The organism is Weizmannia sp. FSL W8-0401, assembly GCF_038009125.1.
Classification (GTDB): domain Bacteria; phylum Bacillota; class Bacilli; order Bacillales; family Bacillaceae_C; genus Weizmannia; species Weizmannia coagulans.
Map to the genome: position 1 here is coordinate 1670901 of NZ_JBBPAG010000001.1, position 228051 is coordinate 1898951.

The 228051-nt window shown below is 49.2% G+C and carries 252 protein-coding genes, 2 pseudogenes and 3 riboswitches (2 of these 257 running past the window's edge); of the genes and pseudogenes, 42 read left to right on the forward strand and 212 right to left on the reverse strand.

Going from position 1 to position 228051, the window contains the following annotated elements; translation table 11 throughout:
* The 3 genes from NSU00_RS08005 to NSU00_RS08015 all read right to left on the reverse strand — a co-directional run.
* A protein-coding gene (locus NSU00_RS08005) for a YppG family protein (protein WP_340703580.1) crosses the window boundary here: on the reverse strand, positions 1–376 show its 5' portion. It extends 119 nt beyond the left edge of the window; only the first 376 of its 495 coding nucleotides appear in the window; its start codon is at positions 374–376; the stop codon falls past the left edge of the window.
* A 71-nt stretch (positions 377–447) separates the two neighbouring features.
* Positions 448–810, reverse strand: a complete 363-nt coding sequence (locus NSU00_RS08010; protein ID WP_340703581.1) for a YppE family protein — start codon at positions 808–810, stop codon at positions 448–450.
* 66 nt (positions 811–876) lie between these two features.
* Positions 877–1116 (reverse strand): hypothetical protein, encoded by a 240-nt coding sequence (locus NSU00_RS08015; protein WP_328197548.1) that lies wholly within the window; start codon positions 1114–1116, stop codon positions 877–879.
* Between the two features lie 263 nt (positions 1117–1379).
* Between NSU00_RS08015 and NSU00_RS08020 the strand changes: the two genes are divergently transcribed.
* The 3 genes from NSU00_RS08020 (at position 1380) to NSU00_RS08030 (ending at position 5083) form a co-directional block, all read left to right on the forward strand.
* Positions 1380–1490 carry a hypothetical protein gene (locus tag NSU00_RS08020; protein WP_017553035.1) on the forward strand — a complete coding sequence of 37 codons (111 nt, stop codon included), beginning with the start codon at positions 1380–1382 and terminating at the stop codon, positions 1488–1490.
* A 180-nt stretch (positions 1491–1670) separates the two neighbouring features.
* Positions 1671–2276: a Holliday junction resolvase RecU gene (gene recU, locus NSU00_RS08025; RefSeq protein ID WP_013859472.1), complete on the forward strand. Its 606-nt coding sequence runs from the start codon at positions 1671–1673 to the stop codon at positions 2274–2276.
* A gap of 92 nt (positions 2277–2368) precedes the next feature.
* Positions 2369–5083 carry a PBP1A family penicillin-binding protein gene (locus tag NSU00_RS08030; RefSeq protein WP_340703582.1) on the forward strand — a complete coding sequence of 905 codons (2715 nt, stop codon included), beginning with the start codon at positions 2369–2371 and terminating at the stop codon, positions 5081–5083.
* Positions 5084–5170: 87 nt separating this feature from the next.
* On the opposite strand, the gene nth is transcribed toward NSU00_RS08030, so the two are convergent.
* The 15 genes from nth to NSU00_RS08105 form a co-directional block, all read right to left on the reverse strand.
* Positions 5171–5830 carry an endonuclease III gene (nth, locus tag NSU00_RS08035; protein ID WP_340703583.1) on the reverse strand — a complete coding sequence of 220 codons (660 nt, stop codon included), beginning with the start codon at positions 5828–5830 and terminating at the stop codon, positions 5171–5173.
* A gap of 48 nt (positions 5831–5878) precedes the next feature.
* On the reverse strand, positions 5879–6574 hold the full coding sequence (locus NSU00_RS08040; protein WP_340703584.1) for a DnaD domain-containing protein: 696 nt from the start codon (positions 6572–6574) through the stop codon (positions 5879–5881).
* Positions 6575–6682: 108 nt separating this feature from the next.
* Positions 6683–7975, reverse strand: a complete 1293-nt coding sequence (gene asnS, locus NSU00_RS08045; protein WP_061574525.1) for an asparagine--tRNA ligase — start codon at positions 7973–7975, stop codon at positions 6683–6685.
* 95 nt (positions 7976–8070) lie between these two features.
* Positions 8071–9258, reverse strand: coding sequence for a pyridoxal phosphate-dependent aminotransferase (locus NSU00_RS08050; RefSeq protein ID WP_340703585.1), 1188 nt, complete (start codon positions 9256–9258; stop codon positions 8071–8073).
* Positions 9259–9280: 22 nt separating this feature from the next.
* Positions 9281–9733 carry a cell wall elongation regulator TseB-like domain-containing protein gene (locus NSU00_RS08055; protein ID WP_207368230.1) on the reverse strand — a complete coding sequence of 151 codons (453 nt, stop codon included), beginning with the start codon at positions 9731–9733 and terminating at the stop codon, positions 9281–9283.
* A gap of 192 nt (positions 9734–9925) precedes the next feature.
* Complete coding sequence (gene dinG / locus NSU00_RS08060) at positions 9926–12718, reverse strand: ATP-dependent DNA helicase DinG (protein ID WP_340703586.1); 2793 nt, start codon at positions 12716–12718, stop codon at positions 9926–9928.
* A 136-nt stretch (positions 12719–12854) separates the two neighbouring features.
* The gene (gene panD, locus NSU00_RS08065) at positions 12855–13238 is read right to left on the reverse strand and encodes an aspartate 1-decarboxylase (RefSeq protein ID WP_014098184.1); all 384 of its coding nucleotides are present in this window, start codon (positions 13236–13238) and stop codon (positions 12855–12857) included.
* A gap of 25 nt (positions 13239–13263) precedes the next feature.
* On the reverse strand, positions 13264–14109 hold the full coding sequence (gene panC / locus NSU00_RS08070) for a pantoate--beta-alanine ligase (protein WP_340703921.1): 846 nt from the start codon (positions 14107–14109) through the stop codon (positions 13264–13266).
* A 14-nt stretch (positions 14110–14123) separates the two neighbouring features.
* Positions 14124–14963 carry a 3-methyl-2-oxobutanoate hydroxymethyltransferase gene (gene panB / locus NSU00_RS08075; RefSeq protein WP_017553045.1) on the reverse strand — a complete coding sequence of 280 codons (840 nt, stop codon included), beginning with the start codon at positions 14961–14963 and terminating at the stop codon, positions 14124–14126.
* Positions 14964–15228: 265 nt separating this feature from the next.
* On the reverse strand, positions 15229–16206 hold the full coding sequence (locus NSU00_RS08080; RefSeq protein ID WP_340703587.1) for a biotin--[acetyl-CoA-carboxylase] ligase: 978 nt from the start codon (positions 16204–16206) through the stop codon (positions 15229–15231).
* Complete coding sequence (locus NSU00_RS08085; RefSeq protein WP_340703588.1) at positions 16179–17381, reverse strand: CCA tRNA nucleotidyltransferase; 1203 nt, start codon at positions 17379–17381, stop codon at positions 16179–16181. Before NSU00_RS08085 ends, NSU00_RS08080 begins: the two co-directional genes overlap by 28 nt.
* Positions 17335–18519 (reverse strand): N-acetyl-alpha-D-glucosaminyl L-malate synthase BshA, encoded by a 1185-nt coding sequence (gene bshA / locus NSU00_RS08090; protein ID WP_251459566.1) that lies wholly within the window; start codon positions 18517–18519, stop codon positions 17335–17337. The genes NSU00_RS08085 and bshA overlap by 47 nt, the downstream gene beginning before the upstream one ends.
* Positions 18516–19223: a bacillithiol biosynthesis deacetylase BshB1 gene (gene bshB1, locus NSU00_RS08095; RefSeq protein WP_013859486.1), complete on the reverse strand. Its 708-nt coding sequence runs from the start codon at positions 19221–19223 to the stop codon at positions 18516–18518. The genes bshA and bshB1 overlap by 4 nt, the downstream gene beginning before the upstream one ends.
* Positions 19224–19241: 18 nt before the next feature.
* Positions 19242–20042 (reverse strand): 4-hydroxy-tetrahydrodipicolinate reductase, encoded by an 801-nt coding sequence (gene dapB, locus NSU00_RS08100; RefSeq protein ID WP_013859487.1) that lies wholly within the window; start codon positions 20040–20042, stop codon positions 19242–19244.
* 6 nt (positions 20043–20048) lie between these two features.
* On the reverse strand, positions 20049–20393 hold the full coding sequence (locus tag NSU00_RS08105; protein WP_017553048.1) for a nucleotide pyrophosphohydrolase: 345 nt from the start codon (positions 20391–20393) through the stop codon (positions 20049–20051).
* Between the two features lie 151 nt (positions 20394–20544).
* Between NSU00_RS08105 and NSU00_RS08110 the strand changes: the two genes are divergently transcribed.
* Complete coding sequence (locus tag NSU00_RS08110; RefSeq protein WP_013859489.1) at positions 20545–21408, forward strand: YitT family protein; 864 nt, start codon at positions 20545–20547, stop codon at positions 21406–21408.
* Between the two features lie 26 nt (positions 21409–21434).
* Here the strand turns inward: NSU00_RS08110 and NSU00_RS08115 are convergent, their stop codons facing one another.
* From NSU00_RS08115 to NSU00_RS08255, 29 genes are all read right to left on the reverse strand, one after another.
* Entirely contained in the window at positions 21435–21917 is a 483-nt protein-coding gene (locus NSU00_RS08115; protein ID WP_013859490.1) for a QueT transporter family protein, read from the reverse strand.
* Positions 21918–21923: 6 nt separating this feature from the next.
* A riboswitch (PreQ1 riboswitch) is annotated at positions 21924–21968 on the reverse strand.
* A 102-nt stretch (positions 21969–22070) separates the two neighbouring features.
* The gene (locus NSU00_RS08120) at positions 22071–22757 is read right to left on the reverse strand and encodes a zinc metallopeptidase (RefSeq protein WP_013859491.1); all 687 of its coding nucleotides are present in this window, start codon (positions 22755–22757) and stop codon (positions 22071–22073) included.
* A 63-nt stretch (positions 22758–22820) separates the two neighbouring features.
* Entirely contained in the window at positions 22821–23612 is a 792-nt protein-coding gene (gene ypjB, locus NSU00_RS08125; RefSeq protein WP_014098173.1) for a sporulation protein YpjB, read from the reverse strand.
* Positions 23613–23727: 115 nt separating this feature from the next.
* Positions 23728–24324, reverse strand: coding sequence for a DUF1405 domain-containing protein (locus tag NSU00_RS08130; RefSeq protein ID WP_340702668.1), 597 nt, complete (start codon positions 24322–24324; stop codon positions 23728–23730).
* Positions 24325–24411: 87 nt separating this feature from the next.
* Positions 24412–25176: a menaquinol-cytochrome c reductase cytochrome b/c subunit gene (locus tag NSU00_RS08135; RefSeq protein WP_013859494.1), complete on the reverse strand. Its 765-nt coding sequence runs from the start codon at positions 25174–25176 to the stop codon at positions 24412–24414.
* A gap of 38 nt (positions 25177–25214) precedes the next feature.
* Complete coding sequence (qcrB, locus tag NSU00_RS08140) at positions 25215–25889, reverse strand: menaquinol-cytochrome c reductase cytochrome b subunit (RefSeq protein WP_013859495.1); 675 nt, start codon at positions 25887–25889, stop codon at positions 25215–25217.
* A gap of 10 nt (positions 25890–25899) precedes the next feature.
* Entirely contained in the window at positions 25900–26412 is a 513-nt protein-coding gene (locus NSU00_RS08145) for a QcrA and Rieske domain-containing protein (RefSeq protein ID WP_013859496.1), read from the reverse strand.
* 163 nt (positions 26413–26575) lie between these two features.
* Complete coding sequence (locus NSU00_RS08150) at positions 26576–27037, reverse strand: YpiF family protein (protein WP_017552407.1); 462 nt, start codon at positions 27035–27037, stop codon at positions 26576–26578.
* Between the two features lie 45 nt (positions 27038–27082).
* Positions 27083–27628: a ReoY family proteolytic degradation factor gene (locus tag NSU00_RS08155; protein ID WP_019720942.1), complete on the reverse strand. Its 546-nt coding sequence runs from the start codon at positions 27626–27628 to the stop codon at positions 27083–27085.
* Positions 27629–27763: 135 nt separating this feature from the next.
* The gene (locus tag NSU00_RS08160; protein WP_017552409.1) at positions 27764–29029 is read right to left on the reverse strand and encodes a tetratricopeptide repeat protein; all 1266 of its coding nucleotides are present in this window, start codon (positions 29027–29029) and stop codon (positions 27764–27766) included.
* A gap of 433 nt (positions 29030–29462) precedes the next feature.
* Complete coding sequence (gene aroA / locus NSU00_RS08165) at positions 29463–30746, reverse strand: 3-phosphoshikimate 1-carboxyvinyltransferase (protein ID WP_211062114.1); 1284 nt, start codon at positions 30744–30746, stop codon at positions 29463–29465.
* Positions 30747–30761: 15 nt separating this feature from the next.
* Positions 30762–31862, reverse strand: a complete 1101-nt coding sequence (locus NSU00_RS08170) for a prephenate dehydrogenase (RefSeq protein ID WP_013859502.1) — start codon at positions 31860–31862, stop codon at positions 30762–30764.
* 64 nt (positions 31863–31926) lie between these two features.
* Positions 31927–33021 carry a histidinol-phosphate transaminase gene (gene hisC / locus NSU00_RS08175; RefSeq protein WP_133536075.1) on the reverse strand — a complete coding sequence of 365 codons (1095 nt, stop codon included), beginning with the start codon at positions 33019–33021 and terminating at the stop codon, positions 31927–31929.
* A 91-nt stretch (positions 33022–33112) separates the two neighbouring features.
* The gene (aroH, locus tag NSU00_RS08180; RefSeq protein WP_061566822.1) at positions 33113–33475 is read right to left on the reverse strand and encodes a chorismate mutase; all 363 of its coding nucleotides are present in this window, start codon (positions 33473–33475) and stop codon (positions 33113–33115) included.
* Positions 33472–34554, reverse strand: coding sequence for a 3-dehydroquinate synthase (aroB, locus tag NSU00_RS08185; RefSeq protein WP_161655519.1), 1083 nt, complete (start codon positions 34552–34554; stop codon positions 33472–33474). Before aroB ends, aroH begins: the two co-directional genes overlap by 4 nt.
* Positions 34555–35724, reverse strand: a complete 1170-nt coding sequence (gene aroC / locus NSU00_RS08190; RefSeq protein WP_340703589.1) for a chorismate synthase — start codon at positions 35722–35724, stop codon at positions 34555–34557. It abuts the gene before it with no gap.
* An 82-nt stretch (positions 35725–35806) separates the two neighbouring features.
* Positions 35807–36595: a CheR family methyltransferase gene (locus NSU00_RS08195; RefSeq protein ID WP_061566825.1), complete on the reverse strand. Its 789-nt coding sequence runs from the start codon at positions 36593–36595 to the stop codon at positions 35807–35809.
* A gap of 105 nt (positions 36596–36700) precedes the next feature.
* Positions 36701–37147: a nucleoside-diphosphate kinase gene (gene ndk / locus NSU00_RS08200; RefSeq protein WP_340703590.1), complete on the reverse strand. Its 447-nt coding sequence runs from the start codon at positions 37145–37147 to the stop codon at positions 36701–36703.
* Positions 37148–37298: 151 nt separating this feature from the next.
* Positions 37299–38261 carry a heptaprenyl diphosphate synthase component II gene (hepT, locus tag NSU00_RS08205; RefSeq protein WP_340703591.1) on the reverse strand — a complete coding sequence of 321 codons (963 nt, stop codon included), beginning with the start codon at positions 38259–38261 and terminating at the stop codon, positions 37299–37301.
* An 18-nt stretch (positions 38262–38279) separates the two neighbouring features.
* Entirely contained in the window at positions 38280–38984 is a 705-nt protein-coding gene (locus NSU00_RS08210; protein WP_340703592.1) for a demethylmenaquinone methyltransferase, read from the reverse strand.
* 2 nt (positions 38985–38986) lie between these two features.
* On the reverse strand, positions 38987–39796 hold the full coding sequence (locus NSU00_RS08215) for a heptaprenyl diphosphate synthase component 1 (RefSeq protein ID WP_340703593.1): 810 nt from the start codon (positions 39794–39796) through the stop codon (positions 38987–38989).
* A 96-nt stretch (positions 39797–39892) separates the two neighbouring features.
* Positions 39893–40123, reverse strand: a complete 231-nt coding sequence (gene mtrB, locus NSU00_RS08220) for a trp RNA-binding attenuation protein MtrB (protein ID WP_013859512.1) — start codon at positions 40121–40123, stop codon at positions 39893–39895.
* A 255-nt stretch (positions 40124–40378) separates the two neighbouring features.
* Positions 40379–40651 (reverse strand): HU family DNA-binding protein, encoded by a 273-nt coding sequence (locus NSU00_RS08225; protein WP_013859513.1) that lies wholly within the window; start codon positions 40649–40651, stop codon positions 40379–40381.
* A 293-nt stretch (positions 40652–40944) separates the two neighbouring features.
* On the reverse strand, positions 40945–42423 hold the full coding sequence (gene spoIVA / locus NSU00_RS08230) for a stage IV sporulation protein A (RefSeq protein WP_013859514.1): 1479 nt from the start codon (positions 42421–42423) through the stop codon (positions 40945–40947).
* A 246-nt stretch (positions 42424–42669) separates the two neighbouring features.
* Positions 42670–43386 (reverse strand): hypothetical protein, encoded by a 717-nt coding sequence (locus NSU00_RS08235; protein ID WP_013859515.1) that lies wholly within the window; start codon positions 43384–43386, stop codon positions 42670–42672.
* Between the two features lie 18 nt (positions 43387–43404).
* Complete coding sequence (locus NSU00_RS08240) at positions 43405–43593, reverse strand: DUF2768 domain-containing protein (RefSeq protein WP_235920050.1); 189 nt, start codon at positions 43591–43593, stop codon at positions 43405–43407.
* A gap of 259 nt (positions 43594–43852) precedes the next feature.
* Positions 43853–44893, reverse strand: a complete 1041-nt coding sequence (locus NSU00_RS08245) for an NAD(P)H-dependent glycerol-3-phosphate dehydrogenase (RefSeq protein WP_340703594.1) — start codon at positions 44891–44893, stop codon at positions 43853–43855.
* A gap of 20 nt (positions 44894–44913) precedes the next feature.
* Positions 44914–46224 carry a ribosome biogenesis GTPase Der gene (der, locus tag NSU00_RS08250; RefSeq protein WP_013859518.1) on the reverse strand — a complete coding sequence of 437 codons (1311 nt, stop codon included), beginning with the start codon at positions 46222–46224 and terminating at the stop codon, positions 44914–44916.
* 88 nt (positions 46225–46312) lie between these two features.
* Positions 46313–46909 (reverse strand): YphA family membrane protein, encoded by a 597-nt coding sequence (locus NSU00_RS08255; RefSeq protein ID WP_207368218.1) that lies wholly within the window; start codon positions 46907–46909, stop codon positions 46313–46315.
* Between the two features lie 100 nt (positions 46910–47009).
* Here NSU00_RS08255 and NSU00_RS08260 point away from each other — a divergent pair, with 100 nt between their 5' ends.
* The gene (locus NSU00_RS08260) at positions 47010–47138 is read left to right on the forward strand and encodes a YpzI family protein (RefSeq protein ID WP_013859520.1); all 129 of its coding nucleotides are present in this window, start codon (positions 47010–47012) and stop codon (positions 47136–47138) included.
* A gap of 98 nt (positions 47139–47236) precedes the next feature.
* Here NSU00_RS08260 and rpsA read toward each other — a convergent pair whose 3' ends face one another.
* The 10 genes from rpsA to NSU00_RS08310 form a co-directional block, all read right to left on the reverse strand.
* Positions 47237–48373, reverse strand: a complete 1137-nt coding sequence (gene rpsA / locus NSU00_RS08265) for a 30S ribosomal protein S1 (RefSeq protein ID WP_013859521.1) — start codon at positions 48371–48373, stop codon at positions 47237–47239.
* A 112-nt stretch (positions 48374–48485) separates the two neighbouring features.
* Positions 48486–49190, reverse strand: coding sequence for a (d)CMP kinase (cmk, locus tag NSU00_RS08270; protein ID WP_017552425.1), 705 nt, complete (start codon positions 49188–49190; stop codon positions 48486–48488).
* A gap of 121 nt (positions 49191–49311) precedes the next feature.
* Positions 49312–49956, reverse strand: a complete 645-nt coding sequence (locus NSU00_RS08275) for a flagellar brake protein (protein WP_013859523.1) — start codon at positions 49954–49956, stop codon at positions 49312–49314.
* Between the two features lie 122 nt (positions 49957–50078).
* Positions 50079–51428 carry a germination protein YpeB gene (ypeB, locus tag NSU00_RS08280; protein ID WP_340702675.1) on the reverse strand — a complete coding sequence of 450 codons (1350 nt, stop codon included), beginning with the start codon at positions 51426–51428 and terminating at the stop codon, positions 50079–50081.
* Between the two features lie 15 nt (positions 51429–51443).
* Complete coding sequence (sleB, locus tag NSU00_RS08285; RefSeq protein WP_013859525.1) at positions 51444–52238, reverse strand: spore cortex-lytic enzyme; 795 nt, start codon at positions 52236–52238, stop codon at positions 51444–51446.
* Between the two features lie 111 nt (positions 52239–52349).
* Entirely contained in the window at positions 52350–53030 is a 681-nt protein-coding gene (gene prsW, locus NSU00_RS08290) for a glutamic-type intramembrane protease PrsW (RefSeq protein ID WP_041819115.1), read from the reverse strand.
* Between the two features lie 106 nt (positions 53031–53136).
* Complete coding sequence (locus tag NSU00_RS08295) at positions 53137–54120, reverse strand: YpdA family putative bacillithiol disulfide reductase (protein WP_133536052.1); 984 nt, start codon at positions 54118–54120, stop codon at positions 53137–53139.
* A 156-nt stretch (positions 54121–54276) separates the two neighbouring features.
* Complete coding sequence (locus NSU00_RS08300) at positions 54277–55554, reverse strand: Glu/Leu/Phe/Val family dehydrogenase (RefSeq protein WP_035184678.1); 1278 nt, start codon at positions 55552–55554, stop codon at positions 54277–54279.
* A gap of 97 nt (positions 55555–55651) precedes the next feature.
* Positions 55652–56197 carry an adaptor protein MecA gene (locus NSU00_RS08305; protein ID WP_133536050.1) on the reverse strand — a complete coding sequence of 182 codons (546 nt, stop codon included), beginning with the start codon at positions 56195–56197 and terminating at the stop codon, positions 55652–55654.
* A gap of 59 nt (positions 56198–56256) precedes the next feature.
* On the reverse strand, positions 56257–57036 hold the full coding sequence (locus NSU00_RS08310; protein WP_133536048.1) for a metallophosphoesterase: 780 nt from the start codon (positions 57034–57036) through the stop codon (positions 56257–56259).
* A 176-nt stretch (positions 57037–57212) separates the two neighbouring features.
* On the opposite strand from NSU00_RS08310, the gene NSU00_RS08315 reads away from it, so the two are divergent.
* Genes NSU00_RS08315 through NSU00_RS08325 form a run of 3 tightly spaced genes read left to right on the forward strand, consistent with a single transcriptional unit; the run spans position 57213 to position 58290 of the window.
* Positions 57213–57440: a spore coat associated protein CotJA gene (locus tag NSU00_RS08315; protein ID WP_133536046.1), complete on the forward strand. Its 228-nt coding sequence runs from the start codon at positions 57213–57215 to the stop codon at positions 57438–57440.
* A complete protein-coding gene (locus NSU00_RS08320; RefSeq protein WP_017553600.1) occupies positions 57437–57697 on the forward strand; it encodes a spore coat protein CotJB in 261 nt (86 codons plus the stop codon). Before NSU00_RS08315 ends, NSU00_RS08320 begins: the two co-directional genes overlap by 4 nt.
* Positions 57698–57720: 23 nt before the next feature.
* The gene (locus tag NSU00_RS08325) at positions 57721–58290 is read left to right on the forward strand and encodes a manganese catalase family protein (protein ID WP_017553601.1); all 570 of its coding nucleotides are present in this window, start codon (positions 57721–57723) and stop codon (positions 58288–58290) included.
* A 65-nt stretch (positions 58291–58355) separates the two neighbouring features.
* Here the strand turns inward: NSU00_RS08325 and NSU00_RS08330 are convergent, their stop codons facing one another.
* From NSU00_RS08330 to NSU00_RS08350, 5 genes are all read right to left on the reverse strand, one after another.
* Positions 58356–58802, reverse strand: coding sequence for a YpbF family protein (locus NSU00_RS08330; protein ID WP_013859532.1), 447 nt, complete (start codon positions 58800–58802; stop codon positions 58356–58358).
* Between the two features lie 133 nt (positions 58803–58935).
* On the reverse strand, positions 58936–59175 hold the full coding sequence (locus tag NSU00_RS08335) for a hypothetical protein (protein ID WP_014098133.1): 240 nt from the start codon (positions 59173–59175) through the stop codon (positions 58936–58938).
* A 24-nt stretch (positions 59176–59199) separates the two neighbouring features.
* Positions 59200–59778 carry a CPBP family intramembrane glutamic endopeptidase gene (locus NSU00_RS08340; RefSeq protein WP_013859534.1) on the reverse strand — a complete coding sequence of 193 codons (579 nt, stop codon included), beginning with the start codon at positions 59776–59778 and terminating at the stop codon, positions 59200–59202.
* Positions 59751–61235 (reverse strand): RecQ family ATP-dependent DNA helicase, encoded by a 1485-nt coding sequence (locus NSU00_RS08345; RefSeq protein ID WP_340703595.1) that lies wholly within the window; start codon positions 61233–61235, stop codon positions 59751–59753. Before NSU00_RS08345 ends, NSU00_RS08340 begins: the two co-directional genes overlap by 28 nt.
* Entirely contained in the window at positions 61207–62283 is a 1077-nt protein-coding gene (locus NSU00_RS08350; RefSeq protein ID WP_013859536.1) for a helix-turn-helix domain-containing protein, read from the reverse strand. Before NSU00_RS08350 ends, NSU00_RS08345 begins: the two co-directional genes overlap by 29 nt.
* A gap of 266 nt (positions 62284–62549) precedes the next feature.
* Between NSU00_RS08350 and NSU00_RS08355 the strand changes: the two genes are divergently transcribed.
* Positions 62550–62798, forward strand: coding sequence for a ferredoxin (locus tag NSU00_RS08355; RefSeq protein ID WP_013859537.1), 249 nt, complete (start codon positions 62550–62552; stop codon positions 62796–62798).
* Between the two features lie 31 nt (positions 62799–62829).
* Here NSU00_RS08355 and NSU00_RS08360 read toward each other — a convergent pair whose 3' ends face one another.
* The 13 genes from NSU00_RS08360 to NSU00_RS08420 all read right to left on the reverse strand — a co-directional run bounded on the left by NSU00_RS08360 (position 62830) and on the right by NSU00_RS08420 (position 75341).
* Positions 62830–63408, reverse strand: coding sequence for an ECF transporter S component (locus tag NSU00_RS08360; protein ID WP_035188057.1), 579 nt, complete (start codon positions 63406–63408; stop codon positions 62830–62832).
* Between the two features lie 147 nt (positions 63409–63555).
* Positions 63556–63691: riboswitch (FMN riboswitch) on the reverse strand.
* A 70-nt stretch (positions 63692–63761) separates the two neighbouring features.
* Positions 63762–64478 (reverse strand): peptidoglycan DD-metalloendopeptidase family protein, encoded by a 717-nt coding sequence (locus NSU00_RS08365; protein WP_013859539.1) that lies wholly within the window; start codon positions 64476–64478, stop codon positions 63762–63764.
* Positions 64479–64587: 109 nt separating this feature from the next.
* The gene (locus tag NSU00_RS08370) at positions 64588–66357 is read right to left on the reverse strand and encodes an ATP-binding protein (RefSeq protein ID WP_013859540.1); all 1770 of its coding nucleotides are present in this window, start codon (positions 66355–66357) and stop codon (positions 64588–64590) included.
* Positions 66354–67070 carry a response regulator transcription factor gene (locus NSU00_RS08375; protein ID WP_013859541.1) on the reverse strand — a complete coding sequence of 239 codons (717 nt, stop codon included), beginning with the start codon at positions 67068–67070 and terminating at the stop codon, positions 66354–66356. Before NSU00_RS08375 ends, NSU00_RS08370 begins: the two co-directional genes overlap by 4 nt.
* A gap of 139 nt (positions 67071–67209) precedes the next feature.
* Positions 67210–68412, reverse strand: coding sequence for a c-type cytochrome biogenesis protein CcsB (ccsB, locus tag NSU00_RS08380; RefSeq protein ID WP_026104801.1), 1203 nt, complete (start codon positions 68410–68412; stop codon positions 67210–67212).
* A gap of 43 nt (positions 68413–68455) precedes the next feature.
* Positions 68456–70096: a cytochrome c biogenesis protein ResB gene (gene resB / locus NSU00_RS08385; protein WP_340702681.1), complete on the reverse strand. Its 1641-nt coding sequence runs from the start codon at positions 70094–70096 to the stop codon at positions 68456–68458.
* Between the two features lie 15 nt (positions 70097–70111).
* On the reverse strand, positions 70112–70651 hold the full coding sequence (gene resA / locus NSU00_RS08390) for a thiol-disulfide oxidoreductase ResA (RefSeq protein ID WP_017553609.1): 540 nt from the start codon (positions 70649–70651) through the stop codon (positions 70112–70114).
* Between the two features lie 117 nt (positions 70652–70768).
* The gene (locus tag NSU00_RS08395) at positions 70769–71506 is read right to left on the reverse strand and encodes a pseudouridine synthase (protein ID WP_019720474.1); all 738 of its coding nucleotides are present in this window, start codon (positions 71504–71506) and stop codon (positions 70769–70771) included.
* Positions 71507–71637: 131 nt separating this feature from the next.
* Positions 71638–72171 (reverse strand): spore maturation protein, encoded by a 534-nt coding sequence (locus tag NSU00_RS08400; RefSeq protein WP_017553611.1) that lies wholly within the window; start codon positions 72169–72171, stop codon positions 71638–71640.
* The gene (locus NSU00_RS08405; RefSeq protein ID WP_207368211.1) at positions 72171–72761 is read right to left on the reverse strand and encodes a nucleoside recognition domain-containing protein; all 591 of its coding nucleotides are present in this window, start codon (positions 72759–72761) and stop codon (positions 72171–72173) included. The genes NSU00_RS08400 and NSU00_RS08405 overlap by 1 nt, the downstream gene beginning before the upstream one ends.
* Positions 72754–74028 (reverse strand): D-alanyl-D-alanine carboxypeptidase family protein, encoded by a 1275-nt coding sequence (locus NSU00_RS08410; RefSeq protein WP_142236784.1) that lies wholly within the window; start codon positions 74026–74028, stop codon positions 72754–72756. Before NSU00_RS08410 ends, NSU00_RS08405 begins: the two co-directional genes overlap by 8 nt.
* Positions 73994–74596, reverse strand: coding sequence for an SMC-Scp complex subunit ScpB (scpB, locus tag NSU00_RS08415; protein WP_013859549.1), 603 nt, complete (start codon positions 74594–74596; stop codon positions 73994–73996). The genes NSU00_RS08410 and scpB overlap by 35 nt, the downstream gene beginning before the upstream one ends.
* 1 nt (position 74597) lies before the next feature.
* Positions 74598–75341 (reverse strand): segregation/condensation protein A, encoded by a 744-nt coding sequence (locus tag NSU00_RS08420; RefSeq protein ID WP_013859550.1) that lies wholly within the window; start codon positions 75339–75341, stop codon positions 74598–74600.
* Between the two features lie 156 nt (positions 75342–75497).
* Here NSU00_RS08420 and NSU00_RS08425 point away from each other — a divergent pair, with 156 nt between their 5' ends.
* A complete protein-coding gene (locus NSU00_RS08425; protein WP_014098115.1) occupies positions 75498–75590 on the forward strand; it encodes a YjcZ family sporulation protein in 93 nt (30 codons plus the stop codon).
* A 72-nt stretch (positions 75591–75662) separates the two neighbouring features.
* On the opposite strand, the gene NSU00_RS08430 is transcribed toward NSU00_RS08425, so the two are convergent.
* The 16 genes from NSU00_RS08430 to NSU00_RS08505 form a co-directional block, all read right to left on the reverse strand.
* Entirely contained in the window at positions 75663–76022 is a 360-nt protein-coding gene (locus tag NSU00_RS08430) for a GNAT family N-acetyltransferase (RefSeq protein ID WP_017553614.1), read from the reverse strand.
* Between the two features lie 148 nt (positions 76023–76170).
* Positions 76171–77487 (reverse strand): diaminopimelate decarboxylase, encoded by a 1317-nt coding sequence (gene lysA, locus NSU00_RS08435; protein WP_340702682.1) that lies wholly within the window; start codon positions 77485–77487, stop codon positions 76171–76173.
* Between the two features lie 143 nt (positions 77488–77630).
* Positions 77631–79109: a spore germination protein gene (locus NSU00_RS08440; protein ID WP_340703596.1), complete on the reverse strand. Its 1479-nt coding sequence runs from the start codon at positions 79107–79109 to the stop codon at positions 77631–77633.
* Positions 79102–79674, reverse strand: coding sequence for a stage V sporulation protein AE (locus NSU00_RS08445; protein WP_017553617.1), 573 nt, complete (start codon positions 79672–79674; stop codon positions 79102–79104). Before NSU00_RS08445 ends, NSU00_RS08440 begins: the two co-directional genes overlap by 8 nt.
* 16 nt (positions 79675–79690) lie before the next feature.
* Complete coding sequence (locus tag NSU00_RS08450; protein ID WP_019720469.1) at positions 79691–80116, reverse strand: stage V sporulation protein AB; 426 nt, start codon at positions 80114–80116, stop codon at positions 79691–79693.
* The gene (locus tag NSU00_RS08455) at positions 80103–80723 is read right to left on the reverse strand and encodes a stage V sporulation protein AA (RefSeq protein WP_017553619.1); all 621 of its coding nucleotides are present in this window, start codon (positions 80721–80723) and stop codon (positions 80103–80105) included. Before NSU00_RS08455 ends, NSU00_RS08450 begins: the two co-directional genes overlap by 14 nt.
* Before the next feature lie 216 nt (positions 80724–80939).
* Positions 80940–81698: an RNA polymerase sporulation sigma factor SigF gene (sigF, locus tag NSU00_RS08460; protein WP_013859558.1), complete on the reverse strand. Its 759-nt coding sequence runs from the start codon at positions 81696–81698 to the stop codon at positions 80940–80942.
* Positions 81699–81710: 12 nt separating this feature from the next.
* Positions 81711–82154: an anti-sigma F factor gene (gene spoIIAB / locus NSU00_RS08465; RefSeq protein ID WP_013859559.1), complete on the reverse strand. Its 444-nt coding sequence runs from the start codon at positions 82152–82154 to the stop codon at positions 81711–81713.
* Positions 82155–82505 carry an anti-sigma F factor antagonist gene (spoIIAA, locus tag NSU00_RS08470; RefSeq protein ID WP_014098106.1) on the reverse strand — a complete coding sequence of 117 codons (351 nt, stop codon included), beginning with the start codon at positions 82503–82505 and terminating at the stop codon, positions 82155–82157. It lies immediately after the preceding gene.
* Between the two features lie 111 nt (positions 82506–82616).
* Complete coding sequence (locus NSU00_RS08475; protein WP_029142089.1) at positions 82617–83780, reverse strand: D-alanyl-D-alanine carboxypeptidase family protein; 1164 nt, start codon at positions 83778–83780, stop codon at positions 82617–82619.
* A gap of 272 nt (positions 83781–84052) precedes the next feature.
* A complete protein-coding gene (xerD, locus tag NSU00_RS08480) occupies positions 84053–84946 on the reverse strand; it encodes a site-specific tyrosine recombinase XerD (protein ID WP_013859563.1) in 894 nt (297 codons plus the stop codon).
* 5 nt (positions 84947–84951) lie between these two features.
* Positions 84952–85170: a YqzK family protein gene (locus tag NSU00_RS08485; protein ID WP_328004599.1), complete on the reverse strand. Its 219-nt coding sequence runs from the start codon at positions 85168–85170 to the stop codon at positions 84952–84954.
* 142 nt (positions 85171–85312) lie between these two features.
* The gene (gene fur, locus NSU00_RS08490; RefSeq protein WP_013859565.1) at positions 85313–85789 is read right to left on the reverse strand and encodes a ferric iron uptake transcriptional regulator; all 477 of its coding nucleotides are present in this window, start codon (positions 85787–85789) and stop codon (positions 85313–85315) included.
* Between the two features lie 109 nt (positions 85790–85898).
* Positions 85899–86543 (reverse strand): stage II sporulation protein M, encoded by a 645-nt coding sequence (gene spoIIM / locus NSU00_RS08495; protein ID WP_340702686.1) that lies wholly within the window; start codon positions 86541–86543, stop codon positions 85899–85901.
* Positions 86544–86636: 93 nt separating this feature from the next.
* On the reverse strand, positions 86637–87812 hold the full coding sequence (locus NSU00_RS08500; RefSeq protein ID WP_340702687.1) for an endonuclease Q family protein: 1176 nt from the start codon (positions 87810–87812) through the stop codon (positions 86637–86639).
* A complete protein-coding gene (locus NSU00_RS08505; RefSeq protein ID WP_061566879.1) occupies positions 87809–88357 on the reverse strand; it encodes an NUDIX hydrolase in 549 nt (182 codons plus the stop codon). The genes NSU00_RS08500 and NSU00_RS08505 overlap by 4 nt, the downstream gene beginning before the upstream one ends.
* 85 nt (positions 88358–88442) lie before the next feature.
* Between NSU00_RS08505 and mciZ the strand changes: the two genes are divergently transcribed.
* The gene (mciZ, locus tag NSU00_RS08510) at positions 88443–88574 is read left to right on the forward strand and encodes a Z-ring formation inhibitor MciZ (RefSeq protein ID WP_013859569.1); all 132 of its coding nucleotides are present in this window, start codon (positions 88443–88445) and stop codon (positions 88572–88574) included.
* Between the two features lie 69 nt (positions 88575–88643).
* Positions 88644–89555, forward strand: coding sequence for an aldo/keto reductase (locus tag NSU00_RS08515; RefSeq protein WP_013859570.1), 912 nt, complete (start codon positions 88644–88646; stop codon positions 89553–89555).
* 212 nt (positions 89556–89767) lie between these two features.
* Here NSU00_RS08515 and NSU00_RS08520 read toward each other — a convergent pair whose 3' ends face one another.
* Positions 89768–90109, reverse strand: coding sequence for a YqkE family protein (locus NSU00_RS08520; RefSeq protein WP_327076748.1), 342 nt, complete (start codon positions 90107–90109; stop codon positions 89768–89770).
* A gap of 236 nt (positions 90110–90345) precedes the next feature.
* On the opposite strand from NSU00_RS08520, the gene NSU00_RS08525 reads away from it, so the two are divergent.
* The 5 genes from NSU00_RS08525 (at position 90346) to NSU00_RS08545 (ending at position 97016) form a co-directional block, all read left to right on the forward strand.
* Complete coding sequence (locus tag NSU00_RS08525) at positions 90346–90996, forward strand: 5-bromo-4-chloroindolyl phosphate hydrolysis family protein (protein ID WP_017553629.1); 651 nt, start codon at positions 90346–90348, stop codon at positions 90994–90996.
* Positions 90993–92195, forward strand: coding sequence for a toxic anion resistance protein (locus NSU00_RS08530; RefSeq protein WP_340702688.1), 1203 nt, complete (start codon positions 90993–90995; stop codon positions 92193–92195). Before NSU00_RS08525 ends, NSU00_RS08530 begins: the two co-directional genes overlap by 4 nt.
* A gap of 452 nt (positions 92196–92647) precedes the next feature.
* On the forward strand, positions 92648–94129 hold the full coding sequence (locus tag NSU00_RS08535) for an ArnT family glycosyltransferase (RefSeq protein WP_340702689.1): 1482 nt from the start codon (positions 92648–92650) through the stop codon (positions 94127–94129).
* A gap of 478 nt (positions 94130–94607) precedes the next feature.
* The gene (locus NSU00_RS08540) at positions 94608–95531 is read left to right on the forward strand and encodes an alpha/beta hydrolase (protein WP_013859574.1); all 924 of its coding nucleotides are present in this window, start codon (positions 94608–94610) and stop codon (positions 95529–95531) included.
* 75 nt (positions 95532–95606) lie between these two features.
* Complete coding sequence (locus NSU00_RS08545; RefSeq protein WP_340702690.1) at positions 95607–97016, forward strand: LysM peptidoglycan-binding domain-containing protein; 1410 nt, start codon at positions 95607–95609, stop codon at positions 97014–97016.
* Between the two features lie 116 nt (positions 97017–97132).
* Here the strand turns inward: NSU00_RS08545 and NSU00_RS08550 are convergent, their stop codons facing one another.
* The 3 genes from NSU00_RS08550 to NSU00_RS08560 form a co-directional block, all read right to left on the reverse strand.
* Positions 97133–97474 carry a YolD-like family protein gene (locus NSU00_RS08550; RefSeq protein WP_013859576.1) on the reverse strand — a complete coding sequence of 114 codons (342 nt, stop codon included), beginning with the start codon at positions 97472–97474 and terminating at the stop codon, positions 97133–97135.
* On the reverse strand, positions 97471–98706 hold the full coding sequence (locus NSU00_RS08555) for a DNA polymerase IV (RefSeq protein WP_013859577.1): 1236 nt from the start codon (positions 98704–98706) through the stop codon (positions 97471–97473). Before NSU00_RS08555 ends, NSU00_RS08550 begins: the two co-directional genes overlap by 4 nt.
* A 151-nt stretch (positions 98707–98857) precedes the next feature.
* Positions 98858–99655 (reverse strand): SDR family NAD(P)-dependent oxidoreductase, encoded by a 798-nt coding sequence (locus NSU00_RS08560; RefSeq protein ID WP_017553634.1) that lies wholly within the window; start codon positions 99653–99655, stop codon positions 98858–98860.
* Positions 99656–100145: 490 nt separating this feature from the next.
* On the opposite strand from NSU00_RS08560, the gene proC reads away from it, so the two are divergent.
* Positions 100146–100976 carry a pyrroline-5-carboxylate reductase gene (proC, locus tag NSU00_RS08565; protein WP_340702691.1) on the forward strand — a complete coding sequence of 277 codons (831 nt, stop codon included), beginning with the start codon at positions 100146–100148 and terminating at the stop codon, positions 100974–100976.
* Positions 100977–101017: 41 nt separating this feature from the next.
* Here the strand turns inward: proC and rnz are convergent, their stop codons facing one another.
* The gene (gene rnz / locus NSU00_RS08570) at positions 101018–101935 is read right to left on the reverse strand and encodes a ribonuclease Z (RefSeq protein WP_340702692.1); all 918 of its coding nucleotides are present in this window, start codon (positions 101933–101935) and stop codon (positions 101018–101020) included.
* 272 nt (positions 101936–102207) lie between these two features.
* Between rnz and zwf the strand changes: the two genes are divergently transcribed.
* Entirely contained in the window at positions 102208–103707 is a 1500-nt protein-coding gene (gene zwf / locus NSU00_RS08575; protein WP_013859582.1) for a glucose-6-phosphate dehydrogenase, read from the forward strand.
* Between the two features lie 58 nt (positions 103708–103765).
* Here zwf and NSU00_RS08580 read toward each other — a convergent pair whose 3' ends face one another.
* From NSU00_RS08580 to NSU00_RS08590, 3 genes are read right to left on the reverse strand one after another with little or no spacing between them, the layout of a single operon-like run.
* Complete coding sequence (locus NSU00_RS08580; protein WP_013859583.1) at positions 103766–104977, reverse strand: DNA polymerase IV; 1212 nt, start codon at positions 104975–104977, stop codon at positions 103766–103768.
* A gap of 19 nt (positions 104978–104996) precedes the next feature.
* Positions 104997–105524: a chemotaxis protein CheW gene (locus NSU00_RS08585; protein WP_081105616.1), complete on the reverse strand. Its 528-nt coding sequence runs from the start codon at positions 105522–105524 to the stop codon at positions 104997–104999.
* A gap of 6 nt (positions 105525–105530) precedes the next feature.
* Positions 105531–106652, reverse strand: coding sequence for a tripeptidase T (locus NSU00_RS08590; protein WP_340702693.1), 1122 nt, complete (start codon positions 106650–106652; stop codon positions 105531–105533).
* 122 nt (positions 106653–106774) lie between these two features.
* Between NSU00_RS08590 and prli42 the strand changes: the two genes are divergently transcribed.
* The gene (gene prli42 / locus NSU00_RS08595) at positions 106775–106867 is read left to right on the forward strand and encodes a stressosome-associated protein Prli42 (RefSeq protein WP_017550500.1); all 93 of its coding nucleotides are present in this window, start codon (positions 106775–106777) and stop codon (positions 106865–106867) included.
* A gap of 27 nt (positions 106868–106894) precedes the next feature.
* Here prli42 and NSU00_RS08600 read toward each other — a convergent pair whose 3' ends face one another.
* The 9 genes from NSU00_RS08600 to NSU00_RS08640 form a co-directional block, all read right to left on the reverse strand.
* Entirely contained in the window at positions 106895–107398 is a 504-nt protein-coding gene (locus NSU00_RS08600) for a L,D-transpeptidase (protein ID WP_017550501.1), read from the reverse strand.
* Between the two features lie 148 nt (positions 107399–107546).
* Positions 107547–107984 carry a BrxA/BrxB family bacilliredoxin gene (locus NSU00_RS08605; protein ID WP_019720627.1) on the reverse strand — a complete coding sequence of 146 codons (438 nt, stop codon included), beginning with the start codon at positions 107982–107984 and terminating at the stop codon, positions 107547–107549.
* Between the two features lie 266 nt (positions 107985–108250).
* A complete protein-coding gene (pfkB, locus tag NSU00_RS08610) occupies positions 108251–109162 on the reverse strand; it encodes a 1-phosphofructokinase (protein WP_013859588.1) in 912 nt (303 codons plus the stop codon).
* 212 nt (positions 109163–109374) lie between these two features.
* Positions 109375–110655: a dihydrolipoamide acetyltransferase family protein gene (locus tag NSU00_RS08615; RefSeq protein ID WP_327076742.1), complete on the reverse strand. Its 1281-nt coding sequence runs from the start codon at positions 110653–110655 to the stop codon at positions 109375–109377.
* Between the two features lie 24 nt (positions 110656–110679).
* Complete coding sequence (locus tag NSU00_RS08620; RefSeq protein ID WP_013859590.1) at positions 110680–111663, reverse strand: alpha-ketoacid dehydrogenase subunit beta; 984 nt, start codon at positions 111661–111663, stop codon at positions 110680–110682.
* Between the two features lie 11 nt (positions 111664–111674).
* A complete protein-coding gene (locus tag NSU00_RS08625) occupies positions 111675–112664 on the reverse strand; it encodes a thiamine pyrophosphate-dependent dehydrogenase E1 component subunit alpha (RefSeq protein ID WP_013859591.1) in 990 nt (329 codons plus the stop codon).
* Between the two features lie 23 nt (positions 112665–112687).
* Entirely contained in the window at positions 112688–114100 is a 1413-nt protein-coding gene (lpdA, locus tag NSU00_RS08630; RefSeq protein ID WP_340702694.1) for a dihydrolipoyl dehydrogenase, read from the reverse strand.
* 22 nt (positions 114101–114122) lie between these two features.
* Positions 114123–115226 carry a Leu/Phe/Val dehydrogenase gene (locus NSU00_RS08635; protein WP_029142209.1) on the reverse strand — a complete coding sequence of 368 codons (1104 nt, stop codon included), beginning with the start codon at positions 115224–115226 and terminating at the stop codon, positions 114123–114125.
* Positions 115151–115405, reverse strand: coding sequence for a hypothetical protein (locus NSU00_RS08640; protein ID WP_340703597.1), 255 nt, complete (start codon positions 115403–115405; stop codon positions 115151–115153). Before NSU00_RS08640 ends, NSU00_RS08635 begins: the two co-directional genes overlap by 76 nt.
* 232 nt (positions 115406–115637) lie before the next feature.
* Here NSU00_RS08640 and NSU00_RS08645 point away from each other — a divergent pair, with 232 nt between their 5' ends.
* Positions 115638–116861, forward strand: coding sequence for an IS110 family transposase (locus tag NSU00_RS08645; protein ID WP_237349286.1), 1224 nt, complete (start codon positions 115638–115640; stop codon positions 116859–116861).
* 416 nt (positions 116862–117277) lie between these two features.
* On the opposite strand, the gene NSU00_RS08650 is transcribed toward NSU00_RS08645, so the two are convergent.
* Both NSU00_RS08650 and NSU00_RS08655 read right to left on the reverse strand, forming a co-directional pair.
* Positions 117278–117430 (reverse strand): helix-turn-helix domain-containing protein, encoded by a 153-nt coding sequence (locus NSU00_RS08650; RefSeq protein ID WP_013859594.1) that lies wholly within the window; start codon positions 117428–117430, stop codon positions 117278–117280.
* A gap of 44 nt (positions 117431–117474) precedes the next feature.
* Positions 117475–117924: a Fis family transcriptional regulator gene (locus tag NSU00_RS08655; protein WP_235962410.1), complete on the reverse strand. Its 450-nt coding sequence runs from the start codon at positions 117922–117924 to the stop codon at positions 117475–117477.
* Positions 117925–118031: 107 nt separating this feature from the next.
* Here NSU00_RS08655 and NSU00_RS08660 point away from each other — a divergent pair, with 107 nt between their 5' ends.
* Positions 118032–118274 carry a DUF2627 domain-containing protein gene (locus NSU00_RS08660; RefSeq protein ID WP_340703598.1) on the forward strand — a complete coding sequence of 81 codons (243 nt, stop codon included), beginning with the start codon at positions 118032–118034 and terminating at the stop codon, positions 118272–118274.
* A gap of 9 nt (positions 118275–118283) precedes the next feature.
* On the opposite strand, the gene NSU00_RS08665 is transcribed toward NSU00_RS08660, so the two are convergent.
* The 27 genes from NSU00_RS08665 to NSU00_RS08795 all read right to left on the reverse strand — a co-directional run bounded on the left by NSU00_RS08665 (position 118284) and on the right by NSU00_RS08795 (position 141418).
* Positions 118284–119027: a glycerophosphodiester phosphodiesterase gene (locus NSU00_RS08665; protein ID WP_061565220.1), complete on the reverse strand. Its 744-nt coding sequence runs from the start codon at positions 119025–119027 to the stop codon at positions 118284–118286.
* Between the two features lie 123 nt (positions 119028–119150).
* Positions 119151–119936 (reverse strand): sporulation transcription factor Spo0A, encoded by a 786-nt coding sequence (spo0A, locus tag NSU00_RS08670; RefSeq protein ID WP_061566875.1) that lies wholly within the window; start codon positions 119934–119936, stop codon positions 119151–119153.
* 166 nt (positions 119937–120102) lie between these two features.
* Complete coding sequence (spoIVB, locus tag NSU00_RS08675; RefSeq protein ID WP_019720618.1) at positions 120103–121386, reverse strand: SpoIVB peptidase; 1284 nt, start codon at positions 121384–121386, stop codon at positions 120103–120105.
* Between the two features lie 179 nt (positions 121387–121565).
* Positions 121566–123269: a DNA repair protein RecN gene (gene recN / locus NSU00_RS08680; RefSeq protein ID WP_340702696.1), complete on the reverse strand. Its 1704-nt coding sequence runs from the start codon at positions 123267–123269 to the stop codon at positions 121566–121568.
* Positions 123270–123286: 17 nt separating this feature from the next.
* Positions 123287–123736 carry a transcriptional regulator AhrC/ArgR gene (gene ahrC, locus NSU00_RS08685; protein ID WP_013859601.1) on the reverse strand — a complete coding sequence of 150 codons (450 nt, stop codon included), beginning with the start codon at positions 123734–123736 and terminating at the stop codon, positions 123287–123289.
* Between the two features lie 163 nt (positions 123737–123899).
* A complete protein-coding gene (locus NSU00_RS08690; protein ID WP_013859602.1) occupies positions 123900–124724 on the reverse strand; it encodes a TlyA family RNA methyltransferase in 825 nt (274 codons plus the stop codon).
* Positions 124725–126626 (reverse strand): 1-deoxy-D-xylulose-5-phosphate synthase, encoded by a 1902-nt coding sequence (gene dxs, locus NSU00_RS08695; RefSeq protein ID WP_061566878.1) that lies wholly within the window; start codon positions 126624–126626, stop codon positions 124725–124727.
* Positions 126627–126774: 148 nt separating this feature from the next.
* Positions 126775–127644: a polyprenyl synthetase family protein gene (locus NSU00_RS08700; protein ID WP_019720614.1), complete on the reverse strand. Its 870-nt coding sequence runs from the start codon at positions 127642–127644 to the stop codon at positions 126775–126777.
* Positions 127645–127646: 2 nt separating this feature from the next.
* Positions 127647–127874, reverse strand: coding sequence for an exodeoxyribonuclease VII small subunit (locus tag NSU00_RS08705; RefSeq protein WP_013859605.1), 228 nt, complete (start codon positions 127872–127874; stop codon positions 127647–127649).
* Positions 127867–129207 (reverse strand): exodeoxyribonuclease VII large subunit, encoded by a 1341-nt coding sequence (gene xseA / locus NSU00_RS08710; protein ID WP_013859606.1) that lies wholly within the window; start codon positions 129205–129207, stop codon positions 127867–127869. Before xseA ends, NSU00_RS08705 begins: the two co-directional genes overlap by 8 nt.
* Positions 129208–129370: 163 nt before the next feature.
* Entirely contained in the window at positions 129371–130222 is an 852-nt protein-coding gene (gene folD / locus NSU00_RS08715) for a bifunctional methylenetetrahydrofolate dehydrogenase/methenyltetrahydrofolate cyclohydrolase FolD (RefSeq protein WP_013859608.1), read from the reverse strand.
* Positions 130223–130235: 13 nt separating this feature from the next.
* Positions 130236–130631 (reverse strand): transcription antitermination factor NusB, encoded by a 396-nt coding sequence (nusB, locus tag NSU00_RS08720; RefSeq protein ID WP_026104799.1) that lies wholly within the window; start codon positions 130629–130631, stop codon positions 130236–130238.
* A 106-nt stretch (positions 130632–130737) separates the two neighbouring features.
* Positions 130738–131148 (reverse strand): Asp23/Gls24 family envelope stress response protein, encoded by a 411-nt coding sequence (locus NSU00_RS08725; RefSeq protein WP_013859610.1) that lies wholly within the window; start codon positions 131146–131148, stop codon positions 130738–130740.
* A gap of 25 nt (positions 131149–131173) precedes the next feature.
* On the reverse strand, positions 131174–132523 hold the full coding sequence (gene accC / locus NSU00_RS08730) for an acetyl-CoA carboxylase biotin carboxylase subunit (protein WP_017553536.1): 1350 nt from the start codon (positions 132521–132523) through the stop codon (positions 131174–131176).
* A gap of 13 nt (positions 132524–132536) precedes the next feature.
* Entirely contained in the window at positions 132537–133019 is a 483-nt protein-coding gene (gene accB, locus NSU00_RS08735; RefSeq protein ID WP_017553537.1) for an acetyl-CoA carboxylase biotin carboxyl carrier protein, read from the reverse strand.
* Positions 133020–133328: 309 nt separating this feature from the next.
* On the reverse strand, positions 133329–133871 hold the full coding sequence (locus NSU00_RS08740; protein ID WP_029142201.1) for a SpoIIIAH-like family protein: 543 nt from the start codon (positions 133869–133871) through the stop codon (positions 133329–133331).
* An 11-nt stretch (positions 133872–133882) separates the two neighbouring features.
* Positions 133883–134536 carry a stage III sporulation protein AG gene (gene spoIIIAG / locus NSU00_RS08745; protein WP_013859614.1) on the reverse strand — a complete coding sequence of 218 codons (654 nt, stop codon included), beginning with the start codon at positions 134534–134536 and terminating at the stop codon, positions 133883–133885.
* Entirely contained in the window at positions 134526–135167 is a 642-nt protein-coding gene (gene spoIIIAF / locus NSU00_RS08750) for a stage III sporulation protein AF (RefSeq protein WP_340702700.1), read from the reverse strand. Before spoIIIAF ends, spoIIIAG begins: the two co-directional genes overlap by 11 nt.
* Before the next feature lie 13 nt (positions 135168–135180).
* Positions 135181–136377 carry a stage III sporulation protein AE gene (gene spoIIIAE, locus NSU00_RS08755; RefSeq protein ID WP_340702701.1) on the reverse strand — a complete coding sequence of 399 codons (1197 nt, stop codon included), beginning with the start codon at positions 136375–136377 and terminating at the stop codon, positions 135181–135183.
* 4 nt (positions 136378–136381) lie between these two features.
* Positions 136382–136771, reverse strand: coding sequence for a stage III sporulation protein AD (spoIIIAD, locus tag NSU00_RS08760; RefSeq protein WP_017553540.1), 390 nt, complete (start codon positions 136769–136771; stop codon positions 136382–136384).
* A 34-nt stretch (positions 136772–136805) separates the two neighbouring features.
* Positions 136806–137009, reverse strand: coding sequence for a stage III sporulation protein AC (gene spoIIIAC / locus NSU00_RS08765; protein ID WP_013859618.1), 204 nt, complete (start codon positions 137007–137009; stop codon positions 136806–136808).
* Positions 137010–137039: 30 nt separating this feature from the next.
* Complete coding sequence (gene spoIIIAB / locus NSU00_RS08770) at positions 137040–137555, reverse strand: stage III sporulation protein SpoIIIAB (protein WP_029142198.1); 516 nt, start codon at positions 137553–137555, stop codon at positions 137040–137042.
* Positions 137548–138474: a stage III sporulation protein AA gene (gene spoIIIAA, locus NSU00_RS08775; protein WP_118497731.1), complete on the reverse strand. Its 927-nt coding sequence runs from the start codon at positions 138472–138474 to the stop codon at positions 137548–137550. The genes spoIIIAB and spoIIIAA overlap by 8 nt, the downstream gene beginning before the upstream one ends.
* A 208-nt stretch (positions 138475–138682) precedes the next feature.
* Entirely contained in the window at positions 138683–139240 is a 558-nt protein-coding gene (gene efp / locus NSU00_RS08780) for an elongation factor P (protein ID WP_340703599.1), read from the reverse strand.
* Between the two features lie 49 nt (positions 139241–139289).
* Complete coding sequence (locus NSU00_RS08785; protein WP_013859622.1) at positions 139290–140351, reverse strand: M24 family metallopeptidase; 1062 nt, start codon at positions 140349–140351, stop codon at positions 139290–139292.
* Positions 140345–140800, reverse strand: coding sequence for a type II 3-dehydroquinate dehydratase (gene aroQ / locus NSU00_RS08790; RefSeq protein WP_029142195.1), 456 nt, complete (start codon positions 140798–140800; stop codon positions 140345–140347). The genes NSU00_RS08785 and aroQ overlap by 7 nt, the downstream gene beginning before the upstream one ends.
* A 99-nt stretch (positions 140801–140899) precedes the next feature.
* Complete coding sequence (locus tag NSU00_RS08795; protein WP_029142194.1) at positions 140900–141418, reverse strand: YqhR family membrane protein; 519 nt, start codon at positions 141416–141418, stop codon at positions 140900–140902.
* A 184-nt stretch (positions 141419–141602) separates the two neighbouring features.
* Between NSU00_RS08795 and NSU00_RS08800 the strand changes: the two genes are divergently transcribed.
* Both NSU00_RS08800 and NSU00_RS08805 read left to right on the forward strand, forming a co-directional pair.
* Complete coding sequence (locus tag NSU00_RS08800; protein WP_340703600.1) at positions 141603–142526, forward strand: DUF1385 domain-containing protein; 924 nt, start codon at positions 141603–141605, stop codon at positions 142524–142526.
* 158 nt (positions 142527–142684) lie between these two features.
* A complete protein-coding gene (locus NSU00_RS08805) occupies positions 142685–143050 on the forward strand; it encodes an SA1362 family protein (protein ID WP_234969520.1) in 366 nt (121 codons plus the stop codon).
* Between the two features lie 16 nt (positions 143051–143066).
* On the opposite strand, the gene NSU00_RS08810 is transcribed toward NSU00_RS08805, so the two are convergent.
* From NSU00_RS08810 to NSU00_RS08830, 5 genes and pseudogenes are all read right to left on the reverse strand, one after another.
* Entirely contained in the window at positions 143067–143951 is an 885-nt protein-coding gene (locus NSU00_RS08810) for a patatin-like phospholipase family protein (RefSeq protein ID WP_013859627.1), read from the reverse strand.
* 259 nt (positions 143952–144210) lie between these two features.
* A pseudogene (locus NSU00_RS08815) lies at positions 144211–144558 on the reverse strand (thiolase family protein); the annotation flags it as partial.
* A gap of 88 nt (positions 144559–144646) precedes the next feature.
* Positions 144647–144961, reverse strand: a pseudogene (locus NSU00_RS08820) (FAD-dependent oxidoreductase); the annotation flags it as partial.
* Positions 144962–145092: 131 nt separating this feature from the next.
* Positions 145093–147651 (reverse strand): vitamin B12-dependent ribonucleotide reductase, encoded by a 2559-nt coding sequence (locus tag NSU00_RS08825; protein WP_061566234.1) that lies wholly within the window; start codon positions 147649–147651, stop codon positions 145093–145095.
* 345 nt (positions 147652–147996) lie between these two features.
* Complete coding sequence (locus NSU00_RS08830; RefSeq protein ID WP_017553551.1) at positions 147997–148833, reverse strand: lipoate--protein ligase family protein; 837 nt, start codon at positions 148831–148833, stop codon at positions 147997–147999.
* Positions 148834–149079: 246 nt separating this feature from the next.
* On the opposite strand from NSU00_RS08830, the gene NSU00_RS08835 reads away from it, so the two are divergent.
* Positions 149080–149466 (forward strand): rhodanese-like domain-containing protein, encoded by a 387-nt coding sequence (locus NSU00_RS08835; protein WP_019720600.1) that lies wholly within the window; start codon positions 149080–149082, stop codon positions 149464–149466.
* A 35-nt stretch (positions 149467–149501) separates the two neighbouring features.
* On the opposite strand, the gene gcvPB is transcribed toward NSU00_RS08835, so the two are convergent.
* Genes gcvPB through gcvT form a run of 3 tightly spaced genes read right to left on the reverse strand, consistent with a single transcriptional unit; the run spans position 149502 to position 153422 of the window.
* Positions 149502–150962: an aminomethyl-transferring glycine dehydrogenase subunit GcvPB gene (gene gcvPB, locus NSU00_RS08840; RefSeq protein WP_328004589.1), complete on the reverse strand. Its 1461-nt coding sequence runs from the start codon at positions 150960–150962 to the stop codon at positions 149502–149504.
* Positions 150952–152304, reverse strand: a complete 1353-nt coding sequence (gcvPA, locus tag NSU00_RS08845) for an aminomethyl-transferring glycine dehydrogenase subunit GcvPA (RefSeq protein ID WP_029141284.1) — start codon at positions 152302–152304, stop codon at positions 150952–150954. Before gcvPA ends, gcvPB begins: the two co-directional genes overlap by 11 nt.
* A complete protein-coding gene (gene gcvT, locus NSU00_RS08850; protein ID WP_328192302.1) occupies positions 152301–153422 on the reverse strand; it encodes a glycine cleavage system aminomethyltransferase GcvT in 1122 nt (373 codons plus the stop codon). Before gcvT ends, gcvPA begins: the two co-directional genes overlap by 4 nt.
* Positions 153423–153592: 170 nt before the next feature.
* A riboswitch (glycine riboswitch) is annotated at positions 153593–153683 on the reverse strand.
* A 218-nt stretch (positions 153684–153901) separates the two neighbouring features.
* Between gcvT and NSU00_RS08855 the strand changes: the two genes are divergently transcribed.
* Positions 153902–155605, forward strand: a complete 1704-nt coding sequence (locus NSU00_RS08855; RefSeq protein WP_328197599.1) for a DEAD/DEAH box helicase — start codon at positions 153902–153904, stop codon at positions 155603–155605.
* Positions 155574–156365 (forward strand): YqhG family protein, encoded by a 792-nt coding sequence (locus NSU00_RS08860; RefSeq protein WP_328004588.1) that lies wholly within the window; start codon positions 155574–155576, stop codon positions 156363–156365. Before NSU00_RS08855 ends, NSU00_RS08860 begins: the two co-directional genes overlap by 32 nt.
* Before the next feature lie 33 nt (positions 156366–156398).
* On the opposite strand, the gene NSU00_RS08865 is transcribed toward NSU00_RS08860, so the two are convergent.
* From NSU00_RS08865 to comGA, 9 genes are all read right to left on the reverse strand, one after another.
* The gene (locus NSU00_RS08865; protein WP_237348197.1) at positions 156399–156575 is read right to left on the reverse strand and encodes a YqzE family protein; all 177 of its coding nucleotides are present in this window, start codon (positions 156573–156575) and stop codon (positions 156399–156401) included.
* Positions 156562–157119, reverse strand: coding sequence for a shikimate kinase (locus tag NSU00_RS08870; protein WP_340703601.1), 558 nt, complete (start codon positions 157117–157119; stop codon positions 156562–156564). Before NSU00_RS08870 ends, NSU00_RS08865 begins: the two co-directional genes overlap by 14 nt.
* Complete coding sequence (gene comGG / locus NSU00_RS08875) at positions 157116–157484, reverse strand: competence type IV pilus minor pilin ComGG (protein WP_029142070.1); 369 nt, start codon at positions 157482–157484, stop codon at positions 157116–157118. The genes NSU00_RS08870 and comGG overlap by 4 nt, the downstream gene beginning before the upstream one ends.
* Positions 157481–157963 (reverse strand): competence type IV pilus minor pilin ComGF, encoded by a 483-nt coding sequence (gene comGF / locus NSU00_RS08880; RefSeq protein ID WP_017553560.1) that lies wholly within the window; start codon positions 157961–157963, stop codon positions 157481–157483. Before comGF ends, comGG begins: the two co-directional genes overlap by 4 nt.
* Complete coding sequence (locus tag NSU00_RS08885) at positions 157926–158234, reverse strand: type II secretion system protein (protein ID WP_017553561.1); 309 nt, start codon at positions 158232–158234, stop codon at positions 157926–157928. The genes comGF and NSU00_RS08885 overlap by 38 nt, the downstream gene beginning before the upstream one ends.
* Positions 158221–158664 carry a competence type IV pilus minor pilin ComGD gene (comGD, locus tag NSU00_RS08890; protein WP_019720594.1) on the reverse strand — a complete coding sequence of 148 codons (444 nt, stop codon included), beginning with the start codon at positions 158662–158664 and terminating at the stop codon, positions 158221–158223. The genes NSU00_RS08885 and comGD overlap by 14 nt, the downstream gene beginning before the upstream one ends.
* The gene (gene comGC / locus NSU00_RS08895) at positions 158661–158972 is read right to left on the reverse strand and encodes a competence type IV pilus major pilin ComGC (RefSeq protein ID WP_029142066.1); all 312 of its coding nucleotides are present in this window, start codon (positions 158970–158972) and stop codon (positions 158661–158663) included. Before comGC ends, comGD begins: the two co-directional genes overlap by 4 nt.
* 68 nt (positions 158973–159040) lie before the next feature.
* Entirely contained in the window at positions 159041–160003 is a 963-nt protein-coding gene (gene comGB, locus NSU00_RS08900; protein ID WP_340703602.1) for a competence type IV pilus assembly protein ComGB, read from the reverse strand.
* Between the two features lies 1 nt (position 160004).
* Positions 160005–161120: a competence type IV pilus ATPase ComGA gene (comGA, locus tag NSU00_RS08905; RefSeq protein WP_340703603.1), complete on the reverse strand. Its 1116-nt coding sequence runs from the start codon at positions 161118–161120 to the stop codon at positions 160005–160007.
* A 194-nt stretch (positions 161121–161314) separates the two neighbouring features.
* Here comGA and NSU00_RS08910 point away from each other — a divergent pair, with 194 nt between their 5' ends.
* Positions 161315–162022, forward strand: coding sequence for a helix-turn-helix transcriptional regulator (locus NSU00_RS08910; protein WP_014098020.1), 708 nt, complete (start codon positions 161315–161317; stop codon positions 162020–162022).
* Positions 162023–162099: 77 nt separating this feature from the next.
* Positions 162100–162342 carry a DUF2626 domain-containing protein gene (locus tag NSU00_RS08915; protein WP_014098019.1) on the forward strand — a complete coding sequence of 81 codons (243 nt, stop codon included), beginning with the start codon at positions 162100–162102 and terminating at the stop codon, positions 162340–162342.
* A gap of 69 nt (positions 162343–162411) precedes the next feature.
* Here NSU00_RS08915 and NSU00_RS08920 read toward each other — a convergent pair whose 3' ends face one another.
* Positions 162412–163041, reverse strand: coding sequence for an MBL fold metallo-hydrolase (locus tag NSU00_RS08920; RefSeq protein WP_013859649.1), 630 nt, complete (start codon positions 163039–163041; stop codon positions 162412–162414).
* Between the two features lie 129 nt (positions 163042–163170).
* Here NSU00_RS08920 and NSU00_RS08925 point away from each other — a divergent pair, with 129 nt between their 5' ends.
* On the forward strand, positions 163171–163344 hold the full coding sequence (locus NSU00_RS08925) for a DUF2759 domain-containing protein (protein WP_019720590.1): 174 nt from the start codon (positions 163171–163173) through the stop codon (positions 163342–163344).
* 98 nt (positions 163345–163442) lie between these two features.
* On the opposite strand, the gene NSU00_RS08930 is transcribed toward NSU00_RS08925, so the two are convergent.
* The 5 genes from NSU00_RS08930 to rpmG all read right to left on the reverse strand — a co-directional run bounded on the left by NSU00_RS08930 (position 163443) and on the right by rpmG (position 166641).
* Entirely contained in the window at positions 163443–164411 is a 969-nt protein-coding gene (locus NSU00_RS08930) for an ROK family glucokinase (RefSeq protein ID WP_029142062.1), read from the reverse strand.
* Positions 164404–164625 (reverse strand): YqgQ family protein, encoded by a 222-nt coding sequence (locus NSU00_RS08935; RefSeq protein WP_029142061.1) that lies wholly within the window; start codon positions 164623–164625, stop codon positions 164404–164406. The genes NSU00_RS08930 and NSU00_RS08935 overlap by 8 nt, the downstream gene beginning before the upstream one ends.
* Positions 164626–164933: 308 nt before the next feature.
* Entirely contained in the window at positions 164934–166100 is a 1167-nt protein-coding gene (locus NSU00_RS08940) for a rhomboid family intramembrane serine protease (protein ID WP_029142060.1), read from the reverse strand.
* A 100-nt stretch (positions 166101–166200) separates the two neighbouring features.
* Entirely contained in the window at positions 166201–166377 is a 177-nt protein-coding gene (locus NSU00_RS08945) for a hypothetical protein (protein ID WP_181980963.1), read from the reverse strand.
* A 114-nt stretch (positions 166378–166491) separates the two neighbouring features.
* Positions 166492–166641, reverse strand: a complete 150-nt coding sequence (rpmG, locus tag NSU00_RS08950) for a 50S ribosomal protein L33 (RefSeq protein WP_014098013.1) — start codon at positions 166639–166641, stop codon at positions 166492–166494.
* A gap of 276 nt (positions 166642–166917) precedes the next feature.
* Here rpmG and NSU00_RS08955 point away from each other — a divergent pair, with 276 nt between their 5' ends.
* Positions 166918–167280: a hypothetical protein gene (locus NSU00_RS08955; protein ID WP_118497745.1), complete on the forward strand. Its 363-nt coding sequence runs from the start codon at positions 166918–166920 to the stop codon at positions 167278–167280.
* 65 nt (positions 167281–167345) lie between these two features.
* Here NSU00_RS08955 and NSU00_RS08960 read toward each other — a convergent pair whose 3' ends face one another.
* From NSU00_RS08960 to sodA, 3 genes are all read right to left on the reverse strand, one after another.
* On the reverse strand, positions 167346–169511 hold the full coding sequence (locus NSU00_RS08960) for a peptidoglycan D,D-transpeptidase FtsI family protein (protein ID WP_328004585.1): 2166 nt from the start codon (positions 169509–169511) through the stop codon (positions 167346–167348).
* 102 nt (positions 169512–169613) lie between these two features.
* The gene (locus NSU00_RS08965) at positions 169614–170828 is read right to left on the reverse strand and encodes an MFS transporter (protein ID WP_019720582.1); all 1215 of its coding nucleotides are present in this window, start codon (positions 170826–170828) and stop codon (positions 169614–169616) included.
* A gap of 122 nt (positions 170829–170950) precedes the next feature.
* A complete protein-coding gene (gene sodA, locus NSU00_RS08970; protein ID WP_013859658.1) occupies positions 170951–171559 on the reverse strand; it encodes a superoxide dismutase SodA in 609 nt (202 codons plus the stop codon).
* Positions 171560–171740: 181 nt separating this feature from the next.
* Here sodA and NSU00_RS08975 point away from each other — a divergent pair, with 181 nt between their 5' ends.
* From NSU00_RS08975 to NSU00_RS08985, 3 genes are all read left to right on the forward strand, one after another.
* Positions 171741–172073 (forward strand): hypothetical protein, encoded by a 333-nt coding sequence (locus NSU00_RS08975; protein ID WP_029142057.1) that lies wholly within the window; start codon positions 171741–171743, stop codon positions 172071–172073.
* A gap of 107 nt (positions 172074–172180) precedes the next feature.
* Positions 172181–173281, forward strand: coding sequence for a flavodoxin-dependent (E)-4-hydroxy-3-methylbut-2-enyl-diphosphate synthase (gene ispG, locus NSU00_RS08980; RefSeq protein WP_340703177.1), 1101 nt, complete (start codon positions 172181–172183; stop codon positions 173279–173281).
* A 123-nt stretch (positions 173282–173404) separates the two neighbouring features.
* Positions 173405–173998 (forward strand): 5' nucleotidase, NT5C type, encoded by a 594-nt coding sequence (locus tag NSU00_RS08985; RefSeq protein ID WP_340702705.1) that lies wholly within the window; start codon positions 173405–173407, stop codon positions 173996–173998.
* Positions 173999–174145: 147 nt separating this feature from the next.
* Here NSU00_RS08985 and NSU00_RS08990 read toward each other — a convergent pair whose 3' ends face one another.
* From NSU00_RS08990 to NSU00_RS09000, 3 genes are read right to left on the reverse strand one after another with little or no spacing between them, the layout of a single operon-like run.
* Entirely contained in the window at positions 174146–174577 is a 432-nt protein-coding gene (locus NSU00_RS08990) for a Fur family transcriptional regulator (protein WP_013859662.1), read from the reverse strand.
* Between the two features lie 2 nt (positions 174578–174579).
* Positions 174580–175437, reverse strand: a complete 858-nt coding sequence (locus tag NSU00_RS08995) for a metal ABC transporter permease (protein ID WP_340702706.1) — start codon at positions 175435–175437, stop codon at positions 174580–174582.
* A 14-nt stretch (positions 175438–175451) separates the two neighbouring features.
* A complete protein-coding gene (locus NSU00_RS09000) occupies positions 175452–176210 on the reverse strand; it encodes a metal ABC transporter ATP-binding protein (protein ID WP_340702707.1) in 759 nt (252 codons plus the stop codon).
* A 194-nt stretch (positions 176211–176404) separates the two neighbouring features.
* Between NSU00_RS09000 and NSU00_RS09005 the strand changes: the two genes are divergently transcribed.
* Positions 176405–176659: a DUF2624 domain-containing protein gene (locus NSU00_RS09005; protein ID WP_014098002.1), complete on the forward strand. Its 255-nt coding sequence runs from the start codon at positions 176405–176407 to the stop codon at positions 176657–176659.
* A gap of 41 nt (positions 176660–176700) precedes the next feature.
* Here NSU00_RS09005 and NSU00_RS09010 read toward each other — a convergent pair whose 3' ends face one another.
* The 3 genes from NSU00_RS09010 to NSU00_RS09020 form a co-directional block, all read right to left on the reverse strand.
* Positions 176701–178074 carry a C40 family peptidase gene (locus NSU00_RS09010; RefSeq protein WP_340702708.1) on the reverse strand — a complete coding sequence of 458 codons (1374 nt, stop codon included), beginning with the start codon at positions 178072–178074 and terminating at the stop codon, positions 176701–176703.
* Between the two features lie 283 nt (positions 178075–178357).
* Complete coding sequence (locus NSU00_RS09015) at positions 178358–179257, reverse strand: deoxyribonuclease IV (RefSeq protein ID WP_195850658.1); 900 nt, start codon at positions 179255–179257, stop codon at positions 178358–178360.
* Positions 179258–179272: 15 nt separating this feature from the next.
* Complete coding sequence (locus NSU00_RS09020) at positions 179273–180583, reverse strand: DEAD/DEAH box helicase (RefSeq protein ID WP_013859669.1); 1311 nt, start codon at positions 180581–180583, stop codon at positions 179273–179275.
* 211 nt (positions 180584–180794) lie between these two features.
* On the opposite strand from NSU00_RS09020, the gene vrrA reads away from it, so the two are divergent.
* Positions 180795–181427, forward strand: a complete 633-nt coding sequence (gene vrrA / locus NSU00_RS09025; protein ID WP_195850659.1) for a VrrA/YqfQ family protein — start codon at positions 180795–180797, stop codon at positions 181425–181427.
* Between the two features lie 226 nt (positions 181428–181653).
* Positions 181654–182619 carry a 4-hydroxy-3-methylbut-2-enyl diphosphate reductase gene (locus tag NSU00_RS09030; protein ID WP_029142051.1) on the forward strand — a complete coding sequence of 322 codons (966 nt, stop codon included), beginning with the start codon at positions 181654–181656 and terminating at the stop codon, positions 182617–182619.
* 283 nt (positions 182620–182902) lie between these two features.
* On the opposite strand, the gene NSU00_RS09035 is transcribed toward NSU00_RS09030, so the two are convergent.
* The 19 genes from NSU00_RS09035 to rpsU all read right to left on the reverse strand — a co-directional run bounded on the left by NSU00_RS09035 (position 182903) and on the right by rpsU (position 199998).
* On the reverse strand, positions 182903–184021 hold the full coding sequence (locus NSU00_RS09035) for a Nif3-like dinuclear metal center hexameric protein (RefSeq protein WP_019720568.1): 1119 nt from the start codon (positions 184019–184021) through the stop codon (positions 182903–182905).
* A complete protein-coding gene (locus NSU00_RS09040) occupies positions 184018–184716 on the reverse strand; it encodes a tRNA (adenine(22)-N(1))-methyltransferase (protein ID WP_340702710.1) in 699 nt (232 codons plus the stop codon). Before NSU00_RS09040 ends, NSU00_RS09035 begins: the two co-directional genes overlap by 4 nt.
* 90 nt (positions 184717–184806) lie before the next feature.
* Positions 184807–185178: a cytochrome c550 gene (gene cccA / locus NSU00_RS09045; protein ID WP_315958469.1), complete on the reverse strand. Its 372-nt coding sequence runs from the start codon at positions 185176–185178 to the stop codon at positions 184807–184809.
* 219 nt (positions 185179–185397) lie between these two features.
* A complete protein-coding gene (locus NSU00_RS09050; protein WP_013859676.1) occupies positions 185398–185934 on the reverse strand; it encodes a hypothetical protein in 537 nt (178 codons plus the stop codon).
* A 148-nt stretch (positions 185935–186082) separates the two neighbouring features.
* Positions 186083–187216 carry an RNA polymerase sigma factor RpoD gene (rpoD, locus tag NSU00_RS09055; protein ID WP_019720565.1) on the reverse strand — a complete coding sequence of 378 codons (1134 nt, stop codon included), beginning with the start codon at positions 187214–187216 and terminating at the stop codon, positions 186083–186085.
* Positions 187217–187293: 77 nt separating this feature from the next.
* Complete coding sequence (dnaG, locus tag NSU00_RS09060; RefSeq protein WP_340702711.1) at positions 187294–189099, reverse strand: DNA primase; 1806 nt, start codon at positions 189097–189099, stop codon at positions 187294–187296.
* A gap of 463 nt (positions 189100–189562) precedes the next feature.
* On the reverse strand, positions 189563–190363 hold the full coding sequence (locus tag NSU00_RS09065) for a pyruvate, water dikinase regulatory protein (RefSeq protein ID WP_041819155.1): 801 nt from the start codon (positions 190361–190363) through the stop codon (positions 189563–189565).
* Positions 190364–190380: 17 nt separating this feature from the next.
* Positions 190381–191022, reverse strand: a complete 642-nt coding sequence (locus tag NSU00_RS09070) for a helix-turn-helix transcriptional regulator (RefSeq protein WP_013859681.1) — start codon at positions 191020–191022, stop codon at positions 190381–190383.
* Positions 191023–191263: 241 nt separating this feature from the next.
* Entirely contained in the window at positions 191264–192031 is a 768-nt protein-coding gene (gene recO, locus NSU00_RS09075; protein ID WP_340702712.1) for a DNA repair protein RecO, read from the reverse strand.
* A 39-nt stretch (positions 192032–192070) separates the two neighbouring features.
* Positions 192071–192214: a YqzL family protein gene (locus NSU00_RS09080; protein WP_340702713.1), complete on the reverse strand. Its 144-nt coding sequence runs from the start codon at positions 192212–192214 to the stop codon at positions 192071–192073.
* A gap of 117 nt (positions 192215–192331) precedes the next feature.
* A complete protein-coding gene (gene era, locus NSU00_RS09085) occupies positions 192332–193240 on the reverse strand; it encodes a GTPase Era (protein ID WP_013859684.1) in 909 nt (302 codons plus the stop codon).
* 369 nt (positions 193241–193609) lie between these two features.
* Positions 193610–194005: a diacylglycerol kinase family protein gene (locus tag NSU00_RS09090; protein ID WP_340702714.1), complete on the reverse strand. Its 396-nt coding sequence runs from the start codon at positions 194003–194005 to the stop codon at positions 193610–193612.
* Entirely contained in the window at positions 193989–194459 is a 471-nt protein-coding gene (gene ybeY, locus NSU00_RS09095; RefSeq protein ID WP_013859686.1) for an rRNA maturation RNase YbeY, read from the reverse strand. Before ybeY ends, NSU00_RS09090 begins: the two co-directional genes overlap by 17 nt.
* Positions 194460–194496: 37 nt before the next feature.
* Positions 194497–196593, reverse strand: coding sequence for an HD family phosphohydrolase (locus NSU00_RS09100; RefSeq protein WP_340702715.1), 2097 nt, complete (start codon positions 196591–196593; stop codon positions 194497–194499).
* 136 nt (positions 196594–196729) lie between these two features.
* Positions 196730–197683, reverse strand: a complete 954-nt coding sequence (locus NSU00_RS09105) for a PhoH family protein (protein WP_013859688.1) — start codon at positions 197681–197683, stop codon at positions 196730–196732.
* Positions 197680–198873 (reverse strand): sporulation protein YqfD, encoded by a 1194-nt coding sequence (yqfD, locus tag NSU00_RS09110; protein ID WP_041819158.1) that lies wholly within the window; start codon positions 198871–198873, stop codon positions 197680–197682. Before yqfD ends, NSU00_RS09105 begins: the two co-directional genes overlap by 4 nt.
* Positions 198874–198885: 12 nt before the next feature.
* Positions 198886–199170: a sporulation protein YqfC gene (gene yqfC, locus NSU00_RS09115; RefSeq protein ID WP_013859690.1), complete on the reverse strand. Its 285-nt coding sequence runs from the start codon at positions 199168–199170 to the stop codon at positions 198886–198888.
* A 193-nt stretch (positions 199171–199363) separates the two neighbouring features.
* Positions 199364–199810: a GatB/YqeY domain-containing protein gene (locus NSU00_RS09120; protein WP_029141283.1), complete on the reverse strand. Its 447-nt coding sequence runs from the start codon at positions 199808–199810 to the stop codon at positions 199364–199366.
* Positions 199811–199824: 14 nt separating this feature from the next.
* Positions 199825–199998, reverse strand: coding sequence for a 30S ribosomal protein S21 (gene rpsU, locus NSU00_RS09125; RefSeq protein WP_017552614.1), 174 nt, complete (start codon positions 199996–199998; stop codon positions 199825–199827).
* Between the two features lie 201 nt (positions 199999–200199).
* On the opposite strand from rpsU, the gene NSU00_RS09130 reads away from it, so the two are divergent.
* Together NSU00_RS09130 and NSU00_RS09135 are read left to right on the forward strand one after the other, a co-directional pair.
* Complete coding sequence (locus NSU00_RS09130) at positions 200200–200484, forward strand: acylphosphatase (RefSeq protein ID WP_013859692.1); 285 nt, start codon at positions 200200–200202, stop codon at positions 200482–200484.
* Between the two features lie 70 nt (positions 200485–200554).
* Positions 200555–201478 carry a Na/Pi symporter gene (locus NSU00_RS09135; protein WP_237348217.1) on the forward strand — a complete coding sequence of 308 codons (924 nt, stop codon included), beginning with the start codon at positions 200555–200557 and terminating at the stop codon, positions 201476–201478.
* A 173-nt stretch (positions 201479–201651) separates the two neighbouring features.
* Here NSU00_RS09135 and mtaB read toward each other — a convergent pair whose 3' ends face one another.
* The 11 genes from mtaB to gpr form a co-directional block, all read right to left on the reverse strand.
* Positions 201652–203004, reverse strand: a complete 1353-nt coding sequence (gene mtaB / locus NSU00_RS09140) for a tRNA (N(6)-L-threonylcarbamoyladenosine(37)-C(2))-methylthiotransferase MtaB (protein WP_013859694.1) — start codon at positions 203002–203004, stop codon at positions 201652–201654.
* 5 nt (positions 203005–203009) lie between these two features.
* Entirely contained in the window at positions 203010–203762 is a 753-nt protein-coding gene (locus tag NSU00_RS09145) for a 16S rRNA (uracil(1498)-N(3))-methyltransferase (protein ID WP_237348218.1), read from the reverse strand.
* 6 nt (positions 203763–203768) lie between these two features.
* A complete protein-coding gene (gene prmA / locus NSU00_RS09150) occupies positions 203769–204707 on the reverse strand; it encodes a 50S ribosomal protein L11 methyltransferase (RefSeq protein WP_013859696.1) in 939 nt (312 codons plus the stop codon).
* A gap of 22 nt (positions 204708–204729) precedes the next feature.
* On the reverse strand, positions 204730–205866 hold the full coding sequence (gene dnaJ / locus NSU00_RS09155) for a molecular chaperone DnaJ (RefSeq protein ID WP_118498202.1): 1137 nt from the start codon (positions 205864–205866) through the stop codon (positions 204730–204732).
* Between the two features lie 131 nt (positions 205867–205997).
* The gene (gene dnaK, locus NSU00_RS09160) at positions 205998–207824 is read right to left on the reverse strand and encodes a molecular chaperone DnaK (protein ID WP_133536708.1); all 1827 of its coding nucleotides are present in this window, start codon (positions 207822–207824) and stop codon (positions 205998–206000) included.
* 34 nt (positions 207825–207858) lie between these two features.
* Positions 207859–208521, reverse strand: coding sequence for a nucleotide exchange factor GrpE (gene grpE / locus NSU00_RS09165; RefSeq protein ID WP_340702717.1), 663 nt, complete (start codon positions 208519–208521; stop codon positions 207859–207861).
* Positions 208522–208629: 108 nt separating this feature from the next.
* Positions 208630–209658, reverse strand: a complete 1029-nt coding sequence (gene hrcA / locus NSU00_RS09170; protein ID WP_328004572.1) for a heat-inducible transcriptional repressor HrcA — start codon at positions 209656–209658, stop codon at positions 208630–208632.
* A gap of 99 nt (positions 209659–209757) precedes the next feature.
* Complete coding sequence (gene hemW, locus NSU00_RS09175; RefSeq protein ID WP_118498193.1) at positions 209758–210891, reverse strand: radical SAM family heme chaperone HemW; 1134 nt, start codon at positions 210889–210891, stop codon at positions 209758–209760.
* A gap of 91 nt (positions 210892–210982) precedes the next feature.
* Complete coding sequence (gene lepA / locus NSU00_RS09180; RefSeq protein ID WP_371729402.1) at positions 210983–212815, reverse strand: translation elongation factor 4; 1833 nt, start codon at positions 212813–212815, stop codon at positions 210983–210985.
* Positions 212816–212939: 124 nt separating this feature from the next.
* Positions 212940–214142 (reverse strand): stage II sporulation protein P, encoded by a 1203-nt coding sequence (locus NSU00_RS09185; RefSeq protein ID WP_061566448.1) that lies wholly within the window; start codon positions 214140–214142, stop codon positions 212940–212942.
* A gap of 103 nt (positions 214143–214245) precedes the next feature.
* Positions 214246–215397 carry a GPR endopeptidase gene (gpr, locus tag NSU00_RS09190; RefSeq protein ID WP_327076615.1) on the reverse strand — a complete coding sequence of 384 codons (1152 nt, stop codon included), beginning with the start codon at positions 215395–215397 and terminating at the stop codon, positions 214246–214248.
* Positions 215398–215532: 135 nt separating this feature from the next.
* On the opposite strand from gpr, the gene rpsT reads away from it, so the two are divergent.
* Entirely contained in the window at positions 215533–215793 is a 261-nt protein-coding gene (gene rpsT / locus NSU00_RS09195; RefSeq protein WP_340702719.1) for a 30S ribosomal protein S20, read from the forward strand.
* A gap of 38 nt (positions 215794–215831) precedes the next feature.
* Here the strand turns inward: rpsT and holA are convergent, their stop codons facing one another.
* Complete coding sequence (holA, locus tag NSU00_RS09200; RefSeq protein WP_046720731.1) at positions 215832–216857, reverse strand: DNA polymerase III subunit delta; 1026 nt, start codon at positions 216855–216857, stop codon at positions 215832–215834.
* Positions 216858–217125: 268 nt separating this feature from the next.
* Here holA and NSU00_RS09205 point away from each other — a divergent pair, with 268 nt between their 5' ends.
* The gene (locus tag NSU00_RS09205; RefSeq protein WP_017552601.1) at positions 217126–217260 is read left to right on the forward strand and encodes a YqzM family protein; all 135 of its coding nucleotides are present in this window, start codon (positions 217126–217128) and stop codon (positions 217258–217260) included.
* A 54-nt stretch (positions 217261–217314) separates the two neighbouring features.
* On the opposite strand, the gene NSU00_RS09210 is transcribed toward NSU00_RS09205, so the two are convergent.
* The 3 genes from NSU00_RS09210 to NSU00_RS09220 are packed head-to-tail and all read right to left on the reverse strand — an operon-like array spanning position 217315 to position 220953.
* Entirely contained in the window at positions 217315–219600 is a 2286-nt protein-coding gene (locus NSU00_RS09210; protein ID WP_340702720.1) for a DNA internalization-related competence protein ComEC/Rec2, read from the reverse strand.
* A 12-nt stretch (positions 219601–219612) separates the two neighbouring features.
* Positions 219613–220215 carry a ComE operon protein 2 gene (locus NSU00_RS09215; RefSeq protein WP_017552599.1) on the reverse strand — a complete coding sequence of 201 codons (603 nt, stop codon included), beginning with the start codon at positions 220213–220215 and terminating at the stop codon, positions 219613–219615.
* A gap of 24 nt (positions 220216–220239) precedes the next feature.
* Positions 220240–220953 (reverse strand): helix-hairpin-helix domain-containing protein, encoded by a 714-nt coding sequence (locus NSU00_RS09220; protein WP_029141914.1) that lies wholly within the window; start codon positions 220951–220953, stop codon positions 220240–220242.
* A gap of 105 nt (positions 220954–221058) precedes the next feature.
* Between NSU00_RS09220 and comER the strand changes: the two genes are divergently transcribed.
* Positions 221059–221880, forward strand: a complete 822-nt coding sequence (gene comER, locus NSU00_RS09225) for a late competence protein ComER (RefSeq protein ID WP_340702721.1) — start codon at positions 221059–221061, stop codon at positions 221878–221880.
* Positions 221881–221960: 80 nt separating this feature from the next.
* Here comER and NSU00_RS09230 read toward each other — a convergent pair whose 3' ends face one another.
* The 9 genes from NSU00_RS09230 to NSU00_RS09270 form a co-directional block, all read right to left on the reverse strand.
* Positions 221961–222707: a class I SAM-dependent DNA methyltransferase gene (locus tag NSU00_RS09230; protein WP_340702722.1), complete on the reverse strand. Its 747-nt coding sequence runs from the start codon at positions 222705–222707 to the stop codon at positions 221961–221963.
* Entirely contained in the window at positions 222704–223057 is a 354-nt protein-coding gene (rsfS, locus tag NSU00_RS09235) for a ribosome silencing factor (protein WP_017552596.1), read from the reverse strand. Before rsfS ends, NSU00_RS09230 begins: the two co-directional genes overlap by 4 nt.
* Positions 223058–223627, reverse strand: a complete 570-nt coding sequence (gene yqeK / locus NSU00_RS09240; protein ID WP_029141916.1) for a bis(5'-nucleosyl)-tetraphosphatase (symmetrical) YqeK — start codon at positions 223625–223627, stop codon at positions 223058–223060.
* A complete protein-coding gene (locus tag NSU00_RS09245) occupies positions 223617–224186 on the reverse strand; it encodes a nicotinate-nucleotide adenylyltransferase (protein ID WP_340702723.1) in 570 nt (189 codons plus the stop codon). Before NSU00_RS09245 ends, yqeK begins: the two co-directional genes overlap by 11 nt.
* Positions 224187–224197: 11 nt before the next feature.
* A complete protein-coding gene (gene yhbY, locus NSU00_RS09250; protein ID WP_017552593.1) occupies positions 224198–224488 on the reverse strand; it encodes a ribosome assembly RNA-binding protein YhbY in 291 nt (96 codons plus the stop codon).
* Positions 224482–225324, reverse strand: a complete 843-nt coding sequence (gene aroE, locus NSU00_RS09255; RefSeq protein ID WP_340702724.1) for a shikimate dehydrogenase — start codon at positions 225322–225324, stop codon at positions 224482–224484. Before aroE ends, yhbY begins: the two co-directional genes overlap by 7 nt.
* Positions 225325–225357: 33 nt before the next feature.
* Positions 225358–226464 (reverse strand): ribosome biogenesis GTPase YqeH, encoded by a 1107-nt coding sequence (gene yqeH / locus NSU00_RS09260; RefSeq protein WP_340702725.1) that lies wholly within the window; start codon positions 226462–226464, stop codon positions 225358–225360.
* Between the two features lie 2 nt (positions 226465–226466).
* Positions 226467–226985 (reverse strand): YqeG family HAD IIIA-type phosphatase, encoded by a 519-nt coding sequence (locus NSU00_RS09265; protein ID WP_017552590.1) that lies wholly within the window; start codon positions 226983–226985, stop codon positions 226467–226469.
* Between the two features lie 299 nt (positions 226986–227284).
* On the reverse strand, positions 227285–228051 hold the 3' portion of the coding sequence (locus tag NSU00_RS09270) for a (Fe-S)-binding protein (protein WP_029141919.1). Its footprint extends 574 nt past the window's final position; 767 of the gene's 1341 nt are visible here — the last part of the coding sequence; the start codon falls outside the window, past its right edge; it ends in the stop codon at positions 227285–227287.

Sequence of the window (228051 nt, forward strand, 5' to 3'; positions counted from 1 at the left end):
TGAAGGAATTCAAAAAAGATCCCACCATTTGCGGCGGCTTTAGCGGAACAGGCTGATGCGGGTACGGATGGGCGAACCCTGCCGCATCGTGCTGTGTGTTTGGCTTTTCAGCGGCCTCCAGCGGGTTCCCGAACAAATGCATGGCCGCTTCTTCCCCGGCATGCTGGCCACTTTGTCCGTGCATATGCCAGGCATGGCCATACCCGCTCGTTTGCTGGCCGTATGGATACGGCGCCGGGGGGTATCCGAACACATGCGGGGAATGCTGCCCGGGATATGGAAACTGCGGGTAATACGGACCGGCCCCCGGCATTGCAGGATACCGGCCTGTGCTTCTTGTGCGCCTGCTTGCGTAAGGGTCTTGCATAACGCGCATTGCCATCGCCTCCTGCCTGCTTCACCAATAATGTATGTGGCATCCGACAATTGGTGATATGTCCCTATCGATTACGATTTCTCCAATGCTTCCTGCAAGCATTGGAGAATATATTTTACTGACTGGAAATGATCGAGCATCATTTTGCGGCTGGATGACGGGTAAAAAGCACGCACCGCAACCATTTGCAAATTTTCGGCCGTATGTTCAAGCTGGGATGGAAAAAGATGCGCCGGCCTCCGGGCTTCCACCCATGCTTTTGCAGCCGGGAGCCACCTGTCAATGGCATCCTGCAACGTATCGCAAAAAGGCTTGACTTCGCTGAAAAAATCCTTTTCCTCCCCTGTTTCCTTTACTTCCTGGTACAGGTCATAAAGCTCATGCGTGTACGCAATCAGCTGCTGGTTTAACGCTTGTAATTGTCCGTCTTCCATTTTTGTTCACCTTTCTAACCGGATATTCTCCCTTTGCCGGGTTCTTCACGGGAGACTTCTTTCATTTTAGGAAGTTTTTTTGTTTTCATCAATCCGCAAGCTTTCCGCCCTGTATGTTTTTCTGAATGCTTCCGCCCTTTTTTCCAAATGGTCCAGCCTCATTTCTGCTTTTTTTAAACGGTACCACTGCTTTATAGACTGCTTTCTTGCTTCCTTCTCCGCCTTATGCCGGATCCCTGTCCCGATGTTTTCCAGCGCCTGTTCCATTTTTTCCAGCCCGTTTAAAAATGCGGCTTTCGGTATCATTTGTTTTCCCCCCTGAATTTCAACATGCCTATTCATTCTCTGCCAGGCGGCCCGGTCCCTTCATGTCTGACAAAACTAGAAGCAATTCGGCAAAGAAAACGGGTTTCTTCATTTTGTGTTTCCTTTCGACAGCATGTCTCCATTTCGAGCACATTTTTTCTGGCTGCGTCAACTTTCGTGCCGGCATGTATGCAAAAGGCGGAACTGCAAACAATAAATATGCCGGAAAATCCGGTGACACCAATTTCAGGAGGCGGATTTCCATGAAAACGAATGATAACAAAGCGCAACAACAAAAAAAAGCACAGGAACAAAAAGGGTCTTTGGCGAAAGGAGATAAGAAGCTGAACGGCCCTGACCGCCCTTCCACCTAATGAAAGCAAAAAGCAAGGAAACATTTCCTTGCTTTTTGTTTTGCCTGTTTTTAGCGAAAAAAGCCGGGCAGGCCGGTTCCTTGTCCCCCGCCGGTGCAAAGGGGCCGAAAGACTGTTTTTTTATTACATATTCTTTGTCTGTTCTGCTATGATATAATTTAGCTTATGAGGTGAGGGAACATGGAATTGCGTTATCCAAACGGAAAAAGGTATAAAGGGGAAAAAAACAAAGCCGGACGGAAAAATGCGAACCAAATTTTATACGGCAACCGGGGGATGACACTGGAAGAGGATCTGAATGAAACCAATGCTTATTATTTGCAGGAAGGCATTGCCGTTATCCATAAAAAACCGACCCCGATCCAGATTGTCCAGGTTGATTACCAGTCACGGAGCACAGCCGTCATTAAAGAAGCCTATTTTAAACAGCCGTCCACAACCGATTACAATGGGGTGATGAACGGTAAATATATAGACTTTGAAGCAAAGGAAACGCAAAACCATACTTCTTTTCCGCTTCATAACTTCCATGAGCATCAAATCACCCATATGAAACAGGTGGTAGCGCAAGGCGGGATTTGCTTTGTCATTCTCCGTTTTGCGAAGGGAGAAGAAATTTTTTTGCTGGAATCCCGCCATTTATTTTTTTATTGGGATAGAATGCTTGCCGGAGGGAGAAAATCGATAAAAAAAGAAGAAATTGAAGCAAACGGGCATCCTATACCGGTCGGATACCGGCCGAGAATTGATTACATCGCCATTTTAAAGCAATTGTATGCTTTATAGTTGTTGCCCGGCCGGATGATTGACGGATCCGGCAACAATATGTTTTGAATCTAAATCGGCTTTTTCAGGTTTAGAAGAAAGGAATGCTGAGCATGGCAGAAAAATACCAATCCCGCGAAGAACGCCGGAAACAAATGCAGGCAAATCAACATAAAAAGAAAAGGAAAAAACCGAAAAACAAATTTTTAACATTTATAAAGCGGCTCATTCTCGTCTGCTTTATTCTCGGGCTAGCCGGGGTCATTGCGGGCATCAGCACTTTTGCGTATTACGCAAGCAGCTCCCCGAAACTGACGAAGAAGCAGTTATCCGACCCGATTCCATCGGTGATCAAGGATAAAAGCAACAAAACAGTCGCAACGCTCGGGGCACAGAACCGGAAATATATCGATTATGAAGAGCTTCCAAAGCAGATGGAAAACGCGATTCTTTCGACGGAAGATGCACGGTTCTACCAGCATCACGGGATCGACCCGATACGGCTCGGGGGCGCGGTGGTTGCAAACTTTACCAAAGGTTTCGGGTCCGAGGGGGCCAGCACCCTGACGCAGCAGGTCGTTTCCATGGCGCTGAACAATAAAAACGAAAAAACATTAAAGCGGAAAGCCCAGGAAGCATGGCTTGCGATTCAGCTTGAGCGGAAATACACAAAACATGAGATCCTTGAAATGTATGTCAATAAAGTCTATATGTCAGACGGTGTTTTCGGCTTTGAGACAGCTGCTGAACATTATTATGGCAAATCTTTAAGCAAATTATCACTGCCGGAAATTGCCGTGCTGGCCGGCATGCCGCAAAGCCCGAATAATTATAATCCGTTTGACCATCCGGATCTGACAAAGAAAAGAAGAGATATTGTCCTTTATATGATGTACAAAAACCACAAAATAACAAAGGATGAAATGGAAAAAGCGCAGGCCGCCCCGGTTTCGGCCGGGCTGGTGAAAGAAAAAGAGCGGAATACTAACGCGAACAAATATCCTGCTTTTGTCAATGAAGTGATTAAGGAAGTGCAGAGACTCGGGAACTATAATGTATATGCCGACGGTTTAACCATTTATACAACCCTGGATTCTTCCGCACAGCAATATACGGAAAAGATCTTAAACACCAATTCGATCATCAATTATCCGGATAAAAAAATGCAGGCCGGCATTGCCCTGATCGATACGAAAACAGGCGAAATCCGTGCGCTCGGCGGCGGGCGCAATATGAAACTTGACCGTGGCTTCAACTATGCCGTTGATACGAAGCGTTCGCCAGGATCAACAATCAAACCGATTCTTGACTACGGGCCGGCGATTGAATACTTGCACTGGTCAACCGGGCACCGATTGAACGATGTGGCAACCACTTATTCAGACGGAACGCCGATTAATGACTGGGATAACCGGTTCCTTGGCAAGATGAGCATGCGCAAGGCACTGTATTTATCACGGAATATTCCTGCCTATGAAACATATAAAGAAGTCGGCAAGGAAAGGGCCATCCGTTTTGCAAAAAAACTCGGCCTTAATTTAAACAGCAAAGACATCGTTGAATCTTCATCCATCGGCGGAGGGGTGCAAGTTTCACCGCTGCAGATGGCTTCCGCTTACGCCGCATTCGGCAATGAAGGCATATACAACAAGCCGCATGCCATCCGAAAAATTGTCCTGCGCGACGGCGTCACGGAAATCAAACCGCATGTCCAGTCCAAAATCGCCATGAGCGACTATACGGCTTATATGATCACGGACGTGCTGAAGGATGTGCTGACAAAGGGCACCGGGATAACCGCCCATATTCCGGGATTGCCTGCCGCCGGTAAAACAGGCACCACGAATTTTGATAAAAACGATCTGGCAAAATACGGGATTCTGAGTTCGTCCGTACAGGATTCCTGGTTTGCAGGCTACACGACAAGATATTCGTTAGCAGTATGGACCGGCTACGAAAGTGAGAAAGGCAAAAAATACGGCGTCACAAGGCCGTATCAAACGGTTGCGCAGCAAATTTACCGCCACTTGATGCGTTATGTATCGGAAGGAAAAGAGACCCCTGACTTTACGATGCCGAAAAGTGTCGTCAGAATAGGCAGCGAATTGTATATCCGCGGTCATATCGATACGGCGATTGATAAAAAATCCGTCACCCAGGATGCGCCGGCAAATGTTCACGCAGCGTATGATGCAGACAGCAATAAAATTACGGTAACCTGGGATTATAAAGGGTCAGATGCGACCTTTAACGTATCCGGTACAATAAACGGCAGCGCGGCGTCATTCGGTTCGACTTCAGGAAAATCGATCACCGTCGCAAATCCGAAAGCGGGCGCAACGTATGTCTTCAATGTCACCGCCACGGTAAATGGCGTGAAAAGCAAAGCGGCATCCACGAGTGTAACGGTTCCGGGGGGCAGCACGGACACGAAGGCGGATGATAACCAAAACAAGCAACCGGAAGACAATGCCCAAAAACAACCGGATGCAAACAATAACCCCGGTACTGACACCAATCAGTCCGGCGAAAACAAAGACAACACCGGCTCAGACAAGGGAACAAACAGCGGAAATTCAAACGGAACCGGCTCGGAAAACAGCGGAAACGGCAGCAAAGATAACAACAACAGTCCGGGAAACAGTTCAGGCACTGGCACTTCAAGCGGAAACGGCAGCCCGGCAAACAACGGAACAGGCACGAATGGAAACGGAAGCAGCGGTTCAAACGAAACCAAGGGAACCAATACGAACGGCGGGAACAATTCTAATAAAGGCGACAACAGTTCGGGCAGCACGCCCGCAAATAAAGATACCGGTTCTGAATAAAAAAGCACGTGATTGATCGCTTCCTGTGCTCCCGCCGGTTCGCACCAAAAAAGCATGGAGAATCAGTTCTCCATGCTTTTTGTATTGTTATTTCTTGTTCTCTTTCCATTTCATCCGTTTCTTTCCTTCCCTGCACAGGTCAAGAAGCGGGCAGATTTCACATTGCGGGCGCTGGGCCTTACAATGGTAGCGGCCGAAGAAGATCATCCGGTGGTGCGTGATCGACCATTCCTCTTTCGGCACTTTTTTCATTAAGGTTTGTTCCACTTCCAATACACTGTCTTTGTAGCGGCAAAAGCCGAGCCGTTTGCTAACTCTCTCTACATGGGTATCGACAGCAATGGCCGGAATGCCAAAAGCAACCGACAGGACAACGTTTGCCGTTTTTCTGCCGACGCCGGGCAGTTTCATCAGTTCTTCCCGCGTTTGCGGCACTTCCCGCCCGTATTCCTCGATGAGCATCCGGCAAAGTTTTTGGATGTTTTTTGCTTTGTTGCGGTAAAGCCCGATCGACCGGATGTCCTGCTGCAGTTCTTCAAGCGGCACGGCAATATAGTCATCCGGGGATTTATACTTTTGAAACAGATTTTTTGTCACTTTATTGACGAGCGCATCGGTGCACTGGGCGGATAATGTTACCGCGATCAGCAGCTCAAAAGGATTTGAATGATTCAATTCACAGCGGGCATCCGGAAACATTTCCCCCATTGTCTCAAGGCAATGCCGGATTTGTTGTTTTGTCAGCATCTCTCAAACTCCCGTAACTAGTTTACATAAAATTATTATCGTCACCTTTTATTGTTCAAGCCAGTTATAAAACGGCACCGGATTGGTCGTTTTCGGTTTTTCTGCTTGCGGTTTTGACGATTTGCGGAAATTCCTTCCATATTCGCGTGCTTCATCCACCGTCCGGATACCGTTCTTTTTCCATTCAAACAAAATGCGGTCTATGTAGCGGAAATTCAGTTTGCCGGAGATAACGGCTTCACGCAGGGCAGCTTTAATCAAATCAGAGGATTGCCCGTCCTGGTCAATCCACATCGCCAATGTTTCGCATTCGAGCGGCGACAGCGGCCTGCCAAACTCCTGTTCAAACGTGGTGTATAAATCGGTTTCTTCATTTACGCTTTTTTCAAGCTCGTCCTGTTTTTTCTCATAGATAAATTCATCGGCGAGTTTCGCCCACAGCGGCATGATCGAATATTTTTCATACAGGATGCCGCCTTCCCCTTCCCCTTCTTCAATGGACAAAAACTGATGCTGGATTAGACGCCGCAAAATCGAAACGCACATACTTTCCGGAATGGTAAGCCTGCCTGCCAGATCTTCAGGCGTCGGAAACGCATTTCCCTCTTTTAAAAAAGAATAAACTTGCAGCAAAAGCACAAGTTCCGTTTCATTCAGGCCAAGCTGTTTGTATTTTTTCAATAAGAGCTGGGGGACGGTCAATACCCCTTCTTCCCACCAGGCAAGCAAAAGATCTTTATCCATGTCGGACACCTCAATGTAAGTATAGCAGTTTAAAAACGGCAAGGAAATTGAAAAAACCATCTGAAAAGAAAAACGGCTGCACACCGTTATTGCAGCCGTTTTTTTCAATTACGGATAGATCCGGTTCAAAAGCCTCGGGAACGGGATCGTTTCGCGCACATGCTCAACGCCCGAAATCCAGGCAACCGTCCGCTCAAGGCCCAGCCCGAAGCCGGAATGCGGAACAGAACCGTATTTTCGTAAATCAAGATACCATTTGTACGCCTCTTCCGACAGATTGAAATCTTTGATCCGTTTCAGCAACAAATCATAGTCATTGATCCGCTCGCTGCCGCCGATGATTTCTCCGTACCCTTCTGGCGCAATCAAATCGGCGCACAGCACGACTTCCGGGCGCTTAGCATCCGGCTGCATGTAAAACGGTTTAATTGCAGCCGGATAATGCGTAATGAACACCGGCTTGTCGAAACTTTCGGCAATTGCGGTTTCATGCGGCGCGCCAAAATCTTCGCCCCACTTGATATCCTCAAATCCTTTTTCATGGAGCAATTCAATGGCGTCATCATACGTAATCCGCGGAAACGGCGCCGACACTTGCTCAAGCTTTGAAGTATCGCGGCCAAGCCGGTGCAGGTCGAGTTTGCAGTTTTCCAAAACGGACCGGACGATATAGGAAACATACTGTTCCTGCACTTTCAGGCTGTCTTCATGTTCATAAAAAGCCATTTCCGGCTCGATCATCCAAAACTCGATCAAATGGCGGCGCGTTTTCGATTTTTCAGCGCGGAACGTCGGGCCGAAAGAGAATACTTTTCCGAATGCCATCGCTGCCGCTTCCATGTAAAGCTGCCCGCTTTGCGAAAGATAGGCTTCTTCATCAAAGTACTTCGTATGGAACAGCTCGGTCGTCCCTTCCGGCGCACTGCCGGTTAAAATCGGCGGGTCGATTTTCGTAAACCCGTTCATATTGAAAAATTCATACGTCGCCCGGATGATTTCGTTCCGGATTTTCATGACAGCGTGCTGGCGGCGGGAACGGAGCCATAAATGCCTGTGGTCCATTAAAAATTCGGTCCCGTGCGCTTTTGGTGTGATCGGGTAATCTACGGCTTCATGGATGATCTGAATACCGGCCACCTGGAGCTCGTAGCCGAACGGGGAGCGGGCATCTTCCCGGACTGTTCCGGTAACGTAAAAAGAAGTTTCCTGGCTCATCGATTTTGCCGTTTGAAAGACCTCTTCCCCGGCTTCGTTCTTTACGACCACGCCTTGTATAAAGCCTGTCCCGTCACGCAGCTCGAGAAAGGCAATTTTGCCGCTTGAACGTTTATTGTTCAGCCAGACCCCGATCGTCACTTCCTCCCCGATATGCTGGTGTACTTCTGAAATGGTGATTTTCACGGTATTTCCCTCCAAAACAATTTCCGGCTTGTCTCCCATATGTACCGGAATCCATTATACTAAACAAAGGCGGAAAAAGGAAACAAGCCAAAGGTTCATGCTTTTTTCCGTGTTTCCACGAACTGTTTGATCCGCTTAAGCGCTTCTTCAAGATTTTCCAAAGAAGTGGCATAAGAAAGCCGGATATTGTTTTCCGTGCCGAAACCTGAACCCGGGACAACGGCAACGCGCGCTTCCTCGAGCAAAGCCTCCACAAATGCGTCAACCGATTGAAAACCGGTCAGCTTTGCGGCTTCCTTCACATTCGGAAATAAATAAAAAGCGCCTTGCGGTTTGATGCAGGTAATCCCGTCAATTTCAACCAGCCGGTTAAAAACTGCATTGAGCCGTGCCTCGAAAGCCTGGCGCATCTCTTCCACGGCACGCTGGTCCCCGCTGTATGCGGCGAGTGCCGCGAACTGGGAAGGCGTTGCCGGATTGGAAGTCGAATGGCTGGCAAGATTTGTCATCGCTTTAATGATTTCCCTGTTCCCGGCCGCATAGCCGATCCGCCAGCCGGTCATGGAATGGGATTTTGAGACGCCGTTAATGATCACCGTCTGTGCTTTCAGTTCCGGTGAAATGGTGGCGATCGAGACATGCCGGCTGCCGCCGTACACCAATTTTTCGTAAATTTCGTCCGACACGATCAAAATATCGTGTTTCAGGCAGACTTCGCCGAGTTTTTCAAGTTCTTCCCTTGTATACATCATGCCGGTCGGATTGCCGGGAGAGTTGAGTACAAACGCTTTTGTCCGTGGTGATACGGCTTTTTCCAGCTGCTCCGGCGTTATTTTATACTGGTTTTCTTCTTTGCCTTCTACAAAGACCGGGACGCCTTCCGCAAGCTTTACCTGCTCGGGATAGCTTACCCAGTAAGGAGACGGGATGATCACTTCATCGCCCTGGTCGAGCAGCACCTGAAACAATGTATACAAGGCGTGTTTTGCCCCGTTGGTAATGATGATTTCATTTGCTTTAAAGCGAAGCCCTTGGTCTTTTTGGAACTTTTCAATGACGGCCTCTTTCAGCGATGCCATTCCGCCAGCCGGGGTATACTTCGTCTGGCCGTCCAGCATCGACTGATACGCGGCTTCGATAATCTCCCTCGGTGTATTAAAATCGGGTTCACCTGCGCCAAGGCCGATCACATCGATGCCTTGCGCCTTCATTGCTTTTGCCTTTGCCGTAATCGCCAACGTGGATGACGGCGTTAATGCACTTACCCTTGATGCCAGTTTCATACGATTCACCTCTCCAAACGGATCAATTGGATTTTTTTAAAAAAGGAACCTCATCATAGCCGAGGCTGTTTCCTTTTATATAAGCAACTTCCCAAATGGGAACCTGGCTTTCCATGCCGAGCCGCACAGATAAAATTTTATCCGGCTGCCTTTTTTGCACCACTTGTTTCACTGCATCCTGTTTTGAGATGCCGGTATTCAAGTCTAGGACGGTCACACGTTTCGGTTTCTTTTCAGGGATCCAAATCGCTTTTTTCTTCCCGCCTTTGCCTTTCCCCACGACAACATAATAGGTGCTCTTGCCATTGTAAAGATAAAATGCATCGGCAGCCCGGATGCCGGCTTTGCTTTTGGCAACAGCGGCCGCTTTGTTGTATGCTTCATGATACGGTTTCCGTGCTTTCCAATAAGTCTCTGCCGCAAATCCGGCTATCACGATGACCAAAATGCAAATTGAGATCAGTGCTTTTTTCATTCCGAACCCTCATTTTCCATGGCGTAAATCCTTTTAAGCAGATATTGTCATTCATATCAGTTCCCATGCAGGCCATCCTAAGCTTAGAATCATTTCCTTCATCATTATACAGCAAAAATGAATGAAAAAATGATGCATTTGATCATTTTTCCGGTCCACCCTGTTTTGTGCTGCATTGTCGCAGCACTTTTTTTACAGCCAGCTTTCAATGGCCTCAAGCGTCCCGTTCAGATCCAGGTGCCTGATGCGGACCGGCGGCAGCGATTTTATGAACGCCGGCCCGTATGTGGCCGTTTCAATCCTCCGGTCCAGGACAAGAAAAATGCCGCGGTCATGGCGCGTCCGGATAAGCCTGCCAAACCCTTGTTTGAACCTGAGCACGGCTTCGGGCAACGCATAAGCGGAAAACGGATTTTTCCCTTTTGCCCTGAAATAATCGGACTTTGCTTCTATAACCGGCTCATCCGGGGGCAAAAACGGGAGGCGGGCCATCACGAGGCAGGAAAGGTCATCGCCAGGGATGTCAACCCCTTCCCAAAAACTGCTTAAACCGAGAAGGATCGCTTTGTCAAATTTTTGAAAGCTTTTCGTTAACCTCGACCGGCTGCCGCTTGATATGCCCTGGGCGATGAGCATATAATCTTCAAGCATTCCGCTTTCTTTCATCAGGTGGTACACCTTTTTCAACAAATCAAAGGATGTAAATAAAATCATCATCCTGCCCTTTGTGGCCTCCGCAACGGCAAGCAGATAACCTGCCATTTTTTCCGCAAAGTCTTCCATACTGGCGGATCCGATATCAGGAAGGTCGTTCGGGATAATAAACTGCACCTGCCTGTCAAAGCGGAAAGGCGACGGAATGCGGACCGTTTTTGTGGTGTGCGAAAGCCCCGTCTCGCCCAGAAAATAGCGGAAGCTTCCGCCAACGGTCAATGTCGCGGAAGTAAGCACGACACTCTTTTTTTGCGAAAAAAAAGCTTTTTGCAACGTTTCTCCGGCATGCACCGGCTGGCAATAGATGACAAGGCTGTTCGGGAGGGCGCGCAAATCTCCTTCCACCCAGACGACATTTTCATCCCCGCCGTTTTGGCCGGCGAAAACGGCCAGGTTCTCGCGCAAAAGGCGCCAATCTTCCAAAAAGCTGTACATTTCTTCGATAAAAGCGAGTGTCTGTTCTTTCATCTGTTTTTCGGAAAGCAACTGCGAAAGCCTTTCTTCCAATGCCTGCGAAATCTCTTTCATGGACGCCCTGACCCGTTCCGTACAGAGCAGGACCGCCTGCCATGCTTTTTGTTTCCAGTTTTCTTTTTTAATTCTTAATTTGATTTTCTGGTAACCGTTTGTTTCCCGCTTCGCGCGCATCACTTTTTGGGCGAGCATGCCGAATAAATCATCGAGCTCGGCATCAAGCCCCTGCAGGATTGCATCACATTCAAACGCGTGCAGTCTGGCTTTTAGCCCGTATTTTTCCATCATTTTTTCCAATTTGTAAAACAGCTGTTTTTGCTCATACAGGCCGAGCCTTGCCATCATATATTTCATTTGGTTGTAACTTGCGCGTTTCCCGATCGTTTCCCGGGCCGCTTGTTCAAGGCGGTGGGCTTCATCAATGATGACGTATTGAAATCCGTCAAACACCGACTGGTCCCTTTCAAGTTCCGCGCACAGCATCGCATGGTTCGTGATGGCGATGTCAGCAGAGGCTGCGCAGGCTTTGGCGTGAAGATAAAAATCCCGCGATTTCCACGGATCTTTTTTATCCGTATGCCAGCCGTCCTGTTTAATCCGCTGCCAAAAATGTTTTCCGCCGCCGGATAAATGAAGCTCGTCAAGATCGCCGCTTTCTGTTCCTGTAAGCCAGACCAGGATTTGCATTTTGGCAAATACGGCGTCGTACTGCCGGTCCGGTTCTTTTAACGACTGTTCAAACTTAAACAAATGCAGGTAATGGCTTCTCCCCTTTAGCAACACGGTCCTGACCGGGGTTTTCAGCATCTGTTCAAGCCTTTTGATTTCCTTATTTAAAAGCTGGTGCTCAAGCGCAACCGTATACGTGCTGATTAACACCGGTTTTTGTTCCGAAATCGCTTGGAAAGCGGCCGGCACAAGATAGGCAAGGGATTTGCCGATGCCCGTGCCTGCTTCCAATGCGACATGCTCCTCAGCAGAAAAAGCTTCCCGGACATGGTCCATCATTTCAAATTGGGCGGGGCGCGCCTCCATCCCGGTACCTGAAGCCGCAAACCAGGATTCTTTTTCAGCCGCATCCTGCGGATAACGGCCAATCTCGCGCGGGCCGTCATCCGCAGGCAGGCTTTTCCGTTTTAATGCGATGCCCCGGTATACTTCCATATCCGGCGGCAAATGCTCGATATACCGCCGTTTCTCTTCCAGTATATCCTCAAAAATGCCGGCAAGGTCGCTTTTCAAGGAATAAGAAAGCGGCACGAGTTGTTCAAGTGTGACGACAGGAAGGGACGCACACTTTTCCATGCAGGCAAGAAGCAGCTTTGCCGTAACAAAAGCATCACTGTCCGCCCGGTGCGGCCGTTCATGATAAAGGGACAAAGAATCGGCCAGATCCCCCAGTTTATAACTGTTTAAAGTTGGAAATGCAATTCTCGAAAATTCAACGGTGTCAAGGCTCGGCCCGCGAAACGGCGGAAACCCCGCAGCCTTTAATTCCTGCTGCAAAAACGGTAGGTCAAACAGCACATTGTGGGCGACAAATATGCTGCCTTCCAAAATTTCCATGATGCGCGGGGCGATCTCCGAAAATACCGGTGCTTCTTCAAGCATGCCGTTATCGATCCCGGTCAATTCCGAAATAAACGGCGGTACCGGCTTTTCGGGATTGACGAAGCTTGTAAATTGCGTTTTGATCTCCCGGCCTTCAACCACAACAGCGGAAAACTGGATGATGCGATCGCCTTTTTTTGCTGAATTTCCTGTTGTTTCAAGATCTACGACTACATAGCGCTGCATAACATCACCTGACTAAAAATAATTGCCCCGTTTCTTCCATATTGTACTATTTTAACATAAAATCGATCATTCGCCACAACCAGGCTGCAGAAATTGAAAAACCGCCCTGCCCGAAAAAGCAGGTGCGGTTTTCCCCCTACAGAATCGTGGAAGCCGGTTCTTCCGATAACATTTTTTCAATCCGGTTTTTTGCATCAAGCAGAACAATTTTCGGATGGTGGTTTTTCATTTCTTCTTCCGTCAAAAGGGCGTACGAAATGATAATCACAATGTCACCGGGTTGTGCAAGCCGGGCGGCCGCGCCGTTCAGGCAGATGACACCGGATCCCCTTTCACCCGGGATAATGTACGTTTCAAATCGCGCCCCGTTGTAATTGTTCACAATTTGCACTTTCTCATTGGGCGCCATTCCCGCAGCATCCAGCAAATCGGCATCAATCGTGATGCTTCCGACATAGTTTAAATTCGCTTCCGTTACGGTTGCCCGGTGGATTTTTCCGTTCATCACAGTCCGTAGCAAAGCAATCCCTCCCTATTCTTGTTGTTTATCCTGCAAAAATGATATTGTCGATGAGCCGCGCTTTTTCAAATTGGACGGCGACTGCGAGGATACAGCGCCCATGTATGGACTGGACCGGTTCGAGTTCAGGATAAGAATACAATTCCACGTAATCGATTTTCCCGGACAGATGCGCGGAAAGATGCGCTTTCACAAGGGAAATCACTTTTTCCGGGTTTCTCTCTCCCTGTTCAACCGCTTTGTTTGCCAATTGCAAACTTTTGTATATTTCGGGCGCTTCTTTCCGCTCCGCCTCCGATAAATAGACGTTTCTCGAACTTTTTGCAAGGCCGTCCGGTTCGCGCACAATCGGGCACGGGACAATGTCAACCGGAAAATCCAGATCGCGGACAAGATTTTCAACAACGGCCGCCTGCTGGGCATCTTTCAGCCCGAAATAAGCGCGGTCCGGCTGGACGAGGTGAAACAGTTTTGAAAGGGCTACCGCCACGCCGTCAAAATGGCCCGGCCGCTTTCTTCCGCAAAGGACATCCGTCCCCTTTGTCACTTTTATTTGAACCGATAAAGCGCGCGGATACATTTCTTTAACAGACGGGATAAACAATACATCAACGCCGGCTGCTTCCGCTTTATGCCGGTCCCCTTCCGCATCGCGCGGATACCGGTCGAAATCTTCATTTGGCCCGAACTGGAGCGGGTTTACAAAAATGCTCATGATGACAATATCGTTTTCTTTTCTTGCCTGCTTTGCCAAGGCGAGATGGCCTTCATGCAAATAGCCCATCGTCGGGACAAACCCGATCGACTTGCCTTCTTTTTTATACCGGGATACAAGCGTCCGGATTTCCCGCTTCGTTTCTGCAACGCTCATCGCCTGTGCGGTTTTCATTTTGCACGCCCCCCGTACAGTGTTGCCAGCTCTTCTTCTTTCATCGTGTACGTATGCTTTTCTTCAGGGAACGCCCGATTTTTTACTTCCTGTACATATTGGCGGAGCCCGCTGTGCATCACGGCATCCGCATCGGCAAATTGCTTCACAAATTTTGCCACTTTTTCGCTTCCGTATTTCACCAGGTCATGGAATACAAGCACCTGCCCGTCTACGCCAAGCCCGGCCCCGATTCCGATGGTTGGAATGGAAAGGGCGGATGTCACTTCTTCCGAAAGCTGCCGCGGGACGCATTCCAGGACGACGGCGAAAGCGCCGGCCTCCTCGCACGCTTTCGCATCTTCCAGCAGCTTTTTGGCGGCTTCCGCTGTTTTTCCCTGGACTTTATAGCCGCCGAAAATCCCGACCTTTTGCGGCGTCAGCCCGATATGGGCCATCACCGGGATGCCCGATTCCGTAAGCGCTTCAATGTGAGCCGCAACTTCTTTCCCACCTTCCAGTTTTACGGCATGGGCCCCGCCGTCCTGAATAATGCGGGCGCCGTTTTTTAATGTTTCTTCACGGCTCAAATGGTACGACATAAACGGCAAGTCGGTGACGACAAAGGTGTTTTTCGCCCCGCGCTTGACCGCTTTCGTATGGTGGACCATATCCGCCACGGTCACCGGAATGGTCGAATCATAGCCGAGCACGACCATGCCGAGCGAATCGCCGACAAGAATCATGTCGACGCCCGCTTCTTCTGCAAGCTTTGCAGAAGGGTAATCGTAGGCGGTCACCATTGCAATTTTTTCTTCTTGCGCCTTCATCTTCACAAAATCCGTCGTTTGTTTCATTTTCCAACACTCCTCACCTGTCATGGATTGACCGGTGCAGAGGAAACAAACAATTGGAAAAAGGAGCCCATCACTGGACAGACGGGCTCCCTGTTTTTTCAATTGTTCATTTTGACCCTCTGTCCCCGTCCGTTTAAGGATCAAGGCAGAATCTATTTTGTATAAAAATCTGAAATGGTATAGTTCCGAAATAGATACTACCCAAGTTGATTATAACAGGAATGGCCGGATTGCGCTATATCCGGCCAAAAATTTTGTCAATTTTTTAACGTTCGATTTCAATATCTGCGGAATAAATGGCATGCATCTGCCCGTCTTCCCCTTCAAGCTGGAGCACGCCGTCATCCGTGATGCCGACCGCACGCCCTGAAATATCCCCTTTAAACGTATGCGCCGTGATTTTTTTCCCTACCACATTGGCATAGCTTTCCCATAAAATTTTAAGCGGCGCAAAGCCGTTCCTGAGATAAATTTCCTCGTATTTTTCCAATTTTTCAAGTATGCGCTGGACGAGCAGCGCGCGTTTTACCTTTTTGCCCGAGGCAAGGGAAAGGGATGTTGCGATCGGTTTTAAGGCTTCCGGGAAATCGGTTTCGTTTACATTGATCCCGATCCCTGTAATCACGGCCTGGATCCGGTCTGTGTCCGCTTCAAGCTCTGTCAGGATCCCTGCGCATTTTTTTTCGCCGATTAACAGGTCATTCGGCCACTTGATCTCCGGCACAATCCCTGCCGTTTCTTCGATTGCCTGCGCAACAGCAACGGCGGCAATGAGCGTAAACGGTGGCGCCATTTGCGGCGGAAGATCCGGCCGCAGGACAATGCTCATCCAGATACCGGTATATTTAGGGGAGTACCAGGACCGCCTGAGCCTGCCCCTTCCCCCCGTTTGCTGCTCAGCGATAACAAGCGTGCCGTCGGGGCAGCCTCTTTGTACGAGCTGGTGCGCGAGCCGCTGGGTCGAATCGATCGTTTCCCGGTAATGGATGTTTCTTGCAAGCCGTTTTGTCCCGAGCCCGTACCGGATTTCATTTTCCGTCACTTTATCGCCCGTTGCTTTAACACGGTACCCTTTTTTCCGGACCGCTTCCAATTCAAAACCTTCTTTGCGCAGCTCTTCCATATGCTTCCAAACTGCCGCCCGCGAGCAGTTCAGTTTTTTCGCCAGCGTTTCTCCCGATACGAAGCCGTCCCCTGCTTCCGTCAGCAGTTCTATTATTTTTTCTCTTGTGGATATTTGCACAAAACCCACCTCCGGATTGCCTCATATTGGTTTTCGATTTCGCCGTTTATCAGCGCTTTTTCAATCTCACGAAGCATTTCTTTCAGCCACGGGCCGCCTTTTTTCGAAAAAAGCGCCATCAGCTTTTTTCCGTCGATGGCCAACTCGCTGCGGTTTTTCACTGGCAATTCCCGGAAAGCCTGCCGGAGGGCGGCAATGCGGGGCGCCGGGTTTTCGCGGCGAAAAGCGCAGAAAACCGCTTCAGCATCCACTGCCGTTTGCTCGCCGGCATCATAGAGCATAAGCGGATCCCACTTTCGCCCGGCGCGCATCCTGAAAAAGCCGAGCGTACGCACGATGGCTTTCCGTTTTTCATTCGGCAGTTTCCATTTTCGCAAAAAAGCGTTGGCATCTTCCGGGTTTGCGGCGGCAACAAGGTACACCCAAAGCTGTTGTTCTGACAATTCGTTTAACACCGGGTGCAGGGCAGAAAAAAGCTGCGCTTCCCTGCCGCAAAGACCGGGCAGAAACCCGAGCAGCCCGGTTTCTTGAAGCAGTTGCAGCGCTTCATACGGATGCTCTCCTTCCAGCAATTTGATAAATTCCTGGGTAATCCGCTCAACGGCAATATGCCGGATAAGCGGTGCATGGCGCTTGATGGCCTGTTTCGTCCCGTCTTCAATCCAAAAACCGAGCTGGCTCGTAAACCGGGCGGCCCGCATCATCCGAAGCGCGTCTTCCCGGAATCTTTCTTCAGGGGATCCGACCGTTTCAATCCGCTTCATCCGGATGGCTTCACTGCCTGCAAACGGATCAATCAGTTTCCCGTTTTTATCCATCGCCATCGCATTCATCGTGAAGTCGCGCCGTTTTAAATCTTCAAGCAATGAGTCCACATATTCAACCGATTCCGGGCGCCGGTAATCTTTATATACCGACTCGGTCCGGAACGTCGTGATCTCATACTGGTTTCCTTTATACAATACAAGCACTGTTCCATGTTCAATGCCGATGTCGACAGTATGTGTAAAAAGTGCCTTTACCTCTTCCGGTTTCGCCGAGGTGGCAATATCGACATCGTGCACCGGCCGCCCAAGCAGGCTATCGCGGATCGAACCGCCGACAAAAAAAGCTTGGAACCCTGCGTCTTCAAGCGTCCGGATAATGGGAAGCGCCGTCTGAAATGGCGGGAGCATGTCCATCAACCTCATTTACCGTTTGTTCATATATTTGTTCATATTGTTTCAAAATGTTGCGGGAATAAAATTTATCTTTTACCGTCTTTTCGCACGCTTTCGAAAACGCAGCATAAAGGCCCGGATCCTCAAGCAGCCGGATGGCTTTTCCGGCAACGGCTTCAACATCGCCCAGCCCGCACAAATAGCCGTTCATCCCGTCTGTTATCACTTCCGGAATCCCGCCGACCCGGGTGCCAATGCACGGGACGCCGCACGCCATCGCTTCAAGCGCAACAAGGCCGAAACTTTCCTTTTCCGATAAAAGCAACATCAAATCGCTGATTGCGTACAGCTCCTCGAGCCGCTCCTGCTTTCCTAAAAACAAGACATCTTTTTCTATACCGCATTGGGCAACGAGCCGGGAGACGACGGTCATTTCCGGCCCGTCGCCGACAAGGAGCAGTTTTGCCGGCATTTGTGCCCGCACTTTCGCAAAAGCCTTGACGACATCGGGCACGCGCTTTACCGCCCGGAAATTGGAAACGTGAATCAGCACTTTTTCCTTTTCCGAAATGCCGTAATCATGTTTTAAATGGCCTGCCTCCATTTTCCGGTATACGCGTTCATCGACAAAATTATAAACCGTCGAAATGTTTTTCTGCGGCCGGATCAAATCATACGTTTGCCGGACAAGTGCATCGGAAACCGCCGTCACTGCATCCGACTGTTCAATCCCGAACCGAATGGCGGAGACAAGCGACGGGTCATACCCGAGCACGGTGATGTCTGTGCCGTGCAGGGTGGTCACGATTTTCATCCGGGTACCGGCCATCATTTTGCCGAGAATGGCGCAGATGGCGTGTGGAATCGCATAATGGGCATGGAGCACATCCAGCTTTTCCCTTTCCGCCACTTCTGCGATTTTAGAGGCAAGTGCAATATCATAAGGCGGATATTGAAAGACGGCGTACTGGTTCACTTCTACCTGATGGGTATAAATATTCGGATACATTTTATTGAGCCGAAACGGGACACTCGAGGTAATAAAATGGATCTCATGGCCGTTTTCGGCAAGCAGCTGGCCAAGTTCCGTTGCAATGACGCCGGATCCGCCTACGGTCGGATAGCACGTAATCCCAATTTTTAACTTTTTCATAAGTCGAGCACATCCAAATTCACAAGAACCGGTTTTTTGCTTAAAAACCCTTCTGCATATTTCACCCCGAGCTCTTTCCCGAACATCCTCTCGCGCGCAGTGACCGCTTCAATATAGCCATCCGTAAGCGGGGTATGGACACTTCTTTCCCGAATCGAAAACTGGCTTTCATAGGCATGGAGACTCTCAAGTTTTTTGTCCATAAAGTTGGTGACATCGACGACAAAATCGGGCGGATGAAAACCGTTTACCATATAAAAATAAAGATGTTTCGGTTTATGGGAAGGAAGATCCGGTTCAGAACGGTATTTCCTGATGCCGGCCGAAAAAAAGGCTTCCTCTGTAAGCCTGCCGCAGTTACCGTGATCGGGATGGCGGTCTTCATGAAAAGGCGCAAACACGACATCCGGCTGAAACTTCCGGATGACACCGGTAATCGCGCGGATAGCGTCCGCTTGCATAAAAAGGCCGCGGTCCGGCAATTTCAGCGTTACTCTTTCTCTAACCCCGAGGCAAGCTGCCGATTTTTGTGCCTCTTTTTTGCGGTTTTCAACCGTCCCGTTCGAAGACAGCTCCGCTTCTGTCAAATCGCATATCGCAATTTTTTTCCCCATCGATGCCCATTTGGCAATGGATGCCGCCATGCCGATTTCGACATCGTCGGCATGGGCCCCGAAAGCGAGAATATCCACCTTGCCGGCCATTTCCTTTCCTCCTTCCGGTTAATCCAAAATATTTTCGAGCCCGTAAACAAATGTATTGAGGTTCATCACCGTTTCAACGGCTACTTTCACCCCTGACATGAAAGATGCGCGATCCATCGAGTCATGACGGATCGTAAGCAGCTGGCCGTCCCCGCCGAACAGCACTTCCTGGTGGGCGACAAGGCCGGGCAGGCGGACGCTGTGGATATGCATGCCTTCAAAATCCGCGCCCCTTGCACCTTGTAATGTTTCTTTTTCATCCGGATGCCCCTGCGTTTTTTTTCTTCTTGCTTCCGAGATCATTTGCGCCGTTTTTACGCTCGTACCGGACGGGGCATCTTTTTTCCGGTCATGGTGCAGCTCGATGATTTCCACATCCGGAAAATATTTCGCCGCCATTTGCGCAAATTTCATCATCAGCACTGCCCCGATTGCAAAATTCGGTGCAATGATACAGCCGATTCCTTTTTGTGCGGAAACAGCCTTCAGTTCTTCCAGTTCCGCATCGGTAAACCCGGTCGTCCCGACAACCGGACGGACACCATGTGCGAGAGCCGTTTTCGCATGGAGGAACCCTGCTTTCGGCACCGTCAAATCAATCCATACATCCGCCGGGCAGTTTTCAAGGCATGCTTCCGGGTCGGTATACACCCGGACCGGCTCGCCGTTATAATCGGATACATCATTGAACAGTTTGCCGTCAAAAGTCCTGTCCACTACGCCAACGAGTTTAAAATGTTCCGTCCGCTCGATCAGCCGCACCGCCTCGCTCCCCATTTTCCCGCGGGCCCCGGCAACAATAATCCGAATATCATCCATGTTTCATTACTCCTCCTGCTCTTTTCGCGTCCATCTGTCTTTATCACGCGTGTTAAATTTCTGCAAAACCATTGTATGGGCTTCCTGTAAATCAATATGTAAAGCATTTGCCATGCAAATGACGACAAACAGCAAATCGCCGAGCTCTTCTGCTACGGTTTTCGGCTTCTCATCCGGTTTTTTCGGTTTTTCCCCGTAATAATGATTGATTTCGCGCGCCAGCTCCCCAAGTTCTTCCGTCAGCCTTGCTGTAAGCGCAAGCGGACTGAAGTACCCTTCTTTAAACTGGCTGATATAATCATCGACTTCTTTTTGCATTTGCCGGATCGATTTGTTTTCTGCCATTTTCATCCCCCAATCCTGTAATCCTCTTCCATGTTAGCCAAAAACGGCAGATTTTACAAATCATATATTTGCTTTTCTCTCTGCCTGATTGCCCTTTTGTACCGCTTTCGCTATAATGGGAACGCCGGATATATACCGGGGAAGGAGGATACGGATTATGCTGAAAATGAAAAACATCTTTTTTATCCTGCTCGGCTCTTGCATCTTTGCCTTTGGCATTGTCCATTTTAATATCCAGAATCATCTGGCGGAAGGCGGTTTTACCGGAATTACGCTGCTGCTTTACTATTTATTTCACATCAACCCCTCTTACTCCAATCTGATTTTGAATATCCCCGTATTTTTTGTCGGATGGAAGCTGCTTGGAAAAAAATCGTTTTACTATACACTGGTCGGGACGGTCGGCTCCTCTCTTTTTTTATGGATATTTGAAAAGAAACATTTCCATATTCCGCTTCGCGATGATATGTTTCTTGCGGCGCTGTTTGCCGGGGTATTTATCGGCATCGGGCTCGGGATTATTTTCCGCTACGGGGGGACATCGGGAGGCGTCGATATCATTGCCAGGCTCGTATTTAAATATAAAGGCGTGGCAATGGGCAGGACCATGTTCATGTTCGACGCATGCGTGATTACGCTGTCGCTTATCACCTACCTGCATTACCGGGAAGCGATGTACACGCTCGTTGCCGTTTTTGTCGGCTCGCGAGTTGTCGATTTTCTGCAGGAAGGGGCCTATACGGCTAGAGGCGCTTTTATCATTTCGGACAAGCATGATGAAATTGCCGAGAAAGTCATGAAGCAGATGGACCGCGGCGTTACCGTTTTTCGCGGGCACGGCATGTTCACGAAACAGGACCGGGATGTGCTGTACTGTGTCGTCGGAAAACATGAGGTGTCCCGTTTAAAAGGCATTATCCATTCCGTTGACCCCCATGCTTTCGTGTCGATGATGGTGGTCCATGATGTGCTCGGGGAAGGCTTTACGCTTGATGAGAATAAACAGCCGATTGAAGATTAAAAAAGAGCTGCCGCGGCAGCTCTTTTTTAAACCTGTTTTTCAAAATGCAGGCGTTTGTTGATCAGGTAGATAACCGGCATTCCAATCAGCATCACGGCTAGCTCGCCGGCACCTGCCGTCAGCCAGCCGAAAAAGAAAGGCACGCCGTTAAACCATTGCATTTCCCATGCGATAATAAACATGGAGGCCGTAAAAGCAATGGAATTAAGGATCATCTGTCCCCAGACGCCCTTTATAAACCGTGCGGATAAAATGGTAATCGCAAGCGCAAGGACGGACTGGGCTGTACCGATGAACATATCATACTTGATCGGCGAGAAAAATAAGTTTGAGAGAAAAACGCCTGCCACAATACCGATCATATACTTCTTGTTAAACACAACGAGATGGTTAAAAATTTCAGAAACACGGAACTGGACGTTCATAAACGCAAGCGGCTGGATAAAAAATGTCACCGCAATATACAGTGCCGCGACAACCCCGTTGACGACGAGTGTTTTCAGTTTCAAATGCATCTCTCCTTAGTTTTTTTACGTGGGATGGTTTCGAACCACGGGTTGGAAACAACCAAACTTCTTCATTATAATGCAAACCAGCACATGCAGCAAGACGAAAAAAAGCTTTCCGGGTTGCCGATACACCCCGGAAAGCTTTTCGTATTGTCAATTATTGTTGTTATTGCCGTTTAAGTTGGTAAAGATGAGGATTAAACGCAGCAATTCAATGACCGCAACCGCCGCGGCAGCTACATATGTCAGCGCGGCAGCCGATAACACTTTGCGCGCTTCCCTTTCTTCCCCGCCGCGGACGATGCCGAGCGACGTGACCTGGGCAAGCGCACGTGACGACGCATTGAATTCAACCGGCAATGTCACAAGCTGGAACAACACGGCAAGCCCCATCAGAATAATCCCAAGCAGGAACATGCCTGTCGCATGCGTGAACATCCCGATCAAAATAAAAATCCAAGAGGCGTTGCTGCCGATATTCGCCACAGGCACGAGGCGGTGACGGAAACGGAGCGGCCCGTAATTGACTTTATCCTGAATAGCGTGTCCGCATTCGTGCGCCGCAACAGCCGCCCCCGCAATCGAACGCCCGTGGTAGTTGGCAGTCGACAAATTGACGGTTTTGTTAATCGGATTGTAATGGTCGCTAAGAAAGCCGCTATGTTCTAGCACTTTCACATGGTATAAGCCATTTTCGTCCAAGATCATCCTTGCCACCTCAGCGCCTGTCATGCCGGATGCATTTGCGACCTTTTCATACTTACTGTATGTGTTTTTTACCTTCAGCTGGGCCCAGATCGGAATGATCGCCAAAATGAGATAGTAAATCAAAAACGACATTTGCCACCCTCCTTACCCTCCATGGTAATCTTACTTTTATTGTATCCGAATAAGGTCAAAAGGTCAATCCATATGATCGGTCTCGTGACGCTCTTCTTTTTGCCCTTTGTATTTTCTCCATCCGACATACGATAAAGTAAGAATGATGATGCTGCCGGTGGAAATCATAATCCACCAGAGGGAGGGGTCGGCTTCATCTTCCTTCATGGCTTCAAACAGCTGCTTTAAATCTGTCCGGAGCGCCTCCAGCTCCTTTTTTCCGGACCCGCTGCCTGCCACCTTGTCCCGATAACGGTCAATATAAGCGATTTTCGAATCGAGCCGCTGTATTTTTTCAACCGGCAGATCCACTCTTAAACTCGGCTCGATCACTGCATATTGTTTGAGGAACAGGTTTAATTTTTCGTTGTACGTTTCACGCTTCCCTGTTGCGGCTGCTTTTTGCACCTCTGTAAATGAAGACATCACCGGCCCTTCCATCTGCGTCCAGAGCGGCTGATACTTCGATTGGATCGCATCCACCACGAGCCGGAATGACGTGCAGGCATCCACTTTCTCCTCAGGCTCTGCGCTTACTTTCGTCAACGCCTTTACCGCTTCATCATGAGTGACGGTCAAAACTCTCAATTCATCCATCGTTAAACGTTTATTTTTAAACGATTGCCTGGAAAATGTTTTCGAAAATTCATTCAGCACATTTTTTGCTTCTGCATATTGCCCGTTTTTCGCCAGCTGCAATGCCTCGTCGCTTAGGTCATTTAAATGTGCCAAAGCATCATCCGAACCTTTTGCAAAACTTTTTCCGGCAAAACTTAACATGAACACACAAAGAAGGATCACTACTTTTCTCCTCATCCTTGTCCCCCCTCATACTGTTACTAACTTATGAAGGGAAGGACAAGAGTAGACCATAAAAACAGCCTGGCGTCCGTTTCGGGAATTCCTGTTTTCTGCCGGCGGAAAAAGCGATTTAAAGTTCGAGGCGGAGCCGCCTTTTGTGCACGGCAAACCGGTATGCAAGCAAAACAGACAGGATGCTCAGCCAAAAGGTAAAATAGCCGATTTCACGGATGTACCGGTATACATCTTCGTACCGGGAAAACTGCATAAAAACGTAGTCAATGATATCATTGTGCAAAGCCCATACCGCCGCAACCAAAAGATGCTTCCATTTGAATTGGTAAAACGGCGCATACAATATTCCCTCTATCGCCATTGCCAAATGGGAAGCCATCAGCATATATCCCTGCCATGGCAATGAGCCGTTTACGATCAGCACGAGAAGGTTCATCGCAACCGCCCAAATCCCGTATTTAAAAAGCGTCACCATTGCAAACGCCTCCACATACGGCCAGTGTTTCCGCCATAAAAAGGCAAGCAGCACAAACAGAAAGAACAGGCTTGCGGTCGGGCTGTCCGGGACAAACAGCCAAAACGCGGGCGGCGTATCGCGAAGCTGCCACCCGTACCAAATGTAACCATAAATGGTCCCTGCAGCATTGGCTAAAAAAAGCAGCCAAAGGACACGCCTGTCTGCCAGCGCCGCATACAATGCCGGTACATTCATCGTTTTCCCCCATTTCAAAAAAGATAGATTCATTTTAACAAAACAGACAGCACGAAAAAAGCCGGCTTCTGCCGGCTTTTTTTGCTTTTATTTCGATTTTAGCCCGGCGATATAATCCGCCAGTTTTTTCAAATCCTGATCCGAGCCTTTAAATTGGTTAGGCGGCATTTTCCCTTTGCCTTTTTTGGCAATCTTTGCAATTTCATCCGCACTTAAGCCTGTGCCGACCAAAGAAGGAGCTGCCGCACTACCCTGGAGATTTTCCCCGTGGCACGTTACACACGTCTGCTTGGCAAATACTTTATAGCCTTCAGCATTTTTGTCAATGGAAACCTGTTTCACGATTTTCCCCTGCTCTTTCGCTTTTTTCCAATCGTGGTGGGCTGCCGCTTCCCATGTCAGGTAGAATATCGCACAAACCGCGAGCAGCATAAACCCGGTTGCAAGGGGCCTGTCAAGCGGCCGCCGCTTAGGGCCGCGGTCAATAAACGGCGCCAACAGCAGTGCAAGAAAAGCAACGCCCGGGATCGCGAGCCCGATTACCTGGTACGGGCCGGAAGAATAAGTATACTTTAATAATTCATACAGGAATAGAAAATACCAGTCCGGCATCGGAATATAACTTGTGTCCGTCGGGTCCGCAATCCGCTCAAGCGGCGACGGGTGCGCGGCTGTGAGGCATAAAAAACCGACAAGAAAAACAGCGCCGACGAGCCACTCTTTCAGCAAAAAGTTCGGCCAAAAAGCTTCCGTTTTACCGGGATACTCCGAGTAATCCTTTGGAATATTCGGTTTGCGGTCCGCATTAATTCTGGAATCGCCAACAAATCTCATTCCTTTTCCGCGATGCATCCTTCCCCCTCCTTTTGTCCGTTATGGATACTTATACATTACAGCGGTCCGGAAATTCCCTGCTTGCGGATCATCAAAAAATGGGCTGCCAAAAGCAGCATCAGCACCGCCGGCAGGAAAAAGACATGGATGGCAAAAAACCGCGTCAGCGTCTGGGCGCCGACAATATCCGGATGGCCGGCCAAAAGCGTTTTAATATACGGCCCGATAAACGGCACCGAATCCGCAATCTGCAGGCTGACTTTTGTCGCAAAAAGCGCTTTCATATCCCACGGAAGCAAATAACCGGTGAGGCCGAGCCCGAGCATGACGAAAAAGATGAGCACGCCGACAATCCAGTTCAGCTCGCGCGGCTTCTTGTATGCGCCCTGGAAAAACACCCGCAGCGTATGTAAAAACATCATGACGATGACGAGGCTTGCCCCCCAGTGGTGCATTCCTCTCACAATCTGGCCGTATGCCACATCATGCTGCAAATAATAGACAGAGTGCCAGGCATTTTTAATATCCGGGACATAGTACATCGTTAAAAACATACCCGACAGAATCTGGATGGCTGTTATAAAGAAAGTGAGCCCCCCAAAACAATAGACAAAAGCGGAAAAATGGTGCGCCGGGTTGACATGCTCCGGCACTTCATGGTCGGCAATATCCCGCCAAAGCGGCGTAATATCAAGGCGCTCGTCGACCCAGTCATACAATTTGCTAAGCATCTCTTCCCCCTCACTTCACATATGGATTTTTCTGCGGTTTGCCCAGATACAGATAGCCGCCCTTTGTTTTGACAGGGTATGCATCCAAAGGCGCGGAAGGTGGTGTTCCCGGTATGTTTTTCCCGTTTTTCTCATACCGTCCGCCGTGGCAGGGGCAAAAAAACTGATTCGGATGCGCTTTGTTCGTATTCCAGTTCACGGTACAGCCGAGATGTTTGCAAACCGGTGAAAGTGCCACAATATCGCCTTTGCTGTCTTTATACACCCAGGCCGTCTGGGTGACATCCGATTTATACCAGCCGTCTGTCTGTTCGTATTTAAAATCGACACGCACCGGTTCGCTTTTAATATCGGAAACTTTCAATTTGGTTGGATGAAAGTCGCCGGCTGCTTCCGCCTCGAGCACCGGGTCGACGGCAAAACGGAGCATTGGCATCAGCGCACCCGCAGCCATAAATCCGCCTACGCCCATCAGCGTGTAATTCAAAAACTGCCTCCTTGACACCGGATCTTTTTTGCTCAACCTGTCCCCCCCCCTTACAGAACTCTCGGTTTCATACTATTTTCAAGATGCAGCAAATACACTCTTATGATAAAACAAAGATATTTGCCGGTCAATGAATATTGTCTATTTTATGTCAAATATCTTTCTACTCGAAATAAACTGATATTTTAATATAACTTTTTCAGTTTTCCCCCCATGACCGGACAATGGTGGAGATAAGCTGTTTCACCTGTTCATCCACAATGGCATCCCGCTGTTTCTGTTCCATATGTTCAAGCGGGACAGCCGGCATCCAGAGCACATTTCCGTTCAGTTCGGCCTGGAGCCTTTGCCAGCCGGGATCGCTGGTCAAATAAAAAATATGCCGGAACCCGCTTTCAGCCAATTCGGCTTCCCATGACTTGATGGCAGGCCCCGCGCTATCCGGGATCGCCTGCTGCAAATATGGGAAAGCGGGCAGCAAAACAATCCGGCCTTTAAATTGTGACTCAAGGCAGCCTGCGATCATCTGGATCCATTCATATCCGGAAGCGAGCTGCCGGATACGGTCCCCGAATGAAACCGGGACAAGCGGCAGGACTGCCGTGTCAATAAAGTAACGTTCCTGTTGGTACAATTCCATGTCATTTGCACGCCAGAGCACGAATGATACCCCTTTCATTTTCCCCACGGGCAGAAACCGGAATGATTAATCGTCCAGTTCTTTCATCTCCCCGCTTAATTCGACAAAACGGCTGTAATCTTTCTCATCGAGCGCTTTGTCGATTTCTTCCCGCAGTTTATTCCGTTTAAAATCTTTCATGCTTTTCTCCAATAATTTTTCCGCCATTTGCCGGTCTGTCTCGTTTATATGGAGATCTTTCGGCATATACGGGTTTTCTTCAAGCACAGCCGCATACTGGTACGATAATTGGGATTTTTTGAAATTGAGCTGGATATAAATGTCTTCTTCACGGTTCAGCCGGATATCATGGAAAGACTTTTCCGCATCCGTTGTCATAATATTATCTTTATAAAAGCGGAACGGCACATTGTCCACGCAGTGCGTCGACATGATGATGCCGCGCGGGCAAAGATGCGCTTCCTCGACGAAATGGACTTTTTCCATCAGCTGGTCGTGGCTCATTAAATAATTCAAGATCCAGACTGACTCCCGTCTTTTTAATTGGTAATGATTTAAAAACCAACGGATAAACTCCTTTTTCTCGTTGATTGAAACAGGGGTGAGAGCCATCGTAATCCCTCCTCTGCAAATTGAATGGCCGAGTTTACAGCGGGCAGCTTTTTTGATAAAACATTGGTTTACACCTTCATTATACCTTTTCCCGTCTAAACCGCCTACGAAAAAGTCCGGCAACGATGGCCGCAATTAATTTCCGTCTTCAAGCCTTTCAAGAAGTGCAATCCATTCATCATTTGCCGGATCTTCGCGCAAAAGCTTTTGGAAAATGCCGTAAGCCTCTTTCCTTCTCCCTTCTTCAATCAGAAAATAACCGTAATCCTCCAGAAACACCGTGTCGTTTTGTAAATCATTATATGCATATCCATAATACTTTAATGCCTGAGAATATTCTTCCAAATGCTTAAGCGATATGGCCAGATCCCAGTAAAGCCGAGGGTCGGTATCCCCTTCTTTTTCCATGCTGAGGGCCCGGTCACGGACTTCTTCGTACCGCTCCTTTTGAAGCAGCAGCTCGTTGTAGGAAAGGGCCGCATCCAAATAGCCGGGATCCAGTTCCAGCGCTTTTTTAAAATAATTTTCCGCTTTTTCCTCATCGCCTGCTTTTGTAGCCATTTTTCCAGCAAAATGATAAAGTTCTTTATCATACTCGTCTTCTTTTATGCCCTTTTCAGCAGCAGCAAGCGCTTCTTCCGGCATTTGTTCGTGCTCATATGCACGGCCAAGATACAGGTAAAGCGGATGGTAGCCGGGATCCGTTTCCCGCAATTCTTCAAACAGCTCTATCGCTTTTTCATAAAATCCTGCCTGGTATGCGGTTAAGGCATATCCAAATAATGTGTTCGCCTCAAAGCGGCCTTCCATGGCATGCTCATATTGGTGCAAGGCCTCTTCAAACGCGCCCGCTGCGCTCAGCACTTCTGCAAGGCGCCCGTGGATGTTTGTATCCGCAAATGTATCGATCCCTTTGCCCAAAAGCCACTCATATTCACGGGAAGCTTCCGCATATCGGGCACAGGAAGTGTAGAACTCGGCAAGCGCAAAATGGATGACAGGTTCTTCCGGCAAAAGCGATGCAGCTTCCATCAGTTTGTTTTCGCTGACCTCATACAGGCCCTGCATTTGATACAAATCCGCAAGCAAAAGCAATGCACGCGGGTAATCGGGGTCCGTCTCCGGAATGCGGTCGAGGTATAATATGGCTTCTTCTTCCTTGTCCATATCAATAAGCGTTTCCGCCATTAAGATCACAAGCTCGCCGTCATCCGGATAAGACGCAAGCAAATCTTTATATAATTGCTGTGCTTCATTCAGAAAACCGAGGCCCTCAAGCTGCCCGGCAAGCGCATATTTCTCTTCGTCCGTGCCGAGCGCGAGAAAATCTTCAAATGTTTTTTTCGCCTCCTCGAGCCTGCCTTCTTCCAAATGATCCAACAATTGTTCCATTAAGCTCATGAAAATCTTCCTTTAATCTTTGATGTGTTTCCTTTTGCTGAACCTCTTGCAACGGGAGCCGCGGGATTTTTGCAAAGCCAAAATCCCGGTTGCCGCTAAAAGCGCTCCCCCGGTCCCCTGGTGAAATGGCAATCGGCCCTTTTCCCGGAGCCCGCTTGCCTGCAGGAAAAGCCGTGGGTGTCCTTGGCTAAATCATAAAGAATTTTGAAGGCCAGGGCAAATCATTTGCCTTTCCGGGTTTCCTGTTTAAGTATTTCTCCGCCGTGCATGAAAATCCCTTTTTTTCACAGCAAAAATAAAGCGGGGCACGGGATTTTGAATTTCCGCACCCCGCTTTTCCACGGACATCATGATCAGGCGCCTGTTCTCTGTTATCCTGAAAACAGGCACCGGCTGATTGCTGGTGTCTGTTTTCAATAGGCGTCTAAAGCCGTTACAGAACGGATTTCAGATCATCAAAAAACTGCGGGTATGATACGGCGATTGCTTCCGCCCCTTTCAGGCAGACAGCATCCTTTGCCACAAGTGATGCAACGGCAAGCATCATCCCGATTCTGTGATCCCCGTGGCTTTCCACCGTCCCGCCTGAAAGCCGGCAAGGGCCTTCAATGATCATGCCATCCGCTGTCGCCTCAATTTGGGCGCCCAGTTTCTTTAATTCCCGGACAACCGTGTCAATCCGGTTTGTCTCTTTCACTTTCAGTTCTGCGGCATCTTTTATGACCATCCTGCCTTCCGCCTGTGTAGCAAGAAGGGCAATGATTGGAATTTCATCAATGAGGCGCGGAATCAGCCCGCCGCCGATTTCCACCCCTTGTAAAGCAGCCGGGCGGATCACCAACGTGCCTGTTTGCTCGCCGTCAGATGGGGCATGTGTTTCGACCACTTCCATATCCGCGCCCATTTGCTTTAAAACATCAAGGATCCCGGCACGGGTCGGATTGAGCCCGACATCCGGCAAGACGATTTCACTTCCGGGCACAAGCGAAGCAGCAGCCATAAAAAAGGCGGCGGATGAGATATCGCCGGGCACATCGATCTCCGTGCCATGGAAAACCGCGCCACCCCGGACGGAAATCGTTCTCCCTTCCGTCCTGACCTCGCCGCCAAATGCCCGGATCATTCGTTCAGTATGGTCGCGGGTGGGCTGCGGCTCATGCACAATTGTAGAGCCGTCTGCCTGAAGGCCGGCTAAGAGGAGCGCGGATTTTACCTGCGCGCTTGCTACAGGCAGCTGGTATTCGATTCCCCGAAGCGCCCCGCCCCTTATAGAAAGAGGGGTGAAATTGCCGCCCCTTCTTCCGTCAATGTGCGCGCCCATTTCGCAAAGCGGTTTTGTGACGCGTTGCATCGGGCGCTTTGCAATCGATTCGTCGCCGGCAATGACCGAATGGAAGGGCCGGCCGGCAAGAAGACCGAGCATCAGGCGGGTCGTCGTGCCGGAGTTTCCGGTATCGAGCACCGTTTCCGGCTCCGACAAACCGTCCCATCCTTTTCCATCAATCACCACCCGGGTGCCATCCCGTTCGATCGGCACGCCCATTTGCTGAAAACAATGAATGGTGCTCAAACAGTCGGCGCCGGGGAGAAAATTTTTTACAATCGTTTTTCCCCTGGCGACAGCGGCAAACATAACCGACCGGTGGGAAATCGATTTATCCCCCGGAACTTTAATCGTACCTTTTAACCCTGTTTGCGCGGGTGCCAATTTTTCCATTGCAGCCACCACCTTCTATTGGATATAGACTTCATGCGGGGTTTCTTTTTTTAAAAGATTCATGGCTAGATCACGGTCGTTTTCCGAGCGAAAACTGATCCGGAGCACGCCGTATATATCTTCCCGCGCCTCAAGAATGCGTATATTCGTAATAGAAATTCCTTTTTCCGCCAGTTTATTGGTAATTTGAGAAACAACCCCCGGGACATCCGGAATATCGACAAATAAATCGTAAAAAGACGGGATTGCGCCCGATCCACTGATTGGAAGGCAGTCACGGTATTGTTTCGCTTCCGCATAAAAGCGGTGCAGAAGCTCATACTTGTTGTCTGCAAGCGCCTTTTTCACTTCCTGAAGATTTTCCGCCCATCTGTCCAAAAGCCTGATCAGGTTTTCCCTGTTGCCGCAAGAGATGTCCGCCCACATTTGCGGGTTTGAGGAGGCAATCCGTGTAATATCACGGAACCCCCCGGCAGCAAGCCTTTTTAAAAGGGGATATTCCGCATCAGCGTCTTTCACAAGATGGACAAGTGACGCTGCGATAACATGCGGAAAATGGCTGATGACTGCAACCATTTCATCATGCATTTCCGGAGAAACGGTGATGAAATTTGCCTTTGTTCCTTTCAGCCACTGTTTCAATTCTTCCGTCCGCTGATCTTGTTCATGGAAAGGCGTAAGCAAATAAAAGGCATTTTCAAACAGGGACAGGCTGGCGGCCGTAACGCCGCTTTTATGGGAACCGGCCATCGGATGCCCGCCGATAAAAACGGTGTTGTTGCCGGCGAGCCGCTGCGCCTTTGCCATGATGCTTTCTTTCGTGCTGCCCGTATCGGTGATGATCACATTTTCCTTCAATTCCATTTGCCCGAGCTGCCCGATCAATTTTTCCGTTACAAGCACCGGCGTGGCCAATATAATTAAATCCGCGCCACGCACGCCGTCTTGGATCGTTTCCACGTAATCATCCACGACCATCAGGGCTTTTGCCATTTTCATCTCTTCCAATTTGGCATCATACCCTGTGACCCTTGCTTCCGGATGTTCCTTTTTAATGGTCAGGGCAATGGACCCCCCGATTAACCCGAGCCCGATCACAAACACATTTCCTTTCAAAGGTGCCACCTCTTTTTTGTAAAAAGGCGGCCTTTTGCTGTCAAAAGGCCCGCCGTTGTCAAGTTCATTTGCGGCTTTCCAGAAAAGCCCCGATCGCCTCGAGTACGCCCCGGTTCTGTTCTTCCGACCCGATGGTAACCCGGACCGTCCCCGGCATCCCGAGTGCTTCCCCGGAGCGGACGATATATCCCCTGCCAAGCAAAAACCGGCAAACTTCCTCACTATCGCATTGAAAATCGATTAAAATAAAATTTGCCTGTGACGGGTAAAATGCAAGGCTGTTGCGGCGGCAAAACGCATAAAAGCGTTCGAGCCCCTGCCGGTTTTTGTCGCGGCAGCTCTGGATAAACGTCTGGTCCTCCAACGCCGCCTGTGCAGCCAGCTGGCCAAGGACATTGGTATTAAATGGCGGGCGCACTGGCTCGAGCTTTTGGATGATCGTTCGATCGGCAATCCCGTAGCCAACGCGTAAACCGGCCAGTCCGTAAATTTTCGAAAAGGTCCGGCTGACAATCAAATGATGATACCGGCGGAATAAGACAAGCGCCTGTTCGTAATCTTTTGCGACCACGTATTCGCTGTACGCTTCATCGATAAAAACGAGCACGTCTTCTGGCACGCGGTCAAGAAAAGCGGTCAACTCCTGTTCGGTCGTATACGTCCCCGTCGGATTGTTCGGGCTGCAAATCCAGACAACCGCCGTGTTTTCATCAATTTGCCCGAGCATCGCCTCCAGGTCATGCCGCCCGTCTTTTAAGGGTACTTCACGGACTTCGGCGCCCTCGATGATGGCATTATGTTTGTATTGGGAAAATGTCGGTGCGGCCATCACCGTATTTTTGCCCGGTTCGAGGAGTGACCTGGAAACGATTTGGATCAGTTCGTCCGTCCCGTTTGTAAAAATCAGTTCGGTTGGATCAACGCCGAGATGTGCGGCCATTTTCTGTCTCAGTTGTGCGGCGTGCCCGTCCGGATAACGGGTAAAAGCAGGCTGAAAGTTTTTCAAAGCCTCATCCACTTTCGGGGAATAGCCGAACGGATTTTCATTGGATGCCAGTTTCACGATTGAATCGAGCCTGTATTGTTTTTTCACTTCATCAATGGTCTTTCCGGGCACATATGCATGCAAATCCGTAATTTTTGTTCTCCATTTCATCATCTTTAGCGAGAGTCCCCTGCTTCCATGCAAGAGCGCAAGCCGGGGGGTGATCGCATTCTCTCCTTTCGGTTCGTGACACGTTAGCATTCTCTTATTTTGTTAAATCCGGCCGGAGCGCAGCTGCACGGCGCAAATACACGTGCTTTACGTCCTCCTGCCCAAGGTCCGTGTCAACATGGATCAGGATGCGGATGCAGCGGGCAAGGCTCCCTTCAACCGGAATTTCTTGCATATTCATAATCGGGACATACTTCCAGCCGCTGAATTGGCGCATGACTTTCGAAGGAAAAGCCGAACGGATATCGGCTGTTGCCGAGAACAAAAGGGAAGCGACCCGGTCCGGCTTGATCCCGTTTTTTTCGATCAAGGCATTCATCAGCTCAGTAGTAGCAGCAAGGACTTCGCTTTCGTGATCGCGCTCGACCGTAGTCGCTCCGCGTATTCCGCGTATCATGTATGCAAATCCCCCTTTTGCTGCAGCAGAAACAGACGGCTCAGCCGTTCTTTGTCCACTTCAGCCAGCACCGGTTTGCCGACAGACGCAAGCAGGACGAAGTGAATATTGCCGGCAATTGTTTTTTTATCGCGTTTCATATAAGCATAGATTTCGTCAAATGCTGCGCCAGCCGGAATTTTCCAATCATAGCCGAGCGTTTCGATCCAGCTGAGAAATTGCGGCAAATCAAATTGAAGGCCGGTCTGTTCCCTGCTGATCAAAAGAGCGTAAACGATGCCGGTCATGACCGCTTCGCCATGGGTGATTTTCCCGAACCCGCCGTGCGCCTCAAGGGCATGCCCAAGCGTATGCCCGAAATTCAAAAAGGCACGCACACCCGTTTCTTTTTCATCTTTGCGGACAATATCTGCCTTTACTTTGATCCCTTTTTTCAACAAGTCCGGAAGATGCGGGGATAAAAGATGCCCGCCGTCCGGAATCTTTGTTTGTAATTCTTTAAGGAACTCCCCATCCGAAAGAAGCGCATGCTTTACAAGTTCGGCAAATCCGCTTAACAGCTGCTTTTTGGGGAGCGTGCGCAGGAAATCCGTGTCATACAATACAAATTCCGGCTGGTAAAAAGCGCCGACAAGGTTTTTTCCAAGCGGGTGATTGATCGCCACTTTGCCGCCGACCGCGCTGTCATGGGCCAAAATGGTTGTCGGGATTTGAATAAACGCAATGCCGCGCATATAGGTTGCCGCCACAAAACCGGCAAGATCGCCGACCGCGCCCCCGCCAAAGGCAAGAATGCATGATTTCCGGTCTAAATGATGTTCCACGGCAAACGTCAAAGCTTCCTGGTAGACTTCAAACGTTTTGGCATCTTCCCCCCCTGGCACGGTCAGTACACACTGTTCCGCGCTTTCCGGAAGCTGCGAAAGCAGTTTGTCCAAGTGAAGCGGCCGGACGTTTTGATCCGTTATGACCATGCAGCGCGTATATTTGCGGACGAGCGGGCCCAGCTCCTGCAGCGCGCCGCTTGCTATGTATACCGGGTACTGTTTTGTTTCTGTATCAATGATGATCGTTTCCATTTAAAACAACCTTCCGTATTCTCTTTGCTCCGCAACCGTTTTTTTCAGCACATCCATCCTGTCGCTGTAAAACTGGTCGGTGATCGCTTCCGCCAACTCCCAGGCGACAACGGCCTCACAGACGACGCTTGCTGCCGGCACCGCACAGCTGTCGGAACGTTCGATGCTCGCTGCAAAAGGTTCCTTCGTTTCGATATCAACGCTTTGAAGCGGCTCATACAATGTCGGGATCGGCTTCATTACGCCTCTTACGACAATCGGCATGCCGGTTGTCATACCGCCTTCAAAGCCGCCGAGCCGGTTTGTTTTGCGCGTATAGCCCGTTTCTTCCGACCAGGCGATTTCATCATGGACTTCGCTCCCGGGCCGGTGTGCCATTTCAAAGCCAAGCCCGAATTCCACCCCTTTAAACGCATTGATGCTGATGATGGCGCGCGCGAGCCTGGCATCCAGCTTCCGGTCGTAATGAACATAACTGCCAACACCGGCCGGCATCCCGGTTGCGATCACTTCGACAATGCCGCCGATCGAGTCGCCGTTTTTCTTTGCCGTGTCGATGGCTTCCATCATTTTTTGCGCCGCCCCGTCATCCAAACAGCGTACCGGTGAACCGTCCGCTTTTTCCTGCAAGGAAGCAAGGGAATCATATGGCACCTTTTCCGCGCGGACACCCCCGATTTCAAGCACGTGCGAGGCCACTTCGATGCCGAGCTCTTTCAGCAATTTTTTCGCGACAGCCCCGGCAGCCACACGAACGGTGGTCTCGCGTGCGGAAGAGCGTTCGAGCACATTGCGCAAATCCCTGTGCCCGTATTTGATCCCGCCGGCAAGATCGGCATGCCCCGGGCGCGGGCGGGTCACACGCCGTTTCACGTCGTCCGCATCTTCAGGAAGGGGCTCAATGCCCATGATCTTATTCCAGTGCACCCAGTCCCTGTTTTCAACCGTGAGCGCAACCGGCGAACCGAGCGTCAATCCGTGGCGGACGCCGGCAGAAATCATTGCCCTATCTTTTTCTATCTGCATTCTCCGCCCCCGCCCGTAACCTTTCTGCCTTCTGGCAAGGTCAGTGTTAATTTCTTCAGCTGTCAGCGGCATGCCCGCCGGAAGGCCTTCAATAATGGTGGTCAGCGCCGGTCCGTGTGACTCGCCTGCCGTCAAATATCTCATTCTGCATCCCCCTTCATCACTTTAAAGCATTACATATCTATCACTATACCACAATCGCTGTAAATCGAATAGATGGAGCGCTTTATATTTTTTTATAGAAAAAGGTATCTTCAATTTCAAATCCATACGCGGCCGGATTGAAAATCTGTTCCGTGCTACCGACAAATAATATGCCGTTTGCCGACAGCGTTTTGCTGAAATTCCGGTAAACAGACACTTTGGCTTCTTCTGTAAAGTAAATCAGCACGTTCCGGCAAATAATCAGATCCGCTGCTGGATAAGGGTCGTGCAGCAGATTATGTTGTTTGAATATCACCGCCCGCCTGATTTCGTCCGCAATTTGATAGAACGGGCCCCCGCCGCTTTTTTGAAAATATTTTTGTTTCATTTCGCGCGGCACCTCAAGGATCGAACGTTCGGAATAAACGCCGGCTTCTGCTTTCTGCAGGGCTTTTTGATCAATATCGGTCGCCAGGATCTGAATCTTATTAAGCGGCAAATACTTTGACAGGATCATGGCCATCGTATACGGTTCTTCGCCCGTAGAGGAAGCGGCACTCCAGATTTTCAGTTTTTCTCCTTTTTCTTTCAGCAGCCCGGGCAAAATGTTCCGTTCGAGCACATCCCACCTCGACTTATTTCTGTAAAATTCTGAAACATTAATCGTCATTCTGTCCAAAAATTCTTCCAGCAAACGTTCGTTTTTGTCCAGTCCTTGAAAAAATTCACTGAAAGATGAAAAACCTCTTTTTTCATATAATGTCGTCAGCCTTCTTTTCATTTGCGCTTCTTTATACAAAGATAAATCGATCCCCGTTTTCTTTTTGACTTGCGCAATGAACCGGCCGTAATCATCCAGTTCTGTTTTCATTATGCAATCTCCGTATTTTTATTCAGATTTGTTGGTTCATACCGTTTATTTTAACATAAAAAAAGATTGGCGCGGAGAGGATCGCCAATCTTTTTTTTGCATGATTTAATAAATCGAAGCATCCGCCGGCCGGCTGTATGAGATCAGCTCGTCTTCCCGGAAAAACAGGGAAATTTCACGTTTCGCGCTTTCTGGTGAGTCGGAACCGTGAATAATGTTTTTGCTGACAATCACGCCGTAATCGCCGCGGATCGTCCCCGGGGCGGCTTCGGCCGGATTCGTTTTGCCCATCATTTGCCGAGCAGTGGCGATGACGTTTTCGCCTTCCCAAACCATGGCAAAGACCGGCCCGGAAGTAATAAATGCCACAAGATCATTGAAAAAAGGGCGTTCTTTATGCTCAGCGTAATGCTTTTTTGCAAGTTCATCTGAAATTTGCATCAATTTTGCCCCCGCAAGCCGAAACCCTTTCTTTTCAAAGCGGGAAACGATTTCGCCGATCAGCTGGCGGCTGACCCCATCCGGTTTTACCATTAAAAAAGTCCTTTCCATCTTCATCCACTCCATTCGCATTTCTACTATGTAAGGCATCTTGGCCATAGAAAATCGTACCATGATGGCGGGAAAATCTCAATATGTTTGAAGTAAGCGCTTCAAAACCGGGCCGCCAATGCAGGGCACTGCCCGGCAGCCCTGCTTTCTTTTAAAACTTTCTTTTTCCCATATAACGCGCCAAATCTGCCAGCATTTTTTTAAAACGGGTATCCGGAAGCTGCCCAAGCGTACTGAGCGCTTTCTCTAGATAGCAGTTGCTCACTGCATAGGACCGTTCGATCGCGCCGGACTGTTTGACCAGTCTGACAACGTCTTCAAGCTCCGCTTTTGGCATGTGCTCATGGACATATTCCAGCTTTTTTCTGATTTTTGGGTCTTCCCTTGCAAAAAGCACCGGAAGCGTTACATTGCCCTGGCGCAAATCTTCGCCTGCCGGTTTTCCAAGCTGCTTCTCCGTGCCGGTAAAATCCAGGATATCATCAATAATTTGATAGCTCATCCCGACATTGTAGCCAAACTGGTACAATTGGCGGTGGATGTTTTCGTCGGCGCCCGATGCAATCGCCCCGAGCTGGCAGCTGGCTGCAATCAGCAAAGCCGTTTTCCGCTTGATCCGCCTTAAGTAACAGCGCAAATTTTGATGAAACCGGTATTTATCCTTGATTTGCTCGATTTCGCCGACGCACACTTCAACAAGTGTATCCGCCAGAATCTGGTGGGCGGAGAGATCCTCCACTTTTGTAATGTATTCAAGCGCGGTTGCGAGAATATAATCGCCCGTATACATGGCAATCCGGTTGTCCCATTTGGCTTTTACGGTCGGCTTTCCCCTGCGCAGTTCGGCATCATCAATGACATCATCATGCACGAGCGACGCCATATGGATCAATTCCAGTGCAACAGCGACATTTTTGACACGTTCGATTTCGTAATCCCCGAATTTCGCGCCGAGCAGCACAAATACGGGGCGGATCCTTTTTCCTCCCGCTTTCAGCAAACTTTCAGATGCCTGCTGTATCAAAGCAGCATTTGATGCGACAGCGTTGGCCAGCTCTTGTTCAATAAGCTCAATATCCGTTTTTAAAAACGAGTACAGCATTTGTACCTTCATTCCGTCTCCATCCGATCATCATTTCTCTTTCAAGGCAATATGTGCAGCTGCGGCCCCGCCGGCAAACGGCTTGTACAAAATCCGGCCAAAACCCGCATCGGAAAATGCAGCCGCCAGTTCTTCCATTCCAGGAAACTGCAGTGCAGATTCCTGAAGCCAGGAATATTCCCGGTAGCTTTTTGCCAACCATTGTCCGAGAAGCGGCATGATCCGGCGGAAATAAAAGTAATAAAGCTGCCTGTACCCGGGAATTACCGGCTGGGAGGTTTCCAGGCAGGCCGCCATGCCGCCGGGCTTCAGCACCCTGTACATTTCCTGCAAAACCTGTTTGTAGTCCGGGACATTCCTGAGCCCGAACCCGACCGTCACATAATCAAACGTTCCATCTTCAAACGGCAGTTCCATTGCATTTCCGTAACGGAGCGCGACATTTTTCAAGCCGAGCGCGTCCACTTTCCGCTTCCCGACTTCAAGCATGCTTTCACTGAAATCGAGCCCTGTCACACTGCCGGATTCGCCGACTGCCTCTGCGAGGGCAATTGTCCAGTCCGCCGTCCCGCAGCACAGATCGAGTGCGCTGCTCCCTTCTCTTACCGCCATTTTCCGCATCAGGTCTTTCCGCCACCGCTTATGCTGGCTGAAGCTGATCACCGAGTTCATCTTGTCGTAGTTTTGCGAAATTTTTTCGAAAACGGCGTGTACCCGCTCTTCTTTTGGCATCATGGTTACCCTTCCTCCGCATATAATCTCGTTGCATCGCCATACCGCCCCATCAGCAGGCGGATCCGCTCTGAAAGCATTTCGTTTCCGCAAGACATGGCCGCAGCCTGCAACGCACGGATGCTTTCTTTCAAATACTTCTCACAAATATAAAACAGTTTCCGCTTTTTCTCATGCGGCAGCTGGTCAAAAGGGCGACCGTCACCCGGGTAAGCCATTTTGTTCAGGGCTTCAAACAGGATGGAGCGCTTCCCGTTTTCGGCCTGCTCCTTTTCCCTTAGCAGCCGGTTAAACAAAAGCAGTTCCTCGCTTAAGCGGATGAGCGGCTGCGAACCGAAAAACTGCATAAATTTTGTAATAATCGCGGATTCGGTTTTTTTCAAATGCCCGACGAATGTCTCCGCGTCGGAATCGTCAAATTGGTAAAGCCTCACTTTATATTCATTTACGGATTTGATTCCTTCCGCCAGTATGCCGACAAGCCGGACGTTGTGCACGCCCGCAAGCAGTTTGTAATAAAGGCTGCTGAAATAATCCCCCGCCAGAACGGTAAGCTGGCGGCTTTTTTGATTTTCATTTGCATTGGTTACTTTTTCATGGGTGTCAAGGGCAATCTGGATCAGCATGGCAGTCGCAACAAACTGCTTCACTTCATGTTCCGTATAAGGCTGCCCCGCAAGGCTGCTTATCAAAAGCAGAATCCGGTCTTCATCTATGTATGGGGCATCAATAAACTGATTTAGATAGTCGTGTGCCACTTCTTCTTCAATCGCCTGTTTGATTGCGGCAATTTGCTGCTCCCTCTGGTATGACATAACCCTTTCCCCGTTTCTTCGTTGATCTGGCCTAAAAATAAGCTGTAGTTTATTATATCACATATGTAAAATGGCCGTTAACAAATTGATTCCGGTTTATTTTTTCGCTTCGCTGCGCAAATTCCCGATGCCGGTCAGGATTTGCGCTTCGCCGCGAATCTTGATCATGGAAGTATGTTCGGTAAACTGTGCGACCAGCACTTCGCCATCATCCAGCATTTCCGTATGGTTCAGCTTCGTATCGGTACCCCTTGACAGCCCAATGACGCTCACCCCGTCCTGCAACGCTTTCACGACGATATAATCCGCCTGCGCCTCTGCTTTCATTTTCGGGCCTCCTTTTTATTCGTTTAAAAAGCTTTTCATATATTCATCTTACCACAGCGCCGTTTGCAGTCAAAGCGCCGGAAACGCCGCGCTCAGGCTCTCCCCCCGGCTGTGCCGGGATTTCGCAGGCTTTTGCACCGGGAAAACGGGCGCCAAACGTATGCACGTTTCCCTTTTTCCGTTTTTTGGACCCTGCTGTATTAAAAAAAGGCTGCCCAGGCAGCCTTTTTTCCGCTCAAAGCCAACCATATGTAATTACTTCACTGCGTCTTTAAGCGCTTTCCCCGGCTTGAATGCAGGCACTTTGCTTGCCGCAATGTCGATTTCCTCGCCGGTTTGCGGGTTTCTTCCTTTACGGGCAGCGCGTTCGCGCACTTCGAAATTACCAAACCCGATCAGTTGGACTTTATCTCCGTTTGCCAATGCATTTTGAATTGTATCAAAAATAGCGTCAACTGCTTTTGTCGTATCCTTTTTGGAAAGTTCGGTAGCTTCTGCCACTGCATTGATTAAATCCGTTTTATTCATTCCATTCACCTCCTCCAAAAGAAACATAGAAGTCATTTCCAGCTTCTTCTCTTCAGTGTATACGGTTTTCCCTCATCATAAACGTTTAAAACCGGATAGAATCAGGCTTTTCAGCACCAATTCTGTTAAAAGATTATCATAATCGCAAGAGAGGTGCAAGAACTATTCGCTAACAAAGGAAAACTTTTCAACTTTTTTTCGGATTTAAAGTACTTTTCCCGAAAAATTCAAACTTGCGGAAAACATATTTTGCGGGTGCACGGATACAAAAAAGGGATACCGCGGTATCCCTCTTACAAAATAATGGCGATCAGGCCGCCTGACCCTTCGTTAATGATCCGTTCGAGCGTTTCTTTTAACTTATAGCGGGCATTTTCCGGCATGAGCGATAATTTTGCCTGGATGCCTTCCCTGACAATGGAACTTAAGTTGCGCCCGAAAATATCCGAATTCCAGATGGACAGCGGGTCATCTTCAAAATCCTGCATCAGGTACCGCACAAGCTCCTCGCTCTGCTTTTCCGTCCCGATGATCGGGGCAAATTCCGATTCGACATCGACTTTGATCATATGGATGGACGGCGCCACCGCTTTCAGCCGGACGCCGAAACGGGATCCCTGGCGGATGATTTCCGGCTCATCCAGGCTCATATCCTGCAGGGAAGGTGAGGCAATCCCATAGCCGGTTTGTTTCACCATTTTTAGGGCATCGGAAATTTGATCGTATTCCGATTTCGCATGGGCGAAATCCTGCATCAGCTCGAGCAGATGATCCTTGCCGCGGATTTCAACGCCGACGATTTCCTTTAAAACCTGATCGTACAGTTCATCCGGCGCCTCGAGGTCGATTTCCGCCACCCCTTGCCCCATTTCAATGCCGGCAAGGCTTGCAGATTCAATAAACTCATATTCGTTAAAAGCCTGGACAACGCGGTCCACATCGCGCAGCCGCTTAATGTCTTTTACCGACTCTTTCACGGCGTCCTGATAATTTTCACGCAGCCAGTGGTTTTCTTTTAACACCATCACCCAGCTCGGCAGGTTCACATTGACTTCCAGTACCGGAAATTCGTACAGCGCTTCACGCAGCACATTCAGCACATCGGCTTCACGCATGCTTTCCACTGACATGGCGAGCACCGGAAGATCATATTTTTCCTGCAATTCCGTCCTCAGTATTTCCGTCTCCGGATGGTGCGGCTTTGCCGAATTGACAACAATGATAAACGGTTTTCCGACTTCTTTTAACTCGGCAACAACCCTTTCCTCCGCTTCCACGTAATCCTCACGCGGAATTTCGCCGATCGTGCCGTCTGTTGTGATCACAACCCCGATGCTTGAATGTTCCTGAATGACCTTTCTCGTGCCGATTTCCGCCGCTTCGTGGAAGGAAATCGGTTCTTCATACCACGGCGTATGGATCATGCGCGGGCCGTTTTCATCTTCATATCCTTTCGCGCCCGGAACCGTGTAGCCGACACAGTCGACAAGCCGGATATTCACATCAAGCCCTTCATCGACATGGACAGCAACCGCCTGGTTCGGCACAAATTTCGGTTCTGTCGTCATAATCGTTTTCCCGGCCGCGCTTTGCGGGAGTTCGTCCTGCGCCCGGTTTCTGTCCGCTTCGTTTGTAATGTTCGGAAGCACAACGAGTTCCATGAATTTTTTAATAAAAGTGGATTTCCCCGTTCTGACGGCGCCCACGACCCCCAAATAAATATCGCCGCCCGTACGTTCTGCAATATCTTTAAAAATATCAACTTTTTCCAATTTGTTTCCCTCCCCACATTCGTTCCCGGGACACCATCATTCGCGCTGATGATAAGACATTATATGTGTATGATGTTGTCCGACCGCCTTATGTCTATAAAATGATTTTTTTATAGATTTTCAAAAAGTCGCTGTACAGGATTTGCCTCCTGTTTATTTTTTCAAAATTTTTCCTTGCGAAAAGACGCGGGACCTAAAAAATAAACCCTTTCTCTAACAATATATTGGGATGAGAAAGGGTTATGACTATTTTGCCATAAATACCGGTTCATTTTTTTGATTTACGGTACAGGGAAGGGAATAAGCCGGTACAAACGGAGAGCCTTCGGTTAACAGCACGCGGATATCTTCCCCGGGTTTAAACGCCCGCTTGCCCGTTTTGAGCGCTTTTGCCAGATCAGCCCGGTAATCGACATAAATGCCGCCTCTGCCGGTAATGACAAGCGGCAGTTTCCGGCCGGTATACGGTGACACCACGTACGGATCTGTTTTGTAACCAAGCTTTTTAAAATCTAAAGCGTATACATTTCTTGCAATCTCTTTTTTAAACGGCGGATAGCCCTGGGACGCAATCCGGATTTGCAAGTCTCTTATTTTATCGGGTATTCTCGTATCAAACACTTTTACCACCGGATGATGTTCCGGATCAAGCAGCACATACTGCAGGGTGCCGCCGTTGTCATACGCATTTGCCGGCGGATCGGGCAGGTAGTTTTTCGGGCTTTTCAGTTTATTGAAATCAATCGGGTATTTTACGTAAACCGGCGTATTTTGCGGCTTTGTCTTGATCGGGAGCAGGCCGCCGTTGTCTTTCCGGTATGCATCTACCGCTTTTTGCACCATTTGAAGCTGCATGTCATCCGGCAGCCTGCTTTCTTTTTCCTGTGCCCCCGGATAAAGGCAGCCGCCTAAACTGATGCAGGAGAAAACGGTCAGAAGCAGCAGCATATTTTTGAAGCGCAAAATGATCTCCCCCTCCGGTTAATTTGCCGGCCCGCTCAGCACGATATAAGCCATAATCAGGCCGCCCAGCGCCAGGCAGGCATACGCAATCACAGCAGCCGCCCATTTGAACAGTTTTTGTTTCAGCCTATATCTGCTGGCAAGAATCAATACCATCGCCAAACAGAGCAGGCCCATGCCGAAAAGCGAAATCCACATATTCGCCATCCCCCGGGACAAAACAATCTCCCCTTTCTCCCTTGTAAAATTCGTAAACCTTTCGGACTTCGGACATTATATCATAAGCTCTTGAAATGTTTCAATTTATGGCATAAAAAAAGGCCGGGGCAAACGTCTGCCCCGGAGAAAAGGTTGACTATACCCAGCCTGCGCAGTTTAAAGCGAATTCTTTTTCCTTGCAGTTTATGCAGCATGCCTCCGTCCGGTATCATCCGAAAGCCTACCGGGACTTTTTTGCCAAGGAAAGCTAGTACTGTTCCCCCAGCACATCCATCAAACCTTCCATTTCATGTTTTTTCAGCCGGCCCATTAAATTGTCGACTGCTTCTTTCGGGTCAAGTCCTTCAAATAAGACATGGTAAAGGGCATCGGTAATCGGCATTTTGACTTCGTACCGGCTGGAGAGCTGGTACGCCGCCTTTGTTGTCCGGACGCCTTCCACGACCATTCCCATCTGTTCCAGCACATCATCGAGCTTTTTGCCTTTGCCGAGCATATTGCCGGCCCGCCAGTTCCGCGAGTGAACGCTCGTGCAAGTCACGATCAGGTCGCCAATCCCGGCAAGCCCTAAAAATGTCAGCGGATTTGCGCCCATTTTCGTGCCGAGCCGGGCGATTTCCGCAAGCCCTCTCGTTATTAAAGCGGCTTTCGCATTGTCCCCATAGCCGAGGCCGTCCGAAATGCCGGCTGCAAGTGCAATAATATTTTTCAGGGAACCGCCCAATTCGACGCCAATGATGTCGGGATTCGTATAGACGCGGAAATTCGAGTTCATAAAAATGTCCTGTGCTTTTTTGGCAGCTGCCATTTTTTTCGATGAAACGGTTACGGTTGTCGGGTGGCGCAGGCTGACTTCTTCAGCATGGCTCGGCCCCGATAAAACCGTCAGATCCCGCAGCAACGATTCCGGAATTTCTTCTTCAATCATTTCCGAAATGCGCATCAGGGAACCCGGTTCAATCCCTTTGGTGACATGGATGATGGAAAGCGGGCTTTTCCGCACCGCTTTCACTTGCCTGCATACATCGCGCACCGCTTTTGTAGGGACCGCCAGTACAGCGGTATCAATGCCGTTTAACGCTTCTTCAAGTGAAAAGGTGCCGGTAATTGCGGGTTGCAGCTTGATGCCCGGCAAATAAAACGCGTTTGTATGGGATGTATTGATTTCATCGATCTGGCCTTTTTTGTTTCCCCACAACCTGACCTTAAAGCCGTTATCAGCCAAAACAATCGACAAGGCAGTGCCCCAGCTCCCCGCGCCGAGCACTGCGATCGTTTTTTTGGACAAATAAAACACCCTCTTTATATTTATTTACGCGCACGGGCGATGATATGGATCGGCGTTCCGGTAAAACCAAACGCATCACGGATCCGGTTTTCCAAAAACCGTTCGTACGAAAAATGCATCAATTCGGGATCATTGACAAACACAACGATCGTCGGCGGTTTGACGGAGACTTGCGTCGCATAAAAGATTTTCAGCCGCCGCCCTTTGTCTGTCGGCGTCGGATTCATCGCAACCGCATCTGTTATGACTTCATTCAGCACGCTGGACTTCACGCGCATCGCATGGTTCTCGCTGACCGTCTTAAGCAGCGGGAACAGCTGGTCCAGCCTCTTTTTTGTTTTTGCCGACACGTAAATGACCGGCGCATAATCAAGAAACTGGAAATGGTCCCGGATTTTCTGCGTAAACTGATCCATTGTTTTTTCATCTTTTTGAACGGCATCCCATTTGTTTACCACAATGATCACGCCGCGGCCCGCTTCATGGGCGTAGCCGGCAATCCGCTTATCCTGTTCCCGGATCCCTTCCTCGCCGTTTAAAACAACACAGACGACATCGGAACGCTCAATGGCCCTCAATGCGCGCAGCACACTGTATTTTTCCGTGTTTTCATACACTTTTCCTTTTTTGCGCATCCCTGCTGTATCAATCATAACATAAGTTTGGCCTTCATAAGTATAGACGGTATCCACCGCGTCTCTCGTCGTTCCCTCTATTTCACTGACAATGACGCGCTCTTCACCGAGAATCGCATTGAACAGGGAAGATTTTCCGACGTTCGGCCTCCCGATAAAACAAAATTTAATGACATCTTCCCCGTACTCCTCGTCCGCTTTCTCAGGAAAATGTTTGACAACTGCATCGAGCAGGTCGCCAAGGCCGAGGCCGTGCGCGCCGGATATCGGGAAAGGATCGCCAAAACCGAGGGCGTAAAAATCATAAATCTGGGTGCGCATCTCGGGATTGTCAACCTTGTTCACTGCCAGAACGACCGGCTTTTTTGACCGGTACAATATTTTGGCGACCATTTCATCCGCAGAAGTCACGCCTTCTCTACCGCTTGTAATAAAAATGATCACATCCGCTTCCTGGATGGCGATTTCAGCCTGCTGCCGGATCTGCTCGAGAAACGGTTCATCCCCGATATCAATGCCGCCTGTATCAATCACGTTAAATTCGTGTGTCAGCCATTCTGCCGGACTGTATATACGGTCTCTTGTCACTCCCGGAACATCTTCCACAATAGAAACCCGCTCTCCTACAATTCGGTTAAAAATGGTAGATTTGCCTACATTCGGGCGTCCGACAATTGCCACAACCGGTTTTGCCATACGATTCACCCTTTCTGTTCCGTTTTCGCAAAACAAATCAACTTTAGTAGTTTATCAATATTTTCTTGTTCAGGCAATATCCCACAAATCATCCCGGCCTTTCCTTTTTTGCTGCTTTTTCTGATATGAGATTCAAGGCGGCATCCATGATATGCCAGCCGTACGCATAGAGGAGAAAAAGCCCGGCGATATCGAGATATGCCGCAGAGCCTGCCGTAACATGGAAATCCCATTTTGCAAGCACCAGTGCATACAGAATTTCCCCTTGTGCCGTACCGGTCAGTGCGGCGGCAACGGCATCCATTTTTGAACGAAAAAGCAAATGGACAAGGATAAACAAAAACAGGCTGTAGCAAATGGTACGCCAGGCAAACATCCAGACCGGATCGTACAGTTCAAATAACAACAGGCCTGCATAGCCTGCCATCACGATAAAGACGCCGGCGAGCCGGGCCAAAAGCGCCCATTTCGAAAATTTGCCGAAGTACCCATAACCGGCAGCCATGATGACGATGAGCGCCCAACTGATATCGAGACGGCCCACCGCCGCTTGATGCGGAAAGCTGATCACGAGCAGCAAAGCAACCAGTGCTGCCGGAAACCGTAAACGGTGATGCCTGTCCAGCAAAAATGTCGCCCAAATCCATACCGCCCACATCACCCCCAAAAAAAATGCTCCTTCCACGGTGCACCCTCCTTTATCTCCATTATGGGAAAGATTGCACCGGGTTAACCGCAAGTTTTTCGCTTTTTTCAGGCATACTACAAACGGGGGTGAATGGGCAATGGGAAAAGACCGCCAGGAGAAAAAACTACGCCAAAGCGGGCGTGTGGAAAGCGACCGTGACCAGGCGCTCCACTACGGAGGGGCAACCCGCCTTGAAAGCGCTGATGAAGCACGCAAACGGCAGTAAAATGAGCGGTTAATAGGCAAGACAAAGCGCAAAAAAGCTGAGCGGCACCGGCTACACGGGCGCCTCTCAGCTTTTTCATTCCAACCGGACGGGCTTTTTTACTGCTTAAATTTCTTCAACTGGTCCCCGATCATATCCCCAAGCTGGAACCCGGTATTTTCTTCTGGAAGGTCATAATCAGAAGCTGCTGTATCAGCCTGTTCCAGTTCTTTCATGCTTAAGGACAAGCGGTGCGCCTGTTCGTTGACATCGAGCACTTTCACCTGCACTTCCTGACCTTCCCTTAACACTTCATGAGGGGTGGACACATGCTTATGGGAAATTTGTGAAATATGGACAAGCCCTTCAACGCCCGGGAATACTTCCACAAATGCCCCGAACGAAACCAAGCGTTTTACCGTCCCGGTAAGGACAGTCCCCTTCTGTGCTTTCTGTTCAATGCCTTCCCAGGGGCCCGGAAGTGTATCCTTGATGGACAAGGAAATCCGCCCGTTGTCCCGGTCCACCGACAACACTTTCACTTTGACCTTTTCCCCTTCTTTGACGACATCGGACGGCGTTTCCACCCGTTCATGCGCAAGCTGGGAAATATGGACAAGGCCGTCAATTCCGCCGATATCGACAAAAGCGCCGAAATTCGTCAGCCTTTGCACGGTCCCTTCCAGCACCTGGCCTGCTTCGAGATGGTCAAGAATATCCTGGCGTTTTTCTTCTTTTTCTTTTTCCACCACAGCCCGGTGTGATAAAATCAACCGGTTTTTGTCCTCGTCCAGTTCAACGATCAAAAAGGGCAATGTTTTCCCTTTATAGTCGGAGAAGTCTTCAACAAAGTGGTCCTCGACAAGCGATGCAGGGACAAAGCCGCGGACGCCCAAATCGACAACAAGGCCGCCTTTTACCACTTCATTAACTTCCGCTTCGATGATTTCCTGGTTTTCAAATTTTTCCTTCAGCTCATCCCATGCTTTTTCAGCATCATATTTCCGTTTGGAAAGAATGACGGCGTCTTCTTCCACTTTCGTAACGACGAGATTCAGCTCGTCCCCTTCTTTCACGGCATCTGATGCGGTTTCAATATGGAGATTGGAAAGCTCGCTGATCGGAATAATCCCGTCCACTTTGCTGCCTTCAATGGAAACGAGCACTTGCTTTTCCTCCACTTTGACAACCGATGCTTTCACTTTATCCCCTACAGAAAGGGACCGTACTTCTATTTCATTCATTTCGTCTGGCATATGTACTTCCTCCTTATCCGGCGCTTCAACTACCATTGAATATACCCGTTCTTTTCAAATTAATTCGTATAATTCAAAAAGAAACGCTTTCCTATCAAATTTCTAACATCTTTTACTTTTTGTCAAGTAAAGAAGCCGATTGCTGCTGGGTGATTTTTTCTTTTGCCATCGCAAGAATCTTTCCGGCAACTTCATCAATGTCCATGCTTGTCGTGTCCAGTTCTACGGCGTCCGCCGCTTTAGAGAGCGGTGAAACTTCCCGTTCGGAATCCAGCCTGTCCCTTTCCTCAATCTCCTGTTTTAAACGGCTGAGGTCTGAAGGGATCCCTTTTGCAACATTTTCGGCATGGCGCCGCTTTGCGCGCTCATCGGCGCTGGCCAGCAAAAAAATCTTCAATTCGGCATCCGGCAATACTTTTGTCCCGATATCCCGGCCGTCCATGACAACGCCGCCGCCACGGGCGAGCATCCGCTGCCGCTTGACCATTTCTTCACGGACAACGGCATGCTTTGAAACAGCTGAAACTGCTCTCGTCACTTCCCTTTCCCTGATCTTGCCGGTTACGTCTTCACCGTCGACAAAAACAATCTGGCCGTTTTCCCCCGGCTCCAGGCGGATATTTGTCTTGTACAAAAGTTTGGCAAGCGCATTGCCGTCTTCAAGGTCCGTTCCGTACTGCAGCGCTTTATAAGTAAGCGACCGGTACATTGCGCCTGTATCAATGTAAATATATTGCAACTGCTCGGCAACTTTTTTCGCCGCCGTGCTTTTCCCTGCAGCAGCAGGACCGTCGATGGCAATATTGATTTTTTTCATACAACGATTTCACCCTATTCTCTCTTGTTGCATATACCCGTTTTTTGAGTAGATAAAAGGATACACCCTCTTTATAGTGTACCATAAAATGGTGAATCCTCCTATCCATGAAATGCAAGTTTTATCCGGGAAGCCCCTTTTTACGGAGCAAAAGCTGCTGCTCGAAGCAAAAACGCAGGATATACTGCCTCTCTTTTGCGCTTGTATCTTTAAACTGGAGCGAGGCCCCCGTTTTTCCGCCGGTTTCAAACAGCCTGACGACGGAAAAAAGAAGCTGCAAGTACTGGTAGCCTTCTTTTAGTGGCAGGACAAGAAGCGCTTTTCCTGTTTCATGCTCCCCCGGGCGGATATTGCGAGGCAAGTAGACGGCGCAGCCGCCCGAACTGATGTCTTTTGTAACTGCCGTTGTTTTCAAATTGGATTCCGGAAAGGTGAGGGCAATATCGAGCGCGGCATCTACCCTGACATATTGCCGCCGCTGGATCTTGCGCACATCTTCCGGCTCCGGTGCGGATAAAATAAGCATCGGGATATTGCCGAGTTCCCTGCCGGTGACTTTTGATGAAAACCGGTAAGGAATCTGGCCGTCCGAAACGAAATCAACGAGCAGCCCCTGGCCAATCAGCAAAAATACGGTCCGGTTTGTTTCCAGGTCGATCGGGTAATCAATATAAATTTTATCCTCTTTTATATCCGCAATTTTACATCTATATCTTTTACCTGTATCTTTATCTTCCAGTGTGAGTTCCAGCCCGACTTTTAACATCTTCCCAAACCCCTTTTATAGATTCCAATCTTATTATGACACAGGCTGGGCAGTTTTGTATTCTTTTTTCGCGTTTCATTTCATTTTTTGCCAAAAGGCCCGGCTTGTATGCCGGGCAATGCTCATATGGACTTGCCGTATGCTCTTTCCGTGTTTTTCAGCTTTTCCACTTTTTCTTCGTTGCCGTTTTCCGCGTTGATATAGATCCGGTACGTTTCATCATGCAACACGCCGAGAAATTCATAACAAAGCACTTCCCGGTTCATGTCGCCGGTCATAATCGCAAGGCGGCTTTCCATAATGTCAAGCTTCGGGTTCACACGGGCTCTTGCTTCTTTTTCACTGATGGCGGGCTTTGGAATATCCCTTTTTTGATGGCTTTTCAGAAAATCATCTGCCACAAACCCGATCACCTGGCCGTTGTCAAGCGCCACTTTTAATTTGACCGTTTCCGGATAAATGCGGACATTCCCCTGTTTCGCAGCGAAAGAAAAAACACCGACATTGTCATATTGCGTGCTTTCAAACATGTCCATTTTCTCAAAATGATGCCGGTTTAAAAAATCCGCCGCTTTCTTTTGGGCCCCGTTTAAACTGATTTTTTGCTTCCCCACTGGGCGCTTGTTGAAAAACCAGACCGGGTATCCCCCTTTCCGCGTAACATCCGCGGTTGTTTCATGGCCGTTTTTGTCTTTTAAACGGACAGTATAAAAAGAAAAACGGGCGCCTTTTTGATTTGGCTTGGCTTCCGCCTTTCGGGCCGTTTTGACTCCGGCGTATTGTTTTACAGTGGCGACCGCCTGGTTTTTGCTGATCATTTTTCCTTCCAGGTGCTCATAATGGTCATCGCGGTTTTGGAAACTCGTAAAAGACGGGCTGTTCAAATCAGCATTGTCATAGCCTTTGACCGTCCTTTCGACCGTCTTAAAGCCGTCGATGATCGTGTTATCCTTCGTTTCTTTTCCTTGGGCAAGGGCGCGTTCCACGTCCATCCAGCGGAGATTGTGCTGTAAAACGTTATTTTGCACGCCCCGGAGCTGGTCCTGGATATCCGCGCTCTGGCCGTACAGTTTTTTCAGTGAAGCATACTCTTTATCGGATAAAGGTTCTTTGTCCAAATCGCGCACCGCCGTCCGGTAGCTGAAATTCCCGATATCAGTCAGAAATTCTTCCGTTTTATGAAAAGGCAGAAGCGATAACGGCAGCTGGCCGACATCCGCATGCGCTTCCGATGTCAGGCGCCACACTTCAGCCAGTGCCGGTGAAAGGGACTTGCGCGAATTCATGGCGAGGGTGTTTCCAATTTCATCATGCAAAAGGTCCACTCTGTATGCAAGGTCATGAAAAGCCCTTTGATACGTGCTTTCTGCATTTAACAAGACCGCCTCTTTTTCACGGTGCTCTTTATATGCCCAGGCAGCAGTCCCGCAAAGCCCGAGGGCAAGCACAACAATCATTGCCCGTTTCAGCATATTCATTTCCCCCTCTTATTTGCAAAAAATATGTTTGCCGATTCGTTTGATTTGCGGCCTTGACCAGATCCACTTGCTTGTTGCGGTCGCCGGATTAAAATAATACAGCGCATTGCCGGACGGATCCCAGCCGTTGATCGCATCGAGGACGGCTTTTTTTGCCGTATCATTCGGCGCAAGCCAGATTTGCCCGTCAGAAACACAGGTAAACGCACCCGGTTCGAAAATCACCCCAGAGATGGTGTTTGGAAAAGACGGGCTGTCAATACGGTTTAAGATCACAGCCGCCACGGCCACCTGCCCTTCATACGGTTCGCCGCGCGCCTCCCCGTAAACCGCTTGCGACAAAAGGCGGATATCGTTTTGCGAAAAGCCGTTTGGCACATTGGTTGCGGTTTGGGCGGATTTTTTGGCTGCCGTTTTCGGTGCCTGCTTTTTTGTGCCGCCGTAATACGTAAATTTTTTCCCGCTTGCAACCATGGACTTTACGTATGCCGCATCGTATTTTGACGCTTTGACGAGTTTCGCTTTGACGCCCGGGCCGGCGAGGCCGTCAACAGGCATTCCGTATGCCTTCTGGAAATTTCTTAAAGCCCAGTAAGTGCTGTAACCAAACACCCCGTCAATCGTTCCTTTATAGTAACCGATGTACTGCAGCCTCGCCTGCAGTTCAATCACATCATCCCCGACCGCTCCTTTTTGAATCACCTGATTCGAAAACGCCCGGGCCGTCTCACTTGTGCCAAAAGAAAGCAAGGCCAATACGGCACAAAGCAGCAACATGTATTTTAAGCGATTTTTTTCAATCATACCGCACCCCCCAAAAACTTTAAGCATTATCCGTAGTTTCTGGAGAAGGCGGCAATTTTATACAAGACATAAAAAAACAACCGGCGATTGATCCGGTTGTTTTGCCCGTTATCATAATTGTTGTGTCCCTGCCGCATCCTGCGCAAAATGTTTGGCAGAAAGGCTGTGCGCCTGCTTTGCTTTTTTCAGGCCGAGCCACCAAAGCCCGATCATAAACGGCACCATAAAATACAGCCATTTTTGCTGGGTGAGCATGATCCAGTCGTAAAAACCGTGCAGGATCACCGGCACCATAAAAGAAAAAAGGAACCAGCACTTTTTGCGCGGGGAGAATCTGGATTTTCCCATATAAAAGCCCATCATGACACCGAAAATGGCATGGCTTGATACAGGAAGAAGCGCACGCCCGAACGCCAGGTCAACGCCGCCCGAAAAAAGCGATAAAATATTTTCGAGCGTGGCAAATCCGAGCGAGACGCTGACGCCGTAAACGATGCCGTCAAAAGGTTCATCAAATTCCCGGTTAAAAAACACAATAGCGGCCAAACACAGCCACTTGCAAAGTTCCTCCGGCAAAGCGGAATGGAGGAAAGCATGCCAGATGCTGCCCGAAAAGAGATGCTCCCGTTCGAGGATAAACTGCAAAAACATAACTGGCAGCGTGACAAGCGCACCGTATAAAAACGCTTTTGCAACAACAAGTATCGGCTCTGGCTCAAACTGGTCCCGCAAATAAAAATAGCATAGCAGGGCAAGTCCGGGGGCGATGCCGGCTGACAAAAGGGCAAGCATATCGAAACCTCGCTTTTTGCAAAAATCAAATGATCCGTGCCAAGTCATTTGTTTTCATCGTAACATGAAAAAGCCGGAAAAGAAATACTGCCCCCTGAAAAAACCTTTAATTTCCTTTTTGCAAGAGAGCCTCCCGGTTTTTGATCGCTGTGGCAATTACACCGCCATGAAAGCGCCCGTTTTCAATAAAAATCTCATTGGCATTGTTTCCGGCAGCAAGCACGCCCGCAATAAAAATCCCTTCAACATTCGTTTCCATTGTCTCTTCGTTGTAATGCGGGCGGCCTGTTTCCGGATCAACGTCCACTCCCATTTTCCGCAAAAACGTATGATCCGGATGATAACCGACCATCGCAAATACAAAATCATTCCGGATCTCTTTCACTTCTCCGCCCGCTTCGTATACAACGCTCTGTTCTTTAATTTCTTTCACGTGCGCCTGAAATTCCATTTTCACTTTCCCGTGGCGGATAAGCGAATCAAATTCCGGCAATATCCACGGTTTAATGCTTTCGGAATAATGATCGCCGCGGTATAGCACGGTCACGCGGGCGCCCGCCTTGTGAAGTTCAATGGCGGCGTCCACAGCCGAGTTTTTTCCGCCGATCACGCAAACATCGGTGTCAAAAAACGGATGGGCTTCTTTAAAATAATGGTACACTTTGTTTAAATCTTCCCCTGGGACATCCAGCCTGTTCGGATTGTCGTAATAGCCGGTTGCGATAACCACATAAGGCGTCTCATATTGGCCTTTTGTCGTCGTAACGATAAAGGTTCCGCGTTTCTTTTCGACACGGAGCGCTTCTTCAAACCGGCGGATGCGAAGGGCCTTCAGTTTCGCCACTTCGCGGTAGTATGTAAGCGCCTGGTTGCGTTTCGGCTTTAAATTTTCGGTAATAAACGGCACATCGCCAATTGCAAGCCGGTCGCTTGAACTGAAAAAAGTCTGGTGCGTCGGATAACGGTAAATCGCATTGACGACATTTCCTTTTTCCAGTATAAGCGGATGTTTCCCGATTTCCTGCAGGCTGATTGCAGCAGCCAATCCGCAAGGGCCGCCGCCAATAATGATACAATCTTCTTTTCGCATGTTTGTCCACTCATCCTTTTTTCGTATCTGCCTTTTCGTTTTCATCCATTTATTTAAAAATCTCCCACCGTGAACACGACAGGAGATTTCAGCCTTCTTCTTCTAAAACCTGTAAAGCCCCGTTTGCCGCCCGGCTGGAGCCGGCTTTCGGAAACTCTAAATCCAGCCTCTGAACCGCGAAGCTTCCGCCACTCTTCTTACACCGATCATATAAGCGGCAAGCCGCATGTTCACCCGGCGTGAGCGGGAAGTATTGTAGACCGTATTAAACGACTGGACAAGCACTTTTTCAAGTTTTTCTTCCACTTCTTCCTCCGTCCAGTAATACCCCTGGTTATTCTGTACCCATTCAAAATACGAAACCGTGACGCCCCCGGCAGATGCAAGCACATCCGGAACGAGCAGAATGCCGCGGTTGGTTAAAATTTCGGTTGCTTCAAGCGTTGTCGGGCCGTTTGCTGCTTCCACCACAATTTTCGCCCGGATATTATGGGCGTTTTCTTCTGTAATTTGGTTTTCAATGGCGGCCGGAACGAGAATATCGCAATCCAGTTCAAGCAATTCCTTGTTCGTAATCGTATTTTTAAACAGGGTTGTAACCGTCCCGAAACTGTCGCGGCGGTCGAGCAAATAGTCAATATCAAGGCCTTCCGGATCATGCAGCGCGCCGTATGCGTCGGATATGCCAATCACTTTTGCGCCCGCATCATGCATAAATTTTGCAAGGAAACTTCCGGCATTGCCGAACCCCTGAATGACAACCCTGGCGCCTTTTAAATCAATCCCTTTTTTTCTGGCCGCCTCGCGAATGCAGATGGTTACCCCTTTGGCCGTAGCGGATTCGCGGCCGTGCGAACCGCCAAGCACAAGCGGTTTTCCTGTGATAAAGCCCGGCGAATTAAATTCGTCGATCCGGCTGTATTCATCCATCATCCAGGCCATAATCTGCGAATTTGTAAACACGTCCGGTGCCGGAATGTCTTTCGTCGGACCGACAATCTGGCTGATCGCCCGGACATAGCCGCGGCTCAAATTCTCGAGCTCGCGGAAAGACATTTTCCGCGGATCGCAGATGATGCCGCCTTTTCCTCCCCCATACGGCAGATTCACAATGCCGCATTTTAGCGTCATCCATATAGACAAGGCTTTCACTTCATTTTCCGTCACATCCGGATGAAACCGGACGCCTCCTTTTGTCGGGCCGACAGCATCATTGTGCTGCGCGCGGTACCCCGTAAAAATCTTAACCGTACCATCATCCATTCTGACGGGAATTTTAACCGTTAACATACGGACCGGCTCTTTTAAAAGTTCGTATACTTCTTCAGGGTATCCAAGCTTTTCAAGAGCTTCGTGAATAATTGTCTGTGTCGATTTCAGCACATCTCGACTTGCTTCCATTGTTTGATGATCTGCGCCCTTTTCGGCTGCCATTATCGCAAACCTCCTAGATACGAAAGAAATATCTGCTATCAAATTTAGTATACAACGTTCCCCAGCAGATGAAAACCTGAAAAAACATGCCGGACGGTTACGGGAAATGCTTCAGGAGTTCCGCAAGTGCATTTTGCTCAAACACCGCGATCCCGTATTCCCGGACCATAAACGGGGAGATTTGCGCGCGCTCGCCGTATTCAAGAATAAGCGGCGCATTTTGGGTCCCCGGTTTTTGCAGCAAATAATACTGGTCTTCGAATATATAAAGGCTGCACGCGGAAATCCGGCCGATCTGGTTTAAAAAGCCCGCAAGCGCAATCATTTCCTCAATCGATGAAAAAAAGTAGGCTTCTTCCTGTTCCAAGTTTTCCGGGTCCGCCCATTCGCCCGGATCCGCGTCGTCCGCTTCCCCTACTGTCAGAATAAACACCAATTCCTGGACATTAAAGGAATAGATTTCAATGGTCAGCATGTCGCTTTCGCCGACATGGTAAGCCTGATCCGCCAACTCCAGCATTTCTTCAAATAAATGATTCCAAATGGGCGAGTCGAGATCGTTTTCCATAATACCGCGTTCCGATAACTCTTCAAACGTAATGGAGTATTTAATTTTATTGGATGAAATCCGTTCCAGCTTCATTGATTTCCGCCCCCTGCATACGGATCTTACCTTATCGTATGCGGGAGGGGAAAGATGGTTCATGATGGCCGCCTGTTGCTTTCGATCGTAATCAAATGGGCTTCCGGTTTTGCGCAAAGCCTGAGCGGAACAAGCGTCGTGCCGTAACCGTTGCTTATGAGATGGATAACATTGCGCACTTTTCTCACCCCGCCGCGCCTGTAGCGGCTGAGACCGAGAATGCGGATCTGCCCGCCGTGCGTATGGCCGCTCAGCATCACATCGATATCGTCCCATTCATGAAGCTGGTGGATCATTTTCGGGTTATGGCTGATTAAAATCCGGAGATCGTCCGGTTGCACCGATTGAAGCGCTTCATCAAGATTTTCATTTTCCGTCGTCAAATCATCCACGCCGATCAGCGCAATCCGTTTTTTTCCGTTTACGCATACAAAATCCGCCGCGTTGCGCAGCGTGCGGACGCCGGTTCTGGCAAAAACGGCCGCGAGCGCTTCGCCGTCCGCTTCATAATCATTATTTCCCCACACAAAAAATACCGGGCCAATTCTTTTCAGCAACCGCAAATTTTCTTCTGTTCTGGAAAGCGGAACCCCCTTTTCCAGCAAATCTCCCCCGATTACTGCAAACCGTGCTTTCCCTGTTGCCTCTTCCACCAGTCCGGGATCGATTTTGCGCCGGTGGATATCGGAAATAAAGAAAAAAGTGCACGGCTCCTCTCCGGCCGGATATTCATCAAGCAAAAACCGGTGCCGGACGAGCCGGTTTAACGATGCTTCATAGCGCATATACATCAATAAGACTATGCCAAGCAAAGAGGCAATCCATAAAAATGCAAACATATACGAGAGCTCCTGTTCCGCCGGGTCCTTGCCGGCACAAACGAAATTTTCTGCAATCCCTATTCGTATTATATCTTAATCACGCCAGATAGAAAGCATTCCGGCATTGTTTTTGACATAGCGGGAGAGAACCGCGCATAAAATGAAAAAGACTTTTAAATGTCAGGAGGACTGAGATGAAAAGCCATTATAAAACGTATCATCCCTTTATCGGGCCGTTTGACCCCTGCCCGCCGATAACTGAAAAAGTGTATTCCACCCCGCCGAATTTGTATTTAGGGTTCCAGCCCCCGAACCTTCCGCAATTTTCGCCGCAGGAAGCGTTGAGGCGCGGGACGCTCTGGAGGCCGCTTTATGACCCGTATTACAGCCCTTATGAACGGGCAAAGGAGGAAAACGATTGAAGCAGCTGCCAAAAGAGTATTATACAAGGCTTGAAGAACTGCAGGCCCTTGATTTTGCAATTGTGGAACTGAACCTTTATTTGGATACCCATCCCGATGATCAGGCAGCGATCGAACAGTATAACACTTTTGTCCATGCCAGGAAAAAAGTCAAAAGAGCATTTGAAAAACAGTTCGGGCCGCTGACAAACTTCGGGCACAGCTATTCGCCAACGCCTTTCCAGTGGAAAGAGCCGCCGTGGCCATGGCAGGTATAAGCAAATAAAGGGGGAAACCGTTCATGTGGATCTATGAGAAAAAATTGCAATATCCCGTCCGGGTCTCAAGCTGTAACCCGAGACTTGCGAAACTTTTAATCGAACAATACGGCGGAGCGGACGGAGAGCTTGCGGCAGCGCTCCGGTATTTGAACCAGCGCTACACCATCCCGGATAAAGTGATGGGGCTTTTAAATGATATCGGTACGGAAGAACTGGCCCATCTTGAGATGATTGCGACGATGGTCTTAAAATTAACAAAAGATGCCACGCCGGACCAATTGATTGCTGCCGGCCTTGACGCGCATTATGTGGACCATGATAAGGCACTGCATTACCATAATGCCGCAGGGGCCCCATGGACAGCCACCTATATCCAGGCAAAAGGGGACCCGATTGCCGACATCTATGAAGACATTGCCGCCGAAGAAAAAGCGCGGGCTACGTATCAATGGATCATCAATTTAAGTGACGACCCCGACCTAAATGACGGGCTCCGCTTTTTAAGGGAGCGGGAGATTATCCACTCGCAGCGGTTCCGCGAAGCCGCGCAAATTTTAATGGAAGAAAGAGGCAGGAAAAAAATTTTTTAGAAGATGCCGGGGCATCTTCTTTTTTTCGGCGGCTTTGAGTCCCCGTGCCTGTTTCCGGTGAATGGCTACTTGTTCTCGTGGTATAAATTAATATCAAACTCTTTTTGCATCATTTCGAATACAAGGTGGCGGTCCTTCCAGCTTTCCCCTTTCCATAAATCCTTGCTTTTATCAATAATTTCACAGCGGAGCGCATGGAATTCTTTTTCAGCCTTTTCCCGCTTGTCAAACAAGATTTTACTCATGCCCCAAAACGCGGCGGCCAAGAGCAGGAAAAACAGCTGAAACGGGCTTTCTGAAATGCCGGAGAAAACAGAGAACATGGAATCGGCATTTTCAAAAGAACGGTAAACATAGTAAGCCCATGCGCATGTGTAGAGCATGCTTGTCCAAAGAAAAACAAGATGCCGCATCCGAAGCCGGTCAAATTTTTTTTTGCGTTTGACGACACCCTGTAACATCTGCTTTGTCGCCGCATCTGTCCCTTTTAGCCCGGTGATGGACGGCTCCATATTGATCCCTCCCTCACTCTACTATATGCTGCAGGAGGCTGATCCATGACAAGCAGGCAGCTTGCCCTGTCCTGAAAATTTGCGCCTGCAGATTTTTCCCTTCTTGCGGCGCCATTTATCGCGGCATGGGCGTCTATCTGAAAAACAAAAAAGTATAACAGATGTAAACGGCAATCGGCACTAAAATAAAAATGACAGCCAACAGGTTCACAAGCGGCAACCTGGAACGGGATTCCTTTTCGGTACTTTTCCGCTTTTCCGCCCGCGAAACGGCCGCCGCCGTTTGTTTCTCCGTTTTTTCCTTTGCTTTGCCGGCCGGTTCAAGCTTTTGCCGCCGTTTTTCCATTTCAATGATATATTTTTCGTCTGACATGGCTTCCCCTTCCCCACATCCGGACTAAATCCCCTGTTTTTTGATGCGGATGCCTAGTAAACAATCGATTGTAAAATGCATGATGATGACTGCCGGAAGATTTTCATGAGAAAGCGCATAAACGGCACCAATCCAAAAACTTAAAAGCAGCACATTCGCAATCAAATACCAGTGGCCAAAATACCGGATATGCATGAGTGCAAAAATAAGGCTTGCTGCCGGCAATCCAAAATGCGTCTGGATGACGCCCCGGAACAAGAGCTCTTCCGCCACCGCGATCAGCGCCGTTAAAGCAATAATGTCCGAAATTGAACGGGATTTAAAAATCCGCTCATTCACGCCCCCGTCATCATAATACGCTTTCGGGAGCCATTTCATGAGCAAAGTATCCGCCGCAACGACAGCGGCTCCGTTTAATAAACCATATGTACATTTCGCAAATGACAAGTGAAAGTGCTGAAAAAATGCTTCGCCATCCGGAAATAACAGAAATCCGAGCAAAGCGGCAGCAAACAGGAGAATCAGCTGCGTCAAAATTAAGTGAAAAGTAAGTTCCCGGTCTGTGAGTTCCTTGATCAAATCCGCCTGTTTTCTTCGCGCCATTTCTGTTCCCCTTTTCTGAATAGATCCTGCAAAAACAATTCCCATGCAGGAACGGTTTCCAGGGTGCCCCCGCTTTTTTGATTGCTTTCATATAAGGCTGTTTCAAGGCCGCAAATGTCACAGCACGCTTCATTGCCTGCAGCGGGCGGTTCACCGAAATACCGTAAAATTTCCGAGCGGCGGCATGACGAAGACCGGACCATCTGCACCATTTCCTTTAACTTCCTTCGCTTGTACGCCATCCGCTCGTCCCGGATGGCTGCAACCTCCCGGATCCATGCTTCTTCCGGCAGGTTAAGCGCTCTGTGGTGCGCTAGGAACCGGAGTTGCGGTTCCGTGCATCCGAGCAGCGCCCCGGCTTCCTTCAGATCCCCTTTCCATCTGCTGAAAGCGGCCAATTGTGCGTCAGTCGGAAGTTCAGCCTCGATTAGCTGGAGAGGGAGCCGTTCATCCCCTTCCGTATACAAAAGGACGGCAATGCTCGGGAGCCCGTCCCGCCCGGCTCTGCCGATTTCCTGCAGATAGGCTTCCATCTGCAACGGCAGGTGAAAATGGATGACAAAGCGGATATCTGCTTTGTCCACCCCCATGCCAAACGCGCTTGTCGCACAAATGATCCCGATCTGTCCGTAAATAAACTGCTGCTGGATCAAAATTCTTTGCTCCTGGTCAATGCCGCTGTGATAGGCGGCTGCTTCGGCGATTCCCTCCTGCCTTAACCGCGCCGCCATTTCCTCAGCCGCCTTTTTGCTTGAAAAATAGATGATACCGGGCTTCTGCAAGTTTTTCGCATAGGCAACTAGTTTTTCCTCTTTTTCGCGGTATGAAGGAATCCGGTCTATTTTAATGGCGATATTGGGCCTGTTGACAGAATAAATAAACCGGTTTGGGTCTTTTAAGCCGAGATACTTGCAAATATCGTCCCTCACCTGTTCTGTTGCTGTCGCAGTCAGGGCGAGAGTAAGCGGTGTGCCCAACTGTTTTCGGACTTCGCCAAGGTTTAAGTATTCCGGCCTGAAATCATGGCCCCATTGGGAAATACAATGCGCTTCATCGACTGCAAAGAGCGCAGTCCGGATTTGTTTTAATTTTCCGAGGACATGGCGGTTGTGCAGCATCTCCGGCGAAACAAAGATAAATTTGAAAGCACCCAGATGTGCAAGGGCGGCTTCCCGCTCCGGACCGGTTAAAAATGAATTTAACGCCACCACACTTTTTTCGCCGCGCATTTTCATCTGCTCTGTCTGGTCCTGCATGAGCGATAAAAGCGGGGAAACGATGACGCAGGATCCGTCCAGCAAATAGGCAGGCAACTGGTAGCATAAAGATTTTCCGGTACCGGTCGCAAGCATCGCCAGTGTATCTTTGCCGTCCAGCAGTGAACGGATGACTTCTTCCTGCCCCGCCCGGAATGCGCTGAAGCCGAATTTACTTTTCAAAAAGCTTAAAAGATCCACTGCGGCCCATCCTTTCTGCCAGTACAAGGCGAATATGGAAATACGGGACATCCCCTACTTTTTCTTTAATCGGTTTTAATTTCTTCGTATTTAAATCAGCGGCTGCCCGGATGATCTTTTGTTCTTCATCCTTTGGCACATACCGATTCAGCGGAAAATCCGGGACCGTTAACGCGATTTCAATCAGATGGTCTTCAATTGTGCTTTGCTTTAACCCTCTCAGCGTGCTGATTTCCGCAATCGTTTTCCCTTGCTTCAAGAAGCCGAATGTCACCGAGGCAGACCGGGTCAGCGGCAGGGCCTTTTGCACATCATGAAGCATTTGGTATAAATACCAGAATGTTTCAGGATCTCCCAGGATGCGCCGGACCATAAAATGAAGCAAATGCAAATATCGATACCAGTACTCTACAGGATCAAGGTGCAGGGCGGAGGCAGCCTGCGTGATTGTATATCCGATCCGGCCCGCACCCGTCAACCGGAGGACAAAAATTTCAGGCTTTTCCGGCGGGCTGCCGGAAAACAGGCTGTAAAATTCACGATACAGATGCTCTGCTAAAGCAGTCCGGCTTTTTGCATGCTGTTTCAGCCAGTTTTTTGCCCAAGCCTGTAGAGCCGGGTCCCTTTGAACCGGATAATATACTTTATTTCCATACACTAAGTTGGATACGGCCTGGGTGATGAGGTTCAGCCTTTTCCAAAACAGATTTGCCGAATCCTGGTATTTCAAGCCGTCCAGGTAAGGAAACCGTTCTTCCATCCTGCCGGTTGCCAAAAGCAGGGCAGCACCTTTTTCTGTGACCACGCAGGCATCCGGGCCGCTTTTTTGCAGCAACCCGGCCTTTAAAAGGGCCTCTACTTCGCGTGTGAAAGCCTCACGGGAAATAAATGGAAACGTTTGAAAGAGCCTGCCAATCTTGAAAAAATGGGAATCCTGGATCGTCTGTGCTGATTTTTTGCCGTTTAATAGATGAAAAACAGCATAAGGGGTGCGTTCTCCATTCAGGTTGCTGAAGCAATCCAGCAATACAGCCTGTAAAAAAGGCATCTGAATCCTCTCCTGTTCTTTAGCTGAAAAAAGGGGAAAGTGCAAGGAAAAATCGGGGGTTGGTTCTATTTTAACATGGAAACCGGCGATTTGTTTACCATTTTTTTCATTGATTCGACAGGTTTCACGAACTCCGCGGAGCCCGCTATTGAAATAAGAAAAAAAGAGTTTTAAAATGAAGGAGAAACATCGGCATGCCTCCTTGCGCATTACGAGGCTGCCCGTTTTTCTTTTCTGCCGTGATTGAACAGCGAGGAGGAATCAAAATGGCAAAGTTTACAATCGTAGACAAAGATACATGCATCGCTTGCGGCGCTTGTTCCGCCAGCGCTCCTGATATTTTCGACTATGATGATGAAGGGCTCTCTTTCGTCATTTTGGATGATAATAAAGGCATTGCGGAAGTCCCGGAAATATTGGAAGATGACCTGATGGATGCCTTTGAAGGATGCCCGACAGAATCGATTAAAGTTTCCGACAAGCCTTTTGATGGCGATCCGTTAAAATACGAATGAAAAAAAGCAGGCCGTTTGAGCCTGCTTTTTTTCATATTCTTTTTCCCCCAATGGCGGATGCTTTGTCAATCCAGTTTTTCATTTTTGTAAACATGAGCATAAACAAAACCGTCACGATGAGGCCTTTCACAAGATTAAAAGGCAGCACGCCCGCCACAATATACGCTTTTACATTCCCGACCGAAAAGTTCATGAAGTACAGGTAAGCCGGTAAAATGACGAAATAATTTAAAATGCTCATACATACCGACATGGATACCGTGCCAGTGACTAGACCTACAGTCATGCCCTTTTTTGTCCGCATCCGTTTGTAAATGAGATATGTCGGCAGGACGAACAGCATCCCTGCAAAAAAGTTTGCCACATTTCCGATCGGTACCCCTGCTTCACTGCCGAGCGATAAATAATTCAGGATATTTTTGATCAGTTCCGCTACAACAGAAGCCATTGGCCCGTAAAGAAGGGCTGCCACCAATACCGGAATGTCGCTGAAATCCACTGTTAAAAACGATGGAAAAGGCGGAACCGGAAATTTAATAAACATCAGCATAAAAGCCAGAGCACTGAGCAACGCGACCGCAACGAATTGCTTTACATCCCATTTCTTCATTTAAACTTCCTCTCTCCTTGTGACCGATTTATCATCAAAGGAAGAAAGGTGCCGCGGACCAAAATGAAAAGCCCCTAACAAAATGTCGGGGGCTTTGTAATAGGCGAGTCCAAATAAGCGTTTAACACGTCATTAAACACTGGCAACCTTTATCTTCTCCCATCCAGACTATACTGTCGGTTTTGGAATTGCACCAAATCCTGCCGGAAATCCGGCTCGCGGACTGAAAGGCAACTGCCTTATCACCGCCGGTCGGGAATCTCACCCAGCCCCGAAGATAAATCGTATGAAATTTTTATTACAAGCTTATTATACATGCCGGCTGCCATTTTGTGAAGCATTCCGCACCACTTTCATTCATTTTTTATTTTCAGCACCTGGCCGGCCATAATCCGGTCCGACCGCAATTTGTTCCAGCTTTTCAGCCTGCCCACGCTCGTATGAAAATGGAGGGCAATGTTCCAGAGCGTGTCGCCTTTTTTCACAGTGTAAGCTCCAGGCTGAGGGACGGCGGAAGCATCAAAAACCCCGTAAGGATCATGGGCATTGGCGGAAACCGTCTGGCCCGGCGCGCCTGGTCCGAAGATCAAAAACGGGTCAATGGCGTTTTTCTTATCCGGCGTCCATGGCCCGTTATGCACTTCAAAATGAAGATGGATACCAGTTGAATGGCCGGTCGAACCCATATAGCCGACCACCTTTCCTTTTTCAACATGCTGCCCCGCTCTGACTGCCCTTCCGGCAAGATGGGCGTAAACCGTTTCATAACCGGACGGATGGCGGATAAAAACAACATGGCCGTAGGATGCGGACAAATAGGAACGGGTAACGGTACCTTCTTGGGCGCTGAATATTTTTGCGCGGTATCTTCCGGCAATATCAAGCCCTTTATGTGTGCCGTATCTTGTGTTAAATGTGTCGGAGATCGTCCCTGCCGCCGGAAAAATCCAGTCTTTTGTCGCTTCATGGATAACCGACCCGGATGCGGCCACGTCATTTGCCGAACAGGCAAACCCCAGGCATGCAGCTGTCAATGAAACGAAAAGGCATATTTTGATGTATGCCGGCAATTGATCCACCCCATTTTCATTTTTTCAATTCCGTTTCAAGCAAAGCCATCTTCTAAGATGCGCAAAAAAACGGGAAAATATACAAAAAAAGGCAGACCCGGCGCAAAGGTCAGCCTTTTTTTGGAAGGAAAAATGAAAAAGTGGTCCCTTCCCCTAATTTGCTTTTGACAAAGATCCGGCCACCATGCCCTTCGACAATGTTTTTGGCAATCGCAAGGCCCAGCCCTGTTCCCGATTTGCCGCGTGTCCTTGCTTTATCCGCTTTGTAAAAGCGTTCAAATACAAACGGCAAATCCTCATCCGGAATACCGGATCCGTTGTCTTCGACGTGTACATATACGCCGCCGGGTGCTTCTTCCTCTTTTACTTTGACGTAACCGTTCGGGGAAGTATGCCGGAGGGCGTTATCAATTAAATTCGTCAGCACCTGTTCAATCCTGTCGGCATCGATTTCAAGGGTGAGATCGCTGTCCGAAGTCTCGCAAACGAGGCCGATTCCTTTTTCTTTCGCGATGCCGTTAAATTTATGTGTCACTCTTTCGATGAAACTGTTGAATGAGACCGGCTCCATTCTGAACGAAAAATGCCCTGCTTCCATTCTTGCCAGATCGAGCAGCTCATTGACAAGCCGGCCAATCCTGAGCGTTTCATCGTAAATGATTTTGGCAAATTCTTTCTTTTCTTCTTCACTTGCCGCAATATCATCAATGATTGCTTCGCTGTATCCCTGCAGCATGGCAACCGGCGTCCGCAATTCGTGCGAAACGTTTGCGATAAAATCATCGCGCAGCTTGTCCAGCTTCCGTTCTTCCGTCATATCGCGGATAATGGTGACAACGCCGCGGATACGGGACAAATTATAAAGCGGGCTTGCAATCATGACATAGTACCGGCCGTTGATTTCAATTTCATCCGTCTGTTCTTTCTCCGTTTCGACCACTTTCGCAAGCAACGCGGACAGCCCTTCAGGAAGCGGGGCGTCTTTTGCAGCCTGGTTATGATACCAGTTTTGAAGAAACATCTCAGCCGGCGGGTTCATGATTAAAATGGCGCCGTCCCGGTTAAAGGTCAAAACACCGTCGGCCATGCTGCTTAAAATATTCCGCAGCTGCTCTTTTTCCTGCTTTAAGGCGTCCATATTAAATTTAAGCTGTCGCCCCATCGTATTAAAAGCGGTCGCCAGTTCCCCGATTTCATCACGGGTTAAAATCGGCACCTTTTTGTCAAAACGCCCTTTTGCCACTTCAAAAGCCGCTTCCCGCATTTTATGCAATGGCCCGCCAATCCTTTTTGAAAGGAAGAAAGCAAAACCGGTCGTTAAAATAATGGCAATGCCCGCACCGAGCAAAATGATTTTTGTCGTTTGCCTCGTCATTTCCTGGAGCACTTCCAATGACTGGTAAACAAATACCGCGCCCGGTTCTTCCCCCTTCACATGAAGCGGGACGGCCGTCACAATCACATGATGGTACTTATTGCGGGAAGACCCGCCGGAAGGGGTTAACTCTTTGATCACTTTCTTCTTTTCGCTAAACACTTTGGACAACTGCTTATCCCTTAAAATCGACGCGTACGGGATCCCTTTATATGATTTGGAACCGGACGGATAAAAGATATCATTTTTGCGGTAAACGATCATCACTTTCTCGTTTTGGTCCAGAACGCCGAGGGCAATTTCTTTCCCGATCTTTCCACTTGGGTGCTCCTCCATAACTCTCGAGATTTTTTGCGCCGTATTGGACAAATCCTGCTCAATCTGATTGATATGGTATTCTTCAAAAAACTTGAGCAACAGTACCGTCAGGATGAGCAAGACGCAGGCAACCATCAGCAGAATGGTCATCCACAGTTTCCCGACAACCGTCCGCCAAATTCTCATTCCGGCGCAACCTCAAATTTATACCCGACGCCCCAGACGGTAACGATCATTTTAGCCGCGTTTTCGCTCACTTTATTCAATTTTTCCCGCAAGCGTTTGACATGCGTATCCACCGTACGGAGATCGCCGAAAAATTCATAATGCCATACTTCTTTTAAAAGCTGTTCGCGGTCAAACACTTTATCCGGAGATTTAGCGAGAAAATAAAGCAGCTCATACTCTTTCGGGGTCAGATTGACTTCTTTTCCGTCCGCTGTGACGCGGTGGGCATCATTGTCGATGGTAATATGTGGGAAAACGACAATGTCTCTTGCTTTCGTATCCGCGTTTAAGAAACCCGTTTGCAGCGACCGGCGGAGCAGGGCTTTCACCCGCAGCACCACTTCGCGCGGGCTGAACGGTTTTACAATATAATCATCCGCGCCGACTTCAAATCCTTCCACCCTGTTGGCTTCTTCGCCTTTGGCCGTCAGCATGATCACGGGCGTCATTTTCTTTTCGTGCAATTCCTGGCACACTTCAATGCCGTCTTTGCCCGGCATCATAATATCGAGCAAAATGCAGCTGTAGTCTTTTTCAAGCGCCATTTTCAAAGCGGTATCGCCGTCTTCCGCTTCATCAATCATGTAATTTTCCCTTTCCAAATACATTCGTAACAGGCGCCGGATCCTTTCTTCATCATCAACCACTAAAATTTTTACATCCTCATCCATGGCTATTCCTCCTCAGTCAATATCAGCCGCCTGCCCGGGCAAGATACATCCGCCGGTAAAATCCTTGCGGGTCCATGCAAGCCCCCGCATTACCGGGTGGGCCCTCCCGGGGGTGCGCAGGATTCAAAAGCTTACAAAATCAGGCATACGAATGCAGCCCGGCAATGACAAGATTTACTGCAATCAGGTTAAACAGAATAATGGCAAAGCCAATGACGGCCAGCCAGGCGGATTTTTCACCTTGCCAGCCTCTTGACATGCGCAAATGGAGAAAGGCGGCATAAAACAGCCACGTAACCAGTGCCCACACTTCTTTCGGGTCCCAGCTCCAAAATTTGCTCCAGGCAATTTGTGCCCAGATCATCGCAAAGATTAACGCGCCGAGTGTGAACACCGGAAATCCGATCAATACCGAGCGGTAGCCGATCTCATCCATTAAATCTAAATTTAGATTTTTGGTGAGCGGTTTTAACAGCGCGCCGATCCGCTTTCTGGCCGCCAACCGGACCAGCGCGTAAAGAATCATGCCGCTGAAAACAGACCAGAGGACCGTGTTCAGTTTGACGGCATTGATAAAGGCCGGCACGTAAAACCACGGCTTCATTCTCCCGGCTGTTAAAATTTCCCCGTCATGCGGCCCGATAACAGCCGGCATATGGTAGACGAGGGCATTTTCCCCCGTGTTTTTTGCCCCGTTGCGGTCAATCCAGCTGAAATCCACTTTGTAATGAAACAAGCCGAAAGCGGATTTTGCAACAATAAAACCGGCGATGCAAATTAAACAAAGCATAACAAATTCCAGCCAAAAAGTCTGCCAGTTTGATTTTTGCTGATCGGTGCTTTTCACAAGGTAAATCAGCCCGGCAGCAAAACTGACAGCAAGAATGGCCTCCCCGGCAGCCGCCGTTGTCACATGAATCTGCAGCCAATAGCTCCTAAGAGACGGCACGAGCGGATTGATGTCTTTCGGGAACATGCTTGCATAGGCAATCAAAAGAAGCGCAACCGGCAAAGCAAACAGCCCGAGCACCGCACTCCTGTAAAGAAAATAAATGACCATAAAGGCTCCAACAAGCATCATACCAAAAAAAGTAGTGAATTCAAATAAATTACTTACAGGGGCATGCCCGGATGCTATCCACCTTGTAATAAAATAACCAGCCTGGCAAATAAACCCTGCAGCCGTTGCGAAGATCGCAAAATTTCCCCACTTCGTTTTTTGCGGCCCGGCGCCGCCTGCCTGTCCCTTTTTCGGCGTGCGGATCGCGCCGCCGAACAGTAAAGTGCCGGTTAAATACAAAAGGAATGCGGCGAACAACAACCGGCTGCTTGTTTCGACCAGATTTTCCAATTTTCCCCCTCCTCATCCGATTGCACTTGTCTGTTTAAGCTGTATGGGCCTGTTGCGGATTCTTCCTTTCTTTTCTGTCAACAAGCGCTGGCATGCCGGATGCGCTGAGCACCCATTCCAGCTCCCTTTTCAGCCCGTACCAGTTTTTATTTGTATGGGCTGCCAAAAGCACGGCGCCTTTCTCCCGCTTCAGCCAAAAACGGCGGTGGTTCCAGTACGCGCCCTGAATGACCCCGATCATAAAGATCGCGCCGCCAACGGCCAGCACCCAGAGCGTCTCGTCTTTTCTTACGGCCAAAGCAGAAACATTCCGTGTTTCAAGCCCAGCAAAAGCCAACTTGTAGTCATTTTTTCCGAGCGGTTCTACGGTCTGGCGGATGGCAACAAAGCTTTTTTCCCCTTTCGGATGCTCCGGCGAAATTAAGCTGAAAAGAAAAGCAGGATTGTTTGGAATATACGAATCCGTTTGCGGCTCCCCGTTTTTGGCAAACCCCGTAAACGAAGGATAGTAGCCGAGCAGCTTGACTTTATAGCCGTTTCCGAGCGGGTATTCCGCCTTTGGATGGTACAGGTCAATTTTAAGTTTGCCGTATATTTTTTTATCCGACTTCTTCTCAAAAGCAAAAGACATCGCCTGGAATTCATCCAGCTTGTAATCCATTTGATATACGGCGTAATGCCCGAATTTCAAAGGCTTATTGACCTGGATGCGGTAGGATTTCACTTTTTTAAGCGGAGCATCTTCCCCTAAAACGCGCTTTTTCCCCTGCTTGTAAAGCACGGCATCCGTCTCAAAATTTTTCGCAACATTGCCGGCCTTATTCAGTGCCGGTTCAAAATTTTGATTGTCTTTCTTGCTGTAAACTTGCAGCTTGAATTGCTTGTTCAGCAGTACATACTGCCCGTTTGTGCCGGGGAGCACCGCTTTTTCTCCTTCCCTCACCCAGACCAATTCATCGACATACATGCCGGGAATAAAGCGGAGCATAGAGCCGCAAAGAAAGATGATCAATCCGATATGGTTGACGTACGGCCCCCAGCGGGAAAACCGGTTTTTCTCGGCAAATAAGTTCCCGCCTTCTTCACGGATTTTATAATGCTTCTCTTCAAGCCGGCGTTTGACCTGTGCATATGACGCATCATCGATGGCCCCTTCCTTTTTCACGTAAAGGCGCTGCCGCTTCAGAAACCCTTCGTGGCGCGCCGCTTTCTGGTTTGAAAGGGCGCGGCGCAGCGGGAGAAAGCGGTCAAGGCTGCAAATGACGAGCGAAACGCCGATCAGGGCAATTAAAAGCAGATACCACCAGGAATTGTACAGGTCATCAAATCCGAGCGTATACCAGAGCTTGCCGAACCAGCCGTACTGATCCTCGTAATAATCGGACGGGTCGGCATTGGAAGGGATATAGCCTGCCTGGGGCAGCACGGTGCCTAGGGCTGACGCAATTAACGTCAGGACAATCAGCCAGACGCCGGTTTTTACGGACGAAAAAAAATTCCAGATTTTATCCACCGGCGTTTTTTTATACACTTGCGACCTGCGCGCGCTCCCTTCATACCGCATATCATGGAGAACTGCCGCCTCCGCTTCTGCTGTCAGCGCTTTCCCGCACGACTCGCACAAAACGGTCCCGGGAGGATTCACATGTCCGCACTCACATTTTATATCCTTCATTGTCTCTCTCCTCGGTTATGGTTTGATCATATCCATCATGTCCTGAATGTCTTTTTTGGAGAGGTTTTGGTTTCCAATGATCACTTTTTTGACTTTCCCGTCCGGCCCGATCAAAAAGGTTGTCGGAAGGGGGTCGATGTGATACGCATGCTGGACATCACCGTTTTTATCAATCAGCACCGGGAACGTAAGCCCGTACTGTTTCACGAATTCGTCCACAAGAAAGCGCGTATTTTTTACGTGGACGGCAAGAATTTCCACGCCTTTTGGTTTATAGGACGAATAGAGTTCATTCATATAAGGCATTTCTTTCTTGCACGGCTCGCACCATGTCCCCCAAAAATTCAAAAGGACGCCTTTCCCTTTATAATCGGACAACCGGTACGTTTTCCCATTCAAATCTTTCAGGATAAAATCAGGGGCCTTATCCCCCGCTGCAAGCGCTCCCTGCGACTCCTTCGTCGCATTTGCATACAGTGTGTAACCGACAGCCAATATCAGAACAGCGAGAATCGAGGCGCGGAAAATGAGGCGTTTCTGTTTCGTTTGTGACATTGCTCCTCCCCCTGTCCAAAAGTGTCACACAACTCTCATACATTATAACATTTTTCTGTCCTTTTTCGCTTTTTTTTGAAGTTTTTGTGAACAAAATAAGCCTCTTCACTTGAGCTTTTATTTACGGGAGGCGCCTCCGTTTTCGGCAAGGGATCTTAACGTCTTAACTTCATGCGGGGTGAGTTCCCTTTTTTCGCCCGCGTTTAATCCTTTTAGTGTCAGCATGCCGTATGCTTCGCGCCGCAGTTTTTCAACCGGGTAGCCGAGATATTCGAACATGCGCCTGACCTGCCTGTTTCTGCCTTCATGGATCGTAAGCTGGACGATCGCTTTCTTTTTCCGTTTGTCCATGGACAACAGTTTTGCCCTGGCAGGCGCAGTCATGCCGTCCTTTAGCCGGATCCCTTTTTCCAGCTGCTTTAATTCCTGCCTGGATGGAATGCCGGAAAGCCTTGCGATATACGTTTTGTCGATTTCAAAACGCGGATGCATCAGAAGGTTTGCAAATTCACCGTCATTGGTGACTACCAAAAGGCCCGACGTGTCGTAGTCGAGCCGGCCGACCGGATAAACCCTTGCGCCCGCATCGCGGAAATAGTCGCTTACCGTTTTTCTCCCTTTGTCATCGCTGACAGCGGAAATCACCCCTCTTGGTTTATAAAAAAGGTAATATACTTTTTCTTCACGCTCAAGCGGAATGCCTTCCACTTCAATTTTATCCGCTTGGGACACTTTTGTCCCCAGCGTTCTGACCATCTCCCCGTTCACTTTCACTTTCCCTTCCAGTATCAGCTGCTCCGCTTTTCTCCGGGATGTGACACCGGCCTGTGCGATCACTTTTTGCAAACGTTCCATCCGTTACACCTCAATTTGTTTTGCTTAAACTATCCTTTAAGCATTATGGCATAACGGCAATGAAAAGCAAAGCCTGACGAAGCGCACAAGCACCCTGAAATGGCGGATAAACCGTTTTTTCTTTCGCCGCGTCAGAATAACAAGAGCACCATGAAAATTGCGATCATAATCCCGAACAGATCGGCGAGCAGCCCGACCTTTAAGGCATCCCCCATTTTCCGGATGCCGACCGCCCCGAAATAAACGGTTACGACATAAAGGGTGGTATCCGTGCTGCCCTGGATGACGGATGCCATTCTCCCGATCAGCGAGTCCGGCCCGTATGTTTTGACGAGATCCGCCATAAGGGCTAGGGCGGCATTGCCGGAAACCGGCCGGATCAAAGCAAGCGGCACGACTTCGGAAGGGATACCGAGCAAATGCAGGGCCGGTTTTAAAAATCCGACAAAAAAATCGAGCGCGCCTGATGCCCTGAAAATCGTGATTGAGACAAGCATGCCGACTAAAAAAGGGATAATCGAAAAGGCAATTTTAATGCCTTCCTTGCCGCCTTCCACAAATGTTTCGTAAGCCGGCACTTTTTTCCATGCGCTGTAAAGCAGAATAAATCCGACCATTGCCGGAATCAGCCAAATTGAAATCAGTGAGATCCATTTCAAAAACATCACTTCCTCCGTTTCGTCCGCCGGTGGTAAAAATAGCGGTCAATGCAAATGGCGGCAATGGTCGTTGCAAAAGTGGCGATACAGGTTGGCGCCACAATCTCGGTCGGATGCGCAGAACCTGCATTCAGGCGGATGGCAATCACCGTTGCCGGAATAAGCGTGAGCCCGGATGTGTTTAAGGCAAGGAACGTGATCATCGAGCGGCTTGCTTCCGGTTTCCTTCCGTTCAGTTCGTGCAGCTGCTCCATCGCTTTAATGCCAAGCGGGGTGGCGGCATTTCCGAGCCCGAACATATTGGCAATCATATTGGAGAGGATGTAGCCGATTGCCGGATGGTTGTCCGGCACATCCGGAAACAATTTTTTGATCACCGGCCGGAACAGGCGGGAAAGTTTCGAAAGGAGGCCTGAAACTTCCGCAATCTTCATCATCCCGAGCCAGAAAACAAGGACGCTAATCAGGCCGATGCTGATCGAGACCGCATCACGCGCGGATGTAAAAATCGCCTCGTTCACCGCCTGCATCTTCCCGTTTACCGCCGCAAAAACAAGCCCAATCACGGCCATGCCGATCCAAATATAATTAACCATTGTTTTTCAGCCCCAATTGGATCCAAAATGTCTCCTCGAACAGTTCAAGCCATGTTTCTTTCTCTTTAACCGGCGTTTTCTGATAATAAATAGGCGTGCTTGCGATCACTTTTTCGTTCAAATAAACAATCGCCCTTCCGACGGTCTCCGGCACTCTTTCCGGGTCTTTCCACGAACTTTCAGGCTTTTTGATCCGGTATTCGACTTTTACGGCGTCTTCTTCTCCGGCTTTAAGCGGGTAGACGATATCCCGTTTCACATAAACATGCTGTTTCAAATATTTCGTGCGGACGGCGGCAACCGGCCCCTCTTCCACAATCCGTTTCCTGTCATACTGGCGGAAACCGTACTCATACATCGCAATATGGTCATCCCAGTCATCCGAATCGTTCAGGGTAACGGCGATAAGATTTTCGCCTCCTTTTGTCGCCGTTGTCACAAGTGTCCGCTTGGCCACTTTCGTATAACCGGTTTTCCCACCCGTACAATACCGGTACTTTTCAGTCAGCAGCCGGTTTTTGTTCCGCCAGCCTTTGTAAAATTTCGTGCCGGTGATTTTCCGGAACTGTTTGTTTTGCATCGCGTACTTCATTAACAGCGCCATATCATAAGCGGTCGAATAATGGCGGCCGTTCGGGTCTTCAAGGCCGTTCGGGTTGGCAAAATGGGTGTCATGCATGCCGATCTCTTTCGCTTTTTCGTTCATCATAAAAACAAAACCTTCTATGCTGCCCCCGACATTTTCGGCAATCACATTGGCGGCGTCATTTCCCGACCGGAGCATGAGCCCGTAAACAAGATCCTTTATTTCCCACTTGTCTCCCGGTTTCAAATACAATGATGACCCCTCGGTACGTACGGCACGGTCCGAAACGACAGCCTCCTTGTTCATTTTTCCCGATTCAATGGCCACTAGCGCCGTCATGATTTTCGTAATCGAGGCAATGCTTCTCGGTTCGTATGCATCTTTTTCGTACAAAACCCGCCCTGTATCCTGGTCCATTAATATCGCGCTTTTTGCCTGCACGGACGGCGCAGCAGCCGCTCTTGGCGGAAGGGCCGAAAAAATTAGCACCGCAAGCGCCGCATATAGGAAATACCGTTTCATAAAGAAGCTCCTTTTTTCAGCTTTTCCAAACCGCGTTTTGTACAAGTTTATGCACGGAACAGGAAGAAATAACCGGAATATGCGGAAGACGAAAAAAGCCTGCACCAGTTTGGGCAAGCTTTCTTCACGGCGAAAATCCGTTTTCGCCTTTTTCTTCATGGAATTTTTCAAAAAACAGATCTGCTTCTTCCTGCGAAAATTCATCTTCCGGCTGTTCGGGAAACGGCGGCAGTTCTTTTAAACTTTTCAGCCCGAAATGGTCAAGAAATTCTTTGGTCGTACCGTAAAGGATCGCCCGCCCGGCACCTTCCTGCCTGCCGACTTCCTGGATCAGCCCTTTTGCCATCAGCGTCTGCAGCGGCCTTTCTGTTTTTACACCACGGATTTCTTCGATTTCAATTCTTGTAATCGGTTGTTTATAGGAGATGATCGCCAGTGTTTCAAGTGCCGCCTGCGATAATGTATTCGTATTCGGCGATTCGACCAGTTTTTTCAAATACGGCGCATGCTCTTTTTTGGTTGCCAGCTGGTACGTGCCTGCCAGTTCAACGAGCGTGATGCCGCGATCCGGGTCGTTTTCGTACTGTTCTTTTAAATTCTTTAAAATTTCAACTGCTTCAAACTCTTCAATTTCCATTACATGGGAAATTTGTTTCAGGGAAAGCCCCTCGTCCCCTGCTACAAACAACAGGCTTTCAAGGATGCCTCTCCAATGGACGATTTCCATATCAATCCCCCTCTTTCCTTACAACGGTAATGTCGCCGAAATTTTCTTCCTGTACCGCCATAATTTGATGGCGCTTGATCAGTTCCAGAACAGCCAAAAAAGTTACGACAATTTGTTCTTTATCATGAAAAGAGAATAAGTCGTAAAATTGGACGCTTCCCGGCGCCGTTTCCAGCTGTTTTAAAATTTCAGCCATTCTTTCTTCGATCGAGATTTCCTGCCGTGTGATTTTGGTAAACAGCGGTTTTTGCAATTTTTTTCTGCGCAAAAGTTTATTTAACGCGCCGATCATATCATAGATCGTCACATTGGCGCCGATTTTTTTTCCATCTGCGTCCGGCGCAAACGCCGACAAATCGCTCGGCGGCTTGGTGAAGATTTCGTTGCGGCCGGCTTCAAGGCGTTTGAATGTGCCGGCTGCTTCCTTGTATTTTTTGTATTCCAGGAGGCGCTCGACAAGTTGTTCGCGCGGGTCTTCTTCCACCGTATAATCTTCATCCGGTTCGGACGGCTCCTGTTTTGGCAAAAGCATTTTGCTTTTGATCGCCAAAAGTGTGGCCGCCATCACAAGATACTCGCTCGCGACGTCCAGTTCAAGCTCTTTCATTGTATGGATGTAATCCAAATACTGCTCGGTAATTTCAGCCACCGGAATATCGTAAATGTCGATTTCAAGCTGGTGGATCAGATGCAAAAGCAGATCGAGCGGCCCTTCAAACGCACCGATTTTCACTTTATATTCCATAAAATTGTACACCGTTCCTTTTTCAAAACGTCAAAATAAGTATAGCCTGAAACGTATGCATCTCCAATCAAAAGCGCGCAGATGGGCAGGAGTCCATACATGTTCCGGCGCGCCTACATAGTATACCATGTAATGACTGTTGAGGGAGGGGTTATCATGGCTGACGGTTTTGGCTGGGGCAGCGGATTTGCGTTAATTGTCGTGCTTTTTATTTTGTTGATCATTGTCGGCAGTGCGTATATCTGGTAAAACCGTAAAAAGGGCCTCCGGGATCAAGCCGGCAGGTCCTTTTTGCCGTATTCGAAATAAAAGAAGACCCGGTCAGGACGGGTCTTCTTTTTCAGCACACTTATGGAAGAAGTCAACAATGTATTTATTCGGAACCACTTCTTTTCCTTCATACATTTGTTTTAAAGCCTTGACCATGCTTTTCCCGATTCCCTGGTCGCGATAAGAGGGATTGACGGAAATATGCTGGATTTCCACTTTGTCCCCATCCAGCACTACCCCGATCAGGCCGACAATGTCATCATCCTCTTTCCATAAAAAAAGCTGCCAGTTGTCCTCTGTTTCGTACAATTGCTTTGTTTGCTGCAGCTTTTTCAAATCTTTTTCATCTGGCATAAAGGACAACAGGCCCATGGCAATTTTATCGAAAGATTTTTTATACCGAATTAACATACTGAATCCCTCGTAATCATCCAATTTAATTCAAACGCTTTACTTATTAGTATATTCCTATTTCAGAGAAAGTAAACAAGGCACGTACAATATTTTCCAAAAGCAAAGCCGGAAAACAGGCGCCATCCGCTTCCCCGCCGCGGATTTGTCAAGAAAGCGGCACGCGCAGGCGGAGATCATTGCGGATCAGGTCTTCGTACGTCTCCCGCTTTACGACAAGCGCATCTTTGCCGTTTTCGACAAACACAACCGGCGGGCGCGGGATCCGGTTATAGTTATTTGCCATCGAATAGCCGTAAGCGCCGGTGCAGAATACGGCCAAAAGATCATTGCTGCCTGTCTTCGGCAGCGGCAGATCCCAAATCAGCATATCCCCTGATTCGCAGCATTTCCCGGCAACGGATACGGTCTCTTCACACTTATCAAGCGCGCGGTTGGCCAGCACCGCTTCATATTTTGCGTCATAAAGCGCCGGGCGGATATTGTCGCTCATCCCCCCGTCAACCGCAATATACTTTCTGACATGCGGCACTTCCTTGCGGGACCCGACTGAATAAAGCGTCGTCCCGGCTTCGCCGACAAGCGAGCGGCCCGGTTCGATCCAGATCTCGGGGAGCGGCAAGCGGCGGGAACCGGCCTGTTTCTTCACTTCTTTGACGATTTCTTCCACATAATAAGCAGGCGGAAGCGGGTGGTCTTCTTCCGTATAGCGGATGCCGAAACCGCCGCCAAGATTAAGCACTTCCGGAAGATAGCCGTACCTGGCATGCCACTCGTCCAGTTTATCCATAATTTTCCGCACAGCCAGGACAAAGCCGGCTGTTTCAAAAATTTGCGATCCGATATGGCAATGCACCCCGAGCAGTTTTATCCGGCCGGATGCCAGCACCTGCTTCAGCGCTGCCTCCGCCTGCCCGTTTTGCAAGTCAAAACCGAATTTTGAATCTTCCTGGCCCGTTAAAATATAATCATGTGTATGGGCTTCAATGCCCGGTGTGACCCTTAAGAGCGCGGAAACTTTGCGGCCTTTTTTTGCACACAGATTTTCCAGCATGTCAAGCTCGTAAAAATTATCGGCAACGATGCAGCCGATTCCGGCATCAAGCGCCATTTCCAATTCTTCCCGGCTTTTATTGTTGCCGTGGAAATGAATGCGTTCAACAGGAAAACCGGCAGCAAGTGCGGTATACAGCTCCCCGCCTGAAACAACATCCAAAGACAGCCCCTCTTCATCTGCAAGCTGGATCATGGCAATGGCGGAAAAAGCCTTGCTGGCATAAGCAATCTGGGATTTGACGCCGAGTTTCCGGAATGTTTCCTTGAATGCTCTGGCCCTTTGCCGTATTAAAGCAACGTCATATACATAAAGAGGCGTTCCGTAACGGGCAGCGAGACTTACCGTGTCAACACCGCCGATTTCGAGATGCCCCTTTGCATTCACCTTTACCGACCCGTTATGCTTCATGTTTTCAACCCCACCTAATATTCCGCCAATCGGGAGAGAAGCCTTCCCGGCATAAACCGGGCAGGCATCCGGCTCCCTTTCCTGCAACTTTTGCGTTAATTTTCTACTAACTTTAACATAAAAACAGGCTTTCTGCAATAGTTTCAAGCTTCAGGCGGCTGGCGGAAGCGGTCGACCGGGCGGACAATGCTCGGGCGGTATTTGGAGCCCGGAATCGGCTTTCTGAACAGGATTTGGAAAAATGCCTGCGGGTTAAACGGGATAAACGGCCAGAAATAAGGCGTGTTCAACGGACGGATGGACACAAGGAACAGCAGAAAAACGGTGATGCCGATCACAAAACCTTTGACTTTAAAAAGCGCCACGATAATCAGTAAAATCATTCTTACAAGTTTATTCGCCACGCTCAGCTCATAACTTGGCGTGACAAAAGTCCCGATTGCCGCGGCGGATACATACAAAATGACTTCCGAAACAAACAGCCCGGCTTCGACCGCAATCTGTCCGACTAATACAGCCGCAATCAAGCCCATTGCGGTGGCGAGCGGCGTCGGCGTATGGATGGCGGCAATCCGCATAAACTCAATGCCTAAATCAGCGATAAGAAGCTGAAGGACAAGCGGGACATGCGACTGCTTATTCGGCCCGATATAATCCAGTTGGTCCGGCAAAAGCGACGGTTCCACCGCCACTAAATACCAAAGGGGCAGGAGAAAAAGAGAAACGGCAATCCCGAAAAACCTTACCCAGCGGATAAACGTGCCGACTGCTGCAGCCTGGCGGTATTCTTCGGCGTGCTGCATATGGTGGAAAACCGTTGTCGGCATAATCATCACGCTTGGGGAGGTATCCACCAATACAAGCACATGCCCCTCCAGCAAATGGGTGGCCGCGACGTCCGCCCGTTCCGTATAGCGGATCAGCGGGAAAGGATTATAATTTTGCTTCAAAATAAATTCTTCCACTGTTTTATCTGCCATCGTAATCCCGTCAATATCGATCGCCTTCAGTTCTTTTCTGACCGTTTCGATGACGTCCGGATCTGCCACGCCTTCAATATAAGCAATCGACACATCCGTTTTCGATCGTTCGCCGACTTTCATCATTTCAAAGCGCAGCCGCTCATCGCGGATCCTCCGCCGCGTCAAGGCCGTGTTGAGGACGATGTTTTCGACATAACCGTCACGCGCACCCCGGACGACTTTTTCCGTATCCGGTTCCATCGGCGTCCTTCCCGGATAATTGCGAACATCGATAATAAATGCTTCTTGCTTCCCTTCGACATAAATGGCGATCAGCCCGGACAGCACTTTATCCACCATTTCATCATAGGTTTTGACTTTTTCGACCTGCATATGGACGATATAATTTTCAACAAGTTCATGCACTTTTCCGGAAGAAAACTTGCCGTTATTTAATTTCAGCAGTTCTTTCATAATTTGGATAATCGAAATCGTTTCCGTGAGCCCGTTGACATAGTACAGCTGGATTTCTGCATCAAGGACCCGAATTTTTCTGACACCGATATCATAGCTGATGCCAAGCCCGACTTTATTTTTAAAAAATGCTTCCACTTCTGCCGGATTGGATGAAATCGGCCTTTTCCTGCCTGCTTCAGCCATTCTTGAACCCACTCCTTTCCAAGATCAGGCGTACCGCTTTTTCCGTGATCGGGGCGCCGATATGATAATCGTCTTTTTTCGACATTTTGCCCACATCCCCGATACCGACAATAATGGGCACGTCCAGCCGGTCAAGACTGTAAACCGTGTCCCCGTTGATTTTTTTCAAATCCATTTCCGGAATGCCGAATTTGTCCACCCCGTACGGCGTTATTTCACCGGTATTGTCAATGCATACATCCACCCTTGACCATTCGGCCTGATGGGTTTTCGATGCGACCGCAATCACGCCGAGCACCTCGATGTGCGGATGCCCGGCCACAAAAGTGAGCGCCTCTTCGCCGGATCCCGGGCCGATCACCCCTGAATCATCGAACATGGCAAAAACAGGGTCTCCGGCCGCCTTGAGGATCAGGTCCACGATCTGTTCCCCCTTCAACCGGGTCGGATTTCCGTATGACTGTGAAATACAGCGCCCGCCAATTTTTTTCGCAACGCATTCGATTGCTTTTTTCGCATACTCATCCCCGTCCGTGACAAGGATCACCCGCCGTTTTTCCACCATGCCGGTTATTCCTTTCTTAATGATTTACATAGTAAAGCCATTGAAATAAGGCGCCGGCCACCTTCCCGAGCACGATCGCCATCAATGCGCCGGCAAGACGCCCGTCCATTCCGATTCTTTTGGAAAAAATCGGGATGACATTGACCACTTCCGTGAGCGCCGCAGCAAGCATGCCGACAAACAGTCCGCAAAACAACCCAACAGGCGCCGCAACAATTACAGAAAGCCGGCCGCCTTCACCACCGAGCCCCCACCATGTCCCGGACAGCACCCCGAATACAACGGCCCATTCGTATGATTGGATGAATCGTTCCGTCCTGGACAACTGGACAAGCCGCGGCACAATGCCAAGCACTGTTAAAAAAGCCACATACCCGCAGCCGGCCACAAGCCCGCCGCCGAGCCCGCAAAACACGGTGAAGATCTGCTTAAGGATGGTCAAAATGTTTCATGTTCTCCTTATTCTCATTCAACAGGATATAATGGTCGATGTCCTGTTGATAGTTAAAAATTTCAACTTCAAGCGGGCTCGGTTCTTCATTAAATTTTTTCTTAAACGCATGGTTAAAAAAAATCACCATACCCGCCCCGAGGCCGAGCGTATAGGGAATTTGAAACATAAGCGGCGTATTGTCGCGGATGCCTGTAATCAGGTAATAAATTTTTTCCTGGGCAGCCCGCATGTCGACGTCTTCATGAAAATTGATAATCCCGAGCGCGGAACCTAAAAACAGCAAAATCCAAATCAACATAAAAAACAAAATCGGCAGGTATCTCTTTTTTGCAGCTACTTCCACAATCGTTGCCGCCGGGCCGACAGGAGATATGGCAGCGTCCGGAACCTTTTTCTTGATACTGGAAATAATTTTCATCATGTCAATGACAACGGTGTTGCCGTCAGCCTTGGAAATGGTTTGGACGGGAGTGTCCAAAAGGGTTTCCTGTATACCGGACGGCGCGTGAATCTGGGCAATATGGGATAATTTTACAGTAAAGCCCGGATTGACGCGAATACGGTGGCGGAGCCGCAAATAAATCGTTTCATCCACTGCCTTCACCCCCTGCTTTCATACGTTGTGTTTGTAGTATGTGATATTGGAAGATTTTCATGCACCGGTTTAATGTTGTATGTATCGTATGATCACTTTTGCACGCTTCCTGTGCTTTTTTCCATTGCCGGAGTCCGGGGAACCGTGTATCCCGTGTTATTTTCGGGAAAAACGCTTCAGTTGGATGGCACATCCGGGAATGAAAAAAGCGCACGTTTACAATTCCATGCGCTCTTTCATCACTTCAAGTATTTTCTTTTCAAGCCGTGAAACCTGCACCTGCGAAATGCCAAGCCGTTCCGCCACTTCGGACTGTGTCTGGTCTTTGTAATAGCGGAGGTACACAATCAGCCTTTCGCGTTCCTCAAGCCCTCTGATCGCTTCCTGGAGGGCAATCTGGTCAAACCACTTCTGGTCGTTCTGGTCTGAAATCTGGTCAAGAAGCGTGATCGGGTCGCCATCGTTTTCATATACCGTCTCATGGATCGATGATGGGGCTTTGCCTGCCTCCTGCGCCATGACGACTTCTTCCACCGGCATCCCGAGTTCTGATGCAATTTCATGCACGGTCGGCGATCTCCCCAGCTTTTTCGTTAACTCATCGCGGATTTTGCGGATCCGGTTGCCCGTTTCTTTCAAAGAACGGCTCACCTTTACCGTCCCGTCATCGCGCAAAAACCGCTGGATTTCCCCGATGATCATGGGGACTGCATAGGTGGAAAATTTGACATCATACGAAAGATCAAATTTATCAACCGATTTTAACAGCCCGATACAGCCGATTTGAAATAAGTCATCCGGTTCATATCCCCGGTTTAAAAAGCGCTGGACAACCGACCAGACAAGGCGCATATTTTTTTCAACGATCAGGTCGCGTGCCTCCTGGTCGCCTTCCTGGCTGCGCCTGATCAGGTTTTTCACTTCCTCATCTTTTAACCGGGCTTTATTTTCTGCCTTTTTCAGTTCTGCATCCATCGGCACGACTCCTTAATTGCATAAGGCGTTTTTCAAGGCCAAATGCTTTTTTAGACGAATGATGGTGCCTGATTCTGGCTGCGACTGGATTTCTACATCGTCCATAAAGTTTTCCATGATCGTAAAGCCCATTCCGGATCTTTCCAGTTCAGGCTTTGTTGTAAATAACGGTTGCCTGGCTTCTTCAATATCCGCTATGCCTTTCCCTTCATCGCGGACGGTAATTTCAACCGTGCCGTCGTCACAAATGGCAGCCGATACATAAACCATTCCATCCGGGTTTTCTTCATATCCGTGAATAATCGCGTTTGTTACCGCTTCGGATACGACCGTTTTGATTTCGGTCAATTCATCAAGCGTCGGATCAAGCTGGGCAACAAAAGCGGCAACCGCCACGCGGGCGAAAGATTCATTCCGGCTGAGCGCGGAAAACTGCAATTGCATTTTATTTTTCATTCAGGCAACCCCCAATCTGTGCAGCGCGTATTGTTCCGATTCATCAAGGCGGATGATTTTAAAGAGGCCGGACAGTTCAAACAGCCTTTTTACGGCCGGAGAAATGGCGCAGACGATCATTTCCCCGTTTTTCTGCTTGATCTGTTTGTATCTTCCCAATATCACGCCTAAACCGGAGCTATCCATAAAGGAAAGCTGCTCCAGATTTAATACAAGATGGCGGATGCCGTTTTCTTCAATTGCTTTTGTCACGCTTGCACGCAAGCTTTCAGCCGTATGGTGGTCCAATTCCCCCTGCAGCCGGATGCACAGGACATCTTTTTTCACTTCCAGGTCAATAGCCAGACTCACAATTAAAGCCTCCTTCGCTGTTAATAGTGAGTCATTTCGACCTTGATTCCCGTTTTTCCTTCTGGGAGACAAAAGAAGCTTTAAAAAAACAGAAACCTGGCGGATTCGACATCAATCTTTCTGGACAAACATGCCTGCCGCACGTTTAAACAGCTGCCACCAGCCTGCGCGTTTCACTGTTTTGTCGGCAACAAGCGTTGTTTTTGCAAGCACCTTTCCGTCCTGGCTGACAGTCAGTGTTCCAATTTCATCGCCTTTTTGGACGGGGGCCTGCACATTTTTTTTGAGCTCCACGTTTTTTTTCAAATTTGACAATTTGACGCCTTTTTTCGTCAGCACCGATACCGGTTCGCTCGTGACCGCCTGGACGTGCCGCATGCTCCCTTTTGACACTTTGACCTGATCAAGCACCGCGCCTTTTCTGTAAAGCGGATGGGAGGTGTACTGGCTGAACGCATAGTCAAGCATTTTGGAAACCTGGGCGTTCCGCACTTTTGTTGATGGCGCCCCGAAAACGACGGCGATCACACGCATGCCGTTTTTCTTTGCCGTTGCGGTCAGGCAGAATTTTGCCTCATTTGTAAAACCGGTTTTCAGGCCGTCAACGCCCGGATAATGGCGGACCAGTTTATTGGTATTGACGAGCCAGAACTTTTTATCGGAGCCTTCCCTTAAGTAATCTTCATATTTGCCGGTGAAATTTGTAATGCCGTGATGTTTCAGCAATTGCTTCGCCATGACGGCCATGTCATAAGCTGAACTGTAGTGGCCTTTGACAGGGAGCCCGGTCACATTTTCAAAATGGGTGTTTTTCAAACCGAGCGCTTTTGCCCGTTCATTCATTTTGTCGACAAAAGCTTCCTCGCTTCCGCCAATTCTTTCCGCCATCGCAACGGCCGCGTCATTTGCCGAACCGATCGCAATCCCTTTCAGCATTTGTTTCACCGTCATTTCTTCGCCGGGCTCGAGAAAAATTTGCGAGCCGCCCATGGATGCCGCATACTCGCTCGTCCGTACTTTTTCATCCATTTTGATTTCGCCTTTGTCGAGCGCTTCCATAATTAAAAGCATGGTCATGATTTTCGTCATGGAAGCAGGCGGCAATTCTTCATGGCTGTTCTTGCTGTACAGCACCTCGCCCGTGGCCTGTTCAATTAAAATGGCGGATTTCGTTTCCGGCGCCAGTTCATTTTTCTTTTCGGCTGCGAACGCTTCAGGCACAAGGACGCCAGAAGCGAGCATGAAGCAGGTAACCAAACCAATGATTTTCTTCATGATGACCCTCCAACTTGTAAAATCGTAAAACGTGAAAACAAAACCTCCGTACACGCTGGGAGATATGCATAAAATCATTTTTTCCAGTTGCGCCATTTTTATACTGGATAAATTCCCTTTCTTTTCATCCGCGGAATGCCAGCTGCCGGACAAATAAAAAACGCACGGTTTTTACGCCGTGCGCCTTAAAGATCTGTTTTTGATTTGCCCCTGTGTTCCCGAAAAACGAGGCCCTGCCAAAACCGCCGCGCCCGGAAAAGCAGTCGGCGGGTTTAAGCCCTTGGATGGAATTTCGCATAGACATCCTTTAACCTCGTTTTTGAAACATGGGTGTAAATTTGTGTTGTGGAAATGTCGGCATGGCCGAGCATTTCCTGTACCGCCCGCAAGTCTGCCCCGTTTTCAATCAGATGGGTGGCAAATGAATGCCTCAGTGTGTGCGGGGTGATGTCTTTTTCAATATTGGCTTTTTTCGCAAGCGCCTTTAATATTTTCCAAAAGCCTTGCCGTGAGAGACGGGCGCCGTGATGGTTCAAAAACAGGGCATCCGTTCTTGTTGTTTTTGAAACCAGTTTGGGGCGCCCTTCTTTTAAATACCGGTCAAGTGCAGCCGACGCCGTGCGGCCGACCGGGATGATCCTTTCCTTGTCCCCTTTTCCGATACATTTTATAAATCCCATCGATAAATGCAAATCATCAAGATTAAGGCCGGTCATCTCACTGACACGCATGCCGGTTGCATACAGCAGTTCAAGCATCGCAGCATCCCGCATATGAAGGGGCGTATCCCCTTTTGGCGCGGCAAGGAGCGCTTCCACTTCCTGAACGCTCAGCACTTTCGGGAGCGTCCGCTCGGGCTTCGGGGTTTCAATATGGACAGTCGGATCCTGGCCCGCAAATTTTTCCCGCAACAAAAACTGATGAAAAGACCGGATGGAGGCGACATGCCTGGCAATCGTCTTCGAGGACTTTCCCTGCTGTTTTAAAAAGTTCAGAAAATGGAGGATGTGAAACCGTGTCACTTCATTCCAGGATGAAACAAGCTCCACTTTTTGCAGATAGCGGAGATAATTGTGCAGATCGCGTTTGTAGGACGCGACCGTATTTTCAGCAAGCCCTTTTTCAACGATCATAAAATGCATGAAATCTTTGATTTGATCTTCCATTCCGATTACTCCCCATCCATATAAAAGAGCAGCAGCCGTTCTGCCCAGGCAGGCTTATGGTCCCCGGCACTCACCTTTACAGCCGCGCCTTTTGGTTTTTCATAACGGTGGTAGCTTTCATATTCCTGGTTCACCCAAAGCAGGGCAAAGTAGAACAGCAAGGTACAGCTTAAAAATAATATGAAGACTTTAAGCGCATGAAGCAAAAGTTTCAGCCACGGCATATCCCGCCCGCCTTTCTGTATCGCTTTACATACAAGCTATGACAGACTTCCGCCGTTTTATACATCCTTTTATGTAAAAATTAAAACCGGCTGAAAAATGCGGTGTTATAACAAAAACCTTTTCGTCGTGCGAAAAGGCCGGTTATTTTTCGTTTTTTCCGTTTTCGTTTCCCTTTTCTTTTTGCTGGCACCGGTAACAAATCCCGTGAAATGTCAGGCGATGGTCTTTTATAATAAAATTCCAGCGGCTTTCCACAACTTTTTCGACATTTTCCAGCAAATCTTCCTGAATTTCGTCCACCGCGCCGCATTCAATGCAGACAAGATGATGGTGAAAATGTGCGGCGCCTTCCTGCCTCAGGTCATAACGGTATACCCCGTCGCCAAAATTGATTTTGTCCACCACTTTCAGTTCGGACAGCAGTTCCAGCGTGCGATAAACGGTGGCCAGGCCGATTTCAGGAGATTTTTCTTTCACAAGGAGGTATACATCTTCCGCACTTAAATGGTCTGTTTCATGTTCCAGCAAAACGCGCACGGTTGCTTCCCGTTGCGGCGTCAGTTTGTAACTGGCCGAATGCAATTGCTTCTTAATTCTATCAATACGAGCTTCTTCCATGATTCCTCCCCCTTGCCGCTGTCTCTGATATTATAGCAGATTAAGGGAAATAGTCAAAATGAAATGATTATAAACAGTTAAAAACAACATTTATTACTTAAGAATCATTTTAATGAATCATCTTCATCACGGCCTGCATCAGCTGCGGGGAAAGATAAGCCTCGATGCAGGCAGCCGCGAGAGATGCGATGAAAACAGCGAGAAGCACACTGCAATACTTTAAAAACAATTGAAAAAAAGCAAAGTGGGCAGCCTGTTTCATAAAAATTTTCCGGATCAGGTTCAAGGAAAACATGACAGCCATCACCGAGGTGAAAATAAACAAAGGAATGATCAACAAATTTTGCGGGAGAACGGTCACAAACGAAAGCAAAAAACCGCCCCATTTCATCTGGTTGACAAGAAAACCGATCGAAAACCCGACGACAAGCCCCTTTAAAAATAAGAGAACAAGAATGAGCGGCAGGCCGATGATCGAAATCCCGAGCAGCCAGATGAGGCCGAGAAATTTCAAATTGTGCAGGAAGCTTGAACGGAACAGGTCCTCAGGCGCGGCAAGTTTGCCGGTTGAGACTTGTCCGAAAAATTGCTTTAAATAAAAAAACAAGTCTTCTTTCTGTGCGATCGACAGGCTGTTGACGATGACGGCGCCAAAAATGACGCCCATCAGGAACAACGCGATGACAAATGCATAAATAGAGGAGTTTTCCCGGATATGGCGGCTGACAGGATTTTGCAGGGCAATTTGCTTCATGAGCGGCGTCCCTCCTTCAAAAGATTGGCACTTGCTATTAATCTATGAAAGGAAAGTGCCGTTTATGAAAAAAAGTCCAAAACCGGAGCGAAACTATTCCGGCTTTGGATTCTTTACCCTGCCATATTTTCCGCCCCCGCCGGCCTCAAACGCCAATCCCCCGGAACGCTGTTTTAAGATCAGTTCCGAAAGCGGCGGTTTTACAACGCTTTTCAGGGCGGATGCCGGCACCCGGTGCAAAATATTCATCTCCGTCCCGAAATGGCTCAGCAGCCTGCCCATCGTTTTCGGGCCGAGCCCCGGCAAAAAATCAAGCGGTACCTGGTGGATGTAGGGCGGCCGGGCAGGATGCGAATGGGCGTCTGCCAGCTCTTCTATTCTTTCCGAGACACCTTTTGTTTTCAAGTGCGACCCGCAATGCAAGCATGGGCCGTTTGAAACAGGGTTCCGGCATTTGGCGCACGTCGTTGTATAATATTTCCCGAGTTTCGGGTTTAAGCCGTAATTGGCGGCAATCCGGTTTTCTCCTTCGCCGCGCAAAGCTTTTAACAGCCCTGTAAACCCCGGCGATTCCAGCAGCAATTTTTGGTATTCCCTGGCCATTTTGCCGAGGGAGTGGGCGTCTGAATTTGTCACGAACGGATAGCGGTGCAGCTCGCTGATTTTATCAGCCATGGCGGTATCAGAACTTAACCCCAGTTCCACAGCATCTATCAGATCCGGATCTAGCACTTCTGTTAGCGACCGTTCCACACCTTTTCCATAAAGGCTCTTAAAGGGAGTAAACACATGGGCGGGAATAAACATCCCGGAGAGTTCTTTCGTTTTTTCCTGCACTTTCCGGGCCTCTGCGCGGACCCGCTGTGTGCTTAAATGCGGATTGGACACGCGCCCGCCATACCATTCGGAAAACTTGCCGAGTGCGTCCATATCCGGAAAATAGCTGAGCAGATGGACCGGCCCGCGGCAGTTTTCATCATACACTTCCATTTCAATCCCGGGAATCAGCGTGACTTCGCCCTGGTAGAGAAGGCCGCCTTCATCAAGCTGCACCAGTTCGCCGGCTGCAAGAAGCGCCTTCATTTCTTCCCTGACTTCCGGGACATGGCAGTCGATCACCCCGATGAGATCGAGCCCTTTCGGCTGTTTGGCTGCCTTTAATATATTTTCAAGCGTCAGGCTTTTTGCCCCCGTAATTTTAACAGGCCTGCCCGTTTCCGTGCGCCCGATGTGGATGTGCAAATCTGCAAAGTACGGGCCGGCACTCATTTTCGCGCCTCTTCAAGCATCCAGTGCTGGAGGGCAACCAATGTTTTGGCGTCGCATATTTTCCCTGACCGGATCATTTCCCTGGCTTCATCCATGCCCAGTTCCAAAATATCGACAAATTCATCATCATCGCCCGCTTTTGGATCGGAAAGCTTTTCAAGGCCGGTTCCGGCATAAAGGTGGATATATTCGTCCGCAAAGCCCGGTGACGTATAAAAAGCGGTTACCGGTTCTAATTTTGCGCAGGCATAACCGGTTTCTTCCTCCAGTTCTCGTTTTGCCGCTTCAAGCGGATCTTCCCCCGGCTCGAGCTTCCCCGCCGGAATTTCAATGAGCGCACGTTCAGCCGCTTTCCGGTATTGTTCCACCATCACCACTTTATGCTCATTTGTGACCGCAAGCACACAGACGGCGCCGGGGTGCTTGATAACCTCGCGTTTCGACGTTTTTCCGTCCGGCAGTTCAACCTCCAGGACTTGCACGTGCAAAATTTTGCCGTTGAAAATTTCTTCCGTCTTCAATGTTCTCTCTTCGTATTTATGCATGTTACCCGGCTCCTTTTGTTCTTCATCTGAAACTGACGCATATATTTTACCATAAAAAACAGACTGTTCCGGGAGGGAAAGCTTCATGATCATCATTGTCCATCCGAAAGGCATCCTTATGAAGGGAAAAGCATGGGAAATTCGCGACAGGTTGAAAACATACCGCAAAAAATATGAAACGGTCGCCGAATGGGTTGCAAAAACAGCTTCCTCCTAAAGGTTCTGTCCCCACGTTTGTATTTTCCCCCGCCCCTTTTATACAATAAAAAAAAGGAGGCAGGAAAACATGGAAAAAAACCGGTTGGGAAATTCAGATTTATATGTTTCAAAGCTCGGGCTCGGCTGCATGTCACTCGGCACGGATCCGGAAAAAGCGCGGGCTGTGATTGAAGCCGCGCTTGAAGCAGGCATCAACTATTTTGACACGGCCGACCTTTATGATCACGGGGTGAATGAAAAACTAGTCGCAGAAGCGCTTAAACCTGTGCGCAGCGAAGTGGTCATTGCCACAAAAGCCGGAAACCGCTGGAATGAAGACGGCAAAACGTGGCGCTGGGATGCTTCCAAAGCATACATAAAAGAAGCGGCAAAACAAAGTCTGAAACGCCTCGGCACGGACTATATCGATTTGTACCAGCTGCACGGCGGCACGATCGAAGACCCGATAGACGAAACGATCGAAGCGTTCGAGGAATTAAAGGCGGAAGGCGTCATCCGCGCTTACGGCATTTCTTCCATCCGCCCGAACGTCATCCGCGAATATGTGAAAAAGTCATCCATCACAAGCGTCATGATGCAGTACAGCCTGCTTGACCGGCGGCCGGAAGAGGCAATCACGACGCTTTTGGGCGAAAACGGCATCAGTATTGTCGCAAGAGGCCCGGTCGCAAAAGGAATTTTAAGCGGCCTGGCGGAAAAGATTCCGGCAGGCGGCTATCTTGATTACCGCCATGAAGAAATCGCCGCCCTTCTTGAGAAGATTAAAAATACGCTTTTAACCGGCGGACGCACGATGCTTGAACTTGCGCTCCAATATGATCTCGCCTGCCCTCCGGTTGCCGCCGTGGTTGCCGGCGCCAGTTCCCCGGACCAGGTGCGGGCCAATGCAAAAGCCGTAAACGCTGCGCCGCTTACACCGGATGAGCACCGGCTTCTGCGCGAACTCACCAAGCAAAACCGGTACGAGGCGCACCGGTAATCTGTTTTCGGCAAAGAATGCATCGCGTTCTTTGCTTTTTTCTGTTTACTTATTTACCATGTCCCGGCCATTCTTTCTTGGTTATGCCGGAAATCATCCGTTTTCCCCGTACAAAGGAAGAATTTCCTTGCATACGGCAAATGAAAATCAGGGCGTCATAAATAGGACAGGCAGTTGCGTGAAAGCGACTGCCTGTCCTATTGCCATCTTTTTTAGCCTTTATATCGTTTCCAATCCAAATCGGATTCTTCCAGTAGTTCCGCAAACGATTTGTTCCGCTCGCGCTGCTTCCGTTCTTTTCTTTTCCGTTCTTCTTCCGCCCTCTTTTTTTCTGCTTCCGCTGCTGCAAGTTCCTGCTTTGCCTGCCTCAATTTTTCGAGCACATCTTTTTGCAGCGCATCCTCCAGCCGCACTTTCTCATCCTGTTTTCCTTTTTGTTGCGCCTGTCTCTTTTTTGCCATTTTCCGCCGTTTGCAAAGCCCGCATGCCGCAAATGCAGCCGGAGGCATTTTGCAAACCGCTTTCACCTCCCTTCTTCCATCTTCTTTTTTCATTATAATACATTTACCGGCGCTTCATCATCCATCAGGCGGTCCGTTCATAGGGAAACCGGGCTTTCCCGGGCTGAAAAATTTTTCCGGATGCTGGTTTCTCTCTTTAAATCAATGCGGTATCTCTGGTATAGTAGCGTTAAAGAAGAAATTTGCAAGGTTTTTGAATCCTTCCGGGGCTGCTTTTCGTATAAGACTTATGGCCGAATCAACCAAGATCGTGATCAGGGGTGTCGATGATGAAATTCTTTATTGGTACGGTGATTCGCACCGTGATGACCATTCTCAGCGTTTTTCTTCTCTTTCTCGCCATTTATTTTTCATCCGGCCATCTGTTCTGGCTGTCGCTTTTGCTTTCGCTTGCCGGCGGCTTTCTGATCAACCGGCTTGTGAAGTGGCAGATGTTCCGGCGTTTTCTGAAAGCGCAGCAGCTGACGCGGAAAGATTATCAGTATATCCGGAAAAACCTGAAAGAAGCGGACGAAAAAATCAGGCGGCTGCAAAAAACTTTTTTATCCGTCCGTTCAATCAGCACGTTCAAACTTTTTTATGATATGAATAAAGTCATCAGGAAAATACAGGCACTGGTCAAAAAAGAGCCGAAACGTTTCTATCAGGCTGAATCCTTTTATTTTTACCATTTGGATTCGATGGCGGAGCTTGCGGAAAAATATGCCCTCCTGCAATCCCAGCCTGTGAAAAACAAAGAAATGGCCGTGCAAATCCGGGAAACGGAAGAAACGTTAAAGCAATTGGGACGTGAAACAGAGAAAGATCTGTACCATATGCTTTCAACGGATATGGACGAGCTCGATTACGAACTGGCATACGCCAGGCACACGATCGAACGCAAATCCCCTTCCAGGCATGAAAGGAGTGCAAAAAAGTGACAGCAGATAAAGAACTTTGGCAGGAACCAACAAGCGGCGGGCTGGATGATCTGCTTGCCGATCCGTTCGGCGCGCGTGACGACATGCTGCCGGAAGAAGGGCAGAAAACAGAGCCTGCTGCCGGAGCAAAACCGTCCCGCCTTGTGGATATGCTGCCGGAGGAAAACAGGCAAAAGGCATACGAACTCGCAAAACAAATTGACCCGGCCAATCACCAGGCCGTCATTTTATATGGCACGCAGGCGCAATCGAAGCTGCTGAATTTCTCGCATGCCATGCTTGACCAGGTCCAAAAAAAAGATATCGGGGAAATCGGCGATATATTAAATGACCTGATGAAAAAACTTGAGCAGGTGAATCCCGAAGAACTCGCCCCGGAAAAGAAAAACTTCTTTTCGCGCATGTTCGGAAAAATTTCCAATTCGGTGCAGGAACTGCTTTCAAAATACCAGAAAACGAGCGCGCAGATCGACCGCATCAGCGTAAAGCTCGACCTCTCGAAAAAGACATTGCTGAAAGATATCCAGCTGCTCGAACAGCTGTATGAAAAAAACAAAGATTATTTCCATGCACTTAATATTTATATTGCAGCCGGCGAACTGAAGCTTGAGGAACTGAACACAAAAACGATTCCTGAAATGAAGAAAAAAGCGGAGGCAACCGGCGACCAGATGGCCTTCCAGGAAGTCAACGACATGATCCAGTTTGCCGACCGGCTTGAAAAACGGCTGCACGACTTAAAATTAAGCCGGCAAATCACGATCCAGAGCGCGCCGCAAATCCGGCTGATTCAAAACACAAACCAGACGCTGGCTGAAAAAATCCAGTCTTCTATTATGACGGCGATCCCGCTATGGAAAAACCAGATTGCGATTGCGCTGACGCTCATCCGCCAGCGCCATGCGGTCGAAGCGCAAAAACAGGTGTCCAAAACGACCAATGAACTGCTGTTGCGCAACGCCGAAATGCTGAAATCGAACACGATCGAAACGGCACAGGAAAATGAGCGTGGCCTTGTCGACATTGAAACGTTGAAAAAAACGCAGGAAAGCCTGATTTCAACGCTCGAAGAAACGCTGCGCATCCAGCAGGAAGGAAGAAGCCGGCGGTTCCAGGCCGAACAGGAACTGGCGACGATGGAAAACGAACTGAAACAAAAACTGATGAACCTGAAAGGGCCGGATGCCGGGGCGTCCTGACCGGGACGGGCAAAGCAGGACAAACCGGCCGGAAAGCCCGTTTCCGCTTTCAAAAAAAGATCCATCCGGAAAAGCGGCAGGAGCCTGAAAATAAACCGGCGCAACCGGAAACTTGCGCCGGTTTCTCTTTCCGCTTATTAAAACGCATCCGGCATCCTTTTTTACTTCAATATGTGTTTATTGCAAAATTAAAGTGCAGAGATGTGCAAAATTTCTATGCAAATGGTTATGCAGAGGGGCTTGACATGGAGGGATAGCCATGATAACCTGTTTAGGTTTGCCAAATCTGTTACAGCTGGCCGCTTGGCAAAAGAATCATGGCTGCAGAGGCTCCATGTCAAGCCCTTAATAGCGAGAATTCAGATTGAATTTTTATGCGGTATAAACGAATTTATATACTGCAATACTCTACACTTTTTTCTTGCAAAAAACAAATATGAGGAGTTTGGGTTATGTACTGGTCAGATCGAAAAGGAAACGTCATTTATTTTTTGCTGGCTCTGATTTTGTTATCTGTTGCTTGCTATAATATCTTTTTCAATTTAGGTAAATTTCCTATTTATAGTTGGGATGAAGCAAGACACGGAGTAAATGCTTATGAGATGTTAAGACAAGGAAATTTTATCGTCAATACTTATCGTTATAAGATGGATTATTGGAATTTAAAACCGCCTCTTAGTTATTGGGCCATCATGTTTGGCTATAAAACGGCGGGATTCAATGCTTTAGGATTAAGATTAATCTCAGGCATTTGTGCTATGTTGACGATTATCATCGTGGGCATTTTTGTGAAAAAGAATTTCGGAAATGCAGCTTCCTTATTATCGATGCTAACATTGTCGACAAGCACTCAATTTTTAATCAATCATAGTGCACGAACCGGTGACGCAGATTCTCTTTATGTCTTTTTATTTACAGTGGCTATTCTGTCTTTGTTGCTTAGCGAGAAAAAGGATTATTGGCTGTATGTATCGGGACTGGCCTTTGCTTTGGCTTTTTTAACAAAAAGTTGGCATGCAGGGAATATAGCCGTCATTATGGGATTGTACCTCTTTATTACTGGAAAATACAAAAAATTATCCTTTAAAAAATGGATGATGTTATGTTTGTGCATGATCGTGCCCATTTTGATTTGGGCGGTTATGCGATATCAATATGACGGCTTTGCTTTTTTCCAAAATATGATTTCGTATGACTTGCTGCATAGATCAACGGTTACCATTGAAGGTCATGTAGGCGATGAATCTTACTATGGAGTCATATTATCCCATTTTTACTTTTTGTGGTTCGCTGTTTTATTGGGAATGATTTTAGTCTATCATTTTCATCAAAATCTTTCGATTAATCTATTCAAGCATGAAAAACGATCTTATATAATAGGGCTCTGTTTATGGGTGATTGTTCCTTTCACCCTGTATACGTTAGCTAAAACGAAGATAAGATGGTATATTTTGCCTGTTTATCCTCCGCTAGCCATCATGATAGGGATTTTGGCCAGCAGAATTTTGTTGAAAGGTAAATGGTTGGTCAAAATAGTTCTTTTATCGACCATTCTTTTTGTTGCTCATTATTATGAAGGGGAAATTCTAATGTATGTCAACAACCCCATACCGAATGATCAATTAAGTTTGATTGAAAAAACGAAGTCATTGGATGGAGTAAGGGGCTACAGCTTATTTAAATACCATCCAAAAAGACATAAGGCGGTATGGGCTCAAAGTGCGGTTCTAACGGCTGAATTAGTGAATGATTTGAAAGTGCAAGGCGGAGATTTTCATGCCTTCTTAAAAAATGATAGAGCCTTGCTTTTAGTGAAAAAAAAGTTTTATACAAAACAATTGGCCGCTTCGAATCATTTAAACATCGTCGCCTCCAATCACTGGGGCTACATTCTTAATAAAGAGAAGATTCGGATGAAACATCAATTGAATTGAATCAGAGAATGACACATGTGGGATTGGACACCATTTATCGAAGGAGCAGGCAAGAATTTATGGATTCATTCTTGCCTGCTTTGTTCAATTCAAAAGTGATTGGTGACAAATATTTTCTATTCTTTAGGTCTTTAAAATGCCGAAATGCCCCATATATTGTTCACATGTCCTTTTTCAATACTTATATCTGCACTCTCTAATCCCCAAATCTTCCATTTCAAACGTTGTGAAAAAACAAAGTTCCATTATTTCCTCTATAATCCTATTTCTTTATTCATTGTTAAAAAATTTAACATATCGTGTTAAGAACATAATGTCAAAACCACCGAAAATGGGAGAAATAATCTGAACTACAGCTTTATATTTCAGAAAATTTAGTATTGACAAAAAGTGGGTTATATTTTATATTTATTTTGTGTTAAGTTATATAACATTTGTTTGAATTCTAACATTACCATCATATTAGAGGAGGATTTTGATGAAAAAGTGGTTCTCCCTGCCCGCCACGGCAGCAGCGCTTGCTGCAGGCGGGATCGGCTTTTACATGTCAGAGCGGGTAATGCATATCCGAAAAAAAGAGGACAGCCTTGTCATAAGCCGGGAAGCGGCAGCGAAAAGGCTGGATCTTAAAGCGTACGAAGCATTGCCGAAAGAAGAAGTGTTTATTCCGTCCCCATTCGGTTACAAACTCAAATCGGTTTTTGTAAAGCCGTTTCCCGAGTCGAAAAAATGGATGATTTTTTGCCATGGCGTAACGGAAAACAAAATGAATTCCGTTAAATATATGAACCTGTTCTTGAAACGGGGCTTTAACGCTGTCCTCTATGACCACCGCCGCCACGGGGAATCCGGGGGCAGTACAACGAGCTACGGATACTATGAAAAGCATGACTTAAAAGCGGTAGCGGATGAACTGATCCGGCGCGAAGGGGACGGCATCTTTTTCGGGATCCACGGCGAATCGATGGGCGCCGCCACGCTCCTACTGTATGCCGGCGAGCTTTGCGGCCGCGCCGATTTTTACATCGCCGACTGCCCGTTTTCCTCGTTCCGGGCGCAATTGATCCGGGAATTTACGCGGGAAACGCGGCTTCCCGGAAAATGTTTTTTTCCGCTTGCCGATTTTTTTGTCCGCATCCGTGACGGCTACTCACTCCGCCGTGTGTCGCCGATTGATGTAGTCGGCCGGATCAAACAGCCGGTCCTCTTTATCCACAGCGCCAAGGACGACTACATTCCGCCCGCGATGACCAAAGCGCTGTATGAAAAGAAAAAAGGGCCGAAGCAGCTGTTTATTGCCGAAAACGGCGCCCACGCCCAGTCGCTCAACTTAAACCGCGAACAGTATGAACAGGCGATTGATGAATTTCTTGAAAAAATGGCGGCGCCCCGTAAGCTTTAATGCCATTTTTTTGCGAACGTCCGCCCATGTGGCTGAATATGGTATAGGAGCCTATCAAAACAGGGAGTGTCTATGATGGAAATCTATACCGTACAGCAAGGCGATACCCTTTGGCGGATTGCAAACTGCCTCGATGCCGATCTTGCCCAGCTTTTTTTGGCAAACGGGCTGACTGCATCATCCCCGCTCGTCCCCGGCCAGGCGCTTGCCGTTCCTGACCGGTTCTTTCAGTACATCGTCCAGGAAGGGGACCAGCTCGGCACGATTGCCGCACGCCTCGGCGTTCCGGCACAAGCGCTTATAAACGCCAACCAGCTCCGCAACCCCGCCTTGCTTTTTCCGGGGCAGGTGCTTTTTATCCCCTACCGGAACCATACGGTAACACAAGGTGAAACTTTATACAGCATTGCCCGTACTTACGGGGCGGACATGGGGGCCATTATCCAGGCGAACCGGCTGCCCGGCACGGCTCTTTCCGCTGGCCAGGTGCTGCGTGTGCCCGCACCCGGCCGCCCTGTAAAAGAAGTCAATGCCTATACAACCAGGTTCGGCGCTGCGGGCACCGCCGAAGTTTACCAGCTCGGGCTGTATTTTACGTACTTGTCCCCTTTCCGCTATACATTCCGCGAAGACGGCAGCCTGACGCCGCTCAACGACCGCTCCGTCCTTCAGGCAGCGGAAGCAAACGGCGTCCTTCCACTTTTAATCCTGGCCAATTTCACTTCGGAAGGATTCAGCTCCGATCTGGCTGCCCGGCTGCTTCGCAATGAAACATTGCAGGAAACTTTGATCAGCAATCTTCTCGCCACGATGCGGCAAAAAGGGTACAGGGGCATCAATTTTGATTTTGAATACGTGTATCCGGAAGACCGCGACCGTTATACGGCGTTTCTCAGGCGCGTCGTCCGCCGGTTCCGCCCGGAAGGCCTGCTCGTCTCGACTGCGCTTGCGCCGAAAATTTCCGGCACGCAGCCGGGGCTGCTTTACGAAGCCCACGATTACGGCGCACACGGGGCGATCGTTGATTTTGTTATTTTGATGACGTATGAATGGGGATGGGCCGGCGGCAGGCCGCGTGCCATCGCCCCGATTCCTGAAGTGAGGCGTGTCCTTGACTATGCCGTTACCGTCATTCCGCGGAATAAAATCATGATGGGGGCGCCGCTTTACGGGCGCGACTGGAGAATCCCGTGGCGCGCAGGCACAACGGCGCGTACGATCAGCCCGCAGGAAGCTGTTTCCCTGGCGGCACGGTACGGGGCTGACATCCGCTACCACCCGACCGACCAGGCGCCTTATTTCCGTTACACCGATGCATCAGGCCAGCAGCATGAAGTCTGGTTTGAAGACGCGCGCAGCATGCGGGCAAAAATCAATTTGCTGAACGAATACGGGCTGCGCGGAATCAGCTACTGGGTGCTCGGCAATCCGTTTCCCGAAAACTGGGTCGTGCAGCAGGCGCTCATTCAAGCAAGAAAACGGTAATCCACAAAAAACGGACGGATGCTGTTTCATGGAATGCTGCTTTTTGCCGCATTTCCCTGCATCGCCCGTACGAAAACAATCCGCCCGGCAGGCCTTTTCAGGCTTGCCGGTTTTTTTCATGCCTGCTCCACTTCCGTCACCGCGGAAAGTTTGATCGATATCCGCTCCCCTGTCTCCCCTGCCAGCTCCAGCCTTTTTTCAAGCGGCTGGAATTTTGTAATGGTACCGGTGGCTGTAAGAAAATCCCCCGCTTCAAAGAAACGGACCGTAACCGGCACGTGCAGCCGGCAGGCAGATACGAGCATGCGGTTCATCTCTTCAAGCTGCTGCTCATCGAGTTCGGGTTTTGCCTGTTTCTCCTGTTCTTTCTGCCATTTTAAAAGCGCCTGCTTATGCTCGGGCAAAAACATGCGTGACCCTTCCCAAAGTTTGTTGCCGCGCTGCAAGCGGCCGCTCATTTGTAATGCCCTCCTATCTTTTTGGCACGTTCAAGCGCCTGACCGGCCTCAAGCAGCGACACGGCGCGGATGACGGCGCCGGAACCGTATTTCTGCTTGATACGGTCGACCGCATACCCGATCTTTCTTTCCCCCTCCCTGTTTTCAAACAGATCAAGCTGCCGGATAGTATCCCGCGACAGGCGCGACAGCCCGACGCTGATACGGCGGACCGGGTTTTTGTCCCAAAACGAAAGAAACAGCCGGCATGCCGCCCGGTAAACGTCCATTGTCCCGTTTGTCGGTGCCGCAAGCGTCATCTGGCGGTGAAAGCCGGACGGATGTGCATCATCCGCCCCCTGGCAGCCGACCGAAACACAAGCGCCCATGACACCTGAAGTACGCGCCCGGAAACAGACTTCCTCGCAAAGTTCAAGAAGGGCGACTTTGATTTCATGCTCAAAATCGGCGTAGTCGCGCGGCAGTGTCATCGCATGCCCGATCGCTTTCTGCCCGGCGTGCGATTCCCGCAAGACGGGCGACTCATCAATACCGTTTGCCGTCTCCCACAGCACCTGGCCGCCAATCCCCCACCGTTTTTTTAAAACGGCAAGCGGAAAGCAGGCAAGCGCGCCGATTGTATAAATGCCGAGCCGCTTCAGATGCTGCTCCATCCGGCTGCCGACACCGAACATCCTGCCAACCGGCAAAGGCCATAAATGCGTTTTGAGATGATGATGGTCCAGTTCAAAAATGCCGGTTTTGTTTTTCTTTGCAAAATGGTCGCACGCCATTTTCGCCAGCACTTTGTTTGGCCCGATCCCGCAGCGAGCATACACGCCGGTTTCTTCCATGATGTCCCGCTGGATTTGCGCGGCGATCTCGCGCGGCTCCCCGAACAGCCGCCTGCTGCCCGTTACATCCATGAACTGCTCGTCAACTGAATACGGTTCAACCATATCCGTATAGCGGGCAAGAATCGAAGAAATCTGCACCGATACATCGAGATAGCGCTGCATGCGCGGCCGGACGATGACGGCATCCGGGCAGAGCTGCTGCGCTTCCCACAGGCGGAGCGCATTCTTCACGCCGCGCTTTTTCGCGAGCGGGCAGGCAGCGAGCACCACCCCGGACCGGCGCGCCGGATCGCCCGATACAATTACGGGTTTATCCCTGTATGCCGGATGATCGGCTTTTTCCACACTTGCATAAAAAGACTGCATATCGACGAGAAAAATCACACGCTGGCTCATCTTTCAACCCCTCTTACCTTAGAAACTGAACAACCAACACGAACTATAGTTCTTATTCTATTCCTCATTATAAACGAATATACGTTCTTTCGCCAATTGTTTTTTCAGGCAGAGGGGCTATATTTTTCCAAAACGCGCATCACACCGGCTGCTATTTTTTAAAGAAAGCCCGCCGTCCGAGCCTTTCCACAAGCCCGGGGAAAAGCCCATGGATGGCGGCGGATGCATTCATCCATTTTGGCGCATTGATTTCACGCCGGTTTACAAGCATCGTATCTGTAACTTTTTCTGCAAGTTTTTCGGGATCCAGCATCCATTTTTCAATATTTTTCCGGTAAGTGCCGGACCGGTCGGCAATGTCGAAAAAACCGGTTGCAACCGGGCCGGGATGAACGGCTGTCACATAGACGCCGAACCGCGCCATTTCCATGCGGAGGCTATCCGTAAAGCCGCGCACCGCAAACTTGCTCGCCGCATAGACGCTTGATTTCGGGGTCGCCATTTTGGCCGCCTGGGAAGCAATATTGATAATATGGCCGGCGCGGTTTTTTTGCATATGCGGGACAACCGCCTTGGTGCAGGCAATGAGCCCGATGACATTGACATCAAACATCCCCCTGACATCCTCCATGCGGATATCCTGCACTTCATCAAAAACGCCGAAACCGGCATTGTTCACGAGCACATCAATATGGCCGCAGCGGTTATAAATCGTTTCAAAAACAGCAGGAATTTTGCCGTGTTCCGCCACATCACAGCGGACGGCCAGACACGAAACCGGGTAAACTGCTTCGATCTCCGCCTTGATTTTTTCAAGTTTGTCAAGGCTTCTGGCGAGCAGAACAAGGTTAGCCCCGTTTTTGGCGGCGGCAAAGGCGATTTTTTCCCCGAGGCCGCCGGAAGCACCGGTAATCACGACCGTTTTCTTCCGGATCCGTTTATTTGCCATGTTGCCATTTTCTCCCTTCTATCCTGAAAATTTGTGCTTGTCCATTTTTCCTCAGCTGGTGCCGTTTGCCGTGGCATGGATGCCTATTCTGAAAAATGGCGCCGGCTAATTTTCATGCTTACACCCGTCCGGCGTTCATTGCGGCATGCACGCCGGGCACGGATTTTTTATCTGAAAATTCGCGGAATCACCCTTGACAACTCCCCGATTTTTCTTCATAATAAGTAATACCATTTTGATAAGCGATCGGCTGTGACCAGGACCAGTAAGCCGGGCATGATGCAAGAGAGCGGGGTTCTCAGGCTGGAAGACTCCGCCATCCGCTGCCCGTCCGAACCTGCCTGTGAGCTGTTTGGCAAAACCAAACCGGATGAAAACCGTTAACCAAATGAGATGCAGGATGGATTCCTGCAATAAAGGTGGTACCGCGGAACATGCCCTTTCGTCCTTTACGGATGAAGGGGTTTTTGCTTTGAAAGGAGGTATTTGCATGAAAATCTCATTTATTGGCGCCGGGTCCATGGCCGAAGCGATGATCAGCGGCATGCTTGAAAAAAGAATCGTAAAACCTGGGGACATCCACGCCCATAACCGCACGAACAAAAAAAGGCTCCGCACGTTGGAACAGAAATACGGCATCCGGGCTGCAGACGGCCTTAACCAGCTTTTTGAAGGCCCGGACGCGGTCATCTTAGCTGTAAAACCGAAAGACGCCCCGGATGTGCTCGAATCGGTCCGGCCGCTCGTATCCCCGGACACGCTGCTGGTATCGGTAGCGGCCGGCATCACGATTCCGTTTATCGAAAACAAGATTGGCCGGCACATTCCTGTTGCGCGCGCGATGCCGAACACATCGGCGAAAGTCGGGCTGTCGGCAACCGGCATCGCCTTTAACGCCGCCGCGACAAAACAGCACCGGCACCGGGCGTTTGCCATTTTTTCGACAGTCGGCATGGCCATGGCGGTAAAAGAAGAACAGCTCGATGCCGTAACCGGGCTGTCGGGGAGCGGGCCGGCGTATATTTATTATATCGCCGAAGCGCTCCAGCAGTCAGCTGCAGAAATCGGGCTCGACGCACAAACGGCAAAACAATTCATCCTCCAGACGATCATCGGCGCAGCAGAAATGCTGAAAACTTCAGCCGAACCGCCGGAAGCGCTCCGAAAAGCCGTCACAAGCCCGAACGGCACCACCGAAGCCGCGATCCGCGTCCTTGACGAACGCGAGGTCAAACAAGCTTTCATTGACTGTGTAAAAGCAGCAGCAAAGCGGGCAAATGAATTGTCGAACGCAGAAGAAGAAATCCCCGCAAGAGAATAACCGGCAGCAAAAAAAGCGGCAGGCAAGCCGCTTTTTTTGCTTTAAAAAACAGGCACTTCCATCAAATCATGGACAAGCAGGCTGTCGGGGAATAATGCTTGCGCTTCCTGCTCAAGCGCCGGCCAGTCTTCTTTTCCGTACCTGGCACTGATATGGGTGAGAAGCAGCCGTTTTGCCCCCGCCTGCTTTGCCGTTTGCGCCGCGTCCGCCGTCGTCGAGTGAAAATAATCATGCGCCATTTGCCCGCTCTCTTTGTTAAACGTTGCTTCGTGAATGAGAAGATCGGCATTGGCTGCGAGCCGGATTGCCGCCTCATTCGGCCTTGTATCGCCAAGGATGGCAATGATCTTTCCCTTTTTCGCCGGGCCAAGATAATCTTTTCCGCTGATCACGCGGCCGTCTTCCAATGTTACCGTCCGGCCTTCTTTCAGCAGCCGGTAAACAGGGCCCGGGCGGATCCCTTCTTTTTTCAATTGATCCGCATTCAGCGCGCCCGGTTTGTCTTTTTCGGCAATCCGGTAGCCGAAGCTTTCGATCCCGTGGTCAAGCCGCAGGGCACAAACCATAAAGCGGTCGTCTTCAAATACCGTCCCTTCTTCAATTTCGATGATCTCCAAAGGATATTTCAGATGGGTTTCGCTCACCTTCAGGGAAACTTCCACAAACGCTTTTGTGCCTTTCGGGCCGTAAACGGTAAGCGGACCGTTCCCGCCCTGGAACGACCGGCTCCCGAGAAACCCGGGAAGCCCGAAAATATGGTCGCCGTGCAAGTGGGTGATAAAAATTTTTTCAACTTTGCGCGGTTTGATGTTGGTGTGCAAAATCTGGTGTTGTGTTGCCTCCCCACAGTCAAAAAGCCAGATTGCATTTCGTTCCTCCAGCAATTTGAGCGCAATGGACGTGACGTTTCTTGCTTTGGCAGGCACACCCGCGCCGGTTCCTAAAAATAAAATTTCCAAATGATGTTCCCCCCTTTCCTGCCGGATCCCGGCCGCACATATAGAACTATCTTATCATAATTTTACGGAAAGGAAACTATTGCATATCATTTGCGTATTTGCCCGTGAAAGTCTAGAATATAGTGACAATGAAATGGGGCCGGAAAGCGGAAAAAACAAATGATTTTTCCCTGCCTTTGAAATGAAACGGCTGCAACAAGGCAAACGATAACCGTATCAGGAGACAAGCCGGCCTTAAATCGTGATTTTTTGAACAAAGAGAGGTAAGAAAGATGCAGACAACCGAGACACCGAAATCGTTATTTATGCTTTTTGGCGCAACAGGTGATCTGGCGAAGCGCAAGCTGTTTCCTTCCCTGTACAATTTATACCGGAAAGGCAGGCTGTCAGAGCATTTCGCCGTGATCGGCACGGCAAGAAGAGAATGGACGGATGAAATCTTCCGTGCGCATATCAAAGATTCCGTTCTGAGCGCGAGAGAACATGCTGAACAGCTTGAAGCGTTTGCCACCCATTTTTACTATCAGCCGCATGATGTGACAGACAGCAACTCATACATACAGTTGAAGCAATTGGCGGATGAACTGGATGAAAAGTACCAACTGGAAGGCAACCGCATCTTCTATTTGGCGATGGCCCCGGAATATTTCGGGACGATTTCGGACCATCTGAAAAGTGACGGGCTTACCGCTACAAACGGGTTTAAACGGCTTGTTATTGAAAAACCTTTCGGGCACAGCCTCGAATCAGCGAAACAGCTGAACAGCCAGATCCGGAAATCTTTTTCAGAAGACCAGATTTACCGAATCGACCATTATCTAGGCAAAGCGATGGTACAAAATATTGAGGTCATCCGGTTTGCCAATGCCCTGTTCGAGCCGCTTTGGAACAACCGTTATATTTCCAACATCCAGATTACATCAAGCGAGATGCTCGGCGTGGAAGAACGGGCGCGGTATTACGAAGCGAGCGGGGCGCTCAGGGATATGGTGCAAAACCATATGCTGCAAATGGTGGCGCTTCTTGCAATGGAACCGCCGATCAGCCTGACAACAAACGAGATCCGGAGCGAAAAAGTGCGGGTGCTGCGTGCCTTGCGCTCCATTGAAGGAAAAGATGTGCCGGCATACTTCGTGCGCGGCCAGTACGGCCCGGGCGAAATGGGCGGCAAGAAAGTCCCGGGTTACCGGGAAGAGCTGAATGTAGCGCCGGATTCCCGGACCGAAACGTTTGTCGCTGGGAAACTGATGATTGATAATTTCAGATGGGCGGGCGTGCCGTTTTACATCCGTACCGGCAAACGGATGGCGGCGAAATCGACGAAAATTGTCGTGCAGTTTAAAGATATCCCGATGAATTTGTACTACAATACAAATCATGAACTGAATCCGAATCTGCTTGTCATCCATATCCATCCGGAAGAAGGGATTTCGCTTCATCTGAACGCCAAAAAACCGGGCCAGCATATGGAAACCACCCCTGTGCAGCTCAGTTTTGCAAGCAGCAGCAAAAACGGCATCAATACGCCCGAAGCTTATGAAAAATTGATCCATGACTGCCTGATGGGCGACGCGACCAACTTTACCCATTGGGATGAAGTCGCCTTATCATGGAGCTTTGTCGATAATATTTCAAAAGTGTGGGAAAACAAGCCGATTTCATTCCCGAATTACAAATCCGGTTCGATGGGGCCGAAAGCAGCTGATGAACTGCTGGAAAAAGACGGCTTCTTCTGGTGGCCGGTCGAAGATCTGGAAGTCGGGAACTGCTGAACCTGTTAAAAAGGAACACGCGCAAGGCGTGTTCCTTTTTTATGGGGTGTGCCGGTAATTACTTGCGGGGATCCGGCGGCTTTCCCGCTTCTCTCCCGGTTTGGATAATCTGCTCCCCGAATTTCTCGCGGAGCCGGCTGATTGCCTCATACAGCGGCTCTTTTTTGGCTGCGTCTTCATATGAAAACAGGCTCAGCTGCTCCGCTTCCGCCTTGCGGTCCGTTAAACCGGACGCGGTAATGCCCAAAAGGCGCACGGGCTGCCCGTTCCAGTTCCGGATAAAAAGCGTGCGGGCGGCTTGAAATAACGCATCGCCGCTTTCAACCGGCCCTGCGCTTTTTTTGCTCCTCGTCACTGTTTTCCGGTCCGCGTAACGGATCATGATGCCGACATTGGTTGCCGCAACCTCCTTTTTTCTCATCCGTTCCGCCGTTTCATCCGCAAGCTTTTTCAATACGGCATCGATGCGGTGTTCCTCCTCCGTATCCTCGGGCAGCGTCACCATCCGCCCGACGCTTTTGGTGACGTTTGCGGATTCGGGGTCAACAGGGCGCGGGTCTCTCCCGTTCGCCCTTTCTTTCAAACGGATGCCGCGGATGCCGAGGAGCTGCTTTAAAAGAAAATCATCCGCATGCGCCAGATCGCCGATGGTAAAAAGGCCGCGGGCGCTAAGCTTTTCCGCCGTTTTGCCGCCTACGCCGTGCATCTCGATCAACGGCTTCGGCCATAATAAACGGGGAATATCCCGCTTTCTTAAAATGGTGATGCCCATTGGTTTTTTCATATCCGACGCCGTTTTCGCCAAAAATTTATTCGGGGCGATCCCGATGCTTGACGGCAAATCGAGTTCCACAAGAATTTGCTGCTGGATCGATTCAGCAATGGCAGGCGGCGTCCCCAGTTCCTCCAGGCCGGTAATGTCCACATAGCCTTCATCGATCGAAACCGGTTCGACCAAAGGCGAGTACGCGCGGAGAATCGAAAACATTTCGGCGGATGCTTTTTTATACAGTTCAAAACGGGGCGGCACGATTAAAAGATCCGGGCAGCGTTTTTTTGCTTCCCAGACCGGCATGGTCGTTTTTACGCCGAATTTTCTCGCTTCATAGCTGCACGTCACAATGATGCCCTTCCGTTCTTTTGGATTCCCGGCAACGGCCAGCGGCTTCCCTTTAAGCGCAGGGTTTTCCGCCATTTCAACCGAGGCGAAAAAACTGTTCATATCGACATGCAAAATGACACGGCCGTTTTTCGGATAAAATGCTTTCATCTTCACCCACTCCGGCGCTTCACGAATTTTCAGCCGCTTCTTTCATATAAGCGGCAATGTCTGCAATCCCTTCAAGCGACGCCATAAACAAATCGGCATCCACAATGGTAATCAGCCTGTCCTTCAAACTTGCGACAGCCGTAAAATAATTTGTCCGCCCGTAGCCGGCAAGGCCGATCTGTTTTTTCTCTTCTTCCTGTATTTCCACAATATCGTTTGCCTCTTTGACGAGCAGGCCGACCGGAATGGCTTCCGTCCGGACGACGATCATGCGGGCGTCCTCTATGGAGGAAAGCGGTGTCTGGTAAAAACAGTGCTCGACGTCAATAATCGGGATCAGTTCATCCCTCACCTTCATGATGCCCCGTACAAATGCAGGCAGTTTCGGGACAGGATTGGCTGCTTGCGCTTTTTCAACAGAGATGACCGATCCGATATGAATGCCGTACTCCTCTTCCCCCGTTTTAAAAATGATATATTTATTGAGCGCTTCCAACTTATCGCTTCCTTTCTTAAAAAGGAAGCGGTTATCCCGCTTCCGCCTCAAATCCTGTTACTCCCCGCCGGCCACTTCCGCAATGGCAACCGCCATCTCAGCCAGTTTGACCAGTTCTTTAACCGGGATCCTTTCCTTTGTCGTATGGATTTCTTCATATCCTGTGCCGAGATTGACCGTCGGAATGTTAAAACCTGCAATGACGTTGGCATCGCTTCCGCCCCCGCTTTGCACCAGCTTGCTCTCGCGTCCGATTTTTGCCGCTGCTTTTTTGGCCACTTCCACCACCTGGTCGCCGTCTGAGAATTTAAATCCCGGGTACATGACCTTCACTTCGACTTCCGCTTTTCCGCCCATTTCAAGCGCCGTCTGTTCAAAAGCCGCTTTCATTTTGGCAACCTGCGCTTCCATTTTTTCCGGAACGAGCGAACGGGCTTCCGCCAGAATATCGACGCGGTCGCAGACGATATTGGTTGCCTGGCCGCCTTCAAAGCGCCCGATATTTGCGGTTGTTTCACTGTCAATGCGGCCGAGCGGCATTTTTGAGATCGCTTTTGCGGCAATGGTGATCGCGGAAACCCCTTTTTCCGGCGCGACACCGGCATGGGCGGTTTTGCCTAAAATGGTTGTTTTGATTTTGGCCTGCGTCGGGGCAGCCGTCACAATCGTGCCAACAGGGCCATCGCTGTCAAGCGCAAAACCGTATTTCGCTTTTAACAGCGAAGGATCGAGCGCGCGCGAACCGACCAGGCCGGACTCTTCGCCAACAGTGATGACAAACTGGATATCCCCATGGCGGATTTGGTCTTCTTTCAATACCCGGATCATTTCCAGCATAGCGGAAAGCCCGGCTTTGTCGTCAGATCCGAGGATTGTTGTACCGTCTGACCGGATCCAGCCGTCTTTGATGGACGGTTTGATGCCTTTCCCCGGAACGACTGTATCCATATGGGAAGTAAAATAAATCGGCGCCGCTTCAGGGACATTGCCTTTCAAAGTGCAGATCAGGTTGCCAAAGCCGTGCCCCGTTTTTGCTTTTGTATCATCCTCATATACTTCAAGGCCAAGGCCTTCAAATTTTTGTTTTAAAACCTTGCCAATTTCTTCTTCATGGCCGGTTTCCGAATCCACCTGGACCAGTTCCAAAAATTCTTTTACTAACCGTTCTTCATTTACCATGGAAAAACCTCCAATATGTATATGTACGTTAATAGTATAACGCGAATGATTTTACTTGTACAACCGGCGGCTTCAGGCTAGAATAAAAATGATTACCGTCCGATTAAGAGGTGAAGTCCGCTTTGTCGAAAAAAACGCAGAAAATTGTCGTGTACTTAATGCTCATTGCCATGCTGGCAGGAACAGTGCTTTCCGGCCTTTCCATGCTGTTTTAAAAAAGGAACGGGGTATGCGTTCCTTTTTTAAATGGCGCCTTTTGCCTTCGCCAGTTCGGTCATCGGCCGGTTTGACCGGGTGATGTAAATTTTTGTTCCAACCGGCACTTCTTCGTACAGCTTTTCGAGCGCCGCTTTCGGCAGGCGGATGCAGCCGTTTGAAATATACCGGCCGATTGAAGAAGGATTGTTTGTGCCGTGCAGGCCGTAAATCCGGCCGTCCGTGCCGCGCGCATCAAAACCGATCCAGCGCGAGCCGAGCGGATTGCGCGGGTCGCCGCCGGGAATATTCTTTTTCCGGTAATAAGGATTTTTCGCCTTGACTTTGACCGTAAAAAAACCTTCCGGCGTCAGGTCATTTGTTTTCCCAGTCGCAACCGGCGTTTCGAGCCGGATTTTCCCGCCGCGGATCCAGGCAAGCCGGTTTGTTGTTTTATTGACAATAATGAGCGGGTCTCCCGGGGCAACGTGCCCGTCCGCCGGCCATACCGATAACCCGAAAACAAGCATCCATGCCACCCATATATGCATAAGCCATTCACCTGCTAGTTGTGTTTTTCTTTAGTATGCATCCCGCATGCCAGTTCATGCATACGGAAAGTGCGCTTTACACCCGGGACACCGCCCCTGTTAAAAAAAGCCTTCCCCTTTCCAGAACGGAAGGAGAAGGCTTCCCGCATTACAGTTCTTCACAGTATTCTTCAAACATTGCCTGCAGCTCAGCCACGACAGCCGCTGGGTCATGCCCTTCGATCTGGTGCCGTTCAATCATTTTCACAATTTTGCCGTCTTTTAAAAGTGCGAAAGATGGGGAGGACGGCGGATAACCGGTGAAATAGCTGCGTGCCCTTGCCGTTGCTTCTTTATCCTGGCCAGCAAAGACGGTTACAAGCTGGTCCGGGCGCTTATCATAATGGATGGCGTGCGCCGCAGCCGGCCGTGCAATGCCCCCTGCGCAGCCGCACACAGAGTTGACCAAAACAAGTGTCGTCCCTTTTTTGGAAAACGCTTCGTCCACTTCTTCCGGCGTCCTCAGTTCCCGGTAGCCGGCTTCTACTGCCTCTTCACGGGACATGCGCACGACATCGTTCATATAAAGATTAAAATTGACAGACATGCCACTCATCCTTTCATTCTACTTTAAAGCTAATCATAGCAGGTTTTCACGCTGCTTTTCAAACATTCTGTTTGCAGCCGCCACTTTTCTCTTATTTTACGCATGAAAACGAAAAAAATAGCCGGAAAGCGTTTATTTTTCCAAAAAACCGGGTAAAATGACAGTACATCTAGATCCATACCCCTAAACTCCCTAGATGCTTTGGATGGCGCCTCATGCGCTATCCCTTTTTTATGCAAAAAAACCGGGGCATCCCGGTTTCCGTTTTATAAAGATTGGACATGGACCTGTCCGAGAAGCGATTCTGCTTCTTGCTTTGTGCAAAGTTCCATGGAAAATGCCGTCGCAGAACCGCAGGCAACCCCAAGCGCAAACGATTCTTTGTACGATTTCCCTTTTGCCATCCCGCTTATAAACCCGGCCACAACCGAATCGCCGGCGCCGGCAGAATTTTTTACCTTCCCTTTCGGCGCTTGCGCAAAATAGGATACTTCCTTGTTCAAAAAGAGCGCGCCTTTTTCCGCCATCGAAACGATCACATTTTCAACGCCCATGTCAAGCAGGCGGCTGCCGTATTGTTTCGCTTCTTCGGGCGTTTCGACTTTCACGCCGAAAATTTCGCCGATTTCATGATGGTTCGGTTTGATCAAAAACGGGCCCGTTTTGATGACATGGCCGAGCGATTCGCCGGAAACATCTGCAATCACGCGGATTTGCTTTTCACGGCATTTTTGAATGAGGCCGGCATAAATGGATGGCGGGAGGGAACTTGGGATGCTGCCGGAAAACAAAATGGCATCCTCTTTGTCCAGGCTGTCGATTTTGGCAAGCAGCCGGTCCAGCTCAGCTTCCGAAATAGAGGGCCCCATTCCGTTGATTTCCGTTTCCACACCGGATTTTAATTTTATATTGATCCGCGTGTCGCCTGAAACTTGGACAAAATCTGTTAAAATACCTTCCGCTTTAAGAAAATTTTCAATGTAGCTGCCGGTAAAACCGCCGAGAAAACCGAGTGCCGTGGAATCAACGCCCAGCCTTTTCATGACGCGCGAGACGTTGATGCCTTTTCCGCCCGGAAACTTAGTGTCCATCACGGAACGGTTCAATCCGCCAAGCTCAAAATGTTCCACCTGTACGATGTAGTCAACAGACGGATTCAGTGTTACCGTATAAATCATTTTTTACACAACCTTTGCTTTGGAGATCATTTTTAGTATTCCCCTTTTTGATGGCAATCGTTCCCCGCCTGCACGATTGCAAGCGGTGCATCCGGTCGTTATTTTACCTTCAAAAACAGTAAAAATCAATTAAAATCGTTCAAAAACAATCAGTTTTGATAAATCGCCACATTTCCAACATAGAAAAACCCGCTTCATCAGCGGGCATTTCATTAATAGAGCGGTGCCGTTTCCGGTGTGACCGCCTCTAAAATCTCTTTGACGCGCTTTAAGAAGCGGCCGGAGACGAGTCCGTCCAAAATGCGGTGGTCAATCGACAGGCAAAGGTTCACGATATCGCGCGCCGCAAACATTCCCTCTTCCATGATGACAGGGCGTTTGACAATCGACTCAACCTGGAGGATGGCAGCCTGCGGATAGTTGATAATCCCCATCGACTGCACCGAACCGAATGACCCGGTATTATTGACGGTAAAGGTGCCGCCTTCCATGTCTTCCGGGGCAAGTTTCCCGGCGCGGGCTTTTTGCGCCAGCACAGCAATTTCATGGGCAATGCCTTTGATCGATTTTTCATCGGCATGCTTTATGACCGGCACGTACAACCTGTCTTCGGCGGCAACGGCGATCGAGATGTTGACATCATGTTTCTGGATAATGGCATCCCCGGCCCATCTGGAATTGAGCGCAGGATACTCTTTCAGCGCCCGGGCAACGGCTTTGACAAAAAAGGCAAAGTATGTCAGGTTAAAGCCTTCGCGCCGCTTAAACTCTTCTTTTACGGCCTCCCGGTAGCGGACAAGGTTCGTAACGTCCGCTTCGACCATCATCCACGCATGCGGAATTTCCTGTTTGCTGCGTGCCATATTGTTCGCGATCGCTTTACGCACGCCGGTAACCGGAATCACCATATCTTCTTCTGCAGCTTCCCGTACAGGCTGAGGCCGGGAAGCAGGCGGCGTATGCCGGGCAGGTTCCGGTTTTGAAGGTGCGGGTTTTGCCGGTTCCGGTTTTGAAGGTGCCGGTTCTGCCTCATTCCCCCTGCTTTCAATGATTTTCAACAGGTCTTTGCGCGTAATCCGGCCTTCCCTTCCCGTTCCTTTGACCCGGTTCAAGTCAATGCCGTATTCCTGGGACAGTTTTAAAACGGCCGGGGAATAGCGGACTTTTTTCCCTTTTTCCGCTTCCGGCTCCGGCACCGCAGCATCCGGATCCAGGCCCGGTTCCGCTTCAGGCCGGGCAATTGTTTCACTTGATCCGGTTTTGACCGTGCAAATGACTTCCCCGACAGCAACGGTTTCGTCTTCCGAAGCGATCAGTTCCACGATTTCCCCTTCAAACGAAGAAGGCACTTCGGCATTGACTTTGTCTGTTAATACTTCACAAAGCGGATCGTATTTATGGACATGATCGCCCGGGGATACAAGCCACTTGCTGATGGTCCCTTCCGTCACACTTTCCCCGAGCTGCGGCATCGTAATGTTTTCTATCGCCAATTGGCACCCTCCTATCCTGCAATTCTAAAATTCGGCCAGTTCCCGCATTGCTTTTTCGACTTTTTCGGGATTGACCATAAAATATTTTTCCATCGACGGCGCATACGGCATCGCCGGAACATCCGGCCCGGCCAGGCGCATGATCGGGGCGTCCAGGTCAAACAGGCAGTTTTCCGCAATGATCGCAGCAACTTCGCCGATAATGCTTCCTTCTTTATTGTCTTCCGTGACCAGCAGCACTTTCCCTGTTTTGGCAGCTGCCTCGATGATTGCTTCTTTGTCGAGCGGATAAACGGTGCGCAAATCGAGAATATGTGCTTCGATCCCGTCTTCTCTAAGCTTTTCCGCAGCCTGGAGGGCAAAATGGACGCAAAGCCCATACGTGATCACCGTAATATCCGTTCCTTCCCTTTTCACTTCGGCCTTGCCGATCGGGAGCACATAATCGTCATCCGGCACTTCGCCTTTAATCAGGCGGTACGCGCGCTTATGTTCGAAAAAGAGAACCGGATCATCGTCCCGGATTGCGGCTTTCAGCAACCCTTTTACGTCATAGGGGGTGGACGGCATGACAATCTTCAACCCCGGCTGATTTGCAAACACCGATTCAAGCGACTGGGAGTGGTACAGCGCCCCGTGGACGCCGCCTCCGTACGGTGCACGCACGACAAGCGGGCATTGCCAGTCATTATTGGTACGGTAGCGGATTTTCGCCGCTTCCGAAATAATCTGATTGACAGCCGGCAAAATAAAATCGGCAAACTGGATCTCGGCAACCGGCCGCATCCCGTACATCGCAGCCCCTACGCCGACCCCGGCAATCGCCGATTCAGCGAGCGGCGTATCGATGACTCTTTCAGCGCCGAACTGCTCGTATAATCCGGCCGTCGCCTTAAATACCCCGCCTTTTTTTCCAACATCTTCGCCGAGCACAAATACTTTTTCGTCCCGTTCCATTTCTTCCCGCAATGCTTTTGTAATTGCGTCAATATATGAAATGACAGCCATCGTTCTCCTCCTTACTCCCCGTAAACAAACCGGAGCGTATCTTCCGGTTTGGCATACGGCGCTTTTTCGGCGTAATCGGTTGCCTCATTGACGGTTTGCATGACGCGCGCATCGATTTCTTTTTCTTTTTCCCCGTCAAGAAGGCCCGCCTCTTTTAAGTACCGGCTAAATAAAACAACCGGATCTTTTTCTTTTGCCGTCTTCACTTCTTCCTGCGCACGGTAGCGGTCATCATCATCGGAAGAGTGCGGTGTAAAGCGGTAAACAAGCGTTTCGATTAAAGTCGGCCCTTCCCCGCGCCGGGCACGGTCCGCCGCTTCTTTGACCACCTCATAGACAGCGAGCGGATCGTTTCCGTCAACCGTCACACCCGGCATGCCATAACCGATCGCCCGGTCGGAAACGCGCGGGTTCCCGAGCTGCTTTTCAATCGGGACACTGATGGCATACTGGTTATTTTCGCACATGAAAATGACCGGCAGCTTGTGGACCGCGGCAAAATTCGCCCCTTCATGGAAATCGCCCTGGTTGGATGATCCTTCCCCGAAAGTGACAAACGTAACAAAATCCTTTTTCTCCATTTTGCCTGCGAGCGCAATTCCGGCCGCATGCGGTACCTGTGTCGTTACAGGGGAGGACTGGGTGACGATTCTGTTTTTCTTCTGCCCGTAATGGCCCGGCATTTGCCGGCCGCCCGAATTCGGGTCTTCCGCTTTGGCAAACCCGGAAAGCATAATGTCGCGCGCGGTCATGCCGAAAGCGAGCACAACCCCGAGATCGCGGTAATACGGCAATACATAATCTTTTGTCCTGTCAAGTGCAAAAGCAGCGCCGACCTGGGCTGCTTCCTGTCCCTGGCAGGATACGACAAACGGAATTTTGCCGGACCGGTTTAAAAGCCACATCCGTTCATCCACCTTGCGCGCAAGCAGCATCGTTTCGTACATTTCCAATACTTCCTGGTCGCTTAAACCTAAACTTTTATGCCGATTTTCATTCATTGTCTTCACTCCTTATCCAAAAGCTACGCATGGATTTCAAGCCCGTCTACTGCGAGTGCCGCCTCCCCGATCGCTTCGCTTAGCGTCGGGTGCGGATGGATACTCATTGCCACCTCCCACGGCGCCGCATCCAAAACGCGTGCAAGCCCGGCTTCTGAAATCATGTCTGTTGCATGCGGCCCGATGATATGTACGCCTAGCAGATCGTCGTTTTTTGCGTCTGCCACGATTTTGACAAAGCCGTCCGGTTCCCCGTAGACAAGCGCTTTGCCGACTGCCTGGAACGAAAACCGGCCGATTTTTACATCATATCCTTCTTCTTTTGCTTTCTCTTCCGTCAGGCCGACGCTGGCAATTTCAGGATTGGAATACACACATTTCGGCACCATGGTGTTATCAAGCGGGTCCACACTTTTTTCGGCGATGTGGTCCGCCGCAATGATGCCTTCCCTTGCTGCTGCATGGGCAAGCTGCAACCCGCCGATGCAGTCCCCGATCGCATAAATATGGGATTCTTTTGTCTGGTAAACTTTATTGACCTTAATGACGCCGTTTTCGATTTCAATATCCGTATTTTCAAGGCCGATATTTTCCGTGTTGGCCAGCCGGCCGACCGATAATAAAAGCTTATCTGCTTCAAACGTCTTTCCGTCTTCCGTACCGACCCGCACCTTTTTGCCCCCTGTCTGGAGGGAAGATGCATTGAATGCGGTACCGGTAAAAACGGCAACCCCTTTTTTCTTCAAAAGGCGCGTAATTTCTTTTGAAATGTCGCTGTCCTCTCCCGGCAAAAGGCGCGGGGAAGCTTCAATGACCGTCACCTTTACGCCAAAATCGGCAAGCATCGATGCCCATTCCACACCGATCGCCCCGCCGCCTGCAATCAGGATCGACGCGGGGAGTTCTTCCATTTCAAGCGCTTCGTCAGACGTCATCACATATTCCCCGTCGACGGCAAACCCGGGAAGAACCCGCGGGCGCGAGCCGGTCGCAATGATTAAATTTTTCGGGAGGAGCATCTCATTATCCGCACCCGCGCCCTCTATTGAAACTGTTCCTGCTACCGGCGAAAAAATGGAGGGGCCAAGGATTCTCCCGGTGCCTTCATACACATCAATTTTCCCTTTTTTCATCAAGGATTGGACGCCGCGGTGCAATTGCGCCACAACTGCGTTTTTCCGTTCCCGGATTTTTGCAAAATTCAAGGCGGCATCGCGGACATCCACGCCGAAATCGGCGCTTTTTCGGACCAGCCGGTATACTTCCGCGCTTCTTAACAGGGTTTTTGTCGGAATGCAGCCTTTATGGAGGCAGGTGCCACCAAGTTTTGATTTTTCTACAATTGCTGTTTTCAGCCCGTTTTTTGCTGCGCGGATGGCGGCCACATAGCCGCCTGTTCCGCCGCCCAAAACAACGACATCGTATTCTTTTGCCAATGTTGTTCCTCCTTCACTTGCATTACCGCGGAAGCCTTTTTTCGAGCACGTGTTTATTGTGCGGCAAAAACTGTGAACGTGCGCGGGAAACTTTTGCAATCCGTTCTTCCGCCATCCGGTCTGCCGCCAAATAGGACGGGATCCCGTCGCGTTTTGAAATGTCGATGACTTTCTGTACATTATAGTAGACTTGCTCGACTTTTTTCATCGCTCTTTCCCGGTTGTAACCGTACAGTTCGTCAGCTACATTGATCACCCCGCCGGCATTGATGACATAATCAGGCGCATAAAGAATGCCCATTTCATGCAGCCGGTCGCCGTGCTTCGGTTCTTTCAACTGATTATTTGCAGACCCCGCAATCACTTTTGCTTTCAGCTGCGGAAGCGTTTCATCATTCAAAATGGCCCCGAGCGCGCATGGGGCAAAAATATCACAGTCCTGGGCGTAAATGTCAGCTGGGTCCACTGCTTTTGCCCCGAAAGCCTCAACAGCCCGTTTTACCGCCTCCGTTGAAATATCGGTCACAATAAGGCGGGCGCCTTCTTCGTGCAAATAGCGGCACAGTTCAAATGCAACATGGCCGACACCCTGGACGGCTACGGTTTTCCCCTCAAGCGAATCACTTCCGAATGCTTCTTTTGCCGCGGCTTTCATGCCGACATAGCAGCCGTACGCCGTGACAGGCGAAGGATTCCCGGATGAACCGTACGTTTGTGAAACGCCTGTCACAAAATCGGTTTCCTCATGGATGACATCCATATCTTCAACAGTGGTGCCGACATCTTCAGCTGTAATATAGCGTCCCCCGAGCCCCTGGATGAACCGGCCGAACGCCCGGAACATTTCTTCATTTTTGTCTTTGCGCGGATCACCGATGATGACGGCTTTCCCTCCGCCAAGATTGAGCCCGGCGGCAGCGTTTTTATACGTCATCCCCCGTGCAAGCCGCAATGCATCTTCAATGGCGGCTTCTTCCGTTGCGTAAGTCCACATTCTCGTGCCCCCGAGCGCCGGCCCGAGCGTTGTATCGTGTATGGCGATCACCGCTTTTAATCCGGATGCGTCATCATGGCAAAACAGCAGTTGTTCATAATCGTATTTTCGCATATAATCAAAAATTTCCAATGGATTTCCTCCTCGTATAATAAGTTTAAATCCAAAGTGGATGTCAATTTCCAGTTCATTCTGCTGCTCATTGACAAGTGAATATAAGATTTTGTATTCCGGGCGAGCCCGGAATACAAGTTCGGACTTGGACGCTTCGCGATGTTCCCGGATAATGGTCTTAGGATCGTTTGGGTCAATGCTTCCCCTCCTTGTAGCCTGACTACTCGAAAAGTCTGCATCCCCAGGTTCTTGCTTGAACGTCTAACCCGTAGGCCGTTCCTCCGGATCTCCGTGCTGGAAATGAGCAGTTCCAGGCAGCCCACGGCCCGGATGAGTTCTCATACGCGAGGCTGACAGATCGGCAAGCCATCTGGGGATATCCCGAAGCGTCCGATTCCATCGATCCCAATACAGAGAGGAGGAAATCATATGCCCTTATTTGTCGGTATTGACGTGAGCTCCAAAAACCTCGATGCCTGCCTGATGGATGGAATGGGGGAAACGTTGGCCACCCAAACGGTGACAAACAATCTTCCCGGTGCCTCTGAGTTAAGAGACACCATCCTCCAACATGCGGAGGCGGATGACACCATCCAGATCGCCATGGAGGCCACATCTGTGTATAGTTGGCACCCGGCAATGTTTTTCCATGAAGATCCCGAGCTGAAACAGCGTCGTACAAAGGTGTTTACCCTGAATCCGAAGCTGGTGAGAAATTTCAAAAAGGCTTATGCCGAGATGGACAAGACCGATCCCAAAGATGCCTGGGTAATTGCGGACCGCTTGCGTTTCGGGAGATTGCCGAAATCCGTGATTCAGTCAGAACAATACCTTGCCCTTCAACGGTTAACACGGATGCGCTATCACCTGATTCAAAGTTTAACCCGGGAACAACAGGTATTTTTGAATCATCTGTTTTTCAAATTCAGTGCCTTTAACCTTGAAGTGGATACATCGGTCTTCGGCCATGCCATAACGGAATTTTTGCTTGAGGCCTATAGCCTCGATGAAATTGCCCAAATGCCTCTGGAGGACTTAGCGATGTATCTCCAGACCAAAGGCCATGGCCGCTTTAGCGATCCCGAGGATTTGGCCGCATCCATCCAAAAAGCTGCCCGGTCCTCTTACCGGCTTTCTAAATGTGTGGAGGATTCGATTGACTTGGTCCTGGGCAGTTCTATTGAGATCATCCGGCATCTTAAACGCCAAATCAAGGATTTGGATAAGGCGATTGCCCGCGTTCTTGATGGAATCCCGAATACCCTCCAGACCATTCCGGGAATAGGCCCGGTGAGCTGTGCTGGGATTCTCGCTGAAATCGGCGACATTGAGCGCTTTGACGACCAAGCCGCGATCGCAAAATTTGCCGGATTGTTCTGGCCCCGCCACCAATCGGGTGATTTTGAGGCTGATGACAAAATGCTTGCGCGTACAGGCAATCGTTATCTCCGGTATTACCTGGTTGAGGCTGCCAATCTGGTCCGGCGACACGAACCTGAGTACCGCGCCTTTTACCAAAAGAAATATCGTGAGGTGCATAAGCACTCACACAAACGCGCCCTCGTCTTAACGGCAAGAAAACTGGTGCGCCTGATCGATGCGCTGCTCCGCAACGATCAAATTTATGCGCCGAAAAAGAAGGTGACGCGATGAGGTAACCAGGTAACCATCATCGATAGCCTGAACTTGAAAACTTCCAGATTATTCCAATTATCTGGAGGCTTAGTTCAGTATTGCCATTTTTATGACATAGAGCCAACAAAATTTCCAATTCACTTGTTTTTAACCCTTGACATCACACCGTAGGACTTTTCCGCAAGCAAAGCTGTCAGAAGGCTGAACCGGCATTTTTGCGGCTGTAAAACGGACATCCCGATGCCTCTTTTTAAAACGGCACACCGCTTTTTCCGGGATCACGGGCCAGCCTTCACTGTTGAAAATGCAAAAAGAATGCCACTTTCGCATTGTTTTCCTGTTTCCGCTTTTCATGCAGAAATGGCGAAAAGAGCGGGGCTTAAAAAAATAAACTTCCGTTTACCAGTTTGCTACTTTTTGCACGAATATGCAAATTATTGCATGCTGATTTTTGCAAGCCGGTATTTTTCCAATTTATAGTACAGGCTTCTCAGTGAAATGCCAAGCTGCTTTGCCGTATTCGTTTTGTTTCCGGCATTTTCTTCGAGCGCTTTTTGGATCAGCTGCTTTTCAAAAGCGGACAGCATTTCATCGAGGCTGCCTTTTTCGGGTATGTCGGCCGCTCCTTGCTTTAGATGATCCTGCCGTTTTTGTCAATCACCGTCATGCCTTCTGCCGTCGACTGAAGGATGAGCGCATGTTTTTTTGTTTCACTTTCCAGCTTTCGGATTAAGGCTTCTTTTTTCTCCAGCAATTTCGCAATTAAATAGGCGACACTGCCGGGAATGACAATCCGGCCCGTGCACGCTGCAACGATTTCATGAAAAACTTGCTCATCCCCGGTTACCTCAATGATAATATCGACATGGGGGCCTGAAAAAACGCGCCAGTTGTTACCGGTTTGAACGCCCATGTTTTTAGCAAGCCGGATCCCCTCCGCCTGCGGATTGAGATCAACGATGCCGGCCACACGGAACCGTGCGCTTTCGGACAATATTTTTAAAATCGCTTTTCCGCCTTTCCCCCGCCAACGATTAAAACATTTTGCATCGCTGCTCCCCCTTTTCGTGCTGGTCTCCACGATTTTATTTTATTTTATTTGAAAGGGCTTACATTTACAATGGGCTGCATTGCCTGCGCCCAAACCCGGGTGTTATAATGGTGGAAACGGTTTAAAGGGGGGCCGGAATGGGCAGGCTGGTGGCACTTTTTGTATTGGCGGTGCCGGTCATCGCCGCCGCTTACGGGATCAAATGGATGCGGGATATGGTTTTTGGGATTCCAGACCGCCCGTTTCCCTCGCTGACGCTCCAGTTTCTGGCCGGGCTTTTGTTCTCTGCCGGCGGCATTGCCTTTATTGCCGGATTTATTCTGCACCGGGACAGAAAGCGCCAAAAGGTACAGAAACGTTTCAGCAAACCATCAAAATAAAGCATCCGGCTATTGCCCGGATGCTTTTTCCCGTTCTGCTTTTCTTTCCTGTACCGCGATTTCCGGGAAATCCGTGATGATTGCCGTGCAGCCGATTTTAAACAGCCTTCTCATATCTTTCGCTTTATTCACTGTATACGGCCTGACTGCAATACCGTGGTTCATGGTGGCGCGGATGATCCAGTCGGCCGTTGTCAAAAGACGCGGATGGATCGCTTTTGCCCGGATCGATTTCGCGTAGACCCATGGCATAAACATCACCTCCGAATACAGCGGGGCAATCTCCACTTCAGGTGCCAGACGGTGGCATTGAATGATGGAATAGTGGTTAAAGGAAGAAAAAATGACCCTTTCTTCCAAATGGTATGCCCGGATTAACGAAACAGCTTTTTCCTCGATCAGCGGATAATCCACTTTTGCCGTCTTCAGTTCAATATTGCAGAGAAGCTGGTTTTGGGCGAGCCATTCAAAAACTTCTTCAAGTGCCGGGATGCTTAGCGGCTTGCCGGTTTCGAACCGGTCAATCACATCCAGCGACTGCAGTTCAGCAAACGTTAAATCTTTCACATACCCTTTGCCTTTTGTCGTGCGATTGACCGTTTCATCATGAATGACGACCAGTTCGCCGTCTTTTGACAACTGAATATCCAGTTCAATCCCGTCCGCTCCGGCCTTTTCCGCTTCAAAAAAAGCTTCCATTGTGTTCTCCGGACGTGTGCCTGCCGATCCCCGATGGGCAAAAATAAACGTCACTCGATACACATCCTTTGTTTATTTCGTTCATCATTATATATTCCCCGAACAAGAAAAGCGTAACCTTTTGCGCACGGGATCCGGCCGGTACAACTCACTGCACCGGCCCCTTTCCCTTTCCTTTCAGGAAGCTTTGTGTTCGAGGCGGAGTTTATCAGCGACCATGGCAATGAACTCGGAGTTTGTCGGCTTTGCTTTGGTCATGGAAACCGTATAACCGAATAAGGAGGAAATGGATTCGATATTTCCCCTGCTCCATGCCACTTCTATCGCATGGCGGATGGCGCGCTCAACACGGCTGGCAGTGGTATTGTATTTCTTTGCAATTTCGGGGTATAACACTTTTGTAATCGAGCCGAGCAATTCAATATCATTGTACACCATTGCAATCGCTTCGCGTAAATACATATAGCCTTTAATATGGGCCGGCACGCCGATTTCATGGATAATGCTCGTAATGCTTGCATCGAGATTGACAGGCTTTGATTCCGCTTTGGAAGCTGCCATGCCGGGCGATGATTTCAGCACGGAGCCTTTTTTGCTTGTCTGCCGGATTTGCGAAACAAGCATGTCCATATCAAACGGTTTCAGCACAAAATAGGATGCGCCCAGTTCCACCGCTTTTTTCGTCACATCTTCCTGGCCGAAAGCCGTCAGCATGATGACGTTCGGCATCCGGGAATAAGCCGATTCTTTCAGTTTCTCGAGCACGCCGAGCCCGTCCAGATGTGGCATAATAATATCCAAAAGCAAAATATCGGGGTCCGCCTCTTTTAACCGTTCAAGGCATTCCGTCCCGCTGTAGGCCGTTCCGCAAATTTCCATGTCTTCCTGCTGGGATATATAATCTTCTAACAATCGAACAAGTTCACGGTTGTCGTCTACAATAAACACTCTGATTTTTTTCACTGCCACTGTCCTCCTCAAAAAAATAGCCATATCTCTGTACAAGAATAAGTTTCGACAATGGCGGAAAATTTCCTGCTTTTTTATTTATTATTTTTTGTTGAAAACCGGGATGCCGTAAATCGCCCGGACAAAACGTCCTCACGCATTATAATGATAGATAAGTGCATTATTCTTTAAAAGCGGAAGGGGACCTGCCCCCTCCGTAAATGCCTGCCTCATGGAGCATCCATTCGATATGGACGCCGTATCCGGATGTCGGGTCGTTGACAAACACATGCGTTACTGCACCGACAAGCCGCCCGTTCTGGATGATCGGGCTCCCGCTCATTCCCTGGACAATGCCACCCGTTTTTTTCAGCAATTCCGGGTCGGTAATTTTGATGACCATCCCTTTTGTTGCCGGAAATTTTTGCGGAATGGAGCTGACAATTTTAATCGAATAGGCTTCCACTTTTTTCCCGTCCACAACCGTTAAAATTTTTGCCGGACCTGTCTTTACCTGGTCTGACAGTGCGATCGGCATCGGTTTTGCGTATGTGCTGTCTTTTGCGTCCGGATCCAGCTGTCCAAAAATGCCGAACGGGCTGTTTTTCGTTATATTGCCGATTTGACCTTCTTCGGTAAAACGCGCCAATTTTTCTCCCGGGCTTCCGTTTTTGCCTTTTTCAATCGACGTTACGACTGAATTGACAATCCTGCCTTTTTCGACGACGATCGGTTTTTTTGTATCCATGTCGGATATGACATGTCCAAGGGCGCCATATTTTTTCGTTTTCGGATCGATAAACGTCATCGTGCCGATTCCCGCAGCCGAATCCCGTATATAAAGCCCGAGTTTATACGACTGCCCGTTTTTATCTTTTAACGGCTTTATCGTTTTCCGGATGGTTTGTCCATCCCTTTTAATGACAGTCTCGAGCGGTTTTCCTGTTTCCCCTGCCTGCTGGACAATCGGTGCAATATCGGACATATTTTCGATTTTTTTCCCGTTCAATTCAAGGATCATGTCCCCAACTTCGATTCCGGCCTGTTCACCGGGAGAAAACTTCCCTTTGTCCGTCTGCACAAGGTGATGGCCGACGATAAGGACGCCGAGCGTATTCAGCTTTACGCCAATCGACTGGCCGCCGGGAATCATCTTAATATTTGGATGCACTTCTACTTTCGTTTTTTTGATCGGGATGCCTGCCAGTTCAAGAAACATTTCTTCCTTCCCGGCTGACTTCCCTTTTATGGAAACCGTATGTTGATGCGCATGAATTTCCGCGCTGTTTCCGCTTGCCATTACGGCGGCAGCAGCGGATTTAGAAAGCTCGGTTTGCTGGCCTTCCAGTAAGCGAACTTGCTTCGGAAAGTGAAGATATTGTTGAAAAGGCTGCGAAAAAACGCATAATAAAAGTGAAACAAGGAGAAATCCGCCTGTCAGCTTCCTTATTTTTTCAAAGTTCAAACATTCCACTCTCCTCGCTTCCGGTTCACCCTGTTTGTTTAGCCTTTGTTTGTTTTGGCTATGATTTTAATTTAGCCTTGAAGCGTTTTAAATATAACAGTGCCTGCGGGAAAAATGCTGCCCAATCTGGATAGAAAGGGTCCGGCTCCACCATTTTTCCAAATAGGCGGACCGGACCCTTATTTTATCGCTTCGGCCAGTTCGAGGAGCTCTTTCGCATGCTGTCTTGTCAGCTCTGTCATTTCAACACCTGAAATCATGCGGCCGATTTCTTTAATTTTTTCTTCCTGCCCTAAAGGCTTCACTTTTGTCCGCGTTCTCCCCTTTTCGGTTTCTTTCATGATCAGCAGATGCGTGTCCGCCATGGCGGCAACCTGCGGCAGATGGGTAATGCAAAGGACTTGCGAATGGACCGAGATATGGTAAATTTTTTCCGCAATCGCCTGTGCTACGCGGCCGCTTACGCCGGTATCCACTTCGTCGAAAATGACGGAAGTGATCCCCTGGTGCCGGGAAAAAATCGTTTTTAATGCCAGCATAATCCGCGACAATTCCCCGCCTGAAGCAGTTTTTGCGAGCGGTTTTAGCGGTTCGCCCGGGTTGGTGGAAATGTAAAATTCAACCTGATCGAGCCCGTCGCGCCTAAACGGAATGTCATCCGCCTCATAATAATCATCAGCAGCGGCAAGAAAACGGACTTCAAACTTTGTTTTATCCATATACAGCTGCTTTAATTCGGAATGGATATTTTCAGTCAGCTTTCCTGCCCATTTTTTGCGCAAATCGCTGAGCTGCTTGGCTTCCAAATAAAGATCGCGTTTTACCGTCTGCAGTTCTTCTTGCAAAAGCTCTACATGATGGTCGCGGTTTACGATCGATTCAATTTCTTCTTCAATTTTGGACCCGTATTCCAGAATTTCTTCGATCGTGCTGCCGTATTTTCGTTTTAACTGGTTAATCTCATTCAGCCGCGCTTCAATCACGTTAAGCCGTTCCGGGTCAAATTCAAGCCCGTCAAGCCGGGAACGGATCGAGCGGGACATGTCTTCGAGCGTATAAAAACAACTTTGGACGGATTCCAAAATGTCAGAGAGCCCGCCATCCACTTCGGCCGCGGTTTCAAGATGGCTCATGGCAAGGCTGAGCCAGTCGAGGCCGTGCTGTTCCCCGGCAAGCGCTTCATACCCCGTGTTCAATGATTCAAACAGCCGTTCAAAATTGACGAGTTTTCGTTTTTCTTCCGCTAATTCCTCGTCTTCATGCAGCCTCAGCCCTGCGTTTTGGATTTCCTCATGCTGGAACTGGATGAGGTCAAGGCGCTGGGCAAGCTGCTGGTCGTTTTCATTCATTCTTTTTAACCGCCCGTAAACGGCTTCGTATTTTTTATATAATTTTTCGTAATCAAGGAGGGCCGTTTCGATCTCGCTTTGCCCGTACTGGTCAAGCAGCGGCAGATGGTACGTTTCGTTCAGCAGTTCCTGCGTTTCGTGCTGGCTGTGGATATCAATTAAAGTCGACCCGATTTCGCGCAGCACCGAAATCGTCACAAGTTTTCCGTTGATGCGGCAGACGCTTTTCCCTGTTTTCGATATATCGCGCTGCAAAATCACCATGCCTTCCTCAATCTCAATGCCGAATTCGCGGGCGCGCTCCATACACGGATGGCCGTCTTCGACCAGAAATAAACCCTCAATCTCAGCACGGTTTTCCCCGTGCCGGACAAACTCCGATGACCCTCTCCCGCCTGTTAAAAGCTGGATCGCATCGATAATAATCGATTTGCCGGCACCGGTCTCCCCTGTCAGGACAGTCAGCCCGGCTTCAAATGAGAGGGTTAGCGCATCAATAATGGCAAAATTTTTAATCGATAATTCCTGCAGCAATCAAACATCACCACTTTCTACAGCAACTCCAAAAAACGTTGCGAAACCGTTTCGGTCTCATCGTGATTTTTGCAAATGATCAAACATGTATCATCCCCGCACAAGGTGCCGATAATTTCTTCCCAATCCAGAATATCAATCAAAGCGCCGATTGCATGCGCGTTGCCGGGCAACGTTTTCAACACGATCAGGTGCCCGGCTGTATCAATGCTAACGAACGCATCCGTCATCGCCCGTTTCAGTTTCTGCATCGGGTTAAAGCGCTGGTCGGCAGGCAGGCTGTATTTGTACCTGCCGTTATTGAGCGGCACTTTGACAAGATGAAGTTCTTTTATATCCCTTGAAATGGTGGCCTGTGTCACATTAAAGCCGGCATTCCGCAAATGCTCGACAAGCTCGTCCTGTGTTTCGATATCATAATTGGTAATCACTTCCCTGATTTTGATCAAGCGCTGTCCTTTATTCATATCCTCACCTCAAGGATGCTCTTTTGTAAATATGCATCTACTTGTATGTTAGCGCATTTACAGGCAAATGTACAAGCAGCTTTTATCCGTAAACGGGCTTTTTTCCGGGTGCGAAACGCCTTTATTATAAAACAGCCTACCGGTTATCCAATAGGCTGCCAAATTATCCCTTCCTGAGTGCGGCATGGGCTTCTTCCACCACATCTTTTACGGTTACGCGCAACCGGTTGGCGCCGCCTTCTGTTTGGCCGGCGGGCTGGACGAGGTGGATTAAAAATTCAATATTTCCTTCCCCGCCTGTAATCGGCGAGAAGGAGAGGTTTTCCACCGAAAAGTTTTCCCGTAAGGCAAGCTGGATGATTTTTTCAATCACTTCGCGATGGACCTTTTTATCTTTTACAATCCCCTTCTTGCCCACCTGACCGCGCCCCGCTTCAAACTGTGGCTTAATCAGGGCGACAACATCGCTTCCAGGCGCAAGGAGCGTTTTTAATACCGGGAGGATCAGGGACAGGGAAATAAAGGACACGTCAATTGAGGCAAATTCCGGAATGCCCTTTGTGAAATCCTGTGGGGTAACATAGCGGAAATTTGTCCTTTCCATAACAACGACCCGCCCGTCCTGGCGCAGCTTCCATGCGAGCTGGTTATAACCGACATCAAGGGCATAAGACATTTTGGCGCCGTGCTGGAGGGCACAGTCGGTAAACCCCCCGGTCGAAGCGCCGATATCGAGGACAATTTTGCCTTTTACATCAAGGCCGAACACTTCCAACGCTTTTTCCAGTTTCAGTCCGCCCCGTGAAACGTACGGAAGGGGCTTCCCTTTTATGATGAGCGGCGCATCTGCAGCAATTTTTTCACCCGGTTTATCAAGGCGGGTCTCATTTGAAAAGACAAGCCCCGCCATTACCGCCCTTTTTGCTTTTTCTCTTGTTTCCATTAATCCGCGTTCTACGAGGAGAACGTCCACCCGTTCTTTTTTCATTTAAAATGAAGCCTTTCTTTGCTGTTTTTGAGGCAATATCTGCCGGACTTCCCGAATCAGCCGGTCCTTTGTCAGCCCAATTTCCTGCCACAATTCTTTTACGCTGCCGTGCTCGACAAAGCGGTCGGGAATGCCAATGCGGCGAATGATCCGGTCAGAGAAGCCGCGGTCACCCGCAAATTCCAGCACTGCGCTGCCAAATCCGCCGGCAAGCACGGCCTCTTCTACGGTCAATACCGGCATCCCGGTGTTGAAAACAGATTCGAGCATCGCTTCATCAAGCGGTTTGATAAAGCGCGCATTGACCACTTTAACCGATACCCCTTGCTTTTGCAAAAATTTCGCTGCTTCCATGGCCATCGGGATCGTCGTCCCGAATGTGAGAATGCACACGTCATTTCCTTCTTTCAGGACTTCCCAGGTGCCGAGCGGGATTTCCTTCAGTTCTTCATCAAGCGCCACGCCAAGGCCGTTGCCGCGTGGAAACCGCATGGCGATCGGCCCGCTGTCGTATTTTAAAGCCGTATAGACCATATGCCGGCCTTCATTTTCGTCTTTTGGCATCATTAACACCATATTGGGCAGGCTGCGCAAAAAAGCAATGTCAAACACGCCCTGGTGGGTTTCGCCATCCGCACCGACAAGGCCCGCCCTGTCGATCCCGATGAAAACATTTAAGTTTTGCCGGCAAATGTCGTGCACAACCTGGTCATACGCCCGCTGCAGGAATGTCGAATAAATTGCCAGAAACGGCTTCATGCCCTGGGTTGCAAGCCCCGCAGCAAAAGTGGCGGCATGCTGCTCGGCAATCCCGACATCATATACCCGCTCGGGGAGCTCCTGCTGGAACCGTTCCAGCTTCGAGCCGACTGTCATCGCAGGCGTAACCGCAACAATGCGCGCATCTTCCTTTGCAAGGCTAAGGACGGTATCACTGACGAGTTTGCTCCAGGCAGGAGGGGCATCCGCCGGTTTGATAAAATCGCCGGTTTCAATTTTATACTGCCCGGTGCCGTGCCAGGCGCCTTTCGTATCGTTCTCGGCCGGTTCATACCCTTTTCCTTTTTTGGTAATGACATGCAAAAGAACCGGGCCTTTCGTCTTTTTCGCATACTGGATATTTTCGAGCAATGCCTCAAAATGATGGCCGTCAACGGGGCCTAAATAAGTGAAACCGAGTTCTTCAAAAAAAATACCGGAGACAAGCAAATACTTCAATGAGTCTTTCAGCCGTTCCGCAGTGGCCGCAAGCTTTCCGCCGACAGCCGGAATTTTTTTCAGCAGGAACTCCAGTTCATCTTTTGCGCGCCGGTATTTATTTGCCGTCCGCAGTTTGCCGAGCACCTGGTGAAGCGCGCCGACGTTCGGGGCAATCGACATTTCATTGTCATTCAGCACAACGATGATATCCCGTTTTTCATGGCCGATATGGTTGAGCGCTTCAAATGCCATGCCGCCAGTCAGCGCGCCGTCTCCGATCACCGGGACAATATACGATTTTTCTCCTTTTAAATCGCGGGCGACCGCCATGCCCATCGCGGCGGACAAGGAAGTGGAACTGTGCCCGGTTTCCCAGACATCATGAATGCTTTCGTCCCGTTTCGGAAACCCTGAAAGCCCGTGGTATTGGCGCAATGAACCGAACTCTCCGGCCCGGCCGGTTAAAATTTTATGCACATACGACTGGTGCCCCACGTCCCAGAGGATTTTATCATTTGGGCTGTCAAAGCATTTATGCAGGGCAAGCGTCAATTCCACGACACCAAGATTCGGCCCGATATGCCCGCCGGTCTCAGACAGTGTTTCAATCAAAAAACGGCGGATTTCCGCGCTCAGTTGTTTCAATGCGGGGATGTCCATTTGTTTCAAAAAGGACGGGTCCTTGATCGATTCAAGATCCAATGCGGATCACTCGCTTTCCTCATCAATGTACGGCATCACTTACATCTATTATAAACAATCAACGCGTTTAGACAAGAAATACCTCATTTAAACAAACGCCGCCGGTTTTGCCGTTCCGGCCGTTCGTTTTGCGCCAAATGAACGACCGTTAATGGTCCCGCGTTTCGATCATCCCCGTCAGTTCCATTAGGGCGCCAGTTTCGGCGCCGGTTTCTGCGAGGCACTGCTTTGCAAGGCGGGTATGGCGCCTGAGTTCTTGTTTGGCGCCCTCAAGTGTTAAAAGAGCCGGATATGTACTTTTATGGCGGGATTCGTCGCTGCCGACCCGCTTGCCGATTTTTTCCTGTTCCCCCTCGATATCCAATATGTCATCCCGGATTTGAAAAGCGAGGCCGAGATGATCGGCAAATTGCCCGAATTTTTCCAGCTGCTCTGTTGACGCGCCGCCAATCAACGCGCCGGCAAGCACGCTGAAACGAAGCAGTTTGCCGGTTTTGTGGGCATGGATATATTGCAGTTCCCCGAGGGTCAGTGTTTTATTTTCGCCTTCCATATCCGCCACCTGCCCGGCGACCATGCCTTCCGGGCCCGCAGATTTTGCAAGGAGCGCAATCAGTTTTACCTTCAAAGCGTCATCCAAACCCGGATCTTCGGCAATCAGCCCGAAACTGTACGTCAAAAGGCCGTCGCCGGCAAGAATCGCCACCGCTTCGCCAAATACTTTATGGTTGGTCGGCTTTCCTCTCCGCAAATCATCATCGTCCATTGCCGGGAGGTCATCATGGATCAGGGAATAAGTGTGGAGCATCTCGACTGCACACGCGGTCTGCATGCCCCGCCCAACCGGTTTGCCGAGTGCGGATACGGTTGACAGCAAAAGAAGGGGGCGGATCCTTTTTCCCCCGGCCTGGAGGGAATAATGCATCGCGTCTTTTAATACAGCCGGCGCATGGAGATCCGCGATATATTGTGCCAGGTGTTTTTCAATTTTTTTCACATCATACGCAGGCTTCTGCACGGTTATTCCTCCTCCCGGATCTCAAAATCCTGCTCTTCGCCGTCTTCAGACATAATTTTTGCCAGCTGTTCCTCTACATTTTTCAATTTTCCATGGAGTAATTTGGATAGCTCCATTCCCTGTTTGTAAATGGAAATGGCTTCTTCGAGGGGCACATCCCCTTCTTCCAGTTTCCGGACAATGTCTTCCAGTTGCACCATTGCTTCTTCAAAAGTTAATGAATCAGCCATTTTCTTTCCCCCTTTCAATTTCATCCACCGTGCACAAAAGGCCGCCGTCCGTCAGCCGGACCCGGATCGTGTCACCCGTTTTGGCCTGGCTTGTTTTTTTCAGAATCGTTCCGTCTTCCGCCATGGCCAGGCTGTAGCCCCTTTCCATTACTTTCAACGGGCTCAGCGCTTCAAGGGCGGAAATATTTTTGGCAAAGCGATGCTGTTTCTCCCGCAAAACCGCTTGCATTTGCTTCACAAGGTTTGCTTCTAGGCTTGTGAAATTCCGCCGCGCCTGCAGCAGTTTCTGTTCAGGCCGGTTGCGCAAAAGCCGGCCGTGCAGATTGCGGGTTTGTTCCTCCGCTGTACCGATTAAGCGCCCCGCTTCTCTGTGCAGGCGGTCTGTAAGGCGGTCGGCTTGCTCCATTTGCTGGCGGATGAGCCGGTAAGGATTTGTAAAAACGGGCGACCGTTCGAGGTAAACAAGCCGGCTTTTTTCATGGCGCACTTTCTCCCGCATGTTCCGTATTAGGCGCGTCTGCAAATATAATATTTTTTCCCGCACGTCATCAATATGGGGAACGGCAAGTTCAGCTGCAGCAGTCGGCGTCGGCGCCCGCAAGTCTGCCACAAAATCGGCGATCGTAAAATCCGTCTCATGCCCGACAGCAGAAATCACCGGGATATTTGACGCAAAGATCGCCCGGGCCGTTATTTCTTCATTAAAAGCCCACAGTTCTTCGATGGAGCCGCCGCCCCTTCCGACAATCAGCACATCCGCTCTGCCGATCCGGTTTGCCTGTTCAATTGCCTTTACAATCGAAGGGGCAGCATTTTCCCCCTGGACAAGGGCCGGATGTAAAATGATTTCAGCGACCGGATATCTCCGCCTGATGGTGGTGATGATATCGCGGACAGCAGCCCCTGTCGGCGATGTGATCACCCCGATGACTTTTGGGTAAGCCGGGATGGGTCGGCGGTTTTGAAACAGGCCCTCTTTCTCCAGTTTTTCTTTGAGCTGTTCAAAAGCAAGATAAAGTGCGCCGATTCCGTCAGGCTGCATGCTTTTCACATACAGCTGGTAACTGCCGCCTGCTTCATAAACAGATACGGACCCTGTGGCAAGCACTTTCATGCCGTTTTCCGGCATAAATTTCAATGTCCGGTTTGCAGAAGCAAACATGACCGAAAGCAGCCTCGCTTTTTCATCTTTTAACGTAAAATACATATGGCCGCTTGAATGCCGTTTGAAATTGGAAATTTCCCCTTTTACATGGATATCGTTTAAATAAGGGTCCGCGTCAAATTTCCGTTTGATATATTTTGTCAGCGTGTGTACGGATAAATATTGCAAAGCCTTTTTCCACCACCTTTCTCATGCATGAAGAAAGCTGCCTTCCCGCCGGAAGTCAGCTTTCTTTTAATGCGGCCTGCTTCCCGCACAAATGCCCCCCGGCACACTTCCGGACGAAGAGCGGCTTTCCGGGAAAAAATGCCGTGGCGGCAGGGCAGCCTGTTTAACGGCGCAAGCGTTTTGCGGCTTTTACTGTATTGGAAAGCAGCATGGTAATCGTCATTGGCCCTACGCCGCCCGGGACAGGAGTAATATAGGAAGCTTTTTCCTTTACTTCATTAAAGTCCACATCCCCGCACAGCTTCCCGGACTCGTCACGGTTCATCCCGACATCAATGACAGCAGCACCCGCTTTGACAAAATCCGCTTTGATGAATTTCGCTTTGCCGACAGCGCTGACCAAAATATCCGCCTGGCGGGTGAAAGATTTTAAATCCGCCGTTTTGGAATGGCAGTATGTGACGGTCGCATTTTCATTGAGGAACAGCTGGCCGCATGGTTTGCCGACAATATTGCTGCGGCCGATCACGACAACATGCTTTCCTTCGATCCGGATGCCCTTTGACTTCACCATCTTTAAAATCCCGTGGGGGGTGCAAGGCAAAAAAGCGTCCTGGCCCGTCATCATCCTTCCGATATTTACCGGATGGAAACCGTCCACATCTTTCTCTGGGCTGATCGCTTCCACGATCTTTTGCGCATTGATATGGGGCGGCAAAGGAAGCTGGACGAGAATCCCATGAATGTCAGGATCTTCATTTAAGGTTGCAATATGTCCGAGCAATGCCTGTTCCGGCACGTCCCCGGGAAGCTCGATTAAAACGGATTTCATCCCGAGCGCGCGGCACGCTTTTTCTTTGTTTTTGACGTATGTACGTGAAGCCGGATCGTTTCCGACTAATATGACGGCAAGCCCCGGGGTAATCCCCTGTTGCGTTAGCTGCTCCACTTCCGCCTTTATCTCTTTTCTGAGTGCTTCGGCCAGTTGTTTTCCGTCAATGATTTCCGCTTCCATTATCCATCCCCCGTTACTTAGATTCAATCGAGTCTTTCATTTGATTCAAAACGCCGTTAATAAATTTGGCGGATTTTTCATCTGCAAACCGTTTGGCAATTTCGAGCGCTTCGTTGATTGCCACATTAGCGGGCACATCTTCCGCATACATCAGTTCGTAAGCGGCAAGGCGCAAAATATTGAGTTCCACTTTTGCAAGCCTGTCAAGCGTCCAATTTTCAAGATGCCGGCTGACCATGGCGTCGATTTTCGCGAGATGTGTTGCCGTTCCGTTTACCAATTTCTCCAGATAATCATCACTTTCCTGCCCGTCCAGCGCATTCCGGATCGCATCCTCCGGGCTCGCTTCATTCATATCCATCTGGAATAAAGCCTGAAGCGCTTTTTCGCGGGCGGTTCTTCTTTTCATCATTCGGCAGTAACTCCTTTAAAAAGCTCAAATTCGCATGCTTTTATTGTAACAGAAAGGCAGGACCAAAAAAAGGCCAGGACGCTTTGCCCGGACCCTTTTTCTCTTACTCTTCCGCCTGAAATTCAGGCTCCGCTTTTTGCGTATCAAATTGAATGCCGACAATATGAATATTCACTTCAGACGCTTCCAGGGCTGTCATATTGAGCAAAGCCTGGCGGATATTATCCTGGACTTCCTGGGCAACTGCCGGAATGGAAACGCCAAAATTCATGGTGCAATAGACATCGACTTTAATGCCGTCATCATTCAGTTCCACTTTTACGCCTTTTCCGTGGTTTTTCCTTCCAAGGCGCTCCACAACGCCGCTTGCGAAATTGCCGCGCATTTGGGCAACCCCCTCGACTTCGGAAGCAGCAATGCCCGCAATAACTTCAATCACCTCAGGGGCAATTTCCACTTTTCCGAGGCCGTCTTCATCATGATGCATCTCCAACATTTGGTTATCTTCTGCCATCTTCAACACCTCCTCTATTTACACGTTATTTCATTACATCATATTTTTCAAGGAATTTCGTGTTGAAATCCCCTTCGACAAAAACTTCATGCTCGAGGAGGCGCTGATGGAACGGAATCGTTGTGTGGACGCCTTCCACGGCAAATTCGCTGAGCGCGCGCCTCATGCGGGCAATTGCCTCATCGCGCGTCGCCCCGTAGGCAATGAGCTTGGCAATCATGGAATCATAATACGGCGGAATGCTGTAACCCGGATATACGGCCGATTCCACGCGGATGCCGATCCCGCCCGGCGGCAGATAAAAATTAATTTTGCCCGCAGACGGCATAAAATTCTTTTCAGGATTTTCGGCATTGATTCGGCATTCGATTGCCCAGCCGCTCCATGTGACCTCATCCTGCTTTAAGGATAACGGTTCACCGGATGCCACAAGGATCTGTTCTTTGACGAGATCCACGCCGGTGACCATTTCTGTAACCGGGTGTTCCACCTGGATGCGGGTATTCATTTCCATAAAGTAAAACTTCTGGTTGCGGTGGTCGAAAATAAACTCGATTGTGCCGGCCCCCGTATAGTCAACAGCTTTTGCCGCTTTCACGGCAGCCTGCCCCATTTCTTCGCGCATTTCGCTCGATAGCGCCGGGGACGGGGATTCTTCAAGCAGTTTTTGCAGCCGCCGCTGGATGGTGCAATCCCGTTCGCCCAGGTGGATCACATTGCCGAATTTGTCAGCCATGACCTGGATTTCAACATGGCGGAAGTCTTCAATATATTTTTCAAGGTAAACACCCGGGTTGCCGAAAGCAGTCGCGGCTTCCTGCTGGGTGATGTGGATGCCTTTTACAAGCTCTTCATCATTCAAGGCCACGCGGATCCCTTTGCCGCCGCCGCCGGCCGTTGCCTTAATAATCACCGGATAGCCGATTCTTTGTGCGACTACTTTTGCTTCTTCTGCATCTTTTACAAGCCCGTCCGAACCCGGGACAATCGGCACGCCCGCTTTTTTCATGGTTTCGCGTGCCACATCTTTCGCGCCCATTTTCGCAATGGCTTCCGGGCTTGGCCCGATAAACTCAATATTGCATTCTCGGCAAAGCTCGGCAAAATCGGCATTTTCGGCAAGGAATCCGTAACCGGGATGGATCGCGTCACAGCCTGTCAAAGTTGCTGCGCTGATGATGTTGGCAAAATTTAAATAACTGTCTTTCGATGCTTTCGGGCCGATGCAGTACGCTTCATCGGCAAGCTGGACATGCAGCGCATTTTTGTCCGCTTCCGAATAAACGGCAACGGCTTCGATCCCGAGGTCGCGGCAGGCACGAATAATCCGGACCGCAATTTCGCCCCGGTTTGCAATCAAAACTTTTTTAATCATGAAAGTCCGCTCCTTACTTTGTCTTTACCAAAAATAACGGCTGGCCAAATTCAACCAGCTGCCCGTCTTTGACGAGGATATCTACAATTTCGCCTTCCACTTCCGCTTCGATTTCGTTAAACAGCTTCATCGCTTCAATCATGCATACAACCGTATTCGGGCTGACTTTGGAGCCGATTTGCACATACGGTTCATCTTCCGGGGAACCCGCCTGGTAAAAGGTGCCGACCATCGGCGACACGATTTTATGCAGATTTTCGTCGGCTGCTTGCGCCGGGGCTTCAGGCTGCAGGTTTTCTGCAAGCTGGCGGGGCTCAGCAGGCATTTGCGGGGGTGCGGAAACCTGGGCCATTTCGCGCACCGGGCGTTCAATGACTTGAACGCCGGTGTTTTTCTTCATTTTGATGACGGTCCCGTCATTTTCAAATTCAAATTCATCGAGGTTTGAACGGTCCACAAGCTCGATCAAAGCCTGGATTTCCTCTACTTTTAGCATATATGACACTCCTTCGTTTTTTCAGCTTCCAAAATTGTTAACAATTTATGAATAACTATCCATATCATACGATAACCGGAGGCAAAAATTCAATGATTTGTATAAAAAACGGATTTCCGGCACGTTGCAAAAATGCCCTTCCCTGCTTGGAGCAAAAGGAATGAAGCGTTTTACGGAAATTTAAAATCACGCGCAAATCTATTTTTCAATCATTTTTTAAATATAGAAAAAAGCCCGGCAAAAAAGCGGGGCCCCCTTGTTATTCCGCACAGAAAAAAGGGCTGTAACCGCCCCCTATTCTGGCTTTTCTTAATTTGTCTGAAATTCCACAGCCAGTTTTGGCGTATTGCCCAACTCCTGGTTCACAAGCTTGACAATCTCATTTGCAGCCGCTTTATCATGCTTTTTCGATTTGACGGTTACGACCACTTCATCGCCGTCCGCCTGAACGAGCGCATCCTCATATCCTTTTGCTTTGATCAGGCTTTCTAAAACCTGTTCTTTATTCGCCGTCTCCGTCAATTTTTTCATTTCATCCATCGCCTTGCTTTTTTCATCCGGCGTCAGGTCGGTCGATGCAAGTTTATTGGTCAGTTCTTCCTGCTTTTTGCTCATTTCATCCTGCCGCTCAAGGCGGAGCGTCTCAAACACTTCATCACTGGCAGACTTTGTTGTCAGTTTGATTTTTTGCGAACCGGAATCCTTTTCCTTTGTTGCCGCCGATTCCTTTTCTTTCTCTTGCCGGGTAACCTGATTCGTTGTTTTCGGTTCCGCCGTCACATAGTACACGGACAAAACCACAACAAGGCTTAACATGGTCAACAGCCAGACTGTTTGTTTTTTCAAAAGCATACCCATCCTCCTCATTCTTTTTTTGGCATGACGGAAACACGGTAACTTGCGATGTCAAGGGCGCTTGCAACAGCTTCTTTTACCGATTTTTGGATGGAGACATCGCCGCCGCCGCTACAAACGACTAACACCCCTGTGATCTCTGGCTTCCTTGTTTCCGTTACAAGGGGCACTTCCTTGTCCCCGTTTTGGACAATGACGACTTTATCATCCTTTGAAATGCTGTCAATTTTCCGTTCCCCGCCGTTTTTATCTGTTTCGGTTGTTGTTTCATTCCGGATGGTGGCGTTTTTCTCATACACTTTGCTTTCTGATGCGGCCACATTCACCCGTACGTTTACGGAGCCGACGCCCTTGATTTGTTCCAGAATGCTTTTCAGTTCTTTCTCATATTGGTTTTCGTACGTGGAGATCGATTTTGATTTTTTGGAAGTGCCTGCACCGAATGCGGCTGTCCCTTTTCCGCCTGCCGTTTTTACGGGTGAAGATGCAGTCAGCGCTTCGTTTTTTTCGCTTGAATGTCCGAAAAGGTCATTGATAAACATCATCCCGAGACCGGAAATCAGTAGTACGGTTAACAGCACAAGCTTTTTCTTTTTATCAGGCGGGCCAGATGGCAGCCATTTTTCTTTCAGTTTTTTGAACGGTCCCTGGTTACGATCCATTTTCGTTTTCAAGCCCCCCTTCGAAACGGAGATCAATTTTTTCTTTATTGATTTTCCAGCGGTTCGACAACATGGCAATGATCGATTGCTGCTCGCGTGTGCTTTGTTTTTCTGTTTGTTTATCCGCCCCGATTTCAACCGGTTTAACGGCAGCAACAGCTTCTTTTTCGTTTTGCGCTTTCAGATAGACACGGACTTTTTTTACATCCGAAGCTTTTAAAGCGGTAAGATCCCCGCTTTTGGCCCCGTCTTTCCACTCGACCGTGATTTTTGAAATTGATTTTCCAAACGCTTCCTCTACCTCCCCTTCCGCATCTTGCTTCAGTTGGACAGCCATTTGTTGTAATGTATATTCCTGCTGTATGGCATTTATTTCTTTTTTCTTCGTTTCAAGCGCATTTTCTTCCGCAGACGGGCTTGAAATTCTGGAATTCCCCAATTTTTCCATCCAAATGGCAGGATCGGCGGAAAAAAGCCGGAATATCGGTGTGACAATAATGGCAATGAGCAAAAGCCCGGTCACAAGCTTTGTATATTTCCGCATCCCGGAGTCGGGCAGAAGCATGTCCGTTATGGCCGCCAAAAGGATAAAAATGATGATGTTCAGCACCCATTTTGTCAAAACGTCCACAAGGTCTCCCCCCTTAACGCATCATCATCGTAAGATTGCCCGCCGTAACGATGATCGTAATGCTGAGAAAAAACATGATGGTCACAATCGCGAGGGCGGCAAATACGTACAGCATGTTTTTGCTGATGATATCAAGGCAGCTGATGACCGGCCCCCCGCCGAGCGGCTGCAAAAGGGCGGAAGCAAGCTTGAACATGAACGACATGGCGAAAATTTTGATGGCTGGAAACGCCGCAATGAGCAGCACAATGGCAACCCCGGCAATGCCGAGCGTATTTTTCAAAAGGACGGAAGCGCTGATCACCGTATCGGCGGCATCCGTCAGCATCCGCCCGACAACCGGAACAAAATTGCCGGTCACAAATTTTGCGGTACGGACCGCAAGCCCGTCCATCACCGCCGTTGCCGTCCCCTGAACGGACAAGGCGCCTAAAAACACAGCCATAAAAGCGCCGAGTATGCCGATCCCGATATTGCGCAACAGACCGGCCAGCTGTGTTGCTTTATGCTGTTCCGAGAGGGTGCTGACGACGCCTAAAAGTGTTGAAAGCAGCAGAAGCGGCAGCACGATGATCTCGACCAGCATGCCGCTTGTACTGGAGAGAAAAATAATGGCCGGGTGAAAAAAGGCTGCCGAGCCGGCGCCGCCTGATGTGGAAAGCACAGCCAGCAAGAGCGGCATCAGCGCCAGGATAAAACCTTTCATTGTCCGGATCGCCTCAAGCGCGTATTGAAGGGCGACATGAAAACTGTTCAGGGCAATAATGACGAGCACCATGAAAACAACCGCGTACGCAATTTTGCTGATCGTCCCTTGCTGGAATGAATGATGCAGGTTTTCCAGCAGGATGCTTAAAATCGTAAGGATGATAAGGGAGCCTAATAGTTTTGCGTTGATCAGCAGCTCCTGGAAAATATACGAAAGCAGCCCTTTCAGCCAGGCTTGCAAGGAAAAATGCTTCTCACCTTTCATAAAATCCATAAGGCTCCCTTTCTGGCTTTCCGGCAAGTATCCGCCGTATTTGCTGACAATGTCGTCCCAGTAGTTTTTCAGTTCTGATAAGTCCAATTGATTCAATTGTCCATCGACCATTTTTTCCGGAATATTCTCCTGTTTGTCCGTATTTTCCGAAGCGGCGGATGCCGACTGTGCGAAGAAACAGAAGGCAAACAGAATGAAAAGTGCGATGCATATTTTTTTGTGCCCCATATCCTCAACTCCCTGCACGCGGAACGAGATTGACAATCGTTTCGATCAGCACGGTAAGAATGGGGATGGCCATTGTCAAAATAATGATTTTGCCGGCCAGCTCCACCTTTGCCGCAAGTGCCCCCTGCCCGGCATCTTTTGTAATATTGGCTGCAAAATCGGCAATATAAGCGACGCCGATGATTTTCAGGATCGTTTCGATATACATCGTGTCGACATTCCCTTTTTGGGCAATTTTTTGCAGCAGGTGGATGATTTCGTATATCTTGTCCACCAGAAAAAGAAAGATAAAACAGCCGGCAAAAAGCGTCAGCAAAAAGGCAAAATTCGGTTTCTGCTCTTTTAATATGAGCGCAAGGAAAGTCGTGATGAGCGCCACACCCGCAATTTGCAAAATTTCAATGGGAAATCCCCCCTTTTTTCCCGGCTTATTGAAAAAGAAAGACCGTTTTGATTTTGGAAAACAAATCCCCTACGATGGATGCCACTAAAAACAAAATGTAAAGAAAACCGAGAAGCGTGACCCATTGCGCATATTCTTTTTTGCCGACCTGGTCCAGAATCGTGTGGAGAAATGCCACAACAATCCCGACCCCGGCAATTTTAAAAATGATGTCCACATCAATGCCCATTGCTTTTCCCCCAATATGATCCGTGAGACTTTAGATCAGTAAAATAGCGATCAGTAAACCCGTGAGGACGCCAAGGCTTTTTGCCATTTTTTCATAGCGGAGCTGCCTTTCGTGCGCTTCTTTTTCTTCCCTTTCTAAATGTGAAAGGGCCAGGAGCAGCTGCTTTTGCTCGGTATAGCGGTCATGTTTGCCCAGGTTTTCCCCGAGCTGCCGCAATACTTCATACTCGTTTTCTTTCAGGGCCGTCAGTTTCCAAATTCCGTCAAGGCTTTTTTCCCACGCTTCTTTGACCGTTGTTTCCAATGTGGTCAACTGGCTGGCAAAGGAACGGAAGAAGGCGGCAGCCGGATCCGGGAGCTGGCCTGATAGTTTTCTTGCCGCTTCATGCAGCGGGGTATGCCCGTACATGATTTCCACTTCCAGTGCCTGAAGCGCGTTTTGAAAAATTCTCAGCTGGCGGGGGCGTTCGCTTAACCGTTTTGCTGCCTCAAAGCCGATGAAACTGGTGGCGAGCACAATCAGTGCTGCTCCAAAAAGTTTAAGCACGGGAAACACCTTCACCGGTACGGATGATGTTCCCTTCCGCATCGCGGACCGCTGTTACCCTTCCCGGCCGGCTCCCCCGTGACAGTTCGAGAAAGCGGTCAAACGCATACGATTCGAGGATTTTCTTTAAAATTGGGCGTTTTTGGATATCCCGGAAGTTTTCCCCGTGCGTTGTCATGACGAGCGAAATGCCCGCATTTACCGCCTCCATAATCGCCGCCGCATCTTCTTCGCGGCCGATCTCATCCACGACAATGACATCCGGGCTCATCGACCGGATCAGCATCATCATCCCTTCCGCTTTCGGACAGGCATCCAGCACATCGACCCTTGGCCCGAAATGGAGTTGCGGGATGCCATGGACGCAGCCGGCAATTTCAGACCGTTCGTCGACAATCCCCACTTTGGCAGGCGAAATCCCGCGTTCCGGGATGCCGCTTGAAATCAGCCGCGCGATATCCCTTAAAAAAGTCGTTTTTCCGGTCTGGGGCGCCCCAATGATCATCGCGGACAGCCAGCGCCCGTTGTGAAGGGCGAAAAGATAAGGATCCGCAGTCCCGATTTTTTCCCGGGCAATCCGGATATTAAAAGATGAAAAATAGCGGATCGCCTTTACTTGTCCATTTTCAAGAATGACTTTCCCCGCGAATCCGACACGGTGCCCGCCGCTGATCGTGACGTATCCCTTTTTCAGCTCTTCTTCAAGGGCGTAAAAAGAGAAATTCGCAAGCCGGTTGATCAGCTGCTCAGCATCGCTCTCCGTTGGCGTATAGCGCAAAAAATGCGGGATTCCTTTTGAAGTAATTTCAAGCGGGCGGTTTACGCGGATGCGGATTTCTTCCACATCTTCGAGCATGTCCCCCAACTTTTCCAGCTGTTTGGATAAGGTTTTCGGCAAAATGCCCAGCAAATCTTCCATCTTCATCCCTGCTTTCAAAACATACAGTTTGGTTCATGGATAGTACAATCTATTCGCCGGGTTTGAAAACTATGACAAGGAAGCGAGGCAGATGCTGAAAGTTTAAGTTATTTATAACATGATTATGTAAACTTATTTTTGCCTGTCTCTTGCCGGAAAAGCAAAAAAGCTTGGCGCCGTTTGGGACGCCAAGCTTTTTTCAAAGAAATCAGGCACGGGACACGTATGAACCGTCCGTTGTATTGATGATCAATTTATCGCCTTCATTGACAAAGAAAGGCACCTGTACCGTCAGGCCGGTTTCAAGCGTGGCCGGTTTGGACCCGCCTGTTGCCGTATCGCCCTTTACCCCCGGTTCTGTATGGATAACTGTCAGCGTGACCGTATTCGGGAGTTCAATGCCGAGCGTTTCTCCCTGGTACATGATCATTTGCACTTCCATGTTTTCCAGCAAGTATGGCAGCTCATCTTTAATTTGGGCGCTGCTCAGCTCGATTTGTTCATACGTTTCCGTATCCATAAATACGTGCTGGTCGCCGTTTGCATATAAATACTGCATTCTCCGGTTGTCGATCTGTGCCCTTTCAACTTTTTCGCCGGCACGGAACGTTTTTTCCTGGATAGCGCCGGTACGCAAATTGCGAAGCTTCGAGCGCACAAAAGCGGCGCCTTTTCCCGGCTTAACATGCTGGAAATCGAGGACGCGCCAGATGCCGCCGTCCACTTCAATCGTTAAGCCGGTGCGAAAATCGTTTACTGAAATCATATTTTTCCTCCTACATGTTCATTCGATCCCCTGTTGAGGGCTGTAACTATTATAATATAATCAGTTCTTTTGCGGAATGCGTCAGCAATTCATTCGAATTTTCGGTAATCACCGTATCGTCTTCAATCCGGACGCCGCCGACACCCGGCACATAAATGCCCGGTTCGATGGTGACAACCATACCCGGTTCCAAAGTATAGGCCGAGCGCATGGAAAGATTCGGGCCTTCGTGGATTTCAAGGCCGATCCCGTGCCCAAGGGAATGGCCGAACGCATCGCCATAACCTTCCCGGGCGATATAATCGCGGGAAATGGCGTCTGCTTCAATACCGGACATGCCCGGTTTGATGTTTTGGACGGCAAGCAGCTGCGATTCCAGCACAATATTGTAGATTTTCTTCAATTGCCCGGAAGGCTCGCCGACCGCAACCGTCCTTGTAATATCCGAACAATAGCCTTTATAGAGCGCGCCGTAATCCATCGTAACCAAATCGCCTTTTTCGATCACCTTGTCCGTCGCCACCCCGTGCGGCATGGCAGAGCGGAGGCCGGATGCGACAATGGTATCAAATGAAGAAGCAGTCGCGCCGCATTTCCTCATGAAAAATTCCAGTTCATTGGAAACTTCCAATTCCGTGACGCCCGGTTTTAAGAAGTCAAGGATATGTTTAAAGGCAGCATCCGCAATATCCGCAGCCTCTTTTAATATCTTAATTTCCGCATCTGTTTTGATCAAGCGCAAATTTTCAACAAGGCCGGAAACCGGGACCAGTTCCGCATTGAGCAGCCCTTCATACGTTTTAAAAAGCGCATAGCTCATATGGTCCTGCTCAAACCCGAGCCGTTTGATCCCCATTGCTTCCACCTGTTTGGCCACTTCCTGTTCCACCGGCCCCTGATGCTGGACGATTTCGTAGCCTTCACACTCTTTCGATGCCTGCTCGACATAGCGGAAGTCCGTAATAAATTTTGCCGCTTCCCCGGATATAAGGACAATCCCGGTAGTCCCCGTAAAATTGGACATATAGCGGCGGTTATACGGGCTTGTAATGAGCAAGCCGTCAATACCGGCCTGCGGAAATGTTTCTCTCAGTTTCTCCAGTTTTAACATCTTTCTTCCTCTCCCTTTTCTGCCTCAAGCAAGGCCATGAGGGCAAGCTCATAGCCGTACAGCCCGAAGCCTGCAATTTGCCCCTGCGCAACAGCCGCCGTTACAGAATGGTGGCGGAATTCCTCGCGGGCATGGATGTTCGAAATATGTACTTCAATCACCGGCAGGCGGATGGCACTGATCGCGTCCCGCAAAGCATAGCTGTAATGCGTGAACGCGCCCGGATTGAAAATAATCCCTGCAAAGCCTTCATCCCCGGCAGCGTGCAGCTTGTCAATCAGGGCGCCTTCATGGTTGGATTGAAAAAAACCGATGGCGACGCCGTGCTTCCGGGCCGCCGCTTCCATGCGCGCCATCAATGCCTTAAGCGAATCTCTCCCGTAAATGCCGGGTTCCCTTTGCCCGAGCAAATTCAGATTTGGGCCGTTTAATACGAGGTATTTTTTCATTTCAAGCACCTTTTTCCCATATTTAACGTGCCCATTTTACCATAAATTGAAGAAAATTTCTATTTTTTAACTTTCCGGCCGGCACCCGCCCGTTTCGATTTATGGGAGCGGGTTCGACTGCCTCTCCAGTTTTCTTTTAAAAACCCGGCTTCTTTCATACTCAAAAGAAATCGAATAACCGATAAACACCCCGTAGAGAATGTAAATGCAACAGCAGGTAATGATCGTATTGGCATCCAGTTTGAGAAAAGGTTTCATGCCGGGAAAAATCGGATTCAGCACAATCAGGACGGCTGCGCACAGGCAAAGCCCGTAGATCGCGCCCACCCACATCGATTTCAATTTTTTAAAGAAAAGATAATAGACAAGGGCGCAGCCGGTAGAAAACAATCCGTATGCCAATATGGAAACGATTTTTCCGATCCACATTTTGCGCCAAGATCCTACTGTAAATGGTTCAAGCAGGACATTCGGTTCAATCGCCGTAAAATGAAAAGAAAAGCATAAATAGGCAACCAGGCTCCAAATGATCCCGCCCGCAAATCCGGTCACAAGCACCATTTGAAAAAAGGTCATGGAATGCTCCTGGTTTTTTAATACTTTGCTGCCATTTTCCATATTTTCCACTCCTTCACATGTGACGGCATGCATCTTTTCTTTCTTATCTTTCCCACAAGTCTTTCCCCTAGTCGTATTTAAAATGATTTAGTAAAATAAGAGTGAATATCGTTTCGGAAATCCACTCCGTTTTCAGGTTAAACGGGAAAGAAGCATTTGAAATTCAGGTTTGGGGGAAAAGAAATTGACAAAACCAGTTTATGGCGGCCAGGCAGTCGTGGAAGGGGTTATGTTCGGCGGAAAGCGGCATTCGGTCACTGCCATCCGCCGCAAAAACAACCGGATTGACTTCTTTTATCTGCCAAAAGAGACGCGCCCGTCCATTCAAAAATTGAAAAAAATTCCGTTTTTGCGCGGGATCATTGCCATCATTGAATCATCCGCAAACGGAGCAAAGCATTTGAATTTTGCAAGCGAGCGGTATGATGTTGACCCGGAAGAAGACGAAAAACGGCAGGAAGCAGCCCCCGCAAGAACAACGGTGGTGCTCGGCGTGGCTGCTGCCGGCGTCTTGTCCTTTTTGTTTGCCAAATTTTTCATGACGCTTATTCCCGTCTTTCTGGCAGAACTGGCAAGGCCGTTTTTTCCCGGCGATGCCGCGCAAATTCTCATTGAAGGCGCGTTTAAACTGCTGCTCGTGCTTTCGTATATTTATTTGATTTCTTTAACGCCGTTTATCAAGCGGGTATTCCAATACCACGGGGCTGAACATAAAGTCATCAATACATTTGAAAACGGGCTTGCCCTGACCGTTGAAAACGTCCGCTCGCAATCGAGGCTGCATTACCGGTGCGGCAGCAGTTTTATTCTGTTTACCGTGATTGTGAGCGTCCTGATTTATACGCTTGTCCCGACAGATCCGCTCTGGCTCCGCATCACCGACCGGATTTTGCTCATTCCGGTCGTGCTCGGCACGGCGTTTGAAGTCCTTCAGCTGACCAATAAAGTCCGCCATATTCCGGTTCTGAAGTATCTTGGCTATCCGGGCCTGTGGCTGCAGCTGTTAACGACAAAAGAGCCGGATGACAAGCAAATTGAAGTCGCGATTTCCTCCTTTCAGGCGCTGCTTGAACTGGAATCGAGTGATACGGCTTCTGCCGCCCGTTAAAAACGGCGTTTGAAATTTCCAGCGCATGGGAATACATTTACTATCACAAGCTTGTTTGTGCGACGGGGAATCAACCTCAAAATAAAAACGGCCGGATCCGTATAAACTGATAGAATGATGGAAAAAATGGTTGGGAAAACATGTGGAGGTGGCTTTTGTTGAAGACGCGTCAATGGATCATCGCCGGCATTTTTCTTTTGGCCCTGGTCGGCCTGGGTTCCTCTTTGTTTCATGAGCCGGTTGTATTCTTGAAAAGGGTGTTGATAGCCTTCATTTTTGCGGCAGTGCTTTTGGCTGGCATGCGTTTCCTGCTCAAGAGAAGCACGAATGTTTCCAACCAGGAACAAAAAGCATTTTTAAAAGCCGCCCGCAAATCCAGGAAAAGAATGAAAAAAAGGAATATGAAGGTCCATACTGTCCACACGGTTAAATTTTCAAAACGGCCGCTGCGCAAAAAATCCAATGTCCAGTTAACCGTGATTGAAGGCAAAAAGGGCAAAAAGAAAAATCGAGCTGTCTACTAAGCTCGATTCTTTTTTATTAATAGGGCCACGTTTTCAGAAACGTTTCTGTTTTTTTCCGGCCCGCCTCAATTAAGGCTGCTTTTTGTGCGGCGGAAAGCTGAAAATCTGTAGCAGTTACGCCATCTGCAGCGATAAAAATTATGTCTTTTTCCAGTTTTCTTGAAATATAGCGGGCATCATGGGCGTCTTTCATCGTCTTGAACAGGGCATCGAACAGCTGGATCGCATTTTTTATCTCCACATCCGGCTCTTCCGGTTGTTTCGGGCTGAGCGTAATGCCGAGCACCGGCCGCGCCTTTTTTTCTTCCGGTTTGACAAACAACCACATCGGAAAATTGCTTAATACCCCGCCGTCTACAATGAGGCTTGTGCCTTCCAGCGAGCGCAACCGTACCGGTTCGAAAAAATATGGAATGCTGCAGCTCATCCGAATGGCCTTTGCCACCGGAAAGGTTTGCCATGGAACCCCGTAACGTTCCAGGTCATCCGGCAAAACAACAAGCCGGTTATGGGTAAGATCGGATGCCGTGAAATAAAGGGAGCCTTTTGGAACATCTTTGAACGTGTACACACCTTTAGATGCGAGTTTTTCCCCGATCCATTCCTCAAACGCGGTGCCCCTGTACAACCCGAGCCGCCAATACAGCAGCAGCCATTTCGCAAACGGCACCGGCAGCAGCGGTTTTCGCTGGTCAAGAAACGCGGCCGTGTCTGTTTCCGCAAGCATTTGCTTCATTTCGCCGCTTGTATAGCCTGCAGCCCGCAGCCCTGCAAAAACGGAGCCGACGCTTGTGCCGGCCAGCCGTTTAAACGTAAATCCCTTTTTTTCCAAAACTTCCAGTGCCCCGATGAGCGCAAGGCCTTTTATGCCTCCGCCGGAAAACACCGCGTCAATCTCCATGGAAATCCACCCTTGGATTTGCACCGGGCGTTTCGGTTTGTTGGTCAGAAAAAATGCGGAATGTTGGCAGGATGCCCCGCTTGAACGAAAGATGAAAAAAATGCTTTTTTATTATTTTAGCGCATAAGGAAAGGAATTAGAACAAAGAGTTCATACGGGATTATAACCGCGCCATGCTCCTGGTTAGCACAGCCCGTGCTTCTTTTACCATTTCTTCTAATAATTGGGCAACAGACGGGCAGTCCTCAATAAGGCCGGCAATTTGGCCCCCTGCAAAAAGCGGTTTCAACCTTGCCAGTTTTTCCGGCGTAGTATTGGGGCGGGGATGTTCATCCCGGATGACAGATACGGATTCCCCCTTCTGATCCGTATACACGACAGGCACGATTTCATCTTGAAAGCGGTTTGCTTCTATGGCCGCTTTCGCCCTCATTTGGCTCGTAAAAGCAAAGGCATCCTGCGCTTCCCGGCTGATGTGGAATTGCTTTGCGACATTTTCCGCTGTTTCCGGCATGCTGTCTGTCCCGTACATTTTCTTCAATTTTTCATTTACAAATCTCCATCCGATCGTTGTGTCAAACATTTCCAGATTTCCCCTCGGGTAGCCGTTTTCCGGCACTGCCTCGATGATCACATCTGCAGAACCGGCTACTGCCGGTAAATCAACGGTATATTCGATATTTGCCTTTATCCTTTCAGCGTCTACCCCCCGTTGATTTTCCCCCTCGCCAGCCCTTTTCCATGACGGATCCGATTATGTTTTCCGCTTGATGCAGGATGTCAGGCCGGACATCTACCAGCCTGACTTTGAAACCGCCGAGTGCGGCCGGATCGAGATAAACTTTTGCGCTTGCAATGGCTGTCGCTGCTTCTCCAAATCCCGTGGCGATCAGCTTTACCTTGCCGTCAAACGTTGTTACATCACCCGCCGCAAATATGCCTTCGATGTTTGTCCGCATCGCCGAATCTACGACAATCGCATTCTTATCAAAATTCAATCCAATCTTTTTCATCACGTTTTTGCTGTCAATATTCGAATTAAAGTTTTTTAACCATTTTTCCGATTATTCTTTTAACCGGTGTTTTGTAAGCAGAAAAAAACGGAGCATCGCTTTGCTCCGTTTTTTCTCAACTATTCCGCTTACAAGCCGCATTTTAATTGCGCGCCGCAGTTATCGCATGTATTGCAGCCGCCGATTTCCTTCACTTTCCCTTTCCGGCAGATCGGGCAGGTATCGCCGATTTCGTTGCCGTATGTGACGTTTGTTGACCGGATATCCGGGATTGTATCAACCAGGACGACATGCTGTTTCGCATGTTTCACTTCCGCTTTTTCCTGTTTTTCTTCCTGCGGTTCTTCTGCTTTCAATGTCAGGACTTGCGAATCCCGGCTGCCGTCCACATAAACGGTTCCGCCTTTCGCGCCGCCCTTATACAGGCGTTCGTACACTTTTTCCACCTGTTCAACCGTGTAACCGCGCGGGGCGTTGACCGTTTTCGAAATCGAGCTGTCCACCCAGCGCTGGATGACGCATTGGACATCGGCATGGGCTTCCGGTGCAAGATCCATCGCGGTTACAAACCAGTTCGGCAGATGGTCTTTGTCCGCTTCCGGATGCTGATTCAGATATTCCTGGACGATGTCCGCATTGACCTCGATAAATTTGCCGAGGCGCCCGCTGCGGAAATAGGAAAAGGAAAAATACGGCTCAAGCCCGGTGGAAACGCCAACCATGGTGCCGGTGGATCCGGTTGGTGCAACGGTCAGCAAATGGGAGTTCCGGATGCCGTGTTTTAAAATTGCCTTGCGGATGTCTTCCGGCATGTTTTTCATATAACCGGTTTCCGTGAATGCACGGCGCAGGCGGTTTGTCTCTTCTTCGGTTTCCCCCGTTAAAAATGGGAAGCTCCCTTTTTCTTTTGCGATCTCAATGGATGCACGGTATGCTTCGGTCGCGATTGTTTCAAACACTTTGTCGACAAGTTTGTTGCCTTCTTCGGATCCGTATTCTTTTTCCATATAAATGAGAAGGTCGGCTAAGCCCATAACGCCAAGGCCGACACGCCGTTCCCCGAGCGCCTGTTTTTTGTTTTCTTTCAGGAAGTACGGGGTCGCGTCAATGACATTGTCCTGCATGCGGACGCCGGTATGGACGGTTTGTTTCAATTGGTCCCAGCGCACTTCTTTCGTTTCTTTGTCGACCATTTTTGCAAGATTGACCGCTGCGAGGTTGCAGACGGAATAGGGCGCGAGCGGTTGCTCTCCGCAAGGATTCGTTGCGACGACTTTCTGGCCGTATGCTTTTGCGTTTGTCATGTCGTTGGCGTTGTCGATAAAGAAGACGCCCGGTTCCGCCGAGTAAGTCGCGCAGATGTTAATCAAATTCCAAAGTTCTTTTGCTTTGATTTTGCGGTAGACGCGCACTTTGCGGCCGAGTTTTTCCCATTCGCGCACATCGCCGATTTTATGCCATTCTTCATTATATATGCGCATTTCTTCTTCGCTGTAATTTTCCACATCCGGAAATTTCAGTTCGAATTCCGCGTCTTGTTCAACGGCTTCCATAAATTCTTTTGTGAGGCAGACGGAAATATTGGCGCCGGTTAAAAATTCCGGATTATGGACGGTGTAATGCCCGCCTGTTGCCAGTTTTTCTTCCGCCTCTTTCATGACTTCGTCCGTAAAGCCGCCCTGTCCCGGAATATGTTTGTAGTTCACAATCCCATGGTACATTTGCCTTTCCATTTCGGAAAGCGGCGTGAATTTCAATTTGTCGTGGGCTAGCTTGCGGATCCACTCATCGTTCGTATTTTCGATCAGGAAACGCAAAATCTGCGGATTCTGCATTTTCGAAATGATAAATTCGACAATGTCCGGATGCCAGACAGCCAGCATGATCATTTGCGCTCCCCTGCGACTGCCGCCCTGTTCGACCAGGTGCGTGAGTTTGGCGATGTCATCGAGCCATGAGACAGAGCCGCTTGATTTGCCGTTGACGCCCCTTGCCAGCGTATTGCGCGGGCGCAGCGTCGAACCGTTTGTCCCAACCCCGCCGCCGCGGCTCATAATTTCCATCACTTGTTTGCGGTGTTCGGAAATGCCTTCCCGCGAATCCGGTACAAACGGCATCACATAACAATTAAAATAAGTAACTTCCGTTTCCGACCCTGCGCCGTAGAGGACGCGGCCTGCCGGGATGAAGTTTAAGTTTACCAGTTCATTGTAAAACTTCCCAAACCATTCTTTCCGTTTCTCTTCTGTTTTTTCCACTGCCGCTAAGCCGGTTGCATTCCGTTTTGCGATTTGTTCGTAGTAGACTTCAAGCGGCTTCTCAATGATATCAAGCGGCCTTTTGATGACCCCTGTTTCTCTTTCATCCGGGTGTTCCAGCGCCTGGCGGTAATCTTCTTCAATTAAGACTTCCGCTTCATTTTTTTCCCAGTCGATTTCTTTGATGACGCCGAGCCCCCTGGCCGGAAATTTCGGGTCTTCTTTAATCGTGAGGACAACAAAATCGCCCTTTCCCAATGTGACTTTTTCCGTGTCTTTAAACGCGTATCTGTCAATCATGACAAGCCTTGAAACGCCTTTGTACGTGATGTTCATATCCGGTGTAATCGGATGGACCTGCGGAAATAAGCGGATATCTTCGTTCAGCTTCTCCACATCCCATAATTTTTCTGTCGAAGCAACAGACATAACGACAACTCCTTCTCTATTTCTCCATGCAAATTCTCTGGTGGTTCTGCCTCCTTTAAAATAGCACACCGCAGGCAAAAATCGCAAGCAAAAACACTAGATATTGTATTGATATTTTGTTTTTATATACCATATATTGTAGTTAGGTCAAACCTCTTTCTTTTTGTCAAATAAAAAAAAGAATAAGACATGCTGAAAATGCGAGAAATCCCCCGAAAAAGCAGGCAAATCCGGGCATAACGAAAAAATTTGCCGCTTGCATCAAAAAAGCAGCCATAAAAAGCGCGGCACAAAAGGAAATAGCGAAAAAGCATGCCTCTGGCCGCTAAAAAAACAAATGTTCATTTATCTCTTAAAATTCCATTCATCCGACCTGTACCGCCTGTCTGCCAGTTCTTCCACATACGCCTGTTGCGCCGGCGTCAAGGTGTACGGTTCCAGCCGGATGCCGAGCCCTTCTTCAAACCCCTTATGGAAAGCCTCTTTTGCTTCCCCGTATGTGACGGGAACGGTGCGTAGTTCATTGATTGCAACCGCCTTCTGCTTAAAACTCCGCTGCATTCTTTCCCTCACCCTGTCACTCGGATATTTAAACAGGCTGAACAGCTTCTCCTCATCCATATCGAGCAAAATCGAGCCGTGCTGCAAAATGACGCCTTTCTGCCGCGTCTGCGCGCTGCCGGCGACTTTTCTCCCTTCCACGACCAGTTCGTACCAGCTCGGCGTATCAAAACAAACCGAAGAATGCGGGGATCTTAGCGCCTCCCGTTCTGCTTCCGTCCGCGGCACCGCAAAATACGCCTCAAGGCCGAGCGCACGAAATCCCCTGACAAGCCCTTCCGAAATCACACGGTAGGCTTCCGTGACCGTTTTCGGCATATCCGGATGCGCTTCCGATACGATCACGCTGTAGGTCAGCTCGTGCTCGTGCAAAACAGCCCTTCCCCCTGTCGGACGCCGGACAAAGCCGAGCCCGTATCGTTTTACCGCTTCGAGATCGATTTCCTGTTTTGCCCGCTGGAAATACCCAATTGAAAGGGTGGCCGGATCCCAGCCGTAAAAGCGGATGGCGGGCGGGATCTCCCCTTTGCTGTGCCAGTCGAGCAGGGCCTCATCCAGCGCCATGTTAAAAAACGGCGGACAGTGGCCTGAATCTACAAACAACCAGGTTTCTTTTCCCATATGAACCCCTCTTCTTAAAAATATCACTTTACCAGTTTACCAAAAAACGACGAAAAACGGCAAAGCCCCGCTCACGTTTGTGCCGGTTTTTCCGCTAACATTAAAAACTCAAGGGCTACAGGCTTTTCAGGCGGAAAAACTGAAAAAATAGCGGTGACATGGCTTTCTGAAAAAAAGATTTTGATTCAGAAGCGCAACACGAATATAATAGTAGATAGCGCATCAGGTAAGAAAGGGGGCATGCAGATGTCACAATCGTGGTACACAGTCATCATTGTTATTGTTGCGGTAGCGGCGTATACACTCGCCAGATACTACCGGCAGAAAAAAATCCTGAAAAGCTTGACGGAAGAAGAATTCAAGGCGGGTTACCGCAAAGCGCAGCTCATTGATGTGCGCGAACCGAATGAATTTGCAAACGGACATATTTTAGGCGCCCGCAATATTCCGCTGTCTCAGCTGAAAATGAGATTAAAAGAGATCCGGACCGATAAACCGGTTTATTTATATTGCCAGAACGGGACGCGCACCGGGCGCGCCGCTGAAATGCTTTATAAAAACGGCTGCCGCGACCTTTACCAGTTGAAAGGCGGCTTTAAAAACTGGACAGGCAAAATCAAATCAGGGAAATAAAAAAATGCCGCGGCTTTGCCGCGGCATTTTTCCTTTTATTTTTTCACATAACGCAAAACCGGTTTTCGCGCCGCCCGCGTTTCATCCAGGCGTTTGACAATGGTTGTATGCGGGGCTTCCTGGACGATTTCCGGATTTTCCTCCGCTTCTTTTGCGATTTGGATCATCGCATCAATAAAGGCATCCAGCGTTTCCTTAGACTCGGTTTCCGTCGGCTCAATCATCATGCACTCTTCCACGTTGAGCGGAAAATACACGGTTGGCGGATGGAAGCCAAAATCAAGCAGCCGCTTGGCGATATCAAACGTCCGCACCCCGAGTTTTTTCTGGCGCCTGCCGCTTAACACAAATTCATGCTTACAATGGCGGTCATATGGTAGGTCGTAGTACGGCGCCAGCTTCCGCATCATATAATTGGCATTGATCACCGCATTCTCGGTCACTTCCCGCAAGCCGTCCGGCCCCATTGAACGGATATACGTATAGGCCCGGACATTGATGCCGAAATTGCCGTAAAACGGCTTCACCCTGCCGATTGATTGCGGCCGGTCTTCATCCAGATAATAGCGGCCGCCTTTTTTCGCAACAACCGGCACCGGCAAAAACGGGACCAGCTCTTTTTTGACGCCGACCGGACCCGAACCCGGGCCGCCGCCGCCGTGCGGGCCTGTAAATGTTTTATGAAGATTCAGGTGGACAACATCGAATCCCATATCGCCCGGGCGCGCCTTCGCAAGCACGGCATTCAGGTTGGCGCCGTCATAATACAGTTTGCCGCCCGCCTCATGGATAATTTCTGCAATTTCAAGAATATGCGCTTCAAACAGCCCGAGCGTATTCGGATTGGTAAGCATGAGTGCTGCGGTATCTTCCCCGGCAATTTTTCTTAAGTCGTCGAGATCCACAAGCCCTTCTTCATTCGACTTCACAGTGACCGTTTCGAAGCCGGCAACGGTCGCGGAAGCCGGGTTGGTGCCGTGGGCGGAGTCGGGAATGATCACTTTTGTCCGCTTTGTATCCCCGTTTGCTTCATGGAAAGCGCGGATCAGCATCAGCCCGGTCCATTCCCCGTGGGCGCCGGCAGCAGGCTGCAAGGTCACTTCATCCATGCCGGTAATCTCTTTTAAATGTTCCTGCAGGTCATACATCAGCCCGAGCGCCCCCTGGACGGTGCTTTCATCCTGAAGCGGATGGATATGGGCAAATCCCGGAAAGCGCGCAACCGTTTCATTGATTTTCGGATTGTATTTCATCGTGCAGGATCCGAGCGGGTAAAAACCGGAATCGACGCCGTGGTTGTTTTCTGACAGCTTTGTGTAGTGCCGCATTAAATCCAGTTCCGACACTTCCGGCAGTTCCGCATCCTGTTTGCGGATGTATTCAGGCGGAAAAAGGTCAGCAGCATCCACTTCCGGCACGTCCATTTCCGGCAGGCTATACGCGATCCGGCCTGGTTTGGACCGTTCAAAAATCAGCGACATTTCTTCATTTGCCATAGCACACGACCCCCATTTCTTCAGCCAATTGGTCAATCTCTTCTTTTGACCGCAATTCCGTCACGGCAATCAGCATGCAACCGGCAAATTCCGGGTAATCCTTGCCCGCATCATAGCCGCCGATGATTTTTTTCTGTAATAAATGTTCATTTACTTCTTGAACGCTTTTTGGCAATTTCACGGGAAACTCATTGAAAAAAGGAGACGAAAACGGGATTTCAAACCCTTTTTCCGCCAATTTCCTTTTCGCGTACTGTGCTTTTGCAATATTGGCCAGTGCCATTTCTTTTACGCCCTTTTTGCCGAGGGCGCTCATGGCCACCGATGCGGCAAGGGCATTGAGCGCCTGGTTTGAGCAAATATTGGACGTCGCTTTGTCGCGGCGGATATGCTGTTCGCGCGCCTGGAGCGTCAGCACATACCCCCTTTTCCCGTCCTCATCGACTGTTTCGCCAACAAGCCGGCCCGGTATTTTCCGCATCAGTTTTGACGTTGTCGCAAAGTAGCCGCAATGCGGGCCGCCGAATGCAGCCGGAATGCCGAAGACCTGGCAGTCGCCGGTTGTGATATCGGCGCCGAAATCGCCCGGCGGCGCAAGCACCCCTAAGGCAAGCAGATTGGCGGATACAACAAACAAAGCTTTTTCGCCATGGGCCAGTTCGCCGATTTCTTTTAACCGTTCAAGCGAACCGAAAAAGTTCGGGTATTGGACGATGACGGCAGCTGTCCCGCCGTCTATTTGTTTTTTGGCCGCTTCCAGGTCGGTACAGCCGTCTGCGAGCGGTATTTCTTCCACGGTGATGCCCTGTCCCCTGGCATACGTATGTAAAACGGCCCGGTATTCCGGATGGACAGCTTTTGAAACCAATATTTTCTTTCTCTTCGTCTGCCCGGCCGCAAGCATGGCCGCTTCAGCCATGGACGTGCCGCCGTCATACATCGAGGAATTGGCCACATCCATGCCGGTCAGCCCGCAAATCATCGTCTGGAATTCAAAGATGGCCTGCAGTTCCCCTTGCGAGATTTCCGGCTGGTAAGGGGTATAGGCCGTATAAAATTCGGATCTTGAGATCACATGGTCCACGACCGTTGGAATATAGTGGTCATAAACCCCCGCCCCCAAAAAAGAGGCATATTCTTTTAAATTGGCATTTTTCCCGGCAAGTTCTGACAGTTCTTTTAACAGCGCCGTTTCCGATTTTGCTTTTTTGATCCGGTAATCCCCTTTAAACCGCACTTTTTCGGGGATGTCTGAAAACAGTTCCCCGGCACTTCGGACCCCGATCGCATCCAGCATCTCGCGTTTATCTTCTTCCGTCATCGGCAGGTAACGGTGCATCACTTTTCCCCCTCCCCGTTTTTTTGCTTTTTATAGAACGGTGTTTGGACAACGACGGCTTTGATCTTTTTGGAACGGACATCCACTTCTACTTCGGTGCCGGGCGCGTCCCACGGTACACGCAAAAGGGCAAGGCCGATATTTTTCTTTAAAGTCGGCGACTGTGTCCCGGTTGTCACCATGCCAATCCGCTCATCCCCTGCATAAACGCTGTATCCGTGGCGCGGAATGCCGCGGCCGGTCATTTCGATGCCGGCAAGGCGCCGTTTCAGGCCTTCTGCTTTCTGTGCAAGGAGCGCCTGTTTCCCGATAAAATCCGCTTCTTTCTTAAGCTTTACAGCAAACCCGATGCCGGCTTCAAGCGGGGAAATGTCTTCTGCCAATTCCTGGCCGTAAAGGCAGAGCCCGGCTTCAAAGCGGAGCGTATCCCTCGCCCCGAGCCCGCACGGCAAAACGCCTTTTTCCCGGCCCTTCGCCAATATTTCGTCCCACAGCTTTGGCGCATCTTCACTGCGGCAGTAAATTTCAAAGCCGTCTTCGCCCGTGTAACCGGTTCTCGAAAGCAGCACTTGAAACCCTTCAACATTTGCGTTTTCAATAAATGAAAACGATGGAATGGTAAAAACATCCGCTTCTGGCGCAAGTTTTTGCATTACTTCCGCAGCAAGCGGCCCCTGGAGCGCGAGCTGGGCAACGTTTACGCTGATGTCCGTTATAGAAACATCCTCCGTCCGGTGTGAAACAAGCCATTTGTAATCTTTTTCCGTATTGGCGGCATTCACCACGAGCCAATACCGGTTTTCGCCCAATTGGTAAACCAGCAAATCATCGACTGTGCCGCCGGCTTCATTGCACATGGCGGTATATTGGGCAGCACCCGGCTTCAATTTGGACACATCGTTCGTTATCATTTTTTGAAGGAAGCCAAGGCTTTCCGGCCCCTCCACCAGGATTTCGCCCATATGCGAAACATCAAACAGGCCTGCCCGTGTGCGGACGGCTTCGTGTTCGGCTTTAATGCCCGAAAATTGCACCGGCAGTTCCCAACCGCCGAAACCGGTCGTTTTTGCGCCGTATTTCCGGTAAACATCATATAATGGCGTCCGTTTTAATTCCGGCATTAGTACCCCTCCATTCTGTTTTTTATCCGGATGTGGATCCGGGAGCAAAAAAACAGGGAATATTCCGCCTGCTTCACGAAATATTCCCTGTCCTTACACCTGAAAGTTTACCGAAAAACGGTTTTCCCCTTTGGTGGCTTCCCGAAAAAAGAAGCGCTCTCCAGAGATGCGTCAAATTAAGAGTCCTTTTGCCTGAGAGATTCACGTTTCCGCTTGCTCCGTCGGCGCTACAAAAAATGCAGTCTCTCCTCTTATTCTCATCCGCCAATATTCAGTTCAAAATCGGGCATACTAAAGTTAAAATGCCTGATGCAGGCTGTTCCATACGATTTTCCCTGTAAACCCTGTAAAAACGCTTGGTCAGTTTCATCGTATCATGACACCATTCTGAAAATCAATTGAATTTTTTAAAATAAAAAGCGGCTGTAAGAACTGGAAAACGATGCATCGGGGACGATTGGAAAAGGAGTGCAGGCAGCATGGAAGTCAACATTGAATTTGACCGCTCGTGGGAAACGGAATTGATGGAACGCTATCAGGAGGACGGGCCGTGGGGAAAATGGGAACTTTATAAGCTTGCAGTGGAAATGGAAAAACGGCTGGTCATTCCGGAATTTGAAGGGTTGCAGGCGCCAAAGCATCTGGCCAATGTCAAACCGCTTGCGCACCAGCTGGAAGCGGCCCGCCAGGTGGTTGAAAAGATGAACGGCAAAGCCATTTTGGCGGATGAAGTCGGGCTTGGAAAAACGATTGAAGCCGGCCTTATTTTAAAAGAATATATGATTCGCGGGCTTGCAAAAAAAGTGCTCATTTTGGTCCCGGCATCGCTCGTGTCGCAATGGGTCGCGGAACTGAACAGCAAATTCCATATTCCCGCTGTCGGGCAGAAGAAAAGTTATATGTGGGAGCAGTATGACTGTGTTGTCTCTTCCATTGACACCGCAAAAAGAAGCCCGCACCGCGACATCATTTACAAGCAGCAGTACGACATGATTATTATTGACGAGGCGCACAAGCTGAAAAATCCGAATACAAAAAACTACGCATTTGTCCAGGGCTTAAAGAAGAAATTCTGCCTGCTTTTGACGGCGACACCGATCCAAAACCGGATCGATGAAATCTTCCACCTTGTCTCCCTGCTGAAACCCGGCCATTTAGGCAGCGAATCGAATTTCAGCAAAAAATATAAAAATGGGGACAGGCAAGTGAAGGAAGACGAACATTTGCGGAAGCTGGTCAGCAAAGTGATGATCCGGAACCGGCGCACAAACACCGGGGTGGAATGGACAAAACGGCGCGTTGAAACGGTGCTGATTGACTTCAGCAAAGAAGAGCGCGAACTGTATGACGCGCTGCAAACGATCCGCAGAGGCAGCGAATCGTACAGCCACGCCGGCTTCTCGCTATTGACGCTGCAGCGCGAGGCGTGTTCGAGCCGTGAAGCCGTTTTTGTAACCTTAAAAAACCTGCTGAAAAAAACGGAACAGCCCTCGCCCGTTTTAGAAGAAACCGTTGCTGCGCTGATCCAGAAAATTGAAGCGATAAAAACCAATTCAAAAGCGGAAAAAGCGCTCGAGCTTATCCAAAACATTGATGATAAAGTGATCATTTTTACGGAATACCGGGCAACACAGCTTTACCTGCAATGGTTTTTAAAACAACACGGCATTTCATCCGTCCCCTTCCGCGGCGGCTTTAAGCGCGGCAAAAAAGACTGGATGCGGCAGCTGTTTGAAAACCGCGCCCAGGTGCTCATTGCGACAGAAGCGGGCGGTGAAGGGATCAACCTGCAATTTTGCCACCATATGATTAATTTTGATCTGCCGTGGAACCCGATGCGGCTCGAGCAAAGGATCGGGCGTGTCCACCGCCTTGGCCAGGAAAAGGATGTGCATATTTATAATTTCGCAACCAAAAATACGGTTGAAGAACATATCATGAAACTGTTGTACGAAAAAATCCATTTGTTTGAGCGGGTAATCGGGGAACTCGATGAAATTCTGACCCGGCTCGAATTCGGAAAACTGGAAGACCACCTGCTGGATGTCTTCCAAAACTCGCAATCGGAAGGCGAAATGAACATCAAAATGGAAAATCTCACCCAAATGATCGAATTTGCGGAAGCGGTACGGAAAGAGGAGGGAAATGCGGATGCTGCAGGAAGAAATACATCAATATCTTGAACGCTTTTTTGAAGCAAACGGCGCTGTATTGGTTGAAAACCGCCCCGGCTGGATGACGGTGCAGCTGACGGTTGAACTGGATAAGGCGTTAATGAACCGGCCGTTTTACTGGTCCTATCTTGAAAAAACAGGCGGCATCCCGAATCCGATGACCGTTACGTTCATTACGGACCGGGAAAAAGCACCGGATACGGTAAAAGGGGAACCGGTCCATTTTGGAAGCCCTCGTCTGAACCAGATTTTCGAGACGGCAAAGCAGTTTTCCCGCTATATCCGCCTGTTTGAAGACGTCCGCCCCGGGCAAAAACAGGTGCCACTTTACCCTTGGCTTGGGATGAACGCCAAAATTTCGTACCGCTGTGATTTAAAAAAAGATGTATTCCGCTCGATCGGGTTGAATTTAATCCACGGCACAATGGCTGAAAATTTTCAGGACTTGCTGGAACAACGGGCACTGACGCCGAAAATTCCGGATTATTGTTTTACACTGACGCCGATTATCATGCCGAAAAGCGCCGTCACCAGGATTGAACAGTATATCCGGCAAGGCCTGTCGAAAGAACCGCATCATTGGGCGGAAGAAGCGGTAAAACGGTGGCACCAGGATCTCGCGCTGTTGGACCATTTTTACGAAGATATGGAAGAGCGCCCGGAATCGTATGAAATTGAAAAACAGGCGCTGAAGGAACAGTATGAGCCGAAAATTACCGTTCATGTCCTAAACGGCGGCCTCTTTTATTTAAAAGATGCGTTTATATAAATCAGGCAGCCCCAAAAAGGCTGCCTGATTCTGCTACTGTTTTCTTTTGAAAAAGAGAAAAAAATAAGGAAGAATGCCGAACCATCTTTCGGCAAAAGGCGGCATCTCTTCCTTTTTCTCGTTCCGCTTTTTCTGCCGCTCGCTTTTTGGCGTGCTCATATGCTGTATCCATGTTTGTGCCAGCAATTTGACATAATCATTTGTCGACATTGGCGCCACCATCCTTACAGGCGCCAGTATAACCGAAAGCTTCCGTTTTTATGCGGCTGGAAATTTCCGCAACAATCTCCGCAACTGATTTTCCCGTCGTATCAATAACCAAATCGGCACACGAAAGGTAAAACGGCCGCCTTTTTTTGTAAAGGGCGATGATCTCCTCCTTTGTCCTTCCTGTTGCGACAGGCCTTGAGGGGTCATTTTGAATGCGTGAAACCAGGATTTCCGGATCGCAATCCAGAAAAACCGTCACGCCGTCCCGTTTTAATAGACAGGCGTTCTCTTCCCGCATGACAATCCCCCCGCCTGTCATGATCACCCCTGCAAGCGATGCGGCCCGTTTCAGCATTTCTGTTTCTTTCCGGCGAAAATAGGCTTCCCCTTTTACAGCAAAAATGGCAGCGGGCGGCATTCCTTCCTCATCTTCAATCCAGCGGTCAAGATCCGTCGCCGCACTGCCCAAAAGCGAGGCGAGCGCATGGCCGACAGTCGTTTTTCCGGCACCCATAAACCCGGTCAAATAGATCCTTTTGTTCATTGTTCCTCCCATTGAAGCACCTTTTTTTCTGCCTGATTATATCGTATCGTACTTTTAAACAGTTCACCACTGCCATTTTCCGCAGTTAAGGAAATCACTGCAGTATCCCCGTCCTGTTTGATATTGTAAGACACCAATCCGTCTGAAAAACGGAGTTCCCCCGGGCTTTTGTCGCCTTTTTCCAATTTTTGCGCCGCCTCCCTGATGGCGAAAAGCGACATGGTATTCCGCAAATAATATTCCTTCACCAGCACGGCATATTTCTTTTCGCCTAGGTAAATATTTGTTCCCGAAATGACCATACTGCATGCGGCAAGCGCCAAAAACAGCACTACCGGCAAAATAAACCCTTTTTGCCTGTTCATCGGGCATTGCCCTCCGTTTGGCCGAAGAGCGCATGGCGGGAAAGAAAGGTCATTTCCGCTGTTTTTTCCGCGCCATTCGGATAAACAGCGGACACTTTGACCCCGTTTCCTGTTGCCGCAAATTGGATGGACCGCACATTTTGGAGCACAATTTGATGCCCCTCACCGTCCACTCTCCGCCGCAAACTGTTCTGGTATGGTTCATACGTAACCGTCCTTCCTGCCTCGTTCAGTTTCAAAGTATTTTGGGCTGCCTGGCACGAGCTGCTCACCCGGATTTCTTTACGCAACTGCATGAGAAAAAGATTCCACTCTTCATCTTCTTCCGGCCGGAATGCTTCCCCGGCTGTCCCGAATGTTTTCACTGCCAGGGGAAAAAGTGAGAACAAGGAAGTGACGAGAAGCAGTACGCACACGCTTTCAAGCAGCGTAAAGCCTTTTTCATTGCTGGAGCGAAACGCAAGTCGTGTTTTGTTCATGTTTGACACATGCCTTTCTGCCATTGTCTTTGATTTGAAATGTCCATGTGGCCCCGCCCACCTTTTTTTCTTTTTCAACGACTTTTCCGGTAAAAGTCCATTCCTCCGTTTTTTCGTATAAAAAACGGGCTGCCTCCATCTCTTGTTTTGCCTCTTTGATTTGACCAAGCATATGGAGAAACGGCGGGAACAGGCAGGCCGCCATCAGGCAAAATATGGCAAACGCAGCGATGACTTCCGGAAAAGTAAAGCCCCGTTCATTCTTCGACATAAAACCGCCCGCTTCCAATATGCGTAACCAGCTTGATTTGTTCTTGGCCGGACTGGAAATAGAGCGTGCCGAACTGGGTGACATTCCCGTCCGGCCCAATTGCATAGGAATGAAAGCTGCCGTTTTCGAACATTTTGATGCCTTCCGGAAGCCTTCTTTTTACAATCGTCGCATTTTTCCTCGCTTCGAAAATAGCGTACATATTGCTCTGGCGGAAAAATTGGACGTAAACGTTCGTCTGGCGAGAAATCGCGTCCGTTTGTGCCAAGTACAAATCGTTTTCAAGCTGGTTGATGAACATTTTTTTGACGATCGTATGTTTCACCGGCTTAAAACCGGCAAACGCAAGGGCGGTGATCACGGATACAATCAACAAAACAACGAGCATTTCTGGAAAGGTAAAACCGGCTTCGTTTTTTGGCCGCTTCACTTTGCAACCTCCGTTACCTTCCCGTCCGCCCCGATGTTCACTCCGTTTCCATTTGGGCAGCTCGTTTTCGACACATAGCCGCCGTCTTTTAACTGGCTGATGGATGACGGATATTCATTGTGGTCCATTTCATACGCCTGCACCTGACCCTGCACCATGGCAATGAACGCATCGCAACCTTTGTTATTGATCGCATCGGTATGTTTGGAAATGTTCGGAATCATCAAAAACAAGAGAACTGTAATAACGAGCAAAACAATCAGCATTTCGATCAGCGTAAAACCTTTTTGATTTTTGATTAAAGACATGGGCAATTTCTCCTTTCTTTTTCTGGGGGGAAGGCTTTAAGCCCCGCCGCCCGGCAAGCCTTCCCCGGTTAAACCGCGTCAATCATCTGGAACATCGGCAGCATGATCGACAAATAAATGGCGACCAAAAAGAAACCGATGAAAATAAACACAACCGGTTGAATCAGCCCGAACAGGCTTTGGATTTTCTCTTCCATTCTTTTCAAGCTAATTTGGCTGTAATAATAGAGCTCCTGATCAAGGCGCCCGTTTTTCTCCCCGTGGCGGACCAAAATGACCAGCTGTGGCTCGATAAACGGGACAGAAGCCAGGGCCCGGGAGAACGTCTCACCAGCAAGCAGTTTTTCGCGCAAATATTTTGCAGTATCGCGCCAAAGCGGCTTAAAATTTTGCGATTCCATGACATGCAAAATTTCATAGACGGAAAAACCGCTTTTCAGCATAAAGCTCCATTCTCTTGCCAAAAACTGGCTGTAATAGCTGGTATAGTAAAAGCGGGATACCGGCAGCCGCGAAAGCCACGCCGCCTGCGCGAGCGGTTTTTTTCGTTTAAAATAGAGAAAAAAGAGTGTGAAAAATAGGAAGAGAAAAATACTTGAAACCAGGATAACATGCGGGGCCTGTTCCATGATGGCCAGGAACAGCCGGAGATTTCGCGAAGGTTTGTAGTCCATTGCGACATACATATGTTCAAATTGCGGCAGCAGCACGTTTCTCACAAAAGCCGTGGCGATAAACAGCGCGGCTGCCAATATGAGCGGATAACGGATCAGTTTCCAAAAGGCAAGGGCATCCTCATGTTTTTTCAATAAGTAGGCGCCCGCCTCTTTAAGGGCAGCAACCATCTCCCCGTGCCGTCCGGCAAAATAAATTTGCATGCATGCATTGGCATCAAACCGGTGTTTCAGCAGCACGTCATGGAGCGGCGTTCCGTTTTGCAGCTGTTTGTTCATGGAACGCGCATTCAGTTCGCCGTCCACATGCCCGAGAAAATCGATAGCATCCGCAATCGGAAATCCGTTTTCGAGCATTTCACCGACCCGGGTAAGAAAGCGCCCCTGTTGTTTGAGGCTTATCCGCTTCTTCCTCTTCGGCAATCCAGCGGTGATACTCTTCTTCAGAAATGTATCCAAGCACAATCCCCTTTCTGAGCCATTCTTTCAGCGTCGGATAATGGTAGCGGACCTGTTCCCCCTTTGCTTCTTTCAGCACCCGCTGCAAGTTTTTCCCGTACAGCAGCTCATATACCGCGGTTTGCCGCTTTTTCCGGCTGTCGGGACAATCATGCGGGCAGCGGATGCCGCCGCATACCGGACAACGCAATGTAATCAGCCGCTGTGCGCTGACAGCGAGCAAAGTCTGCTCCATTTCGTGGATGCTCACGCCGAATTCCATCAGCCTGTAAATCGCGCCCTTTGCGTCACGCGTATGCAAAGTCGTCAGGACAAGATGGCCGGTGAGCGATGCGCGGACCGCAATTCTTGCTGTTTCGGCATCGCGGATTTCCCCCACCAGGATAATATCCGGATCATGGCGCAAAATTGCTTTCAGCCCTGTGCTATAAGTAATGCCTGCTTTTTCATTCACCTGCACCTGCAAAAACGAGTCGCTTTGTTTTTCAACAGGGTCTTCCAGTGTAATCACATTCCGTAAAAACCGTTTTGCGCAGTGCTCAACAAGCGTATACATCGTCGTAGACTTGCCGCTTCCAGTCGGGCCGCTGAAAATCAGCATCCCATGCGAATGGTTTAATAGCGCCATTAATTTTTTTGTGCTCGATGGAAAAAGTGAAATTTGGCTGAGCTGGAATTGTTCTTCATGGGGCAAGATCCGAATAACGAGGCTCTCTTTGGAAAGAGAGGTTGGCAGCGTCGAAATCCTTAAGGAGATCGTCTGCTGCAAAACGTTCATGGCAAACGACCCGCTTTGGGGTTTCCGTTTTTCACTGATATCCATGGAAGACATAAATTTCAAATGGGATATCAGCCTTTCCCCGGCTTTCGCGGAAAGGTTGCGGTGGGGGTACAGCCTTCCGTACTGCCGGAACTGGACATGGTAATGCTTTTCTTTCGGAACGATATGGACATCGGTCACATTGTTTTTTACCGCCTGTCCGATCAAAAGTTCCGCAATTTTTTCAACTGACATAATCCATCACATACCACCTTTCTTTTTGGGATATTCTCTCATTTCGACACGGCTTTCAAAATTCCTGCTTTAAAACAAAAATTTTTTCGCTATTTTTTCTCTTAGCGACAAAAAAGTGTGTGATTTTTGTCACAAATTTTGGCGTTGTTATCATTTATAATATAAATAGGATAAAAAATATAGAGGTGTTTCATATGGAACCAACATTAAAAGTGATCAATGCCCTTTCTGACCCGACCCGCTACTCGATTTACCAATTTGTACTGAAGAAACGGAGCGAAGTATCCGTCCAGGAAGTGGCCAATGAATTTCATATTCATCCGAATGTGGCAAGGCTCCATTTGTCCAAGCTCGAAGATGTTAAGGTGATTTCATCTGAACTGAACAAAACCGGGAAAGGCGGGCGCCCGGCAAGGCTGTATAAAAGCTCTGAACAAGTGGTAGAACTCTCCTTCCCGCACCGTGAATACAAATTGCTGTCCAACATTTTGCTTGAAGCCATCAACAAAATGAAACTGGCAGATGCAGGCCTTTTGAAAGATATCGGCCGGGAGTACGGAAAACGGATCATCGAAAACATCTTAAAAAACATGAATAAAACAAAAGACCAGCTGACATTTAACGAAAAATTATCTGTGCTCGCAAGCGTGTCCACCGTGGACGGATACTGCATCGAAACGCTGGAAACAACAGACAAGAACGAACTCGATTACCATGTATACAACTGTCCGTTCCGGGAATTAATCCATCACTCGGCGGATGTTTGCGAGATGCATGTTGCTTATATTCACGGGTTGTTTGAAGCGTTGTTTGACGATTTCGACATCAACCAGCAGGAAACGATGCTTCATGATTGCAGCGAATGCATTTATCATGTGAAAGTTGCTAAAGTTGCGAATTAAGTACCAGTTGTGTTTACACCCCTTCTTTGTTCCTTTATAATATAACTTGATGGACATAAAAAGAAGGGGTGGTTCATTTGGATCGTATGTACCGCGTATTGGGTTTCTGGACTGGTGTAATGGCAGTCATGTTTTTCCTTGGCGGCATGAAAGAAACCGCTTTACTGTTTCTGGCCCAGACCGGTTTCTTTGTGCTTGTCAGCTACTTGAAACTGTCCGAACGCATGTATATGTACATCTTTGGGGCTTATTTAACAATTTTCTTCGCCGGCTTTACGTACTACACCACGTTTATACTCACACCCGGCTTCGGCGAATAACCTGTTCCTCTTAAAAATCTGCTTGCTTTTTCCTTGCACTAAAAAAACCGGCATTCACTGCCGGTTTTTTTATCCCCCCAAAAACGGGTTGGAACTTTTTTCGGCCCCGATCGTTGTCTGCGGCCCGTGTCCCGGGAACACGATTGTATCCGGGTGCAAAACCAGTAACTTTGTATGAATGCTTTCCTGCAAAACGCCATGGTTCCCGCCCGGAAGATCGGTCCGCCCAATGCTGCCGGAAAAAAGGGCGTCCCCTGAAAAGACAATGTTGTGATCAGGCAGCCAGTACGAAACGCTCCCCGGGGAGTGGCCCGGCGTTTCCAGCACTTGAAGCGAAAAAGAGCCGATTTTCAACATGTCTTCCCCGGCGATAAGCTTTTCCGCCCCGCGCGCGCTGATTTCTCCCATCCCGAAAAAATGGGAGCCGTTTTGCCCTGGATCCCCGAGCCACATCTCTTCCTTTTGATGGATATAGGCCGGGATTTTGTACGCATCCCTTACCGCATCAAGGGCGCCAATATGGTCAAAATGGGCATGCGTTAAAAGCACCGCAAGCGGGTTCAGCGCATTTTCCCCGATAAAAGCGTGCAGCCTTTCAAATTCCGCTCCGGGGTCAAATATCAAACAGTCTTTTTCGTGGTTCCACAGGATATAGCAATTCGTCTGAATGGGCCCGACCGGCAATTGTTTCCATTTCATTCGTATCCCTCCTCCCTTATTGTATCATGTTTTCATCCGTAAAAAATGCCTGTTCATTTACTCGACAAATCACCAGACCGGTTGTAAAATAAAGATAATTGAATACCTTTTCATTATAAGGGGGATGTCATGGGTACAGTCATTATTTTCAGTCTCGTCTCCATACTGTCACTGATTGGTTTCATTACTGCGGCCAAAAACAAAAATATCCTCGGATTTATTTTCGGCATCATTTCTTTTGCCCTTTTCGGCTGGTTTGCCATCATGACCGTCATCCATTCGGGCTACCCGGCCTTTACTTAATGCTGAAAAAGCGGCGCCATGCCGCTTTTTTTCATCTCATTATATCGCTGTTTGTAGTCTGCCAAAATCAGCGCGTATCATGGAAGGGGGCGCCCCGCTTAAATTTTATTTAACGCCAGCCACGCTGCCCCGAGCACGCCGGCATCGTTTCCCAATGTGGCAAGTTCCAGTTTTGTCGATTGGCCGACCGTGTTGAACGCGTATTTCAAAAAATAAGCGCGCACCGGGTTTAAGAGCGTTTCGCCTGCTTTTGACACCCCTCCCCCCAACACGATTTTTTCCGGATTTAACGTATTGGCCACACTTGCCAGCGCAAGCCCGAGGTATTTTGCCGTTTCGTCAACAATTTCGTGGGAAAGGGCATCTCCCGCTTTCGCAAAGTCAAACACGTCTTTGGCGCTTACCGATCCGCTTCGGGCATACAAATCTTTTAACGGGGACGCGCCGCTAAATGCAGCCAGTTTCGCTATGGCTGTCCTGACCACGCCTGTTGCGGAAGCGACCGTTTCAAGGCAGCCGGTTTTCCCGCAGTTGCATCGTGCCCCGCCTTCCGGGATGACGGTAATATGGCCGATTTCGCCTGCCGCCCCTTTTACGCCGTGGACGATATCCCCGCCTGTAATGATGCCGCCGCCGACACCGGTGCCAAGCGTAACGAAGACCATTTCCCCGGAACCTTTCCCGGCGCCTTTCCACATTTCACCGAGTGCCGCAACATTTGCATCATTATCGATCACCACTTTTAACCCCGCCAATTTTTGCAATGTCCCGGCAACCGGATAATGCTGCGCCCAGCCGATATTGACGGATTCATAAATCACGCCGGCTTCCATATCAACCGGCCCCGGTACGCCGAGGCCGATCCCTGTGATCTCTTTTTTCTCCCGCTTTGCCCGGGCCAATTCGTCCTCAATCGATTTTGCGATATTCGGAAGGATCGCTTTCCCCTCGTTAGCCGTCACAGTCGGGATCTCCCATCTGTGTACAATATCGCCTGCTTCATTCACAAATGCCAGTTTTGTGGTGGTGCCCCCCAAATCAATGCCAATGATCCACTTCTCAGCCATTTCGCTCACCCTCCATTTTTTTCTCTTTTTCCAACCGTTTTTCCTGCCTGATGATCAACAGGGCGGTTTCGTATTCGCTGTTTTCCAGCACCCTTGCCTGGTACAACTGCCTCAGTTCCAATTCCATCAGCTCGAGATCGGCAAGCCGGTCCCCGATATAGACAATAATGCCGAATTTTTTCAAAAGCTGTTGCACATCATAAAGTGTTCTCATTTCGACCCAGCTTTCATTTATAAAAAATCTGTTCCAAGAAAAGTATAGTCGATTGTGCAACTTCTAACAAGCATCAAATTGCGGCAATTTGCCGGATCATTTGGCCGCCCGGCGTGGAAGTACGCCGTGAAACCTTGCCCGGTGCATTTTTTGAAGGATAGCCGCGGAAACCCACGGCGCCCCTATATACCGGCGCGCTTCCCCCGGCCCTAAAGAGAGAAATTTTTATCCCGGCACGATCCGTCCCCCGAAAGGCCCACACTTGCACGCCAAAGAAGCGGCCCGGAACCGAAACGGGGGCATGCTTATTAGTCTGCCGGGTGAATGCCGCGCAGACCCATATAAACGAGGAAAGCGGCAATAAGAAGAGCCGGAAGCTGCACACCGATGCGCTTCCGTTTCGGAAAGTGGACGATGCATGCTGCAAGAAAGCCGCCGAAAAGCCCGCCAAGATGCCCGAAATTGTCAATGCCGGAAACGGAAAAACCGAAAACGAGATTAATGATGATGAGCGTAATGACACTCGGTCCCATTGTCCGGAAAAAAAGATCTCGGTAAGCCGTCCCGATGTAAAGAAGCGCGCCGAACAAGCCAAAAATCGCACCGCTTGCGCCGGCAGAAAGGCTTGGTGAAAACAGGAAGCTGGCCAGGCAGCCTGTAAACCCGGCGAACAAATAAATCAGGGCAAAGCGCGCCTTGCCGTAAATCCGTTCGACAAGCGGCCCGATATAGTATAAAGAGAGCGAATTCATAAAAAGGTGCATGATCCCGATATGAATAAAAACGGGCATAATCAGCCGCCAATATTGCCCTTCCATAATCAGCGGATTGTACTTGGCGCCGAAACGGATCAGGTTTTGCGTATTCTGCGTCCCGCCGGTAAGCGACATAACAATAAACACGGCAATCTGTACGGCCAGAAAGACGTATGTAAAAAATGGCCTGCCCGCGTCAAACAGCTGCCGTTCCTCCTCTTCCCGGCGCGCCTCGGCTTCGAACACCGTCCGCTGTAATGCATAGGCGTCCCCGCTCATCGTTTCAGGCGCAATGGCAAGCCGGCTTTCCGTGAACGGGCGCAGCTTACTGATCCCGGGACCAGGATTCTCCCCTTCAATCAATACGCTGCGGAGTTCCGTTTTTCCGCCATTGATATGCATCGGTTCATCCAAATAGATTTCATAATCGTCAACCGGCGCATACTCGCTTACGTAAATATTGAGTACGCGCGGAGCAAGCCGCTTTATTTGTTTGCATAAATCTTCAGCCTGTGCGCAACAATCGCGGATGTCGCGGTATAACCAGTTGCCCCAGTCGATGTCATACCGCAAAAGACGCACAAGCGGCAAATTCTTCTTTTTTGTATTGGCAAGCCACATTTCATCCCGGTTTTCACTCAAAAACAGGATCCGGTACTCCTGTTCCACGACAAAATGGCGGCTGATTGCCCAAAACAAAACATCTGCCCTACTGTTCACGATTTCCCCTGCCTTTTTCCATCCATTTTATCCTAACTATATCGAAAAAAAGAGCGGAGTGTAAAGCGTTTGGCCTTTTACACCCGCCCTTTTTTCACCGTTATTGAAAAACCTGGCCCATGACGCGCGACCGTAATCCGGGAATCCGCATTGCCGCCGTGACCGCCAATTTTCTCGCAGGGCCGTACCCAAATACAGTGTTTAATACCCGGTAACGGTTCCGGTAAGCTGCTGAAAACAGAAGCAGCACCGCAATCCACTTCACCCATCTGTTCATGGCGATTCCTCCCCCGAAAAATTTTCTGCAACTCATTTCTATTTTTCCTACCGGGGGAGAAATTATCCGCTAACGCTGTGGCAAAAGAAAAAACAGCAGGAAAACGCCTGCTGTTTACTTTGTTTCGCGATGTACGGTTGCACGTTTGTCCCGCGGGCAATATTTTTTCAATTCAATACGGTCCGGGGTCGTACGTTTATTTTTTGTTGTAATATAGTTACGCTCACCGCATTCCGTGCAAGCCAGTGTAATGTTTACACGCATGTTTCATCCCTCCATCTTTCTCAATCGATCGTGCATACGACTTTTCTATCATAGCATTTTTCACGTACGATTGCCAGTATGTTTTTTCAAACAAAACCGTTCTTCCCACCGGCTGCCGATATATGTGAAATTTTCACTTGAATGGGGCAAGCAAGCCTGCCGGTCCCGCTTTGCTGGCACGAATTGGCCCCCTCTTGCCGGATAGGCGGTACACTTCACAGGAAAATCATGATATAACTAACAATAGTACTTTGCAATGAAAAAGGAGAGAACCGGATGGTTATTACGCTGATTGTGTTACTGGCGCTTTCTGTGGTATTGTTTCTTATTTCGTTTTTCCGCCAGGACCACGCACATCTGGTAGAACAGGAACTGGAAGATTTGTCTTTAAAATTTTTCCAGGAAACGTACCAGATCAAAAAAAGATTACAGACGCTCGAAGAAGAATTTATGATGCCCGGAGCCGATCCGCTTCTTCCGGATCCGTCCGGCAAAAGTCCGGTCAATGAAATTGTAAAAAACCAGGTGCTCGCTTTGTTCCGGCAGGGCCTTTCATTCGAACAAATCGCAAGGCAGTCCGCCCTCCCCGTAAACGAAGTGAAACGCATCATTTCCGGTGCCATGCAAACACCAGAATAGATTTATACAGAAAACGGATAAAAGGGTTCCCCCTGTTATCCGTTTTTTCCTCAGCCGGAGACGGCCTAGTTGGCATTTGCAACTGTCATTTCCGGCGTATTTGTTGCTTTACTCTCCTCTTTTTTCTTCAGATCAAAATAGGCTTTAAACACACGGTTTGCAATTTTTAAATTCGTGTGCGGGTCGGATGCTCCCCCCATATAGGACCATGGCACGACGACCGAGATGGCAATTTCCGGATGATTGTACGGCGCATAGCCGACAAAAGTGGAATTCCATGCATTGCTCCAGAGAGAAGGATGTGTTCTTCCTGCGGCGTCGTATTTTTCCACCAGTTCACCGCCATAAACAGCCTGGGCTGTCCCGGTTTTCCCTGCCACTTTCAGGCTGGAATCAATCCGCCCGTAAGCTGTTCCGTGGGGAACGTTCACCACATTATAGAAACCTTGTTTGACGCGGTTGATGTATGATTCTTTCATATCCACACGGTTTAAGACCGTCGTGCCGATGTCTTTCTCGACAGGCCCGAGTGTCTTGCCGTCCGGGCTTGGTTCACGGATTTCCTTCGCAATATGCGGCTGCACACGGTAACCGCCGTTTGCGATCGTGGAAACATACTGGCAAAGCTGCAGCGGCGTATACGTGTCAAACTGCCCGATCCCAAAGTCGAGCACGTTCCCGCTGTTCGGCGGGACTTCCGTTTGGTAGCCGCCGACTTCGCCCGGAAGGTCAATGCCGGTTTTGACGCCAAGCCCGAACTGGGCAAAATATTTGCGCAATGTCCGGATCGTTTTCATTTTGTCAATCCTGAGCGGGCCATTTGGCACATAATTGTGCTGCCCGCCGATCGCCATCACCGTCCGGAACATATATACGTTAGATGAAACCTGCAGGGCCTTTAAGTCGTTAATCGCCCCAAAACCGTTGGCAACCCACGATTTTTTCACAGGGGTGCCGGCAAAATGGAGCGGCTGGTCAACAAATACACTCCCGGGCGAGATGGCCCCGGTCTGGTACCCGGTCAAAACAGTCGCACCCTTTACCGCTGAACCTGAAGGATAAGCGGTTGTCATATTCCCAAGCGCAAAGTCCTTGATTTTCGCAGATCCGTTCTTTGTGACCACCTGTTTGCCGGCCATTGACAACACTTCGCCGGTATAAGGGTTCATGACGGTGACAAAGGCACGGTCAGCAAGCGGATTGCTTGCGCGGGCCGCTTTGATTTCATCGGTAATAATTTTCTCCACTTCTTTTTGCAGGTCAATGTCAATAGACAGGACAAGGTCGCTGCCCGGCTTCCCTTTGCTGATCACTTTTGAAGAGATGACATTCCCTTTTTTATCCTGTTTCGCTTCCACTTTTTCTTTTTCGCCGCTCAAGACATCTTCATACTGCTGTTCAATGTAGCTTTTCCCGACGCGGTCATTGCGGCTGTATCCACGGGCCGTGTAGTACTGCTCCTTGTCGGCAGGCAAGCCTTCTTTTTCGGTTGTCACATCGCCGAGGATTGACCCTAAAACCGAATCGTTGCTGTTTGCCTCTTTGAACACATAGTTCCGTTCCCAGTCGGTTGTAATGTCCACGCCCGGCAGCGCTGAAAGATTCTCGCTCACAGTCGCATACTCTTTATTTGTCACGCCCGTGTTTTTGATAATTTGCGGGGACAGCACATAGCCGGCCGACATTTTGCTGTAGATCGCGAGCACATTGAGATCTTCCGGCGACATTGAATCCAGATCCTGTTTCGTAATCCGCTTCAGCTGCAACTTGTATATTTTGTCGCTGTCGTTGTCGAGCTTTGCCTGTTCTGCTTTGGAAACGAGCTGTTTTGCCGCTTTCGGATGGGTCAGGATCCAAAAGTCTTTTTTATCCCGGTCCGTCAGCCGTTTCACATCCGCATCCGGCACTTTGATGATTTCCCCGAGTTTCCTTGCCACTTTCAGCATTTTTTTGTTGTCATCCGCCTGGGTTCTCGTATATGTGATCGCCTTCAGCGCTTTATTGCCCACAATCACTTTATAGTTCCGGTCAAGAATTCTTCCTCTTGGAACAGAAGTATGGATCGTCTTGTCTTCCGTCTGTTCAAGTTCTTTTTTGTAATCCTGGCCGTAGACAATCTGTACAATGCCCAGACGCACGACTAAGACCGAAAAAAGCACAAAAACAGCAAAGAACAGCATATTCATTCTAAATGGAATATGCGACCGCTTTTTCCGCTTCTTTTTTTTCAACCTTTTTCTGCTCCTCCCTTCGCCATCGGCTATACATTCCATTTTAGCGAAAAAATGCGGACATGGCTATAAAAAATACCGCCATTTTTGGAAACCGCGGCCCTACATATCCCCAATCCGGATATTCCTTGTAAAAAGCGAAATGCACAAATGCCCTGCCCCAATGACTAGCATCAGCACGCGGATGCTCACCTGGCTGTTGAAAAAAGTGACGGCTGCAATGAAAAGTAAAATCGAAGCAACTCTGCCGGCATTGGTAAATATTTCAAGCACGACAACATACTCAATCCGTGCTTCCGCTGCTTTCCATGCCCTGCCGATCACATCGTATGTCATCGAATTATACGGGACAAGCAGAAGCGGGTAAGCAATCGCAATCGTTGCGGCATAAAGCAGCATTCTCGGATAGGTGACTTCAAAAACAAACAAAAACACGGCCGCATACAGAAGCAGCCCGCCCAAAAAAATCGAGCGCTGGCGGTGCTTGATTTTAATATAACGGGCAACGAGCGTGTACCCGAGAAACTGCAGGCAGGAATTGATCAGCCCGAACGTGCCGAGAGAAAGCTCGCTCCCCGTAGAAAGGAACACGAAAACGGAAATCATAAACACAAACGTGCCATCCCTTAAACCTTGGACAAAATGGGCGCTTGTAATCCGTTTCCAATTCGGGTTGCGGTGTCGTTCCTTTACGATTTGCTTAAACAAATAACGGCCGTGTGCAGGGCGCGGCGCAATAAAAAAACTGAGGACGACGGCAAGGGCAAACAGGATCAGGGAGAGGGCAAAAACGACCGTATAACCGGTTTTTCCGATTGCTGAAATGATCAGCCCTGCGGCAAACGGCCCGGCCATGCCGCCGATGGAACCGAATGCCCCCATAAAGCCGTTAAAAAAATCCCTCGTCTCAGGCTCCGTAATTTCAAACGTCAGTACGTTGTAGGCGAGCCAGTAAAAGCCGTAGCCGATCCCGAGCAGCCCGCCAAGCAAAACGATAAAATCGCCAGCATGCCCCCGCGAAAACAGCACGCATAAATAAAACAGCGCCAAAAAGGCAACCCCGATCCTGAACACCATGACCCTGTCCACTTTTTTTGCCCATCTTCCCGCGATGATAAAAGTGAGCGGCTGCAGGATGACAACCGATAAATTATATACCGCCAGATCTATGTACTTCCCTGTCTGCTTCCATAAATATATGTTAACGAAAGAATTGGACAGCGAAACGCTTAAAGAATAAAGCCCGCCGATCGCAAGCAGCAGCAGCAGATCTTTTGACAGTTCTATATCTCCGAACCATTTTTGCACACGCTTCATAAATCAAAACTCCCCCCATTCCCCTATATTGTTTTGAAAAACGGGGGCGTTTATGCACGGGTGCATGCAAAAAGGGCGTGCACGCAAATTGCGCGGCACGCCCTTTTTTAAATGGATCGCGATTATTTCGCTGCTTCGTACAGTTTTTCCACTTCGTCCCAGTTTACAACATTCCAGAATGCAGAAATATATTCCGGACGGCGGTTTTGGTATTTCAAATAGTAAGCATGTTCCCAAACATCAAGGCCAAGAACCGGTTTTTTGCCTTCGGAAAGCGGGCTGTCCTGGTTCGGGGTGCTCATAATTTCGAGCTCGCCGTTATGGACAACAAGCCATGCCCAGCCGGAACCGAAACGGCCTGCTGCAGCAGCTGCAAATTGTTCTTTGAATTTTTCAAAGCTGCCGAATTTGCTGTTGATCGCGTCAAGCAGCGCGCCTTTAGGTTCGCCGCCGCCATTTGGCGAAAGCAGCGTCCAGAACAGCGAGTGGTTGGCATGCCCCCCGCCGTTGTTGCGAACCGCTGTACGGATTTCTTCCGGAACCGCATTCAAATCCGAAATTAAGTCCTCAACGGATTTGGAAGCAAGATCGTCATGGCCTTCCAGCGCTTTGTTCAAGTTGGTGACATAAGTATTATGGTGCTTCGTATGGTGGATGTTCATCGTTTCCTTGTCAATATAAGGCTCCAGTGCATCATACGCATACGGCAATTGCGGTAAAGTGTACGTCATATCTTTATTCCTCCTTTATGTAATGTTTTGAACCGGAAAGATTCAAAGATTTGTCATATTTAATGTACCAAAACCGGTTGATAGATGGCAAATTTTACGCCTGCATTTTTCAGAATCCCCCCGGGTTCTAATTGCAGCATACCGGCATATACTGGTAGCACTCATAAAGGAGGGAATGTCCATGTTGAAAAAAATCGCTGTGCTCTTTTTCGCTGCCCTTATCTCTTACTGCATCTACTACGATCTCCACGCAGGCACAATCCCGACGAATGCAAAAGAAACAGCCGGAAAAACCGTTGCCGTACAACCGCAAACAACGCACCGCCCGTATGTCACAGCCAAAGTCCATTCCGGTGACACGGTGCTTACGATTATCAAACAAATATCGGGCGGGCCGGCGCCTTCGATTGAAAAAGCGATCCGTGATTTCAGCAAACTGAACGGCGGAATTGCACCGGAAGACATCCAGATCGGACAAACGTACCGATTTCCCATTTACGGCGAATCCCGGTAAAATGCGGACAATGGCTTGTCAATCGGGGCAGTCAATTGTTAAAATGTAAGTTGGTAAAATGTTTATGGACTGACAGATCATTAAAGGAGCGAATATCCTTGGGTGAGATCATACACCGTACAAAAACGCGCCCTGTCAAGGTCGGAAACTTGACGATCGGGGGCAGCAATGAACTATTCATTCAAAGTATGACGACGACGAAAACACATGATGCCGATGCAACCGTCCGCCAGATTGAGCGGCTTGAAGAAGCAGGCTGCCAGATCGTGCGCGTTGCTGTCCCGGATGAACGGGCGGCAAGGGCTATTCCCGACATAAAAAAAAGAATCCATATCCCGCTTGTCGCGGATATCCACTTTGATTACCGGCTTGCGTTAATCGCGATTGAAGGCGGTGTCGATAAAATCCGGATTAATCCGGGCAATATCGGCAAGCGTGAAAAAGTCGAAGCGGTCGTGAAAGCGGCAAAAGAGCGCGGCATCCCAATCCGGATCGGCGTCAATGCAGGAAGCCTTGAAAAACCAATTTTGCAAAAATACGGATACCCTACAGCAGACGGTATGGTCGAAAGCGCCCTGCACCATATCCGGATTCTCGAAGACCTGGATTTTCACGACATTATCGTTTCCATGAAAGCCTCGGACGTCCGCCTTGCCATCGAAGCGTATGAGAAAGCGGCAAGGACATTTGACTACCCGCTCCATCTCGGCATTACCGAATCCGGGACGCTGTTTTCCGGCACCATCAAAAGTGCCGCAGGGATTGGGGCGCTTTTAAATATGGGAATCGGCAACACGCTCCGCATTTCTTTAAGCGCCGACCCGGTGGAAGAAGTGAAAGTCGCGCGCGAGCTGCTGAAAATATTCGGGCTTTCCTCCAATGCCCCAACGCTCGTTTCATGCCCGACTTGCGGCCGGATTGCGATCGATTTAATCAGCATTGCAAACGAAGTCGAAGAATATTTACAGACCATAAAAGCGCCGATTAAAGTTTCCGTCCTCGGCTGCGCCGTCAACGGCCCCGGTGAAGCAAGAGAAGCGGATATTGGGATCGCCGGTGCACGCGGGGAAGGCCTCCTGTTCCGCAAAGGGAAAATCATACGGAAAGTGCCGGAAGATAAAATGGTAGAAGAATTGAAAAAAGAAATCGACATGCTTGCCGAAGCGTATTACCAAAAACAGGCCGCGCAAAACGCGAACCCCGTCTGACCGAAACACCGGCGTAAAACAAGCCGGTGTTTCTTCATGCGCGGCAACTTTTATCTTCCAGGCCTGGCCCGGACAACAGGCGGCACGATCGCTTCACATTCAAAACGGAAAAGGAGGCGCACCATGGTGAAAAAATACCGTTTCGGCATTGACATTGACGGGACTGTGACAGATCCTGAAACGCTTATTCCGTTCATTAACGATGCCTTTCACATTGACCTGAAATATGAAGACTTAACGAAGTATGAGATCACAGATGTCGTCGATATTCCTGCCGGGACATTTGCCGACTGGTTTATCCGCTCGGAGCCTGTGATCTATGCAAAATCCCCGGTTGCAAAAGGGGCAAAAGAAGTGTTAAACAAATGGGCAGACCGGTTTGAGCTGTATTTTATCAGTGCACGCGCATCCCATCTGCTTGATGTGACCAAAAACTGGTTTACAAAACAACAGCTGAAATACCATCATATCGAGCTGATCGGCACGCATCATAAAGTGGAAACCGCAAAAAAATACAGCGTTGATCTGTTTTTGGAAGACAAACATGACAATGCGGCTGCCATTGCACAAACCCTTGGCATCCCCGTCCTTCTGTTTGACACCCCGTACAACCGGGATCCCGTCCCGGAAAATGTGTACCGGGTGAAAAACTGGAAAGAAGCGGACGACTGGGTCAGGCGCTGGATCACCCAATCCGGCCGCGCCGCACACGATTAAAGGGCTCCTTCTTTCTGTAAGGGGCAGGCCGGATTGGGGGTGCGCTTTTTGCGGGTGACCTGTGCGCCGCCCGCTTGGCTTATTTCTTGAAAATGCATGTGTGAAAATTTCCAAGTATTTAACAAACCCTGCCGGAAGCAGGGTTTGTTAAATATTTTGCCGCGTTTCATCCGCCATGCATTCCGGGCACGTGCCGTAAATTTCAAACTTATGGCCGGAAATGGCATACCCTTCCAAACCGCTGACCGTCGGCATCGGGCAATCCGGGATTTCTTTCGTCTTCCCGCACGCCAAGCAAATAAAATGGTGATGGTGGTGGTTTGTCGAGCATTTGAAACGGAAATGCTTTTCACCGGACAGCTCTGTCACTTCCAGAATGCCAAGTTCGGCAAAAAGCGATAAATTCCTGTAAATCGTGTCAAAACTGAGGCCCGGGTAATCATCTTTCATCCACTCGAGCACGTCTTTTGCCGTCAAATACTTATTGCTCTCCGAAAACAAATCGAGCATTTTTTCTCTTTTTCCTGTATGCTTATAGCCGTTTTCCTTCAAGATTTCAATTGCCTCATCCAAAAGCATGTTCACACCTTCTTTTTGTTCAAACCGGCACCGGGCCGGAATCGTTTCATATAAACCGCCAAAAGCAAAATAGCGATGGAAATCATCACAATTGTACCGCCGGGCGGCAAATTCAGATAAAACGCCGTGACCAGCCCGCCCAAAACGGAAATTTCGCCAAAAAGAACGGAAAACAAAATGGTCTGTTTAAATCCCCGGCTGATGCGGATGCTGGCCGCTACCGGGAGCGTAATCAGCGCAGATACAAGCATAATCCCCACGATCCGCATCGCGGCCGAAATTACAAGCGCAATCAGCACCATAAACAGCAGGTGGATCGTTTTCGCAGGGATGCCGGACACTTTAGCATATTCCTCATCAAAAGAAAGCAGGAAAAGTTCCTTGTACAGCAAAAGGATCATAGCCGCCACAATGACGGCAATCCCCAGAATGAGCCAAAGATCAGCCCGGCTTACCGCGCTTACGCTGCCGAACAGGTAATTCATCAAATCTACATTATACCCGCCGGCCACAGAAATAAAGATCAGCCCGATGCCAATCCCGCCCGACATGATAATCGGAATCGCAAGTTCTTCATAATGCCGGTAAACCCCGCGCAGCCGCTCGATCAGCACGGATCCGAGCACGGAAAAGCCGGTGCCGATATAAAGCGGGTTCAGCCCGGCAAGAACAGGAAGCTTGCTGCTTAAAAACAGGCTGACAGCAATCCCGGACAATGTGACATGGCTGAGCGCGTCCGCAATCAGCGACAAACGGCGCACGACAATAAAACTGCCGATCAAAGGGGCAATAAGGCCGATTAAAATCCCGGCCAAAAATGTATTTTGCAAAAAGTGATAATGAAAAAGTGCAGCAATCATTCGGTTTCTCCTTCTCACCCATATTCATGTGCCAGCAACCGGGCATCGCGGGCGTACCAGAATGAACGTTTTTCTTTATCCAGTTGCTGAAACGCGTGGATGTCGCCATGGAAGTATAAATGCTGGTTCAGGCACGCAACATGCGTCACCTCGTCGGAAACGGCGCCGATATCATGTGTGACAAGAATCAGGGTAATGCCCCATTCCCTGTTCAGCCGCTCCAGCATTTCGTAAAAAGAGCGGACATGGTGCTGGTCCACACCGACTGTCGGCTCATCCAGCATTAAAATCTCCGGCTTGCTGACAATGGCCCGCGCGATAAACACACGCTGCTGCTGGCCGCCGCTTAGCTCGCCAATATTTTGATGGGCGTACGCCTCCATCCCGACTGAGCGGATCGCTTCCATTGCTTCCTTTCTGGCGCTGGGGCCAAGGAAACGGAACAGGCCGGTTTTTTTCACCAGGCCGCTTTCGACCACTTCCAAAACAGTCGCAGGATAACCGGTATTAAATGCATTGGCTTTTTGCGAAACAAAACCGATCCGGCTCCAGTCTTTAAAGCGGCTGAGCGGCGTGCCGAAAAGGCGGATTTCCCCTTCCTGCGGTTTTAACAGCCCGAGCATGAGCTTTAACAGTGTTGATTTTCCGGAACCGTTCGGGCCAATGATGCCGAGAAACGCTCCCTTTGGTATGTTTAAATCGATCTGTTCCAGCACATTCTTCCGGTCATAACGGAAAGAGAGGCCTGAAACTTCCACAATGTATTCTTCCATACGCAACTCCTCAATCAGAATCATTCCGATTTAAACATTATACCCGCTTTCCGGAAGATTGTAAAGGGTGGCGGTTCGCGGTGAAATGCCGGCGGTTGCCGCCTTCTTGCCGCTTTTCTGCTTCCGGCGCAATGCCCCATCCGAAACATTTCTTCCCGGCCCGCATATACATGAAACGGGGAGAGTGATGGATATTGAAACTGATTCAAAATATGGTCAATTATAAGGTGAATATCATTACCGGCGCGGAACTTTTTAAATACGCGCGGCAGTTTAACGTGAAAATCAGCCGCGAAGATGCGGAAAAAATCGCGGATTATGTGCGGGGAAAACAGTTGGACATCTTTGATGACGAGGCCCGCAGCAAAGCACTGAAAGACATTGCAAAAATTACAAGCCCGCTCACCGCAAAAGAAATCAACCGGGTGTTTGTCTTATTGGCAAAATAGAAAAAGAACCGGCCGGAAAAAGCTTTTCGGCCGGTTCTTCCTTATTTCACTACGCGCCTGACAACGCCATTAAAGCACTGTTTCCAGTAACCGCTGCTCATGGTGTCGATGGAAACGCCATCTGAACTATTGCAATCGAGAAATTTGCCGCCGCCCAGGTAAATGCCCACATGGCCGTTGTACTTATAAGTATTGAAAAAGACCAGGTCTCCCCGTTTCATATGCGAAGCACTGACCGCTTGCCCAAGCCCTGCAAGCGTATCCGTATTCGCACCGGAGTCACCCAGGTTCACGCCTGCCTGTGCGTAGGCCCAATGAACAAATGAGGAGCAGTCAAAAAGCCCGTTTGCAATGTCGCTTTTCGTTCTTCCGCCGCCCATTTTATAGGAAGTGTGCCCGATTAAAGCTGAACCGGCGCTGATCGCTTTTTCAACCGTTCCGGAACCGTTATTTGAAGAGCGGCCGGAATCAGAAAAGGAAGATACGCGCGCAACATGTTTTGCGCGGGATCCGGGCTTTGCCTTTTCCTTCTGTGTATGTGCCGCGGTTTTTCCGTTTGAACCATCCGGGCCTCTTCCGGCGCCCGTGCCGGAAGAGGCGGAATCCTCTTGCGCCCGGTCTTGAGGAGCGGAAGGTTTTGCCGCATCAGATGGCGCGGCCGCGGCCTGCTTGCTTTCAAGTTCAGCGAGCGCTGCTTTTTCCTCTGCGTTTAAGGAAGCTTCTTTGTCTTTCAGCCTGGCCAACTCAGCTGCAGCAGCCTGTTTTTGCTCCTTGAGCGCTGCTTTCAGGCTTTTCTGGTCTGCAAACCGGTATTTGTTTTCTTCTTTCAGCTCCTGCAGCTCGGATAAATCCGACTGTACTTTCTGAAGCTTCTTTTCCACTTCAGCTTTTGCTGCATTTAATGTTTGGCTGTCTTTTTCCTGCGCTTTTAAAATGGCGCGGTCTGCTTGGACAAACGTCGTTAACGCCGCTGCTCGGCTGACAAAATCGCTCAGGCTGTCGGATTCAAGCAGCACATTCAGGTAACTGTCCAGCCCGCCGTTTTGCTGAATGTCACGCGCGCGTCGGGCAAGTACGTTGTTGCGTTCTTCTATTCTTTTTTGCGTTTCTTTCATTTTTGCATTTAACGATGCAACTTCGTCTTGCGCATTTGACACTTCCTGCGTTTTTTCACTGATTTTCTGATTGGTCTGGCGGATCTTAGCCGAAATTTTATCCATATCCGACTGAAGCTGTTTCTCGTTTTCTGCAATCTTCGCAATCTCGTTTTGCTTGCCGGAAATGCTTTCCTGCACGGCCGACTCCTCGTTTTGAATGCTTTTGGCAGCGGTTTCTGCGGATGCTTTGCTAAGCGGGACGAAAGCGCTGCCTGCGATAAATGCAGCAGCGGTTAACAACAAAAACTTCCTGTTCACCTTAACGCCTCCATTGCTATGTACCGGCTTTTCCCCATTATGTAAAGCTCCCGTTCTATTAATCTATTGATATTTCTGATTATAGCATTCATTCTTTGGCAAATAGATTACAGTTTTATTTCATTTTGAAAATGGAGGTTTATTTTTAAAAAATCCAGGCAAAACCAAAAGCTTTGAAACGGTATAGATGCAAAAAAACAGCGGGGCACGATGAATGGTGGTGTCCCGCCGTTTTTATGTTTTTATTTGGCCTTTTTCAGCGGCTTTAAAACCCGGCCGGGATTCAAACGGGCTGTTCCACAATTTTGGCCAGCAGATTTTCGTCAAATTCCCTGTTTCTAAGCATGGCGATTTCGTATTTGTACGGCGGCTTGCGGTTCTTTTTGTCTTCGCCGACATAAGGGGTTTCCAAAATTTTCGGGATGTCAGAAAGCGCCGGGTGATGCACGATATAGTCAAGGGCTTCAAATCCGATATGGCCAAACCCGATATTCTCATGCCGGTCTTTGTGCGAGCCGGCTTCATTTTTGCTGTCATTGATATGCAGTACTTTCAGGCGACCGATGCCGATGATCCGGTCAAATTCATCCAGCACTTCATCAAACCGGTTTTTCACATCATAGCCGGCATCATGGGTATGGCAAGTGTCAAAGCAAATGGAAAGCTTGTCATTGTATTTGACGCCGTCTATGATTTCCGCCAGTTCCTCAAACGTCCTGCCGCATTCGGATCCTTTGCCGGCCATCGTTTCAAGCGCAATCTGGGCGGTTTGCCCCGGAACGAGCACCTCATTCAGCCCTTCAATGATTTTTTTGATCGCTTTTTCCGGCCCTGCTCCAACATGGGCGCCCGGATGCAAAACGATCTGCTTCGCCCCGATTGCCTCCGTCCGCTCAATTTCCGACTGCAAAAAACGGACACCGAGTTCAAATGTCGCAGGATTTGTTGTGTTGCCGATATTGATAATATACGGCGCATGGACGACAATCTCCTCTATGCCATGTTCTTTCATATGGGCAAGGCCTGCTTCAATGTTCAAGTCTTCAATTTTCTTCCGCCTTGTATTTTGCGGTGCGCCGGTATAAATCATAAATGTGTTGGCGCCGTATGAAACCGCCTCTTCACTTGACGCAAGCAGCATTTTTTTGCCGCTCATCGAGACATGTGAACCAATTTTAAGCATGGTGTTTCTCCCCTTTTATTTCCGTTTTTGCAATTTCCTTTGCCGTTTTTTCAGCATTTCGATCTGCCGTTCCATTTTCTTTTTATAGCCCGGCTTCACTTTTTTCGGCCTGCCGATTGCCTTTCTCGCCGCGGTTTCCGTTTTATCCGCTTTTTTCACACGCTTTTTGCGGCGGTTCCGGTCGCCCAGTTCCACCCATTCGCCGCGGCGCACATCACGGTAGATGAAGGCAATCCCCATTTTCTCAAGCTGCGTGAGGGCAAACTCATCGGAAGGTTCGTAAATGGTTGCGCATATGCCCGATAGATCGGCGCGGGCCGTTCTGCCGGCGCGGTGGACGTAAAACGTCAAATCTTTTGGCAGCTCGTAGTTTACGACATGGCTGACCCCTTCGATATCAATCCCGCGCGCGGCCAGATCAGTGGCAATGATATACCGGTATTCCAGGTTTTTGATTTGTTTCATCGTTTTCGCCCGTTCCCGCGGCGAGAGGTCTCCGTGGATGCGGGCCGTTTTCATCCCTTTTGCCGAGAGCCCTGCGGCAATTTCTTCCACCATCGCTTTTGTGTTTGCAAATACAATCGCCAAGTACGGGTTAAACGCCTCGAGGGCATCATGCAACACGTCAATTTTCTCCCGCGCGCGTTTCGGGATCAGAATATGTTCAATTTTTTCTGCTGCGATTTGCCGCGGCGCTACCTGCTCGAATTTCGGATTTTCCATGTACTTTTTTAAAAACGGCTTTAATTTTTCGGGAATGGTTGCCGAAAACACGAGCATTTGCAGTTTTTCAGGCATCCTCCCCGCAATTTGGTCGACATCCACGATAAAGCCCATATCGAGCATAATATCCGCTTCATCTACAACAAACGTTTTTGCTGTATGGACAAACAACGCCTGCTCTTTCACAAGATCATTCACCCTGCCCGGCGTGCCGACTACAATTTGCGGCTGTTTTTTCAGTTTGCTGATATCACGCTGCTTGTCCGTTCCGCCGATAAACAGTTTGGCGGTTATCCGGCCTGTTTCTTCCCATTTTAATACTTCCTGAATTTCATGGTAAATCTGTGCCGCCAGTTCCCGCGTCGGGGCCGTAATCACCGCCTGGACTTCCGCAAGAGACGGGTCTGTTTTTTGCAAGAGCGGTAGCACATAAGCATGTGTTTTCCCCGTTCCCGTCTGCGACTGTCCAATGGCACTTTCCCCACGCAAAACAAGCGGGATCATTTTTCGCTGTATTTCCGTCGGTTCGGCAAAGCCTTTATGTTCGATCGCTTTTTCGATAAATGGTTTAAAACCGAAATCTTTCCATTTTGTTCCGTTCATGTTTCCACTCCTTCTCTCATGCAGCAGAACGTCTTGTTATTATAATCAACATCCGAGAAAAATGCCAATTTCCGCATGCCCCGGTATGCAAATGGAAATTTTTGTGCCGTTTACGGGCAGAAAGAAACTTTTTTTGCATGCCAGACGTTTCCGTTTGGCCTGCATATTGTAATATTGAACGCAAAAGCCAAACAGAAAGGGGGTCAAATGGATGCCGCCAAGAAATATGCCGCCGGTTTTCGGCCGGCAAAACCCGCCCCCGTTCGGCGGAATGCAGCGTAGTCTGTTTACCGGGAACCGCCTGGGCGGGCCGGGCATGCCCGGACAATTCAGAGCCGGAGGGCAAATGCCGGGATTTCCGGGCCGAGCGGGCGCAACTGCAGGACGGGGCGGAGGGTTTTTATCCAGACTGTTCCAAAGGGGCGGGCAAACAGCAGCCGCCAACCCGGCAGCCGCCTTCCAGCGGGGTGCCGCCGGGGGAGGCGGATCACTTTTCAAATCCATCACAAATCCTTCTTCGATCAGTTCGTTTTTAAACAATACACAAAACGTCCTGAAAACCGCGCAACAGGTCGGCCCGATGATCCAGCAGATCCAGCAGGTCGGCCCGCTCGTCAAAAATCTGCCGGCGATGTGGAAATTGTACCGCGGCCTGAAAAATGCCCCGGAAGAGGAGGGGCAGGAGAACCGCGAATTAAGCAGCAAAGAGAAAAAACCTGAACCGGCAAAAGAGAAAAAAAGCAACCGGCAGGCGGGTCGTAACGCATCATCTCAACCCGCAGAAAGCACAAATGGCGAAAAACGCCCGGAAAAAGGGGCTTCCGTGCCGAAATTGTTTATTTAAGGCGCCAAAACCGTTTGTACCCGCGTGCAGACGGTTTTTTCTATTAAAAGCTGGCACCGGCCCGTGCGTTTCCATCCTTCCGGGGAAGCGCGCCCTATTTCAGGCACGGCCGGCTGTGCAAAAACCCGTTTTGTATTCTTTGCCGCATTCCGATATAATACAAATGTAATAGACTCATTTCCCAGCCCGGATGCCGGCGTTCCGGCACCCTGTTAGGAGGATCGCGATGGAAGTGCTGAAAATTTCCCCCAGGGGTTACTGCTACGGCGTTGTTGACGCAATGGTCATTGCCCGCAACGCCGCAATGGATAAAACTTTGCCGCGTCCCATCTATATCCTTGGCATGATCGTCCACAACCAGCATGTGACGGATGCCTTTAAAGAAGACGGGATCCTTACGCTCGACGGCAAAAACCGCAAAGAAATTCTCGAAAAGGTGGAAAAAGGCACCGTTATTTTTACCGCGCACGGCGTCTCCCCCGAAGTGCGCGAACTTGCCCGGAAAAAAGGCTTGACGGCCATTGATGCCACATGCCCGGACGTGGCGAAAACCCATGATTTAATCCGTGAAAAAGAAAAAGAAGGCTATGATGTCATTTATATCGGAAAAAAAGGCCATCCGGAACCCGAGGGGGCAGCCGGTGTCGCACCCGCGATTGTCCATCTCGTCGAAACGGAAGCAGACGTGGAAGCCCTCGATATCCGCAATGATAAAATTATTGTAACAAACCAGACGACGATGAGCCAATGGGACGTGGCGGATTTGATGGAACACATCCAAAAGAAATACCCGCATGCGGAAACGTACAATGAAATCTGCCATGCCACGCAAATTCGCCAGGAAGCCGTTGCCAGGCAGGCCGGGGAGGCCGATTTGCTGCTTGTAGTCGGCGACCCGCGCAGCAACAATTCAAACCGCCTCGCGCAAGTATCGGAAGAAATCGCCGGCACAAAAGCATACCGGATTGCCGATGTCGAAGAAATTGAGCTGGCATGGCTTGAAGGTGTACAAAAAGTTGCCGTAACGGCAGGGGCATCGACGCCGACGCCGATCGTGCGTGAAGTCATTGCATTTCTTGAGAAATTCGACCCGGAAGACGAATCAACCTGGGAACGAAAGCGGAACGTACCATTAAACAAAATTTTGCCGAAAGTCAAAGCGCCGCACCCTTCTTCCGGCCAAAAAGCATAAAAACCCGGTTGGAACGCTTCCGGCCGGAAAAGTAATAAAGGCAAAAGGGCGGAGTCCGGTGGGCATCCGCCCTTTTGCCTTTAACTATCCATGCTGGAACGACTGCAGCACCGGAATGAAAATGAATACCCGTTGGCACGTATTTTCAGGAAGGCATCCATACGGGATGCAACGGGGCACCGGCAAAAAGAATGAAAATGAGCCATCGCAATCTTTAAAGGATAACGCGGCCCGGGTTAAAAAAGGCCGCCTTTTCCCTGCTTTCAGCGGCCCCGGCGTTTTCTTAAAGAAACTGAAACGGGTCTGTGTTTACTTCGGATGCAATAAAGCGGACATCGAGCTGATGCTCCCTGCATGCTTTTCGCATATAGGCCGCAACCCCTTTTTTCATCACCTTCTCCACGTTATGCCCGGGGTCTACGACATTCAGCCCGAGCGCCAGTGCATCGTGGGCGTTATGGTAATAAAAATCCCCGGTGACAAACACATCGGCCCCCGCCCTTTTTGCCTCAGCAAAATATTTGTTGCCGTCTCCGCCGAGAACAGCCACTTTTTTCACTTTTTCGTCCAAATTTCCGACGACGCGCAATGCCGGAACTTCGAGCGTTTTTTTTACATGTTCCGCAAATTCCCGCAGTGCCATTTCCCGTTCGATTTCGCCGATCCGGCCTAGCCCGAACTTCCGGCCTTCATTTACGACCGGATAAATATCATAGGCAACCTCTTCATACGGGTGCGCCTCAAACATGCTGGCGAGCACCTGTTTTTCAATCGATGCGGGATAAATCGTTTCAACCCTTGTTTCACTTGCTGCCTCGAGTTTGCCCGCTTCCCCGAGGAACGGGTTTGTCCCTTTCCCCGGCAGAAAACGGCCGGTACCGCGGGCGGAGAAAGAACAATGGCTGTAATTCCCGATCGCCCCCGCGCCGGCATTCCCAAGCGCCGTTCTTACAGCCTCTTCATGGGATACCGGGACAAAAACAACCAGTTTCCTCAATTTGTCTTCAAAAAGAGGCGATAATACTTCCGTATCACGGAGCCCTAGCGCCTCCGCCAGCAAGTCGTTCACGCCCCCTTCTGCAATATCAAGGTTCGTATGGGCGGCATATACAGCAATTCCGTGGCGGATGCATTTTTCAATCAGCCGGCCCTGGGGGGTGTCCGTCGCCATGTTTTTTAACGGCCGGTAAACGGAAGGATGATGGGCGATAATGAGCTGGGCATCCTTTTCAATCGCTTCATCCACCACATCTTCCAGCACATCAAGTGCCACCAGCACATTTTTCACCGGCCCGTTTAACCGCCCGATTTGGAGCCCGACCGGATCCCCGTCCATTGCAAACTTTTTCGGTGCAAACTGCTCAAATAGCTGGATGACATCATGCCCGTTCGCATGCTTCATGTTAAAACCTCCTCTGCCAAAGCAATCAAATGGCGATAGACGCGCTTTTTTTCTTCAATTTCCGGGCTTGCGCCTGCCTGCTCCAGATGGCTGAGCACGGATTGCCATTTTTTGATTTCATTGCGCCATTTTTTCCGGAAAGCTTCATTTTGGTTTTTGATTAAAACCGGGCCCATCAGGCGTTCCGCTTCCGCGAGCGCCACAAGCGTGCCCGCGTATTCTGCCGCGATGATTTCATATATTTTCCCGTCTTCCTCGAGAATGTCTTCTCCTGTAATGGCCCATCCGTTTTCCGCCAGCCATCCGCGGACAATGTGTGATCCGGTATTCGGCTGCAGGATGAGCGTTTCTTTGCCGTTTAGTTTTGCTTTTCCGCGATCAAGGATGGAGGCAATCAACGCGCCGCCCATCCCGGCAATCGTAATGCATCCCGCTTCCCCTGGAGCCAGGATTTCAAGTCCGTCTCCTTTCCGGACGCTGATTTTTCCGGCCAGCCCTGCTTTTTCCACTTGTTTTTGCGCCGAATGGTACGGCCCTTCCGCCACTTCCCCGGCAACCGCCTCTGCTACTCTGCCGCACTTCACGCAAAATACGGGCAAATAAGCGTGATCAGACCCGATATCTGCCAATACAGTGCCGGCCGGAATAAAAGCCGCCACCGACTCAAGCCTTTTTGAAAGTTTCCCGCTGTTCATTTCTTCACCACTTTACATGTGATACCTCTATTGTAGCCACTTTTTGCCATAAAAAAAAGGGGGATGCCCCCCGTACGGCGAACCTGCCTCTTATTTTAGCTTTGATACCCAGTCCGCCATTTCATCAATATGGTCCTCTTCGACAAGTCCGGCCGGCATGCCCCCGCTCGTGCCGTTCCTGAGCACCTCTTTGATCTTATCTTTGGACAATTTCTTGCCGATGCCGTGAAGATTCGGCCCCGCCCCGCCTTGCAAATTGTTCCCGTGGCAGGTCACGCAAGTCTTTTTGGCAAAGCTCTCCGGATCAAACTTTTCCGAGGAAGCGGTTTCGGTTTGCTTTGGATGCTCCTTTTCTTTGGCCACTTCCTTCGCATCCCCGATCCCTTTCACGGAAAGAAAAAAGATAAGGGCAAGCCCGAATGCCATAATCAGCACATATGGGATGACAGGATTTCTTTTCAATGCGTTCCCCCCCTTGTTTTTCCGCTTCTCCAGCGTATTTACCGCACCCATCTCTTTCATTTTAACTGAAAATTCTTTCGAAAGAAAGCCTTCCCACCCAAAAATAACACCTTGAATGCGCTTTCATCTTGTATTATAATAAAAGCAGCAAAAAATTCAATAAAATGATACAATTGATGGCAGGCGGAAAAAAGCAGCAGGAAAACTGAAAATTATATATTATATTACAATAGAGACCAGCAAGATGGCAAGACCGAGAAGCCCCGACAGGGTAAAATACAGCAGTTTGTATGCCTTTCCGGCGGCAAGCCAGAGCCCGCAGTTGGCAAAAAACAGCAAATATAAAGTATAGCGGTGATTTCCAAATAACTTTTCATTCAAAAACACACTGAAAAGAAGCAAAATAAGCGCAGCGCCAACAAAGAAAATCGAGTAAAAAATTTCTTTATTAGCATAATGAATTCCCAGAAAAAGTAAGCATCCGACAAAAGCTGTCAAAATCCCTGTTTGCAAAATAAAATGTAATTCAGTAAAATAAATAACAAATACAGCGATTGCAACGAGTGCAAGAATGAAAGCAGAAACCGCAGCTTGTTTTTTAACGGATTTCCCTGCGCCGTTTTGTTTGCGGGTATTGCCTTCAGTTCCCTCCGTATAGATCGCGAGCAGAAAATCGCAGTATTCTTGTGGAATCATTTTGGTCTCTTTCCACATTTTAATTTCGTTGACAATGATTTGTTTTCTCTTATCGTCCATTTTTCAACACATCCTGTGTAACCTATTCGACAGGCGGGTGGAAAATCCTTTTTTTACAAGAAAAAAGTTTACTTCCCGAGGAAGTAAACTGAAAACAAGGCGCCTGTAAAAATAGCTGCACAAGCGCCGTGCCTGTTTCTTTTCCGGCTTATTCAAGGAAATCTTTCAGGCGTTTGCTCCTGCTCGGATGGCGGAGTTTCCGCAAAGCCTTTGCTTCAATTTGCCGGATCCGTTCCCTTGTGACGCCAAATACTTTGCCGACTTCTTCAAGGGTCCGGGTGCGCCCGTCATCAAGCCCGAACCGGAGGCGGAGCACATTTTCTTCCCTGTCGGTCAATGTATCAAGCACATCTTCCAGCTGTTCTTTCAGCAGCTCATAAGCGGCATGGTCAGAAGGCGATGTGGCATCCTGGTCTTCAATAAAGTCTCCAAGATGCGAATCATCTTCTTCGCCAATCGGCGTTTCAAGTGAAACCGGTTCCTGGGCGATTTTAATGATTTCCCTGACTTTATCCGGAGAAATATCCATTTCTTCAGCAATTTCTTCCGGTGTTGGTTCCCTGCCTAAATCCTGAAGCAGTGACCGTTGCACGCGGATGAGTTTATTGATCGTTTCTACCATATGGACCGGAATCCGGATCGTCCGCGCCTGGTCTGCAATCGCGCGCGTGATGGCTTGGCGGATCCACCATGTGGCATAGGTGCTGAATTTGTAGCCTTTTCGGTAATCGAATTTTTCAACCGCCTTGATGAGGCCCATATTGCCTTCCTGGATCAAATCCAGAAACTGCATGCCGCGGCCGACATACCGTTTTGCAATGCTGACAACAAGGCGCAAGTTGGCTTCAGCGAGCCGGCGTTTTGCCTCTTCATCGCCCTGCTCGATTCTTTTGGCCAGTTCGATTTCTTCGTCTGCGGAAAGAAGGTCGACCCGCCCGATTTCTTTCAAATACATGCGTACCGGATCATTGATTTTCACACCCGGGGGAACACTCAAATCATTCAGGTCAAACTCTTCGTCATTCTCTTTTTCCAGTTCGAGATGGGAAGGTGCATCCTCGTCGCCGGCCTCATCTGTCACATCGATGCCCTGTTCGCCGAGCAATTCATAAAATTCATCCATCTGGTCGGATGTTAAATCAAAATGGCCGAGTTTTTCGGAAATGGCATCATAAGTGAGAACCCCCCGCTTTTTCCCGCGTTCAACGAGTTGCTCTTTTGCTTTTTCCACTGTAAACTCACTTTCTTCTACTTCTTTGGAACGTGCTGACTTTTCAGCCATATGTTCCCCTCCTTCCGACAATTTCAACACACTCAATGATCCAACAGCAGCTTGATCATTTATAAAAAGCAGAGATTTCAGGTCATGGACTTTCTCAGTGCCACGATTTCACCCGCCAATTGCAGCGCTTTTTGGAAATCATTTTGCCGTTCGGCATCTTTTTGTGCCCTCAGTTTTTCCTGAATGCGCAACAATTTCTGGTGTTTCAGCACATACTGCACATAATCTTCCAATTCCTCATCCGTCAGCTCCCCGCCTACCGTCATCATTTCGATTTCGGCAGCAATCCTCTGCAATTTTGAATCTGGCAAATAAGACAGGAAAGCGCTCGTATCAGGCGGATTCCCTTCTTCGTACCAGCCAAGCAGGTAAGTAAAAATGGCCTGGTGTTCGTCCCCGTAAAAGCCGTTTTCGCCAAGGAAATCTTTCACTTTATAGGCAACTTCCCCGTCCCGCAGCATATGCCAAAGCAGCCTTCTCTCCGCGGTCATATTGGCAGGCAGCATCCGGGCTTCTTCATGCACAGGCGCCGGATTCCCTGCAGGCCGGCTTCTCTTCCGGTTTCCGGTTTCACGGGAACCGTATTGCCTTTCCTGCTCTTTCAGGGCATCCAAAGACAACGAAAATTCTTCGGACAGCTGGCGCAAGTAAAGATCTTTCTCCACCGGATTCTCCAGCTTGGCAATTTCCTGAATGACTTCTTCTATATACGCCAGCTTTTCTCCTTCATTTTGGAGATTTTTATTCATGCGGAAATATTGCATTTTAAAAGCCATAAAAGTCAGGCTGGCCCCTATTACATCTCTGCGGAATTTTTCTCCGCCATGCCGGTTTATGTAGTCATCAGGGTCCAGTCCGTCCGGCATTTGCGCAACCCGCACTTCACAGCCGTTTTCACTGAGCATTTTTCCTGCACGGAAAGCCGCAGTGAAGCCGGCCTGGTCCGAGTCGTAACAAATGACGACGCCGTCCGTGAGCCTTTTTATCATCCGGACGTGTTCCGCTGTAATCGATGTGCCCATTGTGGCAATGCCGTTTTCAACGCCAGCCCGGTCGGCGGAGATCACGTCTGCATAGCCTTCAAAAATGACCGCCTGCTGTTTTTTGCGGATCGGCCCTCTTGCCCGGTTCAGGTTAAAAAGCAGCTTGCTTTTGTTAAAAAGCGGCGTCTCAGGGCTGTTCAAATATTTCGGGTGTTCCTCTTTCCGGACAGCTCTTCCGGCAAATGCTACCATGTTTCCCTTTTCATCCATGATTGGAAACATGATCCGGTCCCTGAAACGGTCAAAATATTTGCCATCCTTTTCATTGCGGATGACAAGCCCGCTTTCTTCCAGCACGGAAAGGGGAAAACCGCGCTTTTGCAGCATATTGGCGGCAAAATCCCAGGCAGGCAGCGCATATCCAATCCCGAACTTTTCGATTGCTTCGTTTGTAAACCCGCGCCCGCGCAGGTATTTTAGCGCAGGTTCCCCTTCTTTTGTATGCAAAAGCAAATGATGGTATAATTTTTGCAACAGTTCGTGCGCTTCCAGCATCTGGCGGCGCTTTGGATCGATATTTTTCTGCTCTTCGCGCCGTAAAACGACGCCAAGCTCGATATGCGCTTTTTGTGCCAGTTTTTCTGCCGCTTCCTGAAAAGAGATGCCTTCGATATCCATGAGAAAAGTAAACACATTGCCGCCTGCGCCGCATCCAAAGCAGTGAAAAATCTGCTTGTCGGGGGATACGGAAAATGACGGCGTATGCTCCCCGTGGAACGGGCACAGGCCGAAGTAATTGCGTCCCTGCTTTTTGAGCTGTACATAATCGCTCACGACCTCCACAATATCGGAAGACCGGCGGATCTCATCAATTTTTTCATTCGGAATCATCCCTGTCATCAAACAATCCCTTCTGCTCCACCTTTATTCAACAGCATTTCATCCGGGATGCGGGCAATGCTTATTCGTTTGCTGTTTTTCTTTTCATCCTAAAATATTCTACATCGCTCCACAGAATCCTGCATGTTTTGCGCTTCTTCCCATAATTTTTTTGGCCCTGTCGAAATTTATTTAAATTCAGACTTGACATTTACTATAAATAGTTTATTCCTTAATAGCCTACTCTAAACCCGTATCATACATTTTTATCACAATTTTTTATTATAGTATACTTGCTTCATTTTGACTATAAATAAATACTGAAAAGCAGAAAAAAATATGCCTCGTTTTTTCAAAAGAAAATTCTAAAAAAAACGGGCGGAAACAAAGACCGTTTTAGCCTGCTTCCCCCGTTTCAAATGGTTTATTTTCATCCGGCCGATGCCGCGAAAAAGGCGCGCGCTCCCCGCGCCTTTGGCCGCTTTTACTTTCTCATTTCATCCATAATAATATTTGCCGTTTCTTCGACCGCTTTATTGGTAACATCGATCACTTTGCAGCCAAGCCGCTCCACTATCTGATTAAAATAATCGAGTTCGTATTTGATGCGCTCAATGGTCGCATAACTTGCCGAACCGTCAAGCCCGAGTGTTTTCAGCCGTTCTTTCCGGATATGATTTAATGTGTCGGGATCAATTTTTAAACCGATACACTTTTTGGAAGGAATACGAAAAAGTTCTTCCGGCGGATCCACTTCCGGCACAATCGGCACATTCGCAACTTTATAGCGGTGATGCGCCAGGTATTGTGAAAGCGGCGTTTTGGATGTACGGGAAACACCGATCAGGACAATATCCGCCCGGACAATGCCGCGCGGATCCCGGCCGTCATCATATTTCACCGCAAATTCGATCGCTTCCACCTTTTTAAAATAAGCTTCGTCCAATTTTCTGACGAGACCCGGTTCATAGAGCGGTTTGGATTCATACAATTCGAGCAGCCGGTCCATGAGAGGTCCCATTAAATCGACAGCAGCAAGGCCGTGTTTTACGGCTTGGTCATTCATGTATTTTCGCATTTCCGGCTTCACAAGCGTATAAACGATCATGCCGTAATTCATGGATGCAAGCGAAACCACTTCATCAATATGGATCGTATCTTCCACATACGGGAAGCGTTTTAATTCTGCGTCCTGGTTTTCAAACTGGCTGATGGCCGCCTTTGTGACGAGCTCCGCCGTCTCTCCGACCGAGTCTGAAACAATGTAAATATGGGGTTTTGCCAAAAGTGATCACTTCCTTTTTAATCGCCGTCTGCAAGCTCAACGAATGCTTTCGTGATATTCGTTTTCGTTATCCGTCCGGTCACTTCAAGCCCGGTTTCTGTTTCTTTCACAACCGGCACCGAGTCAATTTGTTTTTCAATCAGTTTTTTTGCCACATCAATCAGAAGATCATCTTTTTTGCAGCAGGTAATATTCGGCATTCTTGTCATAATGATATGCACCGGCAATGCGGATAAGTCTTTGTTTCCAAGGCTTGCCCGCAACAAATCTTTCCGCGACAGAACACCGGTCAGATGGGATGCATTGTCGACGACATAAAGCGTGCCGACATCTTCAAGAAAAACCGTTACGATGGCATCGTACACGGACATATTCTCGTTAACCACGACCGGCAGAGACTGGTAATCTTTTACGTAAATATGTTTTAAATTTTCCGTAAGAAGCTGCGTGCTCGTTTTTCCGGTATAAAAATAGCCGACGCGCGGGCGTGCATCCAAATAACCTGCCATTGTCAAAATAGCAAGATCCGGCCGGAGCGTTGCCCGCGTTAAATTCAGCTTTTCGGCGATGTGCTCGCCTGTAATCGGCCCGTTCGTTTTGACGATCTCGAGAATCTGTTCCTGCCTTTTCGTTAATTCGATCGTAATCACCGCCTTCATTCACACAACCATGCAAGACAATAGTATAACACGTTTACAGGAATCTGTCCTTATCTGCCATCATTATACATCAAAATGCCATTGATATTTCGGAAGACAGCTGCGTATACTCAGGTAGCGGGTCATGCATTTTACGGCCAGGCAAAAACAGTTTGAAACCAAACCGCGGGCCGTGCATGATGCATCATCCAGCCCTGGGCAGAAAGGAGAGCCCTCCTTTTCCCTTCTATACGGGGAAACCTTATGCATTGTCCGGCCCAAGCTTTTTTTCAAGCGCCTCTATCTGGCTGAGAAACCGGCCGGCTTTCAATTGCAGGCCGGTATATTCATCATAATACATGGAAATGGCCGTTCTCAGTTCTTTTTTTGTCGAGTCTTTGACAGAAATGCTACCGAGCCGGTTGATGTCCAGAAAATAAAAAAGCCGGAGCAGGCGGATAACCGGCTGTGGCAACGGAAGCCGGTACGGGTCGCGCGCAAAACAGCGGTGGCAAAGAAGGCCATTTTCCCGGATGGAAAACGCAAAGGGCCCTTCCGTGTTTCCGCATACCGCACATCGGTCCATCGCCGGGTACATGCCGAGCACATTCAGCATCTTCATTTCAAAGATATCCCTGATAATTTCCGGGTCATAGCCTTCATCAATATATTCGAGTGTCCGGAGCAAAAGTTCGAACAAAAACGGATTCTTTTTTCTATCTTCAACCGCCCGGCCTAAAAGTTCCACCACATAGGCAGCATACGCCGTTTTAAAAATATCTTCGCGGATATGGCGCATCGGTGAGACGGCCTCTCCCTGCTGAAGGGTGGCAAGGCCGCGCGACGGCTGAAAAAGGAAATTCCCATATGTAAAAACCTGGGAAACCGCAGCCAGCCGGCTGTTCGGCTTTTTGGCTCCGCGCGCCATAAAGCCCAGCTTCCCAAATTCTCTCGTGTAAATATGCAGGATTTTATTGGATTCGCCGTAGTCGGTATTTTTAATGACGATCCCTTCACATTTTTCAAACAACCTCTCCACCTCTTGCCCGGCAGGCAGTGCGGCATATCCTTAAGTAATGGAAAAATCCACATCTGCCGGATCTTCGTCACGTTCATACTGGTCCTGGCGCCGGTCCCTTTCCAGTTCCTTAAAAAGCAGGTACGTATCGATATTGCCGGTATCCGCAAAGACTTTCCAGGTAAATTCTAACATATTCACCACGCCTTTCATGTTGTAGGTCATGAAATTTCATTAAAAGTCTTTAATAGCTTCACCAGGGGACACGCAAACATTCGGGGTAAAATTTACAACCAAAAGCGGGCGCCAAAATCAATATTCGTCTTCCCGGAAACCGAAATCGCGCAGCTGGCTGATTTTATTCCGCCAATCTTTCTGCACTTTTACCCATAATTCCAAATAAACTTGCGACCCGAGCAAATTTTCGATATCAGCCCTTGCTCTTTTGCCGATCTCTTTCAGCATACTTCCCTGCCTGCCGATGATAATCCCCTTTTGGGACGGCCGTTCGACAACGATCGTCGCCATCACGCGGATGACATCCTTGTTCTCCGCCTGCTCCATTTTCTCAATGACAACTGCAATCGAATGCGGCACTTCTTCTCTTGTAAGCTGCAATGCTTTTTCGCGGATCAGTTCCGAAATGATGAACCGTTCCGGATGGTCCGTCACCTGGTCCGCCGGATAATACTGCGGCCCTTCCGGCAAATATTCCTTGATGGCACCGAGCAGCCGGCCGACGTTATTTCCTCCGAGCGCGGAAATCGGGACCACTTCACGGAACGGGTATAAATCTTTGTACTGTTCAATAAAGGCAAGCAAATCATCCGGATGGACGAGGTCAATTTTGTTGATGACCAAAAAAACAGGCGTGCGCACGTGTTTAAGCAGGTCGATAATGTACTCGTCGCCGCGGCCGCGTTTTTCTTCCGCATTGACCATAAATAAAATCAGGTCCACTTCTTTTAATGTGTCCGTGGCTGATTTTACCATGAAGTCGCCAAGCTTATGCTTCGGTTTATGGATGCCAGGTGTATCAATAAAAATCATCTGTGCATCATCAGCTGTGTAAACGCCCTGTATCTTATTCCTTGTGGTCTGCGGCTTATCGCTCATGATGGCGATTTTTTGCCCGACCACCTGGTTGATGAAAGTGGACTTCCCGACATTCGGGCGTCCAATGATAGAAATAAAGCCTGATTTATATGTTGGTTGTTCCATGCAAATCCTCCGTTGAATAAGCGCCCGAAAGCAGCTTTACCATTGTTTCCATATCTTTTCCCCTTACCTATATTTTACTACAAATATGCCCGAAAGTTAAAATGTATTTTTCATTACTTTTGAATATTTTAAAGGTTCGTGAAAAATTTGTCGACTCGTGGCGTGTTTGCACTGATTTTAGCGTCACTTGCATGCCATGGCCGTTTTCAAGCAATGCGATTACCTTTATTTTAGCGCAACGGCCTGCGCCTTTCAAATTGCGGCAGATCCCGTTGGCGCCCCTAACTCCCCTAACTGTACGGCAGCCCGGCCGGATCCGCCATCTGCTTTTTCAGGCGGGGAGAAGCGGGCCATAAAAAAGAAGCCGCATTAAAAAGCCGCTCCCTGGAATACATGCCCTAATTTTGGAAGAAATACGATGCAGCCGATAATGGCCGCAAGCACGGCCCACATCAGGACCGCCGCCGCCGCTGCATCTTTCGCAAGCTTGGCAAGCGGGTGGTATTTATGCCCCACGGTAAGGTCAACCGCCCGCTCAATTGCTGTGTTCATCAGCTCCATTGCAATCACGCCGAAAATGGAAAATAAAATGGCGATCCACTCTGTTTTGGAAAGGGAGAAGAAAAATCCGAGCAGACAAGCGCATAACGCCGCCAGAAGATGAAAACGGAAATTCCGTTCCTGCCGGATGGTTGCAAACAGCCCCTCCACAGCCGGCCGGAAAGGGGTGCGGTATTTCGGGATTTTTTTATCGTTTAAGTCCATAGCGATCGAGGATCTCGTTTTGGCGCCCGAACATTTCCGTTTCATCTTCTTTTGTCATATGGTCATAGCCGAGCAGGTGAAGAAATCCGTGAACCGCCAAAAAGCCGAGTTCCCTTTCAAACGAATGCCCGTACTCTCCTGCCTGCTCCCTTGCCCGCGGCACGGAAATGATAATATCCCCGAGCACGCGTGGCATTTCTGCACCGGTAATTTCGATCTCCCCTTCCCCCATTTCTTCAAGCGCGAACGAAATGACATCGGTCGGCTGGTCTTTGCCGCGGTAATCGCGGTTGATTTCGCGGATCCCTTCATTATCCGTAAAAGTTACCGACAACTCGGTGCCGTCCTCCACCCCTTCCTGCCGGGCTGCATAATCGAGCAATGTCCGGACAAGCTCGAGATGCTCCGCTTTCAGCTCATTTGTTTCATCCATCATATCGAGTGATAATGTCATGTCAGCCATCCTTTTTCGTTATTTTTACGGGATACCCTTATTTCGGATACTGGATCCTTGAATGAAAGATGCCATTAAGCGTCTCGCAAAGCGTGCGTTTAACGGTCTCCAGTTCTTTCAGGGTAATGTCACATTCATTAAATTGCCCATCCATAATGCGCCCTTGCACGATATTGCCGACTAAATTTTGAATGTCATCGGGCGTCGGATGGTTCATGGACCGGGCAGCCGCTTCCACGCTGTCCGCAATGTTGATGACAGCCGCTTCTTTCGTCTGCGGCTTCGGGCCCGGGTAACGGAACGCTTCTTCTTTCACATCCGGGTTTTGCGCTTTTGCTTTATGGTAAAAATACTTCAGCAAAGTCGTGCCGTGATGCTGTTCGGCAATATCCGAAAAAGCTTTCGGCAGCTTATATTTTTTCAATGTTTCTGCCCCGTCTTTTGCATGGGCAATGATAATATCCCTGCTTGTTTCAGGCGAAAGGCGGTCATGCGGATTCGGGATATTCAGCTGATTTTCGATAAAAAAATGCGGCCGTTTTGTTTTCCCAATATCATGATAATAGCTGCCGACCCTGGCAAGGAGGCCATTCGCCCCGATCGCTTCACAAGCCGCTTCGGCAAGATTGGCAACCATCAGGCTATGGTGATACGTGCCCGGTGCTTCCGTCAAAATCTTCTTCAAAAGCGGGTGGTTCGGATTGGACAGCTCCACAAGGCGGATCGGCGACAAAATGCCGAACGCCGCTTCAAAAAACGGCTGCAGCCCCATCACAAGCACGGCGGACAAAATGCCGGAAAGAAACGCAAATGAAAGGGTATATAAAAAGTCCATCTTTACGATCTGGCCGGCATTCAAAAAATAGATGGCACCTACCGCAAGCACATTCAATAGCGCTGCAAAAATCCCGGTTTTAAACAAACGCGCGCGCTCCGGCCGTTTCGGCAAAAGCAAAATGCCCCCTGTCCCTGTAATAAGCGCGTATACAACCATCTCGGCGTTAAATGTATCTGCAATGTCACCGTGAAATTCGATGCTCGCACAAGCGGCAAGCAGGGCTGAAAGCAAAAAGGCGGAACGGTCCCTGAGCAAAATCCGGGCGAGCAGCGGCGCCATTGCAGCCGGATAGGCGTACTCGATGCCCGGAATCTCAAGATGGGTCAAGATCCCTGCCAGCTTCATTAACGCAAGGGCAATGACAAGAATCAGGCCGGCCATGACAAGCCGGTTTTGCTTTTCTTCTTCCGTTGCGCGCATCCGGCTCGTATAGAGGTACAAAACGCCGGATGCAAAAACGGCAAATAAAGCCAATCCGATATACGGCTTAACCGATCCGCTGCTTTTTAACAGTCCGAGCAGCTGGAGTTCGCGGTAAGTTTCCCGGTCGATCAGATGCCCTTCCTGGACGATGACCTGCCCCTGCAGGATTTTCACCGGTTCAACGTTATCCATCGCCTGCTGCCTTCTTTTTTCCGTCTGCTTTGCATCATACACATAATTGGGCACGATCGCATATTGGCCAAGCTCGGACGCAGCATTCCGGATGCTTGTCTTCAACCCTGACTTTTCGATTTGCGAGGCCACCCGGCTTTTGGCTTCTGCCGCATTGTTTTCTGTCACTTTTTGGCTGAGCGCCTCATTGACATTTGTTTCGACAATGTGCCTTGCCGCTTTCAATTCATCCGGGGAAGCGGACAAAAGCGCGCGAAAACTTGTGTCGGAAATAGAGCCGGTCACATTGCCGGACACATTTTCAGACAATATTTCCTTCAATTTTGCCAGCTTCTCTTCCTGCAGCCCGCTGCTGTTTTTTCCGTCATGTTTTTTATTTTTATATTCCGCGTTCACTTCTTCTGCGACATCAAAAATCGAATCCATTAGCGAAACTCGGTTTTGTGCCAGGCCGCTGTCAAACGTATAGACTTTCGCAACACTAGCGGCCGCCAGCTGTTTTTCTTCTTTTGTTTTTTCTTCGTCGATGACCGTTTTCGGAGAACGGATCGTATTGTTCGCAACTGAAAACAGTTTGATATCATACGTCTGGGGCCTAATGTTCGGATAAAAAATGCCGAATAAAATAAGGGACAGTAAAAACAGGATCACGAATGTAAACCATTTAAAGCTTAACATCATCCGCAACCTGCCCATTTGCCCGGGAATTTTCATTTGCTTTTCATACACCGCCTTTTGCAATCGCTCTTAACGGTTCCATCATATCAGTTTTCCGGCAAAAATGCATGGCAAAACAACCCGGGTGCCACGGCCCGGGTTATGCGTTTTGATAAGCTTCGATAATTTTCGCAACAAGCGGGTGGCGGACGACATCGCTTTCTTCCAGATAGACGAACGAAATGCCGCGGACTTTCTCCAGCACTCTTTCAGCTGTCAAAAGGCCGGATTCCGCGCCTTTTGGCAGGTCAATCTGCGTTCTGTCCCCTGTAATCACCATTTTGGAGTGAAAACCGAGGCGGGTCAGAAACATTTTCATTTGTGCCTGTGTCGTATTCTGCGCTTCATCGAGAATGACGAACGCATCATCAAGTGTGCGCCCGCGCATATAGGCAAGCGGGGCAATTTCGATTGTTTCCCTTTCAATCAGGCGCTGTGTATGCTCCGCGCCGAGCACATCGTTTAATGCATCATAGAGCGGGCGCAAATACGGATCGACTTTTTCCTTCAAATCCCCCGGCAAAAACCCGAGGCTTTCCCCGGCTTCAACAGCCGGGCGGGTTAAAATAATCCTTTTTACCTCGCCGCTTTTTAAAGCATTCACCGCCATTACAACGGCCAAATACGTTTTTCCCGTTCCGGCCGGGCCGATGCCGAACACAAGGTCATGATGGCGGATCGCCTGGATATAGTCGCGCTGCCCGAATGTCTTGATCCGGATCGCTTTCCCTTTCGCATTCCGGGCAATTTCTTCTTCGTACAGGCTTCCCAAATATTCAAGATGGCCCTTTTTTTCCATTTCGACAGCGTAAAGCACATCGCGCCCGCTGATCGTGATGCCTTTTTTAATCAAACCAAGCAGTTCGGACATGACGGCGATCACCCTTTCCGCCGCATCTTCTTTGCCGCTTGCCTGGATCGTTTCGCCGCGGGTGAGGATATGGACCCCGTAGGCATCCTCGAGCATTTTCAGATGATGGTCGGAAATGCCGAATAAAAGCACTGCTTCGTTTGTATTCTCCAATTGAAGTTTTGCCGTACTTTCTTCTGTCATTCTAAGTCTCCTTGAGCAATTGGTTTTGCGATTGCGATATTTTCTACTACTTCGTAATAAATCATCATTTTTAATGTACCATTGCGAACATGTTCTTGCAAAACATATTCATCCGTAACGGTTGCTTCTTTTGGCAGTTTTTTGCGCAAATCCTGCCTTGCTAATTTTTTTGCTTCTGCTTCAGCCTCTTTTTTGGTATAATTTCTGTCCCGCTCTTCTTTCTCGCGGACCGTTTCCCTGATAAAGCGGACCGGCAATGTCCATTTTAAAAACTTGACCTTTTCTGCTTCTTCCGATGTCCGGTACTGTTTAAAACGGGGGGTCCGGAAGCCCCATATGTGCAGCTTCATCGAGCCGATTCCAATATAATATTTTTGGGCTGCATTGCCGGTATACACTTGAAAACGGGAGGAAAGCGGAAGTTCAACCGCCGTTTTATACCACGTTTTTCCGTATACTTTCCCTTTGGCTGCCACAGGGTATTTTTCTTTATCATTCCCAATGACACCGGAAACAAGCAGCTGGCCTTTTTTGACATACTGGTTAATTTTTACAACCGGCTTGCCTTTTTCAACAAACATATTTTCCACCACCGCTTTCTGTGAAGCGACAAGATGCTGTGGGCCCGGATTTTTCACCGGTTCCGGCATGTTTTTCTCCACAACGGTAAAATGATAGGTTGTCCCGCGCAGCTCCACGCCGACCCATGTCACGTCCGGAAGATTGTTTGTCAGCTTGCGCTGGATGGTTTCAATATCATCGAGAAAAAACTGTGAATGCCCTGTTTGAATGCCCAGTTTGTCCAATTGTTTGCGGATTTCGTGCTCGGTTTTTGGCGTTGCGCCTTTGATCTCCACGCCCCAAACCATGTTGGAAAGCACCGTGATCACGGCAAGAAAGAGAAAAAAGCCGAACAGGAATCCGGCGTTTTTCAGCGTCCTTTTCCATAAAAAAGGAACGCCGCGCCCCCTTAAAAAGCGGACATGCAAATCTTGTCCCCTTACTGCTTTTCTGAGCTGGTGAATGTCTGAAAGGCGCAATTCGAACGTGACGGCCATGGTGCCCTGCCGCCTGACATTCCAAACAGCGAGGCCGGCTCTTGTCAGCTGGTTGATAAAGCGTTCGATCCCTTTTCCCTCAATTTTTACAGCCACCGACCCCTGTAAAAAAGTTACCCAATGATTTTTCAACCAAAGCCACCCCTATCCGTTCAAATACAACACTTCATCTATTTTGCCTTCCAATAAAATTTCTTCGGGCAAGATCGTTTTGATGACAAAAGACCGGCCTTTGATTAAGAGCTGCCCGTTTTTTAAAAGCAGCCGGACTTCTTTATCGGAAAAAGTCAAAAGGCCGCGGTGGTTCTCAACATAAATATGAATTTGGCCGATCATCGTGATTCTCGGAAGGTCCATCATGACATCCTGCGGAAGGTCCATTTTTTGTGACATCCAGTTTTGCAAATGCTGCCGCCATTTTTTCGCCATAAAAAGAACCCCCTTTCATCTCATATTTATGAAATAAAAAAGGGGTTCATCACTTTATTTGCAGTTTTTTTGTCCGAAACGTCCGGGACCGTTTGGAAACCCGTGTTTCCGGTTCAAGGATACGGCAAAGGTGCGGTAAAAAGCACAGCGAAAAGCCGGAAATCATATTGATTTCCGGCTTATATGAGAAAGGTCAGGATAATTGCTGCTGCACAATATTTCTTACAACCGTACCGTCAGCTTTGCCTTTTACTTTCGGCATGACGGCTCCCATAACTTTTCCGAAATCAGCTTTAGACCCGGCATGCACTTCTTCAATGGTCTGCCGGACAATTTCACGCACTTCGTCTTCAGAAAGCTGCTCCGGCAAATATGCGTTCACATATGCCAATTCTTTTTCCGCTTTTTCAACAAGGTCACTGCGACCTGCATTTTTAAATTCCTGGAGGGAGTCTTTCCGTTGCTTCACTTCGCGAGAAAGGACTGTCAACTCTTCATCATTCGTCAAACCGTCTTTTCCGAGCCTGATCGCTTCGTTTTGAACAGCTGCCTTAAGCATACGAATTACGGAGAGTCTTTCTTTATCTTTGTTCTTCATCGCTTGCTTCATATCGCTATTTAAACGCTCGAGAAGACTCATCATTCCACCCTCTCTTACCACTTACGTTTTCTAGCAGCTTCTGATTTCTTTTTGCGTCTTACGCTTGGTTTTTCATAAAATTCGCGCTTTCTGTATTCCTGTAAAGTTCCGGTTTTCGAAACAGTACGTTTAAAGCGGCGAAGCGCATCATCAAGCGACTCGTTTTTTCGAACGACAGTTTTAGACATTTCTTTCCCTCCCTCCGAACACAAACGGTTACATGTCAGGTTGAGCAACCCGTGCACATTATTATTATATAATATCCTCCATAACCGGTCAACATTTGCGCCTTGTCTTTCGTGATTTGGCTTTTGCCTTATTTGCCCCGCCTGTTCCTCCTTTTGGTATAATAGAGATCAAAGATGGATGGAAACGATTGGAGGGAGACGATGGAACAACAGGAAACGGCACATATCATTGTTTCAGGAAGGGTACAGGGCGTCGGCTTCCGCTACCACACCCAATTTTTGGCAAAGCAATACAATATATGCGGGTGGGTCCGCAACAAAGACGATGGCACTGTCGAAGTGATGGCACAAGGCGGGAAAAAAGAGATGGAACAATTTATCCGCGGGCTGAAAAAAGGGCCGTCGCGCTTTGCAAAAGTAACCGGAATGGATATTGACTATTTACAGCAGCAAGAACAGTACCGTGATTTTCGTGTGTTGTATTAAATGGATTTTCCAAATAATAAAAAGGCATGTTCGATCCCCCCTTTCCATATGATCATAAGGGGGGAAGGACATGCTTTATTTACTTTCATTTCTTTTGTTGACGGTGACATTTTTATTCGGCATTCACAGGCTGCGGGCCGGGCTGTTTGCCTTATCCGGCGGCCATGCCGGAAATGCGCTGAAAAAACTGGCAGGCAGGCCGCTGTCCGCCATGCTGTTCGGGATGGTTTTGACGGCGCTTTTGCAAAGCAGCTCCGCCGTGATGGTCATCACTGTCGGGCTCGTTTCTGCCGGAATGCTGACGTTTTCGCAATCGATCGGAATCATTTTGGGCACGAATATTGGCACGACTTTCACGCTCGAATTGCTGACTTTCGACTTCTCCTCTTTGAGCCTGCCTTTTTTGGGGGCAGGGGCAGTGTTCTATTTTTTCGGAAAAGGCCGCGTCAAAAGCGCCGGTATTATTCTGTTCGGCCTCTCGCTTGTGTTCGGGGCAATGCGCGGATTTGAGGAGCTTGCCGTGCCGGTATCAAAAACCGCTTTTGTCCAGCATTTGTTTACCGTTTTAAATACCCACCTCTTGTCCGCTTTCTTACTCGGAATCTTGCTTTCTGCAGCGATCCAGTCCAGCACCGTGACGATCGGGATGGCGATGGGTTTTCTTGCAGCCGGGGTATTCCCGCTTGAAACCGGAATTAGCATCATGCTCGGGGCCAATATCGGGACATGCATCACCGGGCTTCTGGCCAGCATCGGGGCCGGAGAGGAAGCAAGGCTGACGGCATTTACCCATGTCTGGCTGAATGCCGGAGGGGCGCTTGTTTTTTTGCCTTTCCTGTATGTGCTCGCGGACACTTGCCGAATGCTGTCGGCTAATCCGGAACAACAGCTTGCCCATGCAAGCCTATTGTTTAATCTTCTATCCTCACTGGCTGTTTTGCCATTTTCCGAAAGATTCGGCCGGTTTATCATCGCTTTGCACGGAAAAAAATAAAACAACCGGGCTAAAAGCCCGGTTGTTTTTGCCATGTGCTTCAAAGGGCGGGCATTTTATCCGGAAACTGCCCTGGCCTCTTCAATGCCATTATGCGGCACTTTTTTCCTATTATGGGGCTGCCTTTTATCAGGCGCGCTTTTTCCGGGCAAACACGCCATCCGGTTTTTGCGTTACATGGCTTCATTTACGGCCGGCATGACGTCGTCCATCACTCTGACGAACTGTGCTTCATTATATGGATACCCAGCTTTTGTGATTTTCACTTTGACGAGTTTTCCAACCATATCCGGGGTGGCCGGGAAAACGACTTTCAGGTAATTATCGGTATAGCCTTCGTACAGCCCGCTTTCCGGATCTTCTTTGAACGGCTCTTCCGGAATGACTTCAAGCACCTCATTTTCAAATTGGGATGCGTATTCTTTTGCCAGCTGGTCGCTTAATGCGATCATGCGGTGGACACGTTCATTTTTGATTTCTTCATCAATCTGGTCCTTCATTCTGGCAGCAGGCGTACCTGTCCTGGGCGAGTACGGGAAAACATGGAGTTCCGCGAACCGGTGTTCTTTTATGAAATTGTATGTTTCCATAAACTCTTCTTCCGTTTCACCCGGGAAGCCGACGATGACATCAGAAGTCAGTGCAAGGCCCGGCAATGCTTCTTTCAACTTGGTAATCCGTTCCGCGAACTGGTCCATCGTATATTTCCGGCGCATTCTTTTCAGCACCGTATCGGAACCGGACTGGATCGGGACATGCATATGGCGGACAACGACTTTCGAATGTTTAATCACACCAATCACTTCATCCGTCAGCTGGCTGGCTTCAATAGACGAAATGCGGACGCGTTTCAGCCCCTGCACTTTTTCTTCCAGGTCCCGAAGCAGCATCGCAAGATTGTAATCTTTTAAATCCTGGCCGTATCCGCCTGTATGAATGCCGGTTAAAACCAGTTCTTTATAGCCTGCATCGACAAGCTGCTGGGCTTGCGCGATGACCTTTTCAGGATCCCTTGACCGCATCAGGCCGCGCGCCCACGGGATGATGCAAAACGTGCAGAAATTGTTGCAGCCTTCCTGGATTTTCAGGGAAGCCCGGTGCCGGTCGGTAAAATACGGCACTTCCATTTCTTCATACACACGGTTTTTCATAATATTTTTGACAGCATTGACCGGTTTGCGCTCTTTCAAATACTGTTCAATATACCCAAGCATTTTGGTGCGGTCCTGTGTGCCGACAACGACATCGACACCGGGAATTTCGAGGATCTCGCCCGGCGATGTCTGCGCATAACAGCCGGTCACACAAACTACGGCATCCGGATTTTGCCGGACTGCCCGGCGGATGACCTGACGGCTCTTTTTGTCTCCTGTATTGGTGACCGTGCAAGTATTGATCACGTAGACATCGGCATTCGTTTCAAAGTCGGTTCTTTCATAGCCCGCTTGTTTAAACAGCTGCCAAATGGCTTCAGTCTCATAATGGTTCACTTTGCATCCTAATGTATGGAATGCTACGGTTGACATCCTCTTCACCTCATTAATTCAAAATGGTAACTTATGGCAGAAAGTACATATAACGGTGCCGTCTCCGCCCGCAAAATGCGCGGGCCTAAGCTGCAGGATACGAATCCGGCTGCTTCAAGCCTGCGGATTTCATCAAGGGACAGACCCCCTTCCGGCCCGAAAACGGCCAGTACATTGCCGCCTTCCGATATGTTCGACAATACTTCCGCAAACCGGTGCCGTTCCCCTTCTTTTGCATTTTCTTCAAAAGCAACCAGCTTATATTGATATGTATGGCTTTCTTCGATCAGCTGCTGGAAAGAAACAGGGGAGCTGATTTCGGGCAAGTGGCTGCGGTGCGACTGTTCTGCGGCTTCCCGGGCAATCTTTTGCCAGCGTTCGCGTTTTTTTGCTTCTTTCTTTGTGTCCCATTTTACAACGGATCTTTCCGCAATGAAAGGCAAAAAATGAAAGGCACCCAGCTCGGTTCCCTTTTGGATAATCCATTCCAGTTTATCCGCTTTCGGAAGGCCGCATGATACAGTAACATGGACCGGAAGCTCTTTTACGGCGGTTTCCCATCCGGTAATCCGGGCCATAACGGCATCGCCTGTGATTTCCCCGATTTCGCAAATGCACACTTTTTCATCTGAAAATACACCATAAAAGCGGCTTCCGGCGGACATTCTCATGACGCGCGCGATATGATGGTAATTTTCGCCGTCCAGGCGGATTTCCTGCTCCCCCCGATACGGCCGGTTTAAAAAATAACGCTGCATGGCCTCTCACCCGCGCTTTGCCATGAGCGCAACCCAGTCTTCCATGACCATCGTTTCTTCAATCGTGAAGCCGGCAGAAGTGAGCGCATCCACGACAAGGTCCTTTTTTTGCCGGATGATGCCGGAAGCAATAAAACGGCCGCCCGGTTTGACATGCCCGAATGCCTCTTCAGCAAAACGGGCGATCACTTCAGCAAGAATATTGGCCACCATCACATCGGCTTGCCCGCTTACGCCTTTCAACAAATCATTTTGTTTGACAGTTACCCGGTTTTGGACTTTATTGAGTTTCACATTGAGCGTAGCCGCACGGACCGCCACCTCGTCCAGATCAAGCGCAAGCACCCGCCCTGCTCCGAGCAGGGCGCTGGCAATGCTTAACACGCCGGAACCGGTGCCAACATCAATGACCGTGTCGCCCGGTTTTACCGTCCGTTCTAATGCCTGGATGCACATGACCGTGGTCGGATGGGTACCGGTGCCGAACGCCATGCCGGGGTCCAATTCAATGATCAGCTCATCGCTTGATACCGGCTCATAGTTTTCCCACGTCGGCACAATCGTAAATTTTTCGGATATTTTCACGGGATTGTAGTATTTTTTCCATGCCGTTGCCCATTCTTCTTCATGCACTTCGCTGATCGTCACCTTGTTCGGGCCGATATCAATATCAAAAGTGGCCAGATTGGTAATCGCCTGTTTGATTTCCTCGACGGTTTCACCTAAAAAGCTGTTTACGGGCAGGTACGCTTTAATGATGACTCCTTCTTCCGGAAAATCGTCCGGATCCAGTTCATAAATTTCACCGAACCGGTCGTCATGCTCTTTCAGCAGCTCATCCGAGTCCTCGATCACAATCCCGCCGGCGCCCGCTTCATACAAAATATTCGAAATCGGCTCCACCGCTTCGTTCGTGGTGTGGATCATAATTTCCGACCATTTCATGAACGCCTCACTCCATTCCTGTTTAGTCCCCTTTAAATGCCCGTTTCATTTTGTCAAAAAAATTGCTGCTTTGTTCATCCGGGACCTCTCCACTCGCTTCGGCGAATTCGCGCAAAAGTTGTTTTTGCCGTTCGGTAAGCTTCCTTGGGGTGACAATTCTCGCGATGACATGCTGGTCGCCGGTGCCGTGCCCGTGGACATTCGGCACGCCTTTCCCGCGCAGCCTGAATTTTGTGCCGGATTGTGTGCCGGCCGGAATTTTCAATTTTACTTTCCCGTGCAACGTCGGCACTTCGATTTCATCGCCTAAAGCAGCCTGGGTAAAAGTAATCGGGATTTCGCAGTAGATGTCGTCGCCGTCCCGTTCGAACAGTTCATGCGGCCGGACGTGGAAAATGATGTACAGGTCGCCGGCCGGTCCGCCGTTTATGCCCGGTTCGCCCTGGCCTGCAACGCGGAGCTGCTGCCCGTCGTCGATGCCGGCCGGAATTTTGACATGAATTTTGCGGCGTTTTTTCACTCTTCCGGTACCGCCGCAAGTTTTGCATTTGTCTGTAATGATCTTGCCGGTACCGCCGCAGTAATGGCATACCCTGCGGTTCACAATCCGGCCGAACGGTGTCTGTTGCTCAGTATTGAGCTGTCCGGTTCCGTGACAGTGCGGGCATTCTTTCGGATGCGTCCCCGGTTTTGCCCCGGTTCCGTGGCAGGTATCACAAGTTTCCTCGCGCGGAATCTGGATGTCCGTCTCTTTCCCGAAAACCGCCTCCTCAAATTCAAGCGTCATCGTATATTGCAAATCAGCCCCCTGCCTTGGCGCATTCGGGTCATTTCTTCTGCCGCCGCCAAAGAATGTGCTGAAAATATCTTCGAAACCGAAACTGTCAAAATCAGAGCTGCTGAATCCGCCAAAACCGTTTCCGCCCCCGAAGCCCTGGTTCGGCCCTGCATGCCCGAACTGGTCATATTGGGCGCGTTTCTGGTCATCGCTCAACACTTCGTACGCTTCCTGGATTTCCTTGAATTTTTCTGCAGCATCAGGCGCTTTGTTAATATCCGGGTGGTATTTTTTGGAAAGCTTGCGGTACGCTTTTTTTATCTCGTCTTTCGATGCATCTTTCGCGACGCCCAACACTTCATAGTAATCCCGTTTACTCATTTCTTCTCACTCCCGAAACGTTCACATAAAGGTAATTGTAGCATTCGCATAAGAAAAAAGTCAAAGCCGAGAATAGACCAGACTTTGACTTTTTTCCTGGCTCATTGAAAAATGGCCATATTGTTTTATCGTTATTTTTTATTATCATCGACTTCTTCAAAATCAGCGTCGACAACATTGTCATCCTTTTTTCCGTCTCCCCCGGCATCCGTATTTTGCTGCTGTTGTGCTGCCTGCTGATACAGCTTGACGGACAAGTCCTGCACGATTTCCTGCAGCGCATCTTTTTTCTGCCTCATTTCATTGAGATCATTTTTCTCAATGGCCGCTTTTAATTCGTCCTTTGCTTTTTCAGCTTTGGAAATTTCAGATGCGTCCACTTTACCTTCCAGTTCTTTTAATGTTTTTTCAGCAGTGAATACAAGCTGGTCGGCTTCATTGCGGAGTTCCGCTTCTTCTTTGCGTTTCTTGTCTTTTTCTGCGTTAGCTTCCGCTTCTTTTACCATCCGTTCGATTTCTTCATCGGACAAAGTGGTGGACGATTTGATCGTAATCTTTTGCTGTTTGCCGGTGCCAAGGTCTTTTGCGCTGACATTGACAATCCCGTTTTTATCAATATCAAACGTAACTTCAATTTGCGGAATGCCGCGCGGTGCCGGCGGAATATCGGTCAATTGGAAACGGCCGAGCGTTTTGTTGTCGGCAGCCATCGGGCGTTCGCCCTGCAGGACATGAATGTCAACGGCTGTCTGGTTATCCGCTGCAGTTGAAAAGATTTGCGATTTTGAAGTTGGGATCGTTGTATTGCGCTCAATCAATTTCGTGAACACGCCGCCCATTGTTTCAATTCCGAGCGACAGCGGCGTAACGTCGAGGAGCACGACGTCTTTCACATCCCCCGTCAATACCCCGCCCTGGATTGCGGCACCCATTGCTACAACTTCATCCGGGTTGACGCCTTTATGCGGTTCTTTCCCGATTTCTTTGCGGATCGCTTCCTGAACGGCCGGAATCCGGGTTGAGCCGCCGACCAGGATGACTTTATCGATGTCATTCGCTGTAAGCCCTGCATCCTGCAATGCCTGGCGTGTCGGGCCCATTGTCCGTTCAACAAGGTCTGCCGTCAGTTCGTCGAATTTCGCACGGGTTAACGTCATTTCCAGGTGGAGCGGGCCTGATTCCCCTGCCGTAATAAACGGCAGCGATATTTGGGTGGAAGTGACCCCTGACAAGTCTTTTTTCGCTTTTTCAGCCGCATCTTTTAAACGCTGGAGCGCCATTTTGTCTTTCGACAGGTCGATGCCGTGTTCTTTCTTAAATTCACTGACAAGGTAATCGATGATCGCCTGGTCGAAGTCGTCGCCGCCGAGATGGTTGTCGCCGGCAGTTGCGTTCACTTCAAAGACGCCGTCGCCGAGTTCAAGGATGGAGACGTCAAACGTACCGCCACCAAGGTCAAATACAAGGATGGTCTGGTCCTCATCCGTTTTGTCAAGGCCGTATGCCAGCGCTGCAGCAGTCGGTTCGTTGATAATCCGTTCGACTTCAAGCCCGGCAATTTTCCCGGCGTCTTTTGTTGCCTGGCGCTGGGCATCATTGAAATAAGCAGGGACCGTAATGACCGCTTTTTCGACTTTTTCGCCCAGATAATCTTCCGCATATGATTTCAAGTATTGCAGAATCATGGCGGAAATTTCCTGCGGCGTATATTCTTTTCCTTCCGCTTTGACTTTGTGTGTCGTGCCCATATGGCGTTTGATCGAAATGATCGTATTCGGATTTGTGATCGCCTGGCGTTTTGCGACTTCCCCTACCAGGCGTTCCCCGTTTTTAAAAGCGACAACAGACGGCGTTGTCCTGCCTCCTTCCGGGTTCGGAATGACTTTCGGTTCGCCGCCTTCCAGAACTGCGACACATGAGTTCGTCGTACCTAAGTCAATGCCGATAATTTTGCTCATGATAATACCTCCCTTAAAAATTATGTAAAGCGCGTTACTCGTTCACTTTCACCATGGACGGGCGGATCACCCTGTCTTTTAACATATACCCTTTTTGGAATTCCTCAATCACAACGTTGGACGCAGTGCCTTCTTCCTGCCCCTGCATGATCGCCTGGTGATAGCGCGGGTCGAATTCTTTCCCAATTGCTTCAATCGGTTCTGCGCCTTCTTTTTTCAGCGCCTCCAAAATGCTGCGGTAGACCATTTCCATCCCGTCCAGCAACTGGGCCGTATGTTCGTTTCTTTCAGCCATGGACAGTGCGCGTTCAAAATTGTCAAGCGCCGGCAGCAGGTTCACAATCAGATCCTGTGCTCTGTATTTCTCGGCTGCTTCACGGTCCAGATTCACGCGGCGCCTGTAATTATCAAAATCTGCGCGCAGGCGGAGATAGCGGTTTTCAGCCTGTTCGAGCTCATTCCGCAATTTCTCAATCTCCTCTTTTGCTTTTTCCAGTTCTTCAGCGGCATTTTCTGTTTCAGACTTCTCCGCCGTTCCAGCTTCATTGCCTTCGCCCTCCGGCGCCGCCTGCGGATTTTCCGTATCTTTTTCTTCCGCAAAAATGGATTCAATTTGTCCTTCTTTCACTTCATCCGAAGCCCGTTTTTGTTCGTCTTTCACTTCTTCTGAAGCGCGTTTGTTTTGTTCTTCTGCCATGAGCGTTCACCCCCTTTAAAATGAGACAGGCATAAAAAAGCCCAGTAAGAAAGGACTTAAAGCATGTACCCACGCTTTAAGCCTCCCTACCCAATATGCCCGTATTGCCTATCTGTCATACAATTTCGTCAAGGCGTTGGTCATATCATTGCTCAAGAAATCCACTATGCTGATGACACGTGAATATTCCATGCGCGTAGGGCCCAAAATTGCAATTTTGCCGACCGGCTGGTCACCGATCGAATAGGTGGCTGTAATCATGCTGCAATCTACCATCTCGGAAATCTGGTTTTCTCTCCCGATTTTTACGTGAATGCCACTCGGCACGCGTTTGACCAAGTCATAAAAACTGTCTTCCCGTTCTATCATATCAAGAAGGGGCCGGACTTTCTCGAGGTCATGGAACTCCGGCTGGTTCAAAATATTGGCTTTCCCGCCGACAAAAAGTTTATCATGCCGGTTTTCGTTAAACATGCTGATCACGGTCTTCAGGATCGATTCATAGTTTTCAGTATGGCTGCGCAAAATGTCAGCGACTTCCTTATATATTTTATCCTCTAAATCCGGAATCGGCACATTGGCCAGCCGTTCGTTAAAAATATTGACCATTTTTTCCAGCTCGCCCGGGCGGAATCCTTCCGGCAGCGAAACCGTCTTGTTCTCCACGCGGCCGGTATCGGTAATCATAATGGCAACCGCCGTTTTTTCATTCAGCGGGACGATCTGCATATTTTTCAGTTTCGTATCTTTGACTTCCGGGCCAAGCAGAATCGCCGTGTAATTCGTCATTTCGGAAAGAATTTGGGCGGACTTTTTCACAAGCTCTTCCATTTCATCTATTTTTTCGGCAAAAATCGAATGAAGCTGCCAAATGTCTGCCGGTTCCAGTTTTTGTGGCGACAGAAGGTGATCGACATAATAACGGTACCCTTTTTCAGAAGGCACCCTGCCGGATGACGTATGTGTTTTTTCAATAAACCCGAGTTCCTCAAGATCCGCCATTTCATTCCGGATCGTAGCGGAACTGAAGGAAATGCCGTTTTTCTTGGAAAGCGTCCTAGAGCCTACCGGCTGGGCGGAACGAATAAAGTCATCAATGATCACTTGCAAAATCAACAGCTGACGATCAGTTAACAACTTCCATCACCCCTGTTAGCACTCCATATAAACGAGTGCTAATTTATATAAATAAATTAACAAAATCCCCTGTTGTTGTCAATATATTTACTTTGCCCGTCAACTGAGGAGAAAAGCTTCAAAGACTTCATTGCCGAGAAAACGCCCTTCCCTTGTCAGCCGGAGAAAACCGCCCTTTTCTTCAAGAAGCCCGCGTTCTGTCATTTCTTTGATCGCGCCTGCAAAAACCTCCTTCATATCCGCCCCGAATTTTTCACGGAAATGGCGGAAACGGACGCCTTCGTTTTTTCTGAGCCCGAGAAACATTTCTTCTTCCATTTTTTCTTTTTTTGTCTCTGTATGTTTTTCCATGACAGGGAGGCACCCGTCCCGAAGCATGCCGATATATTTCTTCAATGCGCCGTAATTGGACAGACGGACACCCTTTTCATACCCATGTGCGCCGGCGCCGAAACCGAAATATTCTTCATTGTTCCAATAGACGAGATTGTGGCGGCTTTCATAGCCGGGTTTGGCAAAATTGCTGATCTCATACTGTTTCAAGCCGTGCTTTTCCATCTCGTCCATTAACATGCTGTACATATCCGCTTCCGCATCTTGTGACGGCAGGCGGAGTTTTCCTTTCCGCATCAGATTGTAAAAAATCGTCTTTGGCTCAATGATCAGCGAATAACTTGAATAATGCGGCAGCCCCATCGACAAGGCTTCGCCAAGCGTTTCACGGAAATCTTCAAGCGTCTGCCCAGGAAGCGCGAACATCAAATCCATGCTGATATTGGAAAAGCCGATCTTTCTCGCATGACTGATCGTCCGGTGCACATCTTCCCGGCGGTGGGTCCGCCCGATTTTCTCGAGCAGCCGGTCATTGAACGACTGGACGCCGAAACTCAGCCGGTTGACACCGTAATCATGCAGAAGGCGCAGCTTTTCTTCGGACGTTTCCCCAGGGTTGGCTTCAAACGTAAACTCCCCGTCCCCGTCATAAGGCAGAATCGTGCGGATGCCGGCAAGCAGTTTTTCAAGCTGCCGCTCATTCAGCGCTGTCGGGGTGCCGCCCCCGACAAAGACCGTGCTCAGCTTTTCACAAGGGGATTCAGCCGTTTTGATCCGCATTTCTTCCAGCAGCATCTCAATGTATTCATCCACCGGCTGGCCTTTTAATAAAAATTTATTGAAATCGCAGTAATAGCAAATATGTTCGCAAAATGGAACATGGATATATGCGGCTTTCATTCCATCACAACCTTATTTGTTTTCATCACGGGCATGTCCCGGGGAAAAGGAGCGCGCGGACAGCCGCCAATCCGCTCCCTGCCCGCCCCGGTTATTTTTTCGGGGTATCGTCCATCTTCAGCACAGCCATAAACGCTTCCTGCGGGATTTCAACAGAACCGACCTGCTTCATCCTTTTCTTGCCCTCTTTTTGCTTTTCAAGCAGTTTCCGTTTCCGGGAAATGTCCCCGCCGTAACATTTTGAAAGCACGTTTTTGCGCAATGCTTTAATATTGGAACGCGCAATAATTTTCTGGCCGACTGCCGCCTGTACAGGCACTTCAAACTGCTGGCGCGGGATGAGTTCTTTTAATCTTTCGACAATCGTCTTGCCGCGTTCGTACGCAAAGTCGCGGTGGACGATGAAACTGAGGGCGTCCACTTTTTCCCCGTTTAATAAAATATCCATTTTTACGAGATTGGACTGTTTGTAGCCGATCAATTCGTAATCAAAAGAAGCATACCCTTTTGTGCTTGATTTCAGCTGGTCAAAAAAGTCGTATACAATCTCGGAGAGCGGGATTTCATAAATGACATTAACGCGGATATCATCGAGGTACTGCATATCGATAAAATCGCCGCGCTTTGCCTGGGCAATTTCCATCACTGCGCCGACATAATCGTTCGGGACCATAATGGACGCGCGCACGTACGGCTCTTCGATATATTCGATTTTCTGCGGTTCCGGCAAATTCGCCGGGTTATCAACCGTCACTTCACTGCCGTCCGTCAGTTTGGCTTTATAAATGACGCTTGGCGCGGTGGTAATGAGATCAATGTTGAATTCGCGTTCCAGCCGCTCCTGGATGATTTCCATATGCAGGAGCCCGAGAAAACCGCAACGGAAACCGAAACCGAGCGCCTGCGACGTTTCCGGCTCATATTGCAGCGACGAATCATTTAACTCCAGCTTTTCAAGGGCATCCCGCAAATCATTGAATTTCGCGCTGTCTACCGGATACAGGCCGCAGTAAACCATCGGATTCATCCGCCGGTAACCGGGAAGCGCTTCTTTTGCAGGGTTTTCGGCGCCCGTAATCGTATCGCCGACGCGCGTGTCTTTTACATTTTTAATTGATGCCGTTAGAAACCCGACATCACCGACGGTTAATTCGTCTATGTACAACGGTTTCGGGGTGCTTACGCCGAGCGCTGTCACTTCAAATTCCTTGCCGGTTGACATCATTTTAATCTTATCCCCGACTTTGACGGAGCCTTCCATTACACGGATATAGGCAATGACGCCGCGGTACGGATCATACAGCGAGTCAAAAATAAGCGCCTTCAGCGGGGCGTCCGGATCTCCTTCAGGCGCCGGCACTTTTTCGACAACCTGTTCAAGAATATCTTCAATCCCAATCCCGGCTTTAGCGGAAGCAAGAACGGCCTCCGACGCATCAAGGCCGATCACATCCTCTATTTCCTGCTGGACGCGTTCCGGATCGGCGGAAGGCAGGTCAATTTTATTGATGACCGGGATAATTTCAAGATTGTTATCCAGCGCAAGATAAACATTTGCAAGCGTCTGCGCCTCCACCCCCTGCGCGGCATCGACGACGAGTACCGCCCCTTCACAGGCGGCAAGGCTGCGTGACACTTCATATGTAAAGTCTACATGTCCCGGAGTATCAATCAAATGGAGAATGTATTCTTCCCCGTCATTTGCTTTATAGTTCAGCCGGACGGCATTTAATTTAATCGTAATTCCGCGTTCCCGTTCCAGTTCCATCGAATCGAGGAGCTGGTCCTTCATTTCGCGCTTGCTCAGCGCGTGGGTCTTTTCCAGAATGCGGTCGGCCAAAGTCGACTTGCCATGGTCGATATGTGCAATAATGGAAAAGTTGCGGATCCTCCTCTGCCTGTCTAATTTTTCTTCACGGTTCATCATTTACCTTCACTCCTGTATTCGGCACATGTACACTATTTCTGATTATATCAGCAGGAAAGCGCGACTTCAACGAAAAATGATCAGCCGCGCATCGCAAAAAAAGAACCGCCTGTCAAGACGGCTAACGGTTTCCTGATTGCCCGCTCCCGGCGCCGTTTACACTGTCCGCCTGCCAGTAATACCCGGCGAACACATCGGCAAAAACATCCATTGTCCGGTACATTTCTTCAAAAGTATTATCCACACCGCCGACTTCAATTAAAAAAGCATTTCCCGATAAGTCCTGGTTGAATTTTCCGTTGGTCGACGCCCCTTTTTTCAAAATGACCCCCCTTGACAGATTTTTATACTTCTTTTTGATCAAGTTGTGCAAATCCTCAGCCAGCTTTGCATTCTTTTCCCAGTTCGGGTTTTCCCCGCCGATTACAAAAGCGATTTTCGCATACGATTTTCCATTGATGGTAACGGTCGTATCTTTTTTTCTTCTCGAATCGCGGTGGATATCAATAAAATATTGAAGGTCGCGGTCGTTTCTCATCGCCGATTCGACGACGGTGCGCGATCCCTGGTAAGACTGGTAATACTGCATATGGTTTTTCTCAAGCAGCTTTAAAACATCGGTCGTATTTGCCTCTGCGCCAATTCCCTTGTCCTCGAGATCTTCAGCGAGCCTCTCCCCGACTTTTGTTACGTTGATCTTCGAATGCTGGGCAAGGTCGGGATTCGTGACGCCTTTTAAATACGGCAGATAGGACTCATGTGTATGGGTAAAATAAATCAACACCCGTTTCTTGCCGCCCGTTGTCCGCCCGGGCCGCCGTTTTGCATCGTCCGGACCGCCTTTTTCCTCGATTTTTTCCGTATTTTGTGTGGCCGGGTCTTTCGCTTGCAAGGCGCTGTCAGGCGGGACGGATTCAATCGGCATATTGGTATAGTCAGCGCCGTCTCCGGCAACAAGTATTTTGCTGTCAAAGATTTCAAATCCTGGCAGTTCACGCCCGAGAAAGCTGCGCGGATCTTCAAAGCGGATGTTGGTGAGCATTTCAAAAACAAGATTGCCGACCGGCCGCTCGTCCGTATCCGGAAAATGGTGCACAAGCAGCTGGCTGTCCGACAGCAGGTACTTGTACAATGTTTTGCTTGAAAGATGCTTTGCGGCTTCATTGACGGCTGAAGAGGAAACCCGGTAACCCGGCTTCAAAGACGTCAGCGTGCCAATTAAGATGACAACAAGCACAAGGGACAGGATGACTATGGAGATAAGGCGTATCACACTGGTCAGATTCAATATAAAAAAATGGCTGGAATGCCTGCCGCTTTTCATCGTCCCACCCTTTCCAATCGATTCTATTACATTCTATGAATCTCATGGAAGAATAGAACACCGAAAAGAAGAGGCACCCCCGGGTTATGGCGGCGCCTGCAACTTATCTCGTCTTAAAGCCGGTATTTTCCTGGTTCACATGGGGGTGGAGCGCCGCATTCAGTCCGCTCGCTAGAAGATTTGCCATATCTTCCATAAAAATGTCGACTTCTTTCGGCGTCACCATTAAGTTATGGCCGAGCGGCGCGAGCACTTCGTGAATCAATTTCCGCTTTTCCTGCTCATCCAGATTGCCGACAATCCCCATGAACATTTTCCGTGCTTCACTTCCCGGCAGATCGTCTTCCGTCAGCTTCCGCTTTTCCCCAAATGAAAGCCCTGCCGGTGCAAGCGCCCGTGAAGGCCGGCCTGATTCTTTCATTTCTTTGCCGAAATGTTTTAACAGAAAATCGATCGTGTCGCTTGTAATCGTCACGGCGTCCACCACTGTCGGAACGCCGATCGCAACAACCGGCACACCGAGCGTTTCTTTCGACAATTCTTTCCGCTTGTTGCCAACACCGGATCCCGGCTGAATGCCCGTATCCGAGATCTGGATCGTGGCATTCACCCTTTCCAGCGAACGGGATGCAAGTGCATCGACGACAATAATAAAATCCGGTTTCGATTTTTCACTGACGCCGAATATAATATCGCTCGTTTCGATTCCGGTCAGCCCCATGACCCCCGGGGCAATCGCGCTCACCGGCCTGTAGCGCGATTCAACGTTTTCCGGCTCGATTTTAAACAGATGGCGGGTGACGAGTACTTTTTCGCAGACAAGCGGGCCGAGCGCATCAGGCGTCACATTCCAGTTGCCGAGCCCGACAACAAGGCAGCTCGCTTCCTCTCCAATATTTATATGCTTCAAATATTGGTTAAACTCATCCGCGAACACTTCTTCCACCTTTTGCTGGATGTCCGTATCCCCGCTGCGGATGCCCTGCATTTCAATGGTCAAATAATTCCCGGCCTTTTTTCCGATGACTTTTTCCCCTTTTTTGGAAATTTGAACCGTCGTCACTTTCATATCGTTTACGGTCCGTTCTTCCACCGTTACGCCTTCCAATTCTTCGCTTTCCCGGTTCTTCACTTTCTCTTCCACTGCAAGATCGCGCGCTTCAATCGCTAAATCTGTGCGGACGGAATAAACACTAAGATCCATTTGTTCGTCTTCCTCCTTTTTGCCGTTTCCTTTATCCTTGTTTTTCCCCATTCCCGGCAGACCATTCGTTTTGTGCAAATTCCGGCCCAATGTATTGCAATCTCGTCTTCCATTTGTTACAATATCATTTGTTCTAAAGTGAATGTGGACGAGCCAAACAAGGTTTGCTCGTAGGAGGTGAAACGGGTGCCAAACATTAAATCTGCGATTAAACGCGTAAAAGTGAACGAAAAAAACCATGCTCAAAATAAAGCGGCAAAATCCGCCATGCGCACGGCAGTGAAAAAGTTTGAAGCAGCGGTTGAAAACAACGACGAAAACGCAAAAGAACTTTTAGTCGATGCGGTAAAACGCCTTGATAAAGCTGCATCTAAAGGCCTTATCCATAAAAATGCGGCAAGCCGCCAAAAATCACGCCTGATGAAAAAATTATCCGCACAGGCGTAACGCACCAAAATAAAAAAGACGCGCGATCCGCGTCTTTTTTATTTTGCCTTCATTTCATGCAGTTGAAACAAAAACATTTCAATGATCATTTCTTTTTTCAGCCCGCCCGATTTCATCCGGTAGTCGCTGTCGGCAAGCAGCGCCATGATCCGGTTCAGTTCATCCGCGGAAAAAAGCCCCGCCTGCCCCGCCGCCAGTTTTACCCTGTATGGATGCACTTTTAAATAAGATGCGATTTGCTGCTGGCCGTAGCCGAGCCTCGCCAGTTCTTTCGTCTGGTAGATGAGCCGGAACTGGCCGGCAAGGAGCGCCAATATTTTAATCGGCTCCTCATTAAGTTTTAAAAGGTCATAATAGATCCGGAGCGCCTCATCAATGCGGCGGTGAACCACTTTTTCAACGAGTTCAAATACATTTTGCTCCAGCGACCGCGCCGTCAGCATTTCCACCATTCCATCTGTTATTTCATTGCCGCTTCCGGCATACAGGGCTAGCTTATTTATTTCATGATCGAGCGCATTCATATTGGTGCCGGCAAGGGAAACCAAATGTTCCACTGCCTTCCTGCCAATCCGGCAGCCTTCTTCAGCGGCGCGGGAGACAAGCCACCCTTCAAGCTCCCTTTCATTTAATTTTTTTGCCTGGAAAGTTGCGGCCTGCTTTTTGATCAATTTCACCAGTTTTTTCCGTTCATCCAGTTTTTCATAAGGCGCAACCAGCACGAAAACCGTGTAAGGGGCGGGAGACTTCACGTATGCTTCCAGCTTGTCCAGCCGGTGTTCCACTTTCTGTTTCTGCTTTTCAGCAGTCAAAAAAAACGGGTGGTGCGCAATCACGAGCCGCCTCTCCCCCATAAAAGGGGATGTTTCCGCATCTTCGATCGCTGTCTCGACCGGCACCTCCTCCAGGTCATACGAAGCATAATTAAAATCCGCCTCTTCCGGAGTGAGCGCATAATCCAGCAATTTCTGTTTCGTTTTTTGAATGAAATAATCTTCTGCACCGTACAATAAATAAAGCGGGGAAAATTGCCCGCGCTCAATCTTTTTCCATAATTCATCCATTCTGTTCCGCTCCCAAACCTTTCTTACTCCCTATGTTAAGAGAACGGGCGCATTGTTGCAAGCAGAAAACAAATGGAAAAGGGGATCCGTAAAATCCCCTTTATCTATATAAACGTTAACGGAACAGTCCCGGGAAGCTTTTCCGTTAACGGTGGACCCGTACCCTTATTGTCACACGCAGCCGGATATCTATGAATGACAACTCCATCCAAAACGGTGGAAATCGTTCTGAAATTATCATATAATCAAAAAACAGGGAGGGATTTGGATGAACGAATTCGAGCAGGATGTCCAGTCGAAAACGAATGATGTCGCCGATGCCGGAGCAGGTTTTCTCATCTCTTTTTTGTTTTTTGCGCTGATGTTTATCATTGCAACTGCAGCAGACATCATTGGCAGATAGCCCCGCTCCGGGCAGTGCCGGAGCCATTCCGGACGGTTTTTTAATTAATGTATATTATGGGAGGACGGTTGAAAAGGTTCCCTTTTCTTTGAAAAAGCGGTATTGCACCGCCCCGTCCTCATCCGTCCGGAAAATGAACACCCCGTTTTCGCTGAGCCGTTTGACCACTCCCGGAGACGGATGCCCGAAACGGTTATGCTTTCCGACAGAGATGACGGCGATCCGCGGATGATACTTCCGGATGAGCGTTTCGCTTGTCGAAGTTTTGCTGCCGTGATGCCCGGCTTTTAATACGTCAATACGGATATCCGGATAAGCCGCCACAAGTTTTTCTTCTCCTTCCTGCTCAAGGTCCCCGGTAAACAGCCACGTCTTTCCACCTGTTTTCGCATAAAGGACAAGCGAGTCATTATTCCCCTCATACGTTTCCTCAAACGGCGAAAGATATTGAAATACCCCCGATTTGTTTTGCCATCCGTCCCCGTTTTTCATCTCATACACCGGGATTTTTTTCTGGCGGGCGCAAGCGAGCACCTTCTGCATGAGCGGTTTTTCCCATGAATGGGGCGAGATATGGATTTCTTTGACGTGGAGAGATGTGATCACAGCCGTTGCGCCGCCGATATGGTCCTCGTCGCTGTGCGTTAAAATCAGCTTATCAATCGTCGTAATCCCCTGGCTTTTTAGAAATGGCACCACAATATCTTTGCCGGTTTCAAACGGATGCTCCCTTCTTTTCCATGCCGGTTCCGGAAACCGGACGGTCCCACCTGTGTCAATTAAATACGCCCCCCTTGAAAGCGGTAGCCGGATTAAAATACTGTCCCCCTGCCCGACGTCGATAAAGGTGATTTTGCCGAAAAGCGAATACCTGTTTGCCGCAAGGAGGAGCATGAGAACACAAACAAGCGGCAGGACAGCCCGGATCGTTTTCTTGCCGTTTTCCATCGCCGCCAAACAATAAACTCCCGCACCTGCCATCAGGATCGATCCCCAGTATGGCGGCCTCCCGGTAACGAGCGTGGACCAGCGGCCGTCTATCGCTTCCCCCGTTTTTTCCGAAAGCCGAACGAGCCCGTCAAAGCACGCGGCAAAGACGGAAAACAGCGGCGGCGCCACCCATTCTGTAACAAAGGCAAGCGCAGCAAGCGGGAGCAGCACATACGTATAAAGCGGTACATAAAAAAGATTGGCAACAAGCCCCGCAATGGAAAACTCATAAAATGAATAAGATAGGATGGGAAGTGCCGCAAGCTGGGAAATGAACGAAATCGCGAGCCCTTTTTGCAACGGGCCCCGGAACCGCTCTAGAAGAGGCCCTGAAAGAAGCAGCGCGGCGCAAACAGCAAAAGAGAGCTGGAATCCGATATTGTACACAATATTCGCATTTTTTAGTCCGTACAAAATGAAACAGATGGACAAAGCATCAAGCGGCCCGATCGGCAGTTTTTTTTGCCCGGCCAGCACAAGCAGCATCGTCATTGCCGCCGACCGGACAACTGGCGGGTTCATGCCGCATAATCCCGCATAAACCGGCATCACCCCCAGTAAGCAAACGGTGGCACGTTCCCTTGTCAGCCCGAGCCGGATGAGCAAATAGTAGCAAAACCCGGCAACAAGTTGTACGTGAAGCCCGGAAATGGCAAGCAGATGGACAACGCCAAGCCGCTGGTAAAGCTGGTACACATCGTCATCAAAGTCTGTTTGCTCGCCAAACAAAAGCGCTTCTGCGTACGGTACGGATTTTTCCGGAAATGTTTTTTGAATTTGAAGCAGGGAGCGGTGGCGGATTTTTTTCAAGAAACCGTGCAGATGCTGCGGCGGGCTGTTGCACGCGGAAAGCCGGTCCGCTTTTAAAATCCAGTGGATATGCTGATGGGCCAAATAGTTGCGGTAATGAAATGCGGACGGGTTGCGGTTTGGCTCAGGAGCTTCCAGTTCCCCTTGAGCCATGCAAACCGTTCCGGGGGATAAAGTTTGTTTTAAGGTTTCCAGTTCTGCCTCGCTCCCGGCGTAATACGTTAACATAAACGTTTCTTTTCCGGCTTCCGCCTTTCCCTTGACCGCGTTCCCGTCGATGCGCGGATAATCGCTGAAACGGACGGGCATCCGGGCACTGCCGGCATGAAATTTTGTATCATACGCAAATGCCTGGAAATAACCGCTAAAAATCCCCAACCCGTAAAAAACGGCGGACAACAGGAGCAAAGGCCGGTTCCGGGACAGGAAAATCCGGATCCAAATCAAATGGGTCGAAAGAACCAGAAGCGGCGGCGCGTGAAGGCCAACCAGGATGCCGCTTAATGCAGCGAGCGCGGCGAACAGCCAGTTGCCTTTCACACCATCACCCTGTTACGCTTTCGGAACGGATCCCGTTTCCGTTTCTTGATAAGCGCCTGCAAATAATGCCGCCGCCATTTGCTGCAATTCCTCCAGTTCTGCCGCTTCCGCCCCGTGGTCCTTTGCAATCATGAATAATTTCTCCACCAGTTTGGCTTTTTCGCTTGCCCGGATATCGAGTGTTTCCGGATGGAACGGGACATGCTCGACATGCACCCCCGCTTTTTCAAAAAGCTCTCTTGCATACGGATGCACCCGGTAATCCTGTGCATAGTACACGTTTTGAATCCCTGCCTGAATGATCGCTTTGGTACAGTGCAGGCACGGGTAATGGGTTACATAGAGGTCCGCGCCGTTTGTCGCCACCCCGAATTTTGCACATTGCAAAATTGCATTCATTTCAGCGTGGATCGTCCGCACGCAATGCCCGTCAATCACGTAGCAGCCCTTGTCAATACAGTGTTCGTCCCCCGCGATGGATCCATTGTAGCCGCCTGCGATAATTCTTTTATCCCTGACGATCGTCGCCCCAACTGCAAGCCTTGAACAGGTGCTCCGCCAGGATAATAAATGGCTTTGCGCCAAAAAATACTGGTTCCAGGAAATCCGGTCCATTTTTCTCTTCCTTTCTGCTCATCCTTACTGTAAAGTGATGGAATTTTCGATTTTGGCAAAAGTCTGGTCCCCAATCCCCGACACATTTTTCAAATCTTCCGGCTTTTGAAAAGGGCCGTTTTTCTCCCGGTATTCGATAATAGCCGCAGCTTTTGACGGCCCGATGCCCGGAAGCGTCTCAAGCTGGGTCTGGTCGGCCGTATTGATATTGACCTGTGCGGCCGCTTCACTGCTTGCCGCCGTCCCGGAAGAAGCGGAAGCGGGAGCTGAAATTCCGGCAGCCGCCGGGGCAGTTTGGGCAGAAGCCGCTTTTTCGCCTTTTTTCGGCACCTCGATTACCATTTCATCTTTTACCTTCTGCGCGAGATTGACCTGATTCCGGTCGGCGTTTTCGTTAAAACCCCCCGCTTCCTGAATGAGGTCATAGACCCGGTCATCCGCTTCCGCTTTGTAGATGCCGGGATGCTTCACCGCGCCTTTCACATCCACGTAAATTTCGGCAGCGTTCTGCGTTTGGGCCGAGGATTGCGTTTGGGCGGTGTTTTGGGTCGAGTGATTTTGCACATCCGTCCCGCCCCCCTCAGTTTGTCCGGACTGCACGGCCGTTTCGGGTTGCCGGTAAGCCCCGGACGCGGTGTCCATACCTCCATTTTGGCTAAAATAGTAAAAGATTGCAATCGTAATGGCTGCCACAGCTGCAGCAGCATGCCAGCGGTATTTGAGAAACAACGTTTTCAAAGACCTTCACCTCTGTTTTTCTTTTTTCAGATACATAATCGCCCGGATCTGCGCATATATTGTACCGGGCGCTGAAAGATCGGCGGCTTGGGGAGGGAAAACAGCATGGACATTGGCGTGATCGGAACGGGAAATATGGGCAGCATGTTAATTGAAGCTTTGATAGAAACAAAAGCCGTTACGCCTGCACAATTTCGGATCACAAATCGCACACCTGAAAAAGCCGCAAAACTTGCAAACAAGTATCCCGGGATTCAGGTTGAGAATATAGAAAATACCATTTTGGAGAGCGATTTAATTTTGTTGTGTGTTAAACCGCTTGAGATGCACGGCATTCTGGAGAAGGCCAGAGGCGCCTTCCGGAATGAACAGTGCCTTGTCAGCATTACAAGCCCCGTTACAGTCGGGCAGCTCGCCGCAATGGTCCCCTGCTCGTGCGCAAGGGCCATCCCGAGCATCACGAACAGGGCAGCTGCCGGTGCGGTTTTGCTGACATTTGGCAGCCAGTGCACAAGCGAGTGGCAGGAAAAAGTAAAAACACTGTTCTCCAAAATATCCACCCCGGTTGAAGTTGGCCAGCAAATCACGAGAGTGGCATCAGATCTGGTCAGCTGCGGCCCTGCTTTTTTCAGTTTTTTGGCGCAAAAAATGATAGAAGGAGCCGTCCGCAAAACAAAGATTGACAGCGACACCGCCTGCATATTAACGGCTGAGATGCTAATCGGCCTGGGGGAACTTTTGAAGCAACAAATTTATACGCTGCCTGCCCTGCAGGAAAAAGTGACGGTAAAGGGCGGTATCACCGGCGAAGGATTAAAGGTGCTTGAAAAAGGGACGGATGGCTTATTCGAAAAACTGTTTGAAGCGACACAGGAGAAATTTAAAGAGGACACGGACGCGGTGGCCGGGCAATTCGGCACACCATGATATTTCGACATCTTTCTGTTTATTCCTGCTTCTTTTTTAAAATTTTTTCAAAAAAAGCATTCTGCGCGGGCAGAATGCTTTTATCGTTTGATGCACGTAAAAAATATCCTTTCGCTTTTTGGGCCGGGCGCTTCTTCTGTAAAATCGGCAGCGGGCGGCATACAATCGAAGCCCGATTCCGTAAGCCAGTTTTCATAATCAGCAACCGGAAACGTCCGCTGTTTATGTAACTCGTCAAACCGTTCATACAAGCCGGATTTCTCATCATATGCGAAAAAGCTGAGATCATGTTCAACGGCATGCGGGCCCTCACCCGGAAAGCAGTTCCAGATATAGGAAACCTCGTCCCCGTTATCGGCAAAAGTGTGATGCGGGAATAGCACATCTGTTTTATAAACGGAATGCACGTCAAACAAAAACATTCCCCCCGCCTTCAGGGCTGCATGCACATGCCGAAACGTTTCTTTCACATCCGTTTCCGTTTCCAAGTAGTTCAGGGAATCACAGAAAATCGCGACAATATCAAAATCATGCAGGCCGCAAAGCGCGCGCATATCCTGCTTGAGGAAAGTGATGCGGGCCCCTTCAGCCAGTGCTTTTCCGCTCGCGACTGTAAGCATGTCTTCTGATAAATCAACGCCCGTTACTTCAAAGCCTTCCCGTGCAAGCAGCAGTGACAGTTCACCGGTACCGCAGGCAAGATCAAGCATGCGCCTTCCTTTGACACCATTCCGCTCCCTTTGGCGCATCACCCACTGCAGCCATTGCGGATAGGGCGCCTCTTCCATCAACGTGTCGTATACATAGGCGAAATTTTCGTAACTCATTGCAGAACGCTCTCCGCACTGACAGCCGGCGCGTCTCCCCAAAGCCTTTCCAAGTTATAGTAATTCCGTTCATCGCGGTTAAAAATATGGGCGACAATATCCCCAAGGTCAATCAGCACCCATTTCCCTTCTTCAAACCCTTCAATGCGCCTGACCGCAGTTCCTGCTTCTTCCGCTTTTTCTTTCACTTCGCGGGCGATCGCCTGAATTTGTTTATCGGAGTTCCCATTGCAGATCAGAAAATAATCCGCAATCAATGAAATCCCGCGCATATCCAAAACGACGATGTCTTCCGCACGTTTATCATCGCAAGCTTTTACGACTGTTTTTAATAACGTCTGATTGTCCATTTACGCCCCTTCTTCCTTCATCACTAAATCATTGTATAAAGCAATCGTATCCGGAAAAACAGGCTGATTCCGGCCAATTAAAAATGCAATGGTGTGCCCGGCTGCATACAACACCGCTTCATCGAGATCTTTGCCCGCAAGCCGCCTTGCTTCTTCGACACCCGGAAAATTCCGGCCCGGTTCAATATAATCAGCCAGATATACAATTTTTTCAAGCAGCGTCATCCCGGCCCTGCCCGATGTATGGTATTTAATGGCATCGAGCACTTCCCGGTCAGTGATGCCGGCTTCTTTTTCCACCAGATAAGCGCCAACAGGGGCATGCCATAATTCATGATGGAAAGAAAGCAGCCGTTCATCCATCTTTTGATCAATGATGATTTGCTTCATTTCCTCTTCCGGACGGAATTTTGCATAATCATGGAAAATCGCCGCAAGTTCCGCTTTTTTCCGGTCAGCATGATATTTTTCCGCCAGCCAGACGGCGCTTTCGGCAACGCCGAGCGTATGGATATAACGGCGCTCCGTCAGCTGGGCTTTCACAAGTTCCAATGCTTTCTCACGTTCCATATAAATGATGCTCCTTTATATATTCCCACACTGCATCCGGAATTAAATATTTTACCGACCGTTTTTTTTCCAGGCGTTCACGGATCAGCGAGGAGGAAATATGAATTTCTGGAATTTCAACAAATTGGACAGGATACTTTGTCTGGTGCGAATATGCCGGCCGGTTGACGCCGACAAAGCGGACAAGCCGGACGAGCTGGTCGATATTCCGCCATTTCGGCAAATATTCGATCATATCCGCGCCAATGATAAAATAAAAGTCCGTATCAGGTTCCCGCTTTTTAAGCAGCACCATTGTGTCATATGTGTAGGAACGGCCTGGCCTCTCCATCTCTATGTCCTCAATCGAAAATGCCGGCTGCCCCGAAATGGCAAGCGTGAGCATTTTGATCCGGTCACATCCGGTGATGCCGGCCGTTTTTTCTTTATGGGGCGGATTTTGGTTCGGCATAAAACGGACTTCGTCAAGTTTCAGATCCTGCAAAATTTCGTTCGCTATAATCAAATGGCCGATATGCGGAGGGTCGAACGTCCCCCCTAAAATACCCACTTTTTTCATGCCGCCCACCCTTAAGGCAAAACAATCTCTTTATGGTTTTTCGATTCTTTATAAAGGACAATCGTATTGCCGATGATTTGCACGAGTTCCGCATGCGCCCCTTCTGCAAGTGCTGCGGCAACAGAATCCTTATCTTCCTCGCAGTTTTTTAGGACGCTGATTTTTAACAGTTCCCGCGCTTCAAGCGCCTCCTGCACCTGTTTGACCATATTTTCATTGACCCCGCCTTTTCCAACCTGAAAAATCGGGCTCAAATGGTGGGCTTTTGCCCGCAAAAAACGTTTTTGTTTACCTGTTAACATGAACTTCCTCCTAAAATGCCTTCAACGATCTTTTTCATTTTCCCGGTATCCGGCTTTACGCCGGTCCATTTTTCAAACGCAATGGCCCCCTGGTAGATAAACATGCCGAGGCCGTTCTGCACCCGGGCGCCGCGTTTTTTTGCTTCTTTTAAAAATTTCGTTTCAAAAGGATTGTATATGATATCAGACACAAACGCACCAGGCTTTAAATGGCGGAGGGAAAGCGGCTGCGCGTCTGTATCCGGATGCATGCCGATCGACGTCGTCTGCACAATCAGCGTATAATTCCCCAGCTGTTCTTCCGTTTCTTTAAGCGTAAGCACCTTAGACGGGCACGGAAAAGGGCTTTCGTCCCGCATTTCTTCCGCTTTTTTTACCGTGCGGTTGCACAGATCAACGGTTACCGCCCCTTCCCGGCAAAGCGTATAATAAATCGCTCTTGCCGCACCGCCCGCGCCGATGACAAGCACTTTTTCTCCGGAAAGCACCCGTCCGCTTTCTTCTTTCAGCGCCTGCATAAACCCCGGGCCGTCCGTATTATACCCGACCCATCCGTGTGGGGTGCGGATTACGGTATTAACGGCACCGATCGTTTCCGCAAGCGGATCAATGTCATCGAGATACGGCATGATCGCCTGCTTATGCGGAATGGTCACATTAAATCCGGCCACGCCGATTGCTTTCATGCCGTTTACGGCGGTTTCCAGATTTTCCGGTGTGACATGGAAAGCATGATAGTCTGCATCAATCCCGAGTGCCCGGAATGCTTCATTGTGCATCGCAGGCGACAGCGAATGGGCAATCGGGTCACCGATCACCCCGTATAAATCGCGCATATTTCTCACTCCCCGTTAAAAACAGAACCTTTTTCAGATCAACGACCGGCGCAGCATGACCCGGACGCCCTTTGGCACATAGGCCGCGACAACGGCGCCCGGTTCGTTGACCGTCACCCAGCCAAGCCCGGAAAAAACAATATCCGTCTTTCCTTCTTTAATGGAAAATTCATGGCGAACGAGCGCCGGGAAATCCGCGGCTTCCGCTTTCCCCGGCGGTTGGAGCAATTCCCCGAGCTGGCGCGTATATAAATCATCCGCATTTTCAAGTTTTGTACGGTGAATCTTTAAAGCATTTGAAACATAGCAGACAAATGACCGTCTGCCGCCTTTTATATAATCAAGCCGCGCAAGGCCGCCGAAAAACAGCGTCTGCCGTTCATTCAGCTGGAATACAGCCGGCTTGATTTCTTTTTTCGGTGTAATCACCTTTAATTCGTTTTTCCCGACGAAATGCGCCATCTGGTGGTGGTTGATGATCCCCGGCGTGTCATAAAGAGATGTGCCGTCATCAAGCGGGATGCCGATCATATCCAGCGTCGTCCCCGGAAAATAGGATGTGGTGATGACATCTTTTTCCCCTGTTGCCTGCCGTATAATGCGATTGATAAAAGTGGATTTCCCAACATTCGTGCAGCCGGCAACATACACATCTTTCCCGTTCCGGTACTGTTCGATGGCAGCCATCGCTTCATCCATGCCGTGCCCCTTTGCCGCGCTCACAAGCAGCACATCGGCCGGACGGAGCCCGAGTTCTTTCGCCTGCTGCTTCATCCAGTTGGCCATTTTCGCTCTTTTCACCGATTTTGGCAGGAGATCCTCTTTATTGCCGATTAAAAGAACCGGGTTTTTGCCTGCGAAACGGTGGAATCCCGGCAGCCAGGACCCGTTGAAATCAAAAATATCGACAATTTTTACAACCAGCGCATCCACCTGCCCGAGCCGGTTTAAAATTTTTAAAAAATCATCGTCTGTAAGCGGCACGTCCTGCACTTCATTGTAATGTTTCAATCTGAAGCAGCGCTGGCAAATGACCTGCTCTTTTTCCAGCGCAGATTTTGGCGCGTAGCCTGCCTCATCCGGATCTTCCGTCTGGAGGAGCGCCCCGCAGCCGATACAATGGACAGCTTCTTTTTCCAAATTCAATCCTCCCAAGTCAAATAACCTTTTTTCCTGAACCAGCCCATAATCCGGCGTTCAATCATCCGGTTGAGTTTCGTCGCAAAGCCATCTGATTGCGCAACCGGGACGACGAGAATCGTATAAAAACCGCTTCTGTTGCCGCCGAGCACATCGGTCAAAAGCTGGTCGCCGATCACGACGGTTTCTTCCTTTTTCACGTCCATGATAGCAAGCGCCTTGCGGAATGCTTTGCCAAGCGGTTTTCTCGCTCTGAAAAGAAACGGGATGCCAAGCGGGTCCGCAAATGTTTTGACCCGCATTTCATTATTATTGGAAACAATCGTGATTTTGATATGATGTTCCTGCATGTCCTGGAACCATTGGACCAGTTTTGGCGGCGCACTCGGCCTGTCCCACTCGACCAATGTATTGTCCAAATCGGTGATGATGGCTTTAATGCCATGCTTTTTTAATTCTTCCGGCCTGATTGACAGCACCGAGTTCACTTGCCGGTCCGGCAAAAAATTTTTCAAGATCAATCCGTGACACTCCATTCATTTTACCGTTCTGTCCACAAGATGCAAGCTTACCCGCCCGTTTATGAGTATATTGTCCCGAATATGCTTCATTCAAGTTTCTTTTATCATAACAATTTCTACAAATTATTCAACTGATAGCAATGCCCTGTTCCCCGGAAGCCGGAAACAGGAAAAACCGCCGGGCAGTGCGCGCTCAGCGGTTTTGATTGCTTTCCATTAGTCATGTCCGTATCCATGGGTAAATCGCAAAGCTGCCATGCCTGCTGCTTGAAAATGTTGTGTTTTTCTTGCTTTGCGCTTTATACTTTCGCATTTTCCCCCATTGCTTCGATCAGCAGGTCGGCGATATGGACAGCGCGGACTTTTCCGCTTAAACCGGCCCGTTCGATCCCGAGTTTCATTTGCAGCAGGCAGCCCGGGTTGGCGGTCACAATGGTTGTGGCATGTGTCGCTTTTGCATTTTCCATTTTATGGTCCAAAATTTGCATGGACATCTCCGACTCGACAATATTGTAAATGCCGGCCGACCCGCAGCAGTGGTCCGCTTCCTTCATTTCCCGGAATTCTACATTTTCGATGGCGCCAATGAGCAGGCGCGGCGCGGAAGAGGTCTTCATCACATTGCGCAAATGGCATGAATCCTGGTACGTGACCACCTGGTGCGGGAGGCTGAGTTTCCGTTTATGGAAGCCCAGCTCTACGAGAATAGCGGAAATATCTTTTATTTTGCTTGAAAATGCCGCGGCCCGTTCCGCCCATTCCGGATCGTCTTTTAACAAATGGCCGTAATCGATTAAATAAGCGCCGCAGCCGCCGGCATTCGTGATAATATAATCAGCGCGCAAATCTTCGAAAGCCTTGATATTGCGGCGGGCAAGGTCCTTTGCCATCTCTTTTTCGCCGCCATGGCCATGCAGCGCCCCGCAGCATGCCTGGTCCTGCGGGATGACAACCTCACAGCCGGCAAGCTGCAATAGTTTCAATGTCGCATCATTGGTTTCCATGAACATCGTGTCCATCAGGCAGCCGGTAAAAAAGGCAACGCGTTTTTTCACTTCCGCTTTTG

Coding starts and splice junctions, on each gene's coding strand:
- NSU00_RS08855 (WP_328197599.1), top strand. CDS start 153,902: ATGGAAGTCAACATTGAATTTGACCGCTCGTGGGAAACGGAATTGATG.
- aroH (WP_061566822.1), bottom strand. CDS start 33,475: ATGATACGCGGAATACGCGGAGCGACTACGGTCGAGCGCGATCACGAA.
- NSU00_RS08375 (WP_013859541.1), bottom strand. CDS start 67,070: ATGGATGAGGATGTAAAAATTTTAGTGGTTGATGATGAAGAAAGGATC.
- NSU00_RS08015 (WP_328197548.1), bottom strand. CDS start 1,116: ATGATACCGAAAGCCGCATTTTTAAACGGGCTGGAAAAAATGGAACAG.
- grpE (WP_340702717.1), bottom strand. CDS start 208,521: ATGGCAGAAGAACAAAACAAACGCGCTTCAGAAGAAGTGAAAGACGAA.
- spoIIAB (WP_013859559.1), bottom strand. CDS start 82,154: ATGAAAAATAAAATGCAATTGCAGTTTTCCGCGCTCAGCCGGAATGAA.
- NSU00_RS08360 (WP_035188057.1), bottom strand. CDS start 63,408: ATGAAGAAATGGGATGTAAAGCAATTCGTTGCGGTCGCGTTGCTCAGT.
- NSU00_RS08050 (WP_340703585.1), bottom strand. CDS start 9,258: ATGAAACTGGCATCAAGGGTAAGTGCATTAACGCCGTCATCCACGTTG.
- ybeY (WP_013859686.1), bottom strand. CDS start 194,459: ATGACATTATCACTCGATATGATGGATGAAACAAATGAGCTGAAAGCG.
- prmA (WP_013859696.1), bottom strand. CDS start 204,707: ATGAAATGGTCGGAAATTATGATCCACACCACGAACGAAGCGGTGGAG.
- NSU00_RS08210 (WP_340703592.1), bottom strand. CDS start 38,984: ATGATGCCAAAAGAAGAGCGGGTACACGCCGTTTTCGAAAAAATTTCG.
- NSU00_RS09080 (WP_340702713.1), bottom strand. CDS start 192,214: ATGTTAGAATTTACCTGGAAAGTCTTTGCGGATACCGGCAATATCGAT.
- NSU00_RS08225 (WP_013859513.1), bottom strand. CDS start 40,651: ATGAATAAAACGGATTTAATCAATGCAGTGGCAGAAGCTACCGAACTT.
- NSU00_RS09145 (WP_237348218.1), bottom strand. CDS start 203,762: ATGCAGCGTTATTTTTTAAACCGGCCGTATCGGGGGGAGCAGGAAATC.
- NSU00_RS09105 (WP_013859688.1), bottom strand. CDS start 197,683: ATGACAGAAGAAAGTACGGCAAAACTTCAATTGGAGAATACAAACGAA.
- NSU00_RS08130 (WP_340702668.1), bottom strand. CDS start 24,324: ATGAATGTACCGGCATTGTATGCGGCGCTGGCAGACAGGCGTGTCCTT.
- lepA (WP_371729402.1), bottom strand. CDS start 212,815: ATGAACCGTGAAGAAAAATTAGACAGGCAGAGGAGGATCCGCAACTTT.
- mciZ (WP_013859569.1), top strand. CDS start 88,443: ATGATCATCATTGTCCATCCGAAAGGCATCCTTATGAAGGGAAAAGCA.
- NSU00_RS08540 (WP_013859574.1), top strand. CDS start 94,608: ATGAAAAAGTGGTTCTCCCTGCCCGCCACGGCAGCAGCGCTTGCTGCA.
- dnaG (WP_340702711.1), bottom strand. CDS start 189,099: ATGACAGGGATGATTCCGAATGAAAAAATTGATGAGATCCGCCGGTCT.
- NSU00_RS08215 (WP_340703593.1), bottom strand. CDS start 39,796: ATGTCATACCAGAGGGAGCAGCAAATTGCCGCAATCAAACAGGCGATT.
- NSU00_RS08440 (WP_340703596.1), bottom strand. CDS start 79,109: ATGGCTGAAGCAGGCAGGAAAAGGCCGATTTCATCCAATCCGGCAGAA.
- NSU00_RS08110 (WP_013859489.1), top strand. CDS start 20,545: ATGCTGAAAATGAAAAACATCTTTTTTATCCTGCTCGGCTCTTGCATC.
- aroQ (WP_029142195.1), bottom strand. CDS start 140,800: ATGAAAAAATACCTCGTATTAAACGGCCCAAATCTGAATTTGCTCGGG.
- rpsA (WP_013859521.1), bottom strand. CDS start 48,373: ATGCCAGACGAAATGAATGAAATAGAAGTACGGTCCCTTTCTGTAGGG.
- NSU00_RS08300 (WP_035184678.1), bottom strand. CDS start 55,554: ATGGCAGCCGAAAAGGGCGCAGATCATCAAACAATGGAAGCAAGTCGA.
- hemW (WP_118498193.1), bottom strand. CDS start 210,891: ATGAAAGCCGCATATATCCATGTTCCATTTTGCGAACATATTTGCTAT.
- NSU00_RS08485 (WP_328004599.1), bottom strand. CDS start 85,170: ATGCCGTGGCTGAAACTTTTGCTTCATGCGCTTAAAGTCTTCATATTA.
- NSU00_RS09070 (WP_013859681.1), bottom strand. CDS start 191,022: ATGAAGGCGGTGATTACGATCGAATTAACGAAAAGGCAGGAACAGATT.
- NSU00_RS08430 (WP_017553614.1), bottom strand. CDS start 76,022: ATGTTAATTCGGTATAAAAAATCTTTCGATAAAATTGCCATGGGCCTG.
- aroA (WP_211062114.1), bottom strand. CDS start 30,746: ATGGAAAAATTGGCACCCGCGCAAACAGGGTTAAAAGGTACGATTAAA.
- NSU00_RS08795 (WP_029142194.1), bottom strand. CDS start 141,418: ATGGAAAATGGCAGCAAAGTATTAAAAAACCAGGAGCATTCCATGACC.
- der (WP_013859518.1), bottom strand. CDS start 46,224: ATGGCAAAACCGGTTGTGGCAATTGTCGGACGCCCGAATGTAGGCAAA.
- comGB (WP_340703602.1), bottom strand. CDS start 160,003: ATGCTCGAAAACGGATTTCCGATTGCGGATGCTATCGATTTTCTCGGG.
- NSU00_RS08955 (WP_118497745.1), top strand. CDS start 166,918: ATGGTTATTACGCTGATTGTGTTACTGGCGCTTTCTGTGGTATTGTTT.
- spoIIIAE (WP_340702701.1), bottom strand. CDS start 136,377: ATGGGGCACAAAAAAATATGCATCGCACTTTTCATTCTGTTTGCCTTC.
- dapB (WP_013859487.1), bottom strand. CDS start 20,042: ATGGATGATATTCGGATTATTGTTGCCGGGGCCCGCGGGAAAATGGGG.
- dnaJ (WP_118498202.1), bottom strand. CDS start 205,866: ATGAGTAAACGGGATTACTATGAAGTGTTGGGCGTCGCGAAAGATGCA.
- NSU00_RS08975 (WP_029142057.1), top strand. CDS start 171,741: ATGTTGAAAAAAATCGCTGTGCTCTTTTTCGCTGCCCTTATCTCTTAC.
- spoIIIAC (WP_013859618.1), bottom strand. CDS start 137,009: ATGGGCATTGATGTGGACATCATTTTTAAAATTGCCGGGGTCGGGATT.
- NSU00_RS08705 (WP_013859605.1), bottom strand. CDS start 127,874: ATGGCTGATTCATTAACTTTTGAAGAAGCAATGGTGCAACTGGAAGAC.
- gcvPB (WP_328004589.1), bottom strand. CDS start 150,962: ATGGCAAATGAAGAAATGTCGCTGATTTTTGAACGGTCCAAACCAGGC.
- NSU00_RS08785 (WP_013859622.1), bottom strand. CDS start 140,351: ATGTTAAAACTGGAGAAACTGAGAGAAACATTTCCGCAGGCCGGTATT.
- NSU00_RS08420 (WP_013859550.1), bottom strand. CDS start 75,341: ATGGAATATAAAGTGAAAATCGGTGCGTTTGAAGGGCCGCTCGATCTG.
- panB (WP_017553045.1), bottom strand. CDS start 14,963: ATGAAACAAACGACGGATTTTGTGAAGATGAAGGCGCAAGAAGAAAAA.
- NSU00_RS08810 (WP_013859627.1), bottom strand. CDS start 143,951: ATGGAGATTGACGCGGTGTTTTCCGGCGGAGGCATAAAAGGCCTTGCG.
- yhbY (WP_017552593.1), bottom strand. CDS start 224,488: ATGTTAACAGGTAAACAAAAACGTTTTTTGCGGGCAAAAGCCCACCAT.
- bshA (WP_251459566.1), bottom strand. CDS start 18,519: ATGAAAAAGTTAAAAATTGGGATTACGTGCTATCCGACCGTAGGCGGA.
- ahrC (WP_013859601.1), bottom strand. CDS start 123,736: ATGAATAAAGGACAGCGCTTGATCAAAATCAGGGAAGTGATTACCAAT.
- pfkB (WP_013859588.1), bottom strand. CDS start 109,162: ATGATTTATACGGTAACACTGAATCCGTCTGTTGACTACATCGTACAG.
- NSU00_RS08335 (WP_014098133.1), bottom strand. CDS start 59,175: ATGTCAGACGAAAAATATATCATTGAAATGGAAAAACGGCGGCAAAAG.
- NSU00_RS08865 (WP_237348197.1), bottom strand. CDS start 156,575: ATGTCGACAAATGATTATGTCAAATTGCTGGCACAAACATGGATACAG.
- nusB (WP_026104799.1), bottom strand. CDS start 130,631: ATGAAAAGAAGAACCGCCCGCGAAAAAGCGCTTCAGGCTTTATTCCAG.
- NSU00_RS09215 (WP_017552599.1), bottom strand. CDS start 220,215: ATGGACCGGATTTCCTGGAACCAGTATTTTTTGGCGCAAAGCCATTTA.
- xerD (WP_013859563.1), bottom strand. CDS start 84,946: ATGGAAGATCAAATCAAAGATTTCATGCATTTTATGATCGTTGAAAAA.
- NSU00_RS09015 (WP_195850658.1), bottom strand. CDS start 179,257: ATGCTTAAAATTGGTTCACATGTCTCGATGAGCGGCAAAAAAATGCTG.
- rsfS (WP_017552596.1), bottom strand. CDS start 223,057: ATGGACAATCAGACGTTATTAAAAACAGTCGTAAAAGCTTGCGATGAT.
- NSU00_RS08295 (WP_133536052.1), bottom strand. CDS start 54,120: ATGCGAAAAGAAGATTGTATCATTATTGGCGGCGGCCCTTGCGGATTG.
- NSU00_RS09205 (WP_017552601.1), top strand. CDS start 217,126: ATGAACGAATTCGAGCAGGATGTCCAGTCGAAAACGAATGATGTCGCC.
- NSU00_RS08910 (WP_014098020.1), top strand. CDS start 161,315: ATGGAACCAACATTAAAAGTGATCAATGCCCTTTCTGACCCGACCCGC.
- spoIIIAG (WP_013859614.1), bottom strand. CDS start 134,536: ATGGATCGTAACCAGGGACCGTTCAAAAAACTGAAAGAAAAATGGCTG.
- NSU00_RS08605 (WP_019720627.1), bottom strand. CDS start 107,984: ATGTCTGTCAATTTTAATCTTTATATGAACGATGTCGTGCGCATGTCC.
- NSU00_RS08550 (WP_013859576.1), bottom strand. CDS start 97,474: ATGAGCGGCCGCTTGCAGCGCGGCAACAAACTTTGGGAAGGGTCACGC.
- NSU00_RS08740 (WP_029142201.1), bottom strand. CDS start 133,871: ATGCTTTTGAAAAAACAAACAGTCTGGCTGTTGACCATGTTAAGCCTT.
- lysA (WP_340702682.1), bottom strand. CDS start 77,487: ATGAAGCATAACGGGTCGGTAAAGGTGAATGCAAAGGGGCATCTCGAA.
- NSU00_RS09185 (WP_061566448.1), bottom strand. CDS start 214,142: ATGAAAAGCGGCAGGCATTCCAGCCATTTTTTTATATTGAATCTGACC.
- NSU00_RS08355 (WP_013859537.1), top strand. CDS start 62,550: ATGGCAAAGTTTACAATCGTAGACAAAGATACATGCATCGCTTGCGGC.
- gcvT (WP_328192302.1), bottom strand. CDS start 153,422: ATGCCGGAATTAAAACGGACGCCATTATATGATGTTTACCGGAAATAC.
- qcrB (WP_013859495.1), bottom strand. CDS start 25,889: ATGCTTAGCAAATTGTATGACTGGGTCGACGAGCGCCTTGATATTACG.
- efp (WP_340703599.1), bottom strand. CDS start 139,240: ATGATTTCAGTAAACGATTTTCGCACCGGCTTAACGATTGAAGTGGAC.
- NSU00_RS08310 (WP_133536048.1), bottom strand. CDS start 57,036: ATGTTTGCATTTTTATGGATTGCCTCTTTGCTTGGCATAGTCTTATTG.
- NSU00_RS08580 (WP_013859583.1), bottom strand. CDS start 104,977: ATGAAAGCATTTTATCCGAAAAACGGCCGTGTCATTTTGCATGTCGAT.
- NSU00_RS08400 (WP_017553611.1), bottom strand. CDS start 72,171: ATGTTTTTGAAATGGATCTCACTGATTTCAATTTGGCTGATTCCGGCA.
- NSU00_RS08995 (WP_340702706.1), bottom strand. CDS start 175,437: ATGATTGCTGCACTTTTTCATTATCACTTTTTGCAAAATACATTTTTG.
- ypjB (WP_014098173.1), bottom strand. CDS start 23,612: ATGAGGAGAAAAGTAGTGATCCTTCTTTGTGTGTTCATGTTAAGTTTT.
- NSU00_RS08085 (WP_340703588.1), bottom strand. CDS start 17,381: ATGCTCCCGCCATTTCAGACGGCGCTTCCCATTATCCGGACGCTTGAA.
- yqeK (WP_029141916.1), bottom strand. CDS start 223,627: ATGGAACGTGAGAAAGCATTGGAACTTGTGAAAGCCCAGCTGACGGAG.
- NSU00_RS08135 (WP_013859494.1), bottom strand. CDS start 25,176: ATGCATCGCGGAAAAGGAATGAGATTTGTTGGCGATTCCAGAATTAAT.
- NSU00_RS08945 (WP_181980963.1), bottom strand. CDS start 166,377: ATGAACAGATGGGTGAAGTGGATTGCGGTGCTGCTTCTGTTTTCAGCA.
- accB (WP_017553537.1), bottom strand. CDS start 133,019: ATGCTAAAAGTAGAGGAAATCCAGGCTTTGATCGAGCTTGTGGACCGT.
- NSU00_RS08500 (WP_340702687.1), bottom strand. CDS start 87,812: ATGAGTGCCGGCCCGTACTTTGCAGATTTGCACATCCACATCGGGCGC.
- NSU00_RS08055 (WP_207368230.1), bottom strand. CDS start 9,733: ATGAAAAAAGCACTGATCTCAATTTGCATTTTGGTCATCGTGATAGCC.
- resB (WP_340702681.1), bottom strand. CDS start 70,096: ATGAAGGATATAAAATGTGAGTGCGGACATGTGAATCCTCCCGGGACC.
- NSU00_RS08405 (WP_207368211.1), bottom strand. CDS start 72,761: ATGGTTAATTATATTTGGATCGGCATGGCCGTGATTGGGCTTGTTTTT.
- NSU00_RS09040 (WP_340702710.1), bottom strand. CDS start 184,716: ATGAACAGCGGGAAACTTTCAAAAAGGCTTGAGTCGGTGGCGGCTTTT.
- holA (WP_046720731.1), bottom strand. CDS start 216,857: ATGGATGAATTATGGAAAAAGATTGAGCGCGGGCAATTTTCCCCGCTT.
- NSU00_RS08505 (WP_061566879.1), bottom strand. CDS start 88,357: ATGCATAAATACGAAGAGAGAACATTGAAGACGGAAGAAATTTTCAAC.
- NSU00_RS08195 (WP_061566825.1), bottom strand. CDS start 36,595: ATGAAAACAGAACTGGATGATTACGGCCGGTTCATTGCGCAAGTCAAA.
- NSU00_RS09020 (WP_013859669.1), bottom strand. CDS start 180,583: ATGAACGGAACAAAATGGAAAGATTTCGGTTTTAAACCATTTATCGAA.
- NSU00_RS09035 (WP_019720568.1), bottom strand. CDS start 184,021: ATGAAGCATGCGAACGGGCATGATGTCATCCAGCTATTTGAGCAGTTT.
- NSU00_RS08030 (WP_340703582.1), top strand. CDS start 2,369: ATGGCAGAAAAATACCAATCCCGCGAAGAACGCCGGAAACAAATGCAG.
- NSU00_RS09090 (WP_340702714.1), bottom strand. CDS start 194,005: ATGGACTTAAACGATAAAAAAATCCCGAAATACCGCACCCCTTTCCGG.
- NSU00_RS08690 (WP_013859602.1), bottom strand. CDS start 124,724: ATGAAAAAAGAACGGGTGGACGTTCTCCTCGTAGAACGCGGATTAATG.
- sigF (WP_013859558.1), bottom strand. CDS start 81,698: ATGGATGCAGAACTGAAAAAGGCAGAAAATAAAGCCCGGTTAAAAGAT.
- NSU00_RS09245 (WP_340702723.1), bottom strand. CDS start 224,186: ATGAAAAAAGTGGGTATTTTAGGGGGGACGTTCGACCCTCCGCATATC.
- bshB1 (WP_013859486.1), bottom strand. CDS start 19,223: ATGGCCGGCAAGGTGGATATTCTCGCTTTCGGGGCCCATGCCGACGAT.
- NSU00_RS08725 (WP_013859610.1), bottom strand. CDS start 131,148: ATGGCAGAAGATAACCAAATGTTGGAGATGCATCATGATGAAGACGGC.
- NSU00_RS08340 (WP_013859534.1), bottom strand. CDS start 59,778: ATGGCGCGAAGAAAACAGGCGGATTTGATCAAGGAACTCACAGACCGG.
- accC (WP_017553536.1), bottom strand. CDS start 132,523: ATGATTAAAAAAGTTTTGATTGCAAACCGGGGCGAAATTGCGGTCCGG.
- NSU00_RS08560 (WP_017553634.1), bottom strand. CDS start 99,655: ATGGCAAATAAACGGATCCGGAAGAAAACGGTCGTGATTACCGGTGCT.
- NSU00_RS08625 (WP_013859591.1), bottom strand. CDS start 112,664: ATGAATGAAAATCGGCATAAAAGTTTAGGTTTAAGCGACCAGGAAGTA.
- zwf (WP_013859582.1), top strand. CDS start 102,208: ATGCAGACAACCGAGACACCGAAATCGTTATTTATGCTTTTTGGCGCA.
- hepT (WP_340703591.1), bottom strand. CDS start 38,261: ATGAAGGTACAAATGCTGTACTCGTTTTTAAAAACGGATATTGAGCTT.
- NSU00_RS08160 (WP_017552409.1), bottom strand. CDS start 29,029: ATGAGCTTAATGGAACAATTGTTGGATCATTTGGAAGAAGGCAGGCTC.
- NSU00_RS08260 (WP_013859520.1), top strand. CDS start 47,010: ATGGGAAAAGACCGCCAGGAGAAAAAACTACGCCAAAGCGGGCGTGTG.
- prsW (WP_041819115.1), bottom strand. CDS start 53,030: ATGCTTGCCCTTTTGTCAGCCGGCATCGCCCCCGGACTTGCCCTGCTA.
- NSU00_RS09135 (WP_237348217.1), top strand. CDS start 200,555: ATGCTTTATTTACTTTCATTTCTTTTGTTGACGGTGACATTTTTATTC.
- rpsU (WP_017552614.1), bottom strand. CDS start 199,998: ATGTCTAAAACTGTCGTTCGAAAAAACGAGTCGCTTGATGATGCGCTT.
- NSU00_RS08040 (WP_340703584.1), bottom strand. CDS start 6,574: ATGGATAAAGATCTTTTGCTTGCCTGGTGGGAAGAAGGGGTATTGACC.
- NSU00_RS08645 (WP_237349286.1), top strand. CDS start 115,638: ATGCCCTTATTTGTCGGTATTGACGTGAGCTCCAAAAACCTCGATGCC.
- vrrA (WP_195850659.1), top strand. CDS start 180,795: ATGCCGCCAAGAAATATGCCGCCGGTTTTCGGCCGGCAAAACCCGCCC.
- NSU00_RS08825 (WP_061566234.1), bottom strand. CDS start 147,651: ATGTCTGTTGCTTCGACAGAAAAATTATGGGATGTGGAGAAGCTGAAC.
- aroE (WP_340702724.1), bottom strand. CDS start 225,324: ATGCGCGATTTATACGGGGTGATCGGTGACCCGATTGCCCATTCGCTG.
- NSU00_RS08525 (WP_017553629.1), top strand. CDS start 90,346: ATGAAATTCTTTATTGGTACGGTGATTCGCACCGTGATGACCATTCTC.
- era (WP_013859684.1), bottom strand. CDS start 193,240: ATGGAACAACCAACATATAAATCAGGCTTTATTTCTATCATTGGACGC.
- NSU00_RS08105 (WP_017553048.1), bottom strand. CDS start 20,393: ATGAAAATGGCAGAAAACAAATCGATCCGGCAAATGCAAAAAGAAGTC.
- comGF (WP_017553560.1), bottom strand. CDS start 157,963: ATGAACAAAACACGACTTGCGTTTCGCTCCAGCAATGAAAAAGGCTTT.
- NSU00_RS08240 (WP_235920050.1), bottom strand. CDS start 43,593: ATGGCGAATATGTGGATTTCGCTTTTCGGCATGGGCCTGCTCTGTTTG.
- sleB (WP_013859525.1), bottom strand. CDS start 52,238: ATGATTGAAAAAAATCGCTTAAAATACATGTTGCTGCTTTGTGCCGTA.
- NSU00_RS08935 (WP_029142061.1), bottom strand. CDS start 164,625: ATGAGAACACTTTATGATGTGCAACAGCTTTTGAAAAAATTCGGCATT.
- NSU00_RS08325 (WP_017553601.1), top strand. CDS start 57,721: ATGTGGATCTATGAGAAAAAATTGCAATATCCCGTCCGGGTCTCAAGC.
- NSU00_RS08830 (WP_017553551.1), bottom strand. CDS start 148,833: ATGGGAAAAGAAACCTGGTTGTTTGTAGATTCAGGCCACTGTCCGCCG.
- NSU00_RS08555 (WP_013859577.1), bottom strand. CDS start 98,706: ATGAGCCAGCGTGTGATTTTTCTCGTCGATATGCAGTCTTTTTATGCA.
- NSU00_RS08600 (WP_017550501.1), bottom strand. CDS start 107,398: ATGCATATATGGGTGGCATGGATGCTTGTTTTCGGGTTATCGGTATGG.
- NSU00_RS08020 (WP_017553035.1), top strand. CDS start 1,380: ATGAAAACGAATGATAACAAAGCGCAACAACAAAAAAAAGCACAGGAA.
- NSU00_RS08410 (WP_142236784.1), bottom strand. CDS start 74,028: ATGAAGAAAAAGGCGAAAACGGATTTTCGCCGTGAAGAAAGCTTGCCC.
- NSU00_RS09050 (WP_013859676.1), bottom strand. CDS start 185,934: ATGGACGATAAGAGAAAACAAATCATTGTCAACGAAATTAAAATGTGG.
- spoIIIAA (WP_118497731.1), bottom strand. CDS start 138,474: ATGGAAGATTTGCTGGGCATTTTGCCGAAAACCTTATCCAAACAGCTG.
- spoIIM (WP_340702686.1), bottom strand. CDS start 86,543: ATGAAGCAAATTGCCCTGCAAAATCCTGTCAGCCGCCATATCCGGGAA.
- NSU00_RS08920 (WP_013859649.1), bottom strand. CDS start 163,041: ATGAAATGGAAACAATTGCCGGTCGGGCCCATTCAGACGAATTGCTAT.
- comGC (WP_029142066.1), bottom strand. CDS start 158,972: ATGTCTTTAATCAAAAATCAAAAAGGTTTTACGCTGATCGAAATGCTG.
- NSU00_RS08545 (WP_340702690.1), top strand. CDS start 95,607: ATGGAAATCTATACCGTACAGCAAGGCGATACCCTTTGGCGGATTGCA.
- NSU00_RS08425 (WP_014098115.1), top strand. CDS start 75,498: ATGGCTGACGGTTTTGGCTGGGGCAGCGGATTTGCGTTAATTGTCGTG.
- NSU00_RS08275 (WP_013859523.1), bottom strand. CDS start 49,956: ATGTTAAAAGTCGGGCTGGAACTCACACTGGAAGATAAAGATACAGGT.
- comGG (WP_029142070.1), bottom strand. CDS start 157,484: ATGAACAGGCAAAAAGGGTTTATTTTGCCGGTAGTGCTGTTTTTGGCG.
- NSU00_RS08520 (WP_327076748.1), bottom strand. CDS start 90,109: ATGAAAAAAGAAGATGGAAGAAGGGAGGTGAAAGCGGTTTGCAAAATG.
- NSU00_RS08315 (WP_133536046.1), top strand. CDS start 57,213: ATGAAAAGCCATTATAAAACGTATCATCCCTTTATCGGGCCGTTTGAC.
- NSU00_RS08120 (WP_013859491.1), bottom strand. CDS start 22,757: ATGTCGTTTTTGATTTACTATCTCATTTTGGCGATCATTCCGATCTGG.
- resA (WP_017553609.1), bottom strand. CDS start 70,651: ATGTCACAAACGAAACAGAAACGCCTCATTTTCCGCGCCTCGATTCTC.
- NSU00_RS08985 (WP_340702705.1), top strand. CDS start 173,405: ATGGTGAAAAAATACCGTTTCGGCATTGACATTGACGGGACTGTGACA.
- NSU00_RS08535 (WP_340702689.1), top strand. CDS start 92,648: ATGTACTGGTCAGATCGAAAAGGAAACGTCATTTATTTTTTGCTGGCT.
- NSU00_RS08305 (WP_133536050.1), bottom strand. CDS start 56,197: ATGAAGCTGGAACGGATTTCATCCAATAAAATTAAATACTCCATTACG.
- fur (WP_013859565.1), bottom strand. CDS start 85,789: ATGGAAGAAGCTCGTATTGATAGAATTAAGAAGCAATTGCATTCGGCC.
- NSU00_RS08965 (WP_019720582.1), bottom strand. CDS start 170,828: ATGAAGCGTGTGCAAAAATGGTTCGGAGATATAGAACTGTCAAAAGAT.
- cmk (WP_017552425.1), bottom strand. CDS start 49,190: ATGAAAAAAATCAATATTGCCATCGACGGTCCTGCTGCTGCAGGGAAA.
- NSU00_RS08835 (WP_019720600.1), top strand. CDS start 149,080: ATGTCACAATCGTGGTACACAGTCATCATTGTTATTGTTGCGGTAGCG.
- NSU00_RS08590 (WP_340702693.1), bottom strand. CDS start 106,652: ATGGTAAATGAAGAACGGTTAGTAAAAGAATTTTTGGAACTGGTCCAG.
- NSU00_RS08860 (WP_328004588.1), top strand. CDS start 155,574: ATGCTGCAGGAAGAAATACATCAATATCTTGAACGCTTTTTTGAAGCA.
- ndk (WP_340703590.1), bottom strand. CDS start 37,147: ATGGAAAGGACTTTTTTAATGGTAAAACCGGATGGGGTCAGCCGCCAG.
- NSU00_RS08010 (WP_340703581.1), bottom strand. CDS start 810: ATGGAAGACGGACAATTACAAGCGTTAAACCAGCAGCTGATTGCGTAC.
- NSU00_RS08515 (WP_013859570.1), top strand. CDS start 88,644: ATGGAAAAAAACCGGTTGGGAAATTCAGATTTATATGTTTCAAAGCTC.
- NSU00_RS09000 (WP_340702707.1), bottom strand. CDS start 176,210: ATGGAAGAATACATTGTGGAAGTTTCAGGCCTCTCTTTCCGTTATGAC.
- rpoD (WP_019720565.1), bottom strand. CDS start 187,216: ATGGCTGAAAAGTCAGCACGTTCCAAAGAAGTAGAAGAAAGTGAGTTT.
- dnaK (WP_133536708.1), bottom strand. CDS start 207,824: ATGAGCAAAATTATCGGCATTGACTTAGGTACGACGAACTCATGTGTC.
- folD (WP_013859608.1), bottom strand. CDS start 130,222: ATGGAAGCGGAAATCATTGACGGAAAACAACTGGCCGAAGCACTCAGA.
- recU (WP_013859472.1), top strand. CDS start 1,671: ATGGAATTGCGTTATCCAAACGGAAAAAGGTATAAAGGGGAAAAAAAC.
- NSU00_RS08620 (WP_013859590.1), bottom strand. CDS start 111,663: ATGGCTGTCATTTCATATATTGACGCAATTACAAAAGCATTGCGGGAA.
- gpr (WP_327076615.1), bottom strand. CDS start 215,397: ATGGGGAAAAACAAGGATAAAGGAAACGGCAAAAAGGAGGAAGACGAA.
- NSU00_RS08650 (WP_013859594.1), bottom strand. CDS start 117,430: ATGCTGTCCGCTTTTGAAAAGCAGCTGATCCAAAAAGCGCTCGAAGAA.
- NSU00_RS09120 (WP_029141283.1), bottom strand. CDS start 199,810: ATGAGTCTTCTCGAGCGTTTAAATAGCGATATGAAGCAAGCGATGAAG.
- NSU00_RS08925 (WP_019720590.1), top strand. CDS start 163,171: ATGGGTACAGTCATTATTTTCAGTCTCGTCTCCATACTGTCACTGATT.
- proC (WP_340702691.1), top strand. CDS start 100,146: ATGAAAATCTCATTTATTGGCGCCGGGTCCATGGCCGAAGCGATGATC.
- hisC (WP_133536075.1), bottom strand. CDS start 33,021: ATGATGAAATGGAGAACAAAAATTACGGATTTGCATGCATATGTGCCC.
- yqfC (WP_013859690.1), bottom strand. CDS start 199,170: ATGGCGAAAAAATGGCGGCAGCATTTGCAAAACTGGATGTCACAAAAA.
- NSU00_RS09030 (WP_029142051.1), top strand. CDS start 181,654: ATGGAAGTGCTGAAAATTTCCCCCAGGGGTTACTGCTACGGCGTTGTT.
- nth (WP_340703583.1), bottom strand. CDS start 5,830: ATGCTGACAAAACAACAAATCCGGCATTGCCTTGAGACAATGGGGGAA.
- NSU00_RS08330 (WP_013859532.1), bottom strand. CDS start 58,802: ATGGAGCCGTCCATCACCGGGCTAAAAGGGACAGATGCGGCGACAAAG.
- mtrB (WP_013859512.1), bottom strand. CDS start 40,123: ATGAAAGCAGAGGCGCAGGCGGATTATATCGTCGTGAAAGCGTTGCAG.
- aroC (WP_340703589.1), bottom strand. CDS start 35,724: ATGAGATATTTGACGGCAGGCGAGTCACACGGACCGGCGCTGACCACC.
- NSU00_RS08445 (WP_017553617.1), bottom strand. CDS start 79,674: ATGGTGGAAAAACGGCGGGTGATCCTTGTCACGGACGGGGATGAGTAT.
- NSU00_RS09100 (WP_340702715.1), bottom strand. CDS start 196,593: ATGATGTTAAGCTTTAAATGGTTTACATTCGTGATCCTGTTTTTACTG.
- NSU00_RS08475 (WP_029142089.1), bottom strand. CDS start 83,780: ATGAAGAAAATCATTGGTTTGGTTACCTGCTTCATGCTCGCTTCTGGC.
- NSU00_RS08930 (WP_029142062.1), bottom strand. CDS start 164,411: ATGGCTGAGAAGTGGATCATTGGCATTGATTTGGGGGGCACCACCACA.
- NSU00_RS08885 (WP_017553561.1), bottom strand. CDS start 158,234: ATGTCGAAGAATGAACGGGGCTTTACTTTTCCGGAAGTCATCGCTGCG.
- NSU00_RS08395 (WP_019720474.1), bottom strand. CDS start 71,506: ATGGAACGTTTGCAAAAAGTGATCGCACAGGCCGGTGTCACATCCCGG.
- aroB (WP_161655519.1), bottom strand. CDS start 34,554: ATGGAAACGATCATCATTGATACAGAAACAAAACAGTACCCGGTATAC.
- NSU00_RS08990 (WP_013859662.1), bottom strand. CDS start 174,577: ATGCTTTTGGATGAGGCAATTGAAATCTTGAAGGAAAACGGCTATAAG.
- rpmG (WP_014098013.1), bottom strand. CDS start 166,641: ATGCGTGTAAACATTACACTGGCTTGCACGGAATGCGGTGAGCGTAAC.
- NSU00_RS08870 (WP_340703601.1), bottom strand. CDS start 157,119: ATGAACAAAAGGATCTATTTGACCGGGTTTATGGGTGCCGGAAAAACG.
- scpB (WP_013859549.1), bottom strand. CDS start 74,596: ATGGAAATCGTCCATTGGAGAGGCATCCTTGAAAGCCTGTTGTTTGTA.
- NSU00_RS08155 (WP_019720942.1), bottom strand. CDS start 27,628: ATGGCTCTCACCCCTGTTTCAATCAACGAGAAAAAGGAGTTTATCCGT.
- sodA (WP_013859658.1), bottom strand. CDS start 171,559: ATGACGTACACTTTACCGCAATTGCCGTATGCGTATGATGCACTGGAG.
- ypeB (WP_340702675.1), bottom strand. CDS start 51,428: ATGCTGAAACGGGCAATGATTGTTGTGCTTGCCCTCGGGCTTTGCGGG.
- NSU00_RS08350 (WP_013859536.1), bottom strand. CDS start 62,283: ATGCCTTTTTTACAGGCTGTATTGCTGGATTGCTTCAGCAACCTGAAT.
- NSU00_RS08370 (WP_013859540.1), bottom strand. CDS start 66,357: ATGAGAATTTGGCGGACGGTTGTCGGGAAACTGTGGATGACCATTCTG.
- NSU00_RS09230 (WP_340702722.1), bottom strand. CDS start 222,707: ATGAGTTACGAAAATTTCGCCTATGTATACGACACGTTGATGGAAGAG.
- comER (WP_340702721.1), top strand. CDS start 221,059: ATGGACATTGGCGTGATCGGAACGGGAAATATGGGCAGCATGTTAATT.
- comGA (WP_340703603.1), bottom strand. CDS start 161,120: ATGTCAGTTGAAAAAATTGCGGAACTTTTGATCGGACAGGCGGTAAAA.
- dinG (WP_340703586.1), bottom strand. CDS start 12,718: ATGCAGCGCTATGTAGTCGTAGATCTTGAAACAACAGGAAATTCAGCA.
- NSU00_RS08660 (WP_340703598.1), top strand. CDS start 118,032: ATGGGCAGGCTGGTGGCACTTTTTGTATTGGCGGTGCCGGTCATCGCC.
- mtaB (WP_013859694.1), bottom strand. CDS start 203,004: ATGTCAACCGTAGCATTCCATACATTAGGATGCAAAGTGAACCATTAT.
- panC (WP_340703921.1), bottom strand. CDS start 14,109: ATGAGCGTTGCAGAAACGAAGCGGGAAATCCGGACGCTTGTATCCCGG.
- NSU00_RS09130 (WP_013859692.1), top strand. CDS start 200,200: ATGGAACAACAGGAAACGGCACATATCATTGTTTCAGGAAGGGTACAG.